This window comes from Streptomyces sp. AgN23, assembly GCF_001598115.1.
Taxonomy (GTDB): Bacteria; Actinomycetota; Actinomycetes; order Streptomycetales; family Streptomycetaceae; genus Streptomyces; species Streptomyces antimycoticus.
Genome location: NZ_CP007153.1, coordinates 8,774,833 through 9,003,396 on the forward strand (window position 1 = coordinate 8,774,833; position 228,564 = coordinate 9,003,396).

At 71.5% G+C, this 228,564-nt stretch carries 207 protein-coding genes and 6 pseudogenes (2 of these 213 cut by a window edge); 121 read left to right on the forward strand and 92 right to left on the reverse strand.

The window, feature by feature from the left end:
• The 3 genes from AS97_RS38010 to AS97_RS38020 all read left to right on the forward strand — a co-directional run.
• On the forward strand, window positions 1-152 hold the end of the coding sequence (locus tag AS97_RS38010) for a helix-turn-helix transcriptional regulator (RefSeq protein ID WP_247204615.1). The gene continues 679 nt to the left of window position 1, outside the view; 152 of the gene's 831 nt are visible here — the last part of the coding sequence; its start codon lies beyond the left edge, outside the window; it ends in the stop codon at window positions 150-152.
• A gap of 1 nt (window position 153) precedes the next feature.
• Complete coding sequence (locus AS97_RS38015; protein ID WP_210566482.1) at window positions 154-366, forward strand: DUF397 domain-containing protein; 213 nt, start codon at window positions 154-156, stop codon at window positions 364-366.
• A 67-nt stretch (window positions 367-433) separates the two neighbouring features.
• Window positions 434-1,066, forward strand: a complete 633-nt coding sequence (locus AS97_RS38020; RefSeq protein ID WP_247204616.1) for a class I SAM-dependent methyltransferase — start codon at window positions 434-436, stop codon at window positions 1,064-1,066.
• Between the two features lie 12 nt (window positions 1,067-1,078).
• Here the strand turns inward: AS97_RS38020 and AS97_RS38025 are convergent, their stop codons facing one another.
• Both AS97_RS38025 and AS97_RS38030 read right to left on the reverse strand, forming a co-directional pair.
• Window positions 1,079-2,197, reverse strand: coding sequence for an alpha/beta hydrolase (locus tag AS97_RS38025; protein ID WP_210566483.1), 1,119 nt, complete (start codon window positions 2,195-2,197; stop codon window positions 1,079-1,081).
• 80 nt (window positions 2,198-2,277) lie between these two features.
• The gene (locus AS97_RS38030; RefSeq protein WP_210566484.1) at window positions 2,278-4,152 is read right to left on the reverse strand and encodes a LamG-like jellyroll fold domain-containing protein; all 1,875 of its coding nucleotides are present in this window, start codon (window positions 4,150-4,152) and stop codon (window positions 2,278-2,280) included.
• Between the two features lie 615 nt (window positions 4,153-4,767).
• Here AS97_RS38030 and AS97_RS38035 point away from each other — a divergent pair.
• The gene (locus tag AS97_RS38035) at window positions 4,768-5,889 is read left to right on the forward strand and encodes a 50S ribosomal protein L11 methyltransferase (RefSeq protein WP_059143346.1); all 1,122 of its coding nucleotides are present in this window, start codon (window positions 4,768-4,770) and stop codon (window positions 5,887-5,889) included.
• A gap of 13 nt (window positions 5,890-5,902) precedes the next feature.
• Here the strand turns inward: AS97_RS38035 and AS97_RS38040 are convergent, their stop codons facing one another.
• The gene (locus AS97_RS38040) at window positions 5,903-6,703 is read right to left on the reverse strand and encodes an alpha/beta hydrolase (RefSeq protein WP_210566485.1); all 801 of its coding nucleotides are present in this window, start codon (window positions 6,701-6,703) and stop codon (window positions 5,903-5,905) included.
• Window positions 6,704-7,015: 312 nt separating this feature from the next.
• On the opposite strand from AS97_RS38040, the gene AS97_RS38045 reads away from it, so the two are divergent.
• The 6 genes and pseudogenes from AS97_RS38045 to AS97_RS47900 all read left to right on the forward strand — a co-directional run.
• The gene (locus AS97_RS38045) at window positions 7,016-7,849 is read left to right on the forward strand and encodes a fumarylacetoacetate hydrolase family protein (RefSeq protein ID WP_210566486.1); all 834 of its coding nucleotides are present in this window, start codon (window positions 7,016-7,018) and stop codon (window positions 7,847-7,849) included.
• Window positions 7,846-8,811, forward strand: a complete 966-nt coding sequence (locus AS97_RS38050; protein ID WP_210566487.1) for an acetaldehyde dehydrogenase (acetylating) — start codon at window positions 7,846-7,848, stop codon at window positions 8,809-8,811. Before AS97_RS38045 ends, AS97_RS38050 begins: the two co-directional genes overlap by 4 nt.
• Window positions 8,808-9,872, forward strand: a complete 1,065-nt coding sequence (dmpG, locus tag AS97_RS38055) for a 4-hydroxy-2-oxovalerate aldolase (protein WP_210566488.1) — start codon at window positions 8,808-8,810, stop codon at window positions 9,870-9,872. Before AS97_RS38050 ends, dmpG begins: the two co-directional genes overlap by 4 nt.
• Window positions 9,873-10,034: 162 nt before the next feature.
• On the forward strand, window positions 10,035-10,706 hold the full coding sequence (locus AS97_RS38060; RefSeq protein WP_059143342.1) for a TetR/AcrR family transcriptional regulator: 672 nt from the start codon (window positions 10,035-10,037) through the stop codon (window positions 10,704-10,706).
• Between the two features lie 172 nt (window positions 10,707-10,878).
• Window positions 10,879-11,904 (forward strand): LLM class flavin-dependent oxidoreductase, encoded by a 1,026-nt coding sequence (locus tag AS97_RS38065; RefSeq protein ID WP_210567373.1) that lies wholly within the window; start codon window positions 10,879-10,881, stop codon window positions 11,902-11,904.
• Window positions 11,905-11,992: 88 nt separating this feature from the next.
• Window positions 11,993-12,160: pseudogene (locus tag AS97_RS47900) on the forward strand (MmgE/PrpD family protein); the annotation flags it as partial.
• 150 nt (window positions 12,161-12,310) lie between these two features.
• Here the strand turns inward: AS97_RS47900 and AS97_RS38075 are convergent.
• Entirely contained in the window at window positions 12,311-13,687 is a 1,377-nt protein-coding gene (locus AS97_RS38075; protein ID WP_059143341.1) for an endo-1,4-beta-xylanase, read from the reverse strand.
• A gap of 371 nt (window positions 13,688-14,058) precedes the next feature.
• Here AS97_RS38075 and AS97_RS38080 point away from each other — a divergent pair, with 371 nt between their 5' ends.
• From AS97_RS38080 to AS97_RS38140, 13 genes are all read left to right on the forward strand, one after another.
• Window positions 14,059-14,961 (forward strand): MBL fold metallo-hydrolase, encoded by a 903-nt coding sequence (locus AS97_RS38080; RefSeq protein ID WP_125761520.1) that lies wholly within the window; start codon window positions 14,059-14,061, stop codon window positions 14,959-14,961.
• 108 nt (window positions 14,962-15,069) lie between these two features.
• Window positions 15,070-16,563 (forward strand): carboxylesterase family protein, encoded by a 1,494-nt coding sequence (locus AS97_RS38085; RefSeq protein WP_210566489.1) that lies wholly within the window; start codon window positions 15,070-15,072, stop codon window positions 16,561-16,563.
• 226 nt (window positions 16,564-16,789) lie between these two features.
• On the forward strand, window positions 16,790-18,079 hold the full coding sequence (locus AS97_RS38090) for an ABC transporter substrate-binding protein (RefSeq protein WP_210566490.1): 1,290 nt from the start codon (window positions 16,790-16,792) through the stop codon (window positions 18,077-18,079).
• A gap of 52 nt (window positions 18,080-18,131) precedes the next feature.
• Window positions 18,132-19,070 (forward strand): sugar ABC transporter permease, encoded by a 939-nt coding sequence (locus AS97_RS38095; protein WP_059143337.1) that lies wholly within the window; start codon window positions 18,132-18,134, stop codon window positions 19,068-19,070.
• Between the two features lie 17 nt (window positions 19,071-19,087).
• Window positions 19,088-19,915, forward strand: coding sequence for a carbohydrate ABC transporter permease (locus AS97_RS38100; protein WP_014056431.1), 828 nt, complete (start codon window positions 19,088-19,090; stop codon window positions 19,913-19,915).
• The gene (locus AS97_RS38105) at window positions 19,912-20,955 is read left to right on the forward strand and encodes a LacI family DNA-binding transcriptional regulator (protein WP_059143336.1); all 1,044 of its coding nucleotides are present in this window, start codon (window positions 19,912-19,914) and stop codon (window positions 20,953-20,955) included. Before AS97_RS38100 ends, AS97_RS38105 begins: the two co-directional genes overlap by 4 nt.
• A 47-nt stretch (window positions 20,956-21,002) precedes the next feature.
• Window positions 21,003-22,937, forward strand: coding sequence for a cellulase family glycosylhydrolase (locus tag AS97_RS38110; RefSeq protein ID WP_210566491.1), 1,935 nt, complete (start codon window positions 21,003-21,005; stop codon window positions 22,935-22,937).
• On the forward strand, window positions 22,934-25,228 hold the full coding sequence (locus AS97_RS38115; protein WP_210566492.1) for a glycoside hydrolase family 3 N-terminal domain-containing protein: 2,295 nt from the start codon (window positions 22,934-22,936) through the stop codon (window positions 25,226-25,228). The genes AS97_RS38110 and AS97_RS38115 overlap by 4 nt, the downstream gene beginning before the upstream one ends.
• Before the next feature lie 128 nt (window positions 25,229-25,356).
• Window positions 25,357-27,267 carry a cellulase family glycosylhydrolase gene (locus AS97_RS38120; RefSeq protein ID WP_210566493.1) on the forward strand — a complete coding sequence of 637 codons (1,911 nt, stop codon included), beginning with the start codon at window positions 25,357-25,359 and terminating at the stop codon, window positions 27,265-27,267.
• A 108-nt stretch (window positions 27,268-27,375) separates the two neighbouring features.
• On the forward strand, window positions 27,376-28,203 hold the full coding sequence (locus AS97_RS38125) for an ABC transporter ATP-binding protein (RefSeq protein ID WP_059143332.1): 828 nt from the start codon (window positions 27,376-27,378) through the stop codon (window positions 28,201-28,203).
• Entirely contained in the window at window positions 28,200-29,105 is a 906-nt protein-coding gene (locus AS97_RS38130; protein WP_228053566.1) for an ABC transporter permease, read from the forward strand. The genes AS97_RS38125 and AS97_RS38130 overlap by 4 nt, the downstream gene beginning before the upstream one ends.
• A gap of 97 nt (window positions 29,106-29,202) precedes the next feature.
• Complete coding sequence (locus tag AS97_RS38135; protein WP_059143331.1) at window positions 29,203-30,357, forward strand: ABC transporter substrate-binding protein; 1,155 nt, start codon at window positions 29,203-29,205, stop codon at window positions 30,355-30,357.
• Window positions 30,358-30,594: 237 nt separating this feature from the next.
• Window positions 30,595-31,995 carry a cytochrome P450 gene (locus tag AS97_RS38140; RefSeq protein WP_059143330.1) on the forward strand — a complete coding sequence of 467 codons (1,401 nt, stop codon included), beginning with the start codon at window positions 30,595-30,597 and terminating at the stop codon, window positions 31,993-31,995.
• 204 nt (window positions 31,996-32,199) lie between these two features.
• Here AS97_RS38140 and AS97_RS38145 read toward each other — a convergent pair whose 3' ends face one another.
• Together AS97_RS38145 and AS97_RS38150 are read right to left on the reverse strand one after the other, a co-directional pair.
• The gene (locus AS97_RS38145; protein ID WP_059143329.1) at window positions 32,200-32,418 is read right to left on the reverse strand and encodes a hypothetical protein; all 219 of its coding nucleotides are present in this window, start codon (window positions 32,416-32,418) and stop codon (window positions 32,200-32,202) included.
• A complete protein-coding gene (locus tag AS97_RS38150) occupies window positions 32,418-32,747 on the reverse strand; it encodes a hypothetical protein (protein ID WP_059143328.1) in 330 nt (109 codons plus the stop codon). The genes AS97_RS38145 and AS97_RS38150 overlap by 1 nt, the downstream gene beginning before the upstream one ends.
• Window positions 32,748-32,836: 89 nt before the next feature.
• On the opposite strand from AS97_RS38150, the gene AS97_RS38155 reads away from it, so the two are divergent.
• The 4 genes from AS97_RS38155 to AS97_RS38170 all read left to right on the forward strand — a co-directional run bounded on the left by AS97_RS38155 (window position 32,837) and on the right by AS97_RS38170 (window position 38,444).
• On the forward strand, window positions 32,837-33,682 hold the full coding sequence (locus tag AS97_RS38155; RefSeq protein ID WP_059143327.1) for a helix-turn-helix transcriptional regulator: 846 nt from the start codon (window positions 32,837-32,839) through the stop codon (window positions 33,680-33,682).
• The gene (locus AS97_RS38160; RefSeq protein WP_059143326.1) at window positions 33,679-33,888 is read left to right on the forward strand and encodes a DUF397 domain-containing protein; all 210 of its coding nucleotides are present in this window, start codon (window positions 33,679-33,681) and stop codon (window positions 33,886-33,888) included. Before AS97_RS38155 ends, AS97_RS38160 begins: the two co-directional genes overlap by 4 nt.
• 132 nt (window positions 33,889-34,020) lie before the next feature.
• Window positions 34,021-34,962 carry an NAD-dependent epimerase/dehydratase family protein gene (locus AS97_RS38165; RefSeq protein ID WP_059143325.1) on the forward strand — a complete coding sequence of 314 codons (942 nt, stop codon included), beginning with the start codon at window positions 34,021-34,023 and terminating at the stop codon, window positions 34,960-34,962.
• Window positions 34,963-34,988: 26 nt separating this feature from the next.
• On the forward strand, window positions 34,989-38,444 hold the full coding sequence (locus AS97_RS38170) for an aminotransferase class I/II-fold pyridoxal phosphate-dependent enzyme (protein ID WP_282615709.1): 3,456 nt from the start codon (window positions 34,989-34,991) through the stop codon (window positions 38,442-38,444).
• Window positions 38,445-38,466: 22 nt separating this feature from the next.
• Here the strand turns inward: AS97_RS38170 and AS97_RS38175 are convergent, their stop codons facing one another.
• The 4 genes from AS97_RS38175 to AS97_RS38190 all read right to left on the reverse strand — a co-directional run bounded on the left by AS97_RS38175 (window position 38,467) and on the right by AS97_RS38190 (window position 41,723).
• Window positions 38,467-39,036, reverse strand: a complete 570-nt coding sequence (locus AS97_RS38175; protein WP_086708902.1) for a toxin — start codon at window positions 39,034-39,036, stop codon at window positions 38,467-38,469.
• 13 nt (window positions 39,037-39,049) lie between these two features.
• Complete coding sequence (locus AS97_RS38180) at window positions 39,050-39,490, reverse strand: helix-turn-helix domain-containing protein (RefSeq protein ID WP_059143323.1); 441 nt, start codon at window positions 39,488-39,490, stop codon at window positions 39,050-39,052.
• 320 nt (window positions 39,491-39,810) lie between these two features.
• Entirely contained in the window at window positions 39,811-40,965 is a 1,155-nt protein-coding gene (locus AS97_RS38185) for an MAB_1171c family putative transporter (RefSeq protein ID WP_210566494.1), read from the reverse strand.
• Between the two features lie 29 nt (window positions 40,966-40,994).
• Window positions 40,995-41,723 carry a TetR-like C-terminal domain-containing protein gene (locus AS97_RS38190; RefSeq protein ID WP_210566495.1) on the reverse strand — a complete coding sequence of 243 codons (729 nt, stop codon included), beginning with the start codon at window positions 41,721-41,723 and terminating at the stop codon, window positions 40,995-40,997.
• 146 nt (window positions 41,724-41,869) lie between these two features.
• On the opposite strand from AS97_RS38190, the gene AS97_RS38195 reads away from it, so the two are divergent.
• The 5 genes from AS97_RS38195 to AS97_RS38215 all read left to right on the forward strand — a co-directional run bounded on the left by AS97_RS38195 (window position 41,870) and on the right by AS97_RS38215 (window position 50,666).
• Window positions 41,870-45,088 carry an NACHT domain-containing protein gene (locus tag AS97_RS38195; protein WP_210566496.1) on the forward strand — a complete coding sequence of 1,073 codons (3,219 nt, stop codon included), beginning with the start codon at window positions 41,870-41,872 and terminating at the stop codon, window positions 45,086-45,088.
• A 195-nt stretch (window positions 45,089-45,283) separates the two neighbouring features.
• Entirely contained in the window at window positions 45,284-47,344 is a 2,061-nt protein-coding gene (locus AS97_RS38200) for an ATP-binding protein (protein ID WP_210566497.1), read from the forward strand.
• 6 nt (window positions 47,345-47,350) lie between these two features.
• The gene (locus AS97_RS38205) at window positions 47,351-48,940 is read left to right on the forward strand and encodes an ABC transporter substrate-binding protein (RefSeq protein ID WP_125760507.1); all 1,590 of its coding nucleotides are present in this window, start codon (window positions 47,351-47,353) and stop codon (window positions 48,938-48,940) included.
• Between the two features lie 147 nt (window positions 48,941-49,087).
• On the forward strand, window positions 49,088-50,029 hold the full coding sequence (locus AS97_RS38210) for a zinc-binding dehydrogenase (protein ID WP_210566498.1): 942 nt from the start codon (window positions 49,088-49,090) through the stop codon (window positions 50,027-50,029).
• Between the two features lie 43 nt (window positions 50,030-50,072).
• The gene (locus AS97_RS38215; RefSeq protein WP_210566499.1) at window positions 50,073-50,666 is read left to right on the forward strand and encodes a TetR/AcrR family transcriptional regulator; all 594 of its coding nucleotides are present in this window, start codon (window positions 50,073-50,075) and stop codon (window positions 50,664-50,666) included.
• A 41-nt stretch (window positions 50,667-50,707) separates the two neighbouring features.
• Here AS97_RS38215 and AS97_RS38220 read toward each other — a convergent pair whose 3' ends face one another.
• Together AS97_RS38220 and AS97_RS38225 are read right to left on the reverse strand one after the other, a co-directional pair.
• Window positions 50,708-51,505, reverse strand: a complete 798-nt coding sequence (locus AS97_RS38220) for an SAM-dependent methyltransferase (RefSeq protein WP_210566500.1) — start codon at window positions 51,503-51,505, stop codon at window positions 50,708-50,710.
• A gap of 118 nt (window positions 51,506-51,623) precedes the next feature.
• Window positions 51,624-52,502, reverse strand: coding sequence for a VC0807 family protein (locus AS97_RS38225; protein WP_247204617.1), 879 nt, complete (start codon window positions 52,500-52,502; stop codon window positions 51,624-51,626).
• A gap of 418 nt (window positions 52,503-52,920) precedes the next feature.
• Between AS97_RS38225 and AS97_RS38230 the strand changes: the two genes are divergently transcribed.
• Window positions 52,921-55,161, forward strand: a complete 2,241-nt coding sequence (locus AS97_RS38230; protein ID WP_210566501.1) for an MMPL family transporter — start codon at window positions 52,921-52,923, stop codon at window positions 55,159-55,161.
• Here the strand turns inward: AS97_RS38230 and AS97_RS38235 are convergent.
• Entirely contained in the window at window positions 55,138-55,734 is a 597-nt protein-coding gene (locus AS97_RS38235) for a hypothetical protein (RefSeq protein ID WP_125760516.1), read from the reverse strand. The genes AS97_RS38230 and AS97_RS38235 overlap by 24 nt on opposite strands.
• A gap of 376 nt (window positions 55,735-56,110) precedes the next feature.
• Here AS97_RS38235 and AS97_RS38240 point away from each other — a divergent pair, with 376 nt between their 5' ends.
• Window positions 56,111-57,436, forward strand: a complete 1,326-nt coding sequence (locus tag AS97_RS38240) for a WS/DGAT domain-containing protein (RefSeq protein ID WP_210566502.1) — start codon at window positions 56,111-56,113, stop codon at window positions 57,434-57,436.
• On the opposite strand, the gene AS97_RS38245 is transcribed toward AS97_RS38240, so the two are convergent.
• Window positions 57,385-58,542, reverse strand: a complete 1,158-nt coding sequence (locus AS97_RS38245; protein ID WP_210566503.1) for an SDR family oxidoreductase — start codon at window positions 58,540-58,542, stop codon at window positions 57,385-57,387. The two genes, AS97_RS38240 and AS97_RS38245, sit on opposite strands and share 52 nt — an antisense overlap.
• Before the next feature lie 424 nt (window positions 58,543-58,966).
• Between AS97_RS38245 and AS97_RS38250 the strand changes: the two genes are divergently transcribed.
• Both AS97_RS38250 and AS97_RS38255 read left to right on the forward strand, forming a co-directional pair.
• Window positions 58,967-67,063 carry a type I polyketide synthase gene (locus AS97_RS38250; RefSeq protein WP_210566504.1) on the forward strand — a complete coding sequence of 2,699 codons (8,097 nt, stop codon included), beginning with the start codon at window positions 58,967-58,969 and terminating at the stop codon, window positions 67,061-67,063.
• A 68-nt stretch (window positions 67,064-67,131) separates the two neighbouring features.
• Complete coding sequence (locus AS97_RS38255; RefSeq protein WP_210566505.1) at window positions 67,132-67,995, forward strand: diiron oxygenase; 864 nt, start codon at window positions 67,132-67,134, stop codon at window positions 67,993-67,995.
• Between the two features lie 96 nt (window positions 67,996-68,091).
• Here the strand turns inward: AS97_RS38255 and AS97_RS38260 are convergent, their stop codons facing one another.
• Window positions 68,092-68,361 (reverse strand): hypothetical protein, encoded by a 270-nt coding sequence (locus AS97_RS38260; RefSeq protein ID WP_210566506.1) that lies wholly within the window; start codon window positions 68,359-68,361, stop codon window positions 68,092-68,094.
• Between the two features lie 421 nt (window positions 68,362-68,782).
• Here AS97_RS38260 and AS97_RS38265 point away from each other — a divergent pair, with 421 nt between their 5' ends.
• Window positions 68,783-71,029, forward strand: coding sequence for a hypothetical protein (locus tag AS97_RS38265; RefSeq protein WP_210566507.1), 2,247 nt, complete (start codon window positions 68,783-68,785; stop codon window positions 71,027-71,029).
• Here the strand turns inward: AS97_RS38265 and AS97_RS38270 are convergent.
• Window positions 71,026-72,054 (reverse strand): hypothetical protein, encoded by a 1,029-nt coding sequence (locus AS97_RS38270; RefSeq protein WP_210566508.1) that lies wholly within the window; start codon window positions 72,052-72,054, stop codon window positions 71,026-71,028. The two genes, AS97_RS38265 and AS97_RS38270, sit on opposite strands and share 4 nt — an antisense overlap.
• Before the next feature lie 298 nt (window positions 72,055-72,352).
• Here AS97_RS38270 and AS97_RS38275 point away from each other — a divergent pair, with 298 nt between their 5' ends.
• The 10 genes from AS97_RS38275 to AS97_RS38320 all read left to right on the forward strand — a co-directional run bounded on the left by AS97_RS38275 (window position 72,353) and on the right by AS97_RS38320 (window position 82,780).
• Entirely contained in the window at window positions 72,353-74,524 is a 2,172-nt protein-coding gene (locus AS97_RS38275) for a HAMP domain-containing protein (protein ID WP_210567375.1), read from the forward strand.
• A gap of 10 nt (window positions 74,525-74,534) precedes the next feature.
• Window positions 74,535-76,073 carry a poly-gamma-glutamate synthase PgsB gene (gene pgsB / locus AS97_RS38280; RefSeq protein ID WP_210566509.1) on the forward strand — a complete coding sequence of 513 codons (1,539 nt, stop codon included), beginning with the start codon at window positions 74,535-74,537 and terminating at the stop codon, window positions 76,071-76,073.
• On the forward strand, window positions 76,070-76,552 hold the full coding sequence (locus AS97_RS38285; protein ID WP_014056460.1) for a poly-gamma-glutamate biosynthesis protein PgsC/CapC: 483 nt from the start codon (window positions 76,070-76,072) through the stop codon (window positions 76,550-76,552). Before pgsB ends, AS97_RS38285 begins: the two co-directional genes overlap by 4 nt.
• A gap of 21 nt (window positions 76,553-76,573) precedes the next feature.
• A complete protein-coding gene (locus AS97_RS38290) occupies window positions 76,574-77,635 on the forward strand; it encodes an NlpC/P60 family protein (protein ID WP_086710795.1) in 1,062 nt (353 codons plus the stop codon).
• Window positions 77,636-77,748: 113 nt separating this feature from the next.
• A complete protein-coding gene (locus tag AS97_RS38295; protein WP_059143305.1) occupies window positions 77,749-78,186 on the forward strand; it encodes a Fur family transcriptional regulator in 438 nt (145 codons plus the stop codon).
• Between the two features lie 33 nt (window positions 78,187-78,219).
• A complete protein-coding gene (gene katG / locus AS97_RS38300) occupies window positions 78,220-80,448 on the forward strand; it encodes a catalase/peroxidase HPI (RefSeq protein WP_059143304.1) in 2,229 nt (742 codons plus the stop codon).
• 231 nt (window positions 80,449-80,679) lie between these two features.
• Window positions 80,680-81,090, forward strand: a complete 411-nt coding sequence (locus AS97_RS38305) for a hypothetical protein (RefSeq protein ID WP_059143303.1) — start codon at window positions 80,680-80,682, stop codon at window positions 81,088-81,090.
• Window positions 81,087-81,701, forward strand: a complete 615-nt coding sequence (locus AS97_RS38310; protein ID WP_059143302.1) for a class F sortase — start codon at window positions 81,087-81,089, stop codon at window positions 81,699-81,701. Before AS97_RS38305 ends, AS97_RS38310 begins: the two co-directional genes overlap by 4 nt.
• 85 nt (window positions 81,702-81,786) lie before the next feature.
• The gene (locus tag AS97_RS38315) at window positions 81,787-82,278 is read left to right on the forward strand and encodes an RNA polymerase sigma factor (protein ID WP_059143301.1); all 492 of its coding nucleotides are present in this window, start codon (window positions 81,787-81,789) and stop codon (window positions 82,276-82,278) included.
• Window positions 82,262-82,780, forward strand: a complete 519-nt coding sequence (locus AS97_RS38320) for a hypothetical protein (protein ID WP_059143300.1) — start codon at window positions 82,262-82,264, stop codon at window positions 82,778-82,780. The genes AS97_RS38315 and AS97_RS38320 overlap by 17 nt, the downstream gene beginning before the upstream one ends.
• Window positions 82,781-82,806: 26 nt before the next feature.
• Here AS97_RS38320 and AS97_RS38325 read toward each other — a convergent pair whose 3' ends face one another.
• A complete protein-coding gene (locus AS97_RS38325; RefSeq protein ID WP_059143299.1) occupies window positions 82,807-84,402 on the reverse strand; it encodes a cation acetate symporter in 1,596 nt (531 codons plus the stop codon).
• Entirely contained in the window at window positions 84,399-84,794 is a 396-nt protein-coding gene (locus tag AS97_RS38330; RefSeq protein WP_210566510.1) for a DUF485 domain-containing protein, read from the reverse strand. The genes AS97_RS38325 and AS97_RS38330 overlap by 4 nt, the downstream gene beginning before the upstream one ends.
• A 539-nt stretch (window positions 84,795-85,333) precedes the next feature.
• On the opposite strand from AS97_RS38330, the gene AS97_RS38335 reads away from it, so the two are divergent.
• From AS97_RS38335 to AS97_RS38380, 10 genes are all read left to right on the forward strand, one after another.
• Window positions 85,334-86,722, forward strand: a complete 1,389-nt coding sequence (locus AS97_RS38335) for an OFA family MFS transporter (protein WP_210566511.1) — start codon at window positions 85,334-85,336, stop codon at window positions 86,720-86,722.
• Window positions 86,723-87,015: 293 nt separating this feature from the next.
• Window positions 87,016-89,886, forward strand: a complete 2,871-nt coding sequence (locus tag AS97_RS38340; RefSeq protein WP_210566512.1) for a nitrate- and nitrite sensing domain-containing protein — start codon at window positions 87,016-87,018, stop codon at window positions 89,884-89,886.
• A gap of 30 nt (window positions 89,887-89,916) precedes the next feature.
• Window positions 89,917-90,366: a roadblock/LC7 domain-containing protein gene (locus AS97_RS38345; protein WP_059143295.1), complete on the forward strand. Its 450-nt coding sequence runs from the start codon at window positions 89,917-89,919 to the stop codon at window positions 90,364-90,366.
• A gap of 16 nt (window positions 90,367-90,382) precedes the next feature.
• A complete protein-coding gene (locus tag AS97_RS38350) occupies window positions 90,383-90,994 on the forward strand; it encodes a DUF742 domain-containing protein (protein WP_247204618.1) in 612 nt (203 codons plus the stop codon).
• A gap of 467 nt (window positions 90,995-91,461) precedes the next feature.
• Window positions 91,462-92,301, forward strand: a complete 840-nt coding sequence (locus tag AS97_RS38355; protein WP_210566513.1) for an endo alpha-1,4 polygalactosaminidase — start codon at window positions 91,462-91,464, stop codon at window positions 92,299-92,301.
• A 71-nt stretch (window positions 92,302-92,372) separates the two neighbouring features.
• Complete coding sequence (locus tag AS97_RS38360) at window positions 92,373-93,701, forward strand: ABC transporter substrate-binding protein (RefSeq protein WP_125758040.1); 1,329 nt, start codon at window positions 92,373-92,375, stop codon at window positions 93,699-93,701.
• Window positions 93,702-93,711: 10 nt separating this feature from the next.
• Window positions 93,712-94,662, forward strand: a complete 951-nt coding sequence (locus tag AS97_RS38365; protein WP_059143291.1) for a sugar ABC transporter permease — start codon at window positions 93,712-93,714, stop codon at window positions 94,660-94,662.
• Window positions 94,659-95,570 carry a carbohydrate ABC transporter permease gene (locus AS97_RS38370; protein ID WP_107420700.1) on the forward strand — a complete coding sequence of 304 codons (912 nt, stop codon included), beginning with the start codon at window positions 94,659-94,661 and terminating at the stop codon, window positions 95,568-95,570. The genes AS97_RS38365 and AS97_RS38370 overlap by 4 nt, the downstream gene beginning before the upstream one ends.
• A gap of 43 nt (window positions 95,571-95,613) precedes the next feature.
• Window positions 95,614-96,570, forward strand: a complete 957-nt coding sequence (locus AS97_RS38375; protein WP_059143290.1) for a carbohydrate kinase family protein — start codon at window positions 95,614-95,616, stop codon at window positions 96,568-96,570.
• On the forward strand, window positions 96,567-97,877 hold the full coding sequence (locus AS97_RS38380) for an alpha-glucosidase/alpha-galactosidase (RefSeq protein WP_059143289.1): 1,311 nt from the start codon (window positions 96,567-96,569) through the stop codon (window positions 97,875-97,877). The genes AS97_RS38375 and AS97_RS38380 overlap by 4 nt, the downstream gene beginning before the upstream one ends.
• A 252-nt stretch (window positions 97,878-98,129) precedes the next feature.
• Here the strand turns inward: AS97_RS38380 and AS97_RS38385 are convergent, their stop codons facing one another.
• The gene (locus AS97_RS38385; protein WP_059143288.1) at window positions 98,130-98,744 is read right to left on the reverse strand and encodes an NIPSNAP family protein; all 615 of its coding nucleotides are present in this window, start codon (window positions 98,742-98,744) and stop codon (window positions 98,130-98,132) included.
• Between the two features lie 136 nt (window positions 98,745-98,880).
• Between AS97_RS38385 and AS97_RS38390 the strand changes: the two genes are divergently transcribed.
• Complete coding sequence (locus AS97_RS38390) at window positions 98,881-99,519, forward strand: TetR/AcrR family transcriptional regulator (RefSeq protein WP_210566514.1); 639 nt, start codon at window positions 98,881-98,883, stop codon at window positions 99,517-99,519.
• 6 nt (window positions 99,520-99,525) lie between these two features.
• On the opposite strand, the gene AS97_RS38395 is transcribed toward AS97_RS38390, so the two are convergent.
• The 5 genes from AS97_RS38395 to AS97_RS38415 form a co-directional block, all read right to left on the reverse strand.
• The gene (locus tag AS97_RS38395; protein ID WP_210566515.1) at window positions 99,526-100,992 is read right to left on the reverse strand and encodes a glycoside hydrolase family 43 protein; all 1,467 of its coding nucleotides are present in this window, start codon (window positions 100,990-100,992) and stop codon (window positions 99,526-99,528) included.
• A gap of 77 nt (window positions 100,993-101,069) precedes the next feature.
• Window positions 101,070-102,920: a glycoside hydrolase family 76 protein gene (locus AS97_RS38400; RefSeq protein ID WP_210566516.1), complete on the reverse strand. Its 1,851-nt coding sequence runs from the start codon at window positions 102,918-102,920 to the stop codon at window positions 101,070-101,072.
• Between the two features lie 127 nt (window positions 102,921-103,047).
• On the reverse strand, window positions 103,048-105,339 hold the full coding sequence (locus AS97_RS38405) for an AbfB domain-containing protein (RefSeq protein ID WP_210567376.1): 2,292 nt from the start codon (window positions 105,337-105,339) through the stop codon (window positions 103,048-103,050).
• Window positions 105,340-105,601: 262 nt separating this feature from the next.
• Window positions 105,602-106,048 carry a hypothetical protein gene (locus tag AS97_RS38410; protein ID WP_210566517.1) on the reverse strand — a complete coding sequence of 149 codons (447 nt, stop codon included), beginning with the start codon at window positions 106,046-106,048 and terminating at the stop codon, window positions 105,602-105,604.
• 3 nt (window positions 106,049-106,051) lie between these two features.
• Window positions 106,052-106,513 carry an ATP-binding protein gene (locus AS97_RS38415; protein ID WP_247204619.1) on the reverse strand — a complete coding sequence of 154 codons (462 nt, stop codon included), beginning with the start codon at window positions 106,511-106,513 and terminating at the stop codon, window positions 106,052-106,054.
• 245 nt (window positions 106,514-106,758) lie between these two features.
• On the opposite strand from AS97_RS38415, the gene AS97_RS38420 reads away from it, so the two are divergent.
• The 3 genes from AS97_RS38420 to AS97_RS38430 all read left to right on the forward strand — a co-directional run bounded on the left by AS97_RS38420 (window position 106,759) and on the right by AS97_RS38430 (window position 108,805).
• Window positions 106,759-107,634 (forward strand): helix-turn-helix transcriptional regulator, encoded by an 876-nt coding sequence (locus tag AS97_RS38420; RefSeq protein WP_059143281.1) that lies wholly within the window; start codon window positions 106,759-106,761, stop codon window positions 107,632-107,634.
• 25 nt (window positions 107,635-107,659) lie between these two features.
• On the forward strand, window positions 107,660-107,872 hold the full coding sequence (locus tag AS97_RS38425; RefSeq protein ID WP_059143363.1) for a DUF397 domain-containing protein: 213 nt from the start codon (window positions 107,660-107,662) through the stop codon (window positions 107,870-107,872).
• Window positions 107,873-107,989: 117 nt separating this feature from the next.
• Window positions 107,990-108,805 carry an SAM-dependent methyltransferase gene (locus AS97_RS38430; protein WP_210566518.1) on the forward strand — a complete coding sequence of 272 codons (816 nt, stop codon included), beginning with the start codon at window positions 107,990-107,992 and terminating at the stop codon, window positions 108,803-108,805.
• A gap of 197 nt (window positions 108,806-109,002) precedes the next feature.
• Here the strand turns inward: AS97_RS38430 and AS97_RS38435 are convergent, their stop codons facing one another.
• Together AS97_RS38435 and AS97_RS38440 are read right to left on the reverse strand one after the other, a co-directional pair.
• On the reverse strand, window positions 109,003-109,695 hold the full coding sequence (locus tag AS97_RS38435) for a response regulator (protein WP_210566519.1): 693 nt from the start codon (window positions 109,693-109,695) through the stop codon (window positions 109,003-109,005).
• Window positions 109,692-111,395, reverse strand: coding sequence for an ATP-binding protein (locus AS97_RS38440; RefSeq protein WP_125758055.1), 1,704 nt, complete (start codon window positions 111,393-111,395; stop codon window positions 109,692-109,694). Before AS97_RS38440 ends, AS97_RS38435 begins: the two co-directional genes overlap by 4 nt.
• Window positions 111,396-111,493: 98 nt before the next feature.
• On the opposite strand from AS97_RS38440, the gene AS97_RS38445 reads away from it, so the two are divergent.
• The 5 genes from AS97_RS38445 to AS97_RS38465 all read left to right on the forward strand — a co-directional run bounded on the left by AS97_RS38445 (window position 111,494) and on the right by AS97_RS38465 (window position 118,953).
• A complete protein-coding gene (locus tag AS97_RS38445; protein WP_059143278.1) occupies window positions 111,494-112,483 on the forward strand; it encodes a tripartite tricarboxylate transporter substrate binding protein in 990 nt (329 codons plus the stop codon).
• Between the two features lie 228 nt (window positions 112,484-112,711).
• Window positions 112,712-114,142: a gluconate:H+ symporter gene (locus AS97_RS38450; RefSeq protein ID WP_125757873.1), complete on the forward strand. Its 1,431-nt coding sequence runs from the start codon at window positions 112,712-112,714 to the stop codon at window positions 114,140-114,142.
• Between the two features lie 152 nt (window positions 114,143-114,294).
• Complete coding sequence (locus AS97_RS38455; RefSeq protein WP_210566520.1) at window positions 114,295-115,833, forward strand: hypothetical protein; 1,539 nt, start codon at window positions 114,295-114,297, stop codon at window positions 115,831-115,833.
• Between the two features lie 745 nt (window positions 115,834-116,578).
• Window positions 116,579-118,072, forward strand: a complete 1,494-nt coding sequence (locus AS97_RS38460) for an FGGY-family carbohydrate kinase (RefSeq protein WP_210566521.1) — start codon at window positions 116,579-116,581, stop codon at window positions 118,070-118,072.
• Between the two features lie 203 nt (window positions 118,073-118,275).
• The gene (locus AS97_RS38465; RefSeq protein WP_247204620.1) at window positions 118,276-118,953 is read left to right on the forward strand and encodes an MBL fold metallo-hydrolase; all 678 of its coding nucleotides are present in this window, start codon (window positions 118,276-118,278) and stop codon (window positions 118,951-118,953) included.
• Window positions 118,954-119,018: 65 nt separating this feature from the next.
• Here AS97_RS38465 and AS97_RS38470 read toward each other — a convergent pair whose 3' ends face one another.
• The gene (locus AS97_RS38470; RefSeq protein ID WP_210566522.1) at window positions 119,019-119,777 is read right to left on the reverse strand and encodes a TetR family transcriptional regulator; all 759 of its coding nucleotides are present in this window, start codon (window positions 119,775-119,777) and stop codon (window positions 119,019-119,021) included.
• Window positions 119,778-119,909: 132 nt separating this feature from the next.
• On the opposite strand from AS97_RS38470, the gene AS97_RS38475 reads away from it, so the two are divergent.
• The 3 genes from AS97_RS38475 to AS97_RS38485 all read left to right on the forward strand — a co-directional run bounded on the left by AS97_RS38475 (window position 119,910) and on the right by AS97_RS38485 (window position 122,496).
• Entirely contained in the window at window positions 119,910-120,695 is a 786-nt protein-coding gene (locus AS97_RS38475; protein WP_210566523.1) for an electron transfer flavoprotein subunit beta/FixA family protein, read from the forward strand.
• An 86-nt stretch (window positions 120,696-120,781) separates the two neighbouring features.
• Window positions 120,782-121,744: an electron transfer flavoprotein subunit alpha/FixB family protein gene (locus tag AS97_RS38480; protein ID WP_210564484.1), complete on the forward strand. Its 963-nt coding sequence runs from the start codon at window positions 120,782-120,784 to the stop codon at window positions 121,742-121,744.
• 83 nt (window positions 121,745-121,827) lie between these two features.
• A complete protein-coding gene (locus tag AS97_RS38485) occupies window positions 121,828-122,496 on the forward strand; it encodes a class I SAM-dependent methyltransferase (RefSeq protein ID WP_210566524.1) in 669 nt (222 codons plus the stop codon).
• A gap of 48 nt (window positions 122,497-122,544) precedes the next feature.
• On the opposite strand, the gene AS97_RS38490 is transcribed toward AS97_RS38485, so the two are convergent.
• A complete protein-coding gene (locus AS97_RS38490) occupies window positions 122,545-123,501 on the reverse strand; it encodes an alpha/beta hydrolase (protein ID WP_247204621.1) in 957 nt (318 codons plus the stop codon).
• Window positions 123,502-123,746: 245 nt separating this feature from the next.
• Between AS97_RS38490 and AS97_RS38495 the strand changes: the two genes are divergently transcribed.
• The 5 genes and pseudogenes from AS97_RS38495 (at window position 123,747) to AS97_RS47910 (ending at window position 127,370) form a co-directional block, all read left to right on the forward strand.
• Window positions 123,747-124,715: a hypothetical protein gene (locus AS97_RS38495; protein WP_059145886.1), complete on the forward strand. Its 969-nt coding sequence runs from the start codon at window positions 123,747-123,749 to the stop codon at window positions 124,713-124,715.
• 88 nt (window positions 124,716-124,803) lie between these two features.
• Window positions 124,804-125,670 carry a helix-turn-helix transcriptional regulator gene (locus AS97_RS38500; RefSeq protein WP_210566525.1) on the forward strand — a complete coding sequence of 289 codons (867 nt, stop codon included), beginning with the start codon at window positions 124,804-124,806 and terminating at the stop codon, window positions 125,668-125,670.
• A gap of 92 nt (window positions 125,671-125,762) precedes the next feature.
• Window positions 125,763-126,071: pseudogene (locus tag AS97_RS38505) on the forward strand (aldo/keto reductase); the annotation flags it as partial.
• A 411-nt stretch (window positions 126,072-126,482) separates the two neighbouring features.
• Window positions 126,483-126,935, forward strand: a pseudogene (locus AS97_RS47905) (tellurite resistance TerB family protein); the annotation flags it as partial.
• A gap of 99 nt (window positions 126,936-127,034) precedes the next feature.
• Complete coding sequence (locus tag AS97_RS47910; RefSeq protein ID WP_247204856.1) at window positions 127,035-127,370, forward strand: metalloregulator ArsR/SmtB family transcription factor; 336 nt, start codon at window positions 127,035-127,037, stop codon at window positions 127,368-127,370.
• A gap of 66 nt (window positions 127,371-127,436) precedes the next feature.
• On the opposite strand, the gene AS97_RS38515 is transcribed toward AS97_RS47910, so the two are convergent.
• The 3 genes from AS97_RS38515 to AS97_RS38525 form a co-directional block, all read right to left on the reverse strand.
• The gene (locus AS97_RS38515; protein WP_059145883.1) at window positions 127,437-128,585 is read right to left on the reverse strand and encodes a DUF475 domain-containing protein; all 1,149 of its coding nucleotides are present in this window, start codon (window positions 128,583-128,585) and stop codon (window positions 127,437-127,439) included.
• A gap of 282 nt (window positions 128,586-128,867) precedes the next feature.
• Window positions 128,868-129,290, reverse strand: coding sequence for a RidA family protein (locus tag AS97_RS38520; protein WP_125757839.1), 423 nt, complete (start codon window positions 129,288-129,290; stop codon window positions 128,868-128,870).
• A gap of 48 nt (window positions 129,291-129,338) precedes the next feature.
• Window positions 129,339-130,013: an HD domain-containing protein gene (locus AS97_RS38525; RefSeq protein WP_086705556.1), complete on the reverse strand. Its 675-nt coding sequence runs from the start codon at window positions 130,011-130,013 to the stop codon at window positions 129,339-129,341.
• A gap of 71 nt (window positions 130,014-130,084) precedes the next feature.
• On the opposite strand from AS97_RS38525, the gene AS97_RS38530 reads away from it, so the two are divergent.
• Window positions 130,085-131,074 carry a helix-turn-helix domain-containing protein gene (locus AS97_RS38530; RefSeq protein ID WP_125757841.1) on the forward strand — a complete coding sequence of 330 codons (990 nt, stop codon included), beginning with the start codon at window positions 130,085-130,087 and terminating at the stop codon, window positions 131,072-131,074.
• 10 nt (window positions 131,075-131,084) lie between these two features.
• On the opposite strand, the gene AS97_RS38535 is transcribed toward AS97_RS38530, so the two are convergent.
• On the reverse strand, window positions 131,085-131,267 hold the full coding sequence (locus AS97_RS38535) for an Lrp/AsnC ligand binding domain-containing protein (protein WP_236669455.1): 183 nt from the start codon (window positions 131,265-131,267) through the stop codon (window positions 131,085-131,087).
• On the opposite strand from AS97_RS38535, the pseudogene AS97_RS47920 reads away from it, so the two are divergent.
• Window positions 131,221-131,448, forward strand: a pseudogene (locus AS97_RS47920) (Glu/Leu/Phe/Val dehydrogenase dimerization domain-containing protein); the annotation flags it as partial. The gene AS97_RS38535 and the pseudogene AS97_RS47920 overlap by 47 nt on opposite strands.
• A gap of 76 nt (window positions 131,449-131,524) precedes the next feature.
• Complete coding sequence (locus AS97_RS38540) at window positions 131,525-132,301, forward strand: Glu/Leu/Phe/Val dehydrogenase (RefSeq protein WP_247204622.1); 777 nt, start codon at window positions 131,525-131,527, stop codon at window positions 132,299-132,301.
• A gap of 344 nt (window positions 132,302-132,645) precedes the next feature.
• Here AS97_RS38540 and AS97_RS38545 read toward each other — a convergent pair whose 3' ends face one another.
• The gene (locus AS97_RS38545; RefSeq protein WP_210566526.1) at window positions 132,646-133,065 is read right to left on the reverse strand and encodes a hypothetical protein; all 420 of its coding nucleotides are present in this window, start codon (window positions 133,063-133,065) and stop codon (window positions 132,646-132,648) included.
• Between the two features lie 296 nt (window positions 133,066-133,361).
• Here AS97_RS38545 and AS97_RS38550 point away from each other — a divergent pair, with 296 nt between their 5' ends.
• Window positions 133,362-135,329: a SpoIIE family protein phosphatase gene (locus AS97_RS38550; RefSeq protein WP_210566527.1), complete on the forward strand. Its 1,968-nt coding sequence runs from the start codon at window positions 133,362-133,364 to the stop codon at window positions 135,327-135,329.
• Between the two features lie 320 nt (window positions 135,330-135,649).
• Here AS97_RS38550 and AS97_RS38555 read toward each other — a convergent pair whose 3' ends face one another.
• Entirely contained in the window at window positions 135,650-136,483 is an 834-nt protein-coding gene (locus AS97_RS38555; RefSeq protein ID WP_059145879.1) for a hypothetical protein, read from the reverse strand.
• Window positions 136,484-136,527: 44 nt separating this feature from the next.
• Here AS97_RS38555 and AS97_RS38560 point away from each other — a divergent pair, with 44 nt between their 5' ends.
• Window positions 136,528-137,013: a hypothetical protein gene (locus tag AS97_RS38560; RefSeq protein WP_210566528.1), complete on the forward strand. Its 486-nt coding sequence runs from the start codon at window positions 136,528-136,530 to the stop codon at window positions 137,011-137,013.
• Window positions 137,014-137,038: 25 nt separating this feature from the next.
• Here the strand turns inward: AS97_RS38560 and AS97_RS48735 are convergent.
• Together AS97_RS48735 and AS97_RS38565 are read right to left on the reverse strand one after the other, a co-directional pair.
• Window positions 137,039-137,140, reverse strand: a pseudogene (locus tag AS97_RS48735) (cobalamin-binding protein); the annotation flags it as partial.
• A gap of 310 nt (window positions 137,141-137,450) precedes the next feature.
• Window positions 137,451-138,143, reverse strand: a complete 693-nt coding sequence (locus AS97_RS38565; RefSeq protein ID WP_210566529.1) for a hypothetical protein — start codon at window positions 138,141-138,143, stop codon at window positions 137,451-137,453.
• Between the two features lie 335 nt (window positions 138,144-138,478).
• On the opposite strand from AS97_RS38565, the gene AS97_RS38570 reads away from it, so the two are divergent.
• Together AS97_RS38570 and AS97_RS38575 are read left to right on the forward strand one after the other, a co-directional pair.
• Window positions 138,479-139,099: a flavin reductase family protein gene (locus AS97_RS38570; protein ID WP_059145876.1), complete on the forward strand. Its 621-nt coding sequence runs from the start codon at window positions 138,479-138,481 to the stop codon at window positions 139,097-139,099.
• Between the two features lie 28 nt (window positions 139,100-139,127).
• Window positions 139,128-139,775, forward strand: a complete 648-nt coding sequence (locus AS97_RS38575) for an HAD family hydrolase (protein WP_125757849.1) — start codon at window positions 139,128-139,130, stop codon at window positions 139,773-139,775.
• 274 nt (window positions 139,776-140,049) lie between these two features.
• On the opposite strand, the gene AS97_RS38580 is transcribed toward AS97_RS38575, so the two are convergent.
• Window positions 140,050-140,922, reverse strand: coding sequence for an undecaprenyl-diphosphate phosphatase (locus tag AS97_RS38580; RefSeq protein ID WP_059145874.1), 873 nt, complete (start codon window positions 140,920-140,922; stop codon window positions 140,050-140,052).
• A 304-nt stretch (window positions 140,923-141,226) separates the two neighbouring features.
• Between AS97_RS38580 and AS97_RS38585 the strand changes: the two genes are divergently transcribed.
• The gene (locus AS97_RS38585; RefSeq protein WP_125757851.1) at window positions 141,227-142,741 is read left to right on the forward strand and encodes an MFS transporter; all 1,515 of its coding nucleotides are present in this window, start codon (window positions 141,227-141,229) and stop codon (window positions 142,739-142,741) included.
• 30 nt (window positions 142,742-142,771) lie between these two features.
• On the opposite strand, the gene AS97_RS38590 is transcribed toward AS97_RS38585, so the two are convergent.
• Window positions 142,772-143,530, reverse strand: a complete 759-nt coding sequence (locus AS97_RS38590) for a TVP38/TMEM64 family protein (protein WP_059145872.1) — start codon at window positions 143,528-143,530, stop codon at window positions 142,772-142,774.
• A 287-nt stretch (window positions 143,531-143,817) separates the two neighbouring features.
• Between AS97_RS38590 and AS97_RS38595 the strand changes: the two genes are divergently transcribed.
• The 3 genes from AS97_RS38595 (at window position 143,818) to AS97_RS38605 (ending at window position 146,203) form a co-directional block, all read left to right on the forward strand.
• Window positions 143,818-143,970 carry a hypothetical protein gene (locus AS97_RS38595; RefSeq protein WP_165449209.1) on the forward strand — a complete coding sequence of 51 codons (153 nt, stop codon included), beginning with the start codon at window positions 143,818-143,820 and terminating at the stop codon, window positions 143,968-143,970.
• 97 nt (window positions 143,971-144,067) lie between these two features.
• Entirely contained in the window at window positions 144,068-145,249 is a 1,182-nt protein-coding gene (gene tuf, locus AS97_RS38600) for an elongation factor Tu (RefSeq protein WP_086705547.1), read from the forward strand.
• Window positions 145,250-145,357: 108 nt separating this feature from the next.
• Window positions 145,358-146,203: a fused MFS/spermidine synthase gene (locus tag AS97_RS38605; RefSeq protein ID WP_059145870.1), complete on the forward strand. Its 846-nt coding sequence runs from the start codon at window positions 145,358-145,360 to the stop codon at window positions 146,201-146,203.
• Here AS97_RS38605 and AS97_RS38610 read toward each other — a convergent pair.
• Both AS97_RS38610 and AS97_RS38615 read right to left on the reverse strand, forming a co-directional pair.
• Window positions 146,190-147,479 carry an MFS transporter gene (locus tag AS97_RS38610; protein WP_210566530.1) on the reverse strand — a complete coding sequence of 430 codons (1,290 nt, stop codon included), beginning with the start codon at window positions 147,477-147,479 and terminating at the stop codon, window positions 146,190-146,192. The two genes, AS97_RS38605 and AS97_RS38610, sit on opposite strands and share 14 nt — an antisense overlap.
• Before the next feature lie 75 nt (window positions 147,480-147,554).
• Window positions 147,555-148,709: a hypothetical protein gene (locus AS97_RS38615; RefSeq protein WP_059145868.1), complete on the reverse strand. Its 1,155-nt coding sequence runs from the start codon at window positions 148,707-148,709 to the stop codon at window positions 147,555-147,557.
• A 94-nt stretch (window positions 148,710-148,803) separates the two neighbouring features.
• Here AS97_RS38615 and AS97_RS38620 point away from each other — a divergent pair, with 94 nt between their 5' ends.
• The 4 genes from AS97_RS38620 to AS97_RS38635 all read left to right on the forward strand — a co-directional run bounded on the left by AS97_RS38620 (window position 148,804) and on the right by AS97_RS38635 (window position 151,421).
• Window positions 148,804-149,256: a DUF4442 domain-containing protein gene (locus tag AS97_RS38620; RefSeq protein WP_210566531.1), complete on the forward strand. Its 453-nt coding sequence runs from the start codon at window positions 148,804-148,806 to the stop codon at window positions 149,254-149,256.
• A gap of 150 nt (window positions 149,257-149,406) precedes the next feature.
• Window positions 149,407-150,078: a DedA family protein gene (locus AS97_RS38625; RefSeq protein WP_059145866.1), complete on the forward strand. Its 672-nt coding sequence runs from the start codon at window positions 149,407-149,409 to the stop codon at window positions 150,076-150,078.
• A 111-nt stretch (window positions 150,079-150,189) separates the two neighbouring features.
• The gene (locus AS97_RS38630) at window positions 150,190-150,705 is read left to right on the forward strand and encodes a gamma carbonic anhydrase family protein (RefSeq protein ID WP_059145895.1); all 516 of its coding nucleotides are present in this window, start codon (window positions 150,190-150,192) and stop codon (window positions 150,703-150,705) included.
• A gap of 23 nt (window positions 150,706-150,728) precedes the next feature.
• Complete coding sequence (locus AS97_RS38635) at window positions 150,729-151,421, forward strand: GAF and ANTAR domain-containing protein (protein WP_059145894.1); 693 nt, start codon at window positions 150,729-150,731, stop codon at window positions 151,419-151,421.
• A gap of 201 nt (window positions 151,422-151,622) precedes the next feature.
• Here the strand turns inward: AS97_RS38635 and AS97_RS38640 are convergent, their stop codons facing one another.
• From AS97_RS38640 to AS97_RS38665, 6 genes are all read right to left on the reverse strand, one after another.
• Window positions 151,623-151,907: a glutaredoxin domain-containing protein gene (locus AS97_RS38640; protein ID WP_059145865.1), complete on the reverse strand. Its 285-nt coding sequence runs from the start codon at window positions 151,905-151,907 to the stop codon at window positions 151,623-151,625.
• Window positions 151,894-152,769, reverse strand: coding sequence for a cytochrome c oxidase assembly protein (locus AS97_RS38645; protein WP_210566532.1), 876 nt, complete (start codon window positions 152,767-152,769; stop codon window positions 151,894-151,896). The genes AS97_RS38640 and AS97_RS38645 overlap by 14 nt, the downstream gene beginning before the upstream one ends.
• Entirely contained in the window at window positions 152,769-153,323 is a 555-nt protein-coding gene (locus tag AS97_RS38650) for a DUF2243 domain-containing protein (protein WP_210566533.1), read from the reverse strand. The genes AS97_RS38645 and AS97_RS38650 overlap by 1 nt, the downstream gene beginning before the upstream one ends.
• 211 nt (window positions 153,324-153,534) lie before the next feature.
• Window positions 153,535-154,308, reverse strand: coding sequence for a VOC family protein (locus AS97_RS38655; RefSeq protein WP_210566534.1), 774 nt, complete (start codon window positions 154,306-154,308; stop codon window positions 153,535-153,537).
• A gap of 71 nt (window positions 154,309-154,379) precedes the next feature.
• Entirely contained in the window at window positions 154,380-155,555 is a 1,176-nt protein-coding gene (locus AS97_RS38660; RefSeq protein ID WP_210566535.1) for an aromatic acid exporter family protein, read from the reverse strand.
• Between the two features lie 147 nt (window positions 155,556-155,702).
• Entirely contained in the window at window positions 155,703-156,569 is an 867-nt protein-coding gene (locus AS97_RS38665; protein WP_086711076.1) for an EamA family transporter, read from the reverse strand.
• A 100-nt stretch (window positions 156,570-156,669) separates the two neighbouring features.
• Here AS97_RS38665 and AS97_RS38670 point away from each other — a divergent pair, with 100 nt between their 5' ends.
• Entirely contained in the window at window positions 156,670-157,242 is a 573-nt protein-coding gene (locus AS97_RS38670; RefSeq protein ID WP_059145861.1) for an XRE family transcriptional regulator, read from the forward strand.
• A 51-nt stretch (window positions 157,243-157,293) separates the two neighbouring features.
• The gene (locus tag AS97_RS38675; RefSeq protein ID WP_086711073.1) at window positions 157,294-157,866 is read left to right on the forward strand and encodes a YbaK/EbsC family protein; all 573 of its coding nucleotides are present in this window, start codon (window positions 157,294-157,296) and stop codon (window positions 157,864-157,866) included.
• A gap of 72 nt (window positions 157,867-157,938) precedes the next feature.
• On the opposite strand, the gene AS97_RS38680 is transcribed toward AS97_RS38675, so the two are convergent.
• On the reverse strand, window positions 157,939-159,120 hold the full coding sequence (locus AS97_RS38680) for a helix-turn-helix transcriptional regulator (protein WP_210566536.1): 1,182 nt from the start codon (window positions 159,118-159,120) through the stop codon (window positions 157,939-157,941).
• A 143-nt stretch (window positions 159,121-159,263) separates the two neighbouring features.
• Here AS97_RS38680 and AS97_RS38685 point away from each other — a divergent pair, with 143 nt between their 5' ends.
• Both AS97_RS38685 and AS97_RS38690 read left to right on the forward strand, forming a co-directional pair.
• Window positions 159,264-159,719, forward strand: coding sequence for a hypothetical protein (locus tag AS97_RS38685; RefSeq protein ID WP_210566537.1), 456 nt, complete (start codon window positions 159,264-159,266; stop codon window positions 159,717-159,719).
• 523 nt (window positions 159,720-160,242) lie between these two features.
• Window positions 160,243-160,668, forward strand: a complete 426-nt coding sequence (locus AS97_RS38690) for a hypothetical protein (protein WP_247204623.1) — start codon at window positions 160,243-160,245, stop codon at window positions 160,666-160,668.
• 356 nt (window positions 160,669-161,024) lie between these two features.
• Here AS97_RS38690 and AS97_RS38695 read toward each other — a convergent pair whose 3' ends face one another.
• From AS97_RS38695 to AS97_RS38720, 6 genes are all read right to left on the reverse strand, one after another.
• On the reverse strand, window positions 161,025-161,279 hold the full coding sequence (locus AS97_RS38695; protein ID WP_210566539.1) for a hypothetical protein: 255 nt from the start codon (window positions 161,277-161,279) through the stop codon (window positions 161,025-161,027).
• 25 nt (window positions 161,280-161,304) lie between these two features.
• On the reverse strand, window positions 161,305-161,712 hold the full coding sequence (locus AS97_RS38700; RefSeq protein ID WP_210566540.1) for a CoA-binding protein: 408 nt from the start codon (window positions 161,710-161,712) through the stop codon (window positions 161,305-161,307).
• Between the two features lie 142 nt (window positions 161,713-161,854).
• On the reverse strand, window positions 161,855-162,190 hold the full coding sequence (locus AS97_RS38705; RefSeq protein ID WP_247204624.1) for a GNAT family N-acetyltransferase: 336 nt from the start codon (window positions 162,188-162,190) through the stop codon (window positions 161,855-161,857).
• An 85-nt stretch (window positions 162,191-162,275) separates the two neighbouring features.
• The gene (locus tag AS97_RS38710; RefSeq protein WP_107119281.1) at window positions 162,276-163,127 is read right to left on the reverse strand and encodes a class I SAM-dependent methyltransferase; all 852 of its coding nucleotides are present in this window, start codon (window positions 163,125-163,127) and stop codon (window positions 162,276-162,278) included.
• Window positions 163,128-163,445: 318 nt separating this feature from the next.
• The gene (locus AS97_RS48740) at window positions 163,446-163,580 is read right to left on the reverse strand and encodes a hypothetical protein (protein ID WP_282615710.1); all 135 of its coding nucleotides are present in this window, start codon (window positions 163,578-163,580) and stop codon (window positions 163,446-163,448) included.
• Window positions 163,544-164,863, reverse strand: a complete 1,320-nt coding sequence (locus AS97_RS38720; protein ID WP_247204625.1) for a histidine kinase — start codon at window positions 164,861-164,863, stop codon at window positions 163,544-163,546. Before AS97_RS38720 ends, AS97_RS48740 begins: the two co-directional genes overlap by 37 nt.
• Before the next feature lie 234 nt (window positions 164,864-165,097).
• On the opposite strand from AS97_RS38720, the gene AS97_RS38725 reads away from it, so the two are divergent.
• From AS97_RS38725 to AS97_RS38745, 5 genes are all read left to right on the forward strand, one after another.
• Window positions 165,098-165,430: a hypothetical protein gene (locus AS97_RS38725; RefSeq protein ID WP_059145850.1), complete on the forward strand. Its 333-nt coding sequence runs from the start codon at window positions 165,098-165,100 to the stop codon at window positions 165,428-165,430.
• 121 nt (window positions 165,431-165,551) lie between these two features.
• Window positions 165,552-166,028: a DUF6098 family protein gene (locus tag AS97_RS38730; RefSeq protein ID WP_059145849.1), complete on the forward strand. Its 477-nt coding sequence runs from the start codon at window positions 165,552-165,554 to the stop codon at window positions 166,026-166,028.
• Window positions 166,029-166,139: 111 nt separating this feature from the next.
• Window positions 166,140-166,766, forward strand: a complete 627-nt coding sequence (locus tag AS97_RS38735) for a YigZ family protein (protein ID WP_059145848.1) — start codon at window positions 166,140-166,142, stop codon at window positions 166,764-166,766.
• A gap of 174 nt (window positions 166,767-166,940) precedes the next feature.
• Entirely contained in the window at window positions 166,941-168,167 is a 1,227-nt protein-coding gene (locus AS97_RS38740; protein ID WP_059145847.1) for an exonuclease SbcCD subunit D, read from the forward strand.
• The gene (locus AS97_RS38745; RefSeq protein ID WP_210566541.1) at window positions 168,164-171,496 is read left to right on the forward strand and encodes an SMC family ATPase; all 3,333 of its coding nucleotides are present in this window, start codon (window positions 168,164-168,166) and stop codon (window positions 171,494-171,496) included. The genes AS97_RS38740 and AS97_RS38745 overlap by 4 nt, the downstream gene beginning before the upstream one ends.
• Before the next feature lie 76 nt (window positions 171,497-171,572).
• Here the strand turns inward: AS97_RS38745 and AS97_RS38750 are convergent, their stop codons facing one another.
• Together AS97_RS38750 and AS97_RS38755 are read right to left on the reverse strand one after the other, a co-directional pair.
• Window positions 171,573-173,255 (reverse strand): DUF885 domain-containing protein, encoded by a 1,683-nt coding sequence (locus AS97_RS38750; protein ID WP_210566542.1) that lies wholly within the window; start codon window positions 173,253-173,255, stop codon window positions 171,573-171,575.
• Between the two features lie 73 nt (window positions 173,256-173,328).
• A complete protein-coding gene (locus tag AS97_RS38755; RefSeq protein WP_247204626.1) occupies window positions 173,329-173,730 on the reverse strand; it encodes an Lrp/AsnC family transcriptional regulator in 402 nt (133 codons plus the stop codon).
• Between the two features lie 390 nt (window positions 173,731-174,120).
• Between AS97_RS38755 and AS97_RS38760 the strand changes: the two are divergent.
• Window positions 174,121-175,260 (forward strand): annotated as a pseudogene (locus AS97_RS38760) (PLP-dependent transferase); the annotation flags it as partial.
• On the opposite strand, the gene AS97_RS38765 reads toward AS97_RS38760, so the two are convergent.
• Together AS97_RS38765 and AS97_RS38770 are read right to left on the reverse strand one after the other, a co-directional pair.
• Window positions 175,202-176,464: a GNAT family N-acetyltransferase gene (locus AS97_RS38765; protein ID WP_059145843.1), complete on the reverse strand. Its 1,263-nt coding sequence runs from the start codon at window positions 176,462-176,464 to the stop codon at window positions 175,202-175,204. The pseudogene AS97_RS38760 and the gene AS97_RS38765 overlap by 59 nt on opposite strands.
• Before the next feature lie 123 nt (window positions 176,465-176,587).
• On the reverse strand, window positions 176,588-177,121 hold the full coding sequence (locus AS97_RS38770) for a DUF1990 domain-containing protein (RefSeq protein WP_086708391.1): 534 nt from the start codon (window positions 177,119-177,121) through the stop codon (window positions 176,588-176,590).
• 195 nt (window positions 177,122-177,316) lie between these two features.
• Here AS97_RS38770 and AS97_RS38775 point away from each other — a divergent pair, with 195 nt between their 5' ends.
• Window positions 177,317-178,906, forward strand: coding sequence for an alkaline phosphatase D family protein (locus AS97_RS38775; protein WP_210566543.1), 1,590 nt, complete (start codon window positions 177,317-177,319; stop codon window positions 178,904-178,906).
• 109 nt (window positions 178,907-179,015) lie between these two features.
• On the opposite strand, the gene AS97_RS38780 is transcribed toward AS97_RS38775, so the two are convergent.
• Window positions 179,016-179,846 carry an alpha/beta hydrolase gene (locus AS97_RS38780; RefSeq protein ID WP_125756778.1) on the reverse strand — a complete coding sequence of 277 codons (831 nt, stop codon included), beginning with the start codon at window positions 179,844-179,846 and terminating at the stop codon, window positions 179,016-179,018.
• A 153-nt stretch (window positions 179,847-179,999) separates the two neighbouring features.
• Complete coding sequence (locus tag AS97_RS38785) at window positions 180,000-180,746, reverse strand: SDR family oxidoreductase (RefSeq protein ID WP_059145891.1); 747 nt, start codon at window positions 180,744-180,746, stop codon at window positions 180,000-180,002.
• 201 nt (window positions 180,747-180,947) lie between these two features.
• On the opposite strand from AS97_RS38785, the gene AS97_RS38790 reads away from it, so the two are divergent.
• Entirely contained in the window at window positions 180,948-181,694 is a 747-nt protein-coding gene (locus AS97_RS38790) for a GntR family transcriptional regulator (protein WP_059145839.1), read from the forward strand.
• A 100-nt stretch (window positions 181,695-181,794) separates the two neighbouring features.
• Here AS97_RS38790 and AS97_RS38795 read toward each other — a convergent pair whose 3' ends face one another.
• Window positions 181,795-183,015 (reverse strand): ROK family protein, encoded by a 1,221-nt coding sequence (locus tag AS97_RS38795; protein ID WP_059145838.1) that lies wholly within the window; start codon window positions 183,013-183,015, stop codon window positions 181,795-181,797.
• Between the two features lie 149 nt (window positions 183,016-183,164).
• On the opposite strand from AS97_RS38795, the gene AS97_RS38800 reads away from it, so the two are divergent.
• A complete protein-coding gene (locus tag AS97_RS38800) occupies window positions 183,165-183,605 on the forward strand; it encodes a hypothetical protein (RefSeq protein WP_059145837.1) in 441 nt (146 codons plus the stop codon).
• A gap of 40 nt (window positions 183,606-183,645) precedes the next feature.
• Here the strand turns inward: AS97_RS38800 and mug are convergent, their stop codons facing one another.
• The 3 genes from mug to AS97_RS38815 all read right to left on the reverse strand — a co-directional run bounded on the left by mug (window position 183,646) and on the right by AS97_RS38815 (window position 186,531).
• Window positions 183,646-184,188, reverse strand: a complete 543-nt coding sequence (mug, locus tag AS97_RS38805; protein WP_086708395.1) for a G/U mismatch-specific DNA glycosylase — start codon at window positions 184,186-184,188, stop codon at window positions 183,646-183,648.
• 8 nt (window positions 184,189-184,196) lie between these two features.
• Entirely contained in the window at window positions 184,197-185,630 is a 1,434-nt protein-coding gene (purB, locus tag AS97_RS38810; RefSeq protein ID WP_210566544.1) for an adenylosuccinate lyase, read from the reverse strand.
• 130 nt (window positions 185,631-185,760) lie between these two features.
• Complete coding sequence (locus AS97_RS38815) at window positions 185,761-186,531, reverse strand: SGNH/GDSL hydrolase family protein (protein ID WP_059145834.1); 771 nt, start codon at window positions 186,529-186,531, stop codon at window positions 185,761-185,763.
• 66 nt (window positions 186,532-186,597) lie between these two features.
• On the opposite strand from AS97_RS38815, the gene AS97_RS38820 reads away from it, so the two are divergent.
• Window positions 186,598-186,834 carry a hypothetical protein gene (locus AS97_RS38820; RefSeq protein WP_236669821.1) on the forward strand — a complete coding sequence of 79 codons (237 nt, stop codon included), beginning with the start codon at window positions 186,598-186,600 and terminating at the stop codon, window positions 186,832-186,834.
• Window positions 186,835-186,956: 122 nt separating this feature from the next.
• Complete coding sequence (locus tag AS97_RS38825; protein ID WP_059145889.1) at window positions 186,957-187,181, forward strand: hypothetical protein; 225 nt, start codon at window positions 186,957-186,959, stop codon at window positions 187,179-187,181.
• Window positions 187,182-187,242: 61 nt separating this feature from the next.
• On the opposite strand, the gene AS97_RS38830 is transcribed toward AS97_RS38825, so the two are convergent.
• The 9 genes from AS97_RS38830 to bioB form a co-directional block, all read right to left on the reverse strand.
• On the reverse strand, window positions 187,243-188,247 hold the full coding sequence (locus tag AS97_RS38830) for a hemolysin family protein (protein WP_059145833.1): 1,005 nt from the start codon (window positions 188,245-188,247) through the stop codon (window positions 187,243-187,245).
• Window positions 188,244-189,608 carry a hemolysin family protein gene (locus AS97_RS38835; protein WP_210566545.1) on the reverse strand — a complete coding sequence of 455 codons (1,365 nt, stop codon included), beginning with the start codon at window positions 189,606-189,608 and terminating at the stop codon, window positions 188,244-188,246. Before AS97_RS38835 ends, AS97_RS38830 begins: the two co-directional genes overlap by 4 nt.
• A gap of 82 nt (window positions 189,609-189,690) precedes the next feature.
• A complete protein-coding gene (locus AS97_RS38840) occupies window positions 189,691-190,116 on the reverse strand; it encodes a GNAT family N-acetyltransferase (RefSeq protein WP_059145831.1) in 426 nt (141 codons plus the stop codon).
• A gap of 52 nt (window positions 190,117-190,168) precedes the next feature.
• Window positions 190,169-191,086 carry an LLM class F420-dependent oxidoreductase gene (locus tag AS97_RS38845; RefSeq protein WP_210566546.1) on the reverse strand — a complete coding sequence of 306 codons (918 nt, stop codon included), beginning with the start codon at window positions 191,084-191,086 and terminating at the stop codon, window positions 190,169-190,171.
• A gap of 138 nt (window positions 191,087-191,224) precedes the next feature.
• Window positions 191,225-192,037: an ABC transporter ATP-binding protein gene (locus tag AS97_RS38850; protein ID WP_059145829.1), complete on the reverse strand. Its 813-nt coding sequence runs from the start codon at window positions 192,035-192,037 to the stop codon at window positions 191,225-191,227.
• A gap of 147 nt (window positions 192,038-192,184) precedes the next feature.
• A complete protein-coding gene (locus tag AS97_RS38855) occupies window positions 192,185-192,868 on the reverse strand; it encodes a class I SAM-dependent methyltransferase (protein WP_210566547.1) in 684 nt (227 codons plus the stop codon).
• A 71-nt stretch (window positions 192,869-192,939) separates the two neighbouring features.
• Window positions 192,940-193,644, reverse strand: a complete 705-nt coding sequence (gene bioD, locus AS97_RS38860) for a dethiobiotin synthase (protein WP_059145827.1) — start codon at window positions 193,642-193,644, stop codon at window positions 192,940-192,942.
• A gap of 100 nt (window positions 193,645-193,744) precedes the next feature.
• Complete coding sequence (locus AS97_RS38865; RefSeq protein ID WP_086706045.1) at window positions 193,745-195,061, reverse strand: adenosylmethionine--8-amino-7-oxononanoate transaminase; 1,317 nt, start codon at window positions 195,059-195,061, stop codon at window positions 193,745-193,747.
• Window positions 195,054-196,274, reverse strand: coding sequence for a biotin synthase BioB (gene bioB / locus AS97_RS38870; RefSeq protein ID WP_059145825.1), 1,221 nt, complete (start codon window positions 196,272-196,274; stop codon window positions 195,054-195,056). The genes AS97_RS38865 and bioB overlap by 8 nt, the downstream gene beginning before the upstream one ends.
• 169 nt (window positions 196,275-196,443) lie before the next feature.
• Here bioB and AS97_RS38875 point away from each other — a divergent pair, with 169 nt between their 5' ends.
• A complete protein-coding gene (locus AS97_RS38875; RefSeq protein WP_125756828.1) occupies window positions 196,444-197,667 on the forward strand; it encodes an 8-amino-7-oxononanoate synthase in 1,224 nt (407 codons plus the stop codon).
• A gap of 66 nt (window positions 197,668-197,733) precedes the next feature.
• Here the strand turns inward: AS97_RS38875 and AS97_RS38880 are convergent, their stop codons facing one another.
• Both AS97_RS38880 and AS97_RS38885 read right to left on the reverse strand, forming a co-directional pair.
• On the reverse strand, window positions 197,734-197,970 hold the full coding sequence (locus AS97_RS38880; protein ID WP_059145823.1) for a DUF397 domain-containing protein: 237 nt from the start codon (window positions 197,968-197,970) through the stop codon (window positions 197,734-197,736).
• A gap of 9 nt (window positions 197,971-197,979) precedes the next feature.
• Window positions 197,980-198,849, reverse strand: coding sequence for a helix-turn-helix transcriptional regulator (locus tag AS97_RS38885; RefSeq protein ID WP_086706044.1), 870 nt, complete (start codon window positions 198,847-198,849; stop codon window positions 197,980-197,982).
• A gap of 278 nt (window positions 198,850-199,127) precedes the next feature.
• Between AS97_RS38885 and AS97_RS38890 the strand changes: the two genes are divergently transcribed.
• The gene (locus tag AS97_RS38890; RefSeq protein WP_059145821.1) at window positions 199,128-199,556 is read left to right on the forward strand and encodes an ATP-binding protein; all 429 of its coding nucleotides are present in this window, start codon (window positions 199,128-199,130) and stop codon (window positions 199,554-199,556) included.
• Window positions 199,557-199,562: 6 nt separating this feature from the next.
• Here AS97_RS38890 and AS97_RS38895 read toward each other — a convergent pair whose 3' ends face one another.
• The 4 genes from AS97_RS38895 to AS97_RS38910 form a co-directional block, all read right to left on the reverse strand.
• Entirely contained in the window at window positions 199,563-200,798 is a 1,236-nt protein-coding gene (locus tag AS97_RS38895) for a hypothetical protein (protein ID WP_059145820.1), read from the reverse strand.
• A 166-nt stretch (window positions 200,799-200,964) separates the two neighbouring features.
• Window positions 200,965-201,438: a C40 family peptidase gene (locus tag AS97_RS38900; protein WP_059145819.1), complete on the reverse strand. Its 474-nt coding sequence runs from the start codon at window positions 201,436-201,438 to the stop codon at window positions 200,965-200,967.
• 365 nt (window positions 201,439-201,803) lie between these two features.
• A complete protein-coding gene (locus AS97_RS38905) occupies window positions 201,804-202,112 on the reverse strand; it encodes a hypothetical protein (protein WP_059145818.1) in 309 nt (102 codons plus the stop codon).
• 5 nt (window positions 202,113-202,117) lie between these two features.
• The gene (locus tag AS97_RS38910; RefSeq protein WP_059145817.1) at window positions 202,118-202,753 is read right to left on the reverse strand and encodes an ATP-dependent Clp protease proteolytic subunit; all 636 of its coding nucleotides are present in this window, start codon (window positions 202,751-202,753) and stop codon (window positions 202,118-202,120) included.
• An 84-nt stretch (window positions 202,754-202,837) separates the two neighbouring features.
• Between AS97_RS38910 and AS97_RS38915 the strand changes: the two genes are divergently transcribed.
• Window positions 202,838-203,152, forward strand: a complete 315-nt coding sequence (locus AS97_RS38915; RefSeq protein ID WP_059145816.1) for a type II toxin-antitoxin system Phd/YefM family antitoxin — start codon at window positions 202,838-202,840, stop codon at window positions 203,150-203,152.
• 48 nt (window positions 203,153-203,200) lie between these two features.
• On the opposite strand, the gene AS97_RS38920 is transcribed toward AS97_RS38915, so the two are convergent.
• Window positions 203,201-204,154: a M28 family metallopeptidase gene (locus tag AS97_RS38920; RefSeq protein ID WP_059145815.1), complete on the reverse strand. Its 954-nt coding sequence runs from the start codon at window positions 204,152-204,154 to the stop codon at window positions 203,201-203,203.
• Between the two features lie 323 nt (window positions 204,155-204,477).
• On the opposite strand from AS97_RS38920, the gene AS97_RS38925 reads away from it, so the two are divergent.
• From AS97_RS38925 to AS97_RS38955, 7 genes are all read left to right on the forward strand, one after another.
• Window positions 204,478-204,780: an urease subunit gamma gene (locus AS97_RS38925; RefSeq protein WP_059145814.1), complete on the forward strand. Its 303-nt coding sequence runs from the start codon at window positions 204,478-204,480 to the stop codon at window positions 204,778-204,780.
• 16 nt (window positions 204,781-204,796) lie between these two features.
• Window positions 204,797-205,108, forward strand: coding sequence for an urease subunit beta (locus AS97_RS38930; RefSeq protein ID WP_059145813.1), 312 nt, complete (start codon window positions 204,797-204,799; stop codon window positions 205,106-205,108).
• On the forward strand, window positions 205,101-206,822 hold the full coding sequence (locus tag AS97_RS38935; protein ID WP_059145812.1) for an urease subunit alpha: 1,722 nt from the start codon (window positions 205,101-205,103) through the stop codon (window positions 206,820-206,822). The genes AS97_RS38930 and AS97_RS38935 overlap by 8 nt, the downstream gene beginning before the upstream one ends.
• A 447-nt stretch (window positions 206,823-207,269) precedes the next feature.
• The gene (locus tag AS97_RS38940) at window positions 207,270-207,929 is read left to right on the forward strand and encodes an urease accessory UreF family protein (protein ID WP_059146227.1); all 660 of its coding nucleotides are present in this window, start codon (window positions 207,270-207,272) and stop codon (window positions 207,927-207,929) included.
• Window positions 207,930-207,987: 58 nt separating this feature from the next.
• Window positions 207,988-208,680, forward strand: a complete 693-nt coding sequence (gene ureG / locus AS97_RS38945; RefSeq protein ID WP_210566548.1) for an urease accessory protein UreG — start codon at window positions 207,988-207,990, stop codon at window positions 208,678-208,680.
• Between the two features lie 464 nt (window positions 208,681-209,144).
• Window positions 209,145-209,903 carry an urease accessory protein UreD gene (locus AS97_RS47925; RefSeq protein ID WP_247204857.1) on the forward strand — a complete coding sequence of 253 codons (759 nt, stop codon included), beginning with the start codon at window positions 209,145-209,147 and terminating at the stop codon, window positions 209,901-209,903.
• Between the two features lie 128 nt (window positions 209,904-210,031).
• Window positions 210,032-211,675, forward strand: coding sequence for an alpha/beta hydrolase (locus tag AS97_RS38955; protein WP_210566550.1), 1,644 nt, complete (start codon window positions 210,032-210,034; stop codon window positions 211,673-211,675).
• A 78-nt stretch (window positions 211,676-211,753) separates the two neighbouring features.
• On the opposite strand, the gene AS97_RS38960 is transcribed toward AS97_RS38955, so the two are convergent.
• Window positions 211,754-212,809, reverse strand: coding sequence for an NAD(P)-dependent oxidoreductase (locus AS97_RS38960; RefSeq protein ID WP_086710985.1), 1,056 nt, complete (start codon window positions 212,807-212,809; stop codon window positions 211,754-211,756).
• Window positions 212,810-212,882: 73 nt separating this feature from the next.
• Entirely contained in the window at window positions 212,883-213,077 is a 195-nt protein-coding gene (locus AS97_RS38965; RefSeq protein ID WP_210566551.1) for a hypothetical protein, read from the reverse strand.
• Here AS97_RS38965 and AS97_RS38970 point away from each other — a divergent pair.
• Genes AS97_RS38970 through AS97_RS38990 form a run of 5 tightly spaced genes read left to right on the forward strand, consistent with a single transcriptional unit; the run spans window position 213,076 to window position 217,554 of the window.
• A complete protein-coding gene (locus AS97_RS38970; protein WP_210566552.1) occupies window positions 213,076-214,623 on the forward strand; it encodes an ATP-binding protein in 1,548 nt (515 codons plus the stop codon). The genes AS97_RS38965 and AS97_RS38970 overlap by 2 nt on opposite strands.
• A 4-nt stretch (window positions 214,624-214,627) precedes the next feature.
• The gene (locus AS97_RS38975) at window positions 214,628-215,035 is read left to right on the forward strand and encodes a roadblock/LC7 domain-containing protein (protein ID WP_106685666.1); all 408 of its coding nucleotides are present in this window, start codon (window positions 214,628-214,630) and stop codon (window positions 215,033-215,035) included.
• Entirely contained in the window at window positions 215,032-215,394 is a 363-nt protein-coding gene (locus AS97_RS38980; RefSeq protein WP_210566553.1) for a DUF742 domain-containing protein, read from the forward strand. The genes AS97_RS38975 and AS97_RS38980 overlap by 4 nt, the downstream gene beginning before the upstream one ends.
• Complete coding sequence (locus AS97_RS38985) at window positions 215,375-216,097, forward strand: ATP/GTP-binding protein (protein ID WP_247204627.1); 723 nt, start codon at window positions 215,375-215,377, stop codon at window positions 216,095-216,097. The genes AS97_RS38980 and AS97_RS38985 overlap by 20 nt, the downstream gene beginning before the upstream one ends.
• Window positions 216,094-217,554 (forward strand): cytochrome P450, encoded by a 1,461-nt coding sequence (locus tag AS97_RS38990; protein ID WP_086707794.1) that lies wholly within the window; start codon window positions 216,094-216,096, stop codon window positions 217,552-217,554. Before AS97_RS38985 ends, AS97_RS38990 begins: the two co-directional genes overlap by 4 nt.
• 21 nt (window positions 217,555-217,575) lie before the next feature.
• On the opposite strand, the gene AS97_RS38995 is transcribed toward AS97_RS38990, so the two are convergent.
• From AS97_RS38995 to AS97_RS39015, 5 genes are all read right to left on the reverse strand, one after another.
• Window positions 217,576-217,731, reverse strand: coding sequence for a hypothetical protein (locus AS97_RS38995; protein WP_165449210.1), 156 nt, complete (start codon window positions 217,729-217,731; stop codon window positions 217,576-217,578).
• A 117-nt stretch (window positions 217,732-217,848) separates the two neighbouring features.
• Window positions 217,849-218,799: a cytochrome c oxidase assembly protein gene (locus tag AS97_RS39000; protein ID WP_059146184.1), complete on the reverse strand. Its 951-nt coding sequence runs from the start codon at window positions 218,797-218,799 to the stop codon at window positions 217,849-217,851.
• A gap of 73 nt (window positions 218,800-218,872) precedes the next feature.
• Window positions 218,873-219,898, reverse strand: a complete 1,026-nt coding sequence (locus tag AS97_RS39005) for a 6-phosphofructokinase (RefSeq protein ID WP_086707791.1) — start codon at window positions 219,896-219,898, stop codon at window positions 218,873-218,875.
• A gap of 199 nt (window positions 219,899-220,097) precedes the next feature.
• Window positions 220,098-220,826 (reverse strand): glutamine amidotransferase, encoded by a 729-nt coding sequence (locus AS97_RS39010; protein WP_059146182.1) that lies wholly within the window; start codon window positions 220,824-220,826, stop codon window positions 220,098-220,100.
• Window positions 220,827-220,858: 32 nt separating this feature from the next.
• Window positions 220,859-222,097 carry a MurT ligase domain-containing protein gene (locus AS97_RS39015; RefSeq protein ID WP_059146181.1) on the reverse strand — a complete coding sequence of 413 codons (1,239 nt, stop codon included), beginning with the start codon at window positions 222,095-222,097 and terminating at the stop codon, window positions 220,859-220,861.
• Window positions 222,098-222,283: 186 nt separating this feature from the next.
• Between AS97_RS39015 and def the strand changes: the two genes are divergently transcribed.
• Window positions 222,284-222,841, forward strand: coding sequence for a peptide deformylase (gene def / locus AS97_RS39020; RefSeq protein ID WP_059146180.1), 558 nt, complete (start codon window positions 222,284-222,286; stop codon window positions 222,839-222,841).
• 47 nt (window positions 222,842-222,888) lie between these two features.
• Here def and AS97_RS39025 read toward each other — a convergent pair whose 3' ends face one another.
• Window positions 222,889-223,545: a TetR family transcriptional regulator gene (locus AS97_RS39025; protein ID WP_059146179.1), complete on the reverse strand. Its 657-nt coding sequence runs from the start codon at window positions 223,543-223,545 to the stop codon at window positions 222,889-222,891.
• Window positions 223,546-223,737: 192 nt separating this feature from the next.
• Between AS97_RS39025 and AS97_RS39030 the strand changes: the two genes are divergently transcribed.
• Window positions 223,738-224,964 (forward strand): acyl-CoA dehydrogenase family protein, encoded by a 1,227-nt coding sequence (locus AS97_RS39030; RefSeq protein WP_059146178.1) that lies wholly within the window; start codon window positions 223,738-223,740, stop codon window positions 224,962-224,964.
• Window positions 224,965-225,116: 152 nt separating this feature from the next.
• Here AS97_RS39030 and uppS read toward each other — a convergent pair whose 3' ends face one another.
• The 5 genes from uppS to AS97_RS39055 all read right to left on the reverse strand — a co-directional run.
• Window positions 225,117-225,926 carry a polyprenyl diphosphate synthase gene (gene uppS / locus AS97_RS39035; protein ID WP_079059556.1) on the reverse strand — a complete coding sequence of 270 codons (810 nt, stop codon included), beginning with the start codon at window positions 225,924-225,926 and terminating at the stop codon, window positions 225,117-225,119.
• Between the two features lie 104 nt (window positions 225,927-226,030).
• On the reverse strand, window positions 226,031-226,843 hold the full coding sequence (locus AS97_RS39040) for an SAM-dependent methyltransferase (RefSeq protein ID WP_086707785.1): 813 nt from the start codon (window positions 226,841-226,843) through the stop codon (window positions 226,031-226,033).
• 65 nt (window positions 226,844-226,908) lie between these two features.
• Window positions 226,909-227,514 carry a hypothetical protein gene (locus tag AS97_RS39045; protein WP_059146176.1) on the reverse strand — a complete coding sequence of 202 codons (606 nt, stop codon included), beginning with the start codon at window positions 227,512-227,514 and terminating at the stop codon, window positions 226,909-226,911.
• A gap of 172 nt (window positions 227,515-227,686) precedes the next feature.
• On the reverse strand, window positions 227,687-227,926 hold the full coding sequence (locus AS97_RS39050) for a DUF397 domain-containing protein (RefSeq protein WP_014056733.1): 240 nt from the start codon (window positions 227,924-227,926) through the stop codon (window positions 227,687-227,689).
• 1 nt (window position 227,927) lies between these two features.
• Window positions 227,928-228,564, reverse strand: partial view of a helix-turn-helix transcriptional regulator gene (locus tag AS97_RS39055; protein WP_059146175.1) — the 3' portion only. The gene runs 230 nt beyond the window's last position; the window shows 637 of its 867 coding nt (coding positions 231-867); the start codon falls outside the window, past its right edge; it ends in the stop codon at window positions 227,928-227,930.

Genomic DNA, 228,564 nt, shown 5'->3' on the forward strand with positions numbered 1-228,564 from the left:
TCGTGCAGAGCGATGCGATCGACGGGTCGGACATCAGCGACAAGGAGACGACCATCTGGTCCTTCTCCCGCAGGTTCGAGGCTCTGCGAGCAGGTGCCCTCGCCCCCGGCGAGACACCGGCGTTTCTACAACAACTAGCACGGGAGATCTGACATGACTTACCGCATAGCGCCTGACGTCGCTCCAGAGAGCGCCTGGTTCAAGTCCTCGTACAGCGAGAACAACGGCACCGGCTGCGTGGAGATCGCCCACCTCCCCCGCACCGCCCGGGTCGGCATCCGTGACTCCAAGGACAAGGGCGGCCCCGCCCTGGTCGTTCCGGCCAGTGCCTGGGCGGAGTTCGTGGCCGCCGTTCGAACGGCCTGATGGCCGCGTCGCGGGCGCGCGAAAACCGTTGGCGGAACGCGCCCGCCCCGAACTACCGTGCTTGGCCGTGGACATTGACGACCCCAAGGACGTGGTCAGGCGCGGTTACGACGCGCTCTCCCGCCACTACGAGCAGTCCTACGCCACCGAGACCAAGTACCAGCCCTGGCTCGGCGCCCTCCAACAGCGCATCCCGGCCGCCGCCACCGTGCTGGACCTGGGGTGCGGGAGCGGCGTACCGGTGGCTCGCAACCTGGCCTCCGCCGGGCACCGGGTGACCGGTGTGGACATCAGCGAGGTGCAGATCGGCCGGGCGCGGCAGCTCGTGCCGGAGGCCGAGTTCCGCCGGGCCGATGCCACGGCCGTGGAGTTCCCGGCGGCCACCTTCGACGCCGTGGTCTCCCTCTACGCCCTGATCCACATCCCGCTGGCCGAACAGCCTCCCCTCCTTGCCAGGATCGCCACCTGGCTCCGCCCTGGCGGCTGGTTCCTCGGCACCACCGGACACAGCGCCTGGACCGGATCCGATGACAACTGGCTCGGCGGTGGCGCCACGATGTGGTGGAGTCACGCCGACGCCGCGACCTACCGGGATTGGCTCACTCAGGCCGGACTGACCGTCGAGGGCGAGGAGTTCGTCCCCGAGGGCGACGGCGGCCACGCGCTGTTCTGGGCGCGGCGGCCGTCGGCGGGGGAGTGACGCGCAACGGGTTCAGTCGACCGGGCCGTCCTCACCGGGCTTCTGCCAGGCGCAGATCCCGAGCGTGGCCCGCCCCTTCTCGACCAGCGGGTCGGCGATCCGGGCGGGTGGCATGGCGCTGTGGCCCCGGTAGCAGATGACCGTGCGGTCCGTGTGCCCGGCGAGGTCGACGAGGATCTGGTCCCAGTGGCGGTACTGCACATCGTGGCCCGAGTCCGCGTAGCTGCGCACGGCCGGATCGCCGGGCAGGTACTGCTTCCAGGTGTCGATCGTGCTGGGCGGCACGGTCGTGTCCTTCTTGCCGCTGTAGAGGATCACGGGGGCCGTCAGCTTTGACAGATCGGGGCCGGGCCGCTGGCAGTACAGCCTCTGCTCATGCACTTGGGGCGCGGGGTCGGCCTTCTGGCCGCGCTGGTTGTGGGTGCGGGCGCCGTCCTCGAAGGCGGTGTCGGCGAAGCCGGGGATGCGCTTGGTCGGGCTGTCGTCCGGCAGCGCCCACCAGACGCGGGGATCGGCGATCTGCGGCGCCAGCGACTTGCCCAGCTCCTCGTCCGACATCGAGCAGTCGGGGCGCTTCGGGCCGTACGGGGGCAGAGCGGCGGCCAGGTGCAGTGACTGGATGCGGTCCGGGGCCAGGGACGCCAGCTCGGCGGCGTAGGGACCGCCGCCCGAGATGGCGATCACACTGACCTTGCGCACCCCGACGCGGTCCAGCACTTGGAGCGCGTCCTTGGCGAAGTCGGCCTTGCCCAGGCTCTTGTCGAACTCCGTGTCCCCGAAGCCGTTGCGCTCGACCGATATCAGCCGCAGCCCGAGGGACTCCCGGGTGCTGCGCAGGAAGTCCGTCATATGCGCCACCCGGGCGCTGGTGCCCGTGCCGCCGAGGTAGAGAACCGGCTTGCCGTCCCGGGGGCCCTCGTCGATGTAGTGGGCGGTGCGCCCCGAGTCCAGTTTCAGCGCCCGGACCTCCGGGCCCAACGAGTCGAAGTCGTCCTGAATCCGGACCCGATGGACATCGGTGGCGTGCGGCTCGCGTGGCGCGGTGGCCGTGGCACTCACGGCTCCGGAGCCCGTGAGCAGGACGGTGGCGACGGCGGTGGCGGCGATACCGGTGACGAGCGCTCTGGGCACGTGTCTCTCCTGGTCGTAGGGGGAAGGCGGCGTTGATCGGGCGGAACGAACGCCACCTACCCGCTTTGATCCGGAGGACACTAGGCGAGGGCGGTCATGAAGTCCTTCGGCGCCAGGGCTCGTTTGACGATGCGGGTGTCGCCGATCCAGCCGTAGAAGCCCTGGCCGAACTTCTCCTCGAACTGGGTGCCACCGATCACGAAGGGCTTGCCGAGAGTGGCGATCCCCGTCGACGGCTGGGTGGGATTGCGTGCGATCTTCGAGCCGTCGACGTACACCACGGTGTGATGGCCGTCGTTGACGACGGCGATGTGGGTCCACCGGCCCACCGGCAGGGCGTGGCTCCAGGAGGTCGGATCGGCGTCCTGCACCTGCGGATAGACCACGAACTGCAGGAAGCGCTCGGGGGTCACATTGAGGCTGCACGTCGGCTCGTCGGGCGACCAGCCGGTGGTCTTTCCGGCGTCGCCGTTGCGCCCCTCCCAACTGAGGATGCCCATCCAGGCATGGTCGCCCTCGAAGGGGTCCGGGAGCTTGAGATACGTCTCGATGGTGTAACCACCGGTGAACTTCTCGGAGTTCAGCGGCGCGGTGGCGGAGGTGGTCAGGACCGCGCCGCGGTCCGGTCCCTTGCCGCCGTCGAAACGCAGGCTGGCATGGGCGGGCTGGTCGCCGTGGTGCTCGCCGGACCACGTCAGGATCTCGGGCTCGCTGTCGTGCAGACGTGTCACCCGGAGGTCGTTGCCGTGGCCGGACAGGTCGCGGACCACCGTTTCCGTGCCGACCGGTCCGTCCGCGCCCGCGCGAGAGGCGGTGCCCGAGGCGTCGAAGCGCCAGTACGCGAGGGTGCCGCGCGGCATCACCGCGGAGGCCGGGCGCGGCTTGCGCGGTACGACCGGGGCGAAGGAGGAGAAGCGGCGTTCGAAGTCGATGCTCAGGCTGAACCGGTCGACGGGACCGGTCAGTTCGATGGTCTCCGCCTCCAGAGGTGTTCTCTTCTCCGGGTCGCGGCCGAGGAACCAGGGCGAGAACGTCTCCACGTCGATCACATCGCGGACCAGGTCGAAGGCGTAGAGGCGGATCATCCCGGCGCCGCCGTAGTACCGGTCCTGGTAGTTGGTGATGTGGATATGGACGTCGTTGCCTGCGTCGTTGGTCAGGACGGTGCGCCCGGGGGGCCAGTAGTGCCCGCCCAGGGCGAGGAAGATCTGGTCGTTGCCGCGGATGAGGCCGTCCCACAGCCGCCGGCCGTTGTCCGAGAGCTGAGCGCTGCCCTCGTCGTCGGCCCAGGCCAGGTCGTGGGTGGTGAGGACGGCGGGCAGAGTGGGGTGCGCGTCGAGCACCTTGTGCGCCCATCGCAGCCCTGAGTCGGAGATCCGCCAGTCGAGCGCGAGGACCAGCCACTCCCGCCCGCCCGCGGGCAGGACGTGGTAGCTGTTGTAGCCGTCGGGCGAGGCGCCGCCGAAGGTGGGCATGGCGGAGAACCGCCGCGGACCGAAGGCGTCGAGATAGGCGCTGTCGCCGCGCTGGTCGTCGGTGCCGGAGTCGATATCGTGGTTGCCGGCCAGGACGCTGTAGGGAACCTTGCCGTGGATGGTCCCGAACGTGGACGCGGCCAGCGTGATTTCCTCCCGCGAGCCGTGTTCCGTGACATCGCCCAGGTGCGTCATGAAGGCGATGTTGGCGTCCTCGCGCTGGGACACCAGGTAGCGGAAGGTCGCCCGGAGCGGCTCCGGGTCGGAGCTGTCGGCGTCGAAGAGGTACTGCGTATCCGGCAGCACCGCGAGGCTGAACCGCGGCGACTCGGGGTCGTACCGGTGGCCGCCGGCCTTCGCGGTGGCCGCGTGACCGGGTGTCGTACCCGATACGACGGCGGCCGTGCCCGCGGCCGGGATCACGGCGGTGGCCCGCAACAGCGTCCGTCTGCCCAGCTGGTTGTGCCCTGCTGCGTTCATTGACACTCCCGCGCGTCATGTGAAGAACCGGTGACCCCGGACGGCACTGTGGTCAAGGTCCGTGACCGCGCAGGGGCGGTCAGATGAACGGCGTCTGATCCGTTGCGGGCGGAACGGCCGTACGACGCGTCCCGCGCTGATCACGGGCATCGCGGGCATCGGCGGGCATCGCGTGAAGTCGCTATTTCAACGATTGGGCATGAGTGCCTGTCTCGCCAATTACTACGGATAACCAGTTTGCGTATGAGTTCCGATGACTTTCGGACGGTCCGGTGCCGGATTCAGGGCTCCATCCGCGAAATCAAGCCGACTTTACCTTCGCGAGCAACCTTTCGCTGATCGCGGACATGCCAATTATCGTGGCACGTCTGTTCGATGAAGCCGCTTCGTGGCGGCACAGGGCCCCTCGGTGGCCGTTGTCGGCGCACGGGTGCGGCGTGGCCTGGCGGCGGCGATATCGGACGTCCGGCGCCTCGCTTCCCTGACTTTTACATTGCTTTAACCGGGCTATATTCGGACTTTGTTCGTCCGCGGTGAGTTCAATTGCTAGGGAATTCCAGGTTTGCCTACCTGGCATGCTGGTCGCGAAGAGTCACTCCAGGGAAAGGTCTGAAGATGCCGCGTTCCTTCCGGGCAGAGTTGGCCGCACCGGGCGGCAAGGTGCCGGTGCGGGCGTGCGAATTGGAGTCGAGCCCGGTGTGGCTGTTCGCCTCGATCGGCGAGTATCCGGTGTACGACGACGTCGCGTACGAGGCGATGATCAACGACAAGCGTCGGATGAGCGCATACACCGAAGCCGTCCGGCGCTACGCCCCCGGCCGCACGGTGCTCGACATCGGCACGGGGCAGGACGCGGTGTGGGCGCTGGCCGCCGCCCGCGCCGGAGCGCGACACGTATGGGCCGTGGAGGTCATCCCCGAGTCCGCGCGGATCGCCCGGAAGAACATCGAGAAGGCGGGTTTCGCCGACCGGATCACGGTGGTGGAGGGGCTGTCCACCGAGATCGAGCTACCCGAGCCCGTCGATATGTGCGTCTCCGAGATCATCGGCACGCTCGCCGGCTCGGAAGGGGCCGGGTCCGTCCTGCGGGATGCCCGGGAGCGCCTGGTGAAGCCCGGCGGGGTGTTCATCCCGCACCGCAGTGCCACCACCGCCGTCGCTCTGGACCTGAACAGCGCGAACCTCGGCACGCTCCCCGGTTTTCCGCCCCTCGTCTTCCGTTACGTGGAAGAGGTGTTCGCGTCGGTGGGGCGCCCCTTCGATCTGCGGGTGGTTCTCGAAGGGCTGCAGGACAACCCGAGGGTGCGGCAGCGGTCGTATCTGTCCGATGCCGTCGAGGTGGAGCCGCTGGAGTACAACGGCGACTTGCAGCCGGAGGGCGTCGACGCCGTCGAGCTGACCTTCACCCGAGCGGGCCGCTTCTCCGGGCTCGCGCTCGGCGTGCGCCTGTGGGTGTCCGAGGACGACGAGCCGCTCGACTCGCTGGTCCAGTCGAGCAATTGGACCCCGGTGTACGCCCCGCTGTCGGAGGAGGGTCTGCCGGTACGGCCGGGCGACCGGTTCGAGTTCGAGTTCACCACGACGATGAGCGACGACGGCGTCCACCCCGACTACGCGCTCGTCGGCCAGCTGCACCGGGCCAGTGGTCCGGCGGTGCCCCTGAGCTGGGGATCCACGCACCATGGGGACGGGTTTCGGGAGACGCCCTTCTATCGCTCGCTGTTCCCCGCCCCCTGACACCACGCCGTCGTCAGCGGTCCGCCGCCCCGGCGGCTGCGACGGCTTCCAGCACCAGCCGGGCGAACTCCTCCGGCCGCTGTTCGGGGAACGGCACCCCGGCTCCGGGCACGGTGTGCCCGGTGGCGGACAGGGCGTTCACCATGGGCTCGAAGCTCGGCATCGACGGATCGTCGTCCTGCCCACAGATGACCGTGGCCGGGGCGGTGATCCGCGGCAGCCGCTCGCCCATCGCGAACAGCCGAACGGCGATGTGGCCGTCCTCCGCCCGGTCCAGCACCCGCACGGCGTCGGCCATGAACCGGTTGAGCGCGGCCTCCTGTCCCGGCGCGTAGAAATGCCTCCGCCGGTTCCACAGTTCCATGAGGTGGGAGCCGTCCGGTTTCGGCTGCACCCAGTCGACCGGGCGCTTCCACGCCGCCCGGGCGCGTTTCTCCGGGGTGATGAACGGGGTCGCCGAGAGCACCAGGCTCCGCACTCGGGAGCCCAGGCGCGCCGCCACCTCCACCGCGATCACGCCGCCGGTGTGGTGGCCGACCAGGTGGAACGACTCCAGCCCCAGCCCGGCCACCAGGTCCCCGACCCCGTCCGCGAACATCTCGATGCTCTGATCGTCCGCGGGCTTCGCCGAGGCCCCGTAGCCGACGGTGTCCATCGCGATCGCTCGGTGGGTGGCGCCGACCAGCGGAAGCACATCGCGGTACTCGGTCCATGACCGCGGGGTCTGGTGGAGCAGCAGCACCGGCTCGCCCTCACCGCACTCGACGTAGTGGAGCTGGCCGAAGCGGCTGGAGGTGTAGTGGGCGGTCAGCATGTGCACTCTCCCGATGTGGCAGGTTGGCGAGCCCGCGATCCTGGTCGTACTTTGTACGGAAGTGCTTGGGCGGCGTCAAGAGCGGTGCGGCGCAGGCAGGCCGTTCGCCCGGAGAGTTCCGTGAGGCGGTACGTCCTTCTGCCCGGAGGGGTGCAGGGCAGGGTCAGCGCCGCCTCGTCCGGCAAGCCGCTATCCGCCGCGTTCCGCGTAACGGAACAAAAGTTGGCTCGTGGCGGCCCGCGCGTCTATACCGGAGGCCACATGGGGAGCGCCGGGGGCCCGGCACCCACGTTCCACCTCAGGAGGTAGCCCGTGCCGAATGTGCCCGACCGCGTCCCGACGGACGCCTTCCCCGGGGCCGTGGTCAAGGCCGCCGACGCGCTGGCGGAGGCCGCCCGCGGCGGGACCGCCTGCCCGCCGGTGCGCACGCTCCTGGACGACGGCGACATCGAGGCCGCCTACGCGGTGCAGCGGCTGAACCTGCAACGCGAGCAGGCCACCGGCCGCCGGATCGTCGGCCGGAAGATCGGTTTGACGTCCCTGGCCGTGCAGCGCCAACTCGGCGTGGACCAGCCGGACTTCGGCGCGCTGTTTGCGGACATGGCCGTCCCGGAGGGGGGTGAGGTGGCCGCCGGGCGGCTGCTCCAGCCCAAGGTGGAGGCCGAGGTGGCGCTCGTGCTCGGCAGCGACCTGCCACACGCCCGCTGCACCGTCGTCGACCTGCTGCGCGCCACCGACTTCGCACTCCCCGCGCTGGAGATCGTCGACAGCCGAGTGCGGGACTGGGACATCTCCATCGTCGACACCGTCGCCGACAACGCCTCCTGCGGGATGTACGTCCTCGGCGCCTTCCCGGTGCCGCTGACCGGGGTCAACCTGCGCTCCGTGCAGATGAGCATGACCCGCAACGGCGAGATGGTCTCCGAGGGGACCGGCGCCGACTGCCTCGGCGGCCCCCTCAACGCGGCCGTCTGGCTGGCCTCGGCCCTCGCCGAGCGGGGCGACCCGCTGCGGGCGGGCGACCTCGTCCTGACCGGAGCCCTGGGGCCGATGGTCCCCGCGGCCCCGGGCGATGTGTTCCAGGCCCGTATCTCGAACCTGGGCGCCGTAGGGGTCGGGTTCGCCGCGGAAGGAGACAACCGGTGAGCAGCGAGACGAACACCCGCACCAAGGTGGCGATCATCGGGTCCGGCAACATCGGCACCGACCTCCTGATCAAGGTGTTGCGGCTCTCCGACACCCTGGAGATCGCCGCGATGGCCGGCATCGACCCCGACTCCGACGGGCTGGCCCGTGCCCGCCGCCTGAAGGTGGCCACCACCCACGAGGGCGTGGACGGGCTGGTGAAGCTGGACGAGTTCGCGGACGTGGACCTCGCCTTCGACGCGACCTCCGCCGGTGCCCACAAGCGCCACGAGGAGGTGCTGCGCCCCCTCGGCCGCACTCTCGTCGACCTCACCCCCGCGGCCATCGGCCCGTATGTGGTGCCCCCGGTCAACGGCGACGCCCACCTCGGCGCGCCGAACGTCAACATGGTCACCTGTGGCGGCCAGGCCACGATCCCGATCGTCGCCGCGGTGGGCGCGGTCACCCCCGTCCACTACGGGGAGATCGTCGCGTCCATCTCCTCCCGCTCCGCGGGCCCCGGCACCCGGGCGAACATCGACGAGTTCACCGAGACCACCGCCTTGGCCATCGAGCGCGTGGGCGGCGCCGCCCGCGGCAAGGCCATCATCGTCCTCAACCCGGCCGAGCCGCCGCTGATCATGCGGGACACCGTGCACTGCCTGGTCTCCGGCTGCGGCACCGAGGAGGTCACCGCCTCCGTCGAGGAGATGGTCGGCCGGGTCCAGGCGTATGTACCCGGATACCGCCTCAAGCAGAAGGTGCAGTTCGACCAGGTGAGCTCCGACGACCCGCTGCGCTCGCTGCTGCCCGCCGAGGCCGCGCACACCGACGCGGTGAAGGTCTCGGTCTTCCTCGAGGTCGAGGGCGCCGCCCACTACCTCCCGGCCTACGCCGGAAACCTCGACATCATGACCTCGGCCGCGCTGCGCACCGCGGAGCGCCTGGCCGCACACCGCTCCGGCGAGGAGGCCGCACGATGACCACGACCGACGCCGGCACAACCGCCCCCACCCCGTCGGCCCCGCCCGCCCTGTACATCCAGGACGTGACCCTGCGGGACGGCATGCACGCCGTCCGCCACCGCTACACCGTCGATCAGGCGAGCACCATCGCCGCCGCCCTGGACGCCGCCGGGGTGGCCGCGATCGAGATCGCCCACGGCGACGGCCTGTCCGGCTCCAGCGTCACCTACGGCATCGGCGCACACACCGACTGGGACTGGATCGAGGCCGTCGTCGGGGCCACCGGCCAGGCGATTCCCACCACGCTGCTGCTGCCGGGCATCGGCACCCTGCACGACCTGAAGCGGGCCCACGCCCTCGGCATCCGCTCCGTGCGCGTCGCCACCCACTGCACCGAGGCCGACATCTCCGCCCAGCACATCTCCGCCGCCCGCGAGATGGGTATGGACGTGGCCGGGTTCCTGATGATGTCGCATATGGCCGAACCGGCCGAACTCGCCCGCCAGGCCAAGCTGATGGAGTCCTACGGCGCTCATTGCGTCTACGTCACCGACTCCGGCGGCCGGCTGACCATGGACGGTGTCCGCGACCGCTTCCGCGCCTACCGCGAGGTGCTCGACCCGGACACCGAACTCGGCATCCACGCCCACCACAACCTCGCCCTCGGCGTGGCCAACACCGTGGTCGCCGTCGAGAACGGCGTCACGCGCGTGGACGCCTCCCTCGCGGGCCAGGGCGCGGGGGCGGGCAACTGCCCGCTGGAGGCGTTCATCGCCGTCGCCGACCTGATGGGCTGGAAGCACGGCTGCGACCTGTTCCCGCTCATGGACGCCGCCGACGATGTCGTCCGGCCCTTGCAGGACCGCGAGGTCCGGGTCGACCGGGAGACCCTCACCCTCGGCTACGCGGGCGTGTACTCCAGCTTCCTGCGCCACGCGGAGGCCGCCGCGGTCCGCCACGGTCTGGACACCCGCGCGATCCTCGTCGAGGTCGGCCGCCGCAAGATGGTCGGCGGCCAGGAGGACATGATCACGGACATCGCCCTCGACCTGGCCGCCCGCGCGAACACCGCCCCCTGACCGCCGGATCGGCTCCGGCCACCTCGTCCCGACCACGTCCCACCTCCGCCGGACCGGCGGTTCGCCCGAGGGGAGAACGCCCGGGGGCGGCTGTACGGTATGCGGTACGGCGGCGCCGCGCGCGTCGCCGGTTTCCGGTGGTGTGCGAAGAGGAGAGTCCAGGTGGCGGGTCCGCGGTCGCGTGCGAGGGCGCTCACTGCTGAGCGCATCATCGAGGTGGCCACCCGAATCTGCGACGAGGAAGACATCGAGGTGCTGACCATCCGTCGGCTCGCCTCGGACCTCGGCGTGGGCGCCATGACGCTCTACGGCTACTTCCGCGGCAAGGAGGAGATCCTCGACGGAATCGCCGACCACGTCATGGGGAACTTCCGGCTGCCCACCGCCGAGGAGACCTCGCCCGAGGCGGTCGTGCGGGCCCTGGCGCTGGCCTTCCTCGACATGATGCGGGAGCACCCCAGCATCGTGCGGCTCTTCGCCACGCGGGTGAGCACCGGTCCGCAGTCCATGCGGGGCGCGTTCGAGGCGGTCATCGGGAGGCTGCGCGAGGCGGGGTTCGCGGACCGGGACGCGGTGCGGGTCTACGGCCTGATCGTGCAGTACAGCTTGGGATTCGCCAGCTACCAGGCCCCCCGCCCGTGGGGGAAGGCGGACCATCCCGAGGCCGAGGAACTGCGGCGCCGGCGCAGGCACTTCTACGGAGCCCTGCCGCGTGCGGACTTCCCCCACATGGTGGAGCTGGCCGAGGACATGACCACACTGCCCAGCGATGAACAGTTCCTCTTCGGGCTCGACTGCCTCATCGAGGGCGTCCTGCGGCAGACCGGCGACTGAGACGCGCTGCCTGGTTTCCCCGGCCCCGGGCCCTTCGGCCCGGGGCTGAGCTGTCTTCTCTCCCTATCCGCCATGGACTCCCTATCCGCCGGGGGTGCTGTCAGCTGTCGTATGTCATACCGTACATAGTACGAACACCAAGTCGAGCCGTCAGGAGGAGACCGTGAGCGGGATACGCGTCGGCGTCCGCATACCGCCGTGCGACCGGGTGGACCGGCTGGCCACAATCGCCCGGCGAGCGGAGGAACTGGGCTTCGACCAGGTGTGGTTCCCCGACTCCCAGCTGCTGTGGCGGGACGTGTTCACGGTCCTGACCGCGGCCGCGCTGGGCACCGAGCGCATCGGCCTGGGCAGCGCGGTCACCAACCTCGCCACCCGGCACCCGGCCGTCGTCGCCTCGGCCGCGCGCAGCGTCGCCGAACTGGCCCCCGGCCGGTTCACCCTCGGCCTCGGCGTGGGCAACAGCTCGGTCGGCCCCATCGGCATGCGCCAGAGCACCGGGGCGGAGCTGCGCGACGGGCTCGCCACGCTGCGGGCACTGTTCGCGGGGGAGGAGTGGGACTTCAACGGCGTACGGTCCCGGCTGCGGGATCCGGATCCGAACGTGCCGATCCACATGGCCGCCAGCGGCCCCCGCAATCTGCGGCTCGCCGGGGAGATCGCCGACGGTGTCATCCTGCTCAGTGGCGTCTCGCGGAACACCCTCGCCAGTGCCACCGCCCGGGTGCGGGAGGGTGCCGAGGCCGCGGGCCGCACCGCGGCGGCCGTCCCGCTGACGGTCTCGGCGTTCTGCGCGGTGACCGACGACATCGAGGCCGAAGCCCGGCTGCTCAAGCCGATCTGCGCCTCGATCGCCCAGAACGGCGGAGCGCCCTTCCTCGCCCTGGCCGGGATCGAACTGGACGTACCCGCACGGGTGGAGGGGGTCTACCCGGACCTCGTCCACGCCGAGGACTGGGACGCGGCCGTCGAGATCTGCTCGGCCTGGGTGAGCGATGCGGCGGTGCTCCGTTTCGCCCAGGAGTTCTGCCTGTTCGGAACCGCCCAGGAGATCGCCGAACGGCTCACCGCGCTGCACGCCGACGGGGTGACCGATGTGTTCCTCCAGCACGTCGGCTCCTACGATCCGCCCACCGAGCTGATCGAGAGCGTCGGCTCCGAGGTGCTGCCCGCCCTGCGGCCGGAAGCCGGCCGGTGAGCGTCCTGGAGGCCCGGTTCACGGCGCGGACCGGCGAGACCGGGGAGCTGTGCACGCCCGCCGTGGCCGGGACTCCCCGCGCACGGCGGTGCTCTTGGAATCGGTGCCGGCCCACGCCGATGAGTACGACGCCCCGCATCCCGCCGCGGCAGTCGTCCCGGCCGCCGTGGTGATCCCGGCCGCCCTGGCCGTGGCCGACCGCGAAGGGCTGCCGGGCAGCGCCGTCACCGACGCCGTGATCACCGGCCATGAGGTGGTCATCGAGGCGGGCCTGCGCTTCGGCGGGCCGAGTCCGTACGGCGGGGCCTGGTGGCCGCCTATCTGGCCGGCGCCCCCGCCGCGCACCGCCCACCACGGTGGCGAACACGGGGGCGCCGTCGTGCATGAGGTTGCTACTGCCCGTCGGCTAGGAGGCGGTGCACGAACCGATGGTGGGGGCCGACCAGTCCCCGTTCGCCATGACCGTGAAGCCGAAGCTGGCCGTGGCTCCGGCACCCAGGTTGCCATTGCCATTGGGACGCATCGTCATGACCTTGCCGCTGCTGTCCCAGCTGGGGCTGCCGTTCCACGTGGTGGCGATGCTCTGCGCGGAACGCACGGTCACCGTCACCGTCCAGCCGCTGATGGCGGAGCTTCCGGCCCGCACCGTCACCTGACCGTTGAAACGGTCGCCCCACCGTTGCGTCTCGGCGTACGACACGGTGCACGTCCGGTCGCCATCGCCGCCACCATCGCTGCTGCCGCCCAGCGCGGCGAGCACCGCGTTGTACGCGGGCTTCTTGCCGTAGTTGTCGTCGAACAGCAGCGGCGTGCCGCTGGCGCGCCATGAGTACTTGTCGGGGATGCCCCATACGGTGATTCCGGTGCAGCGGGACACGGCCAGGCACGCCTGTGTGACGCGGCGGTAGCTGTCGGCCTGGGCCGTGCCGGAGCCCTCGATGTCCAGCTCGGTGATCTGCACATCGACGCCGAGGTCGGCGAAGCGCTGGAGATTCTGCTGGTAGTCACCGGGGACCGGGGACTGGCCGTTGAAGTGCGACTGGAAGCCGACGCAGTCGATCGGCACACCGCGGGCCTTGAAGTCCTTCACCATGTTGTAGACCGCGTTGCTCTTCGCGTTCTGACCGTCGGTGTTGTAGTCGTTGTAGCAGAGTTTGGCGTTGGGGTCGGCCGCACGCGCGGTGCGGAACGCCTCCTCGATGAAGCCGTCGCCGAGCTTGTCCTGGAACGGCGAACTGCGCCGCGCGCCGCTGTTGCCGTCCTGGAACGCCTCGTTGACCACGTCCCAGGCGTAGATCTTGCCCTGGTAGTGCTGCATCACCTTGGTGATGTGGTTGTTCATGGCCGAGCGCAGTTCGGTGGCGCTCAATCCGCCCACCCAGCCGGGCAGTTGGGAGTGCCAGACCAGCGTGTGGCCGCGGATCTTCATGCCCTTGCCCTGCGCATGGCCGACGATCTGGTCGGCGGAGCCGAAGGTGAACGAGTTCCGGGACCCCTCGACCGCGTCCCATTTCATCTCGTTCTCGGGGGTGACGGCGTTGAACTCGGTGTCCAGCGTGGCGGCGTACGGGGATTCGCCGAGGTGGCCCGCGGCAACGGCGGCACCGAAGTACCGGCCCTTGGCGGCCGCCGCGCCGCCGAGGGTGCTCGCGGCGCTGGCGGGACCGGACAGGGCCAGAACACTGGCCGCGGTGAGGAAGCCGACGACACCGAGGCTGAACGCCCTTCGGGCGCGTAACCGAGGGTGCCGATCTCTGAGTTCCTGACGGGAATTGATGACCATTGCTGTCCCTTCTTCGAAGGCCGAGCGGGTGGCAGTGGTGTGCCGATGGGCAACGATCGTTGCGGAGTATGCTGCGGGACTGACGTAACGTCAACGCTTCCTTCCGGAACCCTTCCGGTAGAAGCGCTCGCTGATTCCTCTGTCTCTCCGCCCTTGAGCTGCTGGTCTTCGGCGTGTACGTGCCGCTGTCGCCCGTAAAGAGGATCTTTCCGGTCCGGTCTCCAAAAAATTTTCGGAGCGGTGGTGACGTGTTACCGGTCACGTGGCCGTCGTCGGAGAGCGGGTGCAGTCAGGTGACGGATACCGTCCCCGGGCCGCTCCGGCGAGGATTCTGCTGCCAATCGACTTTCTGACCCACGAGGCGAATATCCATGCAGCAGATAACGCTGGGCGATGTCACCATCACACGCGTCGAGGAATACTACGGCCCGGTCGACCTGACCCCCCGGGCATTCTTCCCGGAAAGCCCGGCGGAGGTCTGGGAGGACAATGCGTCCTGGCTGGTCCCGGACTTCTACGACCCCGACACCGACAATGTGCGGTCCGCGATTCAGACCTGGGTCCTGCGCAGTGAGGGCAAGACCATTCTGGTCGACACCGGTGTGGGCAACCACAAGCACCGGCCCTACGCGCCGGTGTGGAGCTATCTGAACACCGATTTCCTGGGGAATCTCGCCAGGGCCGGGGTGCGTCCGGAGGACGTCGACATCGTGATCAACACACATCTGCACGTCGACCACGTGGGCTGGAACACCCGCCTGGACGGCCGCCAGTGGGTTCCGACGTTCCCGAACGCCACCTATATTCTCCCCGAGCGCGACTTCGAGTTCTGGAATCCGGAGAATGGGCACAAGTCGCTGCTCGGCCGGGGCAATCAGAATGTCTTCGAGGATTCCGTCGCCCCCGTCCATCAAGCGGGCAAGGCGCTGCTGTGGGAGGGCGGTCTCGACATCGACGCCAATCTGCGACTGGAACCCGCCCCCGGACACACCCCGGGCTCGTCCGTGCTCGCTCTCGATTCCCGAGGCGATCGCGCGCTCTTCGTGGGGGACCTGCTGCACAGCCCGGTGCAGATCGCGGATCCCGACACCAACAGCTGCTTCTGCGAGAACCCGGCCGAATCCCGTGCCACCCGCCGCCGGCTCCTCGGCCGGGCGGCCGAGGAGAACACCCTGGTCTTCCCCGCACACCTGGGAGGTCATGGCGCCGCGGAGGTGCGGCGCGACGGCGACGGGTTCGCCATCAAGGAATGGGCGGCCTTCGCGCGCCTGTGACCCCGGACCGTCTGTGGCCCCGGACCGTCTGTGATCCGGACCGTCTGTGGCCCCGGACCGTCTGTGATCCGGACCGGAGCGAGACCGAGAGAGGGAAACACCCCGCACATGACGAACACCTTCGCCCCCATCGTGGCCACTTCCCAAGGCGCCGTCCGCGGCCGCCGGGAGGAGCACGCCACCGTCTTCCGGCACATCCCCTATGCCGCCCCGCCACGGGGCGCCGCCCGGTTCGCCCCGCCCATGCCCCACCCGCCGTGGGACGGTGTCCGGGATGCCACCGCCGAGGGCCCCACGGCACCGCAGCCCCAGCGCGACGCGTTCGGCGACCTCGATATGTCCCCGTACTTCGGGCAGGGCTGGGTCCCCGGCGAGGACTACCTCGCGGTGAACGTCTGGACGCCCGAGACCACACGCGAGGACCTTCCCGTGATGGTGTTCGTGCACGGCGGCGGATTCGTGGCCGGGTCCACCCGGTCGGCGCTCTACGACGGCACCGGCTTCGCCCGTGACGGCGTCGTCCTGGTCACCCTCAACTACCGGCTCGGCGTACCCGGCTTCCTGCACCTCCCCGACGCCCCCGACAACCGGGGTCTGCTCGATGTGATCGCGGCCTTGCGCTGGGTCGAGGAGAACATCGCGGCCTTCGGCGGCGACCGGTCCCGGGTGACGCTCTTCGGGCAGTCGGCGGGCGCCACGATCGTGGGCGCGGTGGTGGCCGACCCACGGGCCGAAGGTCTCTTCCAGCGGGCGATCATCCAGAGCGGCAACGGCCTGGGAGCGTTCGCCCCCGCCCAGGCCGACCGGGTCACCCGGGAACTCGCCCGCATCCTGGGGACCGCCCCGACCGCCAAGGCGCTGGCGTCGGTCCCCGACGAGCGCTTCGTCGAGGCCATGCCCCACCTCGCGGGCATCGATCTCACCGTCGACGGGCACTACGACCCGCTGATCGGCCTGAGTTCGTTCAGCCTCGTCCTGGACCAGCAGCCGGCCGAGGCCGTGGCCGCCGGCCGCGGCGCGGGCATCGATCTGCTGCTCGGCACCAACGCCGAGGAGGGCAACCTCTATCTGGCCCCGCTCGGCCACCTGGCGTCCTCGACCGAGGAGGACGTCCACGCCGTGGCGGCACGCTCCCACCCCGCCCCGGAGCGGCTGGTGGACGTCTACCGCGGCGAACGGCCCGGGGCGTCCGCCGGGGAGCTGCGGGCCGCCATCATGACGGACGCCCTGTTCGGCGCGGGAACGCGGCGGCTCGCGGCAGCCCATGCCCAGCACCCCTCGGCGCGGACACACGTCTATGAGTTCGCCTGGCGGTCGCGGGCCCTGGACGGGCAGCTCGGCGCCACGCATGTCATGGAGCTGCCGTTCGTGTTCGACCGCACCGATCTGCCGCGGCTCCATGGCCCCGAGGCGCTCCTCGGCCCGGCCGAGCCGCCCGCCGGTCTCGCGTCCCGCCTCCACGCCACCTGGATCCGGTTCGCGAGGACGGGCGACCCCGGCTGGCCGCCGTACGACGGCGTGCGCCGGACGACCATGCGCATCGCCGAGGCATGGACGCAGGTGGCGGACCCCGGCGCCCCGATACGGCGGGCCTGGGAATAGCGCCCGCGCGGAGGGCCGCACCGCCGCCATCACAAGGAGCTCGGCTTCGGCGCCCATCGGGACCTCCCGGTGGGCGCCGTTCCGCTTTTCCGTACGCGCCGTTCCGGCGCCGGTGTTTTTCGGCCCCGGCAAGGGCTTGACCAGAGGCGAAGTGGCTCCTACATTCCTCTCACCCTCGAGGTAGATCGATTAACCACTCGTTAACCGCCTGGTTGGAGACCCCGCAGTGCACTCACCGCTGACTCGGCGCGGCTTCCTCGCCACCGGTTCCGGCCTGGCCGCCGCGACCGTCCTGCCTGGCCTGTCCGGCTGCTCCGCACTGACCGGAGCGGACTCCGATCCCGATACCCTCGTCGTGCACAGCCAGCTGGGCACCAGCGCGCCGGGATCGCCGACCTACCTCGCGGCCCTCGACCGGTTCCGCAAGGAAAATCCGGGACTCAAGGTCAAGAACCTCATCAACGGCGACGACCTCGCGCAGGTCTACGAGACCTCGCGGCTGGCCCGCAAGGAGCCGGACGTCGTCATGGTCAACCTCTACGACAAGACGCTGGCATGGACCGACGTCGGCGCCACCGTCGATGTCAAGGGCTACCTGGACGACTGGGGGCTGCGCGACCGTGTGCTCCCGCAGGCGCTGGCCGAGTGGACCGATGCCAAGGGCCGGGTGCGGGCCTTCCCCTACTTCGCCACCAACTGGCCGATCGCCTTCAACCGGGCTCTGCTGGACCGCGCGGGCGTCGACGCGATACCCACCACGGGCGATGAGCTGATCGCCGCGGCCCGCAAGCTGCGCGCCAAGGGGATCGCGCCCGTGACCGTCGGCGGCAACGACTGGACCGGGCAGAAGCTGCTCGCCCAGATCATCCAGACCTTCCTCACCGAGGAGGAGGCCAAGCACGCCTATTCCACGGGGGACTTCGGCAGCAGGGGCGCCCGCGAGGGCATCGAGTACTTCGTGACCCTGCGCGACGCGGGCGTCTTCGCCGACAAGGCGCAGGGCCTCATCGCGGACACGATGTTCACGCAGTTCAACACGGGGGCGGCGGCGATCGAGTCGGCCATGTCGTCGGCGCTCGCCAAGGTGCCGCCCACGGTGGCCCGGCACACCGAGGTCGGCGGATGGCCCCTGACCGGCGGCGCCGTCCACGACAAGCCCACCATCCTGCGGACCTACACCCTCATCGGGTTCTGGATCAGCCCCAACGGCACCAAGAAGATCGACGCCGTCGAGAAGTTCCTGCGCTTCATGTACCGGCCGGACACCGTCTCCCGGTTCATCAAGGAGAGCGGCCGCGACATGGCGCTGCGCTCGGACACCCTCAGCACGGACTTCCCGCTGGTCGCCGCGGCCCAGCGGCTGGGCTCGACCGTCAGCCAGGCGCTGCTGCCCGATGTGTACGTCCCGCCCGCCGCCGCCCAGCCGCTGATCACCGCGACCAGCACGTCCTTCACCCGCGGCACCAACGCCGCGAAGGTCCGCGCCGTGCTCGAGACCGCGTACCGCTCCGCGTGAACCGCCCGCCCGCTCACTCATGTCCCGAGCCCGACTCCACGGGAGCCACCTCATGACGACGTTGACGCCGACCCCGGGCGGGGCCGCGGTCCGCCGGCCCGCTCCGCCTTCCACCACGGCCCGTATCGGCACGCCCCGGCAGGGCGGCACGATCCTCGCCGTCCCGGCGCTGGTCTGGTACGCGGTCTTCATGATCGGCCCGGTGATCGCCATCTTCGTGATCGCCGCCCTGCACTGGCCGGGCATGCTCCAGCCGGTGTCCTTCGCCGGTCTCGGCAACGTCCGCACGGTCCTCGACGACCCCATCTTCTGGGACGCGGTGCGCAACACCGCCGTCCAGCTGGCGGTGGCGCTGCCCATCATGATCGTGTGCGCGTACATGCTCGGCTACTACGTGGCGCAGAAGCCGCCCGGGCACCGCGTCATCCGCTATCTGCTGTTCATCCCCGGCCTGATCTCCACCCCCGCCAAGGCGATGGTGTTCTACGCGGCGCTGTCCCCGGACGGGCTGGCCAACGGCGCGCTGCAGTCGGTGGGGCTCGGTTCGCTCACCGATGCCTGGCTCGCCTCGCCCTCGACGGCGCTGGCCTGTCTCATCGCCCTGGACGTGTGGAGCGGGATCGGCTTCACCGCCGTCCTGTTCGCCGCCAGGCTCGACAGTGTCCCGGACGACCTCGGCGAGGCGGCGCAGCTCGACGGGGCCGGGCACTGGCGGACCATGTGGCGCATCCACTTCCCCGTGATCCGCGACTATGTCGGCGTCGTCACCATGCTGCAGTTCCTGTGGACCCTCTTCGGCTCGGCCCAGCACGTGCTGCTGCTCACCCAGGGCGGTCCCGGCAGTTCGTCCACGACGCTGTCCTTCCTCGTCTACCAGAAGGCGTTCATCGCGGCCGACCTGGGCTACAGCCAGACCGTCGGCGTCATCCTCTTCCTGGCCGGACTCGTCGGGCTGCTCACCATCCGCCGCGCGTTCCGCCAGAACTACTGACCCGAAGGCGGTTCACCATGAAACTCGGCAAACGCTGGCTGCCCGCACACCTCCTGGTGTGGACCTACGCGGTGCTGCTGATCGTGCCGCTCTACTACTTCCTCGCCTCCGCGTTCAAAAGCAACGAGGAGATCTTCGCCCACCCCTTCGCACTGCCCTCGTCCTTCGGCTTCGGCAACTTCCGCACCGCCTACGACAGCGCCGACCTGGGGACGGCCGTCGTCAACTCGGCGCTGGTGACGGTCCTCGCGCTGGCGCTGACCCTGCTGCTGGCGCTGCCCGCGGCGTTCGCGCTCGCCCGCTCGACCAGCCGGCTCGCCTCGGCGATGGAGAAGATCTTCTCGCTGGGCTTCCTGATCCCCACGTTCGCGGCGCTCTTCCCCACCTTCCTGCTCGCCGCCGCCACCGGGCTGTTCCACACCCGGCTGTTCATGGTCTTCTTCCTGCCCGCGACGGCGATGCCGCTGTCGGTGGTGATCCTGGTGCAGTTCATGCGGACCATCCCCAGGGAGATGGAGGAGGCCGCCCGGATGGACGGGGCGTCCACCTACACGGTGCTGCGGCACATCTACATACCGATGTGCCTGCCCGGCATCGCGACCGTGCTCCTGCTGAACTTCCTCACCTTCTGGAACGAGTACCTGTACTCGCTGATCATCATCGGCCCCGACCCCGAACAGCGCACCGTGCAGGTGGCCCTGCCCACCCTGAAGGCCATCACCGGCACCGACTACGGCGTCCTCACCGCCGGCACCGTACTGACCCTGGTCCCCGTCTGGGTCGTCTACACGGTGCTCCAGAAGCGCATGCAGGAGGCGCTCATCAACGGGGCGGTCAAGGCGTGAACACGCCCACGGTGAAGCAGGGACGGCGCCCCACCATCAAGCAGGTGGCGGCCGCCGCCGGGGTGTCGACCGCGGCCGTGTCCCAGGCGTTCAACGACAAGGGCCGGCTGTCGGAGGCGACCCGGGCGCGCATCCTGGACACCGCGCTGGAGCTCGGCTGGTCGCCGAGCGCGTCCGCCGCCGCCCTGCGCAGCGCCCGCACCCGCACCCTCGCCCTCGTCGTCCGGCGCCCCACCGATGTGCTCGGCGCGGACCCGCACTTCAGCGAGCTGATCACCGGCATCGAGGGCGAACTGGCGCCCCGCGGCTACGGTCTGCTGCTGCACCTGGTCGCGGGCGCCCAGGAGGAGAACGCCCTCTACAAGCGGCTGGCGGCAGAAGGCCGGGTCGACGGGGCCGTCCTGACCGACGCCCGCGCGGACGACCCGCGCCCCGCCCTGCTGGCCCGCCTCGGGCTGCCCGCCGTGCTGCTCGGTCCCCCCGACCGCGCCGCCGCCGTGCCGCGTGTCGGCCTCGGCCACCAGGACGCCGCCGTCGAGGAGGTCGTCCGCCATCTGCTCGACCTCGGACACCGGCGCATCGCCTATGTGGCCGGCCCCGCCGACCTGCGGCACACCCGGCTGCGCGGCGGTGTCTTCGAGACGGCCCTCAAACAAGCGGGCCTGCGGCCCTACGCGGTCCTGCACACCGACTTCACCGAAGTGTCCGCCGTCGCCGCCACCCAGGCCCTGCTGGAGCCCGCCGACCGCGCCACGGCGATCGTCTACGCCAACGACTCCATGGCCATGTGCGGCATCGGCGCCGCCCAGCGCGGCGGGCTGCGCGTCCCCGACGATCTGTCCGTCGTCGGCTACGACAACCTGACGCTCGGCCGCTGGCTGCACCCCCGGCTGACCACGGTCGACCAGCAGGTGCGGCGGGTCGGCGCGGCCGCCGCCCGGCTGCTCCTGGCACGCTGCGGCGAGGACATCGAGGAGACGGTGCTCGACGACCGGCCGCGGCTGGTCGTCCGCGAGTCCACCGGACCCGCCCCCGGCTGACACTCACATCCACCCCCCACCCGCACCACCGACACCCGAGAAGGACCATGCGACGCCACAGCGCCCAGCTCATCCACCACCCCGCCGTCCTGCCCTGGCTCGGCGCCAACTTCTGGTCCCGCACCGGCGGGCCCCTGATGTGGCGCGACTACGACCCGAAGACGGTCCGCGCGGAGCTGCGGGTGCTGCACGAGCACGGCCTGACGATGACCCGGTCGTTCTTCTACTGGCCGGACTTCCATCCGCGGCCCGACCACGTCGACGAGACGCTGTGCGAACGCTTCCGCGACTTCCTCGACGCCCACACCGAGATCGGCATGGCGACGGTGCCCACCTTCATCGTCGGACACATGTCGGGCGAGAACTGGGACCCCGCCTGGCGCGGTGGCCGCGACCTCTACGAGGACGTGTGGATGGTCGGCCGCCAGGCGTGGTTCGTGTCCCAGATGACCCGCCGCTTCAAGGACCACCCGGCCGTCACGGGCTGGCTCATCACCAATGAGATGCCCGGCTACGGCCGGATCTACCAGGTGGATCCGCCGTCCTCCGATGTGGTGACCGCCTGGGCACAGGCCATGTGCAACGCCGTACGGGCGGCCGGCGGCACCCAGCCGGTCTCCCTCGGCGACGGCGCGTGGGGCATCGAGGTCACCGGCCGCGACAACGGCTTCTCACTGCGCGAGACCGCCGAGTACGTGGACTTCGTGGGCCCGCATGTGTACCGCTCGGACACCGACCGGCCCCGTCAGCATCTGCGCGCCGCCTTCGAGTGCGAACTGGCGTCGGTCACCGGACAGCCCGTCGTCCTGGAGGAGTTCGGCCTCTCCACGGACACCGTCTCCGACCGGAACGCGGCCGTCTACTACCGGCAGACCCTCCACAACTCCCTGCTCGGCGGGGCCACGGGCTGGATCGCCTGGAACAACACCGACTACGACGACCTGTGGGATCGCTCGCCGTACGACCACCACCCCTTCGAGATGCACTTCGGCATCACCGACAGCACCGGTGCCCCCAAGGCGCCACTGCTCGAACTCGCCGCGTTCGCCGAGGTGTTGAAGGACGTGGACTTCGCACACTGCCGCCGCGCCGACGCGGACGCGGCGCTGGTCGTGCCCGCCTTCCTGGAGCGCGGCTACCCCTACAGCAGGCCCGCCGACCGCCCGCTGATCTTCACCTCCCTGCACCAGAGCTATGTCGCCACCCGCGCCGCCGACCTGCCGGTGGGCTTCACCCGGGAGGCCGACGGACTGCCCGGCGACGCCGCCCTGTATCTGCTGCCGGCCACCCGCCAGCTCACCACCCGCACCCGGCGTGAGCTCGAGCGCCGCGCCCGCGCGGGCGCCACGGTCTACCTCTCGTTCTGCTCCGGCGAGTACCCCGGGACCCGCGGCCCGTGGTTCGACGACCTGGACGGGCTGTTCGGCGTCGAACTGCAGCTCTCCTACGGTGTCGCCGAGCCCATCGAGGACGACGTCCTGGAGATGACGTTCACCGAGGACTTCGGCGGGCTCGCGGCCGGGACCTGCCTGCGCTTCCCCGTCGCCGGCAATGAGGACAGCCGGGCGTATCTGCCGGTCGTTCCGCGGGACGCCCGGGTGGTGGCCGTCGACGCCCACGGCCGGCCCGCCCTCCTGGTGCACGACACCGGGCGCGGCCGCACCGTCCTGGCCACCTACCCCCTGGAGCACATGGCCGCCCGCACCGCGCGGGCCAACCCCGAGGACACCCACCGGCTGTACGCGGCGCTCGCCGACGTCGCCGGGGCCCGCCGCCCGGTGACGGTCGACAGCCCCCACGTCGGTGCGGACCTCCTCGTCCATGACGACGGGCGCCGCTTCGTATGGCTGGTCAGCCAGAGCGCCGAGGAGCTCACCGTCCGCCCCGAGGCCGACGGCGCCCTGTGCGACCTCGCGTCCGGCGCACCGGTCGCGGAGGTGCCGATCGCCCCGTACGGGGTGCGCGTCCTGGAGCTGCGATGACCGGCCACCTCTACCGCGACCCCGCCGCGCCCGTGGCCGAGCGGGTCCGCGATCTGCTGGGGCGCATGACGCTCACCGAGAAGGTCGGCCAGGTCAACCAGCGCATGTACGGCTGGCACGCCTACGAGCGGGACGGCGACGGCCACCGGCTCACCGGCGCCTTCCGCGCCGAGGTCGCCGCGTACGACGGGATGGGCGCCCTGTACGGGCTGCAGCGGGCCGACGCGTGGTCCGGCGTCGGCTTCGCCGACGGCATCACGGCGGCGGACGGGGCGCGGGTCGCCGACGCGGTGCAGCGGCACATCGTGGAGAACACCCGGCTGGGCATTCCGGTGCTGTTCGTCGAGGAGGTTCCCCACGGCCACCAGGCCCTGGACGGCACGGTGCTGCCGGTCAACCTCGCCGTCGGCGCCACCTGGGACCCCGGACTCTACGAGGCGGCGGCGGCCGCGGTCGGCGCGGAGGTGCGGGCGCGGGGCGGCCATGTGGCGCTCGTTTCCGCCCTCGACCTGGTGCGCGACCCGCGCTGGGGCCGTGCGGAGGAGTGCTTCGGTGAGGACCCGTATCTGGCGGGGCGGCTCACCGCGGCGCTGGTGCGGGGCATGCGCACCGCCGGCGTGGCCGTCGTGCTCAAGCACTTCGCCGGACAGGGGGCCACGGTCGGCGGACGCAACAGCGCGGCCACCGAATTGGGCGCCCGCGAAATGCACGAGATCCATCTGGCGGCGGCCCGGGCCGGGATCCGCGCCGGGGCCGCCGGGGTGATGGCGGCCTACAACGAATTCGACGGTCTGCCCTGTGTCGCCAGCCGTCCCCTGCTGACCGAACTCCTCCGGGAGCGGCTGGAGTTCGACGGGATCGTGATGGCCGACGGCGCCGCCGTCGACCGGCTGGTCCGGCTCACGGGCGACCCGGTGGCCGCGGGCGCCCTGGCCCTGAACGCCGGATGCGATCTGAGCCTCTGGGACGCCTGCTTTCCGCGGCTGGCCGAGGCGGTCGCCCAGGGGCTCGTCACGGAACGGGCCCTGGACACCGCCGTGGCCCGGGTCCTGGCGCTCAAGTTCCGGCTGGGCCTCTTCGAGCGGCCCTCTACGCGTACCGGGGAACAGCGCCCCGAGCCGCATACCCCCGCTGCCGAACAGCGCCCCGACCCAAGCGAGTTGAGCGAGCGCATCGCCCGCGCGTCCATCACACTGCTCGCCCACGACGGGGGTGTCCTGCCACTGGCGCCCGCCATCCGCAGGATCGCCGTCCTCGGCCCGAACGCGGACTCCATCGCCCAGCAGATCGGCGACTACACCGCCCCGCAACGGCCCGGCTCCGACCATGTCACGGTCCTGGACGGCATCCGGTCGGCCGCCCCGCCGGACACCGAGATCAGCTACGCGCCCGGATGCGATCTGGTCGGCGGCGACCTCTCCGGTGTCCCCGAGGCGGCCGCGCTGGCGGCAGCGGCGGACATCGCGGTCCTCGTCCTGGGCGGGTCCAGCGCGCGCTCGGGCGACACCTCCTTCGACACCAATGGCGCGGCCGTCGTCACCTCGGCCAACCCCGCCGGGATGACGTGTGGCGAGGGCGTCGACCTGGCCGATCCGCGCCTGCCCGACGGGCAGTTGGCGCTCCTGGACGCGGTGGCGGCCACCGGCGTGCCGGTCGTCGTGGTCCTTGTCCAGGGCCGTCCGCACGCCCTGCCCGACCTCTCGGGTACGGCCGGGGCGGTGCTGAGCGCCTGGTATCCGGGGCCGTGGGGCGGACGGGCCGTGGCCGATGTGCTGTTCGGCGCGGCCGGGCCGGAGGGGCGGCTGCCGGTGTCGATCCCCCGGTCGGCGGCGCAGCTTCCGGTGTTCTACAACGCCAAGGACCACGGCTACCGCGGCTATGTGGACCAGCCCGCCACGGCCCGGTACGCCTTCGGCCACGGCCTGTCGTACACCACGGTCGCCTACGCTCCGCCACGGCTCTCCCGCGCCCGGGTGTCCCCGGACGATCCCACCCTCATCTGCCGGGTCGCCGTGCGCAACACCGGCGAGCGGCCGGTGCGCGAGACGGTCCAGCTCTATCTGCGGCGGCTGTCGGGCGGCTCCTCCTGGCCCCGCGTCCGCGAGTTGCGCGGATTCGCCCGCCTCGACCTGCGGCCGGGGGAGGAGTCCGACGCCGTGTTCGCGATCGACGCCGACACCCTCGCCTCCGTCACCCGGGACCTCGGCCTCGCCGTCGAGCCCGGAGAGCTGATGCTGGAGACCGGACCGTCCTCCGCCGAGACGCAGGGGGCGCGGCTGGTGATCGACTGATCCGGGCCGGACGGCGCCGGGCCCGGCAGGGCCCGGCGCATGGGGGCGTACTCGACACTTCGAGCGGGCCGTCCTACAGTCACCTGCCCGGCAGGGATTGCCCGGCCGCCGACCCAGGGGAAGGCCGCATGCCGACCAGGAGCTCACTCAGGTATCCGATGGGACTCGCGGCGATCCTCGCGCTGCTGGTCACGGCGCCGGGGCCGGTCGCCGCCGCGCACCAGCCCGCCACCGCCCCGGCCGCCACTCCCGCTGCCGACACCTGGCAGCCGCCGCTGTCCACCCGCGGCCGCTACGTCGTCGACGCCAAGGGCGACCGGTTCCGGCTGAAGTCGGCCAACTGGGACGGTGCGCAGGGGTCGTGGACGGGCAGCGGCGGCGTCGACGACCCCGCCAACCACCACGCCGGCCAGAACTCCCACGGCATACCCCTCGGCCTGGACCGCGTCCCGCTGCCGACGCTGCTCGCCGACTTCCATCGGCTCGGCATCAACAGCATCCGGCTGCCGTTCTCCAACGAGATGATCCACGCCACCGCGACCGTGCCGGACGGTGCCGTGGCCGCCAACCCGCGACTGCGCGGAAAGACACCGCTGCAGATCTTCGACGCCGTGGTGTCCGCCCTCGGCCGCGACGGGTTCGCCGTCATCCTCAACAACCACACCAACACCACCCGGTGGTGCTGCGGAGTCGACGGCAACGAGCGGTGGAACAGCGGCCAGACCACCCAGCGCTGGATAGCCGACTGGGTCTTCATGGCCCGCCGTTACGCCGATGAGCCACGCGTCGTGGGCGCCGACCTCTACAACGAGGTACGCCGCGACATCCTGGACGACCCCAACTGGGGGCTCGGCGACGCACACGACTGGTACGCCGCCGCGCAACAAGCCGCCGACCGCATCCTCACCGACGGCGACCCCGACCTCCTCATCGTCGTCGAGGGCATCAACTGGACGGGGATACCGGTCGACGGACTGCCCCACGAACGGCCCACCCTGGCGCCCGCGCGCACCCTCTCGCACACCCTCGTCAACGCCCACAAGCTGGTCTACTCCGCGCACTTCTACGGATACACCGGCCCTCGCCACAGCGGCGCCAGCGGCGTCGGCGAGACCCACGACCCCCGGTACCAGGACCTCAGCCGCGATGAGCTGTATCGAGTCCTCACCGACCAGGCGTTCTTCGTCGCCGAGGACAGTGGGCGGCACTACACGGCACCCGTGTGGATCAGCGAGTTCGGCATCGGATCGGCCGAGACGGGCACCGCGCCGCGCGCCTGGTTCACCCATATCACCGACTACTTCGCCGACCGCGACGCCGACTTCGCCTACTGGCCACTCGTGGGCTGGGAAGGCCACGACGACTGGTCGCTGCTGCGCTACGACTCCACGGGCCGCAGATACGGAATCCTCGACCAGGGCGACTGGCGCGGCACGGCGTGGCACCGGCTGATGACCGCGCCCGAGCACACCGGGCCCGTCGACCCCGTTCCCTCCTGGCGCATGCTCGTCACCGACCACGGCGACCAGGTGCGGTCGCTGATCGAGCGGGCCCACGGCGACTGGGATCCGGGTGCCTACAAGGCCGCCTGCCCCGACGGATTGCGGCTGATCGGCCTCAGCCACACCGCCGGGCGCGGACTGTGCACCGACACCGGCGCCGACGACCAGCGCGCGCCCGGCACCGCCCATACGGTCGTCACGGACGAGCGGTATGTGCCCTCCGGCGGCGACTGGGCCTCCGGCTACACCAAGTTCCAGTGCCCCTCGGACCAGTTCCTGATCGGCTACAGCCGCCGCGGCGGCCGGGTGTCCGCCGCACTGTGCGCCCCGGCCCGCACCCCGCTCGGCACCACGGCACGCACCGTGTGGTTCGACCGGTCGGACAACCGGCCCGCCGATGCCGCCGGGGGCGACTTCGCCCACGGCGCCTACAAGGGCCAGTGCGCGTCCGACGAGTACGCCGCCGGGGTCGCCTTCACCACGCGCGTGGGCAGCTCCGGGGGCCCGGACGCGCTGCTGTGCCGCCGCCTGTCCTGAGTTCGTGAGTCGTCCGCGACTCTTGCCCATATCTGACGGTCCGTCATATCGTGAGGTGCGCGCAGCCGTTGTCGCACGACACCCGCCGAACCGGATCAGGAGTTACGGGTGGAGCCGCACACCACACCCGGGACCGCGCCGAAAGTACGTGCCCGCGCGGTGACCCGCACCTTCGGGCACGGAACCCGGCAGGTGCACGCCCTCGGACCACTCGATATGGACATCCAGCACGGGGAGTTCTGCTGCATCGTCGGCCCGTCCGGCTGCGGCAAGTCCACGTTCCTGCGCATCGTCGCCGGACTCGTCCGCCCCAGCGGCGGTGAGGTCGAGCTGCGCGCGGGCCGGCGCCATCCGGCCGCGATGATCCCGCAGGACTACGGGATCTACGACTGGAAGACCGTGCTGGCCAACGTCCGCTTCGGCCTCGACGTGCAGCGCGTACCACGCAAGGCCGCCGACGCGCGGGCCAGGGACTGGCTGGCCCGGCTCGGTCTCGCCGACTTCGCCGACGCCTACCCCGCCACCCTGTCGGGCGGGATGCGGCAGCGCGTGGCGATTGCCCGCGCGCTCGCGGTGGAGCCGGAGGTGCTGCTGCTGGACGAACCGTTCGCCGCGCTCGACGCCCAGTTGCGCACCATCCTCCAGGACGAGCTGCTCGCGGTGTGCCAGGCGACCCGTACCACCGCGCTGTTCGTCACCCACAGCCTGGAGGAGGCGATCGTGCTCGGGGACCGGGTGGTGGTGATGTCGGCCAGGCCCGGCAGGGTGATCGCCGAACGCCGCCCGCCGTTCGACCGCCCGCGCACCGGGGCGATGCGCCGCGCTCCCCAATTCGCCGCGCTGCAGTCCGAGTTGTGGGAGCTGCTGCGCGACGAGGTCCAGCGGGCCGGGGCCGGTGCCGCCGCCCCGGCGGACCCGGTGGGGAAGCCCTCATGAAGGGCGAGAGCACGGCCCCCTCGGCCCCGACCGCCCGGCCCGGCGCGGTGGACGGCGGGCCCGCCGAGACCGTGCTGGTACGGCGCCCCGGACCGGGGGAGCGCGATCCCGTCCGCGCCCACCGACGGCGCCGCGGCATCGAGCTCGCCCTCGCCCTCGCCGTGCCCTCCGCGCTGATCCTGCTGTGGCAACTGGCCGCGGATCAGCACTGGATCGACTCGCGTATCTACCCCGCGCCGTCCACCATCGCGGCGGACGGCTGGCAGCGCGCCGCCGACGGCAAGCTGTGGCCGGACGTATGGGCCACGCTCCAGCGGGTGGTCGCCGGGTACGCGCTCGGCACGGCCGCGGGCTATCTCTTCGGGCTGGTGATGGGCGCGCTGCGGATGGTCCGCGCCGCGCTGGAGCCTTTGCTCGACGCCCTGTACGTGGTGCCCAAGCTCGCGCTGCTCCCCGTGTTCCTCAACATGTTCGGCCTCGGTGAGGGCCCTCAGATCGCGCTGGTCGCGACCACCGTCTTCTTCTTCGTATGGATCTCCACGATGGCCGCCGTGATGGGCGTCGCCGAGGGCTACCGGGAGGCCGGGCAGGTGTTCGGCGCCGGTCCCTGGCAGATGTTCCGCCATGTCCTGCTGCCCGCCTCGCTGCCACAGGTCCTGGTCGGCATGCGGGTCGCGTCCGGAGTGGCGGTGCTGGTCATCGTCGCCTCCGAGCAGATCGCCGCGAACGACGGCCTCGGCCATCTGATCTTCGACTCGCGGACGCTGTTCCAGAACGATGTGATGTTCGTCGGCATCGTCTGCGTGGCCGTGCTCGGCGTGGTCTTCTCCGAACTCGTCCGCTTCATCGGCCGTCGGCTCACCCCCTGGGCGCCGCGGGACCGCGGCCGGCCCCGGCCCTGACCCTCACCCCGGCCCTGACCCTCACCCCGGCCCTGACCCTCACCCCGGCCCTGACCCTCACCCCGGCTCCGACCCCCAGCCCTGGAAGGCGGCACCCATGGCCCGGAGACCCTCCCTCGCCCGCGCCCTGATCACGGGCGTGACCCTGTTCGGCGTCCTCGGCTCCCTCGCCGCCTGCGACGCGCAGACCTCGGAGTCGGCGCGCTCGGGCACATCGGCGGGGCCCCGCCCGATCACCCCGGTGGCGGGCTGCGCCAAGGGCTGGACCGACCCCGCCGCCGCGTCCGCCGCCCGCGGGCCGGCCCGTTGTGCGCCCGGCGCGCCCGCGCCGAAGCCGCTGAAGACGAAGACGAAGATCGTCGTTTCCGCCAGCACGCTGACCGCCGAGTACCTCGCGCCCCTGCGGATCGCCATGGCGAAGGGCGAGTTCAGCAAGGAGAAGCTCGATGTCGAACTGAAGCTGCTGCCCACCCCGGACGCGCTTCCGCTGCTCGCCAAGGGCGATATCGACGTCCAGTACGCGGCGCCGGAGGCCGCCGTGCTCAACGGCATCCGCCAGGGGTTCGCCATTCGCTGGGTCGCCGGCAACTTCACGCCCGCGCCCGCCTCCAAGAGCGGATTTTGGGCCAGGCTGAAACCGGGGGAGACAGCGGACGAGGTCAGCCTCGAGGACCGTACGGTCGGCACGCTCATCGGTAAGGGCTCGGTCATCATGTATCCGATGGAGAAGGTGCTCTCCGCGCACCAGGCCGATGTGGACAGCGTCCGCTTCCAGCAGCTCGGCCCGGCCGAGGTCCTCACCTCGCTGAAGAACGGCGGAGTGGACGCGGCATGGCTGCTCGACCCGGTGTGGCGCCAGGTGGACGGCGACGCGGACTACGCCTTCCTCGGCGGCCAGCCGCGCGGCGAACCACTCGGCGGGCTGCTGTTCGGCCCCGATCTGCTGACCGGGAACCCGGACGCGGGGGTGGCGTTCCTGCGCGCCTACATCCGCACCGTCAACACCTACTTCGCCGGGGACTACAAGAAGGACCCGGCGTTCCTCGACGACCTCGGCGAAGCGCTCAAGACCGAGCCGGACACACTGGCCGCCGTGCCGTCGCTGCGCATGGACTGGGAGATCCGTGAGGGCACGGTGGACCGGCTGCAGAAGGCGTACGCCGCCGCCGGGGTGGTCGAGGGCGACCCCCTGCCCGAGGACCAGGTCGTGGACCGCTCGTTCTACGCGGAGGCGGTCGGCCACCAGCCTTAGCCCGCTCCGCGCCTTGGCCGCTCCGCGCCTTGGCCCGTTCCGCGCCCCAGCCCGTTCCGCGCCGCGGACCATGGAGCTCGGCCACGCTGTTCAGCCCGCCGAACGGCCGCTAGTGTGGCCTGCGCCGTAGCGGGCCGACTCTCGCTCCGTGCCGCGCGTCAGATGCCGTGTGGCTTCCCCCACACGGACCCTGCGGCCCGGCCGGAATGGCCCAGCTGTCGCACTAAGGACATCGAAATGCACTTTCCCGCCTCCGCCCCTTCCGAGCTGGAGTCCCTGGCGGTCGAGCCGCTGATGACACGGGACTTCGAGACCCGGCCCGCCGCGGTCTACACACGCCTGCGGGCCCGGTACGGGCCGGTGGCACCCGTCGATCTGCACGGGGTGCCGGTCTGGCTGGTGCTCGGCTACCGCGAGGTGTGGGAGGTGCTGCGCGACGAGAGCGCGTGGAAGAAGGACGTCCAGAACTGGCGGTGGCTGCGCGAGGGCCGGGTGCCGTCCGACTGGCCGCATCTGCCCGGCTACCAGGTCAGCCATCTGCTGGTCCAGGACGACCAGCGGCACAAGGCGACACGCGCCGCCGTGGAGGAGGCACTCGCCCCCTTCCAGGACTCCGACACGGCCCAGTCCTGGGAGTTGGCGAACACCGTTTCCCGCCACGCCGACGAGCTGATCACCTTCTTCGCGGACGGCAGCGAGAGCGGATGGGTGGACCTCGGCGCGCAGTTCGCGCGGGCGCTGCCGCTGATGGCCGTCAACCGGCTGTTCGGCTTCCCCGTCGAGCAGGGCGACGACGTGTTCATGGACTCGTGGCGCATGGTGGACGGCGGCCCGGACGCCGCGGCCGCCGTGGGCCGACTGGTGGCCGCGACGACCGAACTCGCCGCGTACAAGAGGCAGCACCCCGGTGAGGACCTGACCACCCGGCTGCTCGCCGTCGAGCCCCCGCTGACGGTTGAGCAGATCGGCCTGGAGCTGTACGCGATCATCGTCATCATGTCGGAGCTGGTCAGCCACGCCATCATCAACAGCGTGCTGGAGGTGCTGGCCGGGGAGTCCGGGGCGCGGGCCGGGCTGATGGCGGGGCCGGTCGAGGAGCTGGTCAACCGCGTGCACATCGCCTCGCCGCCGTGGGTCAACCTCACCTTCCGCTTCCCCGCGGTCGACACCGACCTGGGGGACTTCCGGCTCGCCGCGGGCGATGTGGTGGTGCCCTCCATCGCCGCCGCGCACGGCGATCCGATGTTCGCCACGCCCGGCAGCCAGGATGCGTCGGTGAGTTCGCGCGCCCATCTGGCCTGGGGCGCGGGGCCGCACCAGTGCCCGGGCCGGGGGCTCGCCGACATGATCGTCACCACGGCGGTGGGCAAGCTGTTCGAGCGCTGTGACTTCGAACTGGGTCTGCCCGTGGACCAGTTGCCGTGGCGCTCGTCCACGTATGTACGCGGTCTGAAGTCCTTCCCGGTCCGGTACCGGATGCGGACGCGGCAGGCCCCGATGCCCCCGGCCGCCGGAGCTGCGGCGCCCGCCCCGCTGCCGGAGCCCACGCCATCCGCCCACGCGACGCCAGCTCCCGCCCAGCCGGAACGGCCCCGCTCCGCGCTCTGGCGCTTCCTGGCGAGCCTGCGCCGAGGCTGAGCCGACAACCGGCCACTTCGCGGCAGCCGAAGCGCCGCCGCATCACAGCGGCGCTTCGGCCGCTGCCGCGACTTCACGATCGTCGCGGTGGTGCTGCTCGCGAGGCCATCCGGGCGACTGACGCCCCCGCCCCGCCTCAGTTCACCCCGAGCCATTCACCCCCGCCTTGCCACGAGAGTCGGGGCAGGGGGCGGACGGTGGTCTTCAGGACCGCTTGAGGCGGGTGGGGTCGTTGTGGTCGCGGTGGCGGGGGCACTGGCACGGCGGCCACGCCTGCCCCAGTGAATAGGGGTCGCCCTTCTCCTTGGCGAGGACGGACACGCTCGCGCGGCGGGTGGTGACGATCCCGTTGTGCGCCATGGTGTAGACGCGCATCGTCATCTTCGGCCGCTTGTCCCGGTCCGGCCGGCGGTTGCCTGCCATCAGTGGCCTCCCTCGCCGTTGACCGGTGCGAGGAGTTGGAGCAGGCTGCGCAGGCTTCGCTTCACCGCGCCGAAGTGGTAGGCCAGTTCTTCCGGAGCGGCGTCGGCGAGGTTCAGGGTCTCGGCGGCGGCGAGGCTTTGCCCGGCGACGATGACGACGGCCTGTTCAAGGCCGTCGCGGGTGGGCTTTCCGGCCGCGATGCACGCGGGGCACAGGCCCGAATGTGGCTCGGTGGGTTTGTGGGGTCCGAAGTCGCCGGAGGTGGCGCACAGAGCGCACCCGGGGGACGGGGTGGGCGCGCATGGTGGGTTCGTGGTCCCGCTGACCATTGGCCACTCCTCTCTGTAGCGAAATCACTACCAAGTGCGCTCAGGGTGGCCTATGGTGGGAATGTCATCAACTTGCGCTATTTGTGTAGATGGTTGGACGGTGGCCGGTGAACCGGAAAGAGCTGGACCCCGAAGAGTCACGGAGCGCGGCGTTTGGGCACCGTCTGCGCACGTTGCGGGATGAGCGTGGCTGGACTCAGGACGAGCTGGCGGAGCGCATGGGGTGCTCCGCGTCGCACGTCTCCGCTGTGGAAACTGGTCGCCGCCCTCCAACTCCACGTTTCGCGGCGACCGCTGACAAGGTGCTTGGCACCGGGGACAGACTTGAACGCCAGAGCCGCGCCCTTCGGCACACGGCGCTGCTGGAAGGGTTTCCGGAGTACGTGACGCATGAGGCACGCGCGGCGGAGATCAGGCTCTATGAGGTCGGTGTCATCCCCGGCCTGCTCCAGACACCGGAGTATGCGGCGGCGCTGGAGGCGGATGCCGTACGTCGGGAAGCGATCACCCCCGAACAAGCCAGTGAGCGCGTCGCGTTGGTGACGCAGCGGCAAGCCACATTGGCCCGTACCCCGGCACCCCTGATCCTCGCGGTGCTCGACGAGGGGTGCGTCCTCCGGCCGATGGGTGATCGCGCGATCATGGACGCTCAGTTCGCCCGGCTGCTGGAGTTCGCCGAGCGTCCGAACACCGTGCTCCAGATCGCCCCGTTCCGCATGGGGGCACGTCGGCCGTTCAGCCTGCCCATTACGGTGCTGACGATGCCGGATCGGTCGCTCATGTCGTATGCCGAGTCCGCCCACCGGGGGCACCTGGAACGAGAAAGCACCTTCGTGGTGCCCCTCCTGACGGCCTACCATCAGCTACAGGCCGAAGCTCTCTCTCAGGCGGCATCCGTGGCCATGATCGAGCAGTTACGAAAGGGCACCCCGTGACGACCGAATCCCCCCGTTGGTACAAGTCCTCATACAGCGGCAACGGCGGCCAGTGCATCGAGGTCGCCGCAAACCTCGTCGCCTCGCGCGGCGAGGTCCCCGTCCGCGACAGCAAGGACCCGCACGGCCCGGCGCTCGTCTTCGAGCCGTGTGCCTGGTCGTCGTTCGTCGCCGCCGTCAAGGGCGGGGAGTTCCCCGCCACCTGACGCGCACAGCACCAGCCACCAAAGTGAGCGGCCCCCGTGACCCGGGGGCCGTTGTCAGGCCGGGGGATCACGGTGCGGCCACACCGGGAAAATCACCGCTAAACTGACGGGCACTCACGCTAGTGTGCGCGCGTGAACCTTCATGTCGTCATAGGATTCGGGCCCGCGGGGGCGGCCACTGCTCGGCTGCTCGCCGAAAGAGGCCATACGGTACGTGTCATCACCAGGTCGGGCCGCAGCCCGGAACCGGGTATCGAGCATGTCGCGCTGGACGCGACGGACAGTGAGCGACTGACCGAGGCCGTGCGGGGCGCGGTCGCCCTCTACAGCTGTGGCGCACCGCCCTACCACCGGTGGGCGAGTGAATGGCCGGCCCTGGCCGCGTCGCTCCGTACGACCGCCGAGGCCACCGGGGCGGTCCTGGTCATGCTCGGCAACCTCTACGGGTACGGCCCGGTGGACGGCCCCATGACCGAGGAGCTGCCGCTTGCCGCCACCGGCACCAAGGGGCGGGTGCGCGCCGCCGTGTGGGAGCAGGCTCGGGACCTCCATGAACAGGGCCGTATCAAGGCGGTCGAGGTGCGGGCGTCGGACTTCTTCGGGCCCGGGGTCACCGACAGCGGACACCTTGCCGGGCGGGTCGTGCCAGCTGTGCTGCGCGGCAAGTCGGTCTCCTCGCTCGGGGACCCCGACACCCCGCACAGCTGGAGCTATATCCCCGACGTGGCCGCCGCCCTGGCCGAGGTGGCGGGCGAGGAGCGGGCCTGGGGGCGGGCCTGGCACGTACCGACGGCGTCCGCGCTGTCCACCCGCGAGATGGTCGACCGCCTCGCCACCGAGGCGGAGACCGGGCCGGTCGCGGTGCGCAGGCTGCCGTCGGCCGTGCTGGGACTCGCGTCGCTGGTCTCCCCGCTGCTCCGCGAGCTGAAGGAGGTCCGGTACCAGTTCGACCGGCCCTTCATCATGGACGCGAGTGCCTACGAAGCCGAGTTCGCGGTGCGCGCCACCCCCGTCGACGAGCAGGTCAAGGCGACGGTGGAGTGGTGGCGCGAGCGACTGGCCACCGCCCGGTGACGGCCGTGACAGCGAAGGAATCCACAGTGGGCGCAAGCGGAACGCGGCGTGATGACGTCGCGATCGTGGGAATGGCCTGCCGGTTCCCGGGGGCGCGGAACGTCAACCAGTACTGGCGGCTCCTCACCGAGCCGCGGGCGCAGTTCACAGCCATCCCCGACTCGCGGTGGCGTACCGCCACCTTCCTCAGCGACAACTTACGTGACACATCCTCGGCCTACACGGACACCATGGCGCTGCTGCCGGACGTGGGCCACTTCGACGCGGCGCACTACGGCATCCCGCCACGGCGGGCCAAATCGATGGATCCGCAGGGCCGGCTGCTGATCGACCTGGCCCGGGAGGCGATCCAGGACGCCGGATGGGAGGCCGAGGGCTTCGACCGCGAGGAGACCTCGGTGATCACGGCGCTCACCGAGAGCGGCTACCGCGAACTCAGCACCATGCAGATCCGGATGCGCCAGCTGACCGGCGGCGAGTTCGGGGCGCGGGCGGGCGACCCCCGGTGGCCGGAGACGGTCCGCGCGGTGGACGGGCTGCACGGCTCCTCCGTGGCCGGGCTGCTGCTCAACATGGGGCCGAACACGGTGAGTTCGGTCTTCGATCTGCACGGTGAGAGCTATGCGCTGGACTCGGCGTGCTCCGGTGGGCTCATGGCCGTGGCCAACGCCGTGTTCGCACTGCGCGCGGGCCGCTGCCGGATCGCGCTCGCGGGCGGCGCCCAGCTGATCCTCGCCCCGGACCTGCTGGTGGGGCTGTGCCGGATCGGCGCCATCTCGCGCAGCGGCAGATGCCTGCCGTTCGGCGCGGAGGCCGATGGCTTCGTCCTGGGGGAGGGCGCCGGGGTCCTGGCGCTGCGCCCGCTGGCCGACGCGCTGGCCGCCGGTGACCGCGTCTACGCGGTGATCCGGGGCGTGGGCACGGCCAACGACGGGACCGTACAGGGCGGTATGCACCCCCAGGCGGCCGGTCAGCTCAGGGCCCTGCGCCGGGCCTATCGCGACGCGGACCTGGCCCCGGACGCGGTGGGATACCTCGAGGCGCACGGCACCGGCACCACGGTCGGCGATCCGGTCGAGGTCGGTGTCCTGCGGGAACTGCGGGGCGAGCGGGGCGCACCCGCCTTCCTCGGCGCGGTGAAGGCGGTCGTCGGGCACGCGCTCAACGCCGCGGGGATCGCCGGACTCGTCAAGACCGTACTGGCCGTGCACCGGGGGGTGATACCGCCACAGCCGGACTTCGACCTGGCCGACCGCTCCGGACTCGACGCCGCGCGGCTGGCCATCCCGACGAAGCCGGCCGGCTGGCCCGACCCCGGGCAGCCGCGCCGGGCGGGGGTGAGCGCCTTCGGCTTCGGCGGCACCGGTGTCCATCTGGTGGTGGAGGAGTGCGCCACGGCACCGGCCCGCCCCGCACCGGACGGCGGACCGCATCTGCTGGTGCTCAGCGCCCGCGACCGGGCCGGACTGGCCCGCTACGCCCGGGAGCTGGCCCACACCCTCGCCGATGACCGGCCGCCGCTGGCCAGGGTGGCGGACACCCTGGCCCGCCGGGCTCCGCTGGCCGAACGCCTCGCCCTGGTGGCGGAGGACGCCGCCGACGCCGCCACCCGGCTGACCGCGGCGGCCGAGGCCGTGGCCGCCGGCCGCACCGGGGATCTCGGGGCGGGGCTGGTGACCGGCACCGTGCCCCCCGGCGAGCTGGTGGAGGCCGCCGTGCCGGAGCCGGGCTCGCTGCCCGCCGACGCCCGTTCGGCCGCACTCGCCCAGCTCGCACAGCGCGCGGTCACCGGCGCCGTGCTTCGCCCGGTGGGGGAGCGCACACCCCCCGTCACCCTGCCGCCGAGCCCGCTCGCTCCGCGCCACCACTGGGTGGTGGACGAGTCGGCGCGCGCTCCCGAGGAAGAGGACGCCTCCCACGCCCTCGGGGCGGTGGGGGAGGGCCGGACCGGGCCGGTGGGCGCGCCCGCGGCGGCGCGGGGCGGCGGGGCGTCCGCCGGGTCCATCGTGCTCGAAGAGCTGTCGCGGACCGGCGTCTTCCCGCTCGCCGACCTGACCGAGCGGATGCGGCTGGTGGCCGACCTCGGCTTCGACTCCCTGATGCTGCAGGAGCTGGAAGTCAACATCGGCAAGCGCATACCGGGATTCCGCACCGAGGAGATCTTCTCGCCCGACCTCACCGTGGAACGGCTGGTGGCGCTCGTCGATCCGCACCTCACACCGGAGCCGGCCGCCGGTGCGCCGCTGCCCCAGCAGACGCGGGCGGACTGGGACGCGGCGAGTGCCTGCGCCGATGACTTCCCCGAGGTGCGGCAGTTCGAGGAGCGCTTGAGCGCGATCGCCGGCAGCGGCGCGGACTTCCCGTACTTCCGCGTCCATCAGGGCAACATCCGCGATACGACCGTGATCGACGGACGGCCGTACCTGTCCTTCGGCAGCTACAACTACCTCGGGCTCTCCGGCCATCCGGCGGTCAACGAGGCCGTGCACCAGGCGGTGGACCGGTACGGCACCTCGGTCTCGGCGAGCCGGGTGCTCTCCGGCGAACGGGAGCTGACCGTACGGCTGGAGCGGGCGCTCGCCGACTTCCTCGGCGTCCCGGACTGCCTGGCGCTGGTCAGCGGCCACGCCACCAATGTCACCGCGATAGGGCATCTCGTCGACGCGCGGGACCTTGTGGTGCACGACGCGCTCGCCCACGACAGCATCCTCCAGGGCTGCGCCCTGTCCGGGGCGGCGCGGCGCCCCTTCCCCCACAACGACATCGGCGGGCTGGAGGACGCGCTGCGGCGCAACCGGTCCCGGTTCAGACGGGTACTGATCGCCGTCGAGGGCGCCTACAGCATGGACGGCGACCTGGTCGACCTGCCCGCCGTGATCGAGCTGAAGCGGCGCTACGGCGCCCTGCTGATGGTCGATGAGGCGCACAGCATCGGCACGGTGGGCGAACGCGGCCGTGGCGTGGGCGAGTTCTTCGGCGTCGACCGGTCCGGTGTGGATCTGTGGATGGGCACCCTCTCCAAGACGTTCGCCAGCTGCGGCGGCTATCTCGGCGGCTCGGCCCGGATGGTGCGGTGGCTGCGGCATACGCTGCCCGGCTTCGTCTACAGCGTCGGGCTGACCCCCGCCAACGCGGCCGCGGCGCTCGCCGCCACCGAGCTGATCCTCGCGGAGCCGCACCGGGTGGCCGCCCTGCGACGCAACGCTGAACTCTTCCTGGGCCTGGCCGCCGCGGCCGGTCTGGCGACCGGCTCCAGCGCCCACACGCCGATCGTGCCGTGTGTGCTCGGCGACTCGGCGCGGACCCTGCGCGTCGCGGACCGGCTCTTCGACCGCGGGGTCATCGCCGATCCGATCTTCCACCCGGCCGTCGAGGAGGGGCTCGCCAGGCTGCGGTTCTTCGTCACCAGCGAGCACCGTGAGGACGACATCCGGCGCACCGTGGCGGTGCTGGCCGAGGAGGTGGCAGCCGCCGGGGGATGAGGGGGACACCGTCGGATCCATGTCAGATCAGGGTGCGTTCGATCCGGCTGAGCATGGCGTCCTGTCCGGATTCCCCGGAGTCCTCGGCCGGGGCGGTGCCATGCCGCTCCTCGGTGCCGCCCACCCGCTGGGAGAGCAGATAGGCGATGATCTCCGCCTCCTGCTCCTGGACGTCGTCGTAGGTCGCGCGCAGGAGCATGTCACGCACGAGGTCGGGGTCGAGGTTGGGGAAGAGGAGACGGGCGCTCGCCTCGTCCAGCCAACCCGCCCCGCGATGGCAGCAGATGATGTGGCCCAGCTCATGCAAGATGATGTGCTCCTGATGCGCGCTGGTCGTGTTGGCGTCGTAGAAGATGAGGTCCTCGTCGCGGGCGGCGACCCACATGCCGCACGGGTGCGTCGCGGGCATCTGCATCGGGACCAGCGTGATGGGGCGGCCGCGGACCTCGCCGAGATAGCGGCAGAGCTCGGCCACATCGGCCACCTCCGGCAGGTCGAGGTCGGCGATCCGCCGCGCACCGGCCTTCCGGAGCTTCTTGAGCTGACTGCGCCGGTCGTGGTCGGCCGACCGTCCCTTGTTGGCGCTCCTCACCCAGCCGCACCCCTCATTCCTGGTCCGAGGAGTCGGTCACGGGCGGAAGGCCCTGCAGCTGCCGGTACTGGTCCATGATGGTCGTGATGGCCTCGAGGTTCTCCTTCTTCATGCCGGCCGCCCGCATCGCCACGGCGCGGACCCCGGCCTGCCGGAGCGCCTCGATGGCGGCGACCTCGCTGAGCACGGACTCGGCGACCTCGTCGTCGAAGAAGTAGGCCACCGACACGCCGAAGAAGCGCGCCAAGGCGGCCAGCAGGTCCGGAGAGGGATTGGAGCGCTTGCCCGTCCGCAACTGCGACAGATACACACCGCCGACCTTGAGCTCGGGGCTGGCCCGCTTCAGCTCCTCCGCCACCTCGGCGTTGGTCCAGTGCTTGCCCTTGGGACGAACCGTCTTGAAGAGGTTGTCCAGACGCACTGCCAGCGTGGGCCGGTCGTCAGTCTCGGACATGCGAATCTCCCTCCCTCACCTCCTCGGCTTTGCCCCCGGCTAATCGTCAGTTTCGCAGATTAGCGGTCAGTTGACAATCTGGCCCAACTCCGCCACCGTGGACCTCGCCGATAGCTGCCAGCTAACTCCGCTCACGGGGGTGGCCGAGTAGGTTGTCAGTCCTATCGGCCCGGCTCGGCCCGGCTCTCAGGGGCTGTGCCGAGCCGGGCCGGGCGGGGGCCACCCGCTCGGCCCGGAAGTAAGGAAAACGGGGGAATCACGGGGGAAATCCCGCTCGGCCTGACGGGGGCAGACCGGGCGGGATCCCTCTCATCCCTCTCTCAGCGCGCTTTGGCGAGCCGCCGGTAGGCGGATGCCACTTTGGTGAGCCAGACGACCTCGGCGGTGAAGTTGTCCGTGTCGCGGTCCTCGAAGTCGCCGGTGTCCGCGTTGTCGTCGGGAATGGTGCCGGTGCGCTTGGCGTGCAGGGCCTGCCTGATCTGTGCCGCCTCGGCGAACGCCTGCCGGGACTCCTCGCTCCCCTTGGGACTTGCCTGGCCGTCGCCGCCCGTGGTGCGGTCGATATAGGGGCGCAACTCCCGCCAGCCGTCCCGTATTTCGATGACCCGGCGGTGGAGCCGGTAGTTGAGGTCGGAGACCGTGGCCCCCGGCGGCTCCAGGACGATGTCCGGGGAGGACTCGTACAGATCCCGCCACAGCGGATACAGGGCCCGGTAGGACCGGTAACCGCGCACCCACTCCAGCAGCTTGGAGGCCGAGGGCCACCACGAGGAGATCGTCAGGGCGAGCGAGAGGGTGACGATGCCCAGCGCGCTGAAGACGGAGGCGGCCAGCGTCCAGCCGCCGATGTCGAGCCCGCCCGCGGCCGTGACGACGTTGACCACCCTGGCCAGGCAGTAGAGGAAGAGAATCACCGCGGCGACGGAGAGCATCCGCAGCGCCTGCCCCAGCGAGGTCTTGCCCGCCATCCGGGCGTAGGGCACGCACTGGCGCAGGATGGTGACGCACGGAACCGCCTGGGAGACCATGAAGACCAGGAGGTAGGTGAGGATCAGCGGCCGGCCGCTGCCGGTGTTGAAGTCCTCGGCCGGCCGCCCGGGGCCGTCGGCGATGAAGAACAGCGCCGTCAGCAGCGCGTCGAGGGCGACGCCGATGATCAGCCAGTAGCGGGCCCTGCGCCCCGACTCCTCGGTGGCGGACGCCCAGTGCAGCAGGATGATCTGCGCGCTGACGCAGAAGGCGACCGCCGACAGATGCATCACCAGGATCGCGAGGTTGCCGACGCCCAGGAAGCGATCGCTCCCCATGGCGAAGGCACCCATCGTGAAGGTGAGGCACTGCAGCAGCAGGGTGATCACGAGTGCGCGGTAGGCGGTGTCCCGCCAGCTGCGCCTGACCTGGAACAGCCGGTAGATCAGCGCGGCATACGACGACAGCGCCGCGATGACGAAGCAGAGAGTCTTGATGGTGGTCACGGCCCTTTCCCCCACAGGTGCCGAACGGTTCAGTCGGTGTGCTCGCCCAAGGGAACCACGAGTCCGATCCCCTCGGCCGCGACCGCGACGGCGTAGTCGAAGAACGCGGTCTCGTCCCGGACGCTGTCATGGGTACGGCTGAAGACCTGGAAGACCAGGAGCCCGACCAGACTGCTCCACAGCACGATGCCGCGCTCGATGAGGTCCGAGAACGGAGCCTCGGGCACCCCGCCGAAGAGCGCCTCGGCCTCCGGCAGGAGCAGCGGCGGCCCCGGCACCTGACGCCGGGGCGCGGTGAGTTCACCGGCCTCCAGCGCCGAACGCACGATGCCGGCCAGCACCGCGGGGGTGCGTGAGGCGGGCGGGACGGTGTCCTGCGGGGCGTGGTAGTCCGGTACGGGCGAGCCGTAGACCAGCGTGAACTCGGCAGGGTTGGCGAAGGACCACCGGCGCAGCGCGCGGGTGGCCGCGAGGAGCCGCGCACTCGCCGGCGCGCCGGCGTCCCGGGCGATCTGATCGGCCTGCTCCATCGCGGCGCCGGAGTCGTTGTAGGCGTCGATGAGCAGCGCGGTCAGCAGCTCGTCCCGATGCGGAAAGACGGCTTCCACATCGCTGAGGGCGAGTCCGCCCTCACGGGCAACGGCGTTCAGGGTCAGCCCTCCGGCCCCCAGTTTCACCAGCAGTTGGCGTGCGGTGGACTTGATGACCGCCTGCGGCCTGGTGTTTTCATCGGCGGAAGCTGTTCCGGAGACATCCATGGGCCAAACCGTACCGGTGCGACCGCGCTTCGCGCCCCGTGGACCCTCACCCTGGAGGGGTCTTCGCGGCTATGGTGAGCGGCAGGTGAGGGGTTGCACGGGGCTCGGCGGGGAACACGCGCCGACGCCGCGAGGGAGGGGCTGCTGTGGACGGCGGCACGGTGGGGCTGCGGATCGCATCGGCAGTGGTCGTACCGGTGGTCAAACGGCTGCTGCTGCCGCCCGCGAGCGCGCCCGGGGCGGAGTACGGCGAGCGGCCCGTTCCGATCCGCCGGCTCGTCTCCTTCGCCCGGGAGCACCGCACCCTCACCGAGGACGATCTGCACAAGCTCGCCCGCGAGTTGGTCCGCCGCGCCGTACGGGCCGCCGGGCCGCACGATCCGCCGATCGGCGCCGACGAGCACGACTCCGTCGGCCAGGCGCTCACCCGCACCCTGCACGCCCTCGGCGATCTCGACATGGACGACGTCCACGCCTTCGCGCTCGGCCCCGAGCGGCTGGCCGCGGAGCTGTCCCGTCGGGCGGGCCCCGACACGCGCAGGCTGCTGAGCGACGACGCCGCCCGCTTCCACGACCGGCTCCTGGAGACGGCCTGCCTCCATCTCATGCGCTTCTTCAGCCAGCGGCCCGGATTCGCGGCCCGAGCCCAGATCGAGCAGAGCCGCGAGATCCGGGAGCAGAGCGAGAAATTGGACTCAATCCTGCGGCGGCTGCCGGACATCAGCCACCAGGACATCCGGTTCGAGGAGGAGTACGCGCGCTACGTCGTCGAGTGCCACGGCAGGCTCACGATCTACGGCGTCGACCTCCGCGAACCGGACGGTCAGGACTGGCCGCTGGAGACCGCCTATCTGAGCCTGGAGGCCAGGCCGTACCGCGACGGCACCGACCGCGTCCCGGTGGTGAACGGCGAGCCCGGCGCCGACCGGGACACCGAGGCCGAGCGGGCCGCGGGCCCCGCCGAGGCGGTCTTCGCCAGCCATGAGCGCGTCCTGCTGCGCGGCGTCGCCGGCACCGGCAAGACCACCCTCGTCCAGTGGCTGGCCCTCTCCACGGCCCAGCAGGACCGGGTGCCGGGCGGGCTCTCGCAGCTGTTCGGGCGCGTCCCCTTCGTCCTGCCGCTGCGCACCCTGGCCCGCAGGGACTCCGAGCTGCCCATGCCCGATGACTTCCTGCGCTGGATCGGCTGCCCGCTGGTGGGCACCGAGCCCGACGGCTGGGCCGCGCGGGTGCTGCGGCACGGGCGCGGCGTGCTCCTGATCGACGGGGCCGACGAGATCCCGAAGGACGACCGGACCCGGGTGCGGGCCTGGCTGAAGAAACTGCTCGCCGTCTTCCCCGGCAATCTGTGGCTGCTCACCTCCCGCCCCTCGGCCCTCGAACGGGGCTGGCTGGCCCGCGAGGGCTTCCAGGAGTTCGCGCTCGCCGCGATGCGGCCCGCCGACATGAAGCAGTTCATCCGGCGCTGGCACACCGCGGCGGGAGCCTCGCAGGAGCTCGGCGAGTCGCTCTCACTGTCGCTGCGCAGCAGCCCCGAGCTGAGCCGCCTGGCGACCAATCCGCTGATGTGCGGCCTGATCTGCGCCCTGCACCGGGAGCGGCGCGGCTTCCTGCCCCAGGGCCGCGCCTCCCTGTACGAGGCGGCGCTCTCCATGCTCCTGGAGCGGCGCGACCTGGAGCGCGAGGTCTACGGCCGCAGGCGTCCGGCCCTGGACCAGAAGTCGGCCACCGAGCCGCTCCAGAGGCTCGCGTACTGGCTGATCCGCAACGAGCGGACGCAGCTGGACCGCCCCGACGCGGTGAACGTGGTGCGGCGGCTGCAGCCCTCCGTCCCCCGCCTCGCGGACGTCGGAACGGCGGAGGAGGCCCTGCAGCATCTGCTGGAGCGCTCCGGTCTGCTGCGCGAACCGGCCCCGGGCGCGGTCGACTTCATCCACCGCACCTTCCAGGACTTCCTGGGCGCCAGGGCCGTGCTGGAAGAGCGCGATATGGGCATGCTGGTGAACAACGCACACCTGGACCAGTGGGAGGACGTGGTGCAGATGGCCGTCGCACAGGCTCGTCACCAAGAGCGTGCCGACCTGCTGACCCGCCTGCGCGAGCGGGGCGACCGGGAGCAGGACGCCACCGTCCAGGCGCGGCTGCGGCTCCTCGCCCTCGCCTCCCTCGAACAGGCCACCCGCCTGGAGCCGACGGTGCGCGAGGCCATCGAGGACCGGGCCGCCCGGCTGCTGCCGCCGCGCAGCCTGCGGGAGGCCAGGTCACTGGCGCAGACGGGCCCGCTGCTCCTGGGCCTGCTGCCCGACGCCAAGGACCTGGAGGGCGACGAGGAGCTGGCCACCGTCCACGCGATCTGCCAGATCGGCGGGGACGCCGCCATCCCCAGGCTCCGGGAGTTCCTGGGCACCGGCCAGCCCGCAGTGCGCGCCCAACTCCTCGCCCACTGGGACCGGTTCGACACCAAGGTCTACGCGGAGGAGATCGTACGGCCGCTCCTCGACACCGCTCCCGAGGAGATCGTCACGGTGCGCTCCCCCGCCGAGCTGGAGGCGCTGCGCACCATGTCCGGCTATCAACGCGTGGGTCTGCACGGCGACTTCGCCCCGGAGGACATCCGCGCCTCGCTCGACCCGCGCCATCTGCGCGAGCTGCGCCTGCGCAACACCCTGCGGCTGGAGGACCTCACCCTGCTCTCCGCCTATCCCGAACTGGAGACGGTCGCCCTGCAGGGATGCCGGAACGTCAAGGACCCCACACCGCTGACCCGGCTGCCCCGGCTGCGGAGGCTGGAGCTGCGGGACCTCCCCCAGTTCGAGCCCCTGCTGAAGCTGGCCGACTGCCCCCGGCTGGAGGGGCTCCTCGTCGGACCGGAGGTGCCCTGGCGCGGTCTGCCCGACCTCCCGCGCCCCGCCGAGCTGCGGCTGCTCTCCCTGCCGTCGTCGGCGGCGCAGCTCGCCGGGATCGTGGAGTGCCGGGAGCTGGAGGAGCTGCGTCTGCAGGACGCCAGCGAGCGCCTGGCGCCGGACGAATGGGGCTCCCTCATCGCCGAGTTGCCCAATCTGCGCAAGCTGACGCTCTCCCCGCAGCAGCTGAGCATGCTGCTGTTCGCCCCCCGCACCGAGATTCCCCAGGTCACCCACCTGGACGTATGGGCCAGGGCCGGCTCCGCGGTGCCGCTGCGGCGCATCGCCCGGCGCCTTCCGGGGCTCGAGGAGATCCATCTGTCGCAGGTCGCGGAGCTCGATCTCGCCTCCCTCGCCGGACTGCCCCGGCTGCGCCGGGTGCGACTCGTCTACCCGGGCGAGATACGCGGCGCGGACTCGCTCCCCGACAGCGTGGAACTCGACATCTACCCGCACCCCTGACCGGCACCACCGCACACCCGGCTCACACCTGGTGCCGCGATTGCCTGGTGGGATGTTTACCCAAGGGGTAAGTTCAAGAACGTAGGCGTAGTTGGTACGGATGTCAGCGGCTGATGTCTCGGGGGAGCGGTGCCGCCCGTCTCCGAGGTCACGGCTGCCGGGCAGCAAAGGACGACTGAGGCGGGACGCAGCAGGATGCGCGTATCGGAAGGGTCACCGCTCTATGGCCGGGACCCTCTGCTGCGCTCGCTCGTTCCCCGGCTGACCGGCCTGGCCTACGACGAGCGGTCCCGGGTGGGCCGGGAGCACCAGGGCGACCTTCCCGTGGTGCTGGTGACGGGATACCACGGCATGGGGCGCAGCGCGGTGCTCGAAGAGCTCGCCGCGCGCTACCGCGACCGGCTGCCGCTGGCCCATGTCCGCGCCGTGGCCACCGAATCCGAGACCTTCCCGCCCGCCCCGGCCGACGGCCGCGCCCCCACCGCCTCGACCCTCGTCGAGATCCTCGCGGAGCTGGTGTGCGGGCTCGCCCCCGATGTGCGCCGCCGCTTCCCGGTCCTGGTGCCCGGCCTGTTCGCCGTCTCCGGCTGGTACCGCGGCAACGGCGAGCAGCGGGACGTGGCATGCCTGACGTTCGCCCGGCTGCTGCTCGCCTGCCGCCTCGCCGACGGGGACGAGAACGCGCTGAGACACGCCTGGGCCACCGCCGTCGAAGGCCGTCTGGAGACGATGGGCGCGCAGGCCGACGCGGAGTGGGGCGGGGACGCGGTCACCGCCGCCGTGGTGGCGGAGTACACCGACCGGTATCAGCCGGCCGCGGCACAGGAGTGGTACCGGCGGCGCTTCCCACGGGGCGCTGACGGGCAGGATCCGCTGGTGCTGCTCGGGGAGTGGTTCCAGCGGGGCGGCGACTACCGGCACGCGGCCGAGCAGAGCCTGATGGCCGCCTTCCTCCACGATGTCGCCTCCTCCTACGGCAGGCTGCAGCGCTGGAACCGGGAGCCCTGGCCGCTCATCCTGCTCGACGACGCCCACTTCCCGTCCGGGCAGGACTTCCTCGACCTGCTTCTCGAACACCGCGCGATGCCCGAACGCCCCGACCACGAGGAACTCGTCGTCGTGGCCACCCGCCTCGGCGGTTTACCGGATAACGCGTCCGCCGCCATCCGCCGCGACCTGCCCGACCTGGTGAAGTCCTCCGGCTGGCAGCGCAACGGACTGGCGCCGTCCGCCGGGCTGCTCGCCGTACCCCTCACCCCGCTGAGCCGGGACGACATCCTGCCCCTCCTGGTGCCGGACTGGCCCGCCCGGCCGCTCCACCCCTATCTGGCCTCCGCCGTGCACTCCCTGACCGGCGGGCATCCCGCGGTGACCACCGTCCTGTGCGCGGCCGTCCTGGACGCCACCAAGCGGGGCCGCGGCGTGGGCCCGCGCGACCTCCTCGAACTGCACGCCAAGGACGGCCGCGCCGTCACCGAAGCGCTCCTGGAGCGGCTGCTTCCCAACCGGCGCCAGCGCGACCGGCTGACCCTGCTCTCGCTCGCCCGCGACAGCACCGCGGCGGAGGCACTGGCCGAGAATCTGCGTCTCCAGGGCCCGGACCAGCTGCCCGCCAACTCCGCCACCGACTACCTCGAAGAGCAGCAGTGGCAGCAACTCACGCCGCCCGACGCGCCGTTGGTCACCGACGCCCTGCTGCGGACGCTGCTCGTACACGAGGCGCGCCGCACCTCGTCACGGGCCGAGGACGGCCGCAGCTGGCAGGACATCCACCGCTTCCTGCGGATGCACCACGCCCAGCGCGGCGAGAGCGGCGAGGCGGACGCCTTGCGGCATACCCTCGCGGCGGGGAACGCGGAGACGGTGGTGGCCATGCTGACGGAGGAGTTCCAGTCGGAGAAGGACGCCCAGGCCGCCGCCCACTGGCTGCTGTGCCTGCGATACGCCGCCACCGCGCCCACCCCACCGGCCGCGGAGTGGACCGACGAACGGATGCAGATCGCCCTCGGCGCGCACGACGGCCGGTACGCCGAACTGCATGAGATCGAGCGCTGTGTGAACCGGCTGCTGCACGCCCTGTGGCATGTGTCCGAGCCGCACGCCGAGCCGGACCCCGACATGTGCAAGGCGGTCGGCGAAGAGCTGGCCTACCTCTCCCCGCGCCACCCGTCCTGGCACGCCGTCCTGGGTCAGGCCGCCCGCAGCTGGCCTGCGGCGGCACGGAAGAAGCGCCCCTTCCCTATCTCCGGTCAGTGAGGAAGCATGCTGTTCCGTCTGTTCCGCCGTCACCCTCGCGAGTGGGGGCCGCTCGAATGGCTGGCCGTCGTCGGGGTCGGCGCCCTGGTCGCCGCCGCGATCACCGTCGTCGTCAACGTGGCGCAGGGCCCCGGCAGGTGCGGTGACGATCTGCGGGAGATCGACGGCGACTGCGTGGGCGTCACCGCGGAAGCCTTCACGGCGGACCCGGGCATCGAAAGCCTCATCGGGGCGGTGGCGGACGAGAACGCGCGGGTGCGGCAGGACTGGGAGGATCCGCCGAGCGGGCCCAAGATCCCATACGTGCGGATCGCGCTGATGATGCCCTTCACCGCGGACGACCACAGCGCCATGACCGTGGACATGATCCGTCGCGGACTCGCCGGTGCCCTGGCCGCCCAACGGCAGGCCAACCGCTTCGGCGGACCGCAGTACCAGCTGCTGCTCGCCCCCGACGGCCGTAACCTCGACCGCTGGGAGCCCGTCGTCGATCGCCTCGCCGAGCTGTCCCAGGACACCCGGGCCCCGCTGGTGGGTGTGACCGGCATCCCGAGCAGCACCCCGGAGACCCGCAGGGCCATCGCCGCGCTCAGCAAGCACAGCATCCCCACTGTCGGCCCGGTCATCACCGCGGCCAACATGAACTCCCCCTACTTCTTCAAGACCTCGCCCAACAACGACCAGTTCGCCCGTGCCCTCAAGCTCTACCTGGACAAGAAGCCGGCCGGGCACCGGGGCTTCCTGGTCTGGGACAACCGCAGCGAGGACGTCTACTCCCAGAATCTGCGCAGCGTCTTCGAGCGGCACTTCGGCACGGCGTACGACCTGACCAACCACAACTCGAACTTCACCGGGACCTCCGGAACGGACAAGGGCATCCCCCAGCGGTTCACCGACGCCGTGCAGAAGATCTGCAACGAGAAGTCCGACACCGTCTTCTTCGCGGGCCGCGACCAGGACCTGCCCGCGTTCATGGAGCGCATGGCGCAGGAGGGCGGCTGTGGGCGCACCTCGACGCTGCGCATCCTGAAGGTCGGCATCGGCCTGGAGCCCACCCTCACCGCGGACGCGCCCACCCGGTGGCTGGACGAGGCACGGGCCACGATCGTCGACGCCTCCTCCGTCGACCCCGCCTGGTGGGCGGGGAAGAGCAACCCCAAGAAGGCGCTCGGCCGCTTCCTCGACCGCTTCGAGGAGATACGGAAGGAGCACAAGCTGGGCAGCAAGCCGCTGGACGACGGTTACGCCGTGATGTACCACGACGCCTTCGCGCTGCTCGCGGGCGCCGTGGACCGCACCTTCGCCGAGATCAACGAGGGCGGCAGGAAGGCGCCGGAGGCGATGAGCATCCCGACCAAGGACGATGTGTACAACACGCTCATCATCCCGAGCATCGCCGGCGACGCGTGCAGCTCCTGCCTGGTCGGCGCCGGAGGCACCTACGGCTTCGAGGGCCCGGGCAAGAACGACCAATGGGCCGTCTGCAAACCCGTCCCCGTGGTCGAGTACCCGTCGAGCACCCGCTCCGGCGCCCCGGGCGCGGCGACCCTCTACCGCACCTACCGCAGCGGCTCCGAGAGCGCCTGCCCCTCCTGACGCGACGGCTCCTGCCACACGGGCTCCTGCCACACCGGCTCCTGACACGACAGCGCGCCACGGGTTGGTCCTCCCGTCGTTGACGCTCGACGGATTCCATCATAACGTTCCGATCCGGATCGGAACGTTACTTGAACGGAGCAACCCATGAAGGCCGTCATCGTCAGGGCGTCCGGGGATCTCGCCATGGTCGACGCGCCGGAACCCGTGCCCGGGCCGGGTCAGGTGCTCGTCGACGTCGACGCGATCGGCGTCGGCTACGTGGACGTGATGGCCCGGCGAGGCGAGTACGCCTACTTTCCCGGCGCGGGGTCGGTGCCGGGCCTGGAAGTCGTCGGCCGCGTGACGACGGTCGGGCCGAACGTGCCCGAGGCGGCGGCCGGGCAGCGGGTTCTCGCCCTGCCCGCCTTCGGCGGCTACGCCGAGAAGGTCGTCGCCGACGCCGACCGGGTCTTTCCGGCACCGCCGGGCACCGACGCGGCCGATGTGGTCACGCTGGGCGTGAACGCGCTGGTCGCCGAGGGCGCGCTGCACCGGGCGGGAGCCGCCGCGGGAGAACGCGTGCTCGTGCGCGGCGCCAGCGGCGGGATCGGCGTGCTCGCCACGCAGATCGCCCACTCGCGCGGAGCCGAGGTCACCGTCGTCACCTCGTCCCCGGCCCGCGGCGAACGCCTGCGGGCGCTGGGTGCCGTACGGGTCGTCGACCGGACCGGGGCCGCCCTTCCCGGCGAGACGTACGACGTCGTCGTGGACCCGGTCGCCGGCCCGGACCTGGGGAAGCACCTCGAACTCCTGCGGCCCAACGGGCGTTACGTCCTCTGCGGCGCCGCCGGTGGATCTCCCGGGCCGGAAGCGTTCGCACCGCTGCTGAACCACTTCCACGTATCGCCGACGCTGTACGCCTTCAGCCTGAACTCGCTGTCCCCCGAGGACCTCCGCTCCTCCTGGGCGAGGATCGTGACGCTGTTGGCGGACGGCCGGCTCTCGGCCGTGCTCGACCGTCGTCTGCCGCTCACCGAGGCCGATGCCGCCCTCCGGCTGGTGGAGAGCGGAAAGCCGTTCGGCAAGGTCGTCCTGTCCCCCCGGTAGGGTGGCCGGACAACGGGGTTTCGGGTGGTTACAGGAGAGTTCGATGGCGCGCCGGCGGGACGAGCGGATCGACCACGCCGTGCTGGCCGCGGTGACCGAACTCGTGGCGGAGGTCGGATATCCAGCCCTGACCATGGAAGCCATCGCGCAGCGGGCGGGCACCACCAAACCCGCCATCCGCCGGCGCTGGAAGAGCCAGAAACACCTGGTCGTCGAGGCCATGGCGCGGGACCGGGCCGGAGTCGTGGACATGGACACCGGATGCACGCACTGCGACATCGTCGGCCACCTGGAAGCGCTGCGGGTCGCCATGGACGACCCGGTCCTCGGCCATGTGCTCCCGGCGCTCGTGGCCGACCTCGCGGACGATCCGGAGCTGCGGGACACCTTCCTCACCGCGGTCTGGGCACCTCGCCGGGAAGCGTGCGAGGTGTCCCTGCGGAAGGGAGTCGCGCGCGGCGACCTCCGCACCGGCCTCGACGTCGACCTCGTGCTGGACCTGTTCGCCGCCCCCATCGTCTTCCGGTCGCTCTTCGGCCACTCCGGACTGGGACCGAAGTTCCCGGAGGACGTCGCGCGCGCGGTGCTCCGCGGGGTGGGAACGGGCGAGGGACACCGCTGTGCGGAGCGCGGCTGACGCCGGCCGGCCGTCAGCCGCGGGCGGTGTGCGCGGGCGGCTCAGCCCGTCTTGCGCGCCACGCCACCGTAGTAGCCGATATCGCCGGGCCTGGTCCGCGGCGGGGCGTCCGGGCGCCAGAACGGGACCTCGACCAGACCGGGCTCGACCAGGGTGAAGCCGTCGAAGAGCCGCTCGACCTCGGCGCCGGACCGCAGGTTCAGGGTGGCGGTGGCGTTGTCGTACACGGCCTGGGCCGCGCTGCGGTCGGCGAAGTCGCCCGTGGCGTGGGAGAGCACCAGGAAGCTCCCGGCCGGAAGCCCGTCGCGCAGGGTGGCGAGGACCCGCTCGGGTTCCTCCGCCTCGGTGAGGAAGTGGACGATGGCGACAAGGAGCAACGCCACCGGCTCGTCGAAGTCGATGACCTCGCGGACGTCGGCGTGGTCCAGGATGGCCCGCGGGTCGCGCAGGTCGGCCAGCGCGATGCTGGTCGCGTCGGAGCCGCGGAGGAGCACATTGGCGTAGGTGTTGACGATCGGGTCGTTGTCGACGTACGCGACGCGCACGTCCGGCACCAACTCCCGGGCGATCTCATGCACGTTGGGGGAGCTGGGCAGCCCGGTGCCGATGTCGAGGATCTGCCGGATGCCGCTGCCGACCACGTACCGCACGGCGCGCCGCAGGAAGTCGCGGTTGGCCCGTACGCCGCTCCACACCTCGGGCGCCGCGGCGGCGAGCCGGTCACCCGCCTCGCGGTCCACCTCGTAGTTGTTCTTACCGCCCAGCAGGTAGTCGTAGATCCGGGCAGGGTGCGGCCTGCTGGTGTCGATCTCCTCGGCGCGGAAGCCGTTCTCCGTCACGCTGGTGCTCCTCTCGACGGCCGTCACGGCCCCCGCGTGCGTGTCCGGCTGTCGAACAGCTTCCCATATCGACGCCGCGCCCGGCCGCTGGAGTTCACCCGCGGCCGGCTACGCGGTGTCAGGCGGGCTCGGCGGCTTTCGCCTCAGCGGCTTTCGCCTCGGCGGGCGTTGCGTCAGCGGCTTTCGCCTCGGCGGGCGTTGCCTCGTCCGCTGCTGTCTCAGTCTCAGTCTCTGCCTCGGCCGCCGCCGCCGCCGCAGCAGCCGCGGCGGCGGCGGCGGCGCGTGCCTGGCCCTTGCGGCGTGACCGCTTGCCGTACACGCCCGTCCACACGCCGAGGGAGGCGAGCACGGCGTAGATCAGGACCGGGCTCAGGACCACCATGGTGTCGGTTCTCAGGGTGTAGGACAGCACGATCCGGACCGCGGACTCCAGGCAGTAGGCCACGCCCCAGACGGTCGTCATCGTCAGCATGGCCTTGCGGAAGCCATCGACGTTCCACAAGCCGTTCCACCAGGCGGTGCTCGCCTCGGTGCCGTCGGTGGCGAACTTGCGCCCCAAGTAGAACATCAGCGGGCGCGGCGTCAGCAGCGTCGCCAGGCACAGCAGCCCGAACAGCCCGGTGACGGCCGAGTCCTTGATCAGCAGGGCGCGGGCCGAGTGTGCGCCGACGGTCGACACCACGGCGGTGATCACGATGAACACGAGGGTGACGATGGCGAGTTCATCGAGGCGGCGGCGCCAGACGATGTGAATGGCGCCGTCGACCACCGGCCAGGCGCTACTGAGCAGCAGCGCGGCGAATTCGCTCCAGCCGTGGTCGCGCAGCACGTTGTAGGTGAGGATCGGTGCGGCCACGTTGAGGGTGAGAGTGACGACCCAGCCGAGAATGGCGGCGCTCTTGGACCGGGCGGGCGCGGCCGGTCGGTCGCTGATCGGTGGTGCCGGTGGCTCCGGTGCGCTCGAAGCGCTCTGCGTGGTGGTGTCCTGAGTGAGCACGGTTCCCCTGTAACTGTTCCTGGTAGTGCGGGAAAAGAGAAACGTAAAACAGTCATGTCGTAAGAGGACAGGGCCGGGGCATCAAATGTCGCAAAAATCTCGGCAGAAGGTTGTTTCAGGGGGCCGGTAACGGTCAAGTGGCTGCTCGGAGCGGTATTCCGGAGCCCTCTCCGGCGTTTTGGGGCGTCAAAGGCCATTGCGGTGAGAGGCCCTGAGAAAAGCTCTTTGCGAACCCGGTCCGGTAAACGACAGTTTCCGTTGTGTACGGGAGCACCGGAAAATCCGGCCGCTGGCCCCGATAGCGGGTCATTGCGGGGCTTCTCCGCACACCTGGGTGACCTGGAGGAGTGTCGTTCGTTGGGCGTCCTGCGCGGCCGTCCCACCGTGGGCGCCGGCGCGGTGAGCCAGGGAGGGTGGCATGTTCGTCCGGCTGGGACGTTTCGACGTCGCGCGCAGGGTCTGGGTGCTCGCGGGGGCGGTGCTGGTGCTGGTGGTCTCCTGCTGGGCGTGTTCCGGGCTGCCCGGGCGGCTCAGCTACGGCGGGTTCATGGCACCCGCCGCCGAGGCGACCCGGGCGGCGGACGCGATCCGGAACGAGGTGGGGGAGGGCGGCGCGGATGTCCTGGTGACCTTCCGCAGCAAGGAGCTGACCGCCTCCCGGCCCGCCTTCCGGGAAGCGGTGGAGGACGCGCTGCGCCGGGCGCCCAAGGGCGCGGTGGACCGGGCGACGACGGCCTGGTCCTCGGCCAATCCGCTGCTGGTCTCCCTCGACCAGCACGCGACCGTGGTGCCCATCCTGCTGAAGGGCGACGGGGAGACCGGCCGCACCCAGAGCTATCTGGCGCTGCGGGACACCCTGCGCGCACCGGGGTTCGAGGTCACCTGGACCGGGCCGAGCGCGATCATCTCGGAGATCGTCCAACGGTCCCAACGCGACCTGGTGCGCACCGAGTTGATGGTGCTGCCGCTGATGATGCTGCTGATGGTGTTCGTCTTCCGGGGCGTGGTCGCCGCTCTGCTGCCGGTGGTCACCGGAGTCCTGGCGACGGCCGCGGCCCTCGCCGCGCTGCGCGCCGTGGCCGATGTCATCGAGGTCCCGTATGTGACGGTCAACCTCGTAGTGGCCATCGGCCTTGCGGCGGGTGTCGACGCCGGTCTGCTCATCGTCAGCAGATTCCGGGAGGAACTGCGGGCGGGACGCACCCCGGCGGAGGCCGTCGCCATCACCGTCGACACCGCCGGGCGGACGGTGGCGCTGTCCGGCGTCGTCATGACCTTCATCGCCGTGGGCCTCGCCTTCTTCCCGCTCGGTTTCGTCCGCGCGCTGGGCATCGGCGCGGCGGCCGGGCTGCTGGTGGGGGCCCTGGTGACGGTGACGGTGCTGCCCGCGCTGCTGTTCTGCCTGGGCGAGCGCGTGGACGCGCTCTCACCGGCCTGGCTGCGGCGCCAGGGCGGCCGCCGGGACGGCGCGCTGTGGGGCCGCGTGGCCCGTGCGGTGATGGAGAAGCCCATCGCCTACACCTGCGCCGTCTCCGCGTTGCTGCTCGCCCTCGCGGTGCCGTTTCTGCACACCGTCATCGGCTTCCCCGACCAGCGGATGCTGCCCGCCGGAGCGCCGGCCCGGGTGGCGGCCGAACGCATGGAACACGACTTCGCCGTCTCCGGCCTCGGCACCCTGCAGGCCATCGCCACCTTCGATCACCCCGTGGACCGCGGCCGGGGCCACGCCGACCTGCTGACCTGGACGCGGAACGTCTCCGAACTCCCCGGCGCCCGTGGGGTGCTGGTGGCCGGGACCACCGGGAACAAGGCCGTCATCTACGTCGGCCAGGACCAGCGGGTGGAGAGCGACTCGGCGAAGTCGCTGGTCCGGGCCGTGCGCGCGCTGCCCGTACCCGGCGGCGGCGGTGTGCTGGTGGGCGGCGCGTCGGCCCTCGCCGTGGACACCATGGACACCTTCTACCGGCTGCTGCCCCGGGTGCTGGCCTTCATGGTGGTCACGAGCTTCGTGCTGCTCACCGTCGCCCTGCGCTCGCTCGTGCTCCCCCTCAAGGCGCTGGTGATGAACGGCCTGTCCATCGGCGCCTCCTTCGGCGCCCTCACCTGGATCTTCCAGGACGGACACGCCAGCCGGCTGCTCGGCGCCGAACCGGCGGGTTACGTGGACGCGCTGGCCCCCATCGTCATGCTGTTCCTCCTCATCGCGGTGTCCATGGACTACGAGCTGTTCCTGCTGCTGCGCATCCGTGAGCAGTACCGCCTGCTCGGGGACGACCGGGAGTCGGTGGCGGTGGGGATCGAGCGCTCGGGGCGGGTGATCAGCGCCGCGGCGGCGGCGGTTCTGGTGGTGACGGCCTGTTTCGCGACCAGCAGTGTGGTCATGGTGAAGGAGATCTGCGTCGGTGTCTTCCTGGCGGTGCTGATCGACGCGGTGCTCGTACGGGCGGTCCTGGTACCCGCCGTCATGCGGCTGCTCGGCGCGGCGAACTGGTGGTGGCCCGGCTTCTCCCGGAGTTCCGGCACGGCCGGGAGGTCTCGCCCGGGCAAGGGTGGGCGGAGATGGCATACCGGCAAGGGCGGGCGACCGGAGGCCGCCCCGGAACACGCGGCACGGCTTCCGGCCCCCGCCGAGGCGTCAGCCGAACGTCAGCCGCGCTGAGCCGCTGCCCGAGCCGCCGGCCAGCCTGCCCTGCGTCCAGCAGTCCCGGCCCACACCGCGGTCGTTCACCGTGATGTCGACGCCCACGGAGCCCGCGAAGAGGCCCCTGGCGATCTGCACGTTCTCGGCCCTGAAGGTGACGTTGCCGTCGGCGTCGTTGGTGAAGCGGAGCTTGCCGCCGCCGGTGCTGGTGCCGACCCGCGTACCGCCCGGCCCGATCCACTCCGCCGTGCCCGTGCCGGTGCCGACGGCCGCGGCGCAGGTGCCCTCGGCCATGCCCTCCAAGGTGACCCGCACCTTGGAGACCACGGCGGAGCCGAGGCAGTTTCCGGTGATGGTGGCCCGGTAGCCCGCGACGCCGCTCTGGTCGCGCACGAGCACCAGGTCGGGGTTGGTGGGCTCCACCGTGGCCGTCCCCTCGCAGGTCAACGGCAGGGGAACGGCCGGCGCTTCGGCGGCCGCGCGGGCCGGGGGCTGCTGCCCCAGTAAGGCCACGGCGGTGGCCGAGGCCGCCAGCAGCCCCAGGGCCGCCGTATGGACGAGGGCGCGCCTGCGCCCGTTCGCTGAAGTCACGCACTTCTCCCAGGTCGGGCCACACGAAGGAGTGGCCGCTTCCGATGATTGATCCGTCCGATGATGGCGGCCGGAGGAGGCGTGGCCGTTGGTCCGTGCGGGTGATTCACCCGCACGGTCACCAAGGTGTACCCGTTGTCGTGAAGGCGCCCGCCGACCGCTGACGCGGCGGCCCCGGACGGTGACTCGGGCGCCGCCCGGGCGTTGTTCCGGCTGCCGGTCGGTGGCACCGGCGGAGGGGTGGTGGAGGATGACGGGGAAGCGCGGGAAACCGAGCGGGAAGCCGACGGGGAAGCGCGGGCAGCCGACGGGGAAGCCGACCGGGCAACCGAGCGGGAAGCCGACCGGGAAACTGCCGTTCCCGGACGCGGCTCTCGTGGCGTACGGGAAGGCGCACCCCGGCACCGGACTGACCATCGGCGTGGTGCTGGAGCTGGAGGGCCCGCCTCCCGGCCGGCGCCAACTCGACGCCTCGCTAAGGCCGGTGGCGGAACTGCTGGGCACCGGGCCCTCGGACGGCGGCCCGTGGACTGGCGCGGACGGCAACGCCGAGGCCGCTCCGGAGCGGGGCCTGACCGACGTGGCGCATGAGGCGCTGGCCAGGCCGCTGGAGCCGCACCGCTGGTCCTGCTCCACGGTGGCGGGGCTGCCGGGCGGCACGTCCGCCCTGGTGTGGCGGGCGGACCACCGGCTGCTCGACGGGGCGGGAGTGGTCGGCGTACTGGCCGCCTTAACGGGCGCGCTCGGCCCGGGCGCTCATGGCCCGGGCGCCCTCGGCCCGGACGCTCATGGCCCGGACGCCCTCGGCCCGGGCGCTCATGGACCCGACGCCCATGGCCCGGGCGCCGCCACGGCGTCCCCCGCGCGGGCCGAACCCTGGCGGGCGCACGGCGCCCTGCACCGTGCCGTCACCGATCCGCTGCGCGCGGCCTGGCTGTGCGGCACGCCCCTGCTGGAGCGGCGCCGGGGGAGCGCGGCGGAAGCCGCCGGTGACCCGCCCGCCACCCTCTCCTACGCCTGCGCGGAGACGGACCTCGGCCTGCTGCGTGGCATCGCCCGCCGCCACGGCACGACCGTCAACGACGTGTACCTTGCCGCGCTGAGCGGGGCGCTGCGCGCCCAGCCCCAACTCCACGGCCCCGATGGGCAGATGCGCGCCCTGGTCCCGGTGAACGTCCGGGGGCCCGGGGACGCGGCCGTGCTGCGCAACCGCCATATCCCGCTCCGCATCCCGCTCCCCGTGGCGGAGCCCGACGCCGGACGCCGCCTCAGCCTCGTCGCCGCCCGCACGGCGGGCCGCGCCCGCGCGCTGCGCCATCCGCTGGTGCGCGCGGTGTTCCGCTCCGTACCCGCCGTGGCCGGGGGATGGTGCTTCGAGCGGTACTTCGACCCGGGCCGCGCCACCCTGCTCGCCAGCAATGTGCGGGGTCCCTCGTCCCCGCTGGTGGTGGCCGGGCGGCGGGTCCTGCGCATACTGCCGCTGAACTTCCTCCCGGCCGGACACCGCCTGTCCACCGTCCTGGCCACCGCCCAGGGCCGGGCCGTGGCGGGCTTCACCACCACCGAGCCGCGCTCGGCCGCCGAGTCGTTCGCCGCCGCCTGGCTGGGGGAGTTGCGGGTGCTGGCCACGGCGGGGCCGTGGGGGAGGGTTCAGGCGGCCGGGGTGGACGCCACTGCCTCTCCGGCCGCGTCGGCGAGGTAGGTGGCGTCCAGGGGCTTGGGGTCGGGCAGGCCGTCGGTGTCCTGGAGCAGGTTGCTCCGGTCGTACGTCCTGCGCTGCGCGGTGAAGACCAGCAGCGAGGCCAGGTGGTGTGCGAACAGCGACTCGTACGGGTCCGGGTCGTCCAGGTCGTCCACGAGGTCCAGACGAAGCCCCGGGTACAGCCGCTCCAGGACCTTCACGGCCGTCGCGAAGGGTGTGTTGTGCGGATGGGTCAGATGCACCGTGCGCACCCCCGCCGGGGCGCCCGGACGGGCCGCCGCCGCACGCGCGGCGCACACCGCCGCGTGGGCCGCGTAGTCCACCGGGACCAGGTTCAGCGCCCCGCCGCTCCCCGCGCGGACCCGCACCCGCAGACCGCTGCCGTGGGCGTCGCCCCCGTCGAGGAGCGAGGCGAGCGCCGGGTCGTCCTCGGCCCTGCGGCGCAGCGCCTCGTGGATGAGGAACGCCAGCACCGCCAGCGGCTGGCGCTGCCCGCTGCCGTGGACGGGACGGTCGGAGACGAGCAGCGACGGCCGCAGGATCGTGGCGCCCCGGCCGGTACGGGCGCTCCAGGCGTGCACCGCGCGTTCGGCGGTGTACTTGCTCTCCTCGTACGGCGTCAGGAAGCCGTGGCCGCCGTCCAGGTCGTCCTCGCGGATGTGCCCCTCGGCGCGTCCCCCGGCGACGTACGCGGTGCTCAGATGGACGACCCGCGCCCCGGCCGCCTCGGTGGCCAGGTCGAGGACACGCCGGGTGCCGAGGACGTTCGCCTTGAACAACGGCACCGGGTCGTCGTGCAGCGCGAGGTGCGCGGCACAGTGCCACACCACCGAGCACGCGTCGGTGAGGGCGCGGCGTTCGCCGTCGGTCAGGCCGAGGCCGGGCAGGGTGAGGTCGGCGGGCACGTACCGCAGGCGCCCGCGGGGCGTCGCGGCGCCCGCCAGGCCGTCGAGCCCGTCGAGGGCCGTCCCGACCCGCGCCCGCAGACTCCCTTCCCCGCCCCGGCCGAGGACGGTGATGGGCCGGTCGTCGCCGTCCTCGGCGAGCAGGTGGCGCAGGATGCGGCTGCCGAGGAAACCGGTCGCGCCGGTGAAGAGTACGGCCATGGCGGGCTCCAGACGTCGAAGGGCGGGTGAGGGGCATGGGGATCCGGCGGCGCGATCCGGCAGCGGATCCGCGGGGGCACTCGATGCGGTGGCGGTTCCGACCGCGCCCGGGCCGCGCCGGTGACCGCGCCGGGGCGCGTGCCGAGGACACCACACCGACCGCACCCCGCCGCGCCGCCCGGCCCGCCGTAGGCACGCTCTGTGCGCGCGCTCCGTACGGGCCCCGTCCGCACACATCACCCGAATGGGCTAAGCGGCCCGGGCCGGCTCCGTTCACCTCACCGAGTGCACTTCGCCGCCGTTCCCTCCAACGGGTGTACAGGCGGCCTCGGCGGTCGTCCGTCTGGCCTAGTGTGCGTCGCTGCCGAGAGCGTGACGCGGGCTTCCCGCCGGTGTCGCGAAGTGACTGGAGAAAGGCCCCGGTATGCGTCAGGACGAGGCCGAACCGATCGCGGTGGTGGGGGCGGCCTGCCGGCTTCCCGGTGGCATCCGGGACCTGGACGGGCTCTGGGAGGCCCTGGAGCAGGGCAGGGACCTGGTGGGGGAGGTGCCCGCGGACCGGTTCGACGCGCGCCTGTTCACCGACCCCGCCGTGCCGCGCCGGGGCAAGTCGTACACCGCGGCCGGGGGTTTCCTCGACGACCTGGCCGGATTCGACGCCGCCTACTTCGGAATCTCCCCCAAGGAAGCGGCCCACATGGACCCCCAGCACCGGCTGCTGCTGGAGATGACGGCCGAGGCGCTGGACGACGCCGCCGTGGACCCCGCCACGCTGGCCGGTTCGGACACCGCGGTCTTCGTCGGCATCTCGGATGCCTCCTACGGCGCGCTCCAGATGTCCGCGCTGCGCACGGTGGGCGCCTACACCATGTCGGGCGCCGCCTCGTCGATCGCCGCCAACCGGGTCTCGCACGCCTTCGATCTGCGCGGCCCCAGCATGGCGATCGACACCGCGTGCTCCTCCTCCCTCGTGGCCCTCGACCGCGCCTGCCGCACCCTGTGGGAGGGCGGCGGCCGGGCCGCGGTCTGCGGCGGGGTCAACGTGCTGCTCAGCCCGTTCCACTACGTGGGGTTCTCCCAGGCGTCGATGCTGTCCCAGCGGGGCCGGTGCGCCTCCTTCTCGGCGCAGGCGGACGGGTTCGTCCGGGCCGAGGGCGGCGGCGTGGTGCTGCTGAAGCGGCTGTCGGACGCGCTGGCCGACGGCGACCGGATCCACGGGCTCGTCCTGGGCACCGGCAGCAACAGCGACGGCAGGACCATGGGGCTCGCGCTGCCCAGCCCCGAGGCGCAGGAGCGGCTGCTGCGCGAGGTCTACGACCGCGCCCGGGTGCACCCCGACGAGCTGGTGTACTTCGAGGCGCACGGCACCGGCACCCCGGTCGGCGACCCGCTGGAGGCCCTCGCCATCGGCCGGGCCCTCGGCGTACGCCGGATCTCCGGGGCCCTCCCGCTCGGCTCGGTGAAGACCAACCTCGGCCATTTGGAGCCCGCGTCCGGCATGGCCGGTCTGCTCAAGGCCCTCCTGGTGCTGCGACACCGCACCGCACCGGCGTCCCTCCACGCCGAACCGCCGCACCCCGACATCGACTTCGAGGGCCTCGGACTGCGGCTCACCACCCGGCCCACGGCCCTCGCCCCCGCCACGACCGGCGGGCGCGCCGTCGCCGGGGTCAACTCCTTCGGCTTCGGCGGCGCCAACGCCCACGCCATCGTGGCCGAACCCCCGGCCCTGCCGGACCGTCCGCAACCCCCGCGCTCACCGGTGCCCCTGCTCGTCTCGGCCCGCACCGCCAAGGCACTGTCGGAGGCGGCCGAGGCCACGGCCGCACACCTGGACGAAACGCCCCCCGACGACCTCTACGACCTGGCCCACACCTCCTGCCTCCGCCGTGGCCGCCACGAACACCGCGCCGTCGTCTGGGCCACCACGCCTGGGGAGGCGGCGCGGGGGCTGCGCGCCTTGACGGCGCCGGAGCCCGAGCCGGGGCGGCCGGGTGCCGGCGGGGCTGGTGGGGAGCCGACCGCGCTCGACGGGGCGTCGGCCGCACCCACTGGGGAGCCGACAGCGCTCGCCGCCGAGCCGACAGCGCTCGCCGCCGAGTCGACCGCGCCCACGAGCGAGCCGACCGCGTCCACCGGAGAATCGGCCGCGTCCACCGGAGAATCGGCCGCGCCCGTCGGAGAATCGGCCGCGCCCGTCGGCACGCCGGCCGTGTCCACCGGAGTGCCGACCGTGTCTGCCGGAGAATCGGCCGTGTCCATCGGAGTACCGGCCGCGCCCGTCGGCACACCGACCGCGCCCACCAGGGCCTCGACCGCCGCTCCCACCCGGGAGCCAGCCGCCCCCGGCGCGGTGAGTCCCGCCGCCGACAGCGGGCGCGTCGCCTTCGTGTTCTGTGGGAACGGCTCGCAGTGGGCGGGCATGGGGGCGGACCTCTTCGACGCCGATGCCGTCTTTCGTCGCGCGGTGCGCGAGGCCGACGCCGAACTCGCGCCGCGTCTGGGGTGGTCGGTGGCCGATCGCCTCACCGCGCCTGCCGGGGAGGCGGACCTCGGGGCGACGGAGGTGGCCCAGCCTCTCCTGTTCGCCGCGCAATTGGGCATCACCGCGGCGCTGCGCGCCCGGGGGATCGAGCCCGCTATGGTCGTCGGCCACAGCGTCGGGGAGGTGGCCGCCGCCCACATCTGCGGAGCGCTGTCCCTGCCGGACGCGGCGCGGGTGATCGCCGAACGTGGCCGGGTGCAGGGGACCACGGTCGGCAGTGGCCGGATGGCCGCCGTCGGGCTGTCCGTCGACCGGGCCGCGAAGGCCCTCGCCGGGTACGGGGAGAAGCTGGAGATCGCCGGAGTCAACAGCGCCGAGGACGTCACGGTGGCCGGTGACGCGGAGGCGCTGGCGCTGCTCGGCGCGGAACTCGCCGTCGAGGGCGTCTTCTTCCGCGACCTGGGCCTCGACTACGCCTTCCACAGCCGCCACATGGATCCCATCGAGGACGAACTCCGCGCCGTCCTGGCCGACGTGACGCCGTCGCCGGTGCGGGTGCCGTTCTACTCGACCGTCACCGGCTTCCGCGCCCGCGGCACCGATCTCGGCGCGGCGTACTGGTGGCAGAACGTGCGCCGCCCGGTGCTCTTCGCGGACGCGGTGCGGCGCGCCCTCGCGGACGGGGCCGGCATCCTCCTGGAGATCGGCCCCCATCCCGTCCTGCGCGCCTACCTTCGGCGCGTGGCGTTCCGGGGCGGAAAGACCGGCATCGGGACCGGCATCAGCCCGCGCACCGGCCCCGGCCGCACTGTCGTCCTGCCGACCCTGCGCCGCGGGGCGGACGGCCCCGCCGCCCTCGGCGCGGCGGCGGCCGGAGTGCTCGCGGCGGGGGCCTCGGCCGATCTCACCCGGCACTTCCCGGTGCCGGGCCGGGTCACCCGGCTCCCCGCCTACCCGTGGCAGTACGAGCGCCACTGGTCCGGCACCCCCCGCTCCTGGGCCAACTCCAGCGGGGACGGCGTCATCGTCCACCCGCTGCTCGGCGAGCGCATGCCCACCGCCGTCCCCAGCTGGGAGGGCGCGATCGAGCCCGTCCTCGTGCCCTGGCTCGCCGACCACCGGCTCGGCGGATCCGTCGTCATGCCGGCCACCGGATACGCCGAGGCGCTCCTCGCCGCGGGGCGCGCCGTGTACGGACGGCCGGTCGAGGTGGCACACCTCGACGTCAGCGCCAGCCTCGTGGTGCCCTGGGCGGACGCCTCCGCCGTACGGCTGCGGGTCGGCCTCGACCCGGACACCACCCTCGCCACGGTCACCAGCACCGACGAGCGCGGCCCCGAACCACGGGCGCACGCACGGGCCCGGGTGCGCCCGCTGCTGAGCCCGCGGCCCGAGCCGGTGGACCCGGAGCGGCTGCGCGCCCGGTGCACGACGCGCGTCAGCGGCGAGGAACACTACGCCGCCTGCGCCGAGGTGGGGCTCGTCTACGGGCCCGCGTTCCGGACGCTGGACGAGGTGCGCCTGGGGGCGCGGACCTCGGTCGCCACCTATCGCCACCAGGCCCCGGGTGCCCCGTACACCGCGCATCCGGCGCTGCTCGACGGAGCCCTCCAGACCGGTGTCGCCCTCCTCCATGACCGGCTGCGGGAGCGGGGCGCCTATCTGCCCGCGTCCATCGGCGCGGTGCGGGTGTGGTCGGCGCCGTCGCCCACCGGGATCATGTGGGTCACCGAACGCGACGCCACCGACAGCGAGGTCTGCTGGGACATCACGGTCGCGGACGCCGACGGCACCGTCACGGCCCGCCTGGAGGAGTGCCGGCTGCGCCTCTTTCCGATCGCCCGCACCACCCCCGTCACCCTCCACCACACCGTTCCGCGGGCCGCTCCCCGCGCCCACCTCCCGGCCGCGCCCTCGCCCCTGCCGCCCCCCGAGGCCATCCTCCGGGACGCCGCTGCGCGCCTGGACGCCGTACGGGAGCGGTGGCGCGAGGCCCGCTACGACCTGACCTCGCGTCACGACGAGGAGCTGACCGCGCGCTCCGCCGCCGCCGCGCTGGCCCGGCTGCTGCCCGACCCCGCGGCGCCGTTCACCGCCGACGACCTCGTGGCTGCGGGCATGGAGGAGCGTCACCGCCCCCTGATCGCCCTGCTGGAACCCCTCCTGCTGCGCCGCGGCCTGCTCACCGAGACCCCCGGCGGCCGATGTCTGACGCCCGGCGCCCGCCACATCCCGCCGCCCGTGCGCGAGGCCCTCGTCCGGGCCCCCGGGGATGTGCACCGGATCGCCCTGGCGACTCACCTGACCCGGCACCTGGCGGACGTCCTCACCGGGCGCGCGAGCGCCCCGGCGCTGCTCAGCGCCGAATCGGCCGCGCACCTCCTGGAGCAGTACTACGACACCGCGCCGACCTCCCGCTTCCACAACCGCCTCGCCCAGGCACTGCTCCGCGCCCTGCTCGGCCACTGGCCCGCCGACCGCGCGCTGCGTGTTCTGGAGATCGGCGCCGGCACCGGCGGCATGACCGCGGCGCTGCTGCCCCTGCTGCCCGCCGACCGCACCCGCTACCGCTACACCGATGTCTCACCGGCCTATCTGACCCGCGCCCGCAACCGCTTCGGCGACTACGACTTCGTCGAGTACGGCACCTTCGACCTGGACCGGGACCTCGCCGAACAGGGCTACCACCCACAGGGTTTCGACCTCGTCGTCGCCGCCAACGCGCTGCACACGGCCAAGGATCTGGAGCCCGCGCTCGGCCGCGTGGCCTCGCTCCTCGCGCCCGGCGGACACCTGCTGGCCTTCGAATGCCATGAGCCGGAGATCCTGCTCCCCGTCTTCGGTGCCCTCGACAGTTTCCACCACCGCACCGACACCGGCCTGCGGCCCGGCTCCCCGCTGCTGACCCGCGAGCAGTGGCCCGGGCTCCTGCGCCGGTGCGGCTTCACCTCCTGTGCCCGTACCGGCGACACCGAGCCGCCCGGACGCGACCACGCCTCCGTCTTCCTCGCCGCGGCCGGTGGCACCCCCGCCCCCGCCGCCGCGCCGCCACCCCCCGCCCCGTCCGCCGCGTACATCGTCTGCGGCGACACGCCGGACGACCCGCTGCCCCACGCCGTCACCGAGGCGCTGACCGCACACGGCGCCGGGCACAGCGTCCTCACCGACGCCCACACCGACGCCGCCGCCTGGACCCGGGCGCTGACCGAGTCCGGCACCGGCGAGACGACCGTCGTCCTGATCCTGGGCGGCGCCGAACCCGACGACGCCGAGGAGGCCGTCGCCCGCGCCACCCACGCCGGTCAGACACTGCGGGCCGTCGCGGAGGCGCACCGGTCCCTCGGCTCACCGGCCGGGGTCCGGCTGTGGCTCGTCACCCGGCCGCACGGCGCCGAGGCGACCCCCGGACCGATCACCCATCCCACCGACGCCGCCGCCTGGGGCGTGGCACGCTGCCTGGCCAACGAGGAACCCGATCTGCGCGGGCGCCGCCTGAGCCTGTGCCGGAACGACGATCCGGCCGCGGACGCCGCCCGGCTGGTCCGCGAACTGCTCGACGCCGAGGCACCCGACAGCGCCGAGGACGAGGACGAGATCGTGCTCACCGCGCACGATCGCTTCGTCCCGCGCGAGCGCGCCCTGCCGCCCGCGGTCCCCCTCGCCGACGGCGCGGCTCCGCCGCCGTTCGCCCTGCGGGTGCGCCGGCCCGGCCTCTCCTACCGCCTCGCCTGGCAGGAGATCCCCCCGCCGGTCGCGGGTCCCGGAGAAGTGGTCGTGGAGGTACGCGCGGCCGCCCTGAACTACCGCGACATCATGCAGACGGTCGGGCTGCTGCCCACGGAGGCACTGGCCGGCAGCCCGCGCGAGGAGAACCTCGGGCTCGAATGCGCGGGCGTGGTCACCGCCTGCGGGCCGGGCGTGGACCGCTTCGCGCCCGGGGACCGGGTCGTCGGGCTGCTGACCGGAGCGCTCTCGTCCCACGTGGCCAGCCCGGCCCGCAACCTGTGGCCGATCCCCGCGGGCGTCACCTTCGCGGAGGCCGCCAGCGTGCCGGTCGCCCTCTGCACCGTTCATTACAGCCTGCTGTACACCGCCCGGATGCGGGCGGGGGAGACCGTGCTCGTGCACGGCGCGGCCGGTGGCGTCGGCCTCGCGGCCCTCCACTCCGCACGGGCGCACGGCGCCACCGTCATCGCCACCGCGGGCAGTGAGCCCAAACGCGACCTGCTGCGCGCACTCGGCGTGGAACACGTCCTCGACTCGCGCTCGCTGGACTTCACCGTCCAGGTCATGGACGTGACCGACGGCAGGGGAGTGGACATCGTCCTCAACTCCCTCTCCGGACAGGCCCTGGCGCGGGGCCTGGAAGTGCTCCGCCCCGGCGGCCGTTTCATCGAACTCGGCAAGCGCGACTTCTACGAGGACCGGACCCTGCCGCTGCGCCCCTTCGGTTCCCATATCTCCTTCCACGGCGTGGACCTGACCACGGTGCTGCGCGACCCCCGGCTGCTGGGGGACCTCCTGGAGGACGTGGGGCGGACCCTGGGGGACGGCCGGACGTCAGGGAAAGGCCCGGAGTTCCAGCCGCTGCCGCACACCGTCTTCCCCGCCGCCCGGGTGGCGGACGCCTTCCTGCTGATGCGCCACTCACGCCATATCGGCAAGGTCGTCGTCACGTTCGACCCGCTGGACGAGCCCTGCGCCGTCGAACCCGCCTCCTCGCTCGCCTCTCCGCCCGCACGGGCGACGCCCATCGCGCCCCGCGCGCCCCAACTCGACCCGGGCGCGTCCTATGTGGTCACGGGCGGCACCAGCGGCTTCGGCGCGGCCACCGCACAGTGGCTCGCCGGGCTCGGCGCCCGGCACCTCGCCCTGGTGAGCCGCAGCGGCGCCCACGGCCCGGAGGCCGCCGCCGTGCGCGACGCGCTCGCCCCGGACGGCGTGCGGGTCACCGCGTACGCCGCGGACGTCGCCGACGCGGAGGCGATGCGCCGGGTGCTGAAGGACATCGACGAGAACGGCCATCCGCTGCGCGGTGTGGTCCACGCGGCCATGGCCCTGGACGACGCACCCCTGGCCGAGCTGACCGCCGAGCGGATGAGCGACGTCCTGCGACCCAAGATCGCGGGAGCCCATGTTCTGGACACCCTGACCCGCGGGCGTCCGCTGGACTTCTTCCTGTGCTATTCCTCCACGACCGCCATGGTGGGCAACTTCAAGCAGTCGGCCTATACGGCGGGCAATCTCTATCTGGAGGGCCTGGCCCGGCTGCGCCGACGACACGGCGAGGCGGCGCTCACCCTCGCCTGGGGTGCCATCGGCGAGATCGGTTACGCGGCCCGCAACGACCTGCTCGGCTCCCTCCACGGCCTGGGCATCGAGCCCCTGGCCCCGCACACCGCCCTCGACCACGGCCGACGGCTGCTCGGCGACGACCGGCCGGACGCCCCCGCGGTGGTGGGCGTCTCCCGGACGGACTGGTCGCGCGCCGCCGTTCTGCTGCCCCTGCTGCGCGCCCCGCGCCTCGGTGACCTCGTACCGCCCCAGGTGGGGAACGGGGAGGCCACCCGCGAGGAACTCCTGCGCCGGCTCTCCCTCATGGACGAGGAGACCGCCCTCGCCCACCTTGTGGACCAGCTCACCCGCCTGCTCGCGGAGGTCCTGCACATGGACCACGAGGCACTCGAACCGCACCGGCGCCTGGACTCCTACGGCATGGACTCGCTGATGGCCGCTCAGGTGCTCGTCTCGCTCAACCAGCGCTACGAACTCGACATCCCGCCCATGGAACTGCTGCGCAGCAACGGCACCATCGCCGAGTTCGCCAGGATCGTGCAGCTGAGGCTGGGGTTGCAGGTCACGGCTCCTCCCGGCGCGTCACCGGGCCCCGGCATCCCCGGCCCCGCGACGGCATCCCCCTCCGCGGCCGTGGAATCCCCCGCCACCGTCCCGCAGCCCCCCGCACCGGCAGGACCGCTGCCCGTCCCGGCCCAGGCCGGACCGGACCGCTCGGTCACGGCAGGCGGTGCGCGGTGAGGGAACCACAGCCACGGGACCGGTCCGCGCCCGCCCCGACGGGCACCCCACGCCAGACACCGGCCGAGGTGGCCAAACGCCTGCTGCGCACCGCGGCCAAGCACACCTACGACCCCGTCCTCGCCATCGACTGGGACGCCCCGCCCGAGCCCGGTCACTGGTATCTCCAGCCCGAGCGGATGTCGCTGTACGCCACCCCCACCTGGCACCGGCTGAGCGAGGAACGGCGCCTCGCGCTCTCCCGCAGCGAGTGGGCCAACATGATCAGCATGGCCACCTGGTTCGAGCTGACCTTGATGCAGATGCTCACCGGCCAGCTGACCGCCCGCGATCCGGCGTCGCCACGCACCCACTACGCGCTGAGCGAGGTGGCCGACGAGACGCGCCACGTCGCCATGTTCGGCCGGGCCCTCGGCACCCTCGGCTGCCCGGCCTACCGGCCGCCCGCCCTCGTCCGGCACCTGGGCCGGGCGGTGCTCCCGCGGCTGCGCGGCGCGAGCCTGTTCGCGGCCGCGCTGCTGATCGAGGAGGTCTACGACCGTTTCCAGCGGGAGGCCATGGGCGACGAGCGGGTGCAGCCCCTCGTACGGCAGGTGTCGCGCCTGCATGTGATGGAGGAGTCGCGGCACATCCGCTTCGCCCACTCCGAACTCCTGGACGCCACGCGCGGCAGGCCGGGTGCCGTGCTGGAGTTCCACCGGCAGCTCACCGCCTGGTGCGCGATGCTGGCCATGAGCACGTACACCAACGCCCCGATCTACCGGGCCGTGGGCCTCGACCCGCGCCGCGCCGCCCGGGAGGCCCGCGCCAATCCGCACTTCCGGCGGACCATGCGCTGGGCGGGCGAGCGCCTGGTCGCCTTCCTCACCGACGCCGGACTGATCACCGCGCTCCAGCGCCCCCTGTGGCGGCGGAGCCTCCTGCTCGGCTGAACGCATCCCGGGGGCGCTGAACATCCCGGGCGCTGAAGACCCCCGGGTGCACTGAACACCCCGCGGGCGCTGAAGACCCCCGGGGTGCGTGGCACTTCAGCTGAAGATCGCGATGGCCTCGATGGTCAGCTCACCGGTCCCGGGGTTCCAGTCGCGCACCTTGCCCAGGCAGCGCGCCGGGAACGTGCCCTCGTGGCTGTCGTCGTTGCGCAGCCCGTCCGTCGCGCACAGGACACGGACCCGCGGCCCCTCGGCCGGATCCTCCGGTCTTGCCTTCGAGCGTGGTGACCCCGTCGAAGAGGAGCAGTGGATGCCCTCCCGCGGTGAGCGCCAGCAGCCCGGCCACGGGAAAGGCGAGCCGGTCACGAGCGAACGGAGGGTGCGGCCCCGCGGGGAAGGCGTCGTGAGGGGCCAGGGATGGCTAAGCGTGGCTCCTCCGCATGGGGTCTTTCCGCGGTAACCGGCCCCTCCTGCCTGGGAGAGGGGAAAGATCATTTCCCATTGCCGTGGCGGATCGGTGAATACCGCGGGGATGGGGGCCGAATTCACTGTGGCCGCTCCAGTACCGGGGGGTGGCCCGGCCCTCGCCCCGCGCTTCGCGCGCTCGGTTAACGCCTCAAAGCGGCGCTTTTCGGCCACCTTTGGTGCGTACCTGGCAGTGATCTCTTCCGGTGGCGAACCTGTGGGACGTAAAAGTGCCCACTGATCCCCCGTCGCTTTGCCCCGCCGTCGTCCCCTTCATGCTGCCCCCGTCACGTTGATCCACCGTCAAGGAAGGATCCGCCTCATGTCGTACCGACGGATCAGACAGACCGCAGTGCGCCGCACCGGAGCGCGCGGCGCCCGCGCCCTCGTGTCCGGCTGTGTCCTGGCCGCCCTCGGGCTGGCGGCGGGCCCCGCGCCCGGCGCTCTGGCCGCCCCCGCCCCGATGTCAGGTGCCGCCCCGGACGCGTCCGCCGTGCCGGTCGCACCCGAGACGACGGCCCACACCGTCACCCTGGTCACCGGCGAGCGGGTCACGCTCCGCGCGGACGGGAGCGTTGTCGTGGCGCCGCGTCCGGGTGCCGAGGCGGACTATGTCACCCGGCGGTTGGACAACGATGTCTTCGTCATTCCGCTGACCGCGCTGCCGTATCTGGGCCGCACCCTGGACCCCGCGCTGTTCAACGTCTCCGCCCTCGCCGAGGCGGGTGTGACCACCACCCCGGTGCGGGTCGAGGCCGCCGAGGGTGCCACGGCACCGCCCTCGGGCCCCGCGTTCGGCGCGGCGCTGGCGCGGCAGATCGGCGCCGAGGCGGCGAAGGGATCCGTGGGCGAGGGCCCGCTGTTCGGTGGCGTCAGCTCCGTCGCACCGGCGGTCGCCGCCGACGGCTTACGGGAGGCCCCGCGCCCGTCGGCGCGGGCGGACCACACGGTGAAGGTCACCGTGCTCGGTACGGACGGCGAACCCCTCCCGGGCACCACGTCGTTCGCCCTGGCCAACGCCGACGACGCCGCCCTCTACCAGGAGCCGTTCCTGGATGCCGTCGACGGCGAGACGCGGGTCGAGGTCCCCGCGGGCCACTACACCGCCATGGTCTCCGCCCCGGCCTTCGACAGCGCCGGTGAGCCGGCCGGTGTACGCATGGCCACCGCCGAGTTCACCGTCCCCGACAGCGGCACCGGCACCGAGGCCGTGCTCGACCTGCGCAAGGCGACCGAGCGGGTCACCTTCTCGACCCCGAGGCCGGCCGAGGACCACCAGCTGATCCTCCACTACCTGCGCCAGGACGCGAAGGGCGCGGTGGCGGTCAACGGCGGCGTCGGCGTCTCCGGCGGCTCGCCCGTCCAGGTGCAGCCCTCCGGCCGCCCCGTCACCACCGGCGACCTGCGCTTCAACGTGTACACCCACCGCAAGGCGCCCGCGGATGCGGCCACGCCCTACTCCTACGACCTCAAGCTGGCCAACCCCGCCGGCACGATCGCGAAGAACCAGCACTACAAGGTCACCGCCCGCCAACTGGCCACGGTGCGCACCAACTACCACAGCGATACGCCGGGTCGCGCCCAAGAGGTCGCGCGCCTGATGTACCTGCCGTACGAGACCAGCGGCGAGGCGCTGTCCGAGCCGTTCAAGACCCCGGCGCGGCGGACCGAGTACGTCGGCGGCTCCGCCGGTGCCTCCTACACGGACTGGCTCAAGGCCGGGGAGCGGCGCTTCGTTTCCCAGGAGCAGCCCCTCGTGCCCGGCCGGACCACCACGGTCGACTGGCTGCGCGGCCCCCTGGTCCCGGGCTTCACCGAGCCCGCGCGGGGCGCCGCCGCGGACGCGACGTGGTACTGCTCGGCGTGCCGCAAGGGCGACGCGCTCACCTTCTCCCTGGGCACGGCCACGGTCACGGACTCCGCCGGACACCACGTCCTCGCGGTCCCGTCCGACATCACCTCCTCGCACTTCGCGGTGGTATCCGGTGACACGACCCTGTACGAGGGCGACGGCGTCCCCGGCGGTGTGCTGACCGTGCCGCCCGAGCAGGCGCCGTACACGGTGGTGTACGACCAGACCAGGACCAACGGCGAGTTCCGCCAGTCGCTGACCACGCACACCGAGTGGACCTTCGCCTCGGGGCACTCCGGCGGCCAGACCGTGCCGGACAACTGGACATGTGTGTCGGAGGCGGGCGAGTACGAGGGGCCCGCCGAGTGCTCGGCGCTGCCGGTCGTCGTTCCGCACTACCGGCTGGACGCCGGGCTGGACGGTACGAGCCCGGCCGGTGACGGCCGTCTCGTCGTCGGCTTCGGGCATGTACCGGGCGTGGTGGCCCCGCCCGCGGTCACCAAGGCGAGGGTCGAGGTGTCCTTCGACGACGGCGAGCGGTGGACAGCGGCGTCCATCACCGCGCTCGGCAAGGGCCGGTTCCGCGCGGACTGGACCATTCCGGACTCGGCGGCGGGCCGGGACGCGTCCCTGCGCGTCACCGGGACCGACGCGGGCGGCAACGCGGTGACGCAGACGGTGAAGAGCGCGTTCACCGTGGCCGCGAGCGAGAGCTAGGCCGCGGGCGAGAGCGATGCCGAGGGCCGGAGCCGGGCCGCGGGTGAGAGCCGGCCCGCGCTCGGCTGTCCTTGGCCCTTCGCCCACCGCGAGGTCACCGTGTCGATGGCCGCCGCCGCATGCCGGATCCCCGTGTCGCTCGCGCGCACCGACCGTGCGAACTCGACGTGCAGGAACGGCACATGGCCGGCGGCGGCCCTGCGGCCCTGGACGTTGTCGCGGCCCTCCAGGGGGCAGCCGCGGACCCAGGCGCGGCAGACGGTGAGGTGCCGTGCGGTCAGCGCGGCCGCGAGGCGGCGGGCGTCCGCGCGGCCCGCCGAACCCGCGCCGGTGGAGGCGACGGCGTCCCGGCCCGGCGCCGAGTCGTCGGCGAAACCGTGGACCTGGACGCCGGGCAGACCGCGCCGGGCGAGCTCGTCGCAGACCGCGTCGAAGACGGAGTCCGTACGGTGGGCCGCGTCCGCGGCATCGTCCTCCCCGGCTCTGCGGTGGGCGCCCGCGAGCACCAGGACGCCGCCGGGGGAGCCCAGGAGTACGCGCGCCCCGAGCCGTTCGGTGTCCGCGTCGGAGACCGGATGCGGCACCTGGACCGACCAGCGGGCGGGCGCGGAGAGATCCACGTAGACCCGGCCCCAGCCGCGCGGAGCGGGTCCGTGCTCGGTGCGGTCGGACAGTTCGGCGTAGCGGCGGCCGGTGCCGGTGTCGGCGAGGGTGCGGAGCCGGAAACCGGCGTCGGCGAGCGGCGGGCGGGCGCGGTCCGGGTGTCCGTCGAGGATCAGGCCCACCGCGTCGGCGACGGCCCGGCGTTCGGCGCGGCGCGGCTCCCGGTAGCCGGAGTCGGGGCCGATCCCGGCCGTGAAGTCGGTGATCCTGCGCTCCAGCGGGACCTCGGGGGCATCCGCACCGTCCGAGGAGGGGTCCCCGCCCGACCGGCCGATCGTATGCGCGCTCAATGCCGCCAGGAGCAGTCCGAACGCGACCGTGACAGCCGCCACAGTGATCGACTTCGCTCGTATCTCCGCCATGACCGTCTCATCGTAGCGTCCCCTTTTACGCGGGCATATCGGGATGGAGCGGGCGAAGGGTGGCGCAGAGATGAACGATCGGCAAAGAACGGGAGACCGTGGTTTGCCCAGCCTTAGTCATAGCCAAACTGGTTTTCTCGTTATTTCTCTAAGATGTGCAACCCTTTGATCCGTCTGGCTGTCTGACGGTCCGGATCGCACTCGAGTGCGCTCTGTGTGGTGTGAGTTGCATGAGAGGAGCCCATCCGTGGCCGCTTCGCGCTCGAAGCGGCGGCACAAGGTCCGCCGAAGGGCCGACATGTCGCTTGTGGGGGGTATTCGGCCGCCCATAGCGGTGCTGTCGGTTCTGCTCCTCTCCCTCGCGGGAATCACCGCCCTCACTCTGGGCAAACCGGACAACGCCTTGGTCCCCAAGGCGGTCCTGACCTCACAGCAGTACGTCGCCGAAGACGGCGCCATCGCGCTGCGGGCGTCACTGGACGAGTCGGTCACCGATCTCACCAGCACCGCGACCCTCTTCGACGAGGGCCGACCGGTCTCCGCCGACACCGTCCTGGACAAGGTCGGCAACGTCTACCAGAAGTGGCGCGGCACCGCCGTCATCGAGATCAAATCGGGCAAGATGCTCGCCGCCCGCGGCGAGAACGTCCCGCTGACCGCGATCGATCTCACCAAGCTCTCCCGCAGCGACGGGCTGGACCCGCGCATGGTGCGCCTGGAGAACGGCCAGACCCGGCTGATCATCGTCGCCCTGCTGTCCTGGGAGGGCCGGCCGCAGCAGCTGCTCGTCGCCTCCAGCACTCTCAGCTTCCCCGGTGTCGACCTCGGCCCGGGCCGCGCCATCGGGGTCGTCGACTCCACCGGCCATCTGCTCTCCAGTCACGGCGCCCTGGACAGCGAGCGGGCGAGGAAGCAGCTCACCTCGTTCGCCAAGACCGCCGCCCGCAAGGGCCGGCAGCACCCCGTCAAGGCCAAGGAGCCCGGCGCGGGCGGCTACACGGGCGTCAGCGGCCACCTCACCGGGGGCGCCGCCAAGGAGGTCCGCACCGTCGGCGGCTACGCCACGCTCGCCGCCCCTCAGGCCGGTGGCGCCACCACCGCCAGCAGCCTCGGCCTGACCGTCGTCACCGAGGTCGATGTCTCCGCCAAGGTCTCCCAGATCACCCGCCCCGCCTTCGGCGTGGCCGCCGCCGGCGCCCTGCTGGTCATCGGCGGGCTCGCGGTGATCGTGTTGCTGGGCACCGTGCAGCGCCCGCTGATCCGGCTGTTCCTGGAGAGCCGCCGCCTCACCCGCGGCGATCTGGCCCGTCCGGTGAGCGTGCCGAGGGCCGGCGAGGCCGCCCGGATGGGCGCCGCCCTGGAGCGGCTGCGCCGGCAACTCCAGGGCGAGCCCGCGGACGCCCCGGGCCCGGCCGTGCGCAAGGGACTGGGCGCCCGCGCCCTGCTCGCCGTCTGCGCCGTCCTGCTGCTGGTCTGGTCGGTCCCGCTGATGCTGCTGCTCAACCGCGCCGACTCGGCCGTCAAGGTCCCGGTCCAGATCGTCCACGACCAGAACTCCCGCACCATCACGCTCAGCGACCGGGTCCGCCGTGCGCTCAACGAGGGCCACGCGGATCTGTCCGCGGTCGCCGCCCTGATCGGGGACCGCACCACGCCCGAGGACATGAAGAAGGTGCTGGAGCGCACCATGCAGGACCACGACCGCTATGAGTCGGTGTACGTCCTCGGCGCCGACGGCGAGATCCTCGCGCGGGCCGGCCACTCCCCGCACCACAAGGACGGCAAGGCCCCCTCCAAGCAGGCACTCGAGGTGACCGGCGAGGGCGGCAAGAAGCCCGTCGTCACCGCCACCGCCCAGGCACCCGGCCGGGGCGGCGCCGCCGTCGTCGGTGAGTTCCGCATCGAGTTCGTCAACGCGCTGCTGGGCCGCCAGGGCATGGGCGAGGTCCGCGTCGTGGACGCCAAGGGCCGGGTCATCGGCGGCGACTCCGGTTACATCGCCTTCGAGAAGGCGCCCTCGTACCTGAACTCGCTGCTCGCCACCAAGAAGGCGCACGCCACCGTCCAGCGCGGCGGCACGGTGCGGGTCGCGGCCGTCGCGCCGTTCGGCGGCGGCGGCGCGGCCAAGTCGCTCCAGTGGTCCCTGGCCAGCTGGCAGCCCGCATCCAGCCTGGCGATCCCGGAGTACAGCCTGCAGAACCGGACCGTACTGGCCGGACTGCTGGGGCTGACCGCCGCGGCCGCCTGCCTGGGCTGGCTGCACATCGTCGTCGTACGGCCCCTGCGCGCTCTGGCCGGGCAGGCCGAGGCGCTCGCCGCCGGCGACCGCAAGACCGTGCTGTTCCCGCGCCACCACGACGAGGTCGGCGCCGTCGTCCGCAGTCTGGAGCTGATCCGGCAGCAGCTCCAGGGGCAGCCCCGCAAACGGGACGGCGGCAGCCGGACCCCCGCCGGAGTCGGAAGGAACTGAGGCTCTCACCGTGCTCTTCCTCTACACCGTGCTCGTGGTGTGCGAGGCCGTCCTGCTGATCGCCGGCATCGTCGAACAGCGGCGGCACCAGACCAACCTCGACATGATCCCCACTCGGGTCCTGGTCAACGGCATCCGCGGCAAGTCCTCCATCACCCGGCTGTGCGCGGGCGCCCTGCGCGGCGGCGGTCTGACCACCGTCGCCAAGACCACCGGTACGGCGGCCCGCTTCATCCACCCCGACGCCACCGAGGAGCCCGTCTACCGCAAGTTCGGCATCGCCAACGTCGTCGAGCAGATCGGTATCGTGCGCCGCGCCGCCGCCTACAACCCGGAGGCGCTCGTCATCGAGTGCATGGCGGTCATGCCAGCGCTCCAGGAGATCAACCAGTCCAAGCTGATCCGCTCCACGATCGGCGTGCTGTGCAACGTCCGCGAGGACCACCTGGCCGAAATGGGCCCGACGCTGGACGACGTGGCGCGCTCGCTGTGCCGGTCCATGCCCGAGAACGGCATCTGCGTCACCGCCGAGCAGGACCGTTTCGACATCCTCCAGGAGGAGGCGGACGCCCGGAACTGCCAGTTGATCTACGCCGACCCCAAGACGGTCAGCGACGAGGAGCTGCGCGGCTTCAGCTGGTTCACCTTCAAGGAGAACGTGGCCATCGCGCTCACCGTCGCCGAGCTGGTGGGCGTCGACCGCGAGACCGCCCTGCAGGGCATGTACGACGCCCCGCCGGACCCCGGTGTCCTCTCCGTCGAGCGGTATACCACCGAGGACGGCAAGAAGCTGCGCTTCGCCAACGTCTTCGCGGCCAACGACCCCGAGTCGACGCTGATGAACATCAACCAGCTGCTCGACCTCGGCGCCATCCACCGCCCGCTCAACGTCGTCATCAACTGCCGCCCCGACCGCGTCGAGCGCAATGGCCAGATGGGCGAGATCATCCCCGACCTCGACCCCGAGCAGGTCTTCGTCATCGGGCATCCGGCCAAGTCCGCCATCGACGCCATCCCGGCCGAGTACCGGGGCCGCGCGGTGGACCTCGGCGGCGACCGCCGGGACCCCGAGGAGTTCATGGCCGAGCTGCTCGGCCGGCTCAGTCCCGACGCCCCCCTCGCATCGCTCGTCGCCATCGGCAACATCCACGGCCAGGGCGAGCACCTCCTGGAGCACCTCGCGGAGCTGCCGGCCGACGACAGCGACGAGGACGCACCGGCGGCCCCGCCGGCTCCGGAGGCCGATGAGCGCCATGTCGAGCACGTGGACACGATGCAGCTCTACGCGCCCCGCCTGGACCCCTACCAGCGGTACCCGGAGGCGTACGAGAGCCGGTACGCGCCCCAGGCGCACGTACCGCATCAGCGCGGCTCCGAGCGGCCGTATCCGCGGCAGACCCACGACCAGGGCTCCCGGGAGCCCTGGCCCGCGGTGATCCCCACCCCCGAATCCCCGCAGCCCCGCGGCCTGTTCGAGCCGCGTGTCCCGCCCGCCCCGCCCGCCGACGACTCCCAGCAGGGGCAGAACCCAGGAGAGCAGCACCGTTGATCCCCGCCGTCCTCACCCCCGAGATCGCCGCCATCGGCATCGCGATCGGGCTGCTCTTCTCCCTGGTCTGCTATCTGACCACCAACCTCTCGCCCGGCGGCATGATCACCCCGGGCTGGCTGGCGCTGACCCTCGTCGAGGATCTGCAGCGGGCCGCGATGGTGGTCGGCGTGACCGTGCTCACCTATGTGGGCACACTGCTGATGCAGAAGTTCGTGATCCTCTACGGCAAGCGGCTGTTCGCCGCGGTCGTGCTGCTCGGGGTGACGCTCCAGGCGACCGTGATGATCATCCTGTCGCTGGAGTTCCCGCTGATGTACGCGAACCAGACCCTCGGCTTCATCGTCCCCGGGCTCATCGCCTACCAGCTGGTCCGCCAGCCCAGGGGGGCCACCCTGCTGTCCACCGGGTCGGTGACGCTGATGGCCTATGTCGTCCTCACCGCCGGAATCCTCCTCGGCGTCATGCCGTCCGCCTGACCCACGACCGGAGCCGATCCCATGCCACCCAAGAAGAAACGTCCCGTCCTGCACGCCGTCGCCGTGCTGGCGCTGCTCGGCGCCAGCGGCTATCTGACCGTGGAGCTCAGAAAGGACGAGCAGGCCAAGACGCCCGCCACCCAGGCGGTCATCGACGAGCTGACCCTGGAAGGCGGCACCGGCCGGCAGAGCGGCAAGCAGACCTGGGAGCGGCTGAAGAACCCCGAGCGCACCATCCTGCGCGGTGAGAACGGCCAGATCCTCGCCACCTTCACCGACCGCGCCCGCACCGCCACCCTGCGTGGTCCTTCGCGCACCTTCAGCGAGCCCGCGAACACCAAGTCCAAGGTGATCACCGAGGACTGGGTGCGGCTGATGCCGGAGCCGTGGACCGCGGGCGCCGAGAAGGAGCAGTGGTTCAAGAGCTGGTTCAAGGAGAACTACGGCAGCAAGAAGGAGGACCTCTTCGCGATCGCCTTCCAGTATGTGCAGGGCGCGCCGGTCAAGAAGGACGCCCGGGGCATCCCGTACGCGGGCGACGCGGTCTTCGGACCGTTCAAGGCGGACGGCGTGGACCGTCTGGAGCAGAACGACTTCTACGACTACCTCGGCATCTCCTACACCTTCCGCAACGGCACCACGCTGGCCCCGCGCCAGGACCGCTACCGGGCGCTGGACTGCTCCGGCTTCATCCGCATGGTGATGGGCTACCGCGCCCGCTACCCCCTGATGGCGACCAACGCCCTCGGCGACGGTCTGCCGCGCACCGCCGACGGCATGGCCCGCTCCAAGACCGGTGTCGACGTCATCACGATGCGGGGCCCCGCCCCCTGGTACACCCGGCCCACCAATATCGACGTTCTGCAACCCGGTGACCTGCTGTTCTTCAAGATGGATCACCGCACCGGCAACCATATGGACCATGTCGCGCTCTACCTGGGGCTGGACACCGACGGTCACCGGGTCTTCGTCTCCAGCCGCAAGGAGCAGAACGGCCCCACCATGGGCGACAACGGCGGTGTCTCCCGTATCGACGGCAACGGCTTCTACGCCGGGCTCTTCCGCAGCGCCAAGCGCCTCTGAGGGCTCGCAAGGAGAAAGTGCCCGAAAATCGGGCAAACTTTTCCGCGTTGCGGCAGACTTTAACGCCTCGTTTCCTTGTAGCGTTCGCGTTTATGCGGGTAGGTTCTAGCGCCATGACCGCATCCCAGACTCCGACCACTGCCGAGGAGCTGCGCGGTGCCGGCCTGCGGGTGACGGCCGCCCGTGTCGCGCTGCTCGAAACCGTCCGGGACGGCGACCACCTCGGTGTCGAGGCGATCGCCTCCGGAGTACGCGATCGCGTCGGCCACATCTCCCTTCAGGCCGTGTACGAGGCCCTCCACGCGATGACCGCGGCGGGCCTCGTACGCCGCATCGAGCCGGCCGGCAACCCCGTCCGGTTCGAAGGACGCGTCGGCGACAACCACCACCACGTCGTGTGCCGGTCGTGTGGTGCCGTCGCCGACGTCGACTGTGCCGCCGGTGAGGCGCCCTGCCTGACCGCGTCCGACGACCACGGCTTCTCGATCGACGAGGCCGAGGTCATCTACTGGGGCCTGTGCTCCGACTGTTCCACCGCCACGAGTTCCTGAGCACCATGATCCGCCCAGCTTGGAAGGATTCCCATGTCCGAGAACCATGAGGCAATCGTCGTAGACGCGAAGACGGAGGAGGCGGGGGGCTGCCCGGTCGCGCACGAGCGCGCTCCGCATCCGACTCAGGGGGGCGGCAACCGTCAGTGGTGGCCGGAGCGGCTCAATCTGAAGATCCTTGCCAAGAACCCGGCCGTGGCGAACCCCCTGGACGAGGAGTTCGACTACGCGGAGGCGTTCCAGGGGCTTGACCTCGCCGCGGTGAAGCAGGACATCGCCGAGGTGCTGACGACCTCGCAGGACTGGTGGCCGGCGGACTTCGGCCACTACGGCCCGTTCATGATCCGTATGGCGTGGCACAGCGCGGGCACCTACCGGATCAGCGACGGCCGGGGTGGCGCGGGCGCCGGTCAGCAGCGCTTCGCCCCGCTCAACAGCTGGCCGGACAACGGCAACCTGGACAAGGCGCGCCGTCTGCTGTGGCCCGTGAAGAAGAAGTACGGCCAGGCCCTGTCCTGGGCCGACCTGATGATCCTCACCGGCAATGTCGCCCTGGAGTCGATGGGCTTCACCACCTTCGGCTTCGGCGGCGGGCGCGAGGACGTCTGGGAGTCCGAGGAGGACGTGTACTGGGGCCCGGAGAGCACCTGGCTCGGGGACGAGCGCTACACCGGCGACCGGGAGCTGGAGAACCCGCTCGGCGCCGTGCAGATGGGTCTGATCTACGTCAACCCGGAGGGCCCGAACGGAAACCCGGACCCGATCGCGGCGGCCCGCGACATCCGTGAGACGTTCCGCCGGATGGCGATGAACGACGAGGAGACGGTCGCGCTGATCGCGGGCGGCCACACCTTCGGCAAGACCCACGGCGCGGGCCCGGCCGACCACGTCGGCGCGGACCCCGAGGCCGCCACCATCGAGGAGCAGGGCCTGGGCTGGCGGAACACCTACGGCACCGGCAAGGGCGCGGACGCCATCACCTCGGGCCTCGAGGTCACCTGGACCACCACGCCCACCCAGTGGAGCAACAACTTCTTCGAGAACCTCTTCGGCTACGAGTGGGAGCTGACCAAGAGCCCGGCCGGCGCCCACCAGTGGCGGCCGAAGGACGGCGCGGGCGAGGGCACGGTGCCGCACGCCCACGACTCCTCGAAGAAGATCGCCCCGAACATGCTCACCACCGACCTGGCGCTGCGCTTCGACCCGGTCTACGAGCCGATCTCCCGCCGCTTCTACGAGAACCCCGACCAGTTCGCGGACGCCTTCGCCCGAGCCTGGTTCAAGCTGACCCACCGCGACATGGGCCCCAAGTCGCTGTACCTGGGCCCGGAGGTCCCGGCGGAGACCCTGCTGTGGCAGGACCCGCTGCCGGAGGCCGAGGGCGAGGTCATCGACGCCGCGGACATCACGGCCCTCAAGGCCAAGCTCCTGGACGCGGGCCTGAGCGTCGCCCAGCTGGTCTCCACGGCGTGGGCGTCGGCCTCGACCTACCGCGGCAGCGACAAGCGCGGCGGCGCCAACGGCGCGCGCATCCGCCTCGAGCCGCAGCGCGACTGGGAGGTCAACGAGCCCGGTGAGCTCGCCACCGTGCTGCGCGCCCTCGAGGGCGTTCAGCAGGAGTTCAACGCCGGTTCCGGGGCGAAGAAGGTGTCGCTGGCCGACCTGATCGTCCTCGGCGGTGCGGCCGCCGTGGAGAAGGCCGCCAAGGACGCCGGATACGACATCGAGGTGCCCTTCACCCCGGGCCGTGTCGACGCGACCGAGGAGCAGACCGACGCGGAGTCCTTCGTCGCGCTGGAGCCGACCTCCGACGGGTTCCGCAACTACGTCGGCAAGGGCAACCGGCTGCCGGCCGAGTACCTGCTGCTCGACCGGGCCAACCTGCTGACCCTGAGCGCTCCGGAGATGACCGTCCTCGTCGGCGGCCTGCGGGTGCTGGGCGCAAACTACCAGCAGTCGGCGGACGGTGTTCTCACCGAGACGCCCGGGGTGCTGACCAACGACTTCTTCGTCAATCTGCTCGACATGGGCACGACGTGGAAGGCCACCTCGGAGGACCAGAGCACCTTCGAGGGCCGCGACGGCGTCACCGGTGCGGTCAAGTGGACCGGAACCCGGGCCGACCTGGTCTTCGGCTCCAACTCCGAGCTGCGGGCGCTCGCCGAGGTCTACGCGAGCGATGACGCGAAGGAGAAGTTCGTGAAGGACTTCGTCGCCGCCTGGGTCAAGGTCTCCAACCTCGACCGGTTCGACCTCGTCTGACACATCTGAGCACGACGTCCAGGCCGGCCCGCACGGGCCGGCCTGGACGTTTTTCCGCCCGGAACCCACTGTGGCGTTCAGCCCGGAGGTCAGCCCGTCGTTCAGCCCGAACAGGGCCGGTCGACACACTTTGCCAGCTCTTTACAACGCGCCGCGCCGCTGCCTCGTCTCTCCGCTCGATCCGTAACCCGCCCGCCGCACAGCGGGCGGACCGACGAAAGAGAGCGATTCATGCGCCGAACTGTCCTCAGCGCGATGACACTCGCGTGCGCCGCCGTCCTGGTGAGCACCGCGCCCGCGTTCGCCGACGAGAAGACCCCGGCCCCCCGCGACCCCTCGTCCGCCGCGACCCCCGCCCAGAGCGCGGAGCCCACCCGCGGCCCGGCCGCCAGCCCGGTCCCGAGCCAGCAGCGGACCCGGCCGGGCGCCGCCACCCCGGCCCCGAGCCAGGAGCCGACCAAGACGCGGGACCGCGGCCAGGTCGGCGTCATCCCGAGGGGCGCGCCCAACACCGGGGTGACGGCCACGTCCTCCGGCTCCGGGACCGAGGGCGAACTGATCGGCGGGGGCGCCGCCGCGGCGCTCGTCGCGGGCGGCGCGGCGGTCTTCGTCGTCCGTCGCCGGCGGGCGACCGGGGCATGACCCCGTTCTCCAGGCGCGCGTTCGCCACGGCGGCCATGGCCTCGCTGCTCGTGGGCTGCGGCGGCCACCCGGCCCGGCAGACCACGGCCGGACCAGGTTCCGGGAGGACGCCACCGCCTTCCCCGGCCCCCGTGAAGGCGGCGCGTCCCCTGGGGCGTTCGGTCCCGGTCCGGCTGCGGATCCCGGCCATCGGCGTCGACACCCCGGTCATGCGGCTGGGGCTGGCGCCGGACGGAAGTGTGCGGGTGCCGCCGGTCACGGAGCACGACCAGGCGGGCTGGTACCGGCACTCGCCGACACCGGGGCAGGTCGGCCCGTCGGTCGTCCTCGGCCATGTCACGGTCGGCGCCTACGGTGACGGGGTCTTCCGGCACCTCGCGCGGCTGCGCCGGGGCGACCGGGTCGTGGCGCGCCTGGAGAACGGCACGTCGGCGGAGTTCGCCATCACCGCCGTACGGACGGTGGCCAAGGCGGACTTCCCGGCGGACGACGTCTACGGGGACGTGGACCGACCGGAGTTGCGGCTGATCACCTGTGGCGGCCCGCGCTCCGGCGACGGCTACCTCGACAACGTGATCGCCTTCGCCGCACTCACCTCCGCCGGCTCCTGACCCACCCCTGGATCCCGGGCCCACGGAACCCACACCGGCGGCCCGGGGTCTTCCCCTCCGAGTGCCATCACGACCATGGAGTGCGTTGAAACGGTCCCGTGACAGGGCGGCGTCCGAGCTGTTCGCCGCCCTCTATCCACGCCTCGCCGGCTGGTGCCGCCGGCTCGTCGACGACGACGAGACGGCCCATGAGATCGCCTCCGAGGCGTTCACCCGGCTCTGGGCCCGCTGGACGTCCGTGGAGGAGCCCCGTGGCTTCCTCTACGTCACCGCGGCCAATCTCGTCCGGGACCACTGGCGCAAGATGGAGCGCGAACGCAAGGCCATGCGCCGGGTCACCTCCGAAGCCGCCCTCCGCCCGCACGCCGAACAGTCCGACCCGTCGGTACGCCTGCTCGTACAGTCGCTGCCGGAACGACTGCGCGTTCCGATCCTGCTGCACTACTACGCTGACATGCCGATCCGGGAGGTGTCCGTACTGACCGGACGCAAGGAAGGAACCGTCAAGGCCGACCTCCACGCGGCCAGAGAACTGCTCCGCGTCCACCTGAGGAGAAGCCTTGACCCCACACTTTGACGACGGCCCGGAGCGCGAACCCGACGACCCCCTCGCGGTGATCCTGCGGCCCACCTCCGACTACCTCGGCCCGCCCCCCGGCCGGTACGAGGCGATCCGCCGCGCCGCGGCCCGCCGCCGGCTGCTGCGCACCGCGGCCGGGGTCGGCGTGTCCTGCGCCGTCGCCGCCCTCATCGCGCTGCCGCTGCGTCTGACGGCGCCCGGGACACCCGCGCGCCCGACGGTGCCGCTCGCCCCGCCGCCCGCGACGGGCCGTACGGCGCCTCCGCTCCCGTCGGCGCCCGCCGATCGTCCCTCGGCGTCGCCCACCCCGTCGACGCCGTCCAAGACCCCCAGCCAGCGCACCGCGCGCGGGCCCCGAGGCGAGACGGCGGGTCCCCGGGACAGCGGGGACGTCCCCCAGCGCGGGCGGCCTGTGGCACCGAGCTCCTCGGCGCGGGCCGAGCCGTCGGAGCGCCAGGGGAGCGCCCTGCCCACCCCCGGCAGCGTCCGCCAGCCGTAGGCGGCCCCCGAGCGGGGCCGCCTGGCTTACGCCTTGGAGCCGATGCCGGTCAGCGACCGGACTTCCATCTCCGCCTGCTTCTTGGAGTCCGAGGACTCCTTGCTGAAGAGCGTGCCGAGGAATCCGCAGAGGAAGGAGAGCGGAATCGACACCAGGCCGGGGTTGGTGAGGGGGAACCAGTGGAAGTCCATGCCCTTGATGACGGACGTGGAGCTGCCCGAGATCGCCGGCGAGAAGATGATGAGCACCAGGCCGGACCCCAGACCGCCGTAGATGCTCCACAGCGTCCCGGTCGTGTTGAACCGCTTCCAGAACAGCGTGTAGAGGATCGTCGGCAGATTGGCGGAGGCGGCGAGCGCCAGGGCCAACGACACCAGGAAGGCCACGTTCTGGCCGTTGGTGACGATACCGCCGAGGATGGCCATGAAACCGATCACGAGCGCCGTCAGCCGCGCGACCCGGATCTCCGAGCGCGGGTCGGCCTTGCCGTTGCGGATCACGTTGGCGTACACGTCATGGGCGAACGAGGCCGAGGCGGCCAGGGTCAGCCCGGCCACCACCGCCAGGATCGTCGCGAAGGCCACCGCGGAGACGACGCCCAGCAGCATCGCGCCGCCGATCTCGAAGGCGAGCAGGGGAGCGGCGGAGTTCTCGCCGCCCGGGGCGTTGACGATCCGGTCCGAGCCGACCAGCGCGGTGGCGCCGTACCCGACGATCAGGATCGACAGGTAGAAGATGAACATCGACCAGGAGCACCAGACCACCGAACGCCGGGCCTCCTTGGCGTCGGGCACGGTGTAGAAGCGCATCAGCACGTGCGGCAGGCTGGAGATGCCGAGGACCAGCGAGAGGGAGAGCGAGACGAAGTCGAGCTTGGTCATCGCGTTCTCGCCGTACCAGCCACCGGGGTTGAGCAGCTCCCCGCCCAGCGGGCTGTTCTGCGCCGCCTGGTCGAGGATCGCCGAGAAGCTGAACCCGAACTTGCCGAGCAGGAACACGCTCATGAAGGTCACGCAGATCAGCAGCAGGCCCGCCTTGATGATCTGCACCCAGGTCGTGCCCTTCATGCCGCCCACCAGGACGTAGAAGACCATGACGAGGCCGACGCCGGTGATGATGAGGGCCTGCCCGCCCTTGCTCTGCACATTGAGCAGCAGGGCGATCAGGCCACCCGCGCCGGCCATCTGGGCGAGCATGTAGAAGAACGTGATCACCAGGGTGGAGTTGGCCGCCGCCGCGCGCACCGGGCGCTGCTTCATGCGGTAGGCCATCACATCGCCGACCGTGAACCGCCCGGTGTTGCGCAGCCGCTCCCCGACGAGGAGGAGCGCGACCAGCCACGCCACGAGCCACCCCACGGAGTAGAGGAACCCGTCGTAGCCGTGGACGGCAATCGCCCCCGAGATGCCGAGGAACGAGGCCGCGGAGAGGAAGTCGCCGGACAGGGCGATGCCGTTCTGGACCCCGGTGAAGGCGCTGCCCGCGGCGTAGTAGTCGGAGGTCGTCGAGTTTCTGTTGGTGGCCTTGTAGACGACGAACAGCGTGATGATGACGAAAGCGAAGAAGACGCTCAGGTTGATTATCGGGCTGCCGGTCGTGCGGGCTGCGATCTGCAATGTCATTCCTTGCCGACTCCCGCCAGCTCGTGGATCGTGTCCACCTGCGGGTCAAGTTTCTTGCGCGCGAAGCGCCGGTACGTCAGGACGATCGCCATCGTCGTTACGAACTGCAGCAGGCCGAAGACGGTGCCGGTGTTGACCGCGCCGAACAGCTTGCGGCTCATGAAGTCGTGGGCATAGGCCGAGAAGAGCACGAAGGTCATGTACCAGCACAAGAAGAAGGCGCTCATCGGAAAGATGAACCAGAGCAGTCTCCTGCGGAGAAGTTTGAACTCCGGGCTCTGCTGAATCGCCTCGAAATCGGGCTCCCCGATATCGTCACCGCGATCGGCGAACCCCGTCCCGGTGACCCGCTCGGATGGCCAGGAGGCGGGCGGTCGCACCGATTTATTCATGGTTTTCTCCGGGGTGTTTCTGACGAGGCGTCGGTTCGGAGCGCCCGCGCTCGAGCGGTAGATGGTGAGGGGCGACCGGCGGGCCCTTGACGCGGCAAGTCTAGTGAGGCGCCGGACACAGTCAACGCCGCCCCCTGCTCTCAGTGATACAGGTGGGCGGGTGTCATGGTGCGCATCGAGCTCCGGCGTCATCTCGAATATGGCGGGAGTGGTCACTGAACCAGTACTTTGTCTCTCCTTCCCGTGTTGTCCATTTTGACTTGGTGTCAGGTTGGCGGTGGCCGCTCAGGGTTGCGTCTTGAGGACATTTCGGTACCCGGCGTTGTGTCCCAAGTGTCGCCACTGGTAGAACCTCACCTCGGGCGGAACGTCCCGTCGTGCGTGAGCATGAGTGCTGTGAGCGTGCTGCTGGGCAGCGATTCTGTCACTGGCATATGACAGCAGCCCCGCGCTCACCACTGCCTCCCCCGAGGTGTTTGGATAGGTTCGGAAATGCAGTCTGTGGGGGTGCTCTCAAGAAGCCGGAGGTAGATTGATCTGTGGGTTTCCTCGATCGCTCTCGCATCATCGCAGGGGCGGGGTGGAATCGTTGGCTGATTCCGCCGGCGGCGCTTGCGATCCACTTCTCCATCGGCCAGGCGTATGCCTGGAGCGTTTTTAAGATACCTCTGGAAGATTCCCTAGACATCTCCGGGACGACTAGCGCCCTCCCGTTCCAGATCGGCATTCTGGTGCTTGGGCTCTCTGCCGCGTTCGGAGGAACGCTGGTCGAGAGAAAAGGCCCGCGCTGGGCCATGTTCGTCTCGCTCGTGGCCTTCTCCACCGGCTTCCTGGTCGCCGCCCTCGGCGTCGCCACGCGCAATTACTGGCTGGTGGTCCTCGGGTACGGCGGTATCGGCGGGGTCGGGCTCGGCATCGGGTACATCGCGCCGGTGTCCACCTTGATGAAGTGGTTTCCGGACCGGCCGGGCATGGCCACCGGCACGGCGATCATGGGTTTCGGCGGCGGCGCGCTGATCGCCTCCCCCTGGTCGACGGAGATGCTCAAGGCGTTCGGCAGCGACACCAGCGGCATCGCGAAGACCTTCCTGGTGCACGGCCTGGCCTACGCCGCCTTCATGTCGCTGGGCGTGGTGCTGGTGCGGGTGCCGCCCGAGGGCTGGCGGCCGGCCGGCTGGACGCCAGGCGACGACGCGGGGAAGCGGCTGGTCACCACCGCGAACGTCTCGGCGAGGAACGCGGTGCGCACGCCCCAGTTCTGGCTGCTCTGGGTCGTGCTGTGCATGAACGTTACTGCTGGTATCGGGATCCTGGAGAAGGCAGCCCCGATGATCCAGGACTTCTTCCAGGACACGGCCAGCCCGGTGAGCGCGAGCGCCGCCACCGGCTTCGTCGCGCTGCTGTCCCTGGCCAACATGGCCGGTCGCTTCGTGTGGTCCTCGGTCTCCGACGTGGTCGGCCGGAAGAACATCTACCGCCTGTACCTGGGCGCCGGTGCCCTGCTCTACCTCACGATCATGCTCGAAAAGGACAGCAGTACCGCGCTGTTCGTCGCCTCGACCATGGTGATCCTGTCGTTCTACGGCGGCGGATTCGCCACCGTTCCGGCCTACCTCAAGGATCTCTTCGGCACCTACCAGGTCGGCGCGATCCACGGCCGGCTGCTGACCGCGTGGTCGGTCGCCGGAGTCGCCGGACCGCTCATCGTGGACTCCATCGCGGATTCCGCGCATGAGTCCGGGGACACCGGCCCGGCTCTCTACACCTTTTCGTTCACTCTCATGATGGGGCTGCTTGTCATCGGCTTCATCGCGAACGAACTGGTGCGTCCGGTGCATCCGAAGTTCCATGAACCTGAGCCGGCGGCCCGGGCGGAGCCGGCACCCCCGGAGGAAACCCCCGACCCCCTTCCGGCAGAGAGGCGGTAAGCCGGTGACTGACGCAGACAGCCCTTCGCCGGACGTGGCCAAGACGGGTTCTCCCGTGGTCATGGTCGTGGCGTGGCTGTGGGTGGCTGTGCCGTTTCTGTACGGTCTTTACCAACTGGCCGAGAAGAGCAGCAAGTTGTTCGAGTAAAGGCAGGCGCGCCGGCGCATCGCCGAAGGCGATGTACCGGCGCGCTGCCGGGCGTTCGACTTTCCCCAGCGGGGGAAATCCCAGGAGAAAACGGCATCGTGATACATCCCTGTGGGCAAGCCGGTCCGAGCGCGGAGGGCGCCTCATGACCCCGGGCAGGCATGCGGCCGCGCGTGATCGCTCACCGTCGTGGTGGGCCGGCGTCGTGGAATGGCGCAACTGGCGGCTGCCCGTGAAGCTGGGTGCCGTTCTGGTGGTGCCCGCTCTGCTCGCCGTCGCCTTGGGCGTCGTGCAGATCCAACGCGACGTCGAGCGCGCGAACACCTACGCGGACGTGCAGCGGCTGGTCAGACTGCGCGATGGGCTGATGCCGTTGATCAGCGATCTGCAGATGGAACGGACCATGTCGGCCGAGCGGCTGAGAGGGGACCACGCGTCCGCCGATCCGGCCATGCTCCGGCGGCAGAACCAGCGCGTCGACCGCGCGCAGGCCGCCGTCACGCGCACCACCAAGCGGGCACAGGGCCTCGAAGGGGTAACGGCGAACCGCTATCGCGACGCGTTCAAGCTGCTGGACGGGCTGCCCGCGCTGCGCAAGCAGGTGACGTCCACGGACATCGGCTCGTGGACCGCGGTGACCGAGTACAGCAAGATCATCAACGGTCTGCTCGACCTGGACCAGGCGCTGGGCAGCCGGTTCGGTGAACCCCAGCTCTCCGGACCGGCCACCGCGCTGTACGACCTGGAGCTGGTCCAGGAACAGGTCCACCTCCAGCACGTGATCGTCATGGACGCGCCCGACCCCGGCAGGCTGGCGGACCCCAAGCTCATCAGGGCGCTCCAGGAGTCCGACATCCGCATGCGGGACAAGCTGAGCGACTTCCGCGCCGTGGCCACCAAGGGGGACCAGCGCGCCTACCAGCGGACGGTCACCGGCCCGGAGGTCCAGCGGCGCACCCGGCTGCTGGACGGCGTGCTGTCCCAGGCGGGGTCGCAGAGCGCCGGGCAGAACGCCGCCGACGCCGCGCCGTTCTCCATCCGCGACTGGAACGGCAGTTCGGAGGCGACCGGAGCCCTCATCAACACCGTGGAGAAGCGGCTTGCCGACCGGCTCCGCGAGACCTCCGCCAAGCTGCAGGACGAGACGAGCGACCGGGCCGGTGCGGAGTCCGTGCTGCTCTTCGCCGTGCTCCTGCTCGCCTTCGCCATCGGTATCGCCATCGCGCGGCATCTGCTGCGGTCGCTGACCGTGCTGCGCTCCACCGCGCTCGACGTGGCCGAACGCAGGCTGCCCGAAGCGGTGTCGAGCATCCGCGAGGGCGAGATGGCGACCACCTCGATCAGCGCCGTGCCCGTCCACACCACCGAGGAGTTCGGGCAGCTCGCGAGGGCCTTCGACGCGGTGCACGGCCAGGCCGTACGGCTGGCCGCCGAACAGGCCGCGCTCCGCGGCGACCTGCGGGACACCCTGGTCAACCTCTCCCGGCGCAGCCAGAGCCTGGTGGACCGGCTGCTGCGGCTGATGGAACAGCTCGAACTGCACGAGGAGGACCCGGACCAGCTGGCCAGCTTCTTCAAGCTGGACCACCTGGCGACCCGGATGCGGCGCAACAACGAGAACCTGATGGTCCTGTGCGGCAGCACCCCGGTCCGCCCCTCCGAGCAGCGTGTGCCGCTCGACAATGTGCTGCGGGCCTCGGTCTCCGAGATCGAGCACTACCGGCGGGTGGTGGTGGAGCCCGTTCCCGCCGCCGAAGTGATCGGGTACGCTGCCGGTGACCTGGCGCGAATGATCGCTGAGCTGCTGGACAACGCCACCGCGTTCTCCCCGCCGGAGACCCAAGTGGTCGTCAGCAATACACTGCGCCTGGACGGTTCCGCACTGATCGAGGTCCGCGACGAGGGATTCGGGATGAGCGGGGCCGAATTGGCCAAGGCTCATCGGCGCGTAGCGGGGGACGTATCCGTGGAGGTACCTACGTCCCGGCAGATGGGCCTGACCGTCGTCGGCCGTCTGGCCCGTCGCCACGGCGTCACCGTGGAGCTGATCTCGGAGCGCGACACCGGCGGTGGACTGCGCGCGGGTGTACTGGTCCCGGCCAGGCTGATGCTCGGGGACAAGCCCGCCCTGGCGGGCCGGGAGAGTTCCCTGCCCGTCCGGCGGACCTCCAAGACGGCCGAGCCGGTCGGCACCCGCCGGGAGACCGGCGCGGCTCCGGCGGCGCCTCTGCCGCGTCGCGCGACCGACGGCGCCCGCTCGCTGCGCGCCGGGGATTCCCCGGCCGGCTCCGGCGACACGGGCCGTTCCCTGCCGACCCGCTCCAGCGGCTCGCGGGCGTTCGTGGATTCCTCGCAGCCCGGCGGACTGCCGCGCCGGATACCTCCCGCCAAGGCCGGCCGGCCCGCCCCGGTCGGCGAGGACGCACCGGGGAAGGCCGCGGCCCTCTCCGGCAATGGCGACGGGCCCGGCAACGGCAACGGCAACGGGAACGGCAACGCCCCCGCCGACCGCCGCGCCGTACAGCCGCCGGGACAGCCCCCGCTGCCACCGCGGCGTCCGCGTCCGGCCGCCCAGGGCGACGCCCCCTCGCCGTGGTTCGCGTCGGCCGAGGCCGAGACGGCCCCGGCGGGCCCCCCGCGCCAGGAGACGGCCGAGAGCCGGAGGCCGGCGGGCCTCCCGGCGTCCGAGCTCCCCCGGCGGCCCGTCCCCGCCGCGCCCGCGTCCCCCGGCGAGAGCCGGCCCGATGCCGCCGGTGACCCCGGCCAGATCGTCCACGAGCGGCCGGGCGCCGCGGACGCGGGCGGAACCACGCAGGCCGGGCTGCCCCGCCGGGTGCCGCGCCAGGGCTCGGGCACGGAACGGCCCAAGCCGCGCGCCACCGAAGAGCGCCCCAAGCCGCGTGGAGCCGGCGACGAGGAATCCGCGCGGCGGAACGCCGGCCGCACCCTTACGTTCCTCAGCAATTACCAGTCGGGCATCCGCCGGGGTCAGCCCGACGGACGCGACGAGACATAAGGTCTCAGCGAAGATGGACAGGAAGAACCCATGACCTCACCCCAGCTGCGGGAGGTGAGCCAGTTCGGATGGCTGGTCACCAATTTCACCGAGCGTGTGCCCAATGTGGCGCACGCCGTGGTGGTCTCGGCCGACGGACTGTTGCTCACCGCGTCGGACGGGCTGGCGGCCGAACGGGCCGAGCAGGTCGCCACCATTGCCGCGGGGGCCATCAGCCTGATCCAGGGCGCCGCCCAGTGCCTGATGACCGGTGATGTGCGGTCCTCGGTCATTCAGATGGAGCTCGGGAACATGCTCCTGATGTCGATCAAGGACGGCTCATGCCTCGTGGTGCTGGCGGCGCCGGACTGCGAGATCGGTCAGGTGGCCTACGAGATGACCGTACTGGTCGACCAGGTCGGCGAGATGCTGACCCCCGAGCTCCGCGCTGAGCTGCAGGAGCTCAACCTGCAGGGCGTGAAGCGGACATCAGCCCAATAGGCCGGACGGGGAGATGATGAGCACCGGTGAAGGCCCTTCCGGGCAGGGACCTGGGAGAGAACAGGGGGCGGAGGACGAACAGACCTTCGCCGACGTGCTCAACGCCTTCAGCTTCGGCAAAGGGCGACGCGGGCGGAAGGCACCTCGGTCCGACGGCCCGCCCGAGGCCCCGCCCCGCCGTGAGGGCGGGGACGGCCGTCCCGAGGAGCCCGGGGGATCCTTCCCGGGGGCGTCGTCGGAGGCCGAGGGGACGGCCGCCTGGGAGTCCGAGCACGACGAGAGCCAGGGCCCTGCCGCGCTCGTGCGCGCCTACTCATGGACGCGCGGCCGGACCAGGTCCCACCATCACTTCGAGGTCGAGACCCTGGTGACCACCACCGAGCTGGGTCACCGCTCCACCGACGTCGTGCAGGCCGACCACCTCCCGGTGATCGCGCTGTGTCAGGAGCCGAGGTCGGTGGCCGAAGTGGCGGCCATGCTCATGGTGCCGCTGGGGGTGGCCAAGGTCCTGCTCGGCGACATGGCCGAACACGGGCTGATCGTCGTCCACCGGACGGCCTCCGAGGAGGGCGCCGCGCCGGACCGCGACCTGATGGAGAGAGTGCTGGTGGGACTCCGGCGGATCTAGGGCCTCTCTTATGGATCATGCCGGGCGCGCGGCGTTGGAGCACGCACCTCGCTGCGTTGTCGTCGGTTGCCTATGCTCCGCATGGACGCCCTCCTCCGCCTTGCGATGCACGCACTCCAACGCCGCGCGCTGATCCGACCTGATCCATAAGAGAGGCCCCAGTGTGTCCGGCGCGCGGGGACCGCCGGATTCCCGCGTACCGACATGCCCGCATCGATGCGTAATGTCCGCCGTGGAGCCCCTCCGCGCTGATCGCTTGTGCGTGTTCCGAGCCGACACTGAGCAGTTTCACGCTCTTGACGTGGCTCGGTTTGATCGGTTTACTCCCTGGCACGCCGATGTCGAATGCTCGGCGACAGAGGTACGCCCAGCCGGTATGCGGCCCCGCCGCGAGTCCGGCCCGAGTCGCCAGGTCGCTGTCTGCGACCGAGGCGGGGCCGTGCCCACGGATCATGGAGCTCTCGGCGATGAGCCTGAACCGTTCGCGTATCCGTACCACTGTGGGCGCCGCCGTGGCATGCGCCGCGGCCGCCGCGGCCGGCGTTCTCGCCCCCGCCCCCGCCTCGGCCGCCTCGCCCGCCCTTCCGCCGGTCCACGCCGGCTTCGACTACCAGATCGGCGGGGCGTACCCCCCGCCGTCCGGAGTGCGGGTCGTCAGCCGTGACCACAGCGCCTCCCCGGCGCCCGGGCTGTACAACATCTGCTACGTCAACGCCTTCCAGACGCAGAAGATCGGCCAGCCCGGCGGCCCCGCGGACTGGCCGTCCGACCTGCTGCTCAAGAACGACGACGGTGACGTCGTCATCGACACGGACTGGGACGAGGCGATCCTCGACATCACCACCCAGCAGAAGCGCGAGGGCATCGCGGAGAAGATCGACGCCCAGATCGACGAATGCGCCGCCAAGGGCTTCAACGCGCTGGAGCTGGACAACTTCGACACCTTCACCCGTGATGTCGTCGAGGGCCGGATCACCGAGGAGCACGCCCAGACCTACATCCGGATGCTGTCCGCCTACGGCCACGGCAAGGGCCTGGCGGTCGGTCAGAAGAACACCGTGGAGCTGGCCAAGAATCACGCGGCCAACGGTCTCGACTTCGCCATCGCCGAGGAGTGCGGCAACCCCGAGTACCGCGAGTGCGCCGACTACGTGGCGGAGTTCGGGGACAACGCCATCTTCATCGAGTACACGAACGCCGGGATGAAGAACGCCTGCGAGTACGGCGACCGGGTGAGCGTCGTCCAGCGCGACCACGATGTGCTGCCCGAGGGCGAGGACGGCTACGTCCGGAAGACCTGCCCGTAGTCCTGACCGGGGACGGTGCGGCCGCCGCCGACCGCGGCGGCCACATATCCACCGAACATCTGGAGGCAGACATGGACACGGTCGGCAGTGGCCGCGGCGGGCCCTCGCGCCGTGGCATCCTGCGCGGTGGCGGCGCACTGGCCCTCACCGCGGCAGCGGGTACGGCGGTGGCGGGATGCGGGACCGGCCTGGGCGTGGACTCCGGCGGAACCGTCCACATCGAGGTGTGGCACGGGCAGAACGGCCCCTCGCTGAAGGCGTTCAAACGGCTCGTGGCCAACTTCCACCGAAGCCACCCCGGCATACGGGTCGACATCGGCGGCGGGGTGCTGGCGGACGACATGCTGCAGAAGGTGATGGCCGGTCTCGTCGCCCAGTCGCCACCCGACGTCGCCTACATCTTCGGCTCCGACCTGGCGAGTGTCGCCAGAAGTCCCCAGCTCGCGGACATGACATCGGTCGTGGAGTCCCAGCCGGTGCCCTGGAACCAGTACTGGCCGGCCGCCCGGGAGGGCGTCATGGTCGACGGTGTGGTCCGTGCGGTGCCCGCGGTGCTGGACTCGCTCGCCGTGGTGTGCAACAAGAAGCTCTTCCGCGAGGCCCGGCTGGACCTGCCCGCACCGGGCTGGACCTGGCAGGACTTCATCGAAATGGCCCGGAAGCTGACCGACCGCGGCAAGGGCACGTTCGGCACCGGCTGGCCCGGCGCGGGCGACGAGGACACGGTGTGGCGGCTGTGGCCCATGATCTGGGACCTGGGCGGTGAGGTCATCGCCGAGGGCAAGCGGGAGATCGGATTCGCGGGCGAACCCGGTGTCCGCTCCCTCGATGTGCTCGCCGCGCTCGCCCGGGACCGCAGCGTCTACGTCGACCCCAAGCCCGGCGGCGAGCAGATGTACCAGGCGTTCTCCACCGGCCGGCTGGGCATGGTCGGGACCGGCCCCTGGCAGCTGCCCGACATCCGCCAGGCGAAGATCGACTATCACGTCGTCCCGCTGCCCGGCTTCCACGGCCGGTCGGTGACGATCTCCGGCCCCGACACCTGGAGCGTGTTCGACAACGGCTCCGCGCGGCTGACGGCCGCCCGTACCTTCATCGGCTGGCTCATGGAGCCCGACCAGGCCTACCTGTGGGACTCCGAGGCGGGCAGCCTGCCGCAGAGCCGGCCCGCCGAGCGCCGTCCGAAGTGGCGGAAGCACGCGGCCGAGGTGCCCGGTCTCTCGGTGTTCACCGAGGTGCTGGAGACCGCGCGGGTGCGGCCCGTCGACCGGGCCTACCCCAAGATCTCCATGCCGCTCGGCGAGGCCATCACCGCCGTCCTGCTCGGGAAGAGCACACCGGCGAAGGCGCTGCGGCGATGCGCGGACGAAGCCAACGCCGCCATGGCCAAGGTGCGTTGAGGAGCCCCACATGTCCCGTCTGCCCACCCCCATCACCCGCCCGTCGCCGCGAACACCGGCCGGGTCAGCACGCCGCAGAGGCCGCCGGGAGGCCGCGACGGCCTGGGCGTTCGTCCTCCCCTCCGTCCTGGTCATCCTGGGCCTGAGCGTCGTCCCCGTCCTGTGGTCGCTGCTGCTGTCGTTCCAGTACAGCGACCTCCTCACCCCGAGTGTCTGGGTGGGCTGGGACAACTACCGCCAGCTCGCCGACGATCCGCAGTTCGCCCAGGCCGTGCGCAACACCCTGGTGTACACGGCGCTGTATGTGCCGCTGAGCATCGGCCTGGGGCTGGCGCTCGCGCTGGTCCTCAACCGGCGCATCCGGTTCTCCGGTCTGTACCGCACCCTGCTCTTCGTGCCGTTCGTGGTCTCGGCCGCCGCCCAGGGCGTCCTGTTCTCCTTCATCCTCGACCCGGAGTTCGGCGCGGCCAACGCGCTGCTGCACCGGCTCGGGCTCTCCCCCCAGGGGTTCCTGTCCGATCCGGCCCAGGCCCTGCTGGTCCTGGTGGCCATCTCCCTGTGGAGCGGCACCGGCTTCTGCGTCGTGATCTACCTCGCCGCCCTCCAGGACGTACCCCGGGAACTCATCGAGGCCGCCACCCTGGACGGCGCGGAACGCCGCCATGTGCTGCGCCATGTCACCCTGCCCACCATCGCGCCGGTCAGCGTGTTCCTGCTGCTGTGGCAGACGATCAGCGCGCTGCAGGTCTTCGACCTGGTGTATGTGACGACGAAGGGCGGTCCGCTCGGATCCACCACCGTGATCGTCTACTTCGTCTGGGAGCAGGCGTTCCGGAACTTCACCGCCGGATACGGGGCCGCGGCGGCCTACGTGCTCGGCGTCGCCCTGCTCGTGGTCGCCGCCGGGCTGCGGCTGGTCCGGCGCCGCGACGACCGCCGCATCGAGGGAGCCACGTCATGACGGACCTGTCCCACCTCCCCGGGAGAGCCACCGACCGGCTCCGGCCGGTCGGCCGGACCACCGGGGAGCCCGTGGCCCGCCCACGGCGCCGGTTCCGGCTGCCGTTCAGCCCGTGGCATCTGCTGCTCGCGCCACTGGCGCTGCTCTTCGCCGTACCGCTGATCTGGCTGGGGCTCAGCTCCGTGATGAGCGACGCGGAGATCAACCGGTTCCCGCCGGCGCTCTGGCCCTCCGGGATCCACCTGGGCGGCTACCGCTTCGTCCTCGGCAACGCGATGTTCCCGCGCTGGTTCGCGAACTCCCTGATCGTCTCGGCCGTCGCGGTGGTCTCGAATCTGCTGCTGGGGACGCTGGGCGGATACGCCTTCGCCCGGATGCGGTTCGGCGGGTCCCGGGTGCTGCTGGTCCTGATGCTGGCGACCATGGCCATCCCGTTCCAGCTGACGATGATCCCGACCTTCCTGGTCATGCGGAAACTGGGCCTCGTCGACACCCTCGGGGCGCTGATCGTGCCGTCGCTGGTGACGCCGTTCGCGGTGTTCCTGCTGCGGCAGTTCTTCCTCTCCCTGCCCAGGGAGCTGGAGGAGGCCGCCTGGATCGACGGGTGTTCGCGGCTGCGGGTGCTGTTCCAGATCGTGGTCCCGCTGTCCCGCCCCGCGCTGAGCACCGTCGCCGTCCTCACCTTCCTCACCACCTGGAACGACCTGTCGTGGCCCCTCATCGCCCTGAACCACGACGCCAACTACACCCTCCAACTGGGCCTGACCACCTTCCGGGGACAGCACCACACCCAGTGGTCTGCCGTGATGGCGGGAAACGTCATCACCGTCCTGCCGGTGCTGCTCGCCTTCCTCGCGGCCCAGAAGACCTTCGTCCGGTCCATCACCTCCACCGGTCTCAAGGGCTGACCACGGCCCCGCACCGCCCCTCCCTCACCCGTCAGGAAGCCGTATGCCGCCCACCTTCGACCTGCTCGTCATCGGGGACGCCAACCCGGACGTCATCGTCGGACCGCTCGCCACCCCACTCGCCTTCGGACAGCGCGAACAGCTCATCGACAGTGGCGCGCTCACCATCGGCGGATCCGCCGCGATCACCGCGTGCGGCGCCGCCCGGCTGGGGCTGCGCGTGGCCTTCGCCGGACGTGTCGGGGACGACGGCGCCGGACACTACCTGCGCGACCAACTCGCGGCACAAGGCGTCGACGTCAGCGGGCTGCACCTGGACCCGAGCTTGCCGACACCGCTCACGGTCATCGTGACCCGCGGCGACGACCGGGCCATCCTCACCGCGCCGGGCACCCTCGCCGCGACCTCGGGGCGGGATGTGCCCGAGCACCTGCTGACCTCCGCCCGGCACGTCCACGCCGCGTCCTACTTCCTGATGCCGGGGCTGGCCACCGATCTGCCGGGACTCTTCGACACCGCCCGTGCGGCGGGCGTCACCACCTCGCTCGACACCAACGACGACCCCTCGGGCCGATGGGACCGCGCGGCGCTGGCGCCCGTCCTCACCCGGACCGACATCCTGCTGCCCAACGCCGCCGAGGCGCACCGGCTGGCCGGCACCGACGGCACATCCGTCGCGGCCGCCGCCGGGCTCCTCGCCCACCAGGTGCCGCTGGTGGCCGTCAAGAACGGGGCCGACGGCGCCCTGTGCCACGACGGCCGGACCCTGCTCACCACCGCCGGCATCCGCGTGACAGCCCAGGACGCCGTCGGCGCGGGCGACAGTTTCAACGCCGGCTTCCTCGCCGGGCGGCTCGCGGGCCGGCCCATCGCCGAGGCGCTCGACCTCGCCGCCGCCTGCGGTGCGCTGTCGACCCGTGCCGCGGGCGGCACCACCGCCCAGCCCACCTGGGAAGAAGCCCTCACCCACCTCACCGTCAACGGAGACAGCCCGTCATGACCAACCCCAAGATCGTGCTGATCGGCGCCGGAAGCGTCGTCTTCACCCAGGGCCTGCTGGCGGACCTCTTCGCCTTCCCGGAGCTGAAGACCGCCCGGATCGCCCTGCACGACATCGACGCGGAACGCCTGGCCACCGCCGAGGCCGCCGCCCGGTACATCGCCGAGAGGCGGGGCGCCGACGCGCACATCACCGCACACGCCGACCGGCGCGCAGCACTCGACGGCGCCGACTTCGTCATCAACCTCGTCCAGATCGGCATGGGGGAGGCCACCCGCACCGACTTCGAGATCCCCGCGCGCCACGGTGTGCGGCAGACCATCGGCGACACCCTCGGTGTCGGCGGCATCTTCCGCGCCCTGCGCACCTTCCCGTTCCTCAAGGCGCTGGGCGAGGACATCGCCGCCGTATGCCCCGGGGCATGGCTGCTCAACTACACCAACCCGATGGCCATGAACGTGCAGTACCTCACCGCGGCGACCGGCCTGACCCGCGTGGTCGGCCTGTGCCACTCGGTGTACTGGACCATGCACGACCTGTGCGCCCTGCTCAACGTCCCCTTCGACGAGATCACCTACCGCGCCGCCGGGGTCAACCACCAGGCGTGGGTGCTCCGTTTCGAGCACGACGGCACCGACCTGTACCCCCGGCTGGACGCGCTGATCGCCGAGAACGAGCAACTGCGGCGCCGGGTCCGCGTCGACATGTACCGGCGGCTCGGCCACTACCCGACCGAGACCAGCGAGCACTCCTGCGAGTATGTGCCCTGGTATCTGCACCACGACAGCGAGATCGAGCGGCTGCGGCTGCCCATCGGCGCCTATCTCGGCATCGTGGACGAGAACGTCGCCGCCTACGAGAGGACCCGCGACGACCTCGCGGCCGGTGCCCGCATCGACGTCGAGGGCACCATGGAGTACGCCCCGCAGATCATCCACTCCATGGTGACCGGCACCCCCAGGACCGTCTACGGCAATGTGCCCAACCACGGCCTCATCGAGAACCTCCCGGCCCACGGCGTGGTCGAAGTGCCGTGCCTGGTCGACCGGTCCGGTGTCCAGCCGACCCGGGCCGGAGCGCTGCCCCCGCAGCTCGCCGCGCTCAACCGCACCTACCTCAGCATGAACGACCTCGTGGTGCGGGCCGCCCTGGAGGACGAGCCGCGCCACATCCGGCACGCGGCCATGACCGACCCGGCGACCGCCGCCGCCCTGCGCGTCGAACAGATCTGGGAGCTGTGCGACGACATGGTGCGCGCACACGCCGAACGGCTGCAGCCCGGGCTGCGCGCCACCCTCGGAAGCTGACGGCCCCGAAGCAGAATAGTGTGCCAAGCGGCTGACGATCCGTGGTCACGCCAGGCGTGACTCTCGCGCCGGGCCCCGGGGTTACGCGGATTCGCGCGGGCCACCGGGCCCGGTCGCGGGGCGGCCCGCCGCGGTGCCGTCGGTCGCCTCGCGGAGCACCTCCCGCACCTGGTCACGCAGCCACGCGTGCGCGGGATCGCCGGCGTCATGTCTGCCGGCTCCGGCGGCTACCCCCGGCGACCGCCCACGGGGTCAGGCCAGCGGGGAGATGGGGGTGGGCAGGGCGATCGTGGAGGTGGCGTGGGCGATGTTCTCCGGGCCGTTCTCGGGGGGCCAGATGCCGCGTTCGTAGGACTCGCGGCGGATGTCCAGCCGGGCGTTGAGGTCGGGGAAGGGCCAGATGTGGGTGATACGAGGGACGCCGTCCAGGCCGTACATGGCGGTCGTCAGCGGGTGGAGCCGGGTGCGCTCCGGCACCGCGGCCTCCCAGCCGGCCATCGTGGGCATCAGACCGCCGACCTTGAGGTGGTAGGTGCGGAACTCGTACACCGAGCCGTAGTGGCCCGGCTCGACCGGTGGCAGGAAGGGGAACGGGGCGTAGCTCTCCACCTGGAAGCCGGTGAGGTGCTCCCCGATGCCGAACGGGTCGGCGCTGGTGAGCACGCGGGTGCGCTCCTCGGTGAGTTCCTCGGCGTTCTCGAAGCCGCGCAGCAGGAGCAACTGCCCGACGATGACGCCGTGTTCGGGCTCCCAGCAGCCGAGCAGCCGGCCGCCGGTGGCGTCGCTCGTGGTGTAGGTCTCCAGTGCGGACAGCGCCTTCGGGACCGTGCGCAGCTTGAGGGAGAGGGTGGCGAGTTCATAGAGCATGGTCGATGTCCTGACGGTTCATTTGTCACGGTTCACCGGGATTTCCGGCGGCCGGGATTGCGTCGCCGGTCACCGGAGACTAAAGTGAAACATCACTTCAGTTCTGGGGCAAGCAAGCCCAGAGGGAGGCCACCTGTTGGACACCACGGCCGATGTACCCGGTGCGCGCCGGACTCAGGACCGTCCCCGGCGCCCGCGCAGCATCCGGGCGCATGACGCGGTGCTGGCCGCCACCAGCGCGCTCATGCGCGAGGTGGGCACGGCCGGGGTCACCATCGACCGCATCGCGGGCCGGTCGGGTGTGAGCACGGCGACCATCTACAAGCACTGGCCCTGCAAGGCGGCGATCATGGCGGAGGCGTTCGGCCGCGACGCGGCCGAGGCGGTGGTCTTCCCGGACACCGGCCGTCCCGTCGAGGATCTGGTCACCTTCGCGACCGACCTGCTGACCTACTACACCAGTCCGGAAGGTGGCGTCTTCGGGCAGTTGCTGGCCGCCTGCGCGACCGAGCCGCAGGCGGCGCCGTACTTCCATGAATTCTTCCTGGCGCCCCGCAGGGCGGCCCTGGAGCCGTACTGGGACCGGGCCGCCGAGGCGGGGCTGACCAGGCTGGGGGTGGACGCCGCGACGGCCACGGACGTGCTGCTGGGCGCGCTGGCGTTCCGCCTGATGGCCGGGCATGAATCGCTGGCCCCCGAGGAGGTGCGCAAGCTGGTGGAGTACGCCCTGCACGGTCTGCTCGTCCCGGCGGCCGACGCGGCGCAGACGCCCTAGCCGGGGCTAACGGGTGTACACCTCCGCACGGTCCACGCTCACGAACGAGGCTCCCGACTGGGCGTTGTGCTCGCCGGTCACGCGGATGCGCAGGGTGTGCCGGCCGTAGGGGAGCCGTGGGCTGAGGTACTGGAGGGTCTCGCCGGTGCGGATCGCGCCGTAGAAGTCCAGGCGTTGCTCGGGGCCGCCGTCGATGCTGAGGGCGGCGATGCCGTTGCCGGTGTCCCGGACCGACAGCAGGGCGATCCGGGTGCCGGTGAAGGAGAAGGCGGCGGTGTTGCCCGCCTGGTCGCTCCAGTGGTCGTCGCCCCAGAAGCACTGGGTGGCGCAGCCGGTCCCCGAGTTCCAGGTGCCGGCGAACGTGGCGCTTCCGTCGCCGCTGGACCGGCCGTCGTCGTTGATCCAGTACGTGCCCGCTCCCGGGTCGCCGGACGGCAGGTCCTGGGTGGCGCCGGCGGCGAGCGGACGGCCCAGGTTGGGGCTGCCGTCGGCGTTCCAGGTGATCTTCTGGGCGCGGGTGGTGCGGTCGGTGTAGGTGTTCACCGACGTGGACTTGGCGTGGTAGACCATCCAGTCCTCGGTGCCGTCGGGGGAGCGGAAGAAGGCGTGGTGGCCGGGGCCGTAGACGCCGTGGTCGTCGGCGCGGGCGAACCGCGCACCGGAGTGCTGGGTCCAGTTGCCGGGCACGAGCGGGTCGGCGCCGGACGGCAGGGACATCATCCACACCTGGTAGTCCGGTTTGCCGGTGTCGCAGGTGGAGTACGTCATCCAGGTGCGGCCGTTGCGGTAGAGGAACTCGGCGCCTTCGCGCACCTCGGGGCAGCCGCCGGCCGCGTTCAGGGCCACGGCGTTGCCGGAGACGGTGTAGGGGTTGGACATGGGGGCGATGTTGATGCCGTTGTGCTGGTACTGGTTGATGCCGGAGTAGGCGAGGTAGAGGCGTCCGTTGTGCTGGAGGATGCCGGGGTCGATGGCGAAGTCGGAGGCGTGGTTGGGCGGCGTCAGCCGGGACTTGAAGTGGTAGGGGCCGGCCGGGTCGTCGCGGTCCGACTCCAGCACGTAGAGCCTGTGGTGGTCGTCGACCCCGTCGTCGGCGGTGTAGTAGAGGTACCAGCGGTCGCCGAAGCGGTAGAACTCCGGTGCCCAGATGTGCTGGTTGCGGGAGGGGTCGGTGTCCGTCCACACGGTGATGGGGTCGGCTTCGAGCAGGGTGCCGAGCGAGGAGGAGCGCCACATCCGGATGCTGTCGCCCTGCGTGGTGGTCAGGTAGTAGTTCCCGTTCCAGACGGTCAGATACGGGTCGGGGCCCGTGTTGAGGGGGTTGCGGAAGGTGCCCGCGGCGGCGGTGTGCGGTGTCCCCGTGGCGGCGGACGGGGCCGCGGTGGCGGCGGGCGGGGCGGAGAGCAGGCCCCACAGGATGGCCAGCAGGGCGGTGAGCAGTGCCGCGTGGCGGCGGGTCGTGCGGGGGTGCATGGGCGCCTCCCGGCGTCGATGTGCGTACCACTGGTGGGGCCCGGGCCGAGTGGCCGTCCCCGTGCCGGCGCGGCGGGTCACAGGCCGTCCGCGGCCGTCAGCGCGCCGAGTGCACTGGCCTGGGTGCGCCAGTCGACCTGGTTCGGGGTGGTGCCCGCCCAGCGCTGGCCGAGCCGGTTGAGGGGGTCGCGGTCGGTGGTCCAGATCGAGTCGGCCTGCTTGGTGATGTACGCCCGGTAGGTGGCCGATCCGGTGGCGTCCGCGAGGTCGGCGAGGTGGCGCATGAAGATGCCCTTGAACTGCTTCTGGTTGTCGTCGCATGCGCCGGTGCCGGTGTCGCAGGACTCGGTGAGCACACCGTCGCGGGTCAGCGCCGTCGAGGTGATCGCGGCATCGGCCAGCCGGCGGGCGGTGTCCAGGTACTGGCCGTTGCCGGTGGATCGCCACAGCTGGGTGAAGGCGCCGATGGCCAGGCCCTGGTTGTAACTCCACACCGTCTGGGCGTTGTTGCGGCAGTCGCCGGTCAGCCCGTCGTTGACCAGGCCCGCGCCGTTGATCAACCCGCTGCGCTGGTACCAGGTGGCGGCCGTGGCCGCCCGGTCGCCCCATACGGTGTCGCCGGAGATCCGCTGGTGCAGTGAGGTGGTGAGCCACAGGTACAGCCCGTTGGTCACCGCGTTCTTGTAGGTGCGCTCCCGGTCCCACCACACACCGCCGCCGCAGCTGCCGGTGTCCCAGTACTGGTGGACGTAATCGGCAATGGTGACCGCCTCGTCCAGGTAGCGCCGCTCATGGGTGTGGTCGTACGCGGCCAGCCAGGCCACTCCCCACCACGCCGCGTCGTCGATGGCGCGGCTGATGAAATGGCCCTCCACCGCGTCGGAGCTGCGCACCCCGGCCGGGAAGGTGCCGCGGTTCTGCTCGAAGGTGCGGGCGATGGCCCAGTCGTAGTCGTGCCGCCCGGTGCGCTGGGCGAAGTCGATGAGCGAGGTGACCGCGACGGCCGAGTTCCACCAACTGCTGCGCCACCAGCCCTCGTACGTCTGGTACGACGCCATCAGCGCGTCCGCCGCGGCGCGCGCCCGGCTCGGCGCGGGCCGCACCCAGGCCGTGCAGGCGCCCTCCTGGTGGGCGGCCTCCCGGCCGCACGCCCGGACCGCGCCGCCGAACATCAGCCCGCGCGGATCCCGGGTGGCGAACATGGCCGTGCGCGTCGTGGTCTTGCCCGGGGCCACGCTCGTACGACCGAGGGAGGAGCCCTCGGGCCAGGTGGCGCCGTTGTCCCAGGAGCGGTCGAGCCAGATCTCGTCGCCCGCGCCGCCGCTTTCGACGACGCCCCACGCCATCCCCTTTTTCTGGTCGACATGGAGGCTGATGGTGCGCCCGAAGAGGGTGGTGTTCGGCACCGGGCGGTCGTCGCCCGCCGCGGTGGCGGGGTCGGCGCCGTCGCAGGAGGTGCCGTCGCACACCGTCGGGTAGGCCCAGTCGGTGCAGGTGACACCGGCGGCGTCAGCGCAGGCGCGGATCCAGCCGCGCCGGTGTCCCACCGGGTCGGTGAGGTTGTACATCAGGGTGCGGGTGCCGGTCCAGGTGCCGGGGATGCTCGCCTTGCCGAGCAGGCCGTCCCAGGACTTCCCCCGGTCCCAGGAGCGGTCGAGCCAGACCGAGTCGCCGCTCACACCGTTGTCGATGCTGGCCCAGGCCATGCTGTCGGGGTCGGACAGATGCAGCTTCAGGATCCGGCCGCCCAGGTTCACCTGCGGTACGGGGAAGGTGTCGCGCTGCGCCTTCGAGGGGTCGAGGGTGTCGCATGCCAGTGCGCAGACGGGGGTCGCGGCACGGGACGGCGTGGGGAGGAGGACCAGTCCGGCCAGAGCGATGGCCAGGGTCAGGAGTCCGCGAAGGACACGGTGGAGCCGCGCTGACATGACGTACCCGCCTTTCCGTAGGGGGCCGTGCGCATGAGCGTGGGGGAGGAGAGAGGCGGCGGCCGCCCGTGCGAAGCGGCGGCCGCCGGAGGGTGCGGACCCGCCGGCGCGGGCCCGCGGCGGCGGGTCAGGGAGCCCAGGGTGGCTCGATCGCCCAGGTGGTGTCCTCGGTGAAACCGGCCGGGTTGTCCCAGGTGTGGGTGGAGCCGGACTGGGCCAGCCACAGCTCGGCGTTGATATGCCGCAGATACTGGCCGGGGAAGCCCGCGGCCGACATCCGGACGCCTGCGCTGCCCTGGACCGGGCACCAGGTCGCGTCCTCCTTGGACAGGGTGGAGCCGTCGCTCGCCTCGCGCCGGACGCGGAATTCGCGGTGGCGCAGGTATTCGCCCGGGTAGTTGCGGGACTCGAAGGAGTAGCAGAGCTTGTTCGCCAGCCCCTGCCTGACCGTCCAGGTGGCGTCCTGTTTCAGCAGGTCGCCGCTACCGGCGTTGACCACCTCGGTGAAGCCCAGCCCGTCGTAGTGGCGGATGTAGCGGTCGGTGTAGCCGGGGGTGGTGACCCGGAGCGACACGTTCTGCCCGACCGGCAGTTTCACCGTCGCGCCCAGTGACCGGGACGCCGCGATGAGGGCCTGGTTGGCCGTCCGGACCCGGGCCTGGTCGACCTTGACCACCTGGCGGTCGTAGGACATGAGCCCGTTGGCTTCGTTCTCGACGTCGGTGATCTGGGTGTAGACGGAGGCCGACAGGCCGCCCGCGGGCATGGTGTTCTCCCGCATCCCGTCGAGCAGGCCGACGAGGCGGTTGTTGAGCGCGGTCGTGGTGGGCTGGTCCTCGTAGCTGAACCCGCCGCCCGGGTACCACTCATGGCCGGGCACCCGGTAGCCGAGGCCGCCGTACTCCCCGAGCACCGAGGCGCGTACCGGCTCGGTCGGGGTGTTGCCGGGCCCGACGTAGTTGTGGTTGTCGATGACGTCGCCGTTGCCACCGTCCTTGGCGGCGCAGCAGTTGACGCCGCTCATGTTGTCGACCAGGCGGGAGGGGTCGTACGCCTTGACCATGTCCGCGATGCGGGCCTGGTCGTACTGGCCCCAGCCCTCGTTCTGGTCCACCCACTGGATGAGCGAGGGCGAGCTGCGGTGCTGGTCGATGATGGCGCGGTATTCGCTCTCCCACTGGGTGCGGGCCGCCGTGTCCGGGGTCTTGCCGCTGTCCATCGAGGGCATGTCCTGCCACACCAGCAGCCCGAGCCGGTCCGCCCAGTAGAACCAGCGCTGCGGCTCGACCTTGATGTGCTTGCGGACCATGTTGAAGCCCAGGTCCTTGTGTTTCTGCAGGTCGTACTTGAGGGCCTGGTCGGTGGGCGCGGTGTAGATGCCGTCCGGCCAGTAGCCCTGGTCCAGGGTGCCGGTCTGGAAGACGAACCGGCCGTTGAGCACCGGTCGCCGGACCCCGCCCACGTCCTTCACCGCGATCGACCGCATGCCGGTGTAGGAGCCGACCTTGTCGGCGCCGGTGCCGGTCAGTTCGGCCGTGACGTCGTAGAGGAACGGATCCTCCGGCGTCCACAGATGGGCGTTGGGCACCGGCACGGAGATTTCGGTGCCCACCGTGCCGGTGGCGCTGCCGACGGTGGTGCCGCCGCCGGCGACGGTGACCTTGACGCCCGTGCCATCCGCTCCTCCGGCGCCGCGCACGGTGACCCGCAGGGTGTTGTCCTCCAGACGCGGGACCATGTCCAGGCGGGTGATGTGCGCGGTGGCGGTGGGCTCCAGCCAGACGGTCTGCCAGATCCCGGACGAGGCGGTGTAGACGATGCTCTTGCCGGGGTGCGGGGTGACGTCCTGGACGCGCTGCTTGCCGATGGCCTGGCCACCGGTCTCCGTCGAGTCGTACACGGAGATGACGAGGGTGTTGGTGCCGCCGTTCAGCAGGGGCGTGATGTCGTACGAGAAGGCGTCGTAGCCGCCGCGGTGGGCCCCGCCGGCCTGCCGGCCGTTGACCCAGACCGTGGTTTCCCAGTCGGACGCGCCGAAGTTCAGCTGGATGTGGCGGCCGCTCCAGCCGGACGGCACCGTGAAGGTGCGCTGGTACCAGAGCTTGTCATTCTGGGTGATCTCGCGCTGGACGCCGGAGAGCGCGGACTCGGGCACGAACGGCACCCGGATCTGCTCGCCGAACGTCGATGGCTGTCCGGCGTCGCGGGAGGTGACCGCGAAGTCCCAAATGCCGTTGAGATCCGCCCAGTCGGGCCGGGTGAGCTGCGGGCGCGGATACTCCGGCAGCGGGTGGTCGACCGGGACCTGGTTCGTCCACGGAGTCGTCATCGGGGAGGGCTTGGGGTCCCAGGCCGGGGCGGCATGGGCGGGGCCGGCACCGGAGACGAGCAGGGCGGTGGCGGCCAGCGCGGGCGCCACGGCGGCGGCAACGCGCCGCCGCCAGGTCCGTCTTGGGCGGAGAAGGGAGGGGAAGCGGAGGAACAAGTGTTTCAGCACGCTGCTGCTCCATGGTCCGGTTGGCGCCGCCGCCCGGTGGGCGGCGGAACTCTTCCACAGGGAACACTTGCTGCACGAATACCAGAGCATTCACAACCGGTGTTTGTCCATAGCTGGGACAACGTTGTCGGCCTTGCCGGGCCTCGTGCGGAGCATCAGCGTGCGGGGGGCGGTACGGTCCGGCTCACACCGCTTGGGACGGCCCGGTGGCGTCCTCCGGTGACCAATGGGGCCGGATACCGGCGATGTGGCAGGTCATGAAGTACAGCGGAATCGGCGGGGTGTACGGCGAGTCGTCCTGGGGGTGATGGACCAGGCGGGGGAGGCGCGAGCAGGCGCTCATGTCGGCCATATGGGCCCCGACCGCATAGCTGGTGAACGACGGCCAGGCGACGTCGATATGCGATCCGGACGGCACGATCCACCACCACCGCTGATCGCCGGAGAAGACACAGCCGATGCGGGGCAGGCACTTCATGACCCGCCGGCCGATGTCCGCGGGCATCCCCACCGCGTCGTATCCCAGCCTGGCGGGCAGTCCGTCCGGTAGCCGCAGCCGGCCGCTGTGGCCTCGCCAGCGGTTCGGCGCGCTGAGTGATGGCGCCTCGGGGGCGACAAACTGTCGGTCCATCGGTCAGTGACACTCTTCCGTGTGCGCCGGCAGCTCGGCCCAGATGATCCGCCCCGGTCCGTGCGGGGCGTCCCGGACGCCCCAGGCGCTGCTCACCGCGCCGACCAGCAGCAGCCCTCGTCCGCCGTGCTCATCGGGGTCGGGGGTGCGCGGCGCGGGGAGGGTGTGGGCCCGGATCTCTTCCTCGACCTCGATGCGCAGATGACCCGCACCGATGCTCAGCCTGCACTCCACGTGATCGCTGAGCGTATGAGTGATCACGTTGGTGACCAGCTCGGAGACCACGAGGAGCGCGTCATCGCGCACCTGGGCGCTCATGCCCCGGGCGAGCAGCCGCTCGCGCACGGCCGTGCGCACCGTGCTCACCGAGGAGGCGATGGCCGGCAGCCGTAAGGCGACTGCCGGATGCGTGTCCCGCTCCCGGGACGTCCGAAGGGGAGTCAGGGGAAGGGCGAGGGGAGCCACGAGCGGCCGCCTTTCGTCTGCCTGCGCGTCATGGACCGTGCCGTTCCCGCACTGCGCAGTGCCTACGGACGTACCCACGCAAGCGTTCCCACCGTGATCGGACGGTATGACCACTGTGACAGGTGCAACGAACGAGTTGCAAGCGGTAAATTGGAAATTGCAAGTTGCCATCGGAGGTTTTGCTTGTCCGGCCCGGCGACCGTGGCAGACTGCAGCCGTAAAGCCCGGTGGGGGGAGGTAGAGCGTTGGCCGCGGAAACCGCATGGGGTGGTGCGCCCTCTGTCCTCCGCATGATCCTCGGCAGGCAGCTGGAGGAGCTGCGGACACGCGCCGGCCTCACATACGACCAGGCCGGTGCGGCGATCGGGGTCAGCCACTCCACGATCCGCAGGATGGAAGCCGCCAAGGTGGCCCGGCTCAGGCTCGCGGACGTGGAGAAACTGCTCCAGACGTACGGCGTCACCGACCGGCATGAGATCGACACCTTCTTGAAGTCGGTCCGCGAGGCCAACAAGCGCGGCTGGTGGCACACCTACCGCGATGTGATGCCGGACTGGTTCGCCGCGTATCTGAACCTGGAGCAGGCGGCGTTGCAGATCCGCGCCTACGAGGCGCAGTTCGTCCACGGGCTGCTGCAGACCGAGGACTACGCCCGTGCGCTGCTCAGTGCCGGTAACCCGCACGCTCCGGCGGAGGCCACCGAGCGCCGGGTCGCCCTGCGCATGCAGCGCCAGGAACTGCTGTCCCGGGAATCCCCTCCCCGGCTGTGGGTCGTGATGGACGAGACCGTGCTGAGGTGGCCGGTCGGCGGCACGGCCGTGATGCGCGCCCAGATCGACCACCTGATCGAGATCAGCGCCCTCCCCCATGTGACCGTGCAGATCATGCCGTTCGGAAGCGGTCCGCATCCGGCCATGCGGGCCGGTGCGTTCCATGTCTTCCGGTTCAGGGCCGCGGAGTTGCCCGACATCGTCTACCTCAGCGGCCTGGTCGGCGCGGTATATCTGGACAAAGAGGAGGACGTGGTGGTGTATCGCGAGGTCCTGGACCGGATGGGCGCCCAGTCGGTGCCCGCCAGGAAGACCGAGGCCGTCCTCGGTGCCATTCGCAAGGAGCTCTGAAGTGCACCACCACCTACGCAGCGGCATGCCCTCCCATGATCTCGGCACCAGGGGCTGGTCCAAGCCGTGGAGCGACGACGCCGGTGGCGCCTGCGTCGAAGCCAAGAAGCTGCACGACGGACGGGTGGCGCTGCGTCAGTCGACCGACCCCGACGGCCCCGCGCTGGTTTTCACCACGAACGAGATGACCCGGTTTCTGGCAGGGGTGAAGGCGGGCGACGCCGACTTCCTCTGCTAGCGCCACGGCACCGCAGCCCTCCCTGTTCGTGCGAGTCCGGCCCGGCCCCGCACGGACGGGGGGCCGCACCGACAGCGAACTGACGATCCACCTGACGATCCACTGGGAGGGGACGCCTTGAGCGACAACGGATGGTCGGCCGACCGCATCGACACCGAGAGCGCGCATTCGGCACGTATCTACGACTACATCCTCGGCGGTAAGGACTACTACCCGGCCGACAAGGAAGCGGGCATCGCCATGTCCCGGGAGTGGCCCGCCCTCCCGATCCATATGCGGGCCAACCGCGACTTCATGAACCGGGCCGTGCGCTATCTGGCCGAAGAGGCGGGGATTCGCCAGTTCCTCGACATCGGGACCGGCATCCCGACCTCGCCCAACCTCCATGAGATCGCCCAGGCGGTCGCCCCGGACTCCCGGGTCGTCTACGTGGACAACGACCCCATCGTCCTCACCCTCTCCCAGGGGCTGCTGGCCAGCACACCCGAGGGCAGGACCGCCTATGTCGAGGCGGACATGTGCGAGCCCGCCTCCATCCTGGACGCCCCCGAGCTCCGCGAGACCCTCGACCTGGGCCGCCCGGTCGCCCTGACGGTCATCGCCATCGTGCACTTCGTCCTGGACAAGGACGACGCGTATGGAATCGTCAACCGCCTCCTTGAGCCGCTGCCCTCCGGAAGCTATCTGGCGATGTCCATCGGCACCGCCGACTTCGCGCCGGACGAGGTGGCCCGGGTCGCCCGCGAGTACGCGGCCCGCGACATGCCCATGCGGCTGCGCACCGAGGCCGAGGCCGAGCGGCTCTTCGACGGCCTCGACCTGGTCGAGCCCGGCCTCACCCAGGTCCACAAGTGGCGCCCGGACGGCACCTCCACCGAAACCACCAAGGACGAGGACATCGCCATGTACGGAGCGGTGGCCCGCAAGCCCTGAGGCCGTTTCCTTCGGCGTCCGCCCTCCATGGGCTCGCCGGTGCGGACCGCCGCGTCATCGCGGTCCGCACCGGCGGGCCCGGCACCGTGTCCGGGCCCCCGACCACCCCTCGGCGCGAGGGGTGCCGCCCACCGGCTGCCCTCAGTGCTCCCGCGCCCCTCCCGCACACCAGCACGGCGCGGTCGGCCTCACTGTTGCTACGCCCGCCAGGTGTAGCGGCGCTCCGGGCGGCCGGCGGTGCCGTAGCGCAGGGCGACGTCGGCGTTGCCGATGGCGTGGAAGTACTCCAGGTAACGGCGGGCGCTGACCCGGGAGATGCCGATTGTGGTGGCCGCCTCGGCGGCGGAGACGGTGCCGTCCGCCTCGCGGAGGGCACGCTCGACGAGCTGGGCCGTCTCCACACTCAGGCCCTTCGGGAGGGCGCCGCCCGCCGGGGGCGCGAACGCCCCGGCCAGGACCCGGTCCACATCCGCCTGGCCGCGTACGACCGTGGTGAGCAGCCGTCCGCGCTGGGTCGCATAGCGTTCGAGGCGGGGCTGCAGATCCTCGTAGTCGAAGGGCTTGAGGAGGTAGTCGACCACGCCTTGGCGGACGGCGCCGCGCACCGCGTCGGCCTCCCGGGCCGCGGTGATCACCATGACGTCGCAGTCGTGCCCGGCGGTGCGCAGCCGGGGGATGACGTCCAGGCCGAAGAGGTCCGGCAGATACAGGTCGAGCAGGACCAGGTCGGGCCGGAGCGCATCGACCGCCTCGATCGCCTGCTCGCCGGTGTGTGCGGTGCCGACGACGCGGAACGGCGCCACCCGCTCCACGAAGGTGCGGTGGACACGGGCCACCATGAAGTCGTCGTCCACGACGAGCACATCGATCGCGCCGGCCGGCTCGGTCATCGGGTCGCTCCTTCCGCCACCGCGTCGGCGGGGTGGCTGACGGACATGCGGGCGCTGAACATCGCGCCCTGGGGGGTGTTGGTCACCGCGATCTCGCCACCGCGGCGCTCGCAGACGAGCCGGGTGAGGGCGAGCCCGATGCCGCGCTCGCCCTCCCGGGCGGCCTTGGTGGTGAAGCCATGGGCGAAGACCTCCTGGGCGAGGTCGGGGGCGACACCGGGGCCGGAGTCGCGTACCACGATCTCCACGCTGGCATTGTCCTGGCGCAGCTCGACCTCCACCCATGGCTCGTCGCCGTCCCGGCCCGCGGCCATGTCCCCGGCCACCTTGCTGCCACCGCCCCCATTCCCGTCGCCGCGCTCGGATGTGGCGGCGTCGATGGCGTTGTCGACCAGGTTGCCGACCACGGTCGCCACATCGGCGGCGTCCTCGGGCGTCAGCCGGTCCAGCGCGGTGCGGTCCGAGAGGCGCAGGGCCACCTTCCGCTCGGCGGCCTGGGACGCCTTCGCCATCAAGAGCGCGGCCACGGCGGTGTCCCGGACCCGGCGGCCGATGGACATGTCCAGCGACTGGCGGCGCTGGTTCAGCGCCCGGATGTAGCGCACCACTTCCTCCTGCTCGCCGATCTGGATCAGCCCGGAGATGGTGTGCAGCTGGTTGGCGAACTCATGGGTCTGCGCGCGCAGCAGCTCGGAGGTGCCGCGGAAGGAGCCGATCTCGCGCTCCAGCCTCGCCAGCTCGGTGCGGTCCCGCAGCGTGGTGACGGAGCCGAGCGGGCGTCCGTCCTTGACGACGGTCATCCGGTTCATGACCAGGACGCGGCCGTGCCGGACGACGACCTCGTCCTTCGGGTCTCTCGATTCCTTCCGCGCACCGGCCAGCACGTCCAGCAGCCGTCCCTCGATGCCGAGTTCGGCCAGGTTCCGGCCCACGCAGTCCTCGGGCAGGTCCAGCAGCCGTCTGCCCATGTCGTTCACGAGCGTCACCCGGTGCTGCGGATCGAGCGCGACGACGCCCTCGGCGATGCCGTACAGCATCGCCTCGCGGTGCTCGGCCAGCCCGGTGATCTCACGCGGCTCCAGCCCGAGCGTCTGCCGTTTGACGCGCCGGGCCAGCAGCCAGGAGCCGACGACGCCGAGCGCGCTGGCGACGCCGAGGTAGACGGGCAGGTACGAGGACGCGCCGCTGAGCCGCTGCCACACCGTGGGAGACGCCTCGCCGATCATGACGGTGCCCAGATGCCGTCCCAGGTCGTCCCTCGTCGCACCGAGGACCGGCACCTGGGCCACCAGCTCCCGGCTGCCGTCCCAGTCCAGCGTGCCCGACCAGCCGCGCCCCGCGCCGACCCCCTTCCCCAGCGGCAGCCGGTCGCCGAGCACCGTGGGATTCGTCGAGCTGACGACGCGCCCGTCACCGTCGGCCACCGTGACGGACGTCACCCGCGACTGCACCCGGGCCGAGTACACCAGCGGGGCCAGCGCCTCCGCCGGCGAGGGGCCCACCAGGCGGGTGCGCACCAGCGGCTGGGCGGCAAGCTGCTCGGCGAGCGCACCGACCCGGCGGCCCTCCACCCGGTTGAAGGTGGCCTCCGACTGCGCGAGCGAGACCGCGGCGACCGCCATCAGCACCACGACGACGATGGCGAGCTGCAACACCAGCATCTCGCCCGCGAGCGTTTGACGACGGAACGCGGCGACCACAATGAACTCAATCTCTCCTGCTGACACAACCTGGGCGCATTTCTCACCAGGCTGCACAATCATGGCGTCCGCCGTTTGGGAAGCGAAAGGGAGGTGCCATGAGAGGCCGCACCCGCGCCCTGTCCGGCCTCCTGGCCGCTGTGCTGTCCCTGTTCGTCGGCGCCTGCGGCACCTGGCCGGGGTCCGGGGGCACCGCGGACGACGGTCTGCGGATCCTGGTGCCGAACACTCCCGGAGGCGGGTACGACACCACGGCACGGACCGTGGCCCGGGTGCTGGAGGAGACCGGGAGCGCCTCGGACATGGAGGTGTTCAACCTGCCCGGAGCCGGCGGCACCGTCGGCCTGCAGCGCACCGTGGACGAACGGGGCAACGGCCGGCTCGCCCTGCAGATGGGCCTCGGCGTCCTCGGCGCGGCCCATGTGCAGGGCGCGAAGGTGACCATCGCGCGGACCACCCCGATCGCCCGCCTGATCGAGGAGCCCGAAGCGGTGGTGGTCCGCAAGGACGCGCCGTACCGCACCCTCACCGACCTGGTCGCCGGGTGGCGCGAGAACCCCGGAGGCGTCACGGTCGGTGGCGGCTCATCGCTGGGCGGCCCGGACCACCTGCTGCCGATGGCACTGGCCGGTGCGGTCGGCATCCAGCCGAAGAAGGTGCGGTACGCGGCCTACGACGGCGGTGGCGGCGATCTGCTCCCCGCCCTGCTGGACGGCCGGGTCGACTTCGCCACCAGCGGCATCGGCGAGTTCCTCGACCAGATCGCGGCCGGACAGCTCAGGGTGCTCGCGGTCACCAGCGACCGGCCGGTGGCGGCGCTGCCCAGGGTGCCGACGCTGAAGGCCGCCGGGATCGATCTCGTCTTCGACAACTGGCGGGGGATCGTCGCCCCGCCCGGCATCAGCTCCGCGGACCGCGAACGCTGGATCCGGGTGCTGACCGCGCTGCACACCTCCCGGCAGTGGAAGGCCGAGCTCACCCGCCACGGCTGGACCGACGCCTTCACCACCGGTGGCGCCTTCGCCACCTATCTGGCCCGGCAGGACAAGGCCGTGGCCGAACTGGTCGGACACCTGGGACTGGACTGACCGACCCCCGCCGGGGCGGCCGTCACCGGTGACCGCGATGGCGGCTGCCACCGGCTACCGCCTCACGCCCGCAGGCCCCCGATCCGCACCGCCCCACCACCCCCACTCCCTTACCCGCCCATGCCCTCGGCCCGGACCATCCCCGCCCCCTGACCCACCCATGCCCTCGTGGCCGTACGAACCCGCCCGCATGTCCCGTAAAGACACGCATGTCCCGGAAGGCACCGCATGACCGCACACACCTGGTGGCTGCTGCTCATCCTCACGGTGGCGATAGCAGCACTGATCTACCTCATCAACTCCCGGCTGCGTGTCCACCCGTTCGTCGCGCTGATCCTGGTCAGCGTGGGCACGGGGATAGCGGCCGGGGAACCCGCGGCGAAACTCGCCGGATCCATCGAGGAGGGCGCCGGCGGCACCCTCGGCGACGTGGGCGTCACCCTCGCCCTGGGCGCCATGCTCGGCCGTCTGCTCTCCGACTCGGGAGCGACCGACACCATCGCCCGCGCCCTCGTCGCCCGCGCCGAGCCGCGCAGGCTGCCCTGGCTGGTCGGTGCCGCGGCGTTCGTCATCGGCGTGCCCATGTTCTTCGAGGTGGGCCTGATCGTGCTGCTGCCCCTGATCTTCAGCGTCGCCCGCAGGATGGAGAGCCACGGCGGCACCAAGGGCAGCCCGTACGTCCTCCTCGGCGTGCCCGCCATCGCCTCGCTGTCCACCCTGCACGGCATGCTGCCGCCCCACCCCGGCCCGCTGACCGCGATGACCGGCCTCCACGCCGACCTCGGTCTCACCCTCGGCGTCGGCATCGTCTGCGCCGTGCCCACCGTCATCCTGGCCGGCCCCGTCTACGCCCGCTGGATCGCGCCCCGGCTGCCCGACGTCGCCCCGGACGCCGCACTGGTGGCCCAGTTCGCCGGCGCCGAGCGGCAGCCCGCTGCGGCCGGCTCGGGGTCCGGTGTCCAGGCGGGCACGGACACGCCCCGCCGCCGGACCGGTGTGCCCACCGGCCTGGCCGTGGCGGCGGTGCTGGTCCCCGTCGTCCTGATGCTGCTGCGTACGCTCGCCGAGACGGTGCTGGACGAGTCGAGCGGGCTGGGCGCGGCCCTCGTGTTCGCCGGAGAACCCCTGGTGGCGATGCTCGCCGGGTTCGTCTTCGCCTTCGGGGTGACGATCTTCGGCTCCGGCCGCTCCGGTGACGAGACTCGCGCCTCCCTGACCGACAGCCTGAAGTCCATCGCCGCGATCCTGCTCATCATCGGTGGGGGAGGGGCGTTCAAGCAGGTCCTCCAGGACTCGGGCGTCGGCGATGCCATCGCCTCGGCCGCCGAGGGCGCCCATATCAATGTGATCCTGCTGGGCTGGCTGATCGCCCTGCTGCTGTCGCTGACCACGGGCTCCGCGACCGTCGGCATCGTCTCCGCCACCGGCATCGTGGCCCCGCTGATCGGTGACGGCGGGGGCCTGGAGGCATCCCTGCTCGTGGTCGCGATCGGGGCCGGTTCCCTCGGCCTCAACTATGTCAACCACGCGGGCTTCTGGCTGGTGAAGGAGTCGTTCGGGATGGATCTCAGCCAGGCCACCAAGACCCAGACGGTGGTACAGACGCTGGTCAGCGTGCTCGGCCTGGCGATGGCCCTGCTGCTGTCGGTATTCGCCTGAGGCTAGGCGGCGGCCGGGCGGTCGCGGCGGGTCCGGCCGTGGTGGGCGCCGGGCATGGTGGCGCCGGCCATGGTGGGGCTGGTCGCGACGGCGCCGACCGCGGCGGGCCCGGCCGCCCGGAGGCCGTCGGACCCGCCTGCCAGACTCCGGCCATGGAACTTGACGAGCTGTTGCGGTGTCTTGCGGAGGCCGAGTCGGGTGAGCTGCGGGAGGAGCTGACCGGTGGGCGCTATGTGGTCGTGCGGTACGACCCGGAGGAGACCGTGTTCGACGACGCGGCTCTCGCGGAACTCTTCGGTGTCCCGACCCCCGGCACCGGCGCGGCGGCCCCGGACGCGGTCGAGGATCCGGACGCCATCGAGGACACCGACGAGGAGTACGAGGACGAGGGGTCCGAGGAAGAGGAGTACGAGGACGAGGACGAGGACGGCGCCCGGTTCTCCCTCATCGGTGTCGCGCCCTCGCTCTACGAGGCGCTGGATCTCCTCGGCGATGAACTCCCCGATGAGGAGGGCCTGACGGAACTGGACGAGGAGGAGTGGGCGGAGGAGGCGGCCGAGTTCGGCGCGCACGTTTTCGGCGCGGACGTGATCGGCGCGGCCGCGGAGGCCAAAGACGGAGAAGAGGGCGGAGAAGCAGGCGGAGGAGCGGAGGGCGAAGAGGGGAACGAATGGCTCGCTCTTCTGCGAGGCATACGGGACCCGCGGCGGCGCGCCGTCGTCCAGCTGCTCTGTGGTGTCCTCGGCCCGATGGACTTCCTGACGGGGGACTTCGAGGAGGACTGCTACCTGGGCCATGTGGCGACACGGCTCCCCGGAGCACGGTTCGTCATGCTGGCCAGCGCCGCCCCGCCGAACCAGGAAGTGGCCTTCGCCATCCTCGAACTACCGCCCCGCGATACCCCGGACCCGGTCGGCCGCGCCCTGCTGCTGGCCGCTGCCGCCGGGGACCCGGCCGCGCTGCGCGCAGCGCTCGGCGAGGGCGCTGACGTCGGCACGCTCGACGAGTACGCCGCGACACCGCTGCACCACGCCGTGGCGGCGCGTTCGGCCGCGGCCGTCGACGCGCTGCTCGCGGCGGGCGCCGATCCGCGTGCGCAGGCGGCCTTCGGCAACGCACCCCAGTTCACGGCCGCCGGTCCGGGCCGTCCCTACCCCACCGCACGCCGGGTCGAGGACGAGGAGCACTGGAGCCTCCTGTGGTCCCTGCTGGACGCGGGCGCCGATATCAACGCCGTCAACACCGCCGGTCAGACCCTGCTCGACCTGGCCGTCCGGTCCGAGCCGTACCCGGAACGGCAGGTGCGCCTGCTGCTGGAACGGGGAGCCGTCAGCCGTGAACTCGCGACCACGCGCGTGGACGCGCTCGTCCGCAGCGTGCCGTACGGCTACGAGGAGGAGCTGTGCGTCCTGCGCAATCAGGTCCGCTTCCTGCTGGACACCGGCGCGCCGTACGACCATCCGCTGGACTCTCTACTCGCCGTCACCGGCTACTACGAGCGTGAACTTTCCGCCGACTATCTCGTTGAACTCGTCGACATCATGCTGAGCCGCGGTGTGGGTGACCGGCCGGGCACCTATGGCAGGACGGCGCGCGAGAGCGCCATGCAGTGGGTCGACCACGGCCTGACCCACTACCAGGCCGTGGTCGACCGGCTCGCCGCGGTGGCCCCGGGCGAAACGCTGAGGTGAGACGTCGAGGTGAGCGTTGAGGTGTGAGGCGAACGCCGAGGTGGACGCCGAGGTGAGGGATTGCCGACCCCCTGGAACCCGACGCTCCCTCCGCGCCTCCCACAGGGGACGGCAAGTGAGTTGGGGATCCTGATGACGGGACCGAATGGCGAGACCACGCTTCCGCAGGTCTTGTTGGACGCCGCCGACGCGGCCCCGGGCCAGGTGCTGGTGCCTGTCCGGGGAGACGGCGGGGAACGGACCGTCACCTTCGCGCGGCTGCGGGACGAGCCGCTGCGCGTCGCGGTCGGCGGCACCGAGCGACACATCGCCGACTACCTCCCACCCGCCGCCGCCTCCGGATACGCGGAACGGTCCTGGCTGCCGGGCACGATTGCCTCCCGCCGACTCGTATCCCTGCCGCACACCGCTGTATCCGGCCTGCCACTGGTCCACGGACTGGTCAATGCCTCCCATGCGCATGCTTACTGGGACGCGGTCGAGGCGGCCGGAGTGAGCGCCGCCCCACTGCGTCTGCTCGGCCACACCATTGCCACCGAGCCACCGAGCCACCGAGCCACCGAGCCACCGAGCCACCGAGCCACCGTGGCACCGAGCCATCGTGGCACGGGACGACTTCTCACGGGACGTCTTGACCGGGTCCGAGAGCCGTCGTTCGCGCTGTTGATATGGCTTTTCTCCTGGATAAGGGCTATATATCCGGGGTTCCTTGACGCTGAAATCGCCTTCTGCCAGCGTGCTCGCCATGCCTCGCAACGCAGTCATCGGTGTGGACATCGGCACCTCGAGCAGCAAGGGCGTTCTCGTCGGCCTCGATGGGACACTGATCCGCTCGGCCACTCGGGAGCACACCCCCGCAAGGCCCGGCCCCGGTCACTTCGAGATGGACGCTGCCGTCTGGTGGCGCGAGTTCGTCGAACTCGCCCGGGAGTTGACCGACGCCGATGACACCACCTCCGCTGACGCCACCGTAGTCGCCGTAGGGGTCAGCGGCATGGGGCCCTGCGTCCTGCTGGCCGATGAGCACGACACCCCGCTGCGCCCCGCCGTTCTGTACGGTGTGGACACCCGCTCCGTCCACCAGATCCAGCGTATCGAGGCGCGGCTCGGCGCCGAGGAGATCATCCGCCGCTGCGGCTCCGCCCTGACCACACAGGCCGCCGGACCGAAAATCGCCTGGATCGCCGAGCACGAGCCCGAGGTCTACGCGCGGGCCCGGCGGCTGTACATGCCGAGTTCCTGGCTGGTCAGGAAGCTCACCGGAAACTACGTCCTGGACCACCACTCGGCCAGCCAGTGCACCCCGCTGTACGACACGCTCGCCGGTGAGTGGTACGCCCCCTGGGCCACCGGGATCGCCCCCGGTATCGAACTGCCGCCACTGCGCTGGCCCGGTGAGGCGGCCGGTGCCCTCACCGCCGAGGCCGGGGAGGCGACCGGTCTGCCCGCCGGGATCCCCGTCACCACCGGCACCATCGACGCCTGGGCCGAGGCCCTGAGCGTGGGGGCACAGCACATCGGCGACCTGATGCTGATGTACGGCACCACCATGTTCCTCATCCACACCGTGCCCAAGCCGCTGACCAGTCCATCCCTGTGGGGCACGGTCGGCGCCCTGCCCGGAACCCGGAATCTGGCCGGTGGCATGGCCACCTCCGGTGCGGTCGCCAACTGGCTCCGTGACGTGTTCGCCGACGGCGACCATGCCCAACTCACCGCGCTGGCCGCCGAGTCGGGCCCCGGCGCCAATGGCCTGCTGATGCTCCCGTACTTCTCCGGGGAGCGCACCCCGATCATGGACCCGGACGCCCGCGGAGTGATCGCCGGGCTGACCCTGTCCCACACCCGTGGCGACCTCTACCGGGCCGCGCTCGAAGCCACCGGGTTCGGCGTCCGCCAGAACATCGAGGTTATCGAGGCGGCCGGTGGCGACATCCGCCGTGTGGTCGCTGTCGGCGGCGGAACCCAGGGCTCCCTGTGGACGCAGATCGTCTCCGACATCACCGGCCGCCCGCAGGAACTGCGCACCATCACCATCGGCGCCGGTTATGGCGATGCTCTGCTGGCCGCGCAGCTCGTCGGGGACGCCTCCATCGAGGACTGGAACCCGGTGCGCGAGACGGTGACGCCCCGCGCCGAGCACACCGGGCGCTACGACGAGCTGTACGCCCTCTACCGGCGGCTGTACCCGGACACCGCCGCGACCGTCCACGCCCTGGCCGCGCTGCAGGAGCGCTGAGCGCCTTTCAGATACGCCCTCGTGGATCGGTTTCCCGAAGGCGTCGCATGGATTCGTTCGCTCGGTGTGGACGTCAAGGACGCGCAGCGCGTCCTCAGTTTCGGTCGTGTGCACCAGTTCGACACCCATCAGTATGTCGACACCTGTCGTCGGGTCATCCACGAAGGCGGTGGCTGCTCGACCGGCTGCGCAGCGACCAGCCCGTGGGCTCGCTGCGCACCCTGCGCGCGGCGGGAGCCGGGGACCTCGCCGACCGCATCGAGGCGATGGACCACGGTGGCTACGACCCGAGTGTGTGGGAGGCCCCCGACCGCTGGCTCGGCGCCGAGACCCTGCGCTTCGGGGAGCGCGGGCTGCGTGTCGTCCCCACCCCCGGACACACCAAGGGCCATGTGGTGTTCCTGGACGAAGAGCGGGGGCTGGTGTTCTCCGGGGACCACGTCCTGCCGCATATCACCCCGTCCATCGGCTTCGAACTCGCCGAACCGGGCGGCCGTCCGCTCGCCGACTATCTGGACTCGCTGCGGCTGATGACCCGCTACGCCGACGCCCGCCTGCTGCCCGCACACGGGCCGGTGGCCGACAGCACCCACACCCGGGTCGACGAACTGCTCACCCACCACGACGAGCGGCTCGCCAGAAGCCTGGCGGCGCTGGGCGAGAACACGCTCGACGCCCACGCGGTGGCGCGCAGACTCGCCTGGACGCGCCGGGCCGTGCCGTTCGCGGAGTTGAGCGCCTTCAACCAGATGCTCGCGATCAATGAGACGGCCGCACACCTGGATGTCCTCGTGCTGCGGGGGCGGGCGACGGTGGCATTCGCCGACGGTGTGCATCGGTACACGCGGGCGGTGACCAACGGGTCGGCGCCGTCTTCATGAACCCGGCACACGGCCACGGTATGGCGCTGAGTACCCTCTCCGGGCGCTGAGTGCCACGCCGGTGGCTAGCCGTCCCCCAACGTCTTCTCGATCTTCCGCACCACGCGCCACAGGGGAGCCTTCCGCGGCGCGACGATGACGACCACATCGTCCTCCTCGCTCTCCGGCGCGGGCACGGTGCCGCTCTCGGTGGATGGCCGGGCACTGCCCCATGTCTGCCGGACGAATGCCAGCGACTGATCCACTGCCTGCGCGCCATCGCCGTGCCCACCGCTTCGCAGCCAGGTCCGCAGCCCGTTGTTGTGCGCGGCGACGATGGCCGCGGCCTGCACTTCGGCCCGCAGCGCTCCGTTCGGGTCTCCCGCATGGCGTTGCCGCAGGTAGCGGGCCAGGGCGCGCTCGTAGCGGTGCACGACGGACAACTCGTAGCCGCGCAGGCTGGGCACCTCGCGGGTGAGCCGATAGCGCTGCACGGAGAACTCCGGATTCCCGGTGTACATCCGCATGACGAGGCGGGCCGCGTCACAGATCACGTCGAGCGGTTCGCCGTCGGTGCTCGTGGCGAGGAAGGCGCTCATCTCGGTCAGACAGCGCTCATGGTCGGGGAAGAGGACGTCTTCCTTGGACGGGAAGTAGCGGAAGAACGACCGGCGTCCCACTCCGGCCCGCGTGACGATGTCGTCCACCGTGGTCCGCTCGAAGCCATGCTCCACGAAGAGCTGGAACGCGGCCTCGATGAGCATCTCGCGCATGGGCGCCTTGCCGGACGGCCGGGGCCCGCCCACCGCCGCGGTCGCCTTGCCCTCGCCGCGTACGTCCGCCATGGAGGGAACGTAGCACCAGCGCCCGGCGGACGCGACACTGAGTGCCTTTACTGAGGGTACTGAGTGCCATACCCTCATTCAGGTGCTCCGGTGGGGCAGCGCGGACATCCACCAACAGTAAGGAGAGCCGGCGTGAGCTTGAGGATCGTTGTCTGTGTGAAGTACGTGCCCGACGCCACCGGCGACCGGCACTTCGCCGAGGACCTGACCGTCGATCGCGACGATGTGGACGGCCTGCTCTCGGAGCTGGACGAGTACGCGGTCGAGCAGGCCCTCCAGATCGCCGATGAGGCTGACGAGGCGGAGATCACTGTGCTGACGGTCGGTCCGGAGGATGCCAAGGACGCGCTGCGGAAGGCGTTGTCGATGGGTGCGGACAAGGCGGTGCATGTCGAGGACGACGATCTGCACGGCACGGACGCGCTGGGTACCTCGCTGGTGCTGGCCAAGGCTGTTGAGAAGACCGGCTATGACCTGGTGGTCTGTGGTATGGCGTCCACCGATGGTGGGATGGGTGTGCTTCCGGCGATGCTGGCGGAGCGTCTGGGTGTGCCGCAGGTGTCGCTGCTGTCGGAGGTGTCGGTCGAGGAGGGCATGGTGAAGGGGCGCCGGGATGGTGACTCCGCGACGGAGTTGCTGGAGGCGCAGCTTCCGGCGGTGGTGTCGGTGACGGATCAGTCGGGTGAGGCGCGTTACCCGTCGTTCAAGGGCATCATGGCGGCGAAGAAGAAGCCGGTGACTTCCTGGGGCCTGGAGGACCTGGAGATCGAGGCGGACGAGGTCGGTCTCGGGGGTGCCTGGACTGTGGTGGACGGTGCCACGGAGCGTCCGGCCCGTACGGCGGGCACGATCGTCAAGGATGAGGGCGAGGGTGGCAAGCAGCTCGCCGTCTTTCTCGCGGAGCGCAAATTCATCTGAGGCCGCTTGGCGGGTCGGAAGGTCTCTGGCCCCCTTTTCCCGCCCCCTATCTTTCGCATTTCGTATGTCGCAGGAGAGCGATTCCCATGGCTGAAGTCCTTGTCTATGTCGATCACGTGGACGGTGCTGTCCGCAAGCCCACTCTGGAGCTGCTGACCTTGGCCCGTCGTGTCGGCGAGCCGGTCGCGGTCGCGTTGGGTGCCGGTGCCGGGAGCACGGCGTCCGTTCTGGCCGAGCATGGTGCGGTGAAGGTGCTGACGGCTGACGCGTCCGAGTTCGCCGACTATCTGGTGGTTCCGAAGGTGGATGCGCTGCAGGCCGCGTATGAGGCGGTGTCGCCGGCTGCTGTGCTGTTCCCGTCCTCTGCGGAGGGTAAGGAGATCGCGGCTCGGCTCGCGGTCCGTATCGGGTCTGGGATCGTCACTGACGCGGTGGATCTGGAGGCGGGTGAGGAGGGTCCGGTGGTGACGCAGTCGGTGTTCGCGGCGGCTTTCACGACCAGGTCCCGGGTGTCCAGGGGCACGCCGGTGATCACGGTGAAGCCGAATTCGGCGGCGGTGGAGGCGGCTCCGGCCGCGGGTGTGGTCGAGGTGTTGTCGGTGTCGTTCTCGGGGCAGGCGACGGGGACGAAGGTGGTCTCGCGTACGCCGCGTGAGTCGACGGGGCGTCCGGAGTTGACCGAGGCGGCGATCGTGGTCTCCGGTGGTCGTGGTGTGGGTGGTGCGGAGAACTTCCCCGTTGTCGAGGCGCTGGCCGATTCCCTGGGCGCGGCGGTGGGTGCTTCGCGTGCGGCGGTGGACGCGGGCTGGTATCCGCATACCAATCAGGTGGGTCAGACCGGTAAGACGGTCTCGCCGCAGCTGTATGTGGCGGCGGGTATCTCGGGTGCGATCCAGCACCGGGCGGGTATGCAGACCTCGAAGACGATCGTGGCGGTCAACAAGGACGCCGAGGCTCCGATCTTCGATCTGGTCGACTACGGCGTGGTCGGTGACCTCTTCGAGGTCGTCCCGCAGCTGACCGAGGAGGTCAAGACCCGCAAGGGCTGACGTCGGACCGGCGACCCCTCGCGCCTCCCGCGACTGGAGTCGGATCGTGATGCTGACGCCCGCCGCCACCCTATTGTTGACCGATGCGCGCACACCGTATAGACCGCCCCGCCGATCTCGACGTGGTCCGTGAGTCCTATGACCGGGTGGCCGACAACTACGTCCACATGGTGGTGACGACGGGAGTCGGCGACATCCGTCGCCATCCCTGGCTCAAGGCGTCCATCGATGCCTTCGCCGACACCGTGGGCGATCTCGGGCCCGTCCTCGACGTCGGCTGCGGACCCGGGATGGTGACCGCCTACCTCGCCGAACGCGGACTCGACGTGTCCGGAGTCGACCTCTCACCCCGCATGATCGAAAACGCGCGCAGGCTTCATCCGCAATGCCGCTTCAGCGTCGCCTCCGTCACCGACCTCGACCTCGGAGAAGCGTCGCTCGGTGGTGTACTCGGGTGGTGGTCGCTGTTCACCCTTCCCCGCGACGTCCTTCCTCAGGTCCTCACCCTGTTCGCGCGCGCACTGAAGCCGGGCGGACACTTCATCACCGGAACACACGTCGGCGACGAGGACAAGGTGCGCACCGAGGCCTACGGAGGTGTGCCCGTTCGCTGGACGACACACAAATGGCGGCCGGAACTACTCGTGGACCTGATCGAGCAGGCCGGCCTGCACCCGGTCGCCGAACTTCGGCTCCCCGCGGCTGAGCACACCGGGCCGAGCGTGGTCATCATGGCCAAGCGCCCCGCCTGAGGACCGGGCGCGCCCGGATGTCGGGTTCGGCGACTCGGCGGGCCGGGCTCAGGGGCCGGCCGTGAGGAATTCGATGAGCGCGGCGTTCACCTCTGCCGGGCGTTCCTGCTGTGTCCAGTGTCCGCAGCCCGCCAGTTCGAGGGGTGGGCGTCGTAGGTTGGGCATCAGATCGGGCAGGCTCGCGATGAGTTCGGGCGTGCCGGGGAAAGCGGGAACGGGGTCGCGGTCACCGTAGATGTACAGGGCGGGCGAGGTGACGACGGCGCCGTGCCACGGCGCGGTCAGTTCCCAGTTGCGGTCGAGGTTGCGGTACCAGTTGAGAGCTCCGGTGAAACCCTCGGAGAAGCTCTCGGTGAGCGTGTCGAGGTCGTCCTCGGTGAACCACTCCGGCAGTACGTCGGGGTCCGGCATGGTGTCGAGCCAGCCCTGCTCCGGGACGACGAGCGGCTGCTCGACCGTGTCGGGAGCGTCGCCGGAAATCGAGTAGAAGATTTTCCGCAACGCGGTGCGGGTGTCCCTCGCGAGCTCGGCGTCGGCGACACCGGGACGGTTGAAGTAGTTCCAGTAGAAGCGGCCACCGAACCTCTTCTCCATGGCGGCCAGCGGAGGCTGCGCGCCGCGGAAGGGCGGTGGCACGCTCAGGCCGGCCACCCCGAGCACCATGTCCGGTCGTAGCAGCGCGGTGTTCCAGGCGACCGGCGCGCCCCAGTCGTGCCCGACGACATACGCCTTGTCCTCGCCCAGTGCCCGGATCAGTCCGACGACGTCGCCGACCAGGTGGAGGATGCTGTACGCATCGACGTCCTCGGGATGGTCGCTGCGCCCGTATCCACGCTGGTCGGGGGCGACCACTCGGAAGCCCGCCTCGACCAGGGGGCCCAACTGGTGGTGCCAGGAGTGCCATGACTCGGGAAAGCCGTGCAGCAGCACGACCAGGGGGCCTTCGCCTTCCTCGGCGATATGCAGCCGAATCCCGTTCGTGTCGACCATTCGATGCTCAACCATGGATACGAGCGTACGCGCCATGATCGTCGGCGATGGGGGGGACCGGACTCCGCCGGACAGCATGGTCCTGCGATTCCAGGGATAAGCCGGGTACTGGCTGAGCCACGCGGGTGCGCCGATGCTTCTTCCTGCAGGCCAGTTCGCGGTTGCCGGGGCAGATCTGGCGGAACGTCCGTCGTTCCCCTTCCCTCCCGCTTGCCGCGGTGGCCCGTCTGTTATGCAGCACATCACCTTCGGAGGCGATCATGCCGAAACACCTTGTCCTCCAGCTGGCGGTGACCACTGCCGGTGCCCTGATCGGACTTACCGCGGTCTCGTCAACAGCCGAAGCGGCTGTGCCGCCCCTCTCGCACCCGCGGATCGTCGCCCATTTCGACCGTCCAGCCGGGCAGGTGGCGGAGAGCGTCATCGTGCGGCCGAACGGGTCGGCGGATGTCGGCCTCATCCTGTCGCGGCAGGTGGCTCACGTCACGCTCGGCGGACGCGTTGAGGTATTGGCGACCATGCCGCTCCCCGCGGATGGGGGAGTGAACACCCCTGGCCCCGGGTCCGCCGCGGTGACAGGGATCGAACGAACCGGAGACGGAAGCCTCTACTTCCTGTATTCGGCAGGGGACGCATCCCTCACCGGCCTCTGGAAACTGCGCCCGGGAGGCAAACCGGAGCGTGTCGCCGCTCTTCCGGCGGCGAGCTTCCTCAACGGACTTGCCAGGGACGACCGTACGGGCGACTTCTACATCACCGACTCCACACAGGGCAGAGTGTGGCGGGTCGGATCGCACGGCGGAACTGCCACGCTCTGGGCCGCGGGAGAGGATTTCGCCCCGACGCACTTCTTCGGCGCCAACGGCGTGAAGGTGCACAACGGAGCTGTATGGGTCTCCAACCTCGATCGAGGAACAATCCTTCGTATACCGCAGACAGAAAAGGGAACGGCCGGTCCGCATCAGGTCATGGCATCCGGACTCGACAGCGTCGATGATTTCGCCTTTACCGGCCGCGGTGATCAGCTGCTGGCCGCACTCAATATCCCGAGCGAGGTGGTCCTCATCACTCCGGGCAAGGCTAACCGTATCGTCCTCGATGAGAGCGATGGTCTGCAGAACACCACAGCACTGGCGGTCGACGGCGAGACGGTCTACGTCGCCAGCGGTGCGCTCACCACAGGCGGGGACGCGAATCTTCTGACGGCCCACCTCGGTCACCACGACTGAGGCGACCACACCCGCGCCGGCTGCCTGGCAGTTATCCTAGGAAGGGCAGTCCCATGTTGCCGACCGCAGGGTCGGTGACAATGGGAACATGAGTCGTCCAGAGAACTCGCTGGGTAACGCGCTGCGTGGATGGCGTGCCCGCATTACGACGGAAGACGTCGGACTGCCGGCCACCGGCCGGCGACGAACCGCCGGCCTGCGCCGCGAAGAGCTCGCCCATCTGGCGGGAATATCCACGGATTACCTTCTGCGCCTTGAACAGGGCCGGTCCCAGCGTCCCTCTCGCGACGTCGTGGCCTCACTCGCCCGCGCGCTGCGACTCAGTACGGATGAAACCTGCCATCTACACCTGGTGGCCGGGCTTCGTCCGCCGACGCCGCCCACAATCCCGCATCAGATGCCGCCTGGTGTGCAACGGCTCGTCAGCCGCTGGGGAAACATCCCGGTGGGCGTGTTCTCCGCCTCATGGACCCTGCTGACATGGACGTCCATGTGGGCGGCCTTGCTGGGTGACCCGGCCCTTCGATCGCCAGAAGAGCGAAACCTGGTACGCGCGGTGTTCAACGAGCCGTCGGACACGGGCCGTCCGCTCTTCCCCGTCGAGCAGAGCACCCCCGAATTCAAAGCCGCTCTCGTCGTCGACCTCCGGATAACGCACGAAGCATATCCTCGTGATGAGGGCTTCAGAATGCTGATTGATGAGGTCATGGGTAACAGCGAGGAGTTCCGGGAGCTATGGAGTACTCCAGCGCTCGGCTCCCGCCTGGGCGGGCATAAACGCCTGCGGCATCCTCTTGTGGGGGAGATACGTCTCGACAACGATGTGCTGAAGGTACCCGACCACGATGTGAGGATCGTGACCTATACGGCAGAGCCGGGCTCTTCGGACGAGGAAAAGCTGGAGTACGTGCGCATTGCCGCCACCCGGACCACGCTGCCGCTGTCATCCGGCTGAGCCGTTGGGAGCGGACCGGGCCGAGCGACTGGTCGGAGGACGGTGAGCTGCCCGGGTGGTCCCATGCGGGCAGGCCGGAGCAGCTCAGCCCCGGCGGACCGGTCGCCAGGGCGGCAGTGCGCCACGGCGCGACCCCAAGGCAGGTCGCGCTCGCGTGGCCGCTCCAGCGATCACCGGGAATCCCGCCCATCCCGGGCACGACCTCGGTCGCCCACCTCGAAGAGAACGTCGCGGCCGCGTCACTGATATCCGCAGCGGCGGCCGACGGCCGTGATGACCGTCGGCGGAAACCCTTTCGTGCCCGCTGTGCCCGGCCCGAGCCGCAGGCTGACCGGCCGTCGGACAGTCCACGGGATCCTGCCGGCACGCTGACCTCGTCAGCCGGCTGGTGTGGTGGGTGACCCCACACTCCCACCAGCGGTAGCGACAGGAGCAGGACTGATGACCGGGCTACGTGATGGCGGCCACCGATGCCGGCGGCGAACGGTTCGGAGAACGTGTCGTCTCCACGGCGCCCACCCTCGGCGAGGCCGCCGCGTTCGGCGCAGCTACCGGATGAACTATGCGTCGGTCCGCCGTGGCCACGACGACATCACTACCGCGGTCGGTGGCCGCAGCGTCGCGTGAACGGTCGGGCGGCCCGTAGGTATGTAGCACCAACCGGCGATTCGCCAGGCGGCCGCGGTGTACCGCAACCGATCATTTGAAGCCAAGGGGAGCGAGGGTGCCGCGGCGGCGCGCGAGGGGTCTCTACAAACCTGTAGATTCTGTTTTCTCCTCACTATGGAGGTATTACTGACAAGGAGATGCAGATGACGCTGTGGGACCGCCTCAAGGACTCGGTCCAGACGATGCAGGCTCAGCTCACGGCGAAGAAGAACGACTTGCGGAGCGGGGCTTTCCGGGACGCGAGCATGGCGATGTGTGCCTTGGTGGCTGCGGCGGACGGCACGATCGATCCGTCCGAGCGGCGGCGCGTCGCCCAGCTCATCGCCACCAACGACGTGCTCCAGAACTTCCCCGCGGACGATCTGCACCGCCGCTTCGAGGACCATCTCGACCAGCTCACCGCGGACTTCGCCCTCGGCAGGGCGAGCGCCATGCGGGAGATCGGCAAGGCGAAGCGGAGGCCCGCCGAGGCCCGGGCCGTCATCCAGATCGGCATCGTCATCGGCTGCGCCGACGGCTACTTCGACGACAGCGAACGGGACGTCGTCCGCGAGGCGTGCTCAGCCCTGGACGTCCCCCCGACCGAGTTCGACCTGCACCGCCCCCTCCGCGTCCCCCGGCCGTCCCGGGCCCCGGATGAGCTTTCGCGGGCGGCCGGCGACCAGGTGTCCGGGCGGGCGGAATCCGGTACGGGAGTGGCCATACGCCCCGAGGCCGCCGTACCCGGCGACGACCTCCAGGTCTTCCTCAAGGCGCTGACCAGCGGAACCCGTCAGAAGCTCTTCGCGCACTTCATCAATGGCGAGGAACTGACCGTCGGCGAGGTGGCCGAGCGGGCCGGACTCGGCCCGTCGACCACCTCCGAGCACCTCGCGGTCCTCCGGCGCGGCGGCCTGCTCCAGTCGACGCGCAGCGGCAAACTGGTCCGCTACCGCGCCGACCGGGAAGGCATCGCCGAACTGCTCGGGCAGCTCCATTCCTACCTTCTCGCCCCCTCCGAATCGCCGGACCCCCCTCTCACCCAGGGCTGAGCAGCACCGTCCGCTTGGCGGCGGTCCCGCGGCCTGCGGCCCTGCGGTCCGCGTCGGCGGTCCGGCTCAGACGCCGGAGGAGACCTCAGCCTTCTCGTTGGACCCCGTGTCCTTCCCCTCGGCCGCCGCCGACCTGCGGTTGCGCTGGACCGAGGAGAAGAAGGACCAGGCGATCAGGACGACGCCGACGAGGCCCGTGATGACCTCGTGGATCTCGTACTGGATGGTGACGAGCAGGATCACGGCGAGGGCGCCGATCGCGTAGTGCGCGCCGTGCTCCAGGTAGACGTAGTCGTCGAGGGTGCCCTGGCGGACCAGGTAGACCGTGAGCGAACGGACGTACATCGCGCCGATGCCGAGGCCGAGCGCCATCAGGACGATGTCGTTGGTGATCGCGAAGGCGCCGATGACGCCGTCGAAGGAGAAGGACGCGTCCAGGACCTCCAGGTAGAGGAACATGAAGAACGCGGCCTTGCCGGCCATCACCACCGCCGGGACCTTCTTGCCGCTCCGCTTGGCCTCTTCCTCGGCCTCGTGTTCGCGCTCCTCCTCTTCCTCGAGCCTGTTCTCGAAGTAGCCGGAGAGGCCGCCTACGATCAGGTAGGTGATCAAGCCCGCGATGCCGGCGATCAGGACGGTCTCCGTCTTGTCCGCATGGATGCCGCCGTGCTGATGGGCGTTGGTGGCGAAGGTCATCGCGGAGACGAGCAGCACGACGAGCGCGATGCAGACGGAGAGCATGTCGACCTTGCCGAGCTTGGCGAGCGGCCGCTCCAGCCAGGCGAGCCACTTGATCTCCCGGTCCTCGAAGATGAAGTCGAGGAAGATCATCAACAGGAACATGCCGCCGAAGGCGGCGATCGACGGATGGGCGTCGGTCACCAACTGCTGGTACTTGTCCTTGTCGTCGAGCGCGAGCCGTACCGCTTCGATCGGACCGATCTTGGCGCTGATGGCGACGATCACGACCGGGAAGACCAGACGCATGCCGAAGACCGCGATCAGGACGCCGATGGTGAGGAAGATCTTCTGCCAGAAGGCATTCATCTTCTTCAGGACCCCGGCGTTGACCACGGCGTTGTCGAAGGACAGCGAGATCTCGAGGATGGACAGGATCGCCACGATCCCGAAGCCGGTCCACCCCCCGTAGAACACCGCCGCGACCAGACCGAGCGCGGTGACCGCGAACGACCAGCCGAACGTTTTCAGAAGCACTGGCTACCCAATCGTTGTGTACGGGGCTCCCCCGCGCCGTACCTGGCTTTGCGAAACATTGACCCTGCAGTCTAGAGCGATGCCCCGCAGCCCCGACACATATTCCGGGCCAACAGCACGAGACTTCCACTCGCCGCCGTGCCGGCCGCCGATCGTTTGGCCGCTTCCTTGTCCGCCCACCGCTCGGCCGAAGGCGGCCCGGTGAGTATCCCGGTGCTCACGACGACCGCACATCGGTCGCCGACGGGCTCGTGGGCCCGGGGGCGGGCCCACGAGCGGCGGCTACCGGGATGCGTCGGGGTACGCGGCGGTCGCGCGGATTTCGACGAGGAGTCCCGGGCTGGCGAGGCCGCTGACCCCGATGATCGTCCAGGTCGGGTAAGGCGGTGCGACGAGGCGCTGCTTGGCCTCGATGAAGCCGGGCAGATGCCGGCGGATGTCGACGTGGTAGCTGGTGACGTCGACGAGGGCGGACAGGTCGAGGTTCTCCAGCCGGAGGATCTCCTCGATCTTCCGGATGGCGATCTCGGTCTGCTCCTCGATGGTGTCCGGGATGGTTCCGTCGGCTCGGCGGCCGATCGTTCCTGCGATGAACAGGAGGCCGTGCGCGCGGACCGCGGCGGAATATCCGAAGCCCGCGAAGGCGCTGGTGGTTTGCCCGAAGACGGCGTTGTCCTCGGGGACCTCGACGGTGTGGATGGTCATGGTGGTGCTTCCTTTTCCTTGTTGACGAAAGGCGTGGAGTCCGCGGAGTCAGTTGCCCCAGCGGGACGAACGGCAGGCGTGCTCCAGCCGGGTCCGGCCGAAGGTCTCGCGTTCGCGGAGGAATTCGCCGGGGATCGAGTACCGGGGTGCGTTCGTCGGGTTCTTCGCGGCCTGCGCGACGATCGCGTCGGTGAGTGAGCGGATCATGTCCAGCCGTGGATAGGCGGCGTGCATGGCGTCGGCCTGCTCATCGGTGACGGCGTCGACGTGGCCGGCACCCAGTGAGCCGCCGAAGTCGAGCGCGACGCCTTCGCGGACGAGCACGCACAGCGTGCCGTGGCGTTCCGCGATACCCGGTGAGGTGTGCAGGGCGATGGCCTGCCAGACCTGGTCGGCGTCGGCCGCGGGCACTCCGCGTTCGATGAGGAACGCGGCGGCCCGGTCGGCGCCTTCGACCTCGAACCGCTGGCTGTGCGGGCCGTCCGGCGCCACGCCGAGGTCGTGCATCGCGCACGCGGCGAACAACAGGTCGTCGTGGTAGTCGTGGCCGACGGACAGGCCGAGGCGGCCGGCCACCAGCCGGGCGAACAGATAGCTGCGGAGGCTGTGGTTGAACACGGACGGCGTTTCCATCGGTCGGATGAAGTTCACGACGGCGTCGGCAAGCGGTGTGCCGGGCAGCGTGATCAGGTCGGCGGTCGCCTCGTGGGGGGATCCGGTCATGTCCTCAGCCTGGCCGCGACCGCTCTGACCTGGCGAGAGGCAAAATTTCCTCACTTCGATAGAATCTTGCCATGACAGTGCATCGAGTCGCGGTCCTGGCGCTGGACGGGGTCACCCCGCTCGACCTGGCGATCCCGACGCAGATCTTCACCACCCGGCCGGAAACCCCTTATGAGATGACCCTGTGCGCGCTGGACGCGAAGGTGGTCACCAGCGCGGGATTCGCCCTGGTCGCCGACGGGGACCTGGAGCAGGTTCGCGCCGCAGACACCGTGGTCGTGCCGGGATTCGAACCGATCCTCCAGCTGCCGGACGCCGTGCTCGACACGCTGGCCGGGGCCCGCGACCGAGGCACGCGCGTGGTGTCGATCTGCACGGGCGCCTTCGCACTGGCCGCGGCGGGAGTGTTGGACGGGCTGCACGCCACGACCCACTGGAAGCACATCGACGAGTTCGAGCGGGGCTTCCCGGCCGTCGAGGTCGACCGCGACGTGCTCTACGTCGACGAGGGCGACGTGCTCACGTCGGCCGGGGTGTGCTGCGGCATCGACCTGTGCCTGCACCTGGTGCGCCGCGACCTGGGGGCGGTGGTGGCCAACGAGATCGCCCGCGGTCTGGTGGCCGCCCCCCACCGGGACGGTGGGCAGGCCCAGTACGTGCCGGCGCCCGTCGTGGTGGCCGGTGAGGCGTCGCTGTCCGGTACCCGGGGGTGGGCCCTGCACCGGCTCGGCGAGCCGCTCACGCTGCGCGTGCTCGCCCGGCACGCGGGTCTCTCGCAGCGCACCTTCATGCGCCGGTTCACCGAGGAGACGGGTACGACCCCATTGCAGTGGTTGCTCAACGCCCGCATCGGCAGGGCGCGGGAACTGCTGGAAACCACGGACCATCCGATGGATCGGGTGGCGCGGGACTGCGGACTGGGCACGGCGGCCAACCTGCGGCTGCACTTCCGGCGGGCACTGGGCACCACCCCCACCGCCTACCGCCGCACCTTCGGGCGCTCTGTCACGTGCGATGTGTTGGGGCGTAGTCGGGCGCCGGAACAGGGGCCTGTCCGGTGACCGCGTGGCGTCACAGGTGCTCTGTCTCCGGGGGGAGTGGGTCGAGCACTGGATTGGTGAGGTGCTGGTAGATGATCGAGGTGCGGAAGCTGACGATCTCCCGGCGATTGGTGAACTGGTCCAGGAGGAAAGCGTGCAGGTGGTCGATGTCCTGGGCGGTGACGTGGACGAGGAAGTCGTCGCTGCCGGCCATCGTGCATGAAGACGTGATCATTCGACGCGGACGCCGTTCTGGGCTGCCGCTGATCGTGGCAGTCCACTCCCGCGCACTGGGCCCGGCGGTCGGCGGCTGCCGACTGCGCCGCTACGCCACCTGGCAGCATGGCCTGGCCGACGCGCTGCGCCTGTCGGAGGCGATGACCTACAAGGCCGCGGTGGCCGGTCCGGACTTCGGCGGCGGCAAGAGCGTGATCGCCCCCGACAACGACACCGCACGCACTCACCCCACAGGTGCGCGAGGCCGCACTGGAGGATCTGGGCGAGCTGATCGCCTCCTTCCAGGGTTCGTACCGCACCGGCCCCGACGTCGGCACCGGCCCCGAGGACATGGTGGTCCTGCGGCGCTTCTCGCCGTACGCGTACTGCGCGCCCCAGGAGCACGGCGGTACCGGCAATTCCGGAGGCCCGACCGCCGCCGGTGTCCTGGCGGGCCTGCGCGCCGGTGCGCGGCAGGTGTTCGGCGACGCCTCCTGCACCGGACGGACCGTGGTGATCAGCGGCTTCGGGTCGGTGGGCAGCGGTCTCGCCGCCGGCCTGGCCGCTGAGGGCGCGCATGTCGTCGTGTCGGACCTGGACGCCTCCCGTAAGGAGATGGCCCTGGTGAGCGGGTACGGATGGGTCGAGCCCGGTCAGGCTCTGTCCGCACCGGCCGACATACGGGTCCCGGCCGCCGTCGGCGGTGTACTCGACGACGTGACCGTCCCGCAGATCACCGCGCGCCTGGTCGTCGGCCCGGCGAACAACCAACTCACCGAGGAGCGCGTGGCGGATGTCCTCGCGGAGCGGGGCATCGTCTGGGTGCCCGACTATGTCGCCAGTGCCGGCGGTATCGCCTACGCCCTGAGCCGGGAGTCGGAGGGCTACAGCCGCGAGGCCGCGCGGAAGCGGGTGGAGGACATCGGCGACACCGTGACCCGCATCCTCGACCTGGCGCTCGCGACCGGCACCACTCCGCTGCGGGCGGCCCAGCAGATCGCCGAACGCCGACTGGCGTCCCCGGCCTCGTAGGCCCAGGCCGTCTGCAACCGCTGTCGGCACTCAGAAGGTGCTTCGGACCCGTTGCTCGCGGCGCCGCGGTCGCGGTGCGCGGGGTGTCACACCGGGCCGGAAGGCCCGCAGGTGGCCGGGGTGGCCACTGACCATGGATGAAGTCGGGGGTTGTTGGTGAAGCGCTTGGGGTGGGCCGTGTCCGCGGTGACGTCGGTGCTGGTATCCGGTTGCGGAAGTTCGGACGCTTCGGACGCTTCGGACGCGAAGTCGTCCAAGCCAAGCCAGGAGACCGCTCCGAGCGCGAGCGCGGAGCAAGCCCGGCACTACCGGCCGGCCACGCCGGAGTTCCTGCGGCAGGGTCACTACCAGCACGACAACGACGCGGCCACCTCGCTGGCCGGCGCGGCGGCAACCGCCTCCAACAAGGGCCAGCCATCGACCTCCACCACCTGCCGTCCCCCTGGCTGCCAACCGCGAGCCGACGCCGCGTCGAGCAGGGCCCGGACGGCGCCCGGTTCGTGCACGTTCAGGGAGCCGCCCCGGACGTACCCCACGTCCCCGGAGCCCAGGGGGAACCCGCCCGGGACGTACCGGCCCGGGCCCTCGGCGAAGACGATGCGCAGCGGGGCGCCGGTGCCGGCCGGCTGCGGGTACAGCGTGAGGGTCTGACGGCAGGAAGTGGATCGGCCGCTGTCCAGCACGTGATGACTGTGGCGTAGCGTCCACAGGTACGCGCGCCCGTCGGCGACCAGGCGGCGTGGCTTCTTCGGATGGCGGGGCACAGAGACGAGGGTACGAGGCTGCCGGGCCGTCACGAAGATCCCGGAGACGGTGTGGTGCCCGAAGTGCGGAATGCACCTCGGCGACCGGGGCACCCAGGAACTCGTCCGCGTTCAAGCGTGCCTGGGCATCGCCGACAGCCATGGAAAAGCTTTTACGTCGCGCATTCGCCTACGGATTATCGTAGGCGGCCGCTCACCCCCTGCGCCCTTGTTCGGGCGACATGAAGCCCTGTGGAATCGGAGTAAAGTGAATAAGGCGTAAGAGGAATCGCTCGCCGACTGCCAGGGAGCGGCAGATGGACGCCTCGGACGAACTTCTTCGGAGCGCTGCCCCCTCGGCTCTTCTGACCCTGGACGGTGTCATCCGCAGCCTCAACGCCATGATGGCCAGGACCCTGGGCAGGCCGGCCGAGCAGCTCGTGGGGGAATCCATTGGTGATCTGTTGCCCGCAAGCCAGCGGATATCAGCCGAGAGTCTCGTGGTCCACGCCGCCACGACGAGGACGGTGGCGATGCGGGTTCTGGAATTCTCCGGGCCAGGCCACGCCCCCGTTGTCTGCTTGATCGAGGCGCGGGCAGTGCAGGATCCCTCAGGCGCTGGGCGGCTCGTGTGGCTGCACGCGTTGCACGCTGGGAACGACCGGACCGGTCTGCTGGTTCCGTTCCGATTGGCGGCCAAGGCCGCCCATCTCGGTCTGTGCATGTATTCCCCCCATGAGCGCGAGTTGGAGTGGATGGGCGGCGCGCCCGCCCTGGCGATGCTGTTCCCGGAGGCATCGGTGCCCTTGTCCGAGGTGATACGGCGAACCCACCCTGATGACCGGGTGGCCTTGAGGCGGCTCGCGCGGACGACCGCCGCCCAGTCCCCGTGGATCGGTTTCCGGTACCTCACTGAGCACGATGGCCGGCACCATCTGGCCTGCCAGACCCGTAAGGTCCGGCTGGGATACGACGGCCCTGAGCGGACTTTCGCGGTGGTCCGGGACGACACCCAGCAGGAAGCGCGCCGACGGAGAGCCTTGGTCGCGCTGAATGCCGAGCGCCAGCGCGCCGACGAGGTCGCCGACTTCTCGTCCGCCCTGATCGCCGCCGCCACGGAGCAAGAACTGCAGCAGGTCGTCCTGACACGGCTCGCGGCGACCTTCGGCGCGGCCGGCGCCGCGCTGGCGCTCATCGACGAAGGCCGCCTGCACTTCTCTTCCGATGCGGGCATTCCGCTGCCGGTGGCCAAAGCCGTGCAAGAGTCGCTGGACGTCCCGAACCCCCTGGGCCTTGCCCTCCGAACCGGCGAGCCGCAGTTCATTCCCAGCCGGGCGGAATACATCCGCCGCTGGCCGCAGGGGGCCGAATCGCCGTGGATCGACCAGCTCGGGTCGCACTGTGCTGTCTCGGTCAGCCCCCTCAGCCCGCTCGGCCATCAGCCGCTGGGGGCCTGGTGGGTGACCTACGACAGCGAGCACCACTCGTCCCCGCACGAGCGTGCCCTCATGGGTACTCTGAGTGACCTCGCGGGTCAGGCCCTGCGGCGCATCAGATTGCAGAAGGCGCGAGTCGAGCTGGCCACGGCCCTCCAGCAGGCCATGCTCCCCACGCTGCCCGAGCACCTCCCGGGGCTGGAGGTCGCCGCCCGCTACCGGCCGAGTCAGGACGGGCTCGACATCGGCGGGGACTGGTACGACGCCTTCGTCATGCCCGACGGCGCGACCGCCCTGGAGATCGGTGACGTCCAGGGGCACGATGTGGACGCGGCCGCCTTCATGGGGCAAGTGCGCTCGTCCGTGCGCGCGATCGCCGCCCACGAACCCGATCCGGGAACCGTTCTGACGCGCACCAATGAGCTGCTCGTCACGATGGGCGCCGCACGCTTCGCCAGCTGCACCGTGCTGCATCTCGATGCCCCCGACGGGCAGGTCACCGGCACCAGCGCCGGCCACGTGCCGCTGCTGTGCGCGCATAATGACGGCAGCCACGAAGTCCACGAGCTGCCGGGCGGGCCGGTCCTGGGCATCGTGTCCGACACCGATTACCCCGAGGCGACCTTCACCCTCGACAAGGACAGCGCGCTGGTCATGGTCACCGACGGCGTGGTGGAAGGGCCGGGCTTGACGTTGGACGCCGGACTGGAGCTGGCCGGAACACTGGCAGGCGAAGCCCTCCACGCGGGACTGAACGCGGAGGCGATCGCCGACCGAATCGTCGACGCGGCGGTCCCGGTGGGCCATGCCGACGATGTGGCCGTTCTGGTCATCCGACGCACAGTATGACGCCGGCGAGCGGCCGCTGACAGCGGCCGGCCGGGAGGCAGTGAGGATCCGGGAAGGGTGCGGAATGAAAGCGATCGTGGTGACGGACCGGGCAGATGGATGCGGGACGGACGGCTGTGGACGAAGATCGGCAACGTCTCGCCCCTCGACGACGCCGTCCGCCGCTTTCAACCCGGCCCGGCGCAGCAGTGGGAAGGCGATCATCCGCGTTCGTCCGTGGAGTTCCGTTGCCCGCTCGGCGGCGGAACGGCCCGGGTCGTCGAACCGGGCCGTCTTGTTGTTCAGGTCCCTGAGATCCCTTGCTGTCTCCTCAGGTCCCCTCAGAACCCCTCAGGGACGGATCCGTCCTGGTCGATGACGTTGTCGCCGGGGCCGCCGTCGATGTCGTCCTGGTCGGGACCGCCGAAGAGGTAGTCGTTGCCCGGCCCGCCCTTGATGGTGTCGTGGCCCTCTTCGCCGTAGATCGAGTCATCGTTGCCGGCGCCGTCGAGGGAGTCGTCGCCGGGGCCGCCGTAGATCTCATTGGCCACGTCATCGCCGATGACGATGTCGTCGCCGTCCCCGGCCCACGCCGCGTACGAGTCGGTGATGGTGTCGTTGCCGGCGTTGCCGTTCGCGTTCGTGGTGTGGCTGATGGTGTCGTCGCCGTCGCCGCCCACCGCGACGGAAGCGCCGTTGATGGTGTCGTCCCCGGCCCCGCCGTAGACGTTCACATCGCCGCCGGAGATCTTGACGGTGTCATTGCCGTCGCCGAGTTCGACGTTGCCCTGGTCGCCCGGGTGATCCGGGTCGCCGACGGGCACGGTGCAGGTCACATACGTCAGGTCGGTGGCGGTGGGGTGGGTGCAGCCGGTGCCGGCGGTGATCTTGACAACGTCGTCGACGCCGAAGGTCAGCGTGGTGTCGGTCTTGCTGACCCGCTTGATGGTGAGCTTGTTGGTCTGGCCGTCGGCCGCCGTGTAGGCCATCACTCCGTCGGCGGCGGTCACGGTGGCCGGCGACGCGGCCGACGACACCGGTGACGACGAGGCGGGCGAGGTGGCGGCCTGGGCGTTCCAGGCGAAGAGTCCGGTGCTGGCCGCGACGGCCAGTAAGGCGGCGACGCCGACCGGGCGAACGCGGCGGGAACGCGGGCCAAGGCCAAGGGTGGACACGAAAAACCTCCGTGGGGAGTGGATCTGATTTCCGATCACCCGTTTTGACGTGGAAAATCCGCGCGGGGTTGTGCCACTCCCATACCCTCTCCACCCGTCTTTTCGAATTCCCCTTTCGTGTTCAGCCGTACGTCACCGGGAATTTTCCTTTTATTGTCGAACTCGACGCACTGCTCACTCTGGGGACGCCGGTGAAGACCGTGGCGCCGGCGGGGCCGGGCCTTCCGGACCGGAAATCGACGCGCCGCATTTTGCTGGTGCCGCAGCACCCGCAGACGGGGGAGAGATGGCTCGCCTCCACTACGGTCAAGACCGTGTCGATCGCGAGCGGGTGGCAGGCGCCGTGTGTGGAGGGCCGCGGTGCCGACCGGCAGGGTCCAGGGCTGCTGCTCGCGGCGAAGGGCGGCCACAACGACGAGAGCCGCGAGCAGCTCACCGACGGTGACCAGGCAGTCCAGTACGTCCTCCAGTGTGCGTGGCTCCAGGCTGAGCACGCGGGTGTCGGTTCTGGTCGAGGTCGGCTCCGGTGACCAGGGGAACGGACGCCACGGTCCGAGGCGGCCAGTCGCATGCGTGTGTCCGACCGACCAGGTGTTCGGCGAGCCCGAGTTCGGCGACGATGTCGGTCGCGGCGGGCAGCAGGGAGCCGATGCGCATGCCGCGACCTCAGGGCCTGCCCGGGGGAGGCTCCGGCTCCCGCACCGTCGTCAGGCACCCCAGGCAAGGCGATCGAGTCGCCCGCCCCCACGGCATTCCCCCGGGTGGCCGCGGCGAAGGCCGAGCCGTCGACGCGCCGGATGGTCCCGCTCATGACCGCGGCTCCGCGTCCGGGAGAACAGACAGCGGACCGGCAGCGGACACTTCAGGGGTGCGGTACCGGCCGCGCCCTGCTCGGCCATCTCAATGCCTGTTGCACCCTCTGTACCGACGGTGCGCAACGGATCCGATCGATGCCACGCGGCACTGTCTACGCCGCAGGTCCCGGGTGGTTGACGCGTTGTGGGTCTTGATGTGAAAGGGGACCGCCGAGTCGCTCGGTGAGGGCATCGATGTGCTCCGGCTGAGCCAGGACGGACATCGCCGCTTCTTGTCTGCGATGGAGTGCGGCGACGTCTTGACGCAACGCGCGAACGCGCGCGCGCATCCGCAACCGCGTCTGCCATGGGTGCCACAGTGCCCGGAGCAGGTGTTGGGCCGTCGCCTGCCGATATCGCTCACACTGCGTCATGAGTTCTTCGAGCGACTCACCCAGGACACCGCCCAGGCGAAGATCGATCACTCTGATGACCTCGCATTGCAAGGCACGTACCTCGCTGCCTCCGGCAAAGTCCACGACCCTGCGGGGTATGCCGGCCGAGAGCGCAGCCACCACAAGATCTGAGATCGCTTCCCGTTGGGTGTGCTCGGCGTCACGGCCGTCCTCCAGGACCGCCGTGACGCCAAAACGCGCCGTGGCAAGCAGTCGTGCCCCGATTCCGTGCCGCGACGGACTCTCCCTCCGGCTCGGCACGATGTCGCACATGCTGTCGCGCACCGCTTCGACGCGGAGGAGCTGTTGCATGACCGCTGCTCGCAGCTGCCGGCGTTCCTGGTTCCTGGAGAGGTAGTTGGTCACCGCGGCGCCGACAACACCGCCGGCCGTGGTATATGCCAAGTCCATCCATCCAGGCATGGAAACCGCCTCACTGCGCCGGGAGCAAGCACATCACTTCGCACCGAAACGGTCCGAGCGTAAGCGGGCTGCTGAGCCCGGGGGAAGGCCGGGATCACGTGAAGCGCACAGCGTGGACCCACCATGAGTGCATTCGTCAGTGGGCGACGGAGGCGCGATCGAGCGACCCCGTCCAGCGCCACGGCCACGACGACCTGTGCCCACGAGCGGTGCGCGGCGGGCTTCGGACCCGAGCACTGGTTATGGCAGCGAACGACCAGGGGCTGGATGATGCCGCGATCCGTCGTTGGGATGTGCTGTCGCCTGCGCGGATACTGGGTCGCATGCGTATTGACTTCGAGCCCGAGGCCATGGGCCCAACCCCCTTCTACAAGCTGCTGACCTCGGTGATCGTGCCTCGGCCGATCGCCTGGGTGTCGACGGTGGGCCGGGATGGCTCCGCGAACCTCGCCCCGCACTCGTTCTTCACCGTCGCGGCCGTGGCTCCGCCCATCGTGCAGTTCACCTCCGTGGGGCGTAAGGATTCGCTGCGGAACGTCGAGGACACCGGGGAGTTCGTGGTGAACCTCGCGCCGGAGGGGCTTTTCGAGCAGGTCAATGCGACCGCGACGGACTTTCCGCACGGGGTGAGCGAGTTCGAGGCGGTCGGGGTGGCGCAGGAGGCGAGCGCGCGGGTGAAGCCGCCTCGGGTGGCGGGGTCGCCGGTGGCGTTGGAGTGCGTGGTGCACAGCACGATGGGGCTCGGCAATTCGACGGTGGTCTTCGGGCGGGTGGTGCATGCCGCGATCGACGACGCGGTGATGGTCGACGGGCATGCGGAGATCACCAGGCTGCGGCCGCTGTCCCGGCTGGGGAAGAACGAGTGGGGCACGGTCGGTGACGTACTGGACCTGGCCCGCATCCGTTACGCGGACTGGGAGGGCCAGGGGCCCGAGAAGGTGTGAGCGCCAGGGGCCGGAGGAAGGAGCCGCGGTGATCGAGAGCGTCGTATTCGACATCGGCTCGACCCTCGTCCGAGAGGACCGCTACTGGGGTTCCTGGGCCGACTGGCTCGGGGTGCCGCGGCACACCCTGTCCGCGCTGGTGGGCGCCGTCGTCGCGCAGGGGCGGGACGACAAGGACGCGATCCGTCTGGTGCGGCCGGGCGTGGACATCGACGCGGAGTGGCGGGCCCGGGAGGCGGCGGGGCGAGGGGAGCGGCTGGACGAGTCCGACGTCTACCCCGATGTGCGGGCCGCGCTCGGCGGGCTGCGGGAGTCGGGGCTGCGGGTGGTGCTGGCCGGGAATCAGACGCTGCGGGCCGGTGAGCTGCTGCGGGAGCTGGGGCTGCCGGTCGACGCCGTGGCGACGTCCAGTGAGTGGGGGGTCGCCAAGCCCGATCCGGAGTTCTTCCGGCGGGTGCTGGAGCTCGGCGGCGCCGCGCCGGGGGACACGCTGTACGTGGGGGACTATCCGGCCTTCGACATCCGGCCGGCGAAGGCCGCCGGGCTGCGGGCCGCGCATATCCGCCGGGGGCCGTGGGCGTATCTGTGGGCCGATACCGCCGACGCGGCGATGGCGGACTGGCGGATCGACTCGTTGAGTCGGCTGGTGGAGATCGTCACCGAACCGTCGGTGTGATCCCCCCGTGGCCCGCCGGCTCAGGGCAGGGGCGTGCGCTGGGTGAGGAATTCACACCCGGTGTGATGCGAGTGCTTGCATATATCTACCGCACACCCTTCCCGGGTGCCCCGCAGGGCGATTGACTCGTCCCATGCCGCTCAGGGGCGCCAGACCTGAGCGAAGGGGCCGCCGGACTCCTCCCTCCTCGGCCGGCGGCCCATCTCCTTGTCTGTACGGATCGCTGTCTGTACGGATCCCTGTCTGTACGGATCGCCGTCTGTACGGGGAAGCGTCAGCCCGCCGACTCGGCCGCGTGGGCGCTCAGCACACCGAAGCCCACCAGCGCGAAGAGCGCGATGCCCAGCAGAATCCGGTAGATCACGAACGGCATGAAGCTCTTACTGGAAATAAACTTCATAAACCATGCAATGACGACATAGCCGACAAAGAAGGCGATAACGGTCGCGAAGATGGTCGGGCCCCACGCCGTATGCCCCTCGGACGCGTCCTTCAGCTCGAAGGCGCCCGAGGCGAGCACCGCCGGCACCGCGAGAAGGAAGGAGTAGCGGGCCGCCGCCTCGCGGGTGTAGCCCATGAGCAGTCCGCCGCTGATGGTCGCGCCGGACCGGGAGACGCCCGGCACCAGCGCCATCGCCTGGCAGACGCCGAATATGAGGCCGTCCCGGATGCTCAGCTCCTTCAGCGTCTTGCGCTGATTGGCGACGCGATGCCGGCCGCCCGACTCATCGCGCGCCGCGCGCCGGTCCGCGAAGCCCAGGACGACGCCCATGACCACGAGGGTCGTGGCGATGAGCCGCAGATCGCGGAACGGACCCTCGATCGCGTCCTGCAGGGTGAGCCCGAGCACACCGATGGGCAGTGAGCCGACGATCACCAGCCAGCCCATCTGGGCGTCGTGGTTGCCGCGCCACTCCTTGCTGAAGAGCGAGCGGAACCAGGCCGACACGATGTTGACGATGTCCTTGCGGAAGTAGATGAGCACCGCGAGCTCCGTGCCGATCTGGGTGATCGCGGTGAACGCGGGCCCAGGGTCGTTCCAGCCGGCGAACGCGGCCGTGAGCCGCAGATGGGCGCTGGAGGAGATCGGAAGAAACTCAGTCAACCCCTGGACCAGCCCGAGGATGAATGATTCAAACCACGACATTGAGTCTTCGCTATCCAGAGGTTGATCGTGCGCTGATCGGTTTCTGGCCGGAGATGGCCAGGCGTGACCGATTCAGGCGGGGTGGCCGGTGGGAAGCCGGCGGTCGAGGATCAACTGCCGGGTGTGGGCAGCGTAGCGTCCCCGGGTGCGCGGCCCATCAAGGGCCTGGTCGGACCATCGCTTCATCGCTTTGACCATGGGTACTCGGCGCTCGGCCGCCCGGTCGCGGGCGCCCTGGTGAGGATCAGCCGTGGACAGCTGTGATCAGCCGTGGACAGCCTGGACAGCCGAGGAGCCGAACCGTATGACCGCGATCGGGCACGACGGAGGACAGGGAGGCCGAGGGGACGGGCCCGGCGGGACGATCACCACCAAGGTCCCGGCACGGCTGGACCGGCTGCCCTGGTCGCGCTTGCACTGGGTGATCGTGATCGGCCTCGGCACCGTATGGATCCTGGACGGTCTCGAAGTGACCGTCGTCGGCAGTATCGCCAGCCGCCTCTCCGAGCCCGGCAGCGGGCTGCCCATCGCCGACACGCAGGTCACCGGGGTCGCGGCGGCCCTCTATGTGGCCGGGGCCTGCATCGGGGCGCTGGTCTTCGGCTGGCTCACCGACCGCTACGGCCGCAAGAAGCTCTTCCTCATCACGCTCGGGGTCTATCTGGCCGCCACCGCGCTCACCGCCATCGCCTTCTCCGCCTGGTGGTTCTTCCTCTTCCGCTTCCTCACCGGCTTCGGCATCGGCGGGGAGTACGCGGCCATCAACTCCGCGATCGACGAGCTGATCCCCAGCAGGTACCGGGGCCGCGTCGATCTGGTCATCAACGGGAGCTTCTGGCTCGGCGCGATGGGCGGCTCGCTGCTCTCCGTGCTGATGCTCAACACGAATTTCTTCGCGCTCAACGTCGGCTGGAGGCTCACCTTCGCCCTCGGCGTCGTCCTCGGTCTGGTCATCCTGCTGGTGCGCCGGAACGTCCCGGAGAGCCCGCGCTGGATGTTCATCCACGGCCGGGCGGAGGGCGCCGGGGAACTGGTCGCGGCGGCCGAACGGCGGATCGAGGACGAGACCGGGCGGCGCCTCCCCGAACCGGACCAGGCCATCACCATCAAGACGCGGAAGAGCACCGGCTTCATCGAGATCGCCCGGACGCTCTTCCGGGCCTATCCTCGGCGCGCGGTCCTGGGGCTGGCCCTCTTCATCGGGCAGGCGTTCCTCTACAACGCCATCACCTTCGGCTTCGGCTCGATCCTGGTGCAGTTCTTCGATGTGCCCACCGGCGACACCGGCTACTACTTCGCGGTCATCGCCTTCGGCAACTTCCTCGGGCCGGCCCTGCTGTGCAGGCTTTTCGACACGGTCGGCCGCCGCGTGATGATCTCGGGGACCTACCTCCTCTCCGGTGTGCTGCTGTTCATCACCGCCTGGATGTTCGGCAACGGCTGGCTCAGCGCGGCCACGATGACCGCCTGCTGGTGCGTGGTCCTCTTCTTCGCCTCGGCCGGTGCGAGCTCCGCCTATCTGACGGTCAGCGAGGTCTTCCCGATGGAGACGCGAGCCCTGGCCATCGCCTTCTTCTACGCCATCGGCACGGCGGCCGGAGGCATCACCGGTCCGCTGATCTTCTCGGATCTGACCCGGAGCGGAGTCGTCGCCGACACCGCGCTGGCCTTCTCCATCGGGGCGGCGCTCATGGTCGCCGCCGGGCTCGTCGCCGCTTTCCTCGCCATCCCGGCGGAACAGCGCTCGCTCGAGGACATCGCCGAGCCGCTGTCCGCCCGCGCGGCGGCCGCCTCAGCCCATGGACCGCCCGGCGGCTGACGGACCCCAGCGGGCGCAGCGGGGTGGCCGTCAGGCCGACGGTGGCGTCTCGCCCGCGGCCGCGTCCTCGCCGAGGCGCTTCCCGGGGCCCGCGGGCCGCAGCCGGCCGCGCTTGCGCCAGGCCACCAGCGCCCCCGCGACGGCGGGCACCGTGATGAAGGCCAGCGCGAGGAGGAAGACGGGCGAGGTGGGGGTCGTGGCGCGGCTGCCCGCGACCACGTACGCGGCGGTGTTCGGCACACTGCCCAGCCCCGTGGCCAGCAGGAACGACGGCCAGCCCATCCGCGAGACGGCCGCGCAGTAGTTGGCGGCGGCGAACGGTACGCCGGGGAACAGCCGGATCGCCAGCATGGACCGGAACCCGTGGTGGCTCAGCTGCCGGTCCGCCGCCGTGAGCCAGCGCCCCCGCAGCAGCGGACGCAGCGCGTCCTGCCCCAGCAGCCGGCCGAGACCGAAGGCGATCCCGGCGCCGATCACCGTGCCGCCGACGGCGGTGACCAGCCCGGTCTGGATGCCGAAGAGCGCACCGGCCGCCAGGTTCAGCAGCGGCCGGGGCACCAGGGCGGCGGTGCCCACCCCGTACGCGGCCGTGAACAGCACCACGGCCGTCGCGCCCGACAGCTCCGGCCAGCCGTGGGTCAGCAGCCGCTGCGGCTGCCACAGCCAGACCGTGATCGCGGAACCCGTGAGCAGCGCGGCGAGCAGCCCCAGCCGCGACCACGGCGAGAGGAGCACGGCGCGGGCGCGGCGGGTGGCCGGTTTCGCGGGCGGTGCGGCGACATCGAGCATCGGTGGAGCGTAACCGACCAAGCCGGGCGGGCGCCGCGATGTCATCGCGTTGTCGTCCGATTGTCGGCAGACCGTCGACAGAGGGTCGGCGGACCGTCTCAAACCAGTCGGCGGACGGTCCGAAACCAGTCGCCGGGCTCGGTCCGAGCGTCGGAAACGAGCAGGCCGGGCGGCTGGCCAACCACCTCTGTGCCACCGGGCGTTCGCTCCCGGACCACCGGTCCCACCCGCCCCGTACGCACCGAAAACCATTCGACGCGGACCGTACAGTGCGCGAAGATCACAGCATGTTCCGGCTCGCCTTCCTCACGCCGACGTCCGCGGTCGCGGACGCGCCGAAGGCTGCCGTCCCCTCTCTCGCTCCGGCCGCGGTCGCCGCCCTCACGACGGATCCGCCCGCCGCCGTTCCCGCCGTCTGCCTCCACGGCGCCCGAAGCTGACCCTCCTCGGACAACTCCGACGGATCCCCCAGGGGGAGGGTCGGCGAGGTTCTGGGGTCCGCGCTTCCCACCCCCGCTGACGAGGAGAGACCGTCGCATGTCCAAGCAGACCTATGTGCGCACCAAGCCGCATCTGAACATCGGCACCATGGGCCATGTCGACCACGGCAAGACCACGCTGACCGCCGCCATCACCAAGGTGCTGAGCGAGCGCGGCACCGGCGGGGCCTACGTACCGGCGGACCGTATCGACCGGGCGCCGGAGGAGGCCGCGCGCGGCATCACCATCAACATCGCGCATGTCGAGTACGAGACCGAGACCCGCCACTACGCGCATGTCGACATGCCCGGCCACGCCGACTTCATCAAGAACATGGTGACCGGCGCCGCCCAGATCGACGGGGCGATCCTCGTCGTCTCCGCGCTCGACGGGGTGATGCCGCAGACCGCCGAGCATGTGCTGCTGGCCCGTCAGGTCGGCGTCGACCACATCGTGGTGGCCCTCAACAAGGCCGACGCGGGCGACCCCGAGCTCACCGACCTCGTCGAGCTCGAAGTGCGCGAGCTGCTCTCCGCGCACGGTTATCCCGGCGACACCACGCCCGTCGTACGGGTCTCCGGGCTGCGGGCGCTGGACGGCGACCCGCGGTGGACCGGGGCGATCGAGGCGCTGCTGGACGCCGTGGACATCTATGTGCCGACGCCCGTGCGCCTCACCCAGGCCCCGTTCCTGCTGCCGGTGGAGAACGTGCTGACCATCACCGGACGCGGCACGGTCGTCACCGGCGCCATCGAGCGCGGCACGGTGCGGGTCGGCGACCGTGTCGAGGTGCCCGGCAGCGAGGTGGCCACGGTGGTCACCGGTGTGGAGACCTTCGGCAAGTCCATGGCGGCGGCAGAGGCGGGCGACAATGTCGCGCTGCTGCTGCGCGGGGTGGCGCGGGACGCGGTGCGCCGTGGCGATGTGGTGGCCGCGCCCGGCAGCCTCGTGCCGAGGCGGCGCTTCACGGCGCGGGTGTACGTCCTGTCGGCGGCCGAGGGCGGGCGGCGGACCCCGGTGTCCACCGGCTACCGCCCGCAGTTCTACCTCCGCACGGCCGATGTGGTCGGCGCCGTGGACCTCGGGCCCGTCGCGGTGGCGCGCCCCGGTGACACCGTCACCATGACGGTCGAGCTCGGCCGCGCCGTACCGCTGGAGCCGGGCCTCGGCTTCGCGATCCGCGAGGGCGGCCGCACGGTGGGCGCGGGCACGGTGACCACCGTGCTCGACCAGCCATAACGACGAAGCGGCACCGCTCGCCCGCCTCCCCGGCCGGAGGCGGGCGGGCGAGGCCGCGAAGCCCCCTGGCGGCCCCAGGCGCGAGCCCCGTGACGGCACAATGAGACGGTGAACGAGCCGATACCCGTAAGCCGCGCCGTGGACGGCGGCACCGCCAAGCTGATGCCGGACCTGGACCGCCCGCACGCCTGGCTGCTCACAGTGGACGGCGCCCCGCAGTCGTATGTCGACCTGGACGATCCGGTCCATCTCGAATTCGAGTACGCGCGGCGGATCGCCCATGTCCTGGACGCGGCGGCCGATCCCGGCGCCCCGCTCGACGTTCTGCACCTGGGCGGCGGGGCGCTGATGCTGCCCCGCTATCTGGCCGCCACCCGCCCCGGCTCGCGCCAGGTGGTGATCGAGGCCGACCGGGGGCTGCTGGAGCTGGTCGCCGAGCATCTTCCGCCGCCGCCCGGGGCGGGCATCACGGTGCGGCCGCAGGACGCCCGGACGGCGCTGGAGTCCGCGCCCGAGGGGTCCGCCGACGTCATCGTGGCCGATGTCTTCGGCGGTTCGCGGGTGCCCGCGCATCTGACCTCCGTCGAATACGCCCGCGCCGCGGCCCGGGCGCTGCGGCCGGGCGGGTGGTACGTCGCGAATCTGGCCGACGGGGCGCCGTTCACCTTCCTCCGCTCCCAACTGGCCACCTACCGCACGTCGTTCGCGCATCTCGCCCTGATCGCGGAGCCGTCCGTGCTGCGCGGCCGCCGGTTCGGCAACGCCGTGCTGGTGGCCTCCCAGTCCGAACCCCCGGTCGCCGTGCTGGCCCGCCGCACCGCGGCCGACGCCTTCCCGGCCAGGGTCGAGCACGGGGCGGCGCTGGAGCGTTTCATCGGCGGCGCGGCGCCGGTACGGGACGAGGACGCCACGCCGTCGCCCGAGCCGCCGGACGGGGCGTTCAGCGTGGGCTGACCGGCTCCGTGGCGGCGGGTCCGCCCTCGACGACGGGCGTGGTCGCGCGCCGGCGCAGTCGCCGTACGTCCGGGACCGTCAGCACCGCCAGCGTCAGCACCAGGATCAGCGCCGAGCAGCCCCACAGCGAGGCCGACCGGCCGAATGCCTCCTCGGCCGGGCCCGCGAGCGCCGTGGCGACCGGCACCATGGCGATGGAGCCGAACCAGTCGTACGCCGAGACCCGCGACAGCTTGTCCTCGGGGATCTCCTGGTGCAGCGCGGTCATCCAGGACACCCCGAACACCTCGACCGAGACCCCGACCAGGAACATCACCACCACCAGTGCCGGAATCGCCACCGGGACGGCCAGCGCCGCCGCCGGCAGGGCGAGCGGCAGGATGCTCAAGGAGCCCGCGAGCAGCAGCCGGCGCGGCCGCCAGCGCATCATCAGCAGACCGCCCAGGACGGTGCCCGCGCCGAACGCCGCGAGCGCGAACCCCCAGGGGCGCGCGCCGCCCAGATGGTCCTCGGCGACCAGCGGACCGAACACCGACTCGGCCGCTCCCACCACCGCGTTGACGATGGCGAACTGCACGATGATGGACCACAGCCAGGGCCGGCCGATGACTTCGTGCCAGCCTTCGCGCAGATCCCGCAGCATGCCGCCCCCGGGTTTCCGCCGGGCCACCGCGCTGACGTCGAGCAGGGCACGCAGCGCACCGGCGATCGCGAACGCGGCGGCGTCGACGGCCAGCATCCAGCCGGGGCCGACCACCGCGATCAGCGCGCCGCCGACCGCCGCCCCGCCGATCTGCGCACCGTTCATGCCCATCCGGAACAGCGCGAAGGCGCGGGCCGCCTGTTCGCCGGTGACGCTGGAGAGCAGCATGCCCTCGGCGGCGGGGGAGAAGAACGCCTGCCCGGTGCCGCCGAGCGCGGAGAGCACGGCCATCTGCCACAGCCGCGCCTCGCCGGACAGGACGAGCACGGCGAAGACCGCCTGTGAGGCGCAGTTGAGGCTGTTGGCGGCGACCATCACCCGGTGGCGGGGCAGCCGGTCCGCCAGCGCGCCGCCGATCAGCAGGAAGGCGACCAGCGGAAGCGTGCGGGCCGCCGCCACCAGCCCGACGTCGCCGCCGTCCCCGCCGGCCTCCAGCACCGCGAACGCCGCCGCGATGAGGGCTCCGGCGTTCCCGAGGCCCGTCACCACGGCGGCGGCGGTCAGCAGTGTGTAGTTGCGGCCGGCCCACGCGGGGCGGCGCGGTCGGAGGCTCGGGGCCGGAGGAGTCGTCACATCGGGACTATCCCTGGGGGCGGGCCTCGGCGTCCAACCGTATTCCGGCCGCCGTCATCGGCGGTCAGGCGGTGGTCAGGAGACCTCCGACTTCACCGGCCGCAGCGAACTCATGATCTTCTTGATCGTGGCGTCCGGGACCTCTTCCTTGGTGCCCTTGACGGAGTACAGGACCCAGGTCGCGAAGTCACCGTTGGTGTCCGTGTAGGTCACCGTGACCGACTTGCCGTCGGTGGAGCACTTGTCGGTCTTCTTCACCCCGGTGACGGTGGCCGACGCGGTGTAGCCCTTGAGGCCGTGGGCGCTGGTGAACTTCTTGGCGTCGGTGACCTTGCGGGTCCCGGTCTGGTCCTGGTCGAAGGCGGCGAAGACCCAGTTCTCGGCCTCGACCTTGGCGGCCGACGCCTCGTTCTTGGCGCCCTGCGCCCCCTTGGAGCCCGCTCCGGCGGCGTGGCTCTTGTTGACGTAGCCGTCCTTGTCCTTGACCGAGCAGTAGTCCTTCTTGTACCTGGCCGGAGCGGACATGACAACGAGCGGCTTGCCCTTGTCGTCCTCGAAACCGGTGCTCAGCCCCGGCGATTCGACCGTCCACTCCGGGGGGACGTCGAAGGCGTTGTGCCGCTTGGGGCTGACGACCGGCTTCCAGCCGGGTATGACCGCCTTGACGTCGGTGGCGTCACCGCCGGCGCGCGGGTTGTCCGCACCGCCGCCGCCCGGGTCCTCGGTCGGCTTGTCGGAGGTCGGAGCGGACGAGGAGACGGCGGGCGTCTTGTCCTTTCCCTTGGACTCGTCACCGCCGTCGCTGTCGTCCTTGCCCAGGACCAGCGCACCGGTGATGGCGGCGCCCGCGACGACCGCGATCGCCGCGACGATGGCGATGGTCGTCGTGCGCTTCTTGTTGTCGCGCGGCGGCTGCGGTGCGCCGGGCGGGCCGGACGGAGCGCCCCACTGCTGGCCGGTCGGCTGCGGCGGGCCCTGCGGCGGGCCGTAGCCGGGCTGCTGCGGCTGGCCGTAACCCGGCTGCTGGCCATACCCCGGCTGCTCCGGCTGGCCGGGCTGCCCCGGCTGCTGCTGGGGAGGCTGCTGATAGGGATTCGGCTGCTGGTATCCCGGCTGCTGATACGGGTTGGACTGGTCGTATCCCGGCTGCTGGTACCCCGGCTGCTGATAGGGGTTCTGACCTTGCGGGTTGTTCTGCTCGCCCCCGGGCGGCTGCTGTCCTGGCCACATGGCGAGTAACGATAGAGGGGGCCGACGAAGGCTGCTACGTCTACCCCGGCAACCGCCCTTCCGTCGTTTGCTACTGAGTGGTAACTTCCGTGGCATGTCAGAAACTCAGCCTTCCGTCGGTGAGATGCTCGCCGCCACGGTTCCCATGGTGCGCACCCTGAACCTGGAGTTCATCGAGGCGTCGACCGAGCGCGCGGTGCTGCGCCTGCCCGACCAGCCCGACTTCCACAACCACGTCGGCGGGCCCCACGCGGGCGCGATGTTCACCCTGGCCGAGTCCGCGAGTGGCGCGATCGTGCTGGCGGCGTTCGGCGATCAGCTCGACCGCGCCGTACCGCTGGCCGTGCGTGCCGAGATCGGCTACAAGAAGCTCGCCAAGGGCCCCGTCACCGCGACCGCCACCCTCGGCCGGACCGCCGCCGAGGTGGTCGCCGAGCTGGACGCGGGAAAGCGCCCCGAATTCCCGGTGAACATCGCGATCACCCGGGAGGACGGCGCGGTCACCGGCGAGATGTCCATCGTATGGACCCTACGTCCCCAGTCCTGAGCGGTCATCCCTTCGCCGGAGTCGACGCGAGCGGGAGCACGACCTGGGGATGATGGCGACCGCGTGCCGATTGAGTAGTCTTCCCGGGGTGTGCCGCGCTCCCGTCCGGCGCACGCCGGGAAGCGATCGCCACACGGGGAGGAACCGGCGTTGCATATCGAGGAATGGCTCGAGACCGTACCCGCGATCAGCGTGTATCTGCTGGTGGGTCTCGTCATCGGCCTGGAGAGCCTGGGAATCCCGCTTCCCGGTGAGATCGTCCTCGTCAGCGCGACGCTGCTGGCGGCCTCGCAGGACCACATCAACCCCTACGTCCTCGGCGCCAGCGCCATCGCGGGCGCGGTGATCGGCGACTCCATCGGCTATCTCATCGGCCGCAAGGGGGGACAGCCACTCCTCACCTGGCTGGGCCGCAAATTCCCCAAGCATTTCAGCGCCGAACATGTGGCGACCGCCGAGCGCTCCTTCCAGAAGTGGGGCATGTGGGCGGTCTTCGTCGGCCGTTTCATCGCGCTGCTGCGCATCTTCGCGGGCCCGCTCGCGGGTGTGCTGCAGATGCCGTACTGGAAGTTCCTCATCGCCAATGTGCTCGGCGGCATCATCTGGGCCGGTGGCACCACCGCGGTCATCTACTCCCTGGGCAAGGTCGCCGAGGACTGGCTCAAGCGCTTCTCCTGGCTCGGGCTCGTACTGGCCCTGCTCTTCGGTCTCGGCTCGATGCTCGTCATGAAGTGGCGCTCCAAGAAGGCCCGGCCCGCCGCCGCGGTCACGACGGCCGATTCCGAGACGGCCGAGCCGGAGCCGGTCCGGGCCGGCGACTGAGGCGGCCGCCGGTCGAAGCGGTGGACCGGCCAGGGCGGGGAAATGAACCGGTCAGGGCGGGGCAATGAAGGGAACGACCAGGTGGGAGAGACGGTGTACGACGCCTTGATCATGGGAATCGGCGGTAAGGAGCCACAGATCGCCCCCGAGGCGTTCGTGGCCCCCACCTCGGTGGTGATCGGCGAGGTCGTGCTCGCCGCGGGATCGAGCGTCTGGTACCAGGCGGTGCTACGGGGTGACGGCGGCCCCATCGTCCTCGGCGCGGACAGCAACATCCAGGACAATTGCACTGTGCACGTCGACCCCGGATTCCCGGTCTCGATCGGTGAGCGGGTCTCCGTCGGGCACAACGCGGTCGTGCACGGCTGCACGGTCGAGGACGATGTGCTGATCGGCATGGGGGCCACGGTCCTCAATGGCGCCCGGGTCGGTGCCGGATCGCTGGTCGCCGCCCAGGCCCTGGTGCCGCAGGGCATGGAGATACCGCCCGGCTCACTGGTGGCCGGGGTGCCGGCGAGGGTGAGGCGCCCCCTCACCGACGAGGAACGGGAAGGCATCAAGCTCAACGCCCAGGTGTACGTGGACCGGGCCAAGCAGTACCGGGAAGCGTTCAGAAGCGCCGAGTAGCTCGATGTGATCGGATGGTGGTCATGGACTGGGAAGCTTTCGCCGAGCGCATGGCCACCATGGCGCGGGACCTGCTGGCGCAGGTATCCGTGGAGGCCACTCTCGAGCGGATCTCCGAGTGCGCGGTGGACATCGTGGACGGCTGCGACGCGGCCGGCATTCTGATACTCCACGGCAAGCGGGTGGAATCCCTCGCGCCCACCGACAGCCTGGTGGTCCGCTCCGACCGGCTGCAGGAGCGGCTCAGCGAGGGGCCCTGCTTCGACGCCGCCCGGCGGCTGAGCGGCGAGCGGGTGTTCCGGATCAGGGACTTCACCCAGCCCGAGGAGCGCTGGCCGGCGTTCGTCAGCCAGGCCCGCGACCTCGGCATCGGCAGCATGATGGGATTCCTGCTCTACACCGAGCAGGAGGACCTCGGCGCCCTGAACCTCTACTCGGCGCGCCCAGCCGCCTTCACCAAGGGCAGCGAGACGGCCGGCTGGCTGCTCGCCTCGCACGGCGCGGTCGCCTTCTCCAGCGCCCGCACCGCCGATCAGCTCCAGCAGGCGATCGAGACCCGGCACACCATCGGGGAGGCCATGGGCATCCTCATGGAACGTCTGAAGATCACCGAGGATGACGCCTTCGCGCTGATGCGGCGGGTGTCCCAGGAGCGGAACGTCAAGCTGCGCGACCTCGCCCGGCAGATCTGCGAGAGCGGCGGTATCGACGGCTGACGGGCGGTATCGACGGCTGAGGGCGGTATGACGCCTGACGGGCGGTATTGACGGCTGACGCATCGGCCGGGGCCGACGCGTCAGCCGAACGGCTCTTCCGGCCCGTGGTCTGGACCGGAAGGGCCTGGCCACCGATTTCCCCCGGGGGTACGCCGACGGCTTGGCGGGGCGGGTACCCCAGGCCGCCGGGTACGACACTCCTCATCCGTCCTTGGACAGGACGTGCGGGGCGTGGGTCCTGACCGCCTCCATCAGCTCGCCCATCGACGGGTTCACCATGGGTCGGCCGGCCACCGTCACGGTCGGCACGGTCTCGTTCCCGTCCGCGACCAAGCGGACGAACGCGGCCGCCTCCGGATCCCTCCAGATGTTCACCTCGGTGTGCCGCAGCCGGGCGAGGCGCAGCCGCGTGCGCAGGTGCATGCAGAACGGGCACAGCGGCCGCCAGTACACCACCACTCCGTCTCGGTCCTCACGGTCCGCCATCACGCATCCCCTCCTCGAGCCGCCCGATCGGGCGGCGCACCGAGCGTAGCCGTGCCCCGTACGCACTCCGAGGGGTCCGTACGGGGCGCCAGGTGGTGACGAGGGCCGCGGCCAGGAGGAGTTCGGCGACGTCGCCGCCGTAGTACATGATCTCCGCGCCGCCCTGGACCTCGGCGATCGGGGCGTGGACCTCGACCCAGAAGCCCCCGTACATCAACTGGGCGATGGTGGCGTGGGCCGCGATGGCGGCGCCGAGGACCACCAGCCGGGCCGGCACACCGGGCCGAACGGGCGCCGGGTCGGGACCGGCGATGACATACGCGAACAGCCAGCCCGAGAGCAGGAAATGGGCGTGCGTCAGCCAGTGCCCTCCGGGGCGGCCCATGACGGTGTCGTAGAGGGGAGTGAAGTACAGCAGCACCAGCCCGCCGGTGGTCAGCAGCAGCGCGGTGACGGGGTGGGCGAGCAGCCGCGTGGGGCGGGAGCGCAGCACGGTTGTCAGCCGCCGGCCGCGGTGCGGGGGCAGGGCGCGCAGCAGCAGGGTGACCGGCGCCGCGAGCACCAGCGCGAGAGGTGCGTACATCCCGAGCAGCAGATGCTGGGCCATATGGCCGCGGAAGTCCCGATGGGCGAACGGCGCGAGGGGCGGAAGCAGCGCCACGGCCAGGAGGACGAGCCCGGCCGCGAAACTCATCGAGCGCGTGGCCGGCCAGCCCTGGGCGGGGTTACGGCGACGGGCGCGGCGGACCGCCAGCGGGTAGGCGGCGGCACACACCAGCAGGGCGAGGGCCGGCAGCCATACGTCCAGGGGGCCGCCGCCCGCGCCGTGTCCATGGCCGGGATGCGCCGCGCCGCCACCCATCACCTGTGCCCGGTGGCGCGGGGCGCCTCGGGGCCGGAGGGCGCTCCGCCGCGCTGCAGCAGACAACCGCCGGCCACCAGAAGGGCGCCCAGGATCAGGAAACCGGCGTCCCACCACGCCTTCTCCGGGCCGCTGTGGACATGGTGGATGCCGAGGATCTGGTGGTCCAGCACCCCCTCGACCAGGTTGAACAGGCCCCAGCCGACCAGGATCCAGCCCCACAGGACGCGCGAGCCCCACACCCGGCGCCGGTCGTGGGTGACCCGGGCGTAGAGGATCGCCAGCCCCAGCAGGACCGCGATCCAGCACACGGCGTGGAAGATCCCGTCCCACACGGTGTTCATCTCCAGCCCGGGGACGGTGTGCGGGTTGTAGTACCTGACCCCGATGCGGTCGTGGTTGGTGCTGCTGAGCATGTGGTGCCACTGCAGGAGCTGGTGCAGCAGGATCCCGTCGAGGAATCCGCCGAGCCCCACGCCCAGCACGATCCCCGGCAGCCGGATGGTGCGCGGTGTGGGCAGACCGGCCCTTGTCTCGTCCGCCGTGGTGGCCATCACCGCTCTCCGTCCTGCCGACAGTCCGGACGGCAGGGTGTTCCCGCGCGCCCGTCGCCACCACGGCTTCCCGGCCGGACCGGCTTCGTCACCGGTCCGCGCCGTCTTTCCGCCATACGCCGAGCCGGGGTGGGGCGAGGTGGCGTGGCGTGGGCTCAGCCGGGCCGGGGCGGGCTTGGCCGAGCCGAGCCGAGCCGGTTCGGGTCGTCGGTCAGGCGGCGGTGACGGTGAACAGCCCGCCGTCCGGGTCGCGCAGGATCGCCTGACGGCCCGCGGGGGAGGCGGTCGGCGCGAGGGCGACCGTGCCTCCGGCGGCACGCGCCGCCGCCACCGCGGCCGTCACATCGGGGACGCGGAAGTGGACGTACCAGCGCGGCCGGACCTCCGGGTCGGGGGCCTGCTCGACGGCGCCGCCGTGGACCACCGCGAGCTTGCGCCCCGCCTCGCTCACGATGACCTCGTCGTTCTCGTACTCGACCGAGCAACTGCTCTCCGGGGACGCCCAGCCGAAGACCTCGCCGTAGAAGAGGGCGGCCGCGAACGCGTCGCGCGTCCGCAGTTCCAGCCAGGCCGGGGCGCCGGCCGGACCCGACGGCCAGCCGGGCAGCGCCTCCCCCGCCCAGAAGCCGAAGACGGCGCCGTCGCGGTCGGCGGCCAGCGCGGCGCGACGGCCCGGGCCGAAGGGGAGCGGACCGACGCCGACGGTGCCGCCCCGCTCATGGATCCGTGCCGCGGTGGCGTCCGCGTCCTCCACGGCGAAGGACGGCGTCCAGGCGGCCGCGCTCCGAAGGCTGCTCGCGAGCGCTCCGACGCCGGCCACCGGCGCGCCGCCGAACAGCGCCGTACGGAACTCCTCACCCACCCCGGTGGGGCGCCAGGTCCACCCGAGCACCGCGGTGTAGAACTTCTGCGCCGCCTGGAGGCTGGGGGCGGCGAGACTCACCCAGCAGGGGAATCCCGGCCGTGCGTGGCCGATCGGCTTCATGGGCACCACTCCTCACACTCCGCCCCGACACCACCGCGGGGACTGCAGCGGTGTACCCCGACGGCCGGGTGCTATGCCCCGGCGGTGGCGCGGGGCCAGGTCTCCGGGGCGATGTCATGCCAGATGTTCTGGGCCTGGATCAGCAGGGTGCCCAGGACGGCGGTGGTGGCGGCGGAGACGCTGCGCTCGTCGGTGAGCTGTTTGTGCAGGGCGTGGTGGCGCCGTTCCACGGAGTCCAGGGCCTCGTCCAGCCGGGCGTGCGCGTCCTCGGCGGCGGACACGCAGATCAGATCCGCCCGGACCCGGCAGGCGCTCGCCAGATCGGCGAGAAGGCGGCCGTAGTCGCGCAGCGGCTGCTGGTCGGGGGTGGGGATGGTGCGGTTCTCGTCCGCGATGTCGATCATGGTGTCGACGACGGCGCCGACCTGGGCCACGATCGCGCCCCAGCGCTGATCCTCGTTCTCGGAGGGAAGCGGCAGACTCCGGCGCGAATTCCACGGCAGTCTGGGATTCAGCCGGAGGCTCTCGTGGCTCCACTGCCGAGCGGACCGCAGGCTCTCCTGCCGCTGTTGGAGCTGGTCGGCCAGGCGCCGCCAGCCGGCGGCCGTGTCCTCGGACCAGTCCTCCTGGGCCAGCCCCTCGGCGATGCCCGTCAGGGTCTCCTCCGTCCCGCGCGCCAGTCTGCTGAGGTTCTCCCGTACGTTCCGCAGATGGACCGGCGGGAAGACCAGCGCGTTGACCGCGATGCCGATCGCGGCGCCCAACAGCGCCTGGAGCAGCCGGTGGGAGACCGTGAGGCCGGACACCGGGCCCGAGGTGAGGGTGAACAGTGCGGTAGTGGGCCCGTAGATGCCCTGGTCGCCGAGGCGGGGCCAGTTGCTGAGCAGCATCACGACCGGCAGGACCAGGGCCACCGAGGCCAGGGTGTTCCCCGTCAGGGCTTCGGCCCCCGCCGCCAGGAGCGTGCCGACGGCGATGGCCACCAGTTGCTGCAACCCTTTGAACAGCGAACGGTAGACGGTAGCTTGCACCAGGACCACCGCCACCCACGGCGCCATCAGCGCCACCGGATCCTGCAGCCACCACCCCGAGACCGCCCAGGCGAGCGTGGCAGCCCCGGCCGCCTTCAGCGACTGCACGACCAGGTCCCGCTCCCGCCCTGGCCCCCGCCACGCCCGCGCCGCCGCGTCCGCGATCCCCCGGGCTTCGGCTCGCAACACATACAACTTCTCGATCACGTGCCCCATGGCGTAGTGGGTTCCTGGGTCACGTCGGCTTATGCATGACAGGGCGGGGCGTGGCGGGGCCGGGCTGCCCCTGCGTGGCGGGGCCGGGCCGCCCCTGCGTGGCGGGGCCGGGCCGCCCCTGCGTGGCGGGGCCGGGCCGCTGGCCGTTCAGCCCGTGGCCAGCAGCAGCGTCCCGACCAGGGCGAGCCCGGCGCCTGTGGCCTGGACCACGCGCAGCCGCTCGCCGAGCAGTCCACGGGCGGCGAGGGCGGTCACCACGGGGTAGAGGGAGGCGAGCACCGCGGCGACGGTCACCGGACCGTGGTGGGCGGCGAGGTTGTATGTGCCGTTCGCGGCCACGTCGGCGAGGCCCACGAAGGCGAGCGCGGGCAGCGACGCCCACACCACGCCCATCCCGCCCTCCGGCAGCCCGGGGTTGCCGCGCCGTACGGAGACGAAGAGCGCGGTGCCGCCGACCGCCACATTGCACACCCGCTGGACGAACAGTGCGAGGAAGAGCCCGGTCAGCGTGGTCGACGCCTCGGCGATCAGCGCCATCACCGAGCCGAAGCCCAGCGCGGCGACCAGGGTGAGCAGCAGCGTCTGCCGCTGGACGGGCGCACCGCCGGTCTGCGGACCGCTCGCCAGGACCACGCCCGCGACCGCCACCACGACCCCCGAGACCTGCAGCAGCCCGGGCCGCTCGCCGAGCACCAGCGCGACGCCGAGCGGCACGATGACCCCGCCGAGCGCGCCGAGCGGGGAGACGACGCCCATCGGGCCGAGTGCGAGGGCCCGGTAGAAGCACAGCATCGCGGCCGGGCCGACCACACCGGCCGCCGCCGCGAACCACAGCTGCGGGCCCGCCTCTGACCATCCGCCGGTGGCCACCACGATGCCACCGAGGACGGTCACCGCGATGATCTGGGAGGCGACGACCACGGTGAGCGCGGGTGTGCGCCGGGTGAGCAACCCTCCGCCGAAGTCGGCCAGCCCCCAGAGCAGGCTGGTGGCAAGCGCGAAGAGTGCGGACATGGTGAAAACCTCGCCGTACAGTGTGGTGGACGTGGGAGTACAGCCCACAGTAGTTCACTGCACTCGACTACGCCATTCACTATTTTGGACGGACCGGACCGTGACGGACCTCGATCAGCTCACGCAGTCGCTCGCCCGCAACCTCAAGCGGTGGCGCAACGAACGCGGCTTCACCCTCGACACCCTCGCGGCCCGCGCCGGGGTCAGCCGGGGCATGATCATCCAGATCGAGCAGGCCCGTACCAATCCGAGCGTGGGCACCACGGTCAAGCTCGCGGACGCGCTCGGCGTGAGCATCACCACACTGCTCGACTACGAGCACGGGCCGCGGGTGACCTTCGTCCCGCCCGAGCAGGCGGTGCGGATGTGGTCCACCGAAGCGGGCAGCTACACGGCGCTGCTCGTCGGCACCGAGGCCGACGGTCCGCTGGAGATGTGGGGATGGCGGCTGATGCCCGGCGACGAGAGCGCCTCCGATCCGCATCCGTCCGGCACGGTCGAGCTGATCCATGTGACGGCGGGCGAGCTCACCCTGGTGCTCGGCGGCGAGGCGCACACCGTCCCGGCCGGCACCTCCGCGGCGTTCGAGGCGAACACTCCGCACATCTACCGCAACGAGGGGACGGCGCCGGTGGAGATGACCATGGCGGTCTCCGTGCCGCCCGCGCGCTGAGGCCGCCGGGCCCGGCCCTTGGCGCCCCGCCCGGCCTGCTAGTTTGACGGCATGAGTACGCCGATGGATGCCTTCGACGAGGTCCGGCCCGCCGTCGAGTGCCTGGATCTGCTGACCGCTCCCGTCGCCGAGGCACTGCGCGACTGGCGTGGCTCGGAGCCGGTGGAGCAGGTGCTGTTCGTGGACACCGACCCGGACAAGGCCGACACCGCCGTACTCGTCGAGAACTACGGCCCCTGGCTGCTGGAACAGTCCGCCAACTGCGTGGTCGTCGCGGGCAAGCGGGGCGGCGAGACCACCCTGGCGGCCTGTCTGGTCCTCGCCCACACCCGTGCGGACGTCAACGGCGTGGTGCGCCGCCATCTCGGCGCACGCAAGGCGTCGTTCGCCCCGATGGACACGGCGACGGGCGAAAGCGGCATGGAGTTCGGCGGCATCACCCCCATCGGCCTGCCCGCCACCTGGCCGTTGCTGGTGGACTCCGCCGTGGCCGACATCCCCTACGCCCTCATCGGCAGCGGCACCCGCCGCGGCAAACTCATCGTCCCGGGCAAGCTGCTGGCCGGGTTGCCGGGCGCGGTGGTCCTGGAGGGCCTTGGCGCGCCCGGCGCCGTCGGCGCCTGAACCCGCCCGAGTTCCGACGCTCGGCGTAGCTCACTTGCCCGCGGGACGACCAGGCGGGGCTTTTCGCGTGGGTCAGGACGCCAACCCTGACCGTTTCGCCATGGCCAGGAGGTCCCGTCGGCTGCGCTGGTGCATGGTCCACAGAACGCGCAGCACCTCCCGCGCCATCGGGTGGATCTCCGCCATCTGCGGGGCGACGCGGAAGGCTTGCTTCAACGCCTCCTCCGCACCGACGAGATCCTTCGTCGCGAGACGAGCGCGAGCGGCATCGATAGCCAGTCGGCCGACGCGGGAGGGCTTGAGGCCCGGGGGAGGAGTCTTCAGCAGCGGGGCCGCCACCTCAGCCGCCTTGTCTGGATGGTTCAGTTCGATCTGGGCAGCCAGCTCGTACAGCGCCGTGTTGCCCTGCCCAAACGTCAGGTTGTGCTGGAGGACATCGGGCCCGCTGACTCGTTCTGCCAACGCCTTTGCCCGGCGCACGTGGTCCGCGGTGGCGTTCGCGTCCTCGTGGCGGGAGGCCAGGACGATGCCGCGCAGATGCAGCGAGCCCAGATGGACGACGCGCTCCAGGTCGTCACCCGGAGCCATCTCGTAGCGAACGATGGCGCGTTCAACGATCGCCAACCCGTCGGAGTACTCGCCGGCTGACTGGTATGTCCCCGCTTCATTCCACGCGGCAGCCGCTTCGGCCGACGGGTTCCACGTCTGATGAGCCGCCCACTGCTGACGACTGACGATCATGTCCGCGAGGTCAGGCTGGCGAAACCGATGGGCGCAGGCGTACGCGCAGCTATAGACGTCAGCGACGTGCCCCCACGCCGTGGCGTCGCCGTCGCTCTCCATGGCCGCCGCGGTGACCTGGCCGAGGAGTTTGGGGAGGAGCTGGAGCAGCCTCAGGTAATCGGTGTCCGCACGGAGCTGAGCAGCGCGCTTGAGCGAGGCAGCCAGTTCGTCGAGAGGTGGCACGTCTTCGCGCGGCAGCGTGTGTCGACGGACGGCCGTTCGTAGCTGATCCATCAATTCGGTCTGCTTCGACGGATCGGCAAACGGATCTCCGTAGAGGCGGGCCGTCGTGACCTTCAGGGCCCCCGCCGCTGCTGCCACGATCGGCGGAGTTGCCGGACGAAGTCCTGTCTCGATCTTGCTCAGGTAAGAGAGCGTGATTCCCATTTGGCGGGAAAGAGCCGTCTGGCTCAGTCCGCGGACCTTACGTAAGACCGCGATGTTCTCGCCCGCTGACGGTGCGCAGTGCATGGCTCAACTGTCGCACGGGAAAGTCCGTTCGTTCCTCCCTCTCAAGGGTCCTGACGCCCTGTTGTGCAAGTTATGTGCTAACTGATCATGCGTTCACCCGTAGTTATCTGGTCGCACAGGGAAACCAGTGACCGGGAGCCTCAATGACCAACGATGAGCCGACCACCCTCGTATTCATCTACGACCGTGAGGGGACCAGTCAGACGGATCGACTGCTCGCCCGCATCGCCATCTGCCGAGCCTACTCGGCCGAGATGGATTGGGATGTTACGGGTCAGTGGGTCGATCGCGGGGATGCCGCCGTGGGTGAGCGTCGGCCGTTCTGGCAAGGCATGGTCGCGGCAATGAAGCAGGAAGGCCAGGGGCGCCGCATCGTATGCCTGGTGGCGACCTGGCACCGCATCGCGTATGACCAGGTCCTTCGGGCCCAGTTGCAACAGTCCGTCACCGAGGTCGGCGGGACATGTGTGGCCGTCGAAGATGCGGCGGCCCCGGCTCCGCCCAGCTCCCGAGGCGCGGCCCTGCGCCGGATCCGCGCCAGTGGGGTCCAGGTTCGACCGGGGACGACGCTGGTTCGTCATGACGGGGCGACGATGTGACTTGGTATTCCATCAGGGATGACTACCTCAAGCTGCTTCCGCTTGCTCTATCCCACGTGATCATGGTCGAGGAGGACCGACAGCGACGGCTGTTGCGGCTCCAGGAGGACGCAAGACGCCTCGCCTGATGACTTCCTCGTCTCCCACCAAGCCAGGCGCGGCTGCCGGGGACGAGGATCGGCGGCGGACGCACCTCGCGCGTCATGCCCACGTCGCCGGCGGGGGTCCTTGGGACGTGGAAGAGGCGATCTCAGGACCCCCGCATCATGCCCCTGCCTGTCGGGCGCTGGAAAGTCAGGCAGGCAGGAAGCGGTCCGGTGGGAGGTCGGCTCCGACTCCGGACCGTGGTCCCCGCTCCGTACTCGTTGTGCGGCAGTGCGGGGCGGGGACCGCACACCGATAACCCGCTCGGTCGCGTGCTTGGAGGCCAGTGACCGGGACGAGAGCGGCGCACCGCTCACAGAGAAGAGGCACGTGCATGACCAACGTTACTGCGTTACTTGAGCTCCCGAAGAGGGCCGGAGTGATCCGGACTGTCCTCGACAACAACCCCGGCATGGAGCCGGACATGGCCGAGCGGATCGTCGAGGAGGCCGTCAAGTTCACCGCCACCTGCGCCGCCTTCCCTGACGCCCGGTTGCGGCCTTCCCGGGTGGTCGACGAGGGATGGCACGCCCTCATCCTCCACACCCGCGTCTACAGCGAGCTGTGCGAGGGAGTTGGCCGATTCGTGCATCACATGCCGGAGCCGCCGGACCCGTCCCGGCACGACCCGGCTGAGCTGACGCGCACCCAGGAGCTGATGGTCAAGGCGGGATTCACCGTGGATGACGCACTTTGGCTGGCGCCGACCGGCCAGAGCATCCCGGTCGCGGCCGGATGTGAGCACAGTGAGCCCGGTGGCGAGGGCACATGCACCGGCGACTGCAGCAACACGGGCCCGAACTGAGTTGACGCGCTGACAGCCCAACGCGCGATCCGTACTCTCGGCTACAGGAGGTGGTCAGCATGTCGCAATGGGTAAATCCTCGTGCGGTTGACGTAGTCCGGTTCGCGAGTCGGTTCCAGGCGCCGTCAGTACTCCCGGACGACGCCTGTGGCTGCTGGGCCGGACGCCAACGACGGTGGGGTTCGCCTCGTCGATCCCGGCCCAGGTTTTCGGCGACTGTGCTCGTCGGTGAAGGCGGCGCGATGTATGCCGTCCCGTGTAGCAGGTGCAGCGGAACGGGCGTCGTCTCGTAGGCCGGCCAGCACCCGCCGGCGACCCCGTCCATGCGCTTCCCCCGTGGCGCCGGGCGGGCTTGCTCATGTCTCGCGACGGCCGTAGCGCAGGTTCCTGACGGCTGTCACCGCCAAGGGGGACAGGGCGACAACCGTCAAGCGGTCGTCGATGTGCCGCACGAGGATCCAGCCCTTGGAACGCAGGGCCGCCACCTCCCGGCCGACATCCTCACCCGCGTCTCTGGATAGCTCATCGACGGTGGGTGCGCTGCTGGTGTCCAGGTGGTCGACAATCAGGAAGAGGACGCGCCGTTCGTCCGCGGCGATGCGGAAGTCCATGTCGGCAACGGTACGTCGGCGCAGGTCAGCCCAGCCGGGGGATCTCGATGGCCGGGCAGCGGTCCATCACCATGGCGAGCCCGGCGGCGCGGGTGCGCTCGTACGCGGCCTCGTCGATGACGTCGAGCTGGAACCAGACGGCCTTGGCGCCGATGGTCACGGCCTCGTCGGCGACCGGGCCCGCCAGCTCGCTGTTGACGAAGACATCGACCACGTCGACCGGGAAGGGGATCTCGGCGAGCGAGGCGTACCCCCGCTCGCCGTGCACCGTCTCGGCCTTCGGGTGCACGGGCACGATGCGCTTGCCGAAGCGCTGGAGGACGTCGGCGACGCCGTAGGCGGCACGCCGCTGGTTCGTCGACAGGCCCACGACGGCCCAGGTGTCGCCCAGCTCGGTGAGGATCTTGCGGACCGTGGACGGGTCGCCATACATGCTTGCCTCCTACGGGCGCGAACAAGGACCTGTCGTCAGCACAACAGGCAGCACATTCGAAGGATTCCCAAAGGCCAGGCCGCGACGAACCGAGTCCACGCGTCTCACCCAAGCCAGTCCACGCATCTGAGCCGCACCGATGTTACTGGAGTGTTCGGTCTTCACCTGCGGCGAAGTCATCGCTGCTCAGCGCGTAAACGGTGCAGGGACGGCCCAGGACGCTGTCTGCACGCGGAGGTGTGAATCCCCGGCGGCGGGCCATGGCAGTGGAGGCGGTATGGCCGTGGTGGATCACGGCCGTGATCTGCCCGATCCCGAGCGTGCCGAAGCCCCATGCGAGAACGGCACGTGCTGCTTCCGTGGCGTAGCCCTTGCCCCAGTGCGCTCGGGCGAAGGTCCACCCGATCTCGGTCTCGCCGAACGTCTCCCACCAGGTGAGGCCGGAGCCCCCGATCGCCTCGCCGGTGCTGGTCAGCAAGTGCTGCGCCAGGTCTCGGCGTCGGAGAGCAGAACCCAGCGGGACAGACAGGCCGCCAGCTCGGTGTACGGAACCGGGAGGCGCTCTACCGGCGGACCGCCGAGATCAGTCCGCCGGGCCGCTCCTCGCGCTGCGCCGGGGTGCTGATCGGACGGCCGTAGGCGGCAGCGCGCTCGCGCAGGGTGTGGCTGTCGGCCTCCCAGCCGTGCCCGGCCAGCCAGCCCACCGGGTCGTCGGGCATCTCCGAAACCCACATGGACGCCGCCGATCCCGGCGCGGCGTCCGCGCCGAAGCGCTCGATCACGCCGCGCGAGCCCAGTGTCAGCCCCATCCGACTGCCTGTCGCCGACTGCGTGCTGATCCGGGCCAGCAGTAGCTCCACCGCGTCCTCGGGCAGATAGATCAGTAGTCCTTCGGCGATCCAGGCGGTGGGCACGGTCGGGTCGTGCCCTGCGGCGGCCAGCGCGCCTGGCCAGTCCGCACGCAGATCCACCGCGACGGTGATCCGCTCGCAGCGTGCGACGGCCCGCTCCTGGCGCAGCACCGAAGCCTTGAAGTCCAGTGGCGCGGCAGTGTCGACCTCGAACAGCCGGGTGCCCTCGGGCCAGTCGATCCGGAAGGCCCGGCTGTCCATGCCTGCGCCCAGCAGCACGACCTGCCGGACCCCGGACGCGGATGCCTGCTGCAACAGGTCGTCGAGGAACTTCGTCCTGATGACGATGGAGTACGACACGGCCCGTCGGCGGCGTCGCGCTGCTTCGTCATCGGGCAGCGGCGGCGAGGAGGGCCACAGGCCGCCGGCCGTGGCGAATGCCTGCGCCAGTGGGTCGCGGAACAGCGCGTCCTCCCGCTCGGTCTCCAGCGCCCGCACCCTGGCCACCCCCACCGCCGTGGCCCACACTCCCGACGGCTGCGCCCGCTCCTGCTCATCAGTCACCGCGCCAGCCTAGATGTTCCGTTCCTAGGGGCCTGATGAGGGGGCCAGGCGCATGGACCAGACCCGCGTTTCAACCGCAGTTGGTGGCCAGCGCTCGCAGATGTTCACGGCGAATGACGGCACTGTCGTCAGTGCGGGGGGTCGCGCCGATCACGGGGGCGACCAGGGCCTCCGGGAATTCAGGCACGGTAGCAGCGCCGCCCGCGGCACCCCCAACACCCCTGAAGCGGCGCCCACCGCCACGGCCGCGGACACTGGCGAGGATGAGACCGAGACCGAGCTGGGGCCGAGACCGAGGCGGGGCCGGCGTAAGGAGGTTCAGCGCGCGGACGCGGGCAGCGTGGTGCCGTGGAGCCCGGCCGCCGAGCGGACGAGGGAGGCGACCGCCCGGGAGCGGCTGCCGGGTGGCCAGGCGATCACCGTGGTGACGTCCGGCGCGTCGACGACGGGCACCGCGACGTGATCGGGCCACTGCCGGGCACGGCCGGAGGCCGGGATGACGAGCAGCGTCCTGCCGAGCCCACGAGCTGGGCGAGCTGTGACTGGATGTGCACCTCCGGACCGGGCCCGTCCGGGTAGGACCCGTCGAGCCGGGGCCATCGAGCGATCGGCAGGTCCGGTACATCGCGGACCTCCGCCAGCGTGAGCCGATCGCGTGACGCGACGGTGCCGTCCGCGTTGTCGGGGACGTCCGGGGTGCGGGGCGGGGCCTGCGCCGCTCGCCGCGCCGCGGGGGTACGGGGAAACGTGGCGCGGACGGCGAAACCGCCCGACTCGGGGCCGTAGCCGAAGGTGCCGCCCGCCAGCCCGACGCGCTCGTCCAGGCCGATCAGACCGAAGCCCGCACCGCCCGAGCGGACGGCGACGGCGGTGGGCGCGGGGCCGTTCGCCACCCGGACCTCGGTCTTCTCCGCCGTATGCCGGACCCGCACGGCCACCTCCGCGCCGGGCGCGTGCTTGGCCACATTGGTCAGCGCCTCTTGCACCACACGGTGCACGGCGCGCTCCACGTCCGACGGCAGTTCGCCGGGCTCGCCGTCGGTCCGCAGCCGGACCGTGAGCCCCGACGCCGACGCCCGCTCGACCAGCTCCGCCACCCCGGCGCCGCCCGGCTCGGGTGGCGCCCCGTCCGGCTCCTGGCGCAGGACGCCGATCACCTCGCCGAGCCGGTCCACGGCAGCCGCCGCCCTGGCCCTGATGTCCCGGGCGGCCTCCCGATGGCCGTCCGCCAGCCCGGGCGCCAGCTTGAGGGCTCCGGCCGAGAGGGCGATCAGACTGAGTTCATGGCCCAGGACATCGTGCATGTCCTGGGCGATACGAGCCCGTTCCCGCAGCCGGGCCTGCTCGGCGATCAGCCGCCGCTCGCGCTCCAGCCGCGCGGCCCGCTCCCACCCCGCCCGGACCAGCTCCCGGTACTGACGGCAGAACCGCCCCACGAACCAGGGCAGTACGACCGCCCCCGCCACCACCGCCACGAAGCGGTCGGCCCAGATGATCCAGGACGGCACCGCGGCGACCGCCACCACGGCGCCCGCGACCACCCCGATCAGCCCCACCGCCGTGGACCACGTCCGCCCGGGCCGCCACCCCGCCGTGCCGGCGCACAGCGCCGTGGGCACCACCCACCACAGACTGACCACGCTCAACCCGGCGGTGGCGACGGTGGCCGCGAGCGGAAGGTGCCCGGTCCAGCGGACCCCCGGGCGGCCGGTGAATCCGGTTCTGTGTGTCGTCATGTCCCCCACCTGCGTGATCAGCCGACTCGCAGAGGTGACCTTACGAAAACCGTGGACCGGCGGACACTGCCGAAAGACCAATCCCATATGCGCACACCGCACGGCATCCGGCCGACGCCCAGGAGACGCATGCTGGTTACAGGGGCGGAAGTGGGGGGAACCCGACTCATGCGCTCGGCAATCGTCAACCGCCGACCGCGACCGACCGAGGGGGCGGAAGGAGAGGAAGAGACCATGCCCGCAGGATCCAGCCGTAAGCGTGAACGGCAGTACGAGCACATCAAGGAAGGCGCCGAGCAGCGCGGTGCCTCCACCGGCCGGGCGAAGGAGATGGCCGCCCGTACGGTGAACAAGGAGCGCGCCCGCGCGGGCGAGTCCAAGTCCGCCAGCAAGACCTCGACCAAGGACCCGAAGTCCGCGCCGCAGCGTGGCGGCCAGCGCTCCGGCAGCGGGACGGGTCCCAAGGGCCCGACGCGCGACCAGCTGTACAACGAGGCCAAGCAGCGCGGCATCGAGGGCCGCTCGAACATGACCAAGGACCAGCTGGCCAAGGCCCTGGGCCGCTGACCTGGCTACCGTCGCGCCTTCCCACGGTGCGCCGCCCTCCCCGCGCGACAGCGGGGCCGGGCGGCGTCCGCCTGGTGGGGGGGCGATTGGCGGCGACGGCTGCGGGTACTCAAGGGCGATCATGCCAGGTCAGACACTCCCCACCTACACCGCTCTGCACCAGCTCGTGGAGTTGATCGAGCAGGGCCCTCCGGTCTTCGTCCGCTGGTCACGAGGGCCGCAGGCGGACCTGGAGGGGAGCGCGGCCAGCCGGGACGGGCTCACCGGCACCATGCTGCCGGGCCTGTCGGCCAACCCCCTGGTCTTCGAGGAATGGGCGAAGGATCTGCCGACGACCCTCTGGGTCGCCCGGCGGCTGTGCGACTACATCCACCTCCGGGACGACGACCAGGGCACCGCCGATGTCCACCCCTGGGTGCTCAAGGGTGAGGAGGCCGGCCGGGGGCCGGACAACGAACCCCTGGTCCGCGCTGTGGAACCGGTCGCCTGGATCGCCGAGAGCGTGATCGCCGAAGCCGAGGACGTGGTGGCCTGCCAGCGGGGTGAGTGGGGGCCGCTGCACAGACCGGCCCGGTTCGGTCGCGGCAGAAGAGGGTGAGGCCAGGCCGGTACGGGCGGGACCGGCCGGTGACCGTACCCGCGCGACCAGGGCCGTCGGCGACCGTACGCGCGTGACCAGCGCACACGGGCCGGGACATAGGGTGGCCTGATGCAGGAGCGGTACCGGACGGTCGCGCGCGAGGGCGTGCACGAGATCGAGATCAACAGATCGCGCTTCCTCTGCACGCTCGCGCCCGCCGCGACCGAGCAGGAGGCGCAGGACGTCATCCAGCGCGTCAGGAAGGAGCACCCCACCGCCACCCACAACTGCTTCGCCTATGTCATCGGCGCGGACGGCGGGGTGCGGAAGGCGAGCGACGACGGGGAGCCGGGCGGTACGGCCGGGGTGCCGATGCTGCAGATGCTGCTGCGCCGCGAGGTCCGGTACGCGGTGGCCGTCGTCACCCGCTACTACGGGGGCGTGAAGCTCGGCGCCGGCGGTCTGATCCGGGCCTACGGGGGCGCGGTCGGCGAGGCGCTCGACAGGCTGGGCACGGTCACCCGGCAGCGGTTCCGGCTGGTGACCGTCACCGTCGACCACCAGCGGGCCGGCAAGCTGGAGAACGATCTGCGGGCGACGGGGCGGGCGGTCCGGGAGGTGCGTTACGCCGAGGCCGTCACCATCGAACTGGGCCTGCCCGAGGCCGATGTGGACGCCTTTCGCGACTGGCTGGCGGACGCCACCGCCGGCACCGCCGCGGTGGAGCTCGGCGGCGAGGCGTACCAGGACACCTGAGGCCGGGAGGTCTCCGGGATCCCGAAACCGAAACGGGTGGGAAATACGAGGTCCGTGAGAGACCGGGCACCGACCGCGGCTAACGTGGTCGATGCGCGCGCCGTACGCACGTCGCGGGTGTGATGCTGGCCACCGGGGTGGAGGAAGGACAGAAGTGCAGGTCGGAGACCGCTTGTGAGAATGCTGCACACCTCCGACTGGCACCTCGGACGGTCCTTTCACCGGGTCAGCCTCCTTGCCGCGCAACGGGAGTTCATCGACCACCTCGTCACCACCGTGCGCGAGCGGCACATCGACGCGGTGGTCGTCGCGGGTGACATCTACGACCGGGCCGTGCCGCCGCTCGCCGCCGTCGAGCTCTTCGACGACGCGCTGCACCGGCTCGCGGACCTCGGCGTGCCCACGGTCATGATCTCCGGCAACCATGACTCGGCCCGCCGTCTCGGCGTCGGCGCCGGGCTGATCGACCGGGCCGGGATCCACCTGCGCACCGACCCCGCCGGATGTGCCACCCCCGTCGTCCTCTCCGACGACCACGGCGAGGTGGCCTTCTACGGTCTGCCGTATCTCGAACCCGGCCTGGTGCGTGAGGAGTTGGGCGCCTCCGCAGCCGGTCATACGGCGGTGCTGGGCGCCGCCATGGACCGGGTGCGCGCCGACCTCGCCACCCGGCCGTCCGGCACCCGCTCCGTCGTCCTCGCGCACGCCTTCGTCGCCGGTGGCGCGGTCAGCGACAGCGAGCGGGACATCACGGTCGGCGGAGTCGCCTCCGTACCCGCCGACGTTTTCGACGGCGTCGACTACGCCGCGCTCGGCCATCTCCATGGCTGCCAGACCATCACCGAGCGCATCCGCTACTCGGGCTCCCCACTCGCGTACTCCTTCTCCGAGGCGGCGCACCGCAAGTCCCTGTGGGTGGTGGAGCTGGGGGCGGCGGGCGAGGCGCCGTCGTGCGAACGGGTGGACTGCCCGGTGCCGCGGCCGCTGGCCCGCATCCGCGGCCGGATCGAGGAGCTGCTGGACGACCCGGACCTCGACCGCCACGAGGAGGCGTGGGTCGAGGCCACGCTGACCGACGCGGTGCGGCCGCAGGAGCCGATGGCCCGGCTGGCGCGGCGCTTCCCCCACGTGCTCACGCTGGTCTTCGACCCCGAGCGGCCCCCCGAGGATCCGCTCGCCTCGTACGCGCAGCGGCTGCGCGGCCGCTCGGACCGGCAGATCGCCGAGGACTTCGTGGCCCATGTGCGCGGCGGCCGCGGCCCGGACGAGGCGGAGCGCGCGCTGCTCGGCGACGCGCTGGAGGCCGTACGGAGCGCGGCGCACGAGGGCGTTGTGCCCGGCGAGGAGAGCGGCGCCGGGGCGGCGACCGCGGGAGCGACGATGGGGGAGGCGGCGCGATGAGGCTGCACCGGCTCGCCGTCACGGCCTTCGGCCCGTTCGGCGCCACCCAGAAGATCGACTTCGATGAGCTGTCCGCCGCCGGGCTCTTCCTGCTGCACGGGCCGACCGGCGCCGGTAAGACGTCGGTCCTGGACGCGGTCTGCTACGCGCTGTACGGCCAGGTGCCCGGCGCCCGCCAGGGCAGTGGACTCTCGCTGCGCAGCGACCACGCCGAACCGCTGACCCCGACCGAGGTCGTTCTCGAATTCACCGTCGGCGAGCGGCGCCTGGAGATCACCCGGCGCCCCGAGCAGCCGCGCCCCAAGAAGCGGGGCACGGGGATGACGCGGGAGAAGGCGCAGACCCTGCTGCGCGAGTACGCCCCGGCGGCGGCGCCCGCTTCGGCATCCGGGGCGGGCCAGTGGAAGGCACTCAGCCGCTCCCACCAGGAGATCGGTGAGGAGATGGGGCAGCTGCTCGGCATGAGCCGGGAGCAGTTCTGCCAGGTGGTGCTGTTGCCGCAGGGCGACTTCGCCCGCTTTCTGCGCGCGGACGAAATGGCGCGCGGCAAGCTGCTGGGCAAGCTGTTCGACACCGGCCGCTTCGCCGCCGTCGAGGAGCGGCTGGCGGAGCTGCGGCGGGCGGCGGAGAAGCGGGTCGCGACCGGGGACGAGCGGCTGCTCGGGCTCGCCCACCGGATGGCGCAGGCGGCGGGCCGCACCACGGAGCTCGACGGGCATCCGCTGCCCGAGCTGACCCCCGGTGAGCCGGGCCTGGCCGACGCCGTCCTGGAGTGGGCCGCCGTCGCCCGCACCGGCGCGCGCGAACGGCGGGACATCGCGCTCTCCGCCGTACGGGCCGCCGAGGCCGCCCACGACGCCGCCCAGCGGGCCGCCGACGCGACACGCGAACGGGCCGAGCTGCAACGCCGCCACGCCGAGGCCCGCCGCCGGGCGGACGACCTCGAACGCCAGCGGCCCGACCACGACCGGCTGCGCGAGCTGCTGGAACGAGCCCGCGCGGCCGACGCGGTGGTCCCCGCGCTCGATCTGCGCACCGCCGCCGCCCGCGACCACCGCACGGCCGAGGCCACCGAACTCCAGGCCCGCGCCCGCCTGACCGCCGAACCCGGCCTGGCGGCGACGGCCCTCGCGGCGATCCCTGACATCCCCGACCAGCGCACACCCCCCGCCCCGACGACATCGCCCGGCACGTTCCTGCCCGCCCAGGGCACCGAGCCCCCGGACGAGACCACCCGGCACGCGAGCGCGGCCGCCGCGCCGGGCACGGCGGTTGAGCACGGTGGGCACGGACGAGGGGCTTCGCCGGGCCCGGCGTCATCCGGTGAGGCGCGCGCTTGGGGGCGGGAGGCGGTGGCCCCGGGCGAACGTGACCGGTACGGCTCGGACGCGTCCGCGGTGCTCGGCGAGGCCGATGCCGAGTGGTTGGGGCGGGTTGAGCGGCGGGTGCGGGAGGAGCTCGGGGCGTTGGGGGCCGCTCGGCGGAGGGAGGCGCGGGCCGAGGCCGTGGTCGGCGAGATCGCCGCGCTCGACCGGGAGGCCCACGCCGACGACGAGGCGATCGAGGAGGCCGCCGAGTGGCTCGCCGGGTGGGAGGAGACCCACCGGGCGCATCAGCGGCGGGTCGCGGCCGCGCAGGAGGCCACCACCCGGGCCGAGCAGCTCGGCGGGCGGATCGAGCCCGCCGAGCGGCGCCTTGAGGCCGCCCGGCGGCGGGACCGGCTCGCCGGGCAGGAGCGGCAGGCGCGGGAGGAGCTGTTGCGGGCGCGGGAAGGCGCCGCCGCCGCGCGGCAGAACTGGCTCGACCTCAAGGAGGCCCGGCTGCGCGGCATCGCCGCCGAGCTGGCGGCCGGGCTGCGCGCGGGAGAGCCCTGCGCGGTGTGCGGGGCGACCGAGCACCCGGGCCCGGCCCGGCCCGGGGCCGGGCATGTGGACCGTACGGCGGAGGAGGCCGCGCTGGCGGACTCCCAGCGCGCCGAGGAGGCCCGCGAGGAGGCCGAGCGCACCCGGAACGCGCTGCGGGAGGCCCACGCGGGCGCGGAGGCCACGGCCGAGGGCGAGGACGCGGCCGAACTCGACCGGACCCTGGCCGAGTTGCGGGCCGCGTTTGCCGAGGCCCGTGACGCGGCGGCCGACGGGCACGCCGCCCGCGAGGCCCTGGACCGGGCCGAGGGCGAGCACGCACGGCGTACGGCGCAGCGGCAGGAGGCCGAGCGGCGGGCGGCCGCCCGCACCTCGCGCCGCGAAACCCTGGCCGGGGAGCGGGCCGCGCTGCTGGCGGAGCTGGAGCAGGCGCGCGGGGCGGACGCCACCGTCGCCGAGCGCGCGGCGCGGCTCGAGCGGCAGGCGGGGCTACTGGCCCGCGCCGCCGAGGCGGCGCGGGGTGCCGAGGCGGCCGCGAGCCGGCTGAAGGAGGCCGACGCCCGGCTCGCCGACGCCGCGTACCGGGCCGGGTTCGAGACCCCGGAACAGGCCGCCGAGGCCGTGCTGCCCCCGGACCGGCAGCGCGAGGCGCGCCGCCGTCTCGACGCATGGCAGACGGAGTCGGCGGCGGCCGCGGCCGAGCTGTCCGCCCCCAGGCTGCTCGCCGCCGCGCAGGCGCCGCCCGCCGACCCCGCGGCGGCGCAGACGGCGGCCGACGCGGCCACCCGCGCGCTGCGCGATGCCTCGGCCGCGGACGCCGCGGCCCGCACCCGCTGCGAGGACCTCGACGCGCTCGGCGCGCAGGCGGTGGCCGACGCCCGCCGGCTCGCCCCGCTGCGCGCGGACCACGACCGGATCGCCCGCCTCGCCTCGCTCGCCGCGGGCACGTCCACGGACAACGAGCGCAGGATGCGGCTGGAGGCGTACGTCCTGGCGGCCCGGCTGGAACAGGTCGCGGCGGCGGCGAGCGCGCGGCTGCGCCACATGTCCTCCGGGCGCTACACCCTGGTGCACTCCGACGCCCGCTCCGGCGGGCGCGGCCGCTCCGGTCTCGGGCTGCATGTCATCGACGCCTGGACCGGCAGCGAACGCGACACCGCCACCCTCTCCGGCGGCGAGACCTTCTCCGCCTCGCTCGCCCTCGCGCTGGGCCTGGCGGACGTGGTCACCGACGAGGCGGGCGGGGTCCGCCTGGACACCCTCTTCATCGACGAGGGGTTCGGCAGCCTCGACGAGCAGACCCTGGACGAGGTCATGGACGTGCTCGACTCGCTGCGCGAGCGGGACCGTACGGTCGGCATCGTCAGCCATGTCGCCGATCTGCGCCGGCGGATCCCCGCCCAGCTGGAGGTCGTCAAGGGCCGCGAGGGCTCGGCCGTACGCCACCGTACGGCCGCCGCGCACTAGCGGGAGGACGGGCCGCACCGTAAGGCGGGCCGTACCCCCGTAAGGACGCGGCCCGCCCCGCGCGCTCAGCGCGGACTCAGAGCGCCGACAGCTCATCCACCAGGTCGTCGAGACCCAGCGAACCCTGCGACAGCGCCGCCATATGCCACTTCTTGGCGTCGAAGGCGTCGCCGTGCGCCTTACGGGCCGCCTCCCGCCCCGTCAGCCAGGCCCGCTCGCCCAGCTTGTAGCCGATGGCCTGGCCCGGCATGCCCAGATAGCGCACCAGCTCACTGTCGAGGAACTCCGCCGGACGGCCGCAGTGCAGCCCGAAGAACTCACGTGCCAGCTCCGGGGTCCACCGCTCACCGGGATGGAAGGGCGAATCGGCGGGGATCGCCAGCTCCAGATGCATCCCGATGTCGACGATCACCCGCAGCGCCCGCATCATCTGCGCGTCCAGATAGCCCAGCCGCCGCTCCGGGTCCGACAGGAAGCCCAGCTCGTCCATGAGCCGCTCCGCGTACAGCGCCCAGCCCTCCGCGTTGGCGCTGACCATGCCGACCGTGGCCTGGTAGCGGGAGAGCTGGTCGGAGACGTGCGCCCACTGGGCGAGCTGCAGATGGTGGCCGGGGACGCCCTCGTGGTACCAGGTGGAGACCAGGTCGTAGACGGGGAAGCGGGTCTCGCCCATCGTGGGCAGCCAGGTCCGGCCGGGGCGGGAGAAGTCCACCGACGGCTGGGTGTAGTACGGCGCCGCCGCGCTGCCCGGCGGCGCGATCATCGACTCGACCCGCTTGACCCGCTCGGCCAGGTCGAAGTGGGTGCCGTTCAGTTCCTCGATGGCCTCGTCCATCAGCTCCTGCAGCCACACCCGCGTCTCCTCGACGCCCTCGATATGCGCACCGTGGGTGTCGAGGTGGCGCAGGGCCTCCCACGGGTTGGCGCCGGGCAGGATCTTCTCGGCCTCGGTGCGCATCTCGGCGTGAATACGGTGGAATTCCGACCAGCCGTACGCGTACGCCTCGTCCAGATCGAGATCGGTGCCGTTCCACATCCGGGCCCAGCGGCGGTAGCGCTCGCGCCCCACCACATCGGGGGCACCCTCGACGGCCGGGGCGTAGGTCTCGCGCAGCCAGTCGCGGAGCGCGACCAGCGCACCCGTCGCCTCGGCGGCCGCCTCGTCCAGCTCACCGCGCAGCGCGTCGGGGCCCTCGGCGGTGAAGTCGGCGAACCAGCCGCCGTCCGTGCCGATCCACTCCGTCAACTGCTCCAGGACCGTGGTCACCTGCCGGGGCCCGGCCGGCAGGTTCCGCCGCAGCCCCTCGGCGAGCGAGGCGCGGTATCCCTCCAGCGCGGCCGGTACGGCGCGCAGCCGGGCCGCGACGGCCGCCCAGTCCTCCTCGGTCTCGCTGGGCATCACGGTGAAGATGCCGCGCACCGAGTGCAGCGGGGAGCTCAGGTTGCTGACCGCGCGCAGCCCCTCGTGGGCGTCGTGCACGGCGAGCTCGGCGGTCAGCCGCTCCCGCAGCAGCCGGGCGCAGCGGCGCTCGGCGTCGCTGTCCGCGCCGGGGCGCGCCTCGGCCTCGGCCAGCCGGGCCAGGGTGGTGCGGGAGAGGTCGGCGACGGCCTCGGCCCCGTCGGGGGAGAAGTCCGGGAGGCGCCGGGAACTCTCGGGAACGCCCAGGTAGGTGCCGGTGATCGGGTCGAGTTCGATGAGGGCGTCGACATAGCTGTCGGCGACCTGACGGGGCAGCGGAGCGTTCTTGGTATCGGACATGCGGCCCATCCTCGTACGTTCCGGGGTGCGGCGTCAGCACCACGGGAGTGTGACGAGCGGGAACAGAGGTGTGCTACGAGATTGCCGAGCCGTCTCGGGCGGGCGGCAGCAGGGGGCCGCAGCTCCACTGCTGGAAGATCAGCCGGGTCTCGACCCGGGCCACCTCGCGGCGCGAGGTGAACTCGTCCAGCACCAGCCGCTGCAGATCGGCGGTGTCGGCCACCGCGACATGCACCAGATAGTCGTCCGGTCCGGCCAGATGGAACAGCGACCGGGACTCGGGCAGCGCCCGGATCCGCTCCACGAAGGGGCCGACCAGCTCCCGGCGGTGGGGCCGGAGCTGGACCGAGAGCAGGGCCTCGAGACCGCGTCCCAGCTTGGCGGGGTCCAGGCGGAGTTCATGGCCGAGGATCACGCCGGAGCGGCGCAGCCGGGCGACCCGGCGGGCACCTTCCCCGCGCCCGCCGGAGTGCACGTGGCGCCGCTGGACCTGTCGACGACCTACCGTTCCTGAGCAGTGAGTGGGAGTGGTCCCGCACACTGGCGCGCCCCGAACGGTTTTGGGCGTGCTGGTCCCCGGCGTACTCGACCCCGGGGCGGCGACACGGATCTTGTCCGTGGTCCGGTCCCGGGAGGCCGGTTCCCTGTGCGACCTGGCCTGTGGGCTCGGCCGAAGGCGACGGGGAGGCCCTGAACCATCACTCCGGTGGAGCAGGGGCCCCGCACGCTGGCACCGAACCCGGCGTCCCAGATCGCGACTTCACGCTACCTCGACCCGCAAAGACCACCGCAACCCTGGAAGCCGACCATCACACGATCGAGCTAAAGCGGGCTCACGCTCACTCCTTGGTCAGCGGTTGGCAACCCCTCGTACGACAGCTGCCAGGAGGCCGCCAGGATCGACGCTTTCGCCGCCACCGGCGCCCGGCCGGACGGCCCGCCCGTCTACGCCCGCCTGGACAATCCCACCGTGGCCCGCTTCGAGACCGCCCTGACCCGGCTGGAGGGCACCGAGAGCGCGGTCGCGTTCGCCAGTGGTATGGCGGCGCTCAGCGCGTGTCTGCTGGCGCGCGGGGCCCAGGGGCTGCGGCATGTGGTCGCGGTCCGCCCGCTGTACGGATGCAGCGACCATCTGCTGGACGCCGGGCTGCTGGGCACCGAGGTCACCTGGGTGGATCCGGCCGGGATCGCGGCGGCGATACGCCCCGACACCGGTCTCGTCATGGTGGAGACCCCGGCCAATCCGACGCTCGCCGAAGTCGATCTGCGGGCCGTCGCCCACTCCTGCGGCACGGTCCCGCTGCTCGCGGACAACACCTTCGCCACACCGGTGCTGCAGCGCCCGGCCGAGCGGGGCGCGAGCGCCGTCCTGCACAGCGCCACCAAGTACCTCGGCGGACACGGCGATGTGATGGGCGGCGTGGTGGCCTGCGACGAGGAGTTCGCCCGGGCGCTGCGTCAGGTGCGGTTCGCCACCGGCGGGGTGCTGCATCCGCTCGCCGGATATCTGCTGCTGCGCGGACTGTCCACGCTGCCCGTACGGATGCGGGCCGCCTCGGCGACCGCGGCCGAGCTGGCCCGGCGGCTGGCCACCGACCCCCGGGTGGCCCGCGTCCACTATCCGCGGATCGGCGGGGCGATGGTGGCCTTCGAGACCCACGGCGATCCGCATGCGGTGATCGCCGGAGTGCGGCTGATCACCCCGGCGGTCAGCCTGGGCAGCGTGGACACCCTCATCCAGCACCCGGCCTCCATCAGCCACCGGATCGTGGCCGAGGGGGACCGCCACTCCTCGGGGATCGGCGACCGGCTGCTGCGGATGTCCGTGGGGCTCGAGGACGTCGAGGATGTGTGGCGCGACCTGGACCAGGCGCTCGACGGCGGCCCGGCCGGGCGCGGCGCCCACCGGGCGCGACCCGCGGCCCACGGCGACGTCCCGGCCGGTGTCAGCGCGAGTGCGGCAGCGGGGGGACCGGTGCCGGTGCCGGGTCCAGGCGGGCGCTGATCACCAGCGTGCCCTGCTCGATCTGGTAGTCCAGCGGCAGTTCGAGGGAGCGCATCGCGGTCACCATGCCGGTGTTGGCCGACTGGGTGACGGCGTAGACGCATCCGTAGCCGGTCTCGGCGGCCATCGCGACCAGCCGCCGCAGCAGTTCCCCGCCGACACCGCGCCGCTGCCACTCGTCCTCGACGATCAGCGCGACCTCGGCCTCGTCCCCGTCCCACAGCAGATGGCCGAGGGCGACCAGCCGCCCGGAGGCGGTGTACGCGGCCAGGGTGCGGCCGAAGCGCGGGCTCAGCAGATGGGCGAGGTAGCGGTCGGCGTCGCCGACGGAGCCGTGGTAGCGCAGCCCGAGCGTCGCGGGGGAGCAGCGGGCGTGCATCTCCCGGGCCGCGGCCAGGTCGCCCACGTCGGCGCGGCGCACGGTGATGGCGTTGCCCTCGGGCAGCGTCAGCACATCACCGTCGTGCGGGATCCGCGGGCCGAGCCGGGCGTCCAGCTCGACCAGCGCGCGGGCCCGGGCGAACTCGGTCGGGGTGAACGGCAGATACGGCCGCTCGATGATGATCGCGCCGCCGGACGGGTCGCGCAGCCGCATCACGGTCTCCTCCAGGACACCTTCGGCCGGCGGGGTGCTCTCCAGGGAGCGGCCGCTGAAGGACTTGGCGGGAACCGAGTGGATGGTGCAGCGGCCGAACAGCTGGCGCAGGGCGAGCGGGAGTTCGGCGGCGTCCAGGGCGGTGCGGGTGGCCAGGGTCAGCGCCCGGGTCGGGGCGTCCACCAGGTCGTGCGCATCGGCCCGCTCGACCCAGGTGTCGCTGCCGCCCGCGGCCGCGACGGCGTCGCTCAGCTCGGTGGACGGCAGGGCCTCGGGCGCGCGCAGCAGGAACTCGTCCACCGTGCCGTCCGTCAGCGGATGGGTCTGCAGGGCCAGGATGTCGACCCGGTGCCCGGCCAGCGCCGCGCACAGCGCGGCGAGGGTGCCCGGCTCGTCCCGTACGGTCGCGCGCATCCGCCACAGCGTGGTGGCCTCGGGGTCCGTGGTCTCCGGGGCGCCCGCGGCGTGGGCGGTGTGTGCGTCGGCCGCGGGCGAGGGTGAGGTGCCCGGCGGCGCGTGGTCCTGGCGCCGTGACCACCATGCGACCAGCTCGTGCCGCCAGCGGGGGCGGCGCGGGGACGGGGGCTCGGGGGTCGCTCGAAATGTCATGCAAACACCCTCGCGCAAAGGTGTTGCGTGATCACGAACGGACTGTGACCTATGGGTTAAGGGCGCATCTGATAACAGAAGCTTATTTTGTCCGAAATCAAAAGGTTGAAGTCCGGGGTTCCGTCACCCTACCGCCCACCTGCGCAGTACCCTGCCGCAACGCCGTGCGTACGCCCGCTGGAAGAGCGGCACCAGCGGCCCGCCGGCCCGGCAGAGCCAGGAGTCCGGGCGGCTGAACGCTGTCACCGTCAGCACCACCGAGCCATCCGGCTCCAGTTCCACCAGGAACGACTCCTCGCCGCGTTCCGGATGGCCGGGCAGCGTGCCGTACGCGAAGCCGGTCCGGGTCTCCTCCGCGACCGTCCACACCACCTCGCACGGCGCGCGCAGCCGCAGCCGTCCGATCCCCAGACCCACCACGACCGGCCGCCCCGGGGTGGCGACCGGATCCGCGGCCCGGATCGACACCCCCACCGCCCGGTGCATCCGCCAGTCCATGACCGCCCGTCCGGCCGCCTCGAACGTGCCCCGCCCGTGGCCGACACGGGTTGGCACCCGCAGATGGCGATAGCCGGCGGGCAGCGGCCACCGCCGGGTGGCGCCCACCTCCGGATAGGTGAGACGGGAGGCCGGGCCGGGGGCATCGGTGGATCCCATGCCCCTACGGTACGCGGCGGCCTTACGGTGCCCAGCGCGGAAACGTGGCGCCCTTACGGCGACTTCTCGGGGACGGCGCGCGGGGCACTTCCCCGGTGCGGGCGCCCGGTTATTCACTGGGCGTTCGTACGAGCGGCATCTTGCACCGGTAACAAACACCACAGCACAGCAGTTCTACGAGCGATGGAGGGCACCATGGGGCGGGAATCCGGCAGAGGGATCGGACGGCGCACGGTACTGCAGGGGTCGGCGGCCGCGTCGGCGGCGCTCGCGGTGCCCGCCGTGGCGTCGGCCGCGTCGGCCGCGTCCGGCGCGCCCGCTCAAGCGCTGTCGGGGCGTCCGAGCGCCCAGTGGGGCGTGCAGGTGGGCGATGTGACGACGTCTTCGGGGCTGGTGTGGGTCCGCTCCGACCGCCCGGCCCGCATGATCGTGGAGACGTCCGCGACCGAGTCCTTCGCGCGGGCCAAGCGGTGGCGGGGCCCGCTGGTCGGCCCCGGCACCGACTTCACCGGGCGCACCGCGCTGCACGGCCTGCCCGCCGGGAGCCAGGTGCACTACCGGGTGCTGCTGGCCGACCCGGAGGACCCGCGCCGCACCAGTGAGGCGGTCCACGGCACGTTCCGTACGGTTCCCGAGCGCCGTAAGGACGTGCGCTTCGTGTGGTCGGGCGATCTGGCGGGGCAGGGCTGGGGCATCAACCCGGACCACGGCGGCTACCGCGTCTTCGAGGAGATGCGCCGCCGCGAGCCGGACTTCTTCCTGTGCAGCGGCGACAACATCTACGCCGACGGGCCGATGACCGAGACCGTCAAGCTGCCCGACGGTTCCACCTGGCGCAATCTCGTCACCCCGGAGAAGACCAAGGTCGCCGAGACGCTCGACGAGTACCGCGGCAACTTCCGCTACAACCTCCTGGACGCCGCGCTGCGCCGCTTCCACGCCGAGGTGCCGACCATCACCCAGTGGGACGACCACGAGGTGCTCAACAACTGGTACCCGGGCGAGATCCTCGTCGACGACCGCTACACCGAGAAGAACGTCGACGTGCTGGCCGCCCGCGCGCGCCAGGCGTTCGCCGAGTACTTCCCGATCAGCACGCTGCGGCCGGACGCGAGCGGCCGCGTCTACCGGGTCCAGCGCCACGGCCCGCTGCTGGACGTCTTCGTGCTGGACTGCCGCACGTACCGCGACGCCAACTCGCCGAACCGCCGGCCGGAGGACGCCCAGGGCATCCTCGGCGCCGAGCAGCTGAGGTGGCTCAAGCGCGAGCTGTCGCGGTCGCGCGCGGTGTGGAAGGTCATCGCCTGCGATATGCCGCTGGGCCTGGTGGTCCCGGACGGGGGCACCGACTTCGAGGCCGTCGCGCAGGGCGACCCGGGCGCCCCGCTCGGCCGTGAGCTGCAGATGGCCGACCTGCTCCGGCACATCAAGCACCGCAAGATCACCGGCACGGTGTGGCTGACGGCGGACGTCCACTACACCTCGGCGCAGCACTACGACCCCTCGCGGGCGGCGTTCAAGGACTTCGCGCCGTTCTGGGAGTTCGTCTCCGGTCCGCTGAACGCGGGTGCCTTCCCCTCGGTGAAGCTGGACGGCACGTTCGGCCCCGAGCAGCCCTTCGTCAAGGCGCCGACCGTGGCGAACGTCTCGCCCGCCGAAGGCTTCCAGTTCTACGGCGAGGTGGACATCGACGGTGACAGCGCCGAGATGACGGTCCGGCTGCGCGAGGACGGCGGCAAGGTGCTCTTCACCAAGGTCCTGCGGCCGGGGCTGGTCGGCCGGTAGCCCTATGCGGCGCGGTACGCGGCCCCGTGCGGAACACCCACGGGGCCGCGGACCGGGCGGCGCGCGGGAGCCAGCGGGAGATCCGGGGTGCCGGGCGGGAAGCCGCTCGTCAGCGGCTGCCGTCCAGGATGACGCGGGCGACCAGCGCCGGGTCGTCGTTCATGGGCACGTGGCCGCAGCCGGGGAGCCGGACCAGCCGGGCGCCGGGGATGACCCGCTTGGCGCGGACGCCCTGGCGGCGCGGCAGCACCCGGTCGCGCGAGCCCCAGGCGATGGTGACCGGGATCTCGGGGATGTCATGCGTGAACAGCTCGGAGTCTCCGGCGGCCAGCGTGGCGTCGAAGCCGACCGCCTCACGCATCGCCCGCGTCTCGGCGACGACCGCGGCCGGTGAACGCCGCGCGGGCCGGGCGTAGATGGCGCCGGTCAGCGCGGCCCGTCCGGCGGCGCCGCGGGCCAGCCACGCCACCAGCGGCGGCGGCAGCGCCCGCGCGCCGGCTCGCATGACGGACAGCACGCCGAAGGCGTAGCGGCGCTCGGCCTCGTTCCAGAACTGGGCCGGGGACAGCGCGGTGACGGACCGTACGAGTCCGAGCCGGCCCAGCTCCAGGGCGAGCAGCCCGCCCAGCGAGTTCCCCGCCACGTCGGGGCGCTTGACGCCAAGGGTTTCGAAGAGCGCGCCGAGCACCCGTATGACGCCGTCGAGGTCGTAGGGGATGCCGTCGGGCAGTGCGTCCGACGCCCCGAAGCCGGGCAGATCCACGGCGATCACCTCGCGCTCGACCGCGAGGATGTCCAGCACGGGCTCCCACGCCTGCCAGTGGTGGCCGATGCCGTGCAGCAGCACCAACGGCCGCCCCGCGCCGCGCCGTTCGTGCACGACCCGGGCGGTGCGGGGGCCGCCGGGGGTGGCGACGGAGAAGGAGAGGGACGCGGGCATGGGATGGCTCCTCGCGATCGGCGTTCGGGCAGGCGCGGATGCGGCGTATGAGACAGCATGTCAGTAAGAGTTACCGGAGGGTAGCCCCGGTGCGCGGTGCGCGGTGCGCGGTGCGCGGTGCGCGGTGCGCGGTGCGCGATGCCCGCGGCGCGGCTACAGCCCGCCCGCGACCCGCAGCACCGCGCCCGTCGTGTACGACGCCTCCGGCGACAGCAGCCACGCCACCGCGCCCGCGATCTCCTCCGGCTCGCCCGGGCGCCCCATCGGCACCCGCCCGGGGTTGCGCCACGGCCGCTCGGGGTCGCCCATCCGTGCGTGGATGTCGGTCAGCGTCATCCCGGGCTGGACGGAGTTGACCCGGATCCCCTCCGCCGCCAGCTCCTTCGACAGCCCGACGGTCATCGCGTCGACCGCCGCCTTGCTGGCCGCGTAGTGCACATACTCCCCGGGGCTGCCGGTCGTCGCCGCGCCCGAGGAGATGTTGACGATGGCGCCGCCCTGCCCGCCGTGGCGGGTGGACATCTCGCGTGCCGCCCGCCGGGCGCACAGCAGGGCCCCGGTCACATTGACGTCCACGACGCGGCGCATCACCTCCGGCGAGGTCTCGGTGAAGCGGCCCAACGGCCCCGTGATCCCCGCGTTGTTGACCAGGCCGGTGATCGGGCCCAGCTCCTCCCGCACCCGGTCGAACATCGCCTCGACCTGATCCGCGTCGCTGGTGTCGGCCTGGACGGCCACCGACCGCACACCCTCCGCGCGCACCGCGGCCGCCCACCGCTCGGCCGCGTCCTGGGCCCTCTCGTAGCCGATGGCGACGCTGTGTCCGGCGCGGGCGAGCCGCACCGCCACCGCCGCGCCGATACCGCGACTGCCTCCGGTGACCACCGTGACCTGGTCCATGCCCATCCGCGTGCTCAGCTCCCGCCCCGTAACGCATTTCGTTCCGACGGTCACCGACGATAACCGGTCACGGGATTGGTCTTGACCAAGTTCGCACGCCGCCTTATGGTCACATTGATACTGCAACAACCTTTAATAAAGAAGCGCGCATAACTGTGAAGGCGCGCAGGACTGTCGGCCGGCGGAATCAAGGGGGACAGCGTGGGGACCACGCAGCTGGAATCGGTGCCCGAGCCCAAGTACTGGCATCTGAAGACCGTGCTCAGCGACGCGCTCGACTCGGAGTTCGCGGTCGGGGAGATCCTGCCCAACGAGCGTGAGCTGGCAGCCCGCTTCGGCGTCGCCCGCGCCACCCTCCGCCAGGCCCTCGAGCAGCTCGAGCTGGAGGGCAGGCTGCAGCGCCGCCGCGGCGTCGGCACCACCGTCGCCCCGCCCCGCGTCGGCGTCGCCGTCGGGGACTACGCCCACGGCTGGACCGACACCTCCGGCGAGGACACCTGGCAGACCGTGGACAGCACCGAGGCCGTGCCGCCCGCCGAGGTCGCCCGGCTGCTGGAGCTCGCCCCCGACGCCCTGGTCCACCGGGTGCGCCGCACCCGGATGACCCACGGCCAGCCGCTCGCCGCCGAGCTGCTGTACGTACCGGCCGAGTCCGTCCCCGGCCTCGCCGCCATCGACACCCCCAGCGGGCTGGCCCGCGCCCGCGCGGTGCTGCGCGAGCTGCGCCGGCTGGAGCTGGAGGGCCGTGAGCAGTCCGTGGAGCTGGGCTCGGCCCGCGCGGACGACGCCAAGGAGCTCGACCGGCTGCCCGGCGCTCCCGTCCTCATCGTGACCACCCGCTATGTGGCCGAGGGCCGCATCGCGGCCGTCGCCGTGGCCACCTACCGGGCCGACACCTGCCGGCTCACCTTCGGTGACGCGGCGGGCGAGGAGCTTCTGGCGGGCTGATCCGGGCCCGTCCCGCGGCGTGGGCCCGGCGCATCGTGCGGGGCGCGCCGCCGCTGCGTACGCACTCCGCTACCCGAAACGGCCCGCCCCGCGTCCAGTGTCAGCGGCTCGCGCGGCGGGTCGTCACCGTGCTGTCGACCGCGAAGAGCTCCTGCTCCACATGGTCGAGGGCCAGCCGCAGCGCCCCCGTGGTCACCGCCGCCTCGCCGAGCAGCGAGAGCGTGACCTCCGGGGCCCGCAGACAGTAGCGGGACAGCTCATCGCGCAGCGGGGCCAGCACACCGTCCAGTCCTGCGGCCCAGCCGCCGACCACGACGACCTCGGGGTCCAGCGCCAGCACCAGGGCCGCCGTGTCGTGCACCAGCCTGCGGACGAAGCGGTCCACGGCCGCGCGGGCCCGTACGTCGCCGTCGCGGGCCAGCGCGAAGACACGCGCGACCTGCGCCTCGTCCAGTGGGTTCAGCGGCTCCCCGGTCGTGGAGAGCACCTCCTCCGGGGCGGCCTCGCGGCCCAGCAGATGCAGCGCCCCGATTTCCCCGGCGGCGCCGCCGAAGCCACGGTGGAGCCGGCCGCCGATCAACGACCCGGCCCCCGGGCTCAGCCCGGCCAGCACGAAGACCACATCGTCCGAACCGGCCGCCGCGCCCTTCCAGTGCTCGGCGACCGCCGCCGTGTTCGCGTCGTTCTCCACCAGCACCGGACAGCGGAAGGACCGCCGCAGCCGCTCGCCCAGGGGCAGCCCGGTCCAGCCGGGGAGCGCGGTGCACAGATGGACGGTGCCGTCGGCCTCGACGATGCCGGGGCTGCCCACTCCGACCGCGCGCAGCGAGAACCGGGCCACCCCCGCGCGCCGCAGCAGATCCGCGACGGCGGTGCGCACCCGCTCCAGCCGCTCGTCCGCCGATGCCTTCTCCGAGACCTCGCGCACAATCGAGCCGAGGGCGTGTCCGTCGAGGTCCGACAGGAGCGCGGCGACCCGGTGCGCCCCTATCTCTATGCCCAGCAGATGCCCGGCCTCGGCCCGGAAGCGGAAGCGGCGCGCGGGGCGTCCCTGGCGGCGGACCCCGCCCTCCTCGGCGGGCACCTCGACCACCAGACCGCTGTCGGCCAGCCCGTCGATCACGCCCTCGACGGTGGGCCGGGACAGCCCGGTCACCCGCGTGAGATCGGTGAGGCTCGCGCTTCCGGCACAGCCGCCCGCGTCGTCCGGGCCACCCTCGGTGGCCACGCCGGACGCGGTCGCCGCGCGCAACGCGTGCAGTACCACGGCGGAGTTGATGCGTCGCAGCAGAGACGGATCCCCGCCGGTGAGCCGCCCCAACGTCGGCCTCCCTCCCAGTGCGTATCTGCCGGATCGTATCCGCTGGGCGCGGAGGCGGCGAGTGCCTGCTGCCGGCTCGGGCCGCCCGGCCGTCGCGCGGGCCATCTGACGGACGGCCAGATGTCCGACCTACGCGGTTTACTGACATCATGACCAGTACGGCGGACCATGTGGCCACGATCGATCAGCTGCGCGTGCGGGAGTTCCCCGCGCAGCGGACCGCCGACGGGCGGGTGGAGAGCGGCCCCGGCTTCCATGTCGCCGACCTCCGGGTCAGCGAGGACTTCTGGGACGCGGATCTGAGCCGGGTCGAGGAGGTGCTGGAGGAGTTCGAGGCCGAGCTGAGCGCGCTGGACCAAGCGCTGACCTTACGGTGGGGTGTCCCCGACGTCCTCGACCTCACCGACTCCCTGGAGCGCTCGGCGATGGGCGAGCCGGTGCCGCCTCCGTTGGACACCCTGTGCGGTTACGTACCCGAGCTGCGCGTCTGGCGTGTCGACGGCCGCTGGGTCGGCCTAGGGGTCGGGCAGGGCGACCGCGAGCTGCCTTTCCAGCTGCTGGTGGCGATAGGGGAGGAGGGGACGATATGACGCCCTCCCGCCGGCCCCTTCCTCCGGCCTCGGCGTGCGCCTAGCCGTCCGCCTCGGCGGCGGCGCGCAGGCGGCCGTACTCCTCCGCCATCGTCGCCAGTGTCCAGTGCGCGTTGAGCCCGCTGGGGTTCGGCAGGGCCCAGATGCGGGTGTTCCCTATCGTGCGCGTCTGCGGGCCGATCTTCGCCTTCTTGTCGCCGAAGGCGACCCGGTAGGCGGTGACCCCCGCCACCGCCAGCCAGCGCGGCCGCAGCCGGAGCACCTTCTCCTCCAGGATCCGGCCGCCCTCCCGGTACTCCTCGTCGCTCAGCTCATCGGCCCGCGCACTGGCGCGCGCCACCACATTGGTGATGCCCAGGCCGTAGCGCACCAGCTCCGTCTGCTCGGACGGGTGCAACTGCCTCGGGGTGAAGCCCGAAGCGTGCAACGTGGGCCAGAAGCGGTTGCCGGGGCGGGCGAAGTGGTGGCCGGTGGCGGCTGTCATCAGCCCGGGGTTGATACCGCAGAAGAGGACCCGCAGACCGTCCCCGACCACATCGGGGACGAGACGGTCGCGGGCGGCCTCCCGTTCGGCGGGGGTCATCGCCGACGTCAGAGGATCGAGCCGGGGCTGTAGGCGGCGGCCTCCGGACGCTCCTTGACGATCTCCTCGATCCGGGCGACCACCGCGCCCACCTGGTCCGCGGCCGCGCCCGTGAAGGAGAGCTTGTCGTCCATCAGCGCGTCCAACGCGGCCCGGTCCAGCGGGATCCGCTCATCGGCGGCGAGCGAGTCGAGCAGCTCATTGCGCTCGGCGCCCCGCTCGCGCATCGCCAGGGCCGCGGCCACCGCGTGCTCCTTGATCGCCTCATGGGCGACCTCGCGGCCCACCCCGGCCCGTACGGCGCCCATCAGCACCTTCGTGGTGGCGAGGAAGGGGAGGTAGCGGTCCAGCTCACGGGCGACGACGGCGGGGAAGGCGCCGAACTCGTCGAGCACGGTCAGGAAGGTCTCCAGCAGCCCGTCGAAGGCGAAGAACGCGTCCGGCAGCGCGACCCGGCGCACCACCGAGCAGGAGACGTCGCCCTCGTTCCACTGGTCGCCCGCCAGCTCGCCGGTCATCGAGGCGTAGCCGCGCAGGATCACGGCGAGGCCGTTGACGCGCTCGCAGGAGCGGGTGTTCATCTTGTGCGGCATCGCGGACGAGCCGACCTGGCCGGGCTTGAAACCCTCGGTCACCAGCTCGTGTCCGGCCATCAGCCGGATGGTCTTGGCCAGCGAGGACGGGGCCGCGGCCAGCTGCACCAGCGCGGTGACGACGTCGTAGTCCAGCGAGCGCGGATAGACCTGGCCGACGGAGGTGAACGCCTGCCCGAAGCCCAGGTGGCCGGCGATCCGCCGCTCCATCTCGGCCAGCTTCGCCGCGTCGCCGCCGAGCAGGTCCAGCATGTCCTGCGCGGTGCCGACCGGGCCCTTGATGCCCCGCAGCGGATAGCGGCCCAGCAGGTTCTCCAGCCGCCCGTACGCCACCAGCAGCTCGTCCGCCGCGGTGGCGAACCGCTTGCCGAGCGTGGTGGCCTGCGCCGCGACATTGTGCGACCGGCCGGCCATCACCAGCTCGGCGTGGTCGGCGGCCAGCTTGCCGAGCCGGGCCAGCACCGCGACCGTACGGTCCCGCACCAGCTCCAGGGAGAGCCGGATCTGGAGCTGCTCCACGTTCTCGGTGAGGTCGCGGGAGGTCATGCCCTTGTGCACCTGCTCATGGCCGGCGAGGGCGTTGAACTCCTCGATGCGGGCCTTCACATCGTGGCGGGTGACCTTCTCGCGCTCGGCGATCGAGGCCAGGTCGACGGTCTCCAGAACCCGCTCGTAGTCGGCGAGGGCGGCGTCCGGCACCTCGATGCCGAGGTCCTTCTGGGCGCGCAGCACGGCGAGCCACAGCCGCCGCTCCAGCGTCACCTTGTACTCGGGGGACCAGAGGACGGCCAGCTCCGTGGAGGCGTAGCGGTTGGCCAGGACGTTCGGAATGCGCGGCTTACCAGTCACGTGCACAGAGTCTACTGGCCGTCCTCGCAGGCCAGACCGGTGGCCGAGGGATCCCTCCGCAGGGCCCGGGGCGCGGACGGGCGTGGGCCCTGCACATCAGTGACCCATCAGGCTGCGGATCGGCTGCGGATCAGTCCTCGTACGGCAGCAGCTCGGCACGCTTGGGGGCGCGCCCGTCACCCGAGGAGCGGCCGGTCAGCCGCCTGCCGATCCACGGCCCGAGATGCTGGCGGGCGAACCGCACATCCGAGGTGCGGCGGGCTATCCAGCCGACGGGCACCGCGGGCGGCAGGGGCGCGTCCCAGTCGGCCTCCGGCTCATGGCCCAGTGCCTGCCATACGGCCTCGGCGACCCGCCGGTGCCCCTCGGCGTTCAGATGCAGCCGGTCCTCGTCCCACATCCGGGGGTCCCCGACGGACTGGGAGGCGAACAGGTCCACGACGGTCGCGTCATGCCGTGCGCCCAGCTCGTCGATGACCGAGAACAGCCGCTCCAACCGTGGCTCGAACCGCGCGAACACCGGCCCGCGCCGCCCCGGGCTGCGCATCAGCACCAGCCGCTTGCAGGTGGGCGCCAGCCGCTCGACGGCCTCTTCCAGCAGGGCGCACACCCGGCCCACATCGCATTTCGGCCGCAGCACATCGTTCAGCCCGCCGACCAGGGTCACCAGATCGGCGCCCATGGCCGCCGCCGGGCCCGTCTGCTCCTCGACGATCTGCCCGATCAGCTTGCCGCGGACCGCGAGGTTGGCGTAGCGGAAGCCGGGGTTGCGGGCCGCGAGCCGACCGGCGAGCAGATCCGCCCAGCCTCGGTAGGTACCGTCGGGGAGCCGGTCCGACATTCCCTCGGTGAAGGAGTCGCCGACCGCGACAAAGCTGCTGTAGGTGATGTTCGTCTGCATGGCGCAGGCGATCCTATCCCGGTGCGCGGGCTGCGTTGACCGCCGACCGCGAGCATGATGAGCCGCATGGCGATGACCCACATCTACTTCGAGGGCGGGGCGCGGAACGGGACGACGGTCAGCTGGAATCTGGAGCCCGGCGCGGACATCTATGACGACAACATCTTCCGGCCACCGGAGCTGTACCGGCGGACGAACCGCGCCAAGGTCATCGGCCGGGTCGAGTACGTGATCTTCCGCTACGACCCGATGGGCACCCGGCCCGGCACCGGCCCCGGAACCGCCCCGGGCCCCCGCCGCTGAGCCTCGCGCGGCCGTCCGGGCGATGCCCTCCGGTTGGCCCGCTTGGACCGCGCGGGGTTCCGCGCGCCGCGTGGCGGGGCAGTCTGGTCGACGTGGATGCCTTCGAATGCGACCGCACGACCATGGCCATCGTCGCCGCCGCGCTCGCCGACGACGGGGAGGGCGCCGCCGCCCTCCTGGAGCCGCTCGAGATGCGCGATGCGTGCCGGGTCGCGGTGCGGCTCGCCGCGATGGCCGCCCATGCGCTGGTGACGGTGGCCGAGGAGGGCGGCGGGGGACGGGAGGAGGCGCTGGCCCATTGGCAGGAGTGCATCATCGCCCATGAGTCCAGACGCATCGAGGAGTGACCGGAGGCGACGAGGAATGTCGGCGCGCGGCCCATATGCGATCAGGCCCGGCCGGCTGTGATCAGGCCACCAGCTCGCGCAGCACGTCCTCCATGGTCACCAGCCCCTCCAGCCGTCCGTCCGCGGCGATGACCGCCGCGAGGTGGGTGCGGCTGTCGCGCATCGCGGTGAGCACGTCGTCCAGCGGCGTATGGGACCGCACCCGGGGGATCGGGCGCAGCTGATCGGGGCCGAACGGCACATCCCGGGGCCCTGCGTCCAGCGCGTCCTTCACATGCAGATAGCCCAGGATCCGCCCGGAGTCGTCAACCACCGGGAACCGCGAGAAGCCGGTCCGCGCCGCCAGCTGTTCCAGCTCCTCGGGGGTCACCCCGAGCTGCGTCTTGACCACCTGCTCCATGGGCAGCACGACATCCCGCACCCGTCGCCGGCCCAGCTCCAGCGCGTCCCGCAGCCGCTCGGTGGACCGGTCGTCCAGCAGCCCGGCCTCGCTGGAGTCCGAGACCATCCGGGCCAGCTCGGCATCGGAGAAGGTCGCCGCGACCTCGCCCTTGGGCTCCACGCGCATCAGCTTCAGCAGCCCGTTCGCCAGGGAGTTCACCCCGAAGATCACCGGGCGCAGGGTGCGGGCGAGGGCGACCAGGGGCGGGCCGAGCAGCAGCGCGGTGCGCACCGGCTCGGCCAGCGCCACGTTCTTCGGCACCATCTCGCCGAACAGCATGTGCAGATAGGTGGCCACGGTCAGCGCGATCACGAACGAGACCGGGTGCACCAGCCCCAGCGGCAGCCCCACCACATGGAAGAACGGCTCCAGCAGATGCGCGATGGCCGGTTCCGCGACGGCGCCCAGCACCAGCGTGCACAGCGTGATCCCGAGCTGGGCCGCGGCCAGCAGCGCGGAGAGGTGCTCCAGGGCCCACAGCACGGACCGCGCCCGCCGGTCGCCCTGCTGGGCGTGTGGATCGATCTGGCTGCGGCGCACCGAGATCAGGGCGAACTCCGCGCCCACGAAGAAGGCGTTGAGGACCAGCGTCAGCAGGCCGATGAGCAGCTGGAGGACGGTCATCGGCCCGCCGCCCCCTCGGCCCCGGGCACGCCGCCGTCGCCATCGCTCCCGGCACCGCGCACCGGCGCCCGCAGCCGGACCCGGGCCGCCCGGTGGCTCGTCACCTTGCGCACCTCCATGAACCAGCCCGCCTGCTCGACGGTGTCGCCGACGGCCGGGATCCGGCCCAGCTCGGTGGCGATCATCCCGGCCAGGGTCTCGTACGGGCCCGGCGGCACGCGTAGCCCGATGCGCTCCAGCTGATCGACGCGGGCCGCGCCGTCCGCGTCGTAGAGCATATGGCCCTCCGTGTCCCGGCCCATCGGAATCAGATGGGGGGTCTCGTGCGGATCGTGCTCGTCGCGGACCTCGCCGACCACCTCCTCGACGATGTCCTCCAGCGTGACGACCCCGGCCGTACCGCCGTACTCGTCGATGACCACGGCCATGCTGCGCTGCGTCGAGAGCCGGTCCAGCAGCCGGTCCACGGTCAGCGGCTCCGGGACGAACAGCGCCTCGCGCATCAGATCGGAGACCGGGCGGCGGGGCCGCTCCTCGGCGGGGACCGCCAGGACGTCCTTGATGTGGACGAGGCCGGTCACCGTGTCCAGGCTGCTCTGGTAGACGGGGAAGCGGGACAGCCCGGTGGCGCGGGTCGCGTTGGCGACGTCCTCGGCGGTGGCCCGTACGTCCAGCGCCACCACCCGCACCCTCGGGGTCATCACGTTCTCCGCGGTGAGCTCGGCGAGGTTGAGGGTGCGGACGAACAGCTCGGCGGTGTCCTTCTCCAGCGCGCCCTCCTTGGCGGAGTGCCGGGCGAGGGCGATCAGCTCCTGCGGGCCGCGCGCGGAGGCCAGCTCCTCGGCGGGCTCCAGGCCCATCCGCCGCACGGTGTGGTTGGCGGTGTTGTTGAGATGGCTGATCAGCGGGCGGAAGACGAAGCTGAAGACGCGCTGCGGGGTGGCCACGGCCTTGGCGACCGGCAGCGGCCGGGAGATGGCCCAGTTCTTGGGCACCAGCTCGCCGACGACCATCAGCACGACGGTCGACAGAAAGGTGCCGAGCACCAGCGCGGCCGAGCGGACGGCCGACTGGGGTACCCCCATCGCGGTGAGCGGCCCGGCCAGCAGGGCCGCGACGGACGGCTCGGCCAGCATGCCGACGACCAGATTGGTCACGGTGATGCCGAGCTGCGCGCCGGAGAGCTGGTAGGTGAGGCTCCGCACGGCCTTCAGCGCCCCGGCCGCGCCGCGCTCCCCGCGTTCGGCCGCCCGTTCCAGCTCGCTGCGCTCGACCGTGGTCAGCGAGAACTCGGCCGCGACGAAGGCGCCACAGGCCACCGCCAGGAGGAGCGCCACGGCCAGGAGGAGGACTTCGGTCATCGGTTCACCTCCGTCCCATGATCCGCCAGAGACCGGATGAACGCAGCCCCCGCGCGGCCGCGCCGGGGACGGCCGCGCCGGGTCAGGGGCACAGCGGCTTGACCCAGCGGCTCCACTGCGGCTGGCGCTCATAGCCCGCCGCGCGCCACGCCTGGTGGGCGAGCCCGTTCTCGTTGAGCACCATCGCGTCCCCGCGCCGTCCACCCAGGGCCGTGAACCGCTCCTCGGCCGCCGCCAGCAGGGCCGTCGCCACCCCCCGGCGGCGGTGCCCGGGGTGGACGGCCAGCCGGTACAGATGGCAGCGCCAGCCGTCGAAACCGGCGATCACCGTTCCGGCGAGTTCCCCGTCCCGCTCGGCCAGCAGCAGCGACTCCGGGTCGCGGTCGAGCAGCCGGGCCACCCCGTCCCGGTCGTCGCTGATGCTGGTGCCCTCCGCCGCCTCTTTCCAGAAGGCGAGCACGGGGTCGAGGTCGGCGGGGGCCGCGGCCCGTATCCGAAGATCGTTCATGGCCGCATCCCATCATCGGGCGGACCGCGGCGTCGACGGGAATTCCACCCGGTCAGCTGCCGTGCAGCTCCTCGATCACCGGGGCGAACGCCTCCATGTTGTGCTCCAGCACGGTGAAGTACGAGAAGCCGAAGCGCTCGCGGTGGGCCCGCAACTGCTCCGCCATCTCCTTGGCGTCCCCCAGCAGCAGCGCCGGGTGCTCCAGCATCTGGTCCTCGGTGAGGCCCGGTGCGTACGGGGACAGCTCACGTACCTTGGCGCGCCGGTCGGCGCTGGGCCCGGCCATCTGGATGAGGTAGTTCAGCTCGATCGCCTCGCCCGGCTCATCGGCCCCCTCCGCCCGCCCCGCCTCGGCGGCGAAGCGGCGGAAGGCGCCCACCCGCTCCTCCAGCGCCTCGGGGCTGATCAGCTGCATGGCGCCCTGGGGTTTGCCCGGGGCCTGCACCGCCCCGGAGAACGCCGCGATGTCCGCATGGCGCGCGGCCAGCCGCAGCAGCCGGTCGCCGTTGCCGCCGAGCAGCAGCGGCGGGCGCGGGGACTGCGCGGGCCGCGGCCGGTGCTCGGCATCGGTCAGCAGACGCTCCAACTCGGCCACGGTATGCACCAGATGGTCCACCCGCTCCCGGGGTGAACCGAAGGGCAGCCCGGCGCTGTCGTGCTCGGCCTTGACATAGCCGGCGCCCAGGCCGAGCTCCAGCCGGCCGTCGGTCAGCGCGTCGCAGGTGGCCACCTCCCGGGCGAGCAGCGCGGAGTTCCAGAAGCCGGCGTTGAGTACGAAGGTGCCCAGCCGCGGGCGCTCGGTCGCCTCGGCGGCGGAGGTCAGCGCCGGGAACGGGGCGGGGTTGCCGAGGTGGTCGGGGGTCAGCAGCACGTCATAGCCGAGGTGCTCGGCGTGGCGGCACTTCGCCCGCCATGCCTCGGCCGATTCAAGGGTGAGCAGATTGACTCCGAAGCGGAACGGCCTTGCCATGAGCCCTCCTTGAGCGCGGATACGGTGAACGTATCCGAGATCGGCGCCGTTCGAGGTCCCTTGTCCCCACTCTCGCTCACTCGCCCCTCATTCACCGGTCCGGCCGATCGGGCACCGGCCGGGGACGGTGCCCGGGGCTCAGCCCAGCGGGTCGGGTTCCGGCTCGGCCCCGGGCGTGGCCCTGGTGAAGATGTGCATCCGCTCCAGCACCGCCTCGGCCGTGGGCCGCTCCATCCGGTCCACGATCCGGCCGTCGGCGAGGAAGAGCACCAGATCGGAGTGGGCGGCGGCGCTCGGGTCGTGGGTGACCATGACGACCGTCTGGCCCAGCTCGTCGACGGCCTCCCGTAGAAAGCGCAGCACCTCCAGGCCGGACCGGGAGTCCAGGTTGCCGGTGGGCTCGTCCGCGAAGATCAGCTCGGGGCGGGAGGCGAGCGCCCGGGCGCAGGCCACCCGCTGCTGCTGTCCGCCGGACAGCTGGGCGGGCCGGTGCCGCAGCCGGTCCCGCAGCCCGAGGGTGTCGATGACCCGGTCCACCCACTCCCGGTCGGGCTTGTGGCCCGCGATGTCCATGGGCAGGGTGATGTTCTCGGCCGCGTTGAGCGTGGGCAGCAGATTGAACGACTGGAACATGAAGCCGATCCGGTCGCGGCGGAGCTGGGTCAGCTCCTTGTCGCCCAGGCCGGTGATCTCGGTGTCGCCCAGCCAGGCCTGGCCCGACGAGACCGTGTCGAGACCGGCCAGACAGTGCATCAGGGTGGACTTGCCGGATCCGGACGGGCCCATCACCGCGGTGAACCGGCCCCGTTCGATCTCCACGTCCACCGCGTCCAGCGCGAGCACGGCCGTCTCGCCGCTGCCGTACGCCTTGGTCAGGGACCGGGCGCGGGCCGCCGCATGGGCGCCGCCCTCCGCGAACCCGTCCGTCTTCGTTGCCGCCGGTGTGGACACGATGCCTCCCCGTATCGGAACGTCGTGCCCTCGATGGTAGGGACCCGGCCGCCGATGCGCCCACCCGCGGGCGCGGGCGCACAGGAATGCGATGACGGGCGGGAGGGCGATGCCGGGGTGCGCAGACGATGCCCGGCGCCCATCCGGTTACGGACGCGAAGGCGATACCGGGCGGCGCGCGGCGCCCAGTACGCACGGGGACGTCGGCAGCGCCGGGCCCCGCTCGGGGATGCGCAGCCGGCGGTGGCCGAGCGGCTCGAAGCCCGCGGCCTCGATCTCCGATCGCACCTCGCGCGCCGTATGGCAGCCGCCGAACATCAGCGGCCACACCGTGCGGTCCAGCGCCCGCTGGGTGGTCGCCAGGACCCGGCCCTCGGCGCGCCCGTGCTCGAGGAAGCGCAGCTCACCGCCGGGCCGCAGCACTCGCAGCAGCTCGGCGAGCGCGCGCCGCACATCGCGCACCGAGCACAGCACCAGACAGGCCACCGCCGCGTCGAACGCCTCGCTCTTGACCGGCAGCGCCTCGGCGACGCCCGGCACCACGTCCACCGGCACCCCGGCCCGCAGCCCCGCCCGGGTGGCCAGCCGCCGCAGATGGCGCTCGGGTTCGATGGCGACCACCTCGGAGACGGTTTGGGGGTAGTGGGGGAAGTTCAGCCCGTTGCCCGCGCCGATCTCGATGACCCGGCCGGACAGCCCGGCCAGCAGCTCGCCGCGCAGCTCACCGATCCCCGCCCGCTCGTCGGCCAGGGGGCCCATTCTGGCGTAGCAGCGGGCGAAGAACGGGTGGTGGACGGCGTCACGCGGGGGCGTGCGACGGCATACGGGCATGGGAGCTCCCCCTTGTCCCAGGTACGGACGATGGAACCGGTACCGGGATTCTGCCCACGCGGGGGCCCTCGCTACGCGGCCAGCCGCGCCGCGTCCCAGCTCCCGCCCAGCCGGGGCGCCAGCCACCCGGGTGCCTGGGCGCGGAAGTCGGCGGGCGGAAGGGCCGGGGCGCCCTGGGGGATGGCGCCGAGTAGCGGGACACCGGACGAATCCGGCAGATCGGCCACATTGCAGCGGGAGGCGAGATCCGCGGCGGCGGGCCAGCTGCCGATGACGACGCCGGGGCACGCCAGCCCGCGGGCGCGCAGCGCCTCGGTGGTCAGGGTGGTCGCGTTGAGCGTGCCGAGGCCCGCGTGGGCGACCACGAGGACGGGCGCGCCGAGCAGCCGGGCCGCGTCGGCGAGCGTCGCCCCCGTCTCGTCGAACCGTACGAGCAGCCCGCCCGCGCCCTCGACCAGCACCAGATCGTGCTCGGCGGCCAGCTTCTCGGCCGCCTCCGCCACCTCGTGGGGCCGCACCGGCGGCCGTCCGGCGCGGCGGGCGGCGGTGGCGGGGGCCAGCGGCTCGGGGTAGCGGGCGAGTTCGAGCAGGGTCACCGCGCCGGCGAGCCGGGCCACCTCCGCGGCGTCGCCCGGTTCGCCCTCCGCGACACCGGTCTGGGCGGGTTTGAGTACCGCCACCGAGCGGCCGCGTGCGAGCGCCGCGGCGGCGACGGCCGCCGTGCTGACGGTTTTTCCGATTTCGGTGCCCGTGCCGGTGACGACCAGTACTGACATCTTCGTTTCCGTAACCTTTCGCTTTCGTTCGTGCTCCCGGCCTGCCCCGGTGCGGTCGGTCCCTATGGGCGGGAGGCCGACCGCGAGCGGAGCGGGCGGGTCAGACGGCCGCGGCCGCGGCCGCCCGTACCGCCGTGCAGATCCGGGCCAGATCGTGGTCGCCCGTGATGTACGGCGGCATGGTGTACAGCAGATCGCGGAACGGGCGCAGCCATACACCCTCGCGCACCGCGGCCCGCGTCGCCGCCGCCATCCCCGCGTCGTCCATCGGACGGTCCAGCTGGACGACGCCGATCGCGCCGAGCACCCGCACCTCCCGGACGCCCGGCAGCTCGGCCGCCTCCGCGAGACCGTCCCGCAGCCCGGTCTCGATCCGCTTGACCTCCTGCCGCCAGTCGTAGGAGAGCAGCAGCTCGATCGAGGCGCAGGCGACGGCCGTGGCCAGCGGATTGCCCATGAACGTCGGGCCGTGCGCGAGCACCGGCACCTCGCCGCGCGAGATGCCCTCTGCCACCCGCGGGGTGCACAGCGTGGCCGCGAGGGTCAGATAACCCCCGGTCAGCGCCTTGCCCAGACACATCACATCGGGGCACAGCCCCGCGTGCTCGGCCGCGAAAAGCGCCCCCGAGCGGCCGAAGCCCGTGGCGATCTCGTCGAACACCAACAGCACATCGTGCTCGTCGCACGCCTCGCGCAGCACCCGCAGCAGCGCGGGGGAGTGGAAGCGCATCCCGCCCGCGCCCTGGACCACCGGCTCCACGATCACCGCGGCCAGCTCATGGGCGTGTCGGGCCACCAGCTCGCGTACGTGTGCCTCGTACGCCGGGTCGGGGGCCGCGTCGAAACCGGGCGGCGGCGCGTCCGCGAAGATCTGCTCGGGCAGCACACCGGACCACAGCCGGTGCATTCCGCCGTCCGGGTCGCACACCGCCATCGGCTGCCAGGTGTCGCCGTGGTAACCGCCGCGCCAGGTCAGCAGCCGCCGCTTGGCGGGGCGGCCGAGGGAGCGCCAGTACTGCAGGCACATCTTCACCGCGACCTCGACCGACACCGAACCGGAGTCGGCCAGGAACACATGGCGCAGCGGCTCCGGGGTGATCTCCACCAGACGGGTGGCCAGCCGGACGGCGGGCTCATGGGTGAGCCCGCCGAACATCACATGGCTCATCCGGTCCAGCTGACCCCGCGCGGCGTCGTTGAGCGCCGGGTGGTTGTAGCCGTGGATGGCGGACCACCACGACGACATCCCGTCCACCAGCTCGCGGACGCCCTCCACCGGCTCGGCCAGCCGCAGCCGGACCCCGGCCGCGGACTCCACGACCAGGGGGTCCTGGCGGCCGGGCATCGGGCCGTACGGATGCCAGACGTGCTGCCGGTCCAGCGCCCGCAGCTCGGCCGGGGTCAGCGGCTCAGGCATTGGGCGGCAGATCCGTGCCCGCACCGCGGCGGCGCACCGCGACCAGATCGGCGTGGGACCCCTCCGCGGTCGCCGGGGTGGAGACCGTGGCACCGGCCGCCGCCTGGGCGGGTACGGCGTCGGCGGGTGCCGCGTCACCGCACGGGCCGCAGCCACCGCCCTCCGCGCCGTGGCCGCCGCAGCCGGAACCGGCGGCGGCAGCTGCGTCCGCGCGGTGCTTGGGCAGCGTCGTGGTGTCGGTGCCCTCCACCTCGAAGCCCGCGTCGGCGATCATCGCCAGATCGTCCTTGCCCGACTGGCCCTCGGTGGTCAGATAGTCGCCGAGGAAGATCGAGTTCGCCAGGTTCAGGGCCAGCGGCTGCAGCGTCCGCAGATGGATCTCGCGGCCGCCCGCGAGCCGCACCTCCACGTCCGGGCAGACGAACCGCACCATCGCCAGGATCCGCAGACAGCGCTGCGGGGTGAGGTTCCAGTCGCCGGCCAGCGGGGTGCCCTCGATCGGGATGAGGAAGTTGACCGGCACCGAGTCCGGGTCCAGATCGCGCAGCGAGAAGACCACGTCCACCAGGTCCTCGTCCGACTCGCCCATGCCCGCGATCAGACCGGAGCAGGCGGACATCCCCGCCGCCTGGGCCTGCTGCACGGTCGAGACCCGGTCGGCGTAGGTGTGGGTGGTCGTGATGTCGCCGTAGGTCGCCTCGGAGGTGTTGAGGTTGTGGTTGTACGCGTTCGCCCCCGCGTCCTTCAGCCGCGCCGCCTGACCGTCGGACAGCAGCCCCAGACAGGCGCAGATCTCGACGTCCTGGTGCTCCTCCTTGATGGCGGCGATGGTCTGGGAGACCCGGTCCACGTCGCGATCGGTCGGACCGCGTCCGCTGGCCACCAGGCACACTCGCTTGGCGCCGCCCGCGACCCCGGCGCCCGCCGCGGCGGCCGCCTGCTCCGGCTTGAGCCAGGTGTACTTGAGGATCTCGGACTTCGAGCCCAGCCGCTGCGAGCAGTAGGAGCAGTCCTCGGGGCACAGCCCCGACTTCAGGTTCACCAGATAGTTGAGCTTCACCCGCCGCCCGAACCAGGCGCGGCGCACCTTGCCCGCCGCGGCCACCACATCGAGCAGCTCGTCATCGGAGGTCGCCAGGACGGCGAGCGCCTCTTCGCGGGTCGGCGATTCGCGCCGCAACCCCTTGTCCACCAGCGTGTTCAGCAGGTCCATGGCGACGATCCTTTCCTACCCCACCGCTCCCGGCCAAGGAGGGACCGCACAAGACGTGCGGATCGGGGTGTGGGTATTGCCACACCATGACCGGGCATGGAGGGGGCTACGTTCTATCCGGACCCGACAGTCGGTGCCCTTGACGAGGCCACGGAAGGCGAGGCAGCCGATGCCCCAGGACCGCCCGGACGACGCGTTCGCATGGATCGACGCACAGCGGGAGCGGCGCGACCGGGCCGGGCTGGTGCGTCGGCTCAGCCCCCGGCCCGCCGACTCCCCGCTGCTCGATCTGGCGAGCAACGACTATCTGGGGCTGGCCCGCCACCCGGAGGTGACGGCCGCCGCGGCCGCGGCGGCCCAGCGCTGGGGCGCGGGGTCCACCGGGTCGCGCCTGGTCACCGGCTCGACCGAGCTGCACACCACACTGGAGCGGGAACTCGCCGAGTTCTGCGGTTTCGAGGCGGCCCTGGTGTTCTCCTCCGGCTACGCCGCCAATCTGGCCGCCGTCTCCGCGCTGAGCGGCCGGGACGCCCTGATCGTCTCCGACGCGGGCAATCACGCCTCGCTCATCGACGGCTGCCGGCTCTCCCGCGCCGAGGTCGCCGTCGTCCCGCACGCCGACCCGGACGCTGTGCGCAAGGTGCTGGGCGCGGCCGAAGAGGACACGCGGGAGGAGGCCGCCGAGGCCGCCGAGGCCGCCGAGGCGGCCGGAGCGGTCCCGGGGCGCCGGTGCGCCCTCGCCGTCAGCGACTCGGTCTTCTCCGTCGACGGCGACGCCGCCCCGCTGGCCGCCCTCGCCGCGGCCTGCCGTGCCCACGGCGCGGCGCTGGTGGTGGACGAGGCCCACGGCCTGGGGGTGCTCGGCGAGGGCGGGCGCGGCGCGGTGCACGGGGCCGGGCTCGCGGGCGCGCCGGATGTGGTGGTCACGGCGACCCTCTCCAAGTCGCTCGGCAGCCAGGGCGGGGTGGTGCTGGGGCCCGCCCGGGTGATCGAGCACCTGGTGAACACCGCACGCACGTTCATCTTCGACACCGGGCTCAACCCGGCGGCCGTGGGCGCCGCCCTGGCGAGCCTGCGGCTGCTGCGCCGGGAGCCGGAGCGCGCCGCCCGCGTCCGTACGGTCGCCATGGGGCTGTACGGACGGCTGACCGCCGCCGGGCTGACCGCGGTGCGGCCGGACGCGTCGGTGGTGTCGGTGCGGGCCCCGTCGCCGGAGCAGGCGGTGCGCTGGGCCGCGGACTGCCGCGCGGCCGGGCTGCTGGTGGGGTGCTTCCGCCCGCCGTCCGTCCCCGACGGCATCTCGCGGCTGCGGCTGACGGCGCGTGGGGATCTGACGGAGGAGCAGGTGGGGAGGGCGGTCGACGTGATCGTGAAGACCGCGCCGACCGCCTGATGGCTCACTGACGGGAGGGTGAACGGATCAGCCGTTCACCGGCGGAACAGATACTTCACTGACGGATCAGCTTCCGGTTCCGGCTGAGCGGGAGGTGCCGGAGCCGAGGCCGTCGTCCTTGAGCCCATCGAGGAAGGAGACCCAGGTCGACGGGGTGAACAGCAGGACGGGGCCCGCCGTGTTCTTCGAATCGCGCACGCCGAGCCGGTCAGACCCCAGCAGGGCCGTCTCGACGCAGTTGTTCATGCCGACGCTGTAGCTGCTGCGCAGCCAGTGGACGGACTTGGCGGACATACTGGACATGGTGCCCCCTCAGGCGCCGCCCCCGATTTTGTTGATGAAGGACAACGATTCCTCAGGTGTCAGGGCGCGGGTCCGCAGTACTTCGAATGCGGCGCTGTACGCCCGGAGGTCTTCTTTCCGCTCCAGATAGAGGCTACTCGTCAGGTGGTCGAGAACTACTACGTCCAGGTCACTAATGTGCGGAAAAGAGAAAATAATGAAAGGACCTGTCATACCAATGGGCATTCCGACGGAGAATGGCAGCACCTGCAGCTGCACCTGAGGCAATGCGCAAAGATTGGCCAGATGGCTCAATTGCGCCGTCATTACCTCGGGTCCGCCCACCTCGCGCCGCAGCGCCGCCTCGTCCAGCACCGCGTGCAGCCGCAGCGGCCGCTCGCCGTGCAGCACCGACTGACGCGCGATCCGCACCTCCACCAGCGAGTCCACCTGGGGCCGCGGCAGATCCGGGAGCGCCGCGAGGGTCACCGCCCGTGCGTACTCCGGGGTCTGCAGCAGACCCGGCACCACCGTGGTCTCCAGGGTGTACGCGTCCGACGCCTCCGCCTCCAGGCTGATGAAGTCCCGGTAGGCGGGCGGCAGTAGATCGCGGTACGCGTACCACCAGCCGCGCCGTGACCCCTCCGGATCCGAGGCGCCCCCGCGGCACAGTGCCTCCAGCAGGGCGCGCAGCTCCGGGTCGGCTACCTCGTAGACCTCCAGCAGCCGCGCCACATCCGAGGGTTTGGCCCCGCTCCGGCCGGTCTCGATCCGGCTCACCTTCGACTGATGCCAGCCCAGCCGGAGGGCGACCTCACCGCTGGTGAGTCCGGCCAGATCACGCTGGCGGCGGAGTTCCGCGCCGAGCTTGCGACGGCGCACCGCCGGGCCGTACCGCATGAGTTCTCCCTCCCGCCTTTCCCCTTGCCGGCGCGTCACCCACAGCGCGTGTCGCACCAGTGGCCCAGTGTGCCTCCCAAATCCGGTTTTCCGTAGCAGAGTTCACCGCTTTGGGCGACAGATATATGCATAACTCGGTGGATCGCCCCCGTTGCGGCGGGCATCGGTGGCACTCTGACGCGTAGAGCCGTCAGGGCAGCCCACGACTTCACCGGCTTCGCAGCTCCACCTTCCAACGCGTCCGCAGCCGCGCCCCGGCGGGAAAGGGACAGGCCGTCATGGCAGACCATCAGGAAGCATCCGTCACTCTGCCGAGCGCACCGGCGTCGGTTCCCGCGGCACGTGCCTATGTCACGGACGTGCTTGCCGAATGGGGGCTCGGGCAGGGAGGGGAGGCCGCGGACACCGTGCGGCTGATCGTCTCCGAGCTCGCGACCAACGCCGTGGAGCACACCGTGGGCCAGTCGCCCACCTTCACCGTGGACCTACGGCTCGACCACGAGCAGCGGCTGGAGATCGGGGTCACCGACAGCCATCCCCAATGGCCCAGATGGCTGCCGCTGGCCACCCAGCAGGACAGCGGGCGCGGCATGGTCATCGTGCGCTGTCTGGCCGCGGAGTCGGGCGGCGAGGTGTTCGTCACCCCGACCGCGGACGGCGGCAAGACCGTCTGGATCGCCCTGCCGTGGACCGTGCCGGTCCGCTGAACCCGCTCACAGCACGCGCTGGGCCTGCCCCTCCGAGGCCCGCGCCTCGGCCAGCTGACGGATCCGGGTGAAGACCCGCCCGGCGGCCGGGCCGATCAGATAGTGCGGCATGTCGCCGCGCTCGATCACCCCGTACCGACTCGTGCCCATCAGGTACGAGGAGTAGAGGATCAGCCCGCTCGGCCGGTGCATGTCGACGGTGAGCGCCGAGAAGCCGGGGAACTCGTCGGTCTGATAGACGTGCAAGCCCTCCGCCTCCGCTCCATAGCGCTCCTTGAAGCGGCCGAACCGCTCCAGCGAATCCTTGATCTTCCGCGTCATGTCCTCCTGGTACTGGCGGGAGAGCGTGGCCGCCGCGTCCGAGGACGGGTCCAGCAGATAGCAGCGATAGGTGCCGCCCCGGCGCAGCAGCCCGAGGATCGCGTCGCGAAAGCGGGCCGGACGCTCGGTGGTGACCAGCCGGCTGGAGGAGGTGCGCAGCGCCGTCCCCATGTCGAGGACCTCCTCGCCCGCCGCGTCCAGCAGCCGCGCCTTCTCCTGGGGGCTCGGCCGCTCCGGATACGCGTGCACCGGGGATCCGTCCGAAAGCCCCCGGCCCGCCAGCCACGCCTTGGCCGCCCCGCCCGGACCACCGTCGCCCGCCATCAGATAGACGTCCTTGCCCTCATGGCTTCCCACATGGGCGAACAGCTCCGCATACGGCCCCGCGGTGCGGTACACATCCTCCGAGACCGCCAGGCAGTCCGCCGGAGTCGCCTTCTCCAGATGCGCGGCCAGATTGATGTCGGGGGAGTGGATGGTGCCGGTCCGGCCCTCGCCGGTGTGGCGTATCGCCCCCTTGTGCAATGCCATCCGCACATGCAGCTCCCCGTCCACCCCCGCCTGCGCGAACTCGTCGCGCAGATGGCGCAGATCCAGGGTGAGAAAGGTGCGGGCCGCCTCCAGCGCGACATCGCGGGCCACGCTCTCGCTGTCGTCGTGGACGGCGAAGAAGCCCCCGTCGCCGCGCCAGCTCCACAAGTCGCTGCGGGCACAGCGCCGCTGCGCCGAGAGCTGCCCGAGCCGGGCGCGCATCCGCTCGCGCAGCAGATCGAAGGCGTGGGCGGCGCGGTCCCTGGGGTTCGAGCGGACGATCGTCGAATAGCCGGACGTGTCGACGAAGAGGAGATACACCTGGTCGTAGGTCCGGTCGGCCTGGAAGGGCTCGCCATGGAAGGGCTCGCCGTGGAAGGGCTCGTTCATACCGGCACCGGACCGCGCTCGACGCCGCCGCGCGCCCCGCGGAACCCATCGTCGTCGTCGGGATACGCGTACGCCATGCGATGCCTCCGGTGGTCTACAGGGCCGGTCCACAGCGGTGTGGCCCGGCCCCGTCAACCTACCCACGGTCACTGACACCTACGGCGGGTCAGCGCACATGTCCGTACCAGACCTTCTTGGTCCAGATCCGCTCCAGCCGCACCACCGTGCCGGTCTTGGGGGCGTGCCAGATCCGGCCGCCGCCCGCGTACACACCGACGTGGTAGACGCCGCTCCCGGAGTGGAAGAACACCAGGTCCCCGCCCTTGCGGGAACCGGCCTTGATGTGGCGGGTCCGGTTGTACTGCGCGGCCGCGGTACGGGGCAGCCGCTTTCCGGCCCGCTTGTAGGCGTACTGCGTCAGCCCGGAGCAGTCGAAGCGCTTGGGCCCCTCCGCGCCGTACTTGTACGGTGCGCCCTTCTTCGACGCCGCGATCCGCAGCGCCTTGGCCGCGGCGGTCGCGGCCTCGGCCTCCGGTGGACAGCCCGGCGTCGCCACGGTGCCCCCCACAGCGGCGACGGTGAGGGCCGAGACGGCGCTCGCTCGCGAGAACATCCTGGGGATACGTATGTGCGCAGACATCACGCGCCACCCTTCGTGGGCCGACTCCGCCCCGGTGTGGTGGTGGAGTCCTGTCGTCCCCTGGGATGGTCACGCAGCCGCGGCGCCGGTTCCGACTCGAGAGGGTGCGGTGTGACGGTGGTCACTGCGGGGCCGTTCGGGTGGCGCCGGCCGCCCCGCCTCCACGTTCGTGACCTGCGCGAACGGCCGTGCCGGGGCGTGGTGGGGCGGACGGGGACACGGAGGCGGGACGTCCGCGGGCCGCAAGCCGGCCCGGTCCGGGCCGCCGGAATCCCGCTCCGCCGTTCGGGCGACGGCGGGGCGGCCTCGACGGGCGACGGCCGGGCGCCCCCGGCGGGCGGCGGGGCGGCCTCGGCGGGCGCGTCTCAGGCGCGCAGCGCCGGGGGCAGCGTGACCCGCTTCGCGCGCCGCTCCCCGTCCAGCACCCGCAGCGCCCGGGCCAGGGTCGCGGTGTGCAGCTCGCTCTCCCCGCGCTCATGCATCAGGGCCAGCGCGTCCCGCAGCGCGGTGGCCTTCCCCACCAGGGCCTGGGCGGCCCGCAGACCGCCGTAGGTGTCGCTGCCGCGCGCCGGGTTGATCCGGCCCAGCAGATCGACCACGTCCAGATAGCCGTCCACGACGCCCCCCTCCGCGCGGGTGAGCGCGGGCAGCGGGGGCAGCTCCGGTGGCAGCACCCCGCTCACCTCGCCCGCAGCGGCGTGCCCGGCCGCTTACGGCTCTGGGTGACCTGGTCCACCAGCCCGTAGGCCACCGCGCCCTCGGCGTCGAAGATCTTGTCGCGGTCGATATCGGCCCGGATCCGCTCGGCGCTCTGGCCGGTGTGCCGCACCAGCATCTGCTCGAGCATCTCCTGGGTGCGCCGCAGCTCATTGGCCTGGATCTCGAGATCGGAGGTGGTGCCCTCCACCGGCTCGGCGAACGCGGCCTGGTGGATGAGGATCCGCGCCCCCGGCAGGGCCAGCCGCTTGCCCGGGGTGCCGGCGGCCAGCAGCACGGCGGCCGCCGACGCGGCCTGGCCCAGGCAGATCGTCTCGATGTCGCAGGAGACGAAGTGCAGGGTGTCGTAGACCGCCGTCATGGCCCCGAACGAGCCGCCGGGCGAGTTGATGTAGAGCGAGATGTCCTGCTCGGGCGCGGCGTGCTCGAGGTGGATCAGCTGCGCGATCACATCGTTGGCGGCGGTGTCGTCGATGGGGGTGCCGAGGAAGACGATGCGCTCGGAGAGCAGCTTGGAGTACGGGTTCATGGTGTGCGTCCCCGAGCTGGTGCGCTCGGTGAACTCGGGCAGGACATAGCGCGCGGTCGATCGTTCCATCGCGTCACCTCTCGGCGTCGTCGGGCGTCGTGGGCTTGGCTCCGTAAAAAATGTACAGGATGTACATCCCGATATGATGGGAGCATGGCTTACGAGATTCCAGTGACGCAAGCCCGTGCAGAGCTCGCGGAGCTGATCAACCGCGTGGTGTACGGCGGCGAGAGGGTGGTCGTCACGCGCCACGGGAAGCCGCTTGTCGCCTTCGTCTCCGCCGCTGACCTGCAGCGGCTGGAGGAGATCGAAGCGGATGCGGAGGAGCGCGCGGAGGAGCAGGTGATCAGCACCGTGTCGTCGATGCGCCCCACCTCGTCCGCTCCGGGCGAACGGCGGCGCTTCGGTATCGCGGCGGAACACAACGGCCCGGACGCCGGGGATCGGCGTCCGGGCCGCGAGGAGTGACGGACGGGACAGGACCGGCTCAGCGCCGGTCGGGTGCGGGGACGCTCGTCAGGAGCTGAGCGTCCAGATCGCGTTGGCGATGGCGTCGGTGTTCAGGTCCAGCGCCTTGTCGTCGATGTTCGACGTCTTGTCGCAGGCGGAGTGGTAGCACGGGTCGAACGCCTCGCCCGCCTTGCCGCCCCACTTTTCCGCCTGCTCCTGGCTCATGGTGGCCTCGGCGCCGGTGAACAGACCGCCGACCCGCACCCCGGCGTCCTTGAACGGGGCGTGGTCCGAGCGGCCGTCGCCCTCGGTCTCCGGGTCGGTGGAGATGTCCTTCGCGGCGTACCAGTCGGTGAAGACCTTCTCCAGCTCCGGGTCGTCGTCATAGACGAAGTAGCCCGGGTTGGGGGAGCCGAGCATGTCGAAGTTGAGGTAGGAGTCGATCTTCGACTTGTCGTCGTCCGCCAGACTGTCGACGTAGTGCGTCGAGCCGACCATGCCGTCCTCCTCGTCGCCCCACCAGGCGAACCGCAGGTGCTTGGTGGGCTGGAGGTCGGCCTTGGCCACGGCGAGCGCGACCTCGAGGATCGCGGCCGAGCCGGAACCGTTGTCGTTGATGCCGGGGCCGGCCTCGACCGAGTCGAGATGGGATCCGGCCATCACCACCTTGCCCTCATCGCCGCCCTTCCAGTCGGCGATGAGGTTGTAGCCCTTCTTGCCGCCGGAGGTGAACTCCTGCACGGAGGTGGTGAATCCGGCCTCGTCCAGCTTGCCCTTGATGAAGTCCACGGACTTCTGGTAGCCGGGCTGGCCATGGGCGCGGTTGCCGCCGTTGGCGTCCGCGATGGACTGCAGTTCGCCCAGGTCGGCCTTGACCGCCGCGACGTCCACGTCGGGGGCCGCGGCCTGGTTGTTGATGGTGGCCTCGGCGCCGGAGGCGCCGGTCAGCAGGGCCGCGGTGAGCGCGGCACCGGTTGCCGCCGCGAGGGTTCCGCGGCGAAATGACACTATTCGCTTCACAGTTGGGCTCCGTTGTGATGTGGGGGGTTGGAGCGGAGCAGGTGAATCATGGTGGTGCGGTGATGAGAATCGGGGGTACGCGGCGGGGCCGTCAAGTGCGATAGGCGGACACAGGGGTCCGCCGAGCGGAAATCGGGTGCCGGACCGGAGCCTGTCCGAGACCCGCCCGACCGTCTTGACCAGCAGCGATGGGGACTGATCAGTTAACGCTGACGAAACGCCACGGAACTAGCCTGCTCAGGCCGGGTGCGAGCCGCCCCGGTCCGTGCTGAGCGGGTGGTTTCCGCCGGGCGGTACGAAGATGAGGGGATGAGGTGGGAAGCGTGCGATTGACCCCACATGAGCAGGAACGTCTGCTCATCCATGTGGCCGCCGACGTGGCCGAGAAGCGACGGGCCCGGGGCGTACTCCTCAACCACCCCGAGGCGACGGCGCTGATCACCGCCCACATCCTGGAGGGGGCCCGGGACGGCCGCGGCGTCGCCGAGCTGATGGCTTCCGGCCGCCAAGTGCTCACCCGCGACGAGGTCATGGAGGGCGTCCCCGAGATGCTCCACGACGTCCAGGTCGAGGCCACCTTCCCCGACGGCACCAAGCTGGTCACCGTCCATCAGCCGATCGCCTGACGGGAGGGGCGTATCCGTGATCCCCGGAGAGATCCTGCACGCCGATGAGCCGGTGACCCTCAACGAGGGGCGGCCCGTCACCCGTCTCACTGTGCTCAACGCCGCCGACCGGCCCGTTCAGGTCGGTTCCCACTACCACTTCGCCGAGGCCAACCCCGGCCTCGACTTCGACCGCGCCGCCGCCCGCGGCAAGCGGCTGGACATCGCCGCGGGCACCGCCGTGCGCTTCGAACCGGGCATCCCCGTCGAGGTCGCCCTGATCCCGATCGCGGGGGAGCGGATCGTGCCGGGGTTGCGCGGGGAGACGGGAGGACGGCTCGATGACTGAGCTCCACCGCGCGGCGTACGCCGATCTCTTCGGCCCCACCACCGGGGACCGTATCCGGCTCGCCGACACCGACCTGTTCATCGAGATCGAGGAGGACCGCGGCGGCGGGCCCGGCCGGGCCGGGGACGAGGCGGTCTTCGGCGGCGGCAAGGTCATCCGCGAATCCATGGGCCAGTCCCGCGCCACCCGCGCCGAGGGCACCCCCGACACCGTGATCACCGGCGCGGTCGTGCTCGACCACTGGGGCGTCGTCAAGGCGGATATCGGCCTGCGTGACGGCCGTATCACCGGTATCGGCAAGGCCGGGAACCCCGACACCATGGACGGCGTCCACCCCGACCTCGTCATCGGGCCCGAGACCGAGGTCATCGCGGGCAACGGCAAGATCCTCACCGCGGGCGCCATCGACGCCCATGTTCACTTCATCTCCCCGACCCTCGTCGACCAGGCGCTCTGCTCCGGGATCACCACCCTCGTCGGCGGCGGCACCGGCCCCGCCGAGGGCACCAAGGCGACCACCATCACCCCCGGCCCCTGGCATCTCGCCCGGATGTTCGAGGCGCTGGAGGGATATCCGGTCAACATCGGACTGCTCGGCAAGGGCAATACCGTCTCGCGCGAGGCGATGTGGTCCCAACTGCGCGGCGGAGCCCTCGGATTCAAGATCCATGAGGACTGGGGGGCGACTCCCGCCGCCATCGACGCCTGCCTCGGCGTCTGCGAGGAGAGCGGCGCCCAGCTCGCCATCCACACCGACACCCTCAACGAGGCGGGCTTCGTCGGCGACACCCTCGCCGCCATCGCCGGGCGCTGTGTCCACGCGTATCACACCGAGGGCGCGGGCGGCGGGCACGCACCCGACATCATCACCGTGGTCTCCCAGCCGCATGTACTGCCCAGCTCCACCAATCCCACGCGCCCGCACACCGTCAACACCGTCGAGGAACACCTCGACATGCTGATGGTCTGCCACCACCTCAACCCGGCCGTCCCCGAGGACCTCGCCTTCGCCGAGTCCCGCATCCGGCCCAGCACCATCGCCGCCGAGGACGTGCTGCACGACCTCGGCGCGATCTCGATCATCTCGTCCGACTCCCAGGCCATGGGACGGATCGGCGAGGTGGTGCTGCGCACCTGGCAGACCGCGCATGTGATGAAGCGGCGGCGCGGCGCCCTCCCCGGCGACGGCCGCGCCGACAACCACCGGGCACGCCGCTATGTCGCCAAATACACCATCAACCCGGCGGTGGCCCAGGGCCTCGACGGGGAGATCGGCTCCATCGAGACCGGGAAGCTGGCCGATCTCGTGCTGTGGGACCCCGCGTTCTTCGGCGTCAAACCGCAACTGGTGATCAAGGGCGGACAGATCGCCTACGCGCAGATGGGCGACGCCAACGCCTCCATCCCGACCCCGCAGCCCGTCCTGCCGCGCCCCATGTTCGGCGCACTCGGCCGCGCGGCGGCCACGGGCTCGGTCAACTTCGTGACCCAGACGGCGCTGGACGACGGGCTGGTGGACCGGCTGGCGCTCGGTAAGCGGTTCGCCCCGATCCGCTCCACCCGAGGGGTCACCAAGGCGGACATGCGGGAGAACGACGCCCTGCCGCGGGTCGAGGTCGACCCCGACACGTTTACGGTGACGATCGACGGCGAGCCCGTGGAACCGGCTCCGGCGGCGGAACTTCCCATGGCCCAGCGGTACTTCCTCTTCTGACGGGCTCGTCATGACCATGAACGAGATCTCGCCGCAGACTCCTGGGGACGGCGGGTGTTCGGCCACGGGTGGGCCGCCGGCGGACTCTCCCCAGCCCCGCCCCTTCCCACAACCAGGCGGCCGCGCCCCCTGGACCCCCGGCAACCCGCCCCCGGACGGACCGCATCCGGCCCGCCGGGCGGCGGAGGGCACGCCCGTCGGGCGAGCGGCGGGGGCGGGGCCACGGGCAGCGCAAGGGGGCCCGGGGGCGGGGGCGTGGGCCCCGGCGGGGTCCGGGGCGAAGCCTGCGGCGGGGTTCGGGGTGAAGTGCCCGGTGGGGTCCGGGGCGTGGGCCCCGGCGGGGTCCGGGGCGAAGCCTGCGGCGGGGTTCGGGGTGAAGTGCCCGGTGGGGTCCGGGGCGAGGGCCCCGACGGGGTTCAGGGCGAAGCCCGCGGCGGGGTCGCCGCGTTGCTCATCCTTGCCGATGGGCGGTTCCCGGCCGGGGGCCATGCTCACTCCGGCGGGGCCGAGGCCGCCGTCGCGGCGGGCCGGATCCGTGACGCCGCCTCCCTGGAGGCGTTCTGCCGGGGCCGGTTGCACACCGCCGGGCTCACCGCCGCCGGGCTCGCCGCCGCGGCCGCCGCCGGGCTCGACCCGCTCGTGCTGGACGAGGCGGCGGACGCCCGTACCCCAGCCTCCGCACTGCGCACCACTGCCCGGCGGCTCGGGCGCCAGCTGATGCGCGCCGCCCGGGCCACCTGGCCGTCGCCCGAGCTGGACGCCCTCGCCGCCGCCCGGCCGCGCGGGGCGCATCAGCCCGTGGTGCTCGGACTCACCGCGCGCGCCGCGGGACTCGGGCCGTCGGACGCCGCGTACGCCGCCGGGTACGAGGCGGTGAGCGGGCCCGCGACCGCCGCCGTACGGCTGCTGAGCCTGGACCCCTTCCACGCCACCGCTGTCCTCGCCCGCCTCGCCCCCGAACTCGACCACGTCGCGGCCCGCGCCGCCGAAGCCGCTCGGCGCGCCCTCGACGACGGTCCGGGTGCGCTGCCCGCCGCCTCCGCACCCCTGCTCGACATCGCCGCTGAACAGCACGCCACCTGGTCCGTACGTCTCTTCGCCTCGTGACCGCAGCAGGTGGCCGCGACCCACACCCCCCGCACCCCGTTGGAACACCGGAGCCGTCATGCATCTCGACCACGCGGACACCTACCCCCCGCGCCACACCTACGGCGCCGTCGCCCCCCACCGCCCCGACGGCACCCGCCGCGCGCTGCGCATCGGCCTCGGCGGACCGGTGGGCTCGGGCAAGACCGCGACCGTCGCCGCGCTGTGCCGGGCGCTGCGCGACCAACTCTCCATCGCCGTCGTCACCAATGACATCTACACCCGTGAGGACGCCGAGTTCCTGCTGCGCAATGCCGTACTGCCCGCCGAGCGCATCACCGCCGTGGAGACCGGGGCCTGCCCGCACACCGCGATCCGCGATGACATCTCGGCCAACCTGGAGGCGGTCGAGGAGCTCGAGGAGACCGTGGGCCCGCTCGATCTGATTCTCGTCGAGTCCGGTGGTGACAACCTCACCGCGACCTTCTCCAAGGGCCTGGTCGACGCGCAGGTGTTCGTCATCGATGTCGCGGGCGGCGACGACATCCCCCGTAAGGGTGGCCCAGGCGTGACCACCGCCGATCTGCTCGTCGTCAACAAGACCGACCTCGCTCCGTACGTCGGCTCCGACCTGGAGCGCATGGCCCGCGACGCCAAGGCCCAGCGCGGTGAACTCCCCGTCGCCCTCACCTCCCTGGTCGCCGAGGACGGCGTCCGTCCCGTCGCCGACTGGGTCCGCGCACGCCTGGCCGCCTGGACGGCGGCGGCATGACGCCCGACCCGGCCGCCGCGGCCCGCGCGGAGCCGCCCTGGGAGGGTGGCCCGGCCGCATCGGGCGAGGCACGGCCGCACCCCACGCCGCGGACGTCCGGACGCGGCTCGGCGCGGGAATCCCCGGCCAACGGGCGCGCCCCGGGCGCCTCCGGTTCGAATGCCGTCCCCAGTACGAAGGCCACTCCCGGTACGTCGGGCACCTCCGGTACGTCGGGCACCTCCGGTACGTCGGGCACCTCCGGTACGTCGGGCACCTCCGGTACGAGGGGCATCCCCGGTACACCGGGCACCTCCGGTACGAGGGGCATCCCCGGTACACCGGGCACGTCCGGTACACCGGGCACCCGCGCGCCGGGCACCGTCGGTACGAAGGCCACCCCCGCGACACCAGCCACCCCCGCCACATCGACCACCCCCGGCACCCCACGCGCCCCAGCCACCGCCGTACAGGCCACCGCCCGCATCCTCGCCGAGGTGGACGGACGTGGTGGCACCGCGTTGCCTGTCCTCGTCGGGGGCGGCCCGCTCGCGCTGCGGCGTACCCGGGCCATGGGTGGGGAGGCGCGCGTCACCGTGGTCGGTGCCATGAGCGCGCCCCTTGGTGGGGACCGGCTCGCCCTGGAGGCGACCGCCGGGCCGGGCGCCCGGCTGTACGTCGGCTCCGCCGCGGCCACCATCGCCCTGCCCGGGCGTTCGGGCCGGCCCGCCCACTACGAGATCCGGCTGACCGTCGCCGACGGCGCGACCCTGTACTGGCTGCCCGAGCCCCTCATCTCCGCCCAGGGCAGCGATCTGCGCATGACGACCCGGGTCGAACTCGCCCCCACCGCCCGCCTGGTGCTCCGCGAGGAGCAGATCCTGGGCCGTACCGGCGAATCCCCGGGCCATCTGACGGCCCGCCTCACCGTCCACCGCGCCGGGCGGCCCCTCCTCGACCAGGAACTCTCCTACGGCCCCGGCCCCGGCCCCGGCTCCGGCTCCGGCTCCGGCGCCGGTGCCCTGGGCTGGGACGGCGGCGCGGTGCTCGGCGGCCACCGCGCGGTGGGCCAACTCCTCGTCGTCGACCCGTCCTACGCCACGAGCCCGCTCGCCCCCCGCGCCCTCACCGGGACCGCCGTCCTCACACCCCTGACCGGCCCCGCCGCCCTGGCCACCGTCGTGGCGCCGGACGCGATCCACCTCCGCCGCACCCTCGATGAGGCGGCCGCGGCCGTGGGGTGATGTTCACGTCTTGATAAAGAAACGGCGGTTTGCCCTGTACTCGGCGGTAAGCAAGACAGAAGAATCCTGCCTGACACTCTGTGATCATCGCCGCTCCAGGCGGCGCAACAAAGCAGGGGGATTACTACGTGAGACGCACAGCACTCTTCGGCGTGGCCGGTGGTGTGATCACCGGGGCGCTGATAGCCGGTGCGCTGGCCGCCCCCACGGCTGGGGCCTCGGAGCGGACGCCCGGTGGGGCCGCCGAGGCGCGTGGCGTGGCGGTGGCCGCGGCCAAGGCCGCGAAGAAGGGCATCGACTGGGCGGACTGCCCGGCCGACTGGGGGCTGGCCAAGCCCATCCAGTGCGGCTATGTCACCGTGCCGCTCGACTACGCCAAGCCGAACGGCCGCACCATCAAGCTCGCCGTGGACCGGATCGGCAACACCGGCTCCGCCTCCGAGCGGCAGGGTTCGCTGATCTACAACCCGGGCGGGCCCGGCGGCTCCGGGCTGCGCTTCCCGACCCGGGTCACCACCAAGAACCCGCTGTGGGCGAAGACTTCGAAGGCGTACGACTTCGTCGGCTTCGACCCGCGCGGCGTGGGCCACTCCACGGCCATCTCCTGTGTGGACCCGCAGGAGTACGTCAAGGCCCCGAAGCTGGACCCGGTGCCCGACAGCGAGGCGGACAAGCGGGTCCAGCGCAAGCTGGCCCGGGAGTACGCCGAGGGCTGCAAGGAGCGCAGCGGCTGGATGCTGCCGCATATGACGACGCCCAACACCGCCCGTGACATCGACGTCATCCGGGCCGCGCTCGGCGACAAGAAGCTCAACTACCTGGGCGTGTCCTACGGAACGTACATCGGCGGCGTCTACGCGACGCTCTTCCCGACCCATGTGCGCCGGCTGATCGTGGACAGCGTGGTCAACCCCTCGCGGGAGAAGATCTGGTACCAGGCCAACCTGGACCAGGACGTCGCCTTCGAGATGCGCTGGAACGACTGGAAGGCGTGGGTCGCCAAGAACGACGCCGCCTACCACATCGGCGACACCCCCGCGAAGGTCCAGAAGCAGTGGGAGACGCTGCGCGCGGCCGCCAAGAAGAGCCCTATCGGCGGGGTCGTGGGCCCGGCCGAGCTGCTCGGGCTCTTCCAGAGCGCTCCGTACTACGACTCGTCGTGGGCCACCGTCGCCCAGGTGTGGAGCGACTACCTCGCCGGCGATGAGAAGGCCCTGGTCGAGGCCGCGGGCCCGGACATGTCCGACACCGCGGGCAACATCGCCTCGGAGAACGGCAACGCCGTCTACACGGCCGTCGAGTGTGCCGACACCAAGTGGCCGACCAGCTGGGCGAAGTGGGACCGGGACAACACCCGGCTCCACCGCGACTACCCCTTCCTGACCTGGTCCAACGCCTGGATGAACCTGCCGTGCGCCACCTGGGGTGCCAAGCAGCACACCCCGCTGGAGGTGGGCGCGGCCAAGGGGCTGCCCACGACGCTGATCGTGCAGAGCACCCGTGACGCCGCGACCCCGTACGAGGGCGCGGTGGAGCTGCACAAGCGGCTGAAGGGTTCGCGCCTGGTCACCGAGAAGGACGCCGGTTCGCACGGGGTCACCGGTCTGGTCAACCCGTGTGTCAACGACCGGGTGGACGCCTACCTGCTCAAGGGCACGGTGGACGCCAAGGACGTGACCTGCGCTCCGCACGCCACGCCGGTGCCCGCGAAGTCGGGTGCGTCCGCGAAGGACGCGAAGGCCGCCAAGGAGGCCGCCGCCCTCGTCAAGTAGTCGGCGAACGGCGGTATGTGGTGAAGGGCCGGGCCCGTGCGTTCCCCGCACGGGCCCGGCGCCGTTTTCCCCGAGTGATCAGGACGCGTGTCCGCCGCTCCGCAGCCACGCGTCCTCGGCCGCGTAGTCGAACAGATCGGCCATCGGGTCGTACGCGGCCGCCATATCGGGGAAGGCGGTGCGCCAGTCCGGGATGGCCGCCAGCCGATCCGCCAGCCAGGCGACGGTCGTCGGCAGCGATTCCAGGTAGCCGGTCACCGGGCGGTAGCCCAACTCCCGTTCGGCGGCGGACATGTCGTAGACCAGCGGATGGGCCAGGCTCCAGGGAGTGCTGCCGATATGCGGATGCGGCGGCTCCCCGTCGATCAGCACCAGCTCGCCGCGCACCCCCAGCACCGCGTCCACGGCGGTGGCGATGTCGGCGACCGTGGGGGCCTGCGGATCGCCCGCGTTGAGCACCCGTGAACCGGGCCGGTGGGCGGCCAGCCGCACCAGCTCCGCGATGTTGTCGACATGCACCGGATGGAACCGGCTGCGGCCGCCGTACGCCAGGATGCGCACCGGCCGCCCGTCCAGCGCCCGTTTGACGAAGTACAGCTCACGGGGCGTACGGCAGTGCGGGCCGTGGATCGCCCCCGCGCGCAGCAGGGTTGTCGGCAGCCGGTCCCCGGCGGCCAGCAGCTCCCGCTCCAGCGCGACCTTCCGGCTGCCGTAGCCCTCGCTTGGCGGGACGGTCCGCTGGGACTCGGGGAGCGGCACCGGATAGCGCGGGGCGCCGTCCGGCCGGTCCTGGGTCCCGAAGCCCCGGCCCTGGTCGTCCTCGTACACCGCTCCGGTGGAGATCACCACCGCCGATCCGACGCGGTCCGCGAGCCCCAGCAACTGCCGTGCGTGCGCCTGTCCGTAGGCGACGCAGTCCAGCACCACATCGCAGCCGTCCCCGATCAGCGCGGCCACCGCGGCGTCGTCGTCCCGGTCCACCGCCACACTCACCACGGACGCGGGCCAGCTCTCGTCGCGGCCCCCGCCGCGCGAGGCGGCCCGCACCCGCCATCCCTCGGCCGCGAGCGCGCGCACCGCCGCCCGGCCGATCTGCCCCGTCGCCCCGATCACACATGCGCTGCCAGTGGTCATGCCGGGACGCTACGGCCCCGGGCGCCACGCTGCCCAGACTCCTTCGCCACGAGCAGATTCGCCCGTGGCGCGATCATTCACGGTCAAACGGTGAGTATAAAATGATCGCTTTTTCGCGCTCTATGAATTCGCCGTGATGCATTTCGAAGAAAAAGGCATATTCGATTCGCGCGTCGGCGAAACCGCTAAGCTCCAGGGCCCATGACGGGCTGGCTCGCCGCCCGCATTTCGCACGCATTTTCTCTCCGCTGTTTTTAAGGATGTCCATGGTTTTCGCCGGCACCTCATCCGGAGGCCGACGGCCCGCCTCCACGCTCGTATGGGTCATCCCTCCCGCCGCGATGGCCTTCTGCGCGGCCCTGGCCGTCGTCGTGGTCCCGTCCGGCGCGCGGGCCACGGTCGCCTGGTGCGGGGTGGCGGCGACGTTCGCGGTGGCCCTGGCGGCGGCCGAGGCGATGCGCCGCGGCCGGCTGATCACCACGCTGCGCACCCGGCTCACGGCCCAGGAGACCGAGCTGCGGCAGCGCCTGGTGGACCAGGAGACGGCGATCCGGCGGCTGGCCCGGGAGCTGCTGCCGGTGGCGGTGACCCGGCTGCAGCGCGGCGCCATGGTGGACGAGGCGATGCGGGCCATCGACCACGCGCCCCGCCTCGACCCGGACTTCGACGCCACCCACGAGCTTCTGCTGCGGTCGGTGCTGGAAACCGTACGGGCCGAGGAGGACCTCAGGGACGCGGGCCAGCGGGCCTTCGTCAACATCGCCCGCCGGGTGCAGGCCATCGTCCACCAACAGGCCCAGGACATGCGGGAGATGGAGGACAAGCACGGCGCCGACCCGGATGTCTTCGAGGACCTGCTCCACCTGGACCACGGCAACGCCCTCATCGGCCGGCTGGCGGACTCCATCGCGGTCCTGGGCGGCCAGCGCCCGGGCCGACAGTGGCAGAAGGAGGTGCCGCTGTTCAACGTCTGCCGCGGCGCCATGTCCCGCATCCTCGAATACGAGCGGGTGGATCTGCACTCGGTGGCGGACGTCGCCATCGTCGGACCCTCGGTGGAGCCGCTGATCCACGCCCTCGCCGAACTGCTGGACAACGCCACCCGCTACTCGCCGCCCAAGACCCGGGTGCATCTGACCGCGATCGAGGTCCAGTCCGGGGTCGCGATCGAGATCGAGGACGCCGGGGTGGGCCTGTCGGAGGAGGCGCGCCGACGCACCGACGCCGTGCTGGTCCAGGCGGCGACCGGACTCGACCTCAACGACCTGGGCGAGACACCGCGGCTCGGTCTGGCCGTGGTCGGCCGGCTCGCCGTGAAGTACCGGTTCCAGGTCTCGCTGCGGCCCTCGGCGTACGGCGGGGTGCGCGCGGTGCTGGTCGTACCGCAGGACATCATCTGCCCCACCCCCGCCCCCGGCGGCGCGATCGCCCGCGCGGCCAAACTGCCCCCGCCCAAGCCCATCAAGCGGGCCACGCCCCTGCCGTCGCCCACCCGCACCAGCCCGATCGCCCAGGGCCGCCCCGGCCCCGGCTTCCGGCAGAACGGCGCCGGACTCCCGCAGCGCCGCCGCCGAATGCCGATGGTCACCCCGCCCATCAGGGTCGACTCCGGACCCCCGGCCACGCCTCCCGCGCCCCGCGAACCGGCCGGGCCGCCCGTACAGCCGGGGATCTGGCTGGACGCCTTCACCAAGGGGCTCAACGGCGAGCCGATCCCGGCGGTCGACGCCGGTACCGCCGCACCGGACACCCGGCAATCCCCCAGCACCCCGGATACCTCGAACACCCCGCTCCCGTCGGACAAGGATGAGTAGGCAAGTGACGCAACCGCGGTTCAACATGGACTGGATGCTCCGGGACCTGGCCTCCAGCGTTCCGCAGACCCGCCACGTGGTCCTGCTGTCCTCGGACGGCCTGTGCATGGCCCAGGTCGGTACGGACAAGGACACCGCCGACCGGCTGGCCGCCGCCTGCGCCGGGCTGCAGAGCCTCTCCGGTGCGATCGCCACCGAATTCCCCGAGGGGGACGGGCGGATGCGGCTGGTCGTCATCGAGGTCGACGGCGGCTTCTTCTATCTGATGGCGGCCGGCGTCAGCTCGTATCTGGCGGTGCTCGCCGAGGACAGCGTGGACGCCGGGCTGATGGGCCAGTGCATGAGAGACCTGGTCGCACGGCTCGGCGAACACCTCAGCAGTCCGCCGCGCGTCGACGGACGGGTGACATGAGCGAGTCCGGCAAGGCGTGGGACGAGGGCGGCCCCGAGCGGCTCTACACCGTCAGCCGGGGCCGCGCCCCCCACGAGCCCCGGCAGTGGCCCGTCGAACTCGTCAGCCTGATCGTGGCGCGCGCCGAACCGGAGCCGGGGATGGCCCCCGAGACCGCCGCCGTGCTGAGGATGTGCCCGTTTCCCCTGTCGGTGGCGGAGATCTCCGCGTATCTGGTCCTGCCCGTCTCCACTGTCACCGTGATCCTCGCGGAGCTGCTGGGGGACGGCCGGGTGGAGGTCAGGGCGCCGGTCCCGGCAGCCGTGCTGCCCGACCCCGAACTGCTGCAGGCGGTGATGCATGGACTACAGAAACTCTGAGGAACGCGAGGAACACGAGGAACGCGAGGAACGCGAGGAACGCGAGGAACGCGAGGAACGCGAGGAACGCGAGGAATACGAGGAAGCCGAGGAATCCGGGGAAATCGTCGGACCGCGCAGCGAGGACACCCTCCCGGCCTCCGCGGCGGCCGCCGTCAAGGTGGTGATCGTCGGAGGCTTCGGGGTCGGCAAGACGACCATGGTCGGCTCGGTGAGCGAGATCCGCCCGCTGACCACCGAGGAGACCATGACCCAGGCCGGGGTCGGCGTCGACGACATCGCCGGGATCGAGCGCAAGACCGAGACCACCGTCGCGATGGACTTCGGCCGGATCAGCCTCAACGAACGGCTGGTGCTCTATCTGTTCGGCACCCCCGGCCAGGAGCGGTTCTGGTTCCTGTGGAACGGCCTCTTCGAGGGCGCCCTCGGCGCCGTGGTCCTGATCGACACCCGCCGGCTGGAGGTCAGCTTCGACGCGGTCGGGCGGCTGGAGGAGCGCGGTGTGCCCTTCGTGGTCGCGGTCAATGTGTTCCCCGAGGCCCCCGTCCACCCCATGGCGGAGCTGCGCGCCGCCATGGACCTGCCCGACTCCGTCCCGATGATCGACTGCGATGCCCGCGACCGGGCCTCCAGCCGCGACACCCTCCTCACCCTCGTGCGCCATCTGCGATCCCTTCACACCGTGACCCCGGAGACACCGTGACCTCTCATCCCGACGACCCCGGCACCGGGACGGCCGACCTGCCGCCCACCCGGTGCCCCGTCCGCCCCGCGCTCTCCGACGCCGGTCTGGTGGACCTCCTCGGGCCCGAGAACGAGAAGGACCCGATGGGCCTGTACGAGCGGCTGCGGGCCGAGCACGGCCCGGTGGCCCCGATCGTGCTCGACGGTGGCATACCGGCCTGGCTGCTGCTGGGCTACCGCGAGAACCTGGAGGTCTCCCGCACCCCCTCCCGCTTCTCCCGCGACTCCCGCCACTGGCACGCCTGGAAGGACGGTCGGGTCACCGCCGACTCGCCCCTGCTGCCGGTGGTCGGATGGCAGCCCATGTGCACCTTCGCCGACGGCGACGAGCACGAGCGGCTGCGGGCCGCGCTCACCGAGTCCATGGGGCGCCTGGACCGGCGGGGCATCCGCCGCCACGTCACCCGCTTCACCCATCAGCTGGTCAACGACTTCTGCGCCGACGGGGGCGCCGAACTGGTCACCGCCTTCGCCCAGCAGCTGCCCATGCTCGTCCTCACCCAACTCCTCGGCATGCCCGACGAGTACGGCCCGCGGCTGGTCGAGGCCACCCGGGACCTGATGAAGGGCACCGAGACGGCCCTGCGCAGCGACGCGTATGTCACCGACGCCCTCCAGGGCCTGGTGGACCGCAAGCGCGCCGACCCCGGTGAGGATCTGGCGTCCTGGCTGCTGGCCCACCCCTCCGGCCTCACCGAGGAGGAGGTGGTCCAGCATCTGCGGCTGGTGCTGCTCACCGGCAATGAGACCACCACCAATCTGATGGCCAACACGCTGCGCATGGTCCTCACCGACCCGCGCTTCCGCGCCTCCCTGGCCGGTGGCCATATGACCCTGCCGGACGCCATCGAGCATGTGCTGTGGAACGAGCCCCCGCTCACCGTCGTCCCCGGCCGCTGGGCCACCGGGGACACCGAACTGGGCGGTCAGCGGATCAAGGCCGGGGACATGCTGCTGCTGGGGTTGGCCGCCGGAAACGTGGACCCGGCCATCCGCCCCGACATCGCCGCGCCGATGTACGGCAACCGGTCCCATCTCGCCTTCAGCGGCGGCCCCCATGAATGCCCGGGGCAGGACATCGGCCGCGCCATCACGGACACCGCCATCGACACCCTGCTGCTGCGGCTGCCCGATCTGCGGCTGGCCGTCGACGAGTCCGAGCTGACCTGGCTCTCGTCCTGGATCTCCCGCCATCTCGTGGCGCTGCCGACGGAGTTCATGCCCCGCCGCCCCGAGTCGGAGAGCACGGGGGACCCCTCCGCGACTCTCTTCGCCCCTCGGCCGCGCCGGTTGCCCGAGGACGAGGCCCCGGAAGCGGCCACCGAGGGGCCTGAGGCGACGGCTCCCGGGCGCGTCCCGTGGTGGGTGGCGTTATGGCGGTGGCTGCTGGGCAGGCCCTCGGGATCCGCTCCGTAGGGATGGCGGCGGCCCCGCCGCTCAGCCCCGGGCCACCACGACCCCCACGGTCAGCAGGCCGAGCACCACCCAGCTGAACCACAGCCAGCCGTTGCTCCCCAGGGCCACGGTGTAGGCCGTCACCAGCACCAGGCCCCCCACCGTGGCCACCGTCATCGTCTTAGCGGATCCGGGCATCCCCGACCTCCTCACGGCGGTCCTGACGCCCCTTCGCCAGGACCCGGGCCCTCAGGGCCCGGGTCCATGGTCTCGCGGTCGGGGGCCCCGCCGCTAGCAGGCTGCAGGGCCCCGCGCTCAGCGGCTCCGGGACTGGAGCGAGGCCAGATAGGCGTTGTACGCCGCGAGCTCCTGGTCGCCGTCCCGGTCCGCGGTGCGGTCGATGCGCCGGGCCTGGCGCTGCTCGGACTTGTACCACTGGTAGACCAGCGCCACCAGGACGATCACCGACGGGATCTCGCTGAAGGCCCAGGCGATCCCGCCCGCCCAGGTCTGGTCCGACAGCGCGTCGATGCCCAGCGAGGCGGGCGGATGCTCGTACACGCCGACCATCGGCTCGGACGCCATCATCAGCGCGATGCCGAAGAACGCGTGGAACGGCATGCCCGCGAACAGCTCCAGCATCCGCATCACATAGCCGGGCCGGTGCGGGCCCGGGTCCACGCCCATGATCGGCCAGAAGAAGACCAGGCCCACCGCGAGGAAGTGGACCATCATCGCGATATGCCCGGCCTTGCTCCCCATCAGGAAGTCGAAGAGCGAGGTGAAGTACAGCGCGTACAGGCTCGCGATGAACAGCGGGATGGTGAACGCCGGGTGGCTGATGATCCGCATATAGCGGCTGTGCAACAGCGTGACCAGCAGCTCCCGGGGCCCCTTGCGGCCGCGCCCGGCCGCCGGGAGGGCGCGCAGGGTCAGCGTGACCGGCGCGCCCAGCAGCAGCAGGATTGGCGACACCATGCTGATGATCATGTGCTGCACCATATGGACGCTGAACATGACCATGCCGTAGTCGTTCAGCTTGGTGCACATCGCGACCGCGATGGTCAGCACCCCGAGCCCGAAGGAGACCAGGCGCCCCACCGGCCAGGCGTCACCGCGCCGCCACAGCCGTGCCACGCCCCAGCCGTACAGCCCGAGCGCCAGCACACAGCCGACCAGGAAGAACGGATCGCCGCCGAATTCCAACCCGCGAGCGAGGGTGAACGGCGGCAGATCCATCATCATGCCGTGCCCGCCGTGATCCATCGACTATCCCCGGCCTTCCTGCTTCTACCCGGTGCGCACCAAATGTGCCCGCACCAGCGTAGAACCCGTCAGGTCACAGCACGCACTCGGCCTCGGCATACCGCTCGGCGGGGACCGTCTTCAGCCGCTCCACGGCCGCCGCGAGCGGCACCAGGCCGATGTCCGTGCCGCGCAGCGCCGTGATCGTGCCGAAGGCGCCGCGGTGGGCCGCCTCGACGGCGTGCCAGCCGAAGCGGGTGGCCAGCACCCTGTCGTACGCCGTCGGGGTGCCACCGCGCTGCACATGGCCCAGGATGACCGCCCGCGCCTCCTTGCCGAGCCGCCGCTCCAGCTCGACGGAGAGGTGGCCCGCGATGCCCGCGAAGCGCTCGTGGCCGTAGACGTCCTTGCCGCCGGCCTCGTAGTCCATCGTGCCCTCGCGCGGCTTGGCGCCCTCGGCCACCACCACGATCGCGAACTTCTTGCCCGCCGCGAACCGCGCCCCGACGGTCTTGGCGAGCTCCTCGATGTCGAACGGGCGCTCCGGGACGACGATGGCGTGGGCGCCCGCGGCCATGCCCGAGTGCAGCGCGATCCAGCCGGTGTGCCGCCCCATGACCTCGACGATCAGCACCCGCTGATGGGACTCCGCGGTGGTCTTGAGCCGGTCCAGGGCCTCGGTGGCGACCCCGACCGCGGTGTCGAAGCCGAAGGTCACATCGGTGGAGGCGATGTCGTTGTCGATGGTCTTGGGCACGCCGACGATCGGCAGCCCGGCGTCCGAGAGCAGCCGGGCGGCCTTGAGCGTGCCCTCCCCGCCGATGGGGATGACCGCGTCCAGGCCGAGCTCCGCCACATGCCCCTTGGCCCGCTCCACGCCGTCCCGCAGATGCTCCGGGCGCACCCGGGTGGAGCCGAGGATGGTGCCGCCGAGGGCCAGGATGCCGCCCACGGCGTCCAGGTCGAGCTTGCGGTAGTCGGCCTCCAGCAGGCCCTTCCAGCCGTCGTGGAAGCCGATCACCTCATCCCCGTGGTCGACGGTGGCGCGGTGGACGATTGACCTGATGACCGCGTTCAGGCCGGGGCAGTCGCCGCCGGACGTGAGCACACCAATGCGCATGGCACGCATACCTCTGTCTGAGCTGGGGGCCGACGGCCGGACCGCGTCGTCCGGCGGGACCCCGCCACCTTACAAGCGGCCGGGCGGCGGGGGCGCGGTCGTCCGTCGGATGTCCGCCATGCGGGCACCCTTCGCCCGGGTGGCGGCGAAGTGGCGCCCGAGCGGCGTCCGAGTGGCGCTCGGGCGAGCGGGCCGTGGCTCAGGCGGGCTGGGACGCCGCCGCGATCCGCTCGTTGCGCAGCGCCTCGTACCACTGGTCGTTGACCGGCGGCAGCGCGTTCACATCGAGGGCCAGCTTCAGCAGATGGTCCGCGATATGAGGGTTGCGGGCCATCACCGGGCCGTGCATGTACGTCCCGAAAACGGTGTCGTTGTAGGCGCCCTCGAAACCGTCGCCCGTGCCGTTGCCGTTGCCGAACCGGACCCGGGCGAAGGGGCGGGCCGTCGGGCCGAGGTGGGTGACGCCCTGGTGGTTCTCGAAGCCGGTCAGCGGGGGCAGCCCGAGCCGCTCGTCGATGTCGGCCAGCACGTCCCCGACGCACCGGGCGCCCTCGCCGCGGGTGCTCACCACGTCCAGCAGCCCCAGGCCCTGCTGGCGCTGCCCGAGGTCGTTGATGAACTCATGGCCGAGGATCTGGTACCCGGCGCACACCGAGAAGACGATCGCCCCGTTGGCGACCGCGCGGCTCAGCCCGCCGTCCCGGATCAGCCGCTCGGCGGCGAGCCGCTGCGGACGGTCCTCGCCGCCGCCGATCAGATAGACGTCCCCGGAGGTGGGGATCTGCTGGTCGGAGCGGACGTCCAGCCGGGAGACGTCCAGCCCGCGCTGCCGTGCCCGGCGCTCCACCACCAGGACGTTGCCCTGGTCGCCGTACGTGCTCAGCAGGTCGGGGTAGACCCACACCAGACGCAGGCCGTTCTGGCTCATGCTACGCATCTTCGTGCCTCTCGTACGGGGGGTCAGTTGCCGACCCGGCGGCGCAGGTCCTGGAACGCGGTGTAGTTGGCGATCGTCTCGATGCGGCCGGGCGGGGAGATCCGCACCGCCTCGTCCGCGTCCGCGCAGACCCGGAAGTCCAGCCCGGCGACCTCCAGGCGCACCGCGAGGTCCAGCTTACGGTCGCCGATCACGCAGATCGGGTGACCGGCGAGCCGGGTGTAGTCCACGTCCCACAGCCAGGAGGTGTCGGTGCCGTCGGCGCCGCGGGCGTTCACCGAGAGGATCACCGGGGTGGGCGGCGGGTCGATCAGCGAGAAGGTCTCCAGCCAGCCGGCCGGGTTCTTCGCCAGCAGCAGCCGCATCTGGCGCTCCTGGAAGGTGACCACGTCATACCGGCCGGCCACGGCCTGGACCTGGTACATCCGCTCCAGCGCGACCTGCGGGGGCACCCCGAAGGCGGCGGCGACGGCGGCCGAGGTGGCCGCGTTGGCCTTGTTGGCACGGCCGGGGAGCTGGAGGTGGATCGGCCAGGCCGCGCCGTGCGGATCCAGGACGTAGTCGCCGTTCAGCGCCCAGCTGGGGATCGGACGGCGGAAGCCGCACTCCGCGCAGACCCAGTCGTCGCCGGGGCGCTGCAGCACACCGCCGCAGGACGGGCAGGACCAGGCGTCGTCCTTCCACTCCTGCCCGGCGGCGACCCACACCACATTGGGGCTGGAGGAGGCGGCCCAGACGATCAGCGGGTCGTCGGCGTTGGCGATCACGATCGCCTTGGTGCCGGTCAGGCCCTCGCGCCACTTCTCGGCGAGCATCCGGGTCTCGGCGGCGCGGTCGAGCTGGTCACGGGAGAGGTTGAGGAGCGCGATGGCCTTGGGCTCGGTGTCGCGTGCCACACCGGCGAGGTACTTCTCGTCGACCTCGATGACGCCGTAGCGGGCGTCGGAGCCGCCGGCCAGGGCCGAGGTGATACCGGCCGGCATATTGGCGCCCAGCGCGTTGGAGACGACCGGACCGGCCGCCCGCAGCGCCTCGGCGATGAGCCGGGTGGTCGTGGTCTTGCCGTTGGTCGCCGACACCAGGATCACGTCCAGGTGCTGTGCCAGCCTGCTGAGCAGATCAGGGTCGAGGCGCAGGGCCACCTTGCCGCCGATCACCGATCCGCTGCCGCGGCCCGCGGCCTTGGACACCGCCGCCGCGGCCCTGCCCGCCGTCACGGCCAGCTTGGCACGTGGCGACAGCGGCTCTGAGTTGCCTGCCATCGTCTCTCGATCCTCCTCGCATACCGGCGCCGCACCTGCCCCCCGAGGCGCCGGTGGTACGCCCCCTCCGCGCCGCATCGCCAGCCGGGAGGCCACGGTCGGGTAGCAGCCTATCGAGATCCGGCGGCTGTCCCGAATTCCGTCACCCGCGCAGGACACTTCCCCGGCCCCGTAGGCTTGGCTGCCATGCGACATGGCGTGATACCGGGCAGCCGCGGAGCGGTGCGGCCCATGCGGTTCCTCGGCGATCCGGGGCTGCGCGCGCCGTGCGCGGAGGTCACGGCGTTCGACGCCGACCTCGCCCTGCTGATCGAGGACATGTACGCCACGATGTACGCGGCGCACGGGGTGGGGCTCGCCGCCAATCAGATCGGTGTGGGGCTGCGGGTCTTCGTCTTCGACTGTCCGGACGACGAGGACCACCGCCATCTGGGGCATGTCGTCAACCCCCGGCTGGCCGCGGCCGACGGGGTGACGGTGCGTGGGCCGGAGGGCTGTCTGTCGCTGCCGGGCATCGAGGCGGGCACCCCCCGCTACGACCGTGCGGTGATCGAGGGCGTGACGATGACCGGGCAGCCGGTGCGGATCGAGGGCACGGGCTTCTTCGCACGCTGTCTGCAGCACGAGTGCGACCATCTGGACGGCGGGCTGTTCCTCGACCGGCTTTCCGGGCTGCGGCGGCGCAGGGTGCTGCGGGCGGTCCGCCGGGCGCCCTGGGCGGCGTCGGACGACGCCGGGGCGTAGGGCCGCTGAGGCCGGATCGCGGCGGGGTGCGGGCGGATGCCGGGGGCTCAGAAGCCCGGTGCGCCGACCCGGTCGTCAGCCAGCGACAGCCGTCCCCACAGCAGATCGGTGAGATGGTGCACCAACTGGCCGCGTGCGCACGGGCGGTCGCGCAGCCACCAGTCACCGGCCGCGTGCATCATGCCGACGATCCCGTGGCCCCAGACCCGGGCCACCTCGTCGCCACCGGGTCCCAGATCCAGCCGCTCGGCGATCACGGTGGCGAGCTCCTCGCCGAGCCTGCGCAGCAGCGGGGCGGAGTGGTGGCCGACGTCGAAGCCGTGCTCGGGCTCCTGCTGGCCGTGGTCGGCCGGGTGCATCAGGAAGCGGTACACCTGGGGTCGCGCCTCGATCGCCGCCAGATAGGTGTCCAGCGTGGCCTCCACGCGGTGCCGGCGGTCCTCGGCGGGCGCGTCCAGGGCCGCGCGCAGCGAGGCGAGCAGGGCGTCGGTGTGGCGCTTGGCGAGCGCGCGGTACAGGCCGCCCTTGTCGCCGAAGTGGCGGTAGAGAATGGGCTTGGTGATGCCCGCTTCGGCGGCGATGGCGTTCATCGAAGCTTCTGGTCCGTCGCGCAGCACCACCCGGTCCGCGGCCTCCAGCAGCTCCTTGCGCCGTTGCTGGGCCGTCGTCCGCTGGTCGTCCCGCTGGCTGGTCCCGGTCCGCATGCGTTGCCTCCCCGCCCCCGATGTCGTACTCGCGCTCTCGCGCCTCGCGTTTCCCGGCGCGATCGCGCTCCGCGCTCTGCGCAACGTAACACCCGCGGGGGCCGCGGGGCCCGCGCGCCCGGGGGAGTTGACATCGTCTACTGGGCGGTAACAGACTGCGGTTACCGCAGGTAATAAGCACGTGGAGGGGTCATGGCGGAGTTCTCGTTCGAGCTCGACGACGATCAGAAGGCGGTGCGCGACTGGATCCACGGCTTCGCCGCGGACGTCATGCGCCCGGCCGCCGCCGAATGGGACGAGCGCGAGGAGACCCCCTGGCCGATTATCCAGGAGGCCGCCAAGATCGGCCTGTACTCCCTGGACTTCTACGCCCAGCAGTACTTCGACCCCACCGGCCTCGGCATCCCCATGACCATGGAGGAGCTGTTCTGGGGCGACGCGGGCATCGCGCTGTCCATCGTCGGCACCGGCCTCGCCGCCGTCGGCGTCCTCGCCAACGGTACCGAGGAGCAGATCGGCACCTGGATCCCGCAGATGTACGGCGACCCGGACGACGTGAAGGTGGCCGCCTTCTGCTCCTCCGAGCCCGACGCCGGCTCCGACGTCGGCTCGATGCGCACCCGTGCCGTCTACGACGAGGCCAAGGACGAATGGGTGCTGGGCGGCACCAAGACGTGGGCCACCAACGGCGGTATCGCCAATGTCCATGTGGTGGTCGCGGTCGTCGACCCCGAAGTCGGCTCCAAGGGCCACGCGTCGTTCATCATCCCGCCGGGCACCCCCGGTCTGTCTCAGGGGCAGAAGTTCAAGAAGCACGGCATCCGCGCCTCGCACACCGCCGAGGTGGTCCTCGATCAGGTGCGGGTGCCCGGCAGCTGCCTGCTCGGGGGCAAGGAGAAGCTGGACGAACGCCTCGCGCGCGCCCGGGAGCGGGCCAGGACGGGCGGGGAGCGGCTGAAGAACGCCGCCATGGCCACCTTCGAGGCGTCCCGCCCGGCCGTCGGCGCCATGGCGGTCGGCACCGCCCGCGCCGCGTACGAGGTCGCGCTCGACTACGCCAAGACCCGGCAGCAGTTCGGCCGCCCCATCATCGACAACCAGGGCGTCGCCTTCCAGCTCGCCGACATGCGCACGCGGATCGACGCCGCGCGACTGATGGTGTGGCGCGCGTCCTGGATGGCCGTGACCGGCAAGCCCTTCGACTCGGCCGAGGGCTCCATGTCCAAGCTGTTCGCCAGCGAGACCGCCAAGGAGGTCACCGCCCAGGCGGTGCAGATCCTCGGCGGCAACGGCTTCACCCGCGAGTACCCGGTCGAGCGGATGCACCGCGACGCCGCGATCTACACCATCTTCGAGGGCACCAGCGAGATCCAGCGCCTGGTCATCGCCCGCACCCTCTCCGGCGTCCAGATCCGCTGAGCAGATCGGCGGAAGTCGGCTGCGGTGCGGAAGGCGCCCTGAAGAGGCGCGGGGCTGTGCCGATGTGCGGCTCCGCCGCGGCTGTGTCGATGTGCGCGGCTGCGCCGCGTGGGAGACCGGCCACGACGGCGCCGCAGGCGATCGACAACAGGTCAGACCCCCGCGCCGAAGCGCCGCTTCCGAGCGGCGAACGCGGCCAGCAGTGCGCGGAGCTCCTCACCGGTGAAGTCGGGCCACAGGGTGTCCACGAAGAAGAGCTCCGCGTAGGCCGCCCGCCAGAGCATGAAGTTGGAGATGCGCTGCTCCCCGGAGGTGCGCACCAGCATGTCGATGTCCGGCAGATCGGCATGCGGCAGATGGCGGGTGAACAGGGCCTCGTCGATGAGCCCGGGGTCCAGCGCGCCGTCCGCCGAGGCGCGGGCCAGACAGGTGGCGACGTGGGCGATCTCCTCCCGGCCGCCGTGGTTGAAGCAGAAGGCCAGCGTCATCACGCGGTTGTCGCACGTCTCGGCCTCCGCGCGGCGCAGCGCGGCCAGCGTGGCCCCGGGGAGCCGGGCCTCCGAGCCCAGCCAGCGCAGCCGCACCCCCCGCTCGCCGTAGCCCCGGAAGACGTCCGCGAGCTGGGCGGTGAGCCGCATCAGGGCGGCCACCTCGCCGCGCGGGCGGTTCCAGTTCTCGGTGGAGAAGAAGAACAGCGACAGATGTTCGATGCCCTCTTCCAGGGCCGTGTCCACCACCCGTGGCAGCGCCAGCACCCCCGCCTGATGGCCCCGGGTGCGGGAGAGGCCGCGCAGGGCGGCCCAGCGGCCGTTGCCGTCCATGATGATGGCCAGGTGCCGCGGCCGCCCCGGTGACTCGTCCTGGGGGCCGCGGCGTTGCCGTACGACGGCGGGCGCACCTTCGATCGACGCCCGCAGCAGCCGCTTGACGGAGGGCACTCTCCAGGCTCTGACCTCGAACACCCGCGCGTCCCTCCGCCTAGCTTCCCGGCGCCGTGTCTGACGACGCGACGGGGGCGGGGGTTACCTCCCCGGTGGCCGAACCATTCGTTTGGTCGTCACGGCCGTCACGGCTTGCGGGCCACGCCCCCGTGGACATCGGTGGCCTCGATGTCCGTCTCGGAGGGGCCCGGCCGCCACAGCGGACACGACACGATACCGGGCTCGATCAGCTCCAGACCCTCGTAGAAGCGGCTGATCTGCGCCACGCTGCGCAGCACGTACGGAACGGCGCCGGTGTCGTCGTAGCCCTGCTGTGCCTCCTGGAGCGCCTGGTCGGTGTCGGTGCTGTCGTAGTGCACGAAGTAGCTGCCGGACGGTAAGGCGTCCTGCAGCCGCCGCACGACCGACACCGCCTCGTCGTAGTTCTGGATGTGGCCGAGGATGCCCATCAGCATCAGGGCGATGGGCCGGTCGAAGTCGAGCGTCTTCGCGGCGGCCTCCAGGATCCGCTCGGGCTCGTGGAGATCGGCGTCGATGTAGTCGGTCACCCCCTCCCGGGTGCTGGTGAGCAGCGCCTGGGCGTGCCGGAGCACCAGGGGGTCGTTGTCCACGTAGACGATGCGGGCCTCGGGCGCCACCCGCTGGGCGACCTGGTGGGTGTTGTCGTAGGTGGGCAGCCCGGTGCCGATGTCCAGGAACTGCCGGATCCCGCAGTCGCCCGCCACATGGGTGACGGTGCGGATGAGGTACGCGCGCGAGGCCCGGGCCATGGTCTCGATGTTCGGGGCGACCTCCCGGTACTCGTCACCGGCGATCCGGTCGACCTCGTAGTTGTCCTTGCCGCCCATCCAGTAGTTCCAGATCCGGGCCGAATGCGGCACCGTGGTGTCGATCTTGTTCACGGCCTGCTGGTCCGGGGTGGACGAGCCGTCTGTCATGGAGCCATCTCCTGCCGTGCGTGTGCGGTTTGCAGGGCACCAACCTAGGGCCGGTGCCGGGGAGTTCAGCGACGCTGGGCGCAGCACGGCACGGGGGAGCGGATGCGGGGGAGGGGCCGGGCGAACGAGGACACCGGGGGCTCGGGCGCCGCCTCGCCGTGACCCGGATCCGGATCCGGGCCATCGTCCGCGACCGGCTGCTCCTCGACGGTGAGGACCGGGGCGTGCTCGGCGAGCGTGGAGAAGGCGTGGTCATAGCCGGTCACCGCGGCCTCGATCTCCGCGAGGGCCGCCGCCGAGGCGCCGCGCGCGGCCAGCCGGTCCTCCAGTACCGGCACCGGGGCCGTCACATGGACGAAGGCGCCGTGGCGCTCGGCCACCGCCTCGGCGAAGTCGAACGCCTGAATCCAGGTCACCCGGGAGTGGCCATGGCGCAGCGGCCCGTAGACGAGTTCGCCGACCAGCCCGGCATCGACGGCGAGTGCCCCGCCGTGCAGGAGGAGTTCGCGGTACGGCCGGACCGGGTCGACATGGGGGAGGTCGGGGGAGGCGCGGGTGACGGTGTAGCCGTGCCGGCGGGCGAGCCCGGCCAGCAGCGCGTCCCTGCCGACGCCGTCGCAGCCCTCGACGATCAGTGTGCGGTGCTGTGCCACCGAGTGGTCGAGGTTCATTTCCGGCATCCCGTCGGTCCCATAGCTCTCAGCTCTGCGAGGGGGACGACGCCGCCGCCCGCCACGGCGTCTTCAGTGTGCGTGGCGGGACGGCGGGGACGGGAGTGCGGTGCGGGGTTGTGCGGTTGTGCGGGCGTAGTGGTTTTCGAGGGGTCGCCCGTGCGTGGCCCCGCTACGCGATGAGGAAGTCCGCTTCGCCGGACTTCGCCGCCTCCAGGAAGGACGCCACCTCCGAGCGGGTGTAGATCAGCGCGGGCCCGGCCGGGTCGGTGGACTGGCGCAGGGCGACCCGCCCGTCCGGCAGCCGCTTGGCCTCGATGCAGGTGCCGCCGTTGGACCCGCTCCAGGGCTTCTCCCAGCCCTCCGTGCCCAGGTCCGTGGCCGGCATTCCGCTGTAGACGGGGTCGTGCATCTCAGTGCTCCTTACGCAGTTCGGCCAGGATGGTGCTGGAGTCGCCGATCCGCTCGGCCTGGACCGCCATCCGGTCCAGGACCTCGAGATAGGCGACGACTTCGGCCGGCTTGTCCACATAGACCGCCCCGGTGAGGCTCTCCGTGTAGACGACGTCCGGCAGTTCGGAGAATCCGAAGCGGAAGTAGTGGAAGGGGCCGAAGGCCCCGGGGTGCGGCCCCGCCGCGAACCGCATGATCTGCAGCCTGACCTTGGGAATCTCCAAGGTGTCGATCAAGTGGTCGATCTGGTCGCGCATCACCCGCGAGCCGCCCACCGGGCGGCGCAGCACCGTCTCGTCGAGGATGGCCCAGATGGTCGGCGCGTCCGACTTGGTGAGCAGCTCCTGGCGCTGGACGCGCAGGGCGATCCGGCGCTCCAGCTCCTCCTCGGTGTCATGGGGGAAGCCCATGCGCAGCACCGCTCGGGCGTAGTCCTCAGTCTGGAGCAGCCCGGGGACGTAGTGGGGCTCGTACGCCCGGATGACGGAGGCCTCACTCTCCAGGCTGACGTAAGCGCTGAACCAGTCCGGAAGCACATCGCGGAACTGATGCCACCAGCCCGGCTGGTTGGCCTCCCGCGCCAGGGCGAGGAAGTCC

Coding starts and splice junctions, on each gene's coding strand:
- tuf (WP_086705547.1), top strand. CDS start 144,068: ATGTCCAAGCAGACCTATGTGCGCACCAAGCCGCATCTGAACATCGGC.
- AS97_RS38640 (WP_059145865.1), bottom strand. CDS start 151,907: ATGGCGGACCGTGAGGACCGAGACGGAGTGGTGGTGTACTGGCGGCCG.
- dmpG (WP_210566488.1), top strand. CDS start 8,808: ATGACCACGACCGACGCCGGCACAACCGCCCCCACCCCGTCGGCCCCG.
- AS97_RS38485 (WP_210566524.1), top strand. CDS start 121,828: ATGCGCGCACACCGTATAGACCGCCCCGCCGATCTCGACGTGGTCCGT.
- AS97_RS38120 (WP_210566493.1), top strand. CDS start 25,357: ATGCCGACCAGGAGCTCACTCAGGTATCCGATGGGACTCGCGGCGATC.
- AS97_RS38565 (WP_210566529.1), bottom strand. CDS start 138,143: ATGGACTTGGCATATACCACGGCCGGCGGTGTTGTCGGCGCCGCGGTG.
- AS97_RS38970 (WP_210566552.1), top strand. CDS start 213,076: ATGGTTTTCGCCGGCACCTCATCCGGAGGCCGACGGCCCGCCTCCACG.
- AS97_RS38645 (WP_210566532.1), bottom strand. CDS start 152,769: ATGGGTGGCGGCGCGGCGCATCCCGGCCATGGACACGGCGCGGGCGGC.
- AS97_RS38110 (WP_210566491.1), top strand. CDS start 21,003: ATGCGACGCCACAGCGCCCAGCTCATCCACCACCCCGCCGTCCTGCCC.
- AS97_RS38385 (WP_059143288.1), bottom strand. CDS start 98,744: ATGCTCTATGAACTCGCCACCCTCTCCCTCAAGCTGCGCACGGTCCCG.
- AS97_RS38735 (WP_059145848.1), top strand. CDS start 166,140: ATGCAGGAGCGGTACCGGACGGTCGCGCGCGAGGGCGTGCACGAGATC.
- AS97_RS38355 (WP_210566513.1), top strand. CDS start 91,462: ATGAGCCTGAACCGTTCGCGTATCCGTACCACTGTGGGCGCCGCCGTG.
- AS97_RS38085 (WP_210566489.1), top strand. CDS start 15,070: ATGACGAACACCTTCGCCCCCATCGTGGCCACTTCCCAAGGCGCCGTC.
- AS97_RS38095 (WP_059143337.1), top strand. CDS start 18,132: ATGACGACGTTGACGCCGACCCCGGGCGGGGCCGCGGTCCGCCGGCCC.
- AS97_RS39050 (WP_014056733.1), bottom strand. CDS start 227,926: ATGCACGACCCCGTCTACAGCGGAATGCCGGCCACGGACCTGGGCACG.
- AS97_RS38450 (WP_125757873.1), top strand. CDS start 112,712: ATGACCGCACACACCTGGTGGCTGCTGCTCATCCTCACGGTGGCGATA.
- AS97_RS38215 (WP_210566499.1), top strand. CDS start 50,073: ATGGCGCGCCGGCGGGACGAGCGGATCGACCACGCCGTGCTGGCCGCG.
- AS97_RS38250 (WP_210566504.1), top strand. CDS start 58,967: ATGCGTCAGGACGAGGCCGAACCGATCGCGGTGGTGGGGGCGGCCTGC.
- mug (WP_086708395.1), bottom strand. CDS start 184,188: ATGACCCCCGCCGAACGGGAGGCCGCCCGCGACCGTCTCGTCCCCGAT.
- AS97_RS38535 (WP_236669455.1), bottom strand. CDS start 131,267: ATGGCCGGCAGCGACGACTTCCTCGTCCACGTCACCGCCCAGGACATC.
- AS97_RS38455 (WP_210566520.1), top strand. CDS start 114,295: ATGGAACTTGACGAGCTGTTGCGGTGTCTTGCGGAGGCCGAGTCGGGT.
- AS97_RS38630 (WP_059145895.1), top strand. CDS start 150,190: ATGGGAATCGGCGGTAAGGAGCCACAGATCGCCCCCGAGGCGTTCGTG.
- AS97_RS38985 (WP_247204627.1), top strand. CDS start 215,375: ATGGACTACAGAAACTCTGAGGAACGCGAGGAACACGAGGAACGCGAG.
- AS97_RS39010 (WP_059146182.1), bottom strand. CDS start 220,826: ATGAGCCAGAACGGCCTGCGTCTGGTGTGGGTCTACCCCGACCTGCTG.
- AS97_RS38720 (WP_247204625.1), bottom strand. CDS start 164,863: ATGACGACACACAGAACCGGATTCACCGGCCGCCCGGGGGTCCGCTGG.
- AS97_RS38675 (WP_086711073.1), top strand. CDS start 157,294: ATGAGTACGCCGATGGATGCCTTCGACGAGGTCCGGCCCGCCGTCGAG.
- AS97_RS39015 (WP_059146181.1), bottom strand. CDS start 222,097: ATGGCAGGCAACTCAGAGCCGCTGTCGCCACGTGCCAAGCTGGCCGTG.
- AS97_RS38725 (WP_059145850.1), top strand. CDS start 165,098: ATGCCCGCAGGATCCAGCCGTAAGCGTGAACGGCAGTACGAGCACATC.
- AS97_RS38890 (WP_059145821.1), top strand. CDS start 199,128: ATGGCAGACCATCAGGAAGCATCCGTCACTCTGCCGAGCGCACCGGCG.
- AS97_RS38875 (WP_125756828.1), top strand. CDS start 196,444: ATGCCCCAGGACCGCCCGGACGACGCGTTCGCATGGATCGACGCACAG.
- AS97_RS38295 (WP_059143305.1), top strand. CDS start 77,749: ATGACCGCATCCCAGACTCCGACCACTGCCGAGGAGCTGCGCGGTGCC.
- AS97_RS39045 (WP_059146176.1), bottom strand. CDS start 227,514: ATGAACCTCGACCACTCGGTGGCACAGCACCGCACACTGATCGTCGAG.
- AS97_RS38140 (WP_059143330.1), top strand. CDS start 30,595: ATGCACTTTCCCGCCTCCGCCCCTTCCGAGCTGGAGTCCCTGGCGGTC.
- AS97_RS38150 (WP_059143328.1), bottom strand. CDS start 32,747: ATGGTCAGCGGGACCACGAACCCACCATGCGCGCCCACCCCGTCCCCC.
- AS97_RS38960 (WP_086710985.1), bottom strand. CDS start 212,809: ATGACCACTGGCAGCGCATGTGTGATCGGGGCGACGGGGCAGATCGGC.
- AS97_RS38730 (WP_059145849.1), top strand. CDS start 165,552: ATGCCAGGTCAGACACTCCCCACCTACACCGCTCTGCACCAGCTCGTG.
- AS97_RS38785 (WP_059145891.1), bottom strand. CDS start 180,746: ATGGACCAGGTCACGGTGGTCACCGGAGGCAGTCGCGGTATCGGCGCG.
- AS97_RS38200 (WP_210566497.1), top strand. CDS start 45,284: ATGCGCGTATCGGAAGGGTCACCGCTCTATGGCCGGGACCCTCTGCTG.
- AS97_RS38900 (WP_059145819.1), bottom strand. CDS start 201,438: ATGTCTGCGCACATACGTATCCCCAGGATGTTCTCGCGAGCGAGCGCC.
- AS97_RS38180 (WP_059143323.1), bottom strand. CDS start 39,490: ATGTCCGAGACTGACGACCGGCCCACGCTGGCAGTGCGTCTGGACAAC.
- AS97_RS38550 (WP_210566527.1), top strand. CDS start 133,362: ATGGACGCCTCGGACGAACTTCTTCGGAGCGCTGCCCCCTCGGCTCTT.
- AS97_RS38480 (WP_210564484.1), top strand. CDS start 120,782: ATGGCTGAAGTCCTTGTCTATGTCGATCACGTGGACGGTGCTGTCCGC.
- AS97_RS38520 (WP_125757839.1), bottom strand. CDS start 129,290: ATGACCATCCACACCGTCGAGGTCCCCGAGGACAACGCCGTCTTCGGG.
- AS97_RS38745 (WP_210566541.1), top strand. CDS start 168,164: ATGAGGCTGCACCGGCTCGCCGTCACGGCCTTCGGCCCGTTCGGCGCC.
- AS97_RS38205 (WP_125760507.1), top strand. CDS start 47,351: ATGCTGTTCCGTCTGTTCCGCCGTCACCCTCGCGAGTGGGGGCCGCTC.
- AS97_RS38915 (WP_059145816.1), top strand. CDS start 202,838: ATGGCTTACGAGATTCCAGTGACGCAAGCCCGTGCAGAGCTCGCGGAG.
- AS97_RS38820 (WP_236669821.1), top strand. CDS start 186,598: ATGGCGATGACCCACATCTACTTCGAGGGCGGGGCGCGGAACGGGACG.
- AS97_RS38995 (WP_165449210.1), bottom strand. CDS start 217,731: ATGCCCGGATCCGCTAAGACGATGACGGTGGCCACGGTGGGGGGCCTG.
- AS97_RS38035 (WP_059143346.1), top strand. CDS start 4,768: ATGCCGCGTTCCTTCCGGGCAGAGTTGGCCGCACCGGGCGGCAAGGTG.
- AS97_RS38680 (WP_210566536.1), bottom strand. CDS start 159,120: ATGCACTGCGCACCGTCAGCGGGCGAGAACATCGCGGTCTTACGTAAG.
- AS97_RS38585 (WP_125757851.1), top strand. CDS start 141,227: ATGACCGCGATCGGGCACGACGGAGGACAGGGAGGCCGAGGGGACGGG.
- AS97_RS38765 (WP_059145843.1), bottom strand. CDS start 176,464: ATGACATTTCGAGCGACCCCCGAGCCCCCGTCCCCGCGCCGCCCCCGC.
- AS97_RS38935 (WP_059145812.1), top strand. CDS start 205,101: ATGACTGAGCTCCACCGCGCGGCGTACGCCGATCTCTTCGGCCCCACC.
- AS97_RS38885 (WP_086706044.1), bottom strand. CDS start 198,849: ATGCGGTACGGCCCGGCGGTGCGCCGTCGCAAGCTCGGCGCGGAACTC.
- def (WP_059146180.1), top strand. CDS start 222,284: ATGCGACATGGCGTGATACCGGGCAGCCGCGGAGCGGTGCGGCCCATG.
- AS97_RS38370 (WP_107420700.1), top strand. CDS start 94,659: ATGACGGACCTGTCCCACCTCCCCGGGAGAGCCACCGACCGGCTCCGG.
- AS97_RS38685 (WP_210566537.1), top strand. CDS start 159,264: ATGACCAACGATGAGCCGACCACCCTCGTATTCATCTACGACCGTGAG.
- AS97_RS38865 (WP_086706045.1), bottom strand. CDS start 195,061: ATGCCTGAGCCGCTGACCCCGGCCGAGCTGCGGGCGCTGGACCGGCAG.
- AS97_RS38570 (WP_059145876.1), top strand. CDS start 138,479: ATGCGTATTGACTTCGAGCCCGAGGCCATGGGCCCAACCCCCTTCTAC.
- AS97_RS38530 (WP_125757841.1), top strand. CDS start 130,085: ATGACAGTGCATCGAGTCGCGGTCCTGGCGCTGGACGGGGTCACCCCG.
- AS97_RS38210 (WP_210566498.1), top strand. CDS start 49,088: ATGAAGGCCGTCATCGTCAGGGCGTCCGGGGATCTCGCCATGGTCGAC.
- AS97_RS38750 (WP_210566542.1), bottom strand. CDS start 173,255: ATGTCCGATACCAAGAACGCTCCGCTGCCCCGTCAGGTCGCCGACAGC.
- AS97_RS38350 (WP_247204618.1), top strand. CDS start 90,383: ATGAGCACCGGTGAAGGCCCTTCCGGGCAGGGACCTGGGAGAGAACAG.
- AS97_RS38580 (WP_059145874.1), bottom strand. CDS start 140,922: ATGTCGTGGTTTGAATCATTCATCCTCGGGCTGGTCCAGGGGTTGACT.
- AS97_RS38635 (WP_059145894.1), top strand. CDS start 150,729: ATGGACTGGGAAGCTTTCGCCGAGCGCATGGCCACCATGGCGCGGGAC.
- AS97_RS38980 (WP_210566553.1), top strand. CDS start 215,032: ATGAGCGAGTCCGGCAAGGCGTGGGACGAGGGCGGCCCCGAGCGGCTC.
- AS97_RS38310 (WP_059143302.1), top strand. CDS start 81,087: ATGACCCCGTTCTCCAGGCGCGCGTTCGCCACGGCGGCCATGGCCTCG.
- AS97_RS38830 (WP_059145833.1), bottom strand. CDS start 188,247: ATGACCGTCCTCCAGCTGCTCATCGGCCTGCTGACGCTGGTCCTCAAC.
- AS97_RS38615 (WP_059145868.1), bottom strand. CDS start 148,709: ATGTGGCCAGGACAGCAGCCGCCCGGGGGCGAGCAGAACAACCCGCAA.
- AS97_RS38435 (WP_210566519.1), bottom strand. CDS start 109,695: ATGACCGAGCCGGCCGGCGCGATCGATGTGCTCGTCGTGGACGACGAC.
- AS97_RS38800 (WP_059145837.1), top strand. CDS start 183,165: ATGACCAGTACGGCGGACCATGTGGCCACGATCGATCAGCTGCGCGTG.
- AS97_RS38030 (WP_210566484.1), bottom strand. CDS start 4,152: ATGAACGCAGCAGGGCACAACCAGCTGGGCAGACGGACGCTGTTGCGG.
- AS97_RS38700 (WP_210566540.1), bottom strand. CDS start 161,712: ATGTATGGCGACCCGTCCACGGTCCGCAAGATCCTCACCGAGCTGGGC.
- AS97_RS38375 (WP_059143290.1), top strand. CDS start 95,614: ATGCCGCCCACCTTCGACCTGCTCGTCATCGGGGACGCCAACCCGGAC.
- AS97_RS38230 (WP_210566501.1), top strand. CDS start 52,921: ATGTTCGTCCGGCTGGGACGTTTCGACGTCGCGCGCAGGGTCTGGGTG.
- AS97_RS38770 (WP_086708391.1), bottom strand. CDS start 177,121: ATGGGATCCACCGATGCCCCCGGCCCGGCCTCCCGTCTCACCTATCCG.
- AS97_RS38080 (WP_125761520.1), top strand. CDS start 14,059: ATGCAGCAGATAACGCTGGGCGATGTCACCATCACACGCGTCGAGGAA.
- AS97_RS38325 (WP_059143299.1), bottom strand. CDS start 84,402: ATGACATTGCAGATCGCAGCCCGCACGACCGGCAGCCCGATAATCAAC.
- AS97_RS38410 (WP_210566517.1), bottom strand. CDS start 106,048: ATGGACCGACAGTTTGTCGCCCCCGAGGCGCCATCACTCAGCGCGCCG.
- AS97_RS38305 (WP_059143303.1), top strand. CDS start 80,680: ATGCGCCGAACTGTCCTCAGCGCGATGACACTCGCGTGCGCCGCCGTC.
- AS97_RS38590 (WP_059145872.1), bottom strand. CDS start 143,530: ATGCTCGATGTCGCCGCACCGCCCGCGAAACCGGCCACCCGCCGCGCC.
- AS97_RS38815 (WP_059145834.1), bottom strand. CDS start 186,531: ATGCAGACGAACATCACCTACAGCAGCTTTGTCGCGGTCGGCGACTCC.
- AS97_RS38825 (WP_059145889.1), top strand. CDS start 186,957: ATGGCCATCGTCGCCGCCGCGCTCGCCGACGACGGGGAGGGCGCCGCC.
- AS97_RS38460 (WP_210566521.1), top strand. CDS start 116,579: ATGCCTCGCAACGCAGTCATCGGTGTGGACATCGGCACCTCGAGCAGC.
- AS97_RS38445 (WP_059143278.1), top strand. CDS start 111,494: ATGAGAGGCCGCACCCGCGCCCTGTCCGGCCTCCTGGCCGCTGTGCTG.
- AS97_RS38380 (WP_059143289.1), top strand. CDS start 96,567: ATGACCAACCCCAAGATCGTGCTGATCGGCGCCGGAAGCGTCGTCTTC.
- AS97_RS38655 (WP_210566534.1), bottom strand. CDS start 154,308: ATGAAGCCGATCGGCCACGCACGGCCGGGATTCCCCTGCTGGGTGAGT.
- AS97_RS38340 (WP_210566512.1), top strand. CDS start 87,016: ATGACCCCGGGCAGGCATGCGGCCGCGCGTGATCGCTCACCGTCGTGG.
- AS97_RS38840 (WP_059145831.1), bottom strand. CDS start 190,116: ATGAACGATCTTCGGATACGGGCCGCGGCCCCCGCCGACCTCGACCCC.
- AS97_RS38500 (WP_210566525.1), top strand. CDS start 124,804: ATGAGTCGTCCAGAGAACTCGCTGGGTAACGCGCTGCGTGGATGGCGT.
- AS97_RS38965 (WP_210566551.1), bottom strand. CDS start 213,077: ATGGACATCCTTAAAAACAGCGGAGAGAAAATGCGTGCGAAATGCGGG.
- AS97_RS39025 (WP_059146179.1), bottom strand. CDS start 223,545: ATGCGGACCGGGACCAGCCAGCGGGACGACCAGCGGACGACGGCCCAG.
- AS97_RS38835 (WP_210566545.1), bottom strand. CDS start 189,608: ATGACCGAAGTCCTCCTCCTGGCCGTGGCGCTCCTCCTGGCGGTGGCC.
- AS97_RS38620 (WP_210566531.1), top strand. CDS start 148,804: ATGTCAGAAACTCAGCCTTCCGTCGGTGAGATGCTCGCCGCCACGGTT.
- AS97_RS38490 (WP_247204621.1), bottom strand. CDS start 123,501: ATGGTTGAGCATCGAATGGTCGACACGAACGGGATTCGGCTGCATATC.
- AS97_RS38880 (WP_059145823.1), bottom strand. CDS start 197,970: ATGTCCAGTATGTCCGCCAAGTCCGTCCACTGGCTGCGCAGCAGCTAC.
- AS97_RS38845 (WP_210566546.1), bottom strand. CDS start 191,086: ATGGCAAGGCCGTTCCGCTTCGGAGTCAATCTGCTCACCCTTGAATCG.
- AS97_RS38330 (WP_210566510.1), bottom strand. CDS start 84,794: ATGAATAAATCGGTGCGACCGCCCGCCTCCTGGCCATCCGAGCGGGTC.
- AS97_RS38130 (WP_228053566.1), top strand. CDS start 28,200: ATGAAGGGCGAGAGCACGGCCCCCTCGGCCCCGACCGCCCGGCCCGGC.
- AS97_RS39030 (WP_059146178.1), top strand. CDS start 223,738: ATGGCGGAGTTCTCGTTCGAGCTCGACGACGATCAGAAGGCGGTGCGC.
- AS97_RS38275 (WP_210567375.1), top strand. CDS start 72,353: ATGTCGCTTGTGGGGGGTATTCGGCCGCCCATAGCGGTGCTGTCGGTT.
- AS97_RS38650 (WP_210566533.1), bottom strand. CDS start 153,323: ATGGCCACCACGGCGGACGAGACAAGGGCCGGTCTGCCCACACCGCGC.
- AS97_RS38780 (WP_125756778.1), bottom strand. CDS start 179,846: ATGCCCGCGTCCCTCTCCTTCTCCGTCGCCACCCCCGGCGGCCCCCGC.
- AS97_RS38660 (WP_210566535.1), bottom strand. CDS start 155,555: ATGGGGCACGTGATCGAGAAGTTGTATGTGTTGCGAGCCGAAGCCCGG.
- AS97_RS38290 (WP_086710795.1), top strand. CDS start 76,574: ATGCCACCCAAGAAGAAACGTCCCGTCCTGCACGCCGTCGCCGTGCTG.
- AS97_RS38015 (WP_210566482.1), top strand. CDS start 154: ATGACTTACCGCATAGCGCCTGACGTCGCTCCAGAGAGCGCCTGGTTC.
- AS97_RS38595 (WP_165449209.1), top strand. CDS start 143,818: ATGTTCCGGCTCGCCTTCCTCACGCCGACGTCCGCGGTCGCGGACGCG.
- AS97_RS38470 (WP_210566522.1), bottom strand. CDS start 119,777: ATGGCGGACGTACGCGGCGAGGGCAAGGCGACCGCGGCGGTGGGCGGG.
- AS97_RS38395 (WP_210566515.1), bottom strand. CDS start 100,992: ATGCACCCCCGCACGACCCGCCGCCACGCGGCACTGCTCACCGCCCTG.
- AS97_RS38665 (WP_086711076.1), bottom strand. CDS start 156,569: ATGTCCGCACTCTTCGCGCTTGCCACCAGCCTGCTCTGGGGGCTGGCC.
- katG (WP_059143304.1), top strand. CDS start 78,220: ATGTCCGAGAACCATGAGGCAATCGTCGTAGACGCGAAGACGGAGGAG.
- AS97_RS38145 (WP_059143329.1), bottom strand. CDS start 32,418: ATGGCAGGCAACCGCCGGCCGGACCGGGACAAGCGGCCGAAGATGACG.
- AS97_RS38135 (WP_059143331.1), top strand. CDS start 29,203: ATGGCCCGGAGACCCTCCCTCGCCCGCGCCCTGATCACGGGCGTGACC.
- AS97_RS38495 (WP_059145886.1), top strand. CDS start 123,747: ATGCCGAAACACCTTGTCCTCCAGCTGGCGGTGACCACTGCCGGTGCC.
- AS97_RS38270 (WP_210566508.1), bottom strand. CDS start 72,054: ATGGCGGAGATACGAGCGAAGTCGATCACTGTGGCGGCTGTCACGGTC.
- AS97_RS39005 (WP_086707791.1), bottom strand. CDS start 219,898: ATGCGCATTGGTGTGCTCACGTCCGGCGGCGACTGCCCCGGCCTGAAC.
- AS97_RS38155 (WP_059143327.1), top strand. CDS start 32,837: ATGGTTGGACGGTGGCCGGTGAACCGGAAAGAGCTGGACCCCGAAGAG.
- AS97_RS38075 (WP_059143341.1), bottom strand. CDS start 13,687: ATGGTCATCAATTCCCGTCAGGAACTCAGAGATCGGCACCCTCGGTTA.
- AS97_RS38265 (WP_210566507.1), top strand. CDS start 68,783: ATGTCGTACCGACGGATCAGACAGACCGCAGTGCGCCGCACCGGAGCG.
- AS97_RS38855 (WP_210566547.1), bottom strand. CDS start 192,868: ATGCCCGTATGCCGTCGCACGCCCCCGCGTGACGCCGTCCACCACCCG.
- AS97_RS38425 (WP_059143363.1), top strand. CDS start 107,660: ATGCCCTCCCATGATCTCGGCACCAGGGGCTGGTCCAAGCCGTGGAGC.
- AS97_RS38525 (WP_086705556.1), bottom strand. CDS start 130,013: ATGACCGGATCCCCCCACGAGGCGACCGCCGACCTGATCACGCTGCCC.
- AS97_RS39040 (WP_086707785.1), bottom strand. CDS start 226,843: ATGACAGACGGCTCGTCCACCCCGGACCAGCAGGCCGTGAACAAGATC.
- AS97_RS38115 (WP_210566492.1), top strand. CDS start 22,934: ATGACCGGCCACCTCTACCGCGACCCCGCCGCGCCCGTGGCCGAGCGG.
- bioD (WP_059145827.1), bottom strand. CDS start 193,644: ATGTCAGTACTGGTCGTCACCGGCACGGGCACCGAAATCGGAAAAACC.
- AS97_RS38345 (WP_059143295.1), top strand. CDS start 89,917: ATGACCTCACCCCAGCTGCGGGAGGTGAGCCAGTTCGGATGGCTGGTC.
- bioB (WP_059145825.1), bottom strand. CDS start 196,274: ATGGACCTGCTGAACACGCTGGTGGACAAGGGGTTGCGGCGCGAATCG.
- ureG (WP_210566548.1), top strand. CDS start 207,988: ATGCATCTCGACCACGCGGACACCTACCCCCCGCGCCACACCTACGGC.
- AS97_RS38245 (WP_210566503.1), bottom strand. CDS start 58,542: ATGGCCGTACTCTTCACCGGCGCGACCGGTTTCCTCGGCAGCCGCATC.
- AS97_RS38040 (WP_210566485.1), bottom strand. CDS start 6,703: ATGCTGACCGCCCACTACACCTCCAGCCGCTTCGGCCAGCTCCACTAC.
- AS97_RS38695 (WP_210566539.1), bottom strand. CDS start 161,279: ATGGACTTCCGCATCGCCGCGGACGAACGGCGCGTCCTCTTCCTGATT.
- AS97_RS38775 (WP_210566543.1), top strand. CDS start 177,317: ATGGGGCGGGAATCCGGCAGAGGGATCGGACGGCGCACGGTACTGCAG.
- AS97_RS38365 (WP_059143291.1), top strand. CDS start 93,712: ATGTCCCGTCTGCCCACCCCCATCACCCGCCCGTCGCCGCGAACACCG.
- AS97_RS38190 (WP_210566495.1), bottom strand. CDS start 41,723: ATGGATGTCTCCGGAACAGCTTCCGCCGATGAAAACACCAGGCCGCAG.
- AS97_RS38360 (WP_125758040.1), top strand. CDS start 92,373: ATGGACACGGTCGGCAGTGGCCGCGGCGGGCCCTCGCGCCGTGGCATC.
- AS97_RS38100 (WP_014056431.1), top strand. CDS start 19,088: ATGAAACTCGGCAAACGCTGGCTGCCCGCACACCTCCTGGTGTGGACC.
- AS97_RS39000 (WP_059146184.1), bottom strand. CDS start 218,799: ATGGATCACGGCGGGCACGGCATGATGATGGATCTGCCGCCGTTCACC.
- AS97_RS38910 (WP_059145817.1), bottom strand. CDS start 202,753: ATGGAACGATCGACCGCGCGCTATGTCCTGCCCGAGTTCACCGAGCGC.
- AS97_RS38895 (WP_059145820.1), bottom strand. CDS start 200,798: ATGAACGAGCCCTTCCACGGCGAGCCCTTCCATGGCGAGCCCTTCCAG.
- AS97_RS38400 (WP_210566516.1), bottom strand. CDS start 102,920: ATGTCAGCGCGGCTCCACCGTGTCCTTCGCGGACTCCTGACCCTGGCC.